The following is a 230,686-nucleotide window of genomic DNA, read 5'->3' on the forward strand; positions in this document are numbered from 1 at the left end:
TGCCCAAGCAGACGCTCTGTGCCGTTGTAGCCAAAGGCCAGTTCTAGCACTGAGTTGGTCTGGCTGCTTCCTACATAAGGCCGGCTTGAGGAAGAGGCTGAATCCACTGCAATCGCCCATGAGAGGGAAAGGCCTGTCAGAAGGACAAGAGACAGAAGCAGGGACCCGATTTTTTTCTTCAGAGAAACCCGATATGCAACCAGGTAGAATAACACAAATGCAGGCAATACCATAAACGCTTGCATCATCTTCATATTAAAGGCGAGCCCAATTAGGGCAAATGCCGTCAGCAGCCAAACCAGCTTGCCTTGTTTTACTGCCCGAAACAGGCAAGCTGAACCGAGCAATATGGTAAAGACAAGCATGCTGTCAATATTGTTTGTCCGGCTGACAGCTACTGCGATAGGGGTCAGTGCCATAACAAGTGCGGAAATGCGGGCCGCTCCAATTCCAAAAGTCGGCTTGATCACTCTGTAGAGAAGGAAGACAGATCCAACTCCGGCAAGAGCCTGGGGAATGATGACACTCCACGTGTGAACACCGAAAATCAGTGCGAAAATCGTTTGAATCCATAACACGACAGGAGGCTTATCTACTGTCACAAATCCAGAAGGGTCAAATGACGCATAAAAGAAATTATGGAAGCTTTGCGTCATGCTTTTTACAGCCGCCAAATAGTACTGGTTCGCTGTATCATCCTGCCAAATGTGATACGTATTCAAAAAAGCTGCTGCCAGCAAAATAAGAATAAGGGCTGCGTCGAATCGTTTGGTTTTCATCGTTTTTCACCTCTTTATGGTGTCTCATTGTAAAAAACAAATATGAAAAACTTATGAATAAACCATAAATATTCAAAGAAAAAAGCGGAGATATTTTCCCCGCTTTTATGCTGAATTTCTTTGTTTTTCTGACTGAAAAATGTATCGATCTCGTCCGGCTCTCTGTCCAGCTGCTCCCATTACGATCAGGGCAGCAATGAGAAGCACTATCGGCATCGTCCATGAATGCGTCTGGTCAAAGAGATAGCCGACAAAGATTGGCCCGACTGCTGCCAGCAGGTAGCCGAATGACTGAGACATGCCTGACAGCGCAGCGGCCTGTTGGGCATTTTCACTGCGGAGACCAATCAAAGTGAGCGCCAGACTAATGCTGGAGCCTTGCCCGATACCGATAATGATCATCCAGATGGCAAGCAATGTATGGCTTCCGCCCGCTAATAATCCGCAAAGGCCGATCAGATAAACTGAGGCCAGCGCCGCAACGATACCGCGCTGCTGTTTCACACGGTCAGCTAAAACTGGTGTCAGAAAAGTGGAAGGCAGACTCGCAAATTGCATGAGTGATACCATCCATCCGGCTGTTGCCGTATCAATCCCGTGTGAACGGAGAATTTCAGGAAACCAAGCGATGCTGCTGTAAAATAAAAACGATTGCAGGCCCATAAAGATGGTGACATACCATGCCATTTTGGAAGCCCAAATGGAACTGGATTGCAGCTTCATTGTCTGGTTTGCCGTATCCCGGTGGCGCAGCTGAGGTATCCAGATTAGCAATGCAAGTAAAGCCAGCCCGCCCCATAAGAGAAAGGCCTGTTTCCATCCGCCATCCATCTGGGTCGCTAAAGGAACGCTGACACCCGATGCTAAAGCTGCGAATATATTCATTGATGTCGTATACAGGCTGATCACGATCCCTGGCTTTTCAGGGTATTTATGTTTGATTAAGCTTGGCAAAAGTACGTTACCAATCGCAATCCCGACGCCGATAAGTGCCGTTCCGAAAAACAAAGCGGCAGTATAGCCGGTAGAACGAGTCAAAACGCCGATAAGCAGTATCACGAGACCTAGCCATAAAGTTCGCTCATTTCCGAGGCGCTGTCCAAGCTTAGGTGCAAGCGGAGAAAGAACTGCAAACGAAAGCAGCGGCAGTGCGGTCAAAAAACCGGCTGCCCCATTGGACATGTGCAGTTCTGCCCGGATAGAGCTGATGACCGGACCGACTGAAGTGATCGCGGGCCGTAAGTTAAAGGCGATAAAGATAATGCCGGTGATCAGCCAAAATGATTGGATTTTTTTATTATGTGGATGTGGCAAAGCAGTTACTCCTCTTTTCTAACATATACATGATATTATCCCGAAACAGGTAAGCAAGTATGTGAATGAAGGCTATGATTTGTCCTCTTTTTGCAGTTCAGCCATTTTGGCAAGCAGAATATGCTGAGGCATATGCATGATCTGTTCAAGCGGCAGATTCAAGGACTCTGCAAGCTTTTGTGCAGTTTCAGCAGAAATTTGCAAAGGTCTCACAAAAGATCCCTCCTCTCTTCTGTCCATTGTACAAGAATCAGATGTGAAATGTAAGAAGATGTCACAAAGGAATAGAGCAATCGGAAAATGACCGTTATAAAAGAGGTAAGGAGGGTTCTTATGCACGCACCGTTATCCTTATTAAAACAAATGCTGAAGGAACACCAAATAGACACTGAAAAAGCTGTCACTTTCGAAGAATATATAGCAATGAGGCTAAAGCTTCAGGAGCTGATGGGGAAATTTGCTTCGATCGGGGAGTGGGATCTGTATCAAAAAGCGGCAGATTTGATGATGCACATAGGCATCCAATGGATGAAATAAACCGATAACCGCTAAAAAACCCTCGCTGCAGCGAAGGCTTTCATTCATTAAAATGAGTGTTCTTCTTCCACATTTTTAAACTGGTCATAAATTACAAGCTTAGACGGACTGTTTTCCTTAGCCACCTGTTTGGCCTTTTCAATAGCGGCGTCTTTAGACGTATACAAAGCTGTCGGCGCTACATTCTCCACCTCAATAAACCAGCCGTCCGCATCAACATTAGGCGTAATCGCATATTTCTTTATCATCTTTCATTCCTCCCTCATGTTTTATTGCATTTTTCCCGCCTTGTTGCTGTCCGAAACGATCCAATCTGCTAACTGAAAAAAACAGGAAACAGACAATTTTTCTATTTTTTTTCTGTAGAAATGGTAGAATGGAGGTTGGAGATTTTTTAATGAGAGGACGGTGCTTAGCATGACAGACCTTCTGAATGACCGGCTTCCTCCGCAAAATATAGAAGCCGAACAAGCCGTGTTAGGCGCTATTTTTTTACAGCCGTCTGCTTTAACACTGGCTTCAGAAGTATTGATTCCAGATGATTTCTATAGAATGTCCCACCAAAAAATCTATAATGCGATGCTGGTGCTCGGTGACCGAGGTGAACCGGTTGATCTGGTGACGGTAACATCAGAGCTTGCGAACACAGACCTGCTGGAAGAAGTAGGCGGCATTTCATATTTGACAGATATTGCAAACTCGGTGCCGACAGCGGCTAACATAGAATATTACGCGAAAATCGTTGAGGAAAAATCGATTCTTCGCCGATTAATTAGAACTGCGACAACGATTGCTCAAGACGGGTATACCCGTGAGGATGAGGTCGAGGATTTACTCAGTGAAGCGGAAAAAACGATTATGGAAGTGGCACAGCGCAAAAACACGAGTGCCTTCCAAAATATTAAGGACGTCCTTGTCCAAACCTATGATAATATCGAACAGCTTCACAATCGAAAAGGTGATATCACGGGGATTCCAACAGGGTTTACAGAGCTTGACCGGATGACTGCGGGTTTTCAGCGCAACGACTTGATCATTGTGGCTGCCCGTCCGTCAGTAGGGAAAACAGCCTTTGCCCTGAACATCGCACAAAACGTGGCGACGAAAACCGATGAGAGCGTCGCGATTTTCAGTCTTGAGATGGGTGCAGAGCAGCTCGTTATGCGTATGCTTTGTGCCGAGGGAAATATCAATGCCCAGAATCTCCGTACAGGTAACCTGACCGAAGAGGATTGGGGCAAGCTGACGATGGCAATGGGAAGCCTGTCGAACAGCGGGATTTACATCGATGATACACCGGGTATTCGGGTGAGCGAAATTCGTGCCAAGTGCCGCCGCTTGAAGCAGGAAAGCGGGCTGGGCATGATTTTGATTGATTACCTGCAATTGATTCAGGGAAGCGGTCGTTCAAAGGACAACCGTCAGCAGGAAGTATCTGAAATTTCCCGTGAACTGAAGTCGATTGCCAGGGAGCTGCAAGTCCCAGTTATCGCGCTTTCCCAGCTTTCCAGGGGTGTTGAGCAGCGTCAGGATAAACGGCCGATGATGTCTGATATCCGGGAATCAGGAAGTATCGAGCAGGACGCGGATATTGTCGCGTTCCTTTATCGTGATGACTACTATGACAAAGAAACCGAGAATAAAAATATTATCGAAATTATTATCGCCAAACAGCGTAACGGCCCGGTAGGAACCGTGTCTCTTGCGTTCGTAAAAGAATACAACAAATTCGTCAACCTGGAACGGCGTTTTGATGACGCAGGTGTTCCGCCCGGCGCATAAGCCCCAAGAGCTGCTCTTGGGGTTTTTTCATTCGAAAGATGGAAGAAATACCGTTCGCTCAGCAGATGAGATTTTGAAAGCGTTTTAATAAAATGGTGCAAAAAGGAGATGGGAACAATATGGGAAAAGGTTTTTCGTCTTTTCACGCAGCACAAATCCGAATTGCGCGTCCTACGGGCCAGCTTGATGAGATTATTCGTTTTTACGAAGAGGGACTGTGTTTGAAACGAATAGGAGAATTTTCAAAGCATAACGGGTATGACGGTGTCATGTTCGGCCTTCCTCATGCCGATTATCATTTGGAATTCACCCAGTATGAAGGGGGAAGCACTGCCCCCGTTCCACATCCCGACAGCCTTCTTGTTTTTTATGTGCCGAATGCAGATGAACTGGCAGCGATCACTTCAAAGCTAAAGCACATGGGCTATCAAGAGGTCGAATCAGAGAACCCGTACTGGAGCAATGGGGGCGTGACGATAGAGGACCCGGATGGCTGGCGGGTCGTTTTTATGAATTCAAAAGGGATATCAGACAAATGATTCTTTCTTGTGCTAAAGGATGAAAGTTTCGCAAGCTTTTTATGACAAAGCAGTGAGAAAACGCTTATAAAACGAATGGAAGCGAACGAATATAGATTTACAATAAATTAATGTTCGGATTTACAATTGACTTTCTGTTTCTTCACTGATAAACTTGATTTGTTTGAATAGAATCGTTTTGAAAGGTTAACGGAGGTGCACGGACATGTCTTCAGTAGTTGTAGTAGGTACGCAATGGGGCGATGAAGGAAAAGGTAAAATTACAGATTTCCTATCAGAAAATGCAGAAGTGATCGCCCGTTATCAAGGCGGTAATAACGCAGGGCATACAATCAAGTTTGACGGAATCACATATAAGCTTCACTTAATCCCGTCTGGAATTTTCTATAAGGATAAAACGTGTGTAATCGGAAACGGAATGGTTGTAGATCCGAAAGCATTAGTCACAGAGCTTGCGTATCTTCATGAGCGCAACGTGAGTACAGATAACCTGAGAATCAGCAACAGAGCTCACGTCATTCTGCCGTATCATTTGAAATTGGATGAAGTGGAAGAAGAGCGTAAAGGGGCTAACAAGATCGGCACAACGAAAAAAGGAATCGGCCCTGCTTACATGGATAAAGCAGCCCGCATCGGAATTCGCATCGCGGATCTGTTAGACCGTGACGCGTTTGCGGAAAAGCTTGAGCGCAATCTTGAAGAAAAAAACCGTCTTCTCGAGAAAATGTACGAGACAGAAGGGTTTAAACTTGAGGATATCTTAGACAAATATTATGAGTACGGCCAGCAGATTAAAAAATATGTTTGCGATACATCTGTTGTCTTAAACGATGCTCTTGATGAAGGGCGCCGTGTATTATTTGAAGGCGCACAAGGGGTTATGCTCGATATCGACCAAGGAACATACCCGTTTGTTACGTCATCTAACCCGGTTGCCGGCGGTGTCACGATCGGTTCTGGTGTCGGCCCGACCAAAATCAAGCACGTTGTCGGTGTATCAAAAGCATATACGACTCGTGTCGGCGACGGTCCTTTCCCGACTGAGCTGAAAGATGAAATCGGCGATCAAATCCGTGAAGTCGGACGCGAATATGGAACAACAACAGGCCGCCCGCGCCGTGTCGGCTGGTTTGACAGCGTTGTTGTCCGCCACGCCCGCCGTGTGAGCGGAATTACAGATCTTTCTCTGAACTCAATTGACGTCCTAACAGGAATTGAAACGTTGAAAATCTGTGTGGCGTACCGCTACAAAGGCGAAATCATTGAAGAATTTCCAGCAAGTCTTAAGGCACTTGCTGAATGTGAGCCGGTATATGAAGAAATGCCAGGCTGGACTGAGGATATTACAGATGCGAAGAGCTTGAGCGAGCTTCCGGAGAATGCGCGCCATTATCTTGAGCGTGTGTCTCAGCTGACAGGCATTCCGCTTTCTATTTTCTCTGTCGGTCCAGACCGCTCACAAACAAATGTCCTTCGCAGTGTGTACCGTGCGAACTAAATAGAATATGCCAACAAGCCCCTATATCAGGGGCTTGTTTTTTGTTTGAAAGCCGCATATAAGTTGGTCTGAGAAAAAAATATGAAAAAAACCAAAAAAGTTATTGCCACTTCTATTTGTTCGTGATATTATAAATCTCGTTGTTACGGAAACTGCTTCAATAGAGTACAAGATGAGAACTAGATCTAAGTCGTTTGCTCTATAGAAATTCCGACATCTTTAAGAGCCATTAGCTCAGTTGGTAGAGCATCTGACTTTTAATCAGAGGGTCGAAGGTTCGAGTCCTTCATGGCTCACCATTTCGTGAAGGCCCGTTGGTCAAGCGGTTAAGACACCGCCCTTTCACGGCGGTAACACGGGTTCGAATCCCGTACGGGTCATTGATTTACTTTAGCGTTATTGCTAAATTCCTTATTTGTCTGTGAGAGCTGACACGACAGCTCTCCGGGCAATTACTGTAAGGTCCGGTAGTTCAGTTGGTTAGAATGCCTGCCTGTCACGCAGGAGGTCGCGGGTTCGAGTCCCGTCCGGACCGCCATTTTACTTTACTTAGTAGAGAAAAATAAAACATTTGGCTCGGTAGCTCAGTTGGTAGAGCAACGGACTGAAAATCCGTGTGTCGGCGGTTCGATTCCGTCCCGAGCCACTTACCAAACGCATCTGCAATCGTAGGTGCGTTTTTTTCTTTTAGGAAAAAGGCAAACATGAGGAGTGTTATAATAGAAGAAAAAGGGAGAACCGGCCCTGCGGCCGGTTCAAAGAAGAAGACGTCATTGATAAAGACGCACTCCGGTGAGGGGAGGTTTCAATAAAGTTATCTTTTTTTAAAAAAGTTGACCAGCATGACAATAGATAAACAACTGGCGATAAAGGTGAAACATGTGTTTTTTTTCTAAACCTTTATTTTTTTTATCTTTTGACCTTAAACCGTTATAATAGACAAGGACCCATTCTTTACATGGGCCATAAGTGATGAAACGAATGTTATATAGATGAAATGAAGTCATTCGGCAGGAGGAAAATCAAAATGATGGATAAAAAGATCCTTGTAGTAGATGATGAAAAACCGATTGCAGATATATTGGAATTTAACTTAAGAAAAGAAGGCTATGAAGTGCACTGTGCCCATGACGGAAACGAAGCCGTTGAAATGGTAGAAGAGCTTCAGCCTGATTTAATTCTTTTAGATATTATGCTCCCGAATAAAGACGGCGTTGAGGTATGCCGTGAAGTCAGAAAGAAATACGATATGCCAATCATTATGCTGACGGCTAAGGATTCAGAAATTGACAAGGTTATCGGGCTCGAAATCGGTGCTGATGACTATGTCACAAAACCATTCAGCACACGCGAGCTCTTGGCGCGTGTAAAAGCGAACCTGCGCCGCCAGCTGACAACAGCGCCTGCGGAGGAAGAGCCTTCCTCTAACGAGATTCATATCGGCTCTCTCGTCATCTTCCCTGACGCGTACGTTGTATCAAAACGAGATGAAACAATCGAATTGACTCATCGTGAGTTCGAATTGCTTCATTATTTAGCAAAACATATCGGACAAGTGATGACCCGTGAACATTTGCTTCAAACCGTTTGGGGCTATGATTACTTCGGCGATGTCAGAACGGTTGACGTAACAGTCCGCCGGCTTCGTGAAAAAATCGAGGACAACCCGAGCCATCCAAATTGGATCGTCACACGCCGCGGTGTAGGTTATTACTTGAGAAACCCAGAACAGGACTAATGCCCATATGAATAAGGTTGGTTTTTTTCGGTCGATCCAATTTAAGATTACCTTGATTTATGTGCTTTTGATTATCATTGCCATGCAAATCATTGGTGTGTATTTTGTCAATCAGGTAGAGAAGTCGCTGATCAGCTCTTATGAACAATCGTTGAATCAGCGAATCGACAACCTTTCTTATTATATCGAACAAGAATATAAGAGCGATAACGACAGTACCGTCATAAAGGATGACGTCAGCCGTATTTTGAATGACTTCACGAAAAGTGATGAGGTTCGGGAAATTAGCTTTGTAGATAAAAGCTATGAAGTGGTCGGTTCTTCAAAGCCGTACGGTGAGGAAGTGGCTGGGAAACAAACGACCGATCTGATTTTCAAAAGAATTTTTTCTACCAAACAGTCGTATTTAAGAAAATATTATGACCCGAAAAGCAAAATCAGAGTTCTTATTTCCGCGAAGCCCGTCATGACTGAAAATCAAGAGGTTGTGGGCGCGATCTATGTTGTCGCGAGTATGGAAGATGTCTTTAATCAAATGAAGACGATCAACACGATACTGGCGTCCGGCACAGGTTTGGCACTTGTTTTGACGGCTCTTCTTGGTATTTTTCTGGCAAGAACCATTACCCACCCACTTTCAGATATGCGAAAGCAGGCGATGGAGCTTGCGAAAGGGAATTTCTCGAGGAAGGTTAAAAAGTACGGGCATGATGAAATTGGGCAGCTGGCCACAACGTTTAACCACTTAACGAGAGAGCTTGAAGATGCCCAGGCGATGACTGAAGGAGAACGCAGAAAGCTAGCCTCTGTCATTGCTTATATGACAGACGGCGTTATCGCCACAAACCGAAACGGAGCGATTATTCTCTTAAACAGCCCGGCGCTGGAACTGTTGAACGTTTCACGTGAAACAGCCTTAGAAATGCCGATTACGAGTTTGCTGGGGCTTCAAGAGAATTATACTTTTGAAGATTTAGTGGAGCAGCAGGATTCTATGCTGCTTGAAATTGAGCGCGATGATGAATTAACGGTGCTTCGCGTGAATTTCTCTGTGATTCAAAGGGAACACGGCAAAATTGATGGTTTAATCGCTGTCATTTACGATGTAACCGAACAAGAGAAAATGGATCAGGAACGCAGAGAATTCGTTGCGAATGTATCACATGAGCTGCGGACGCCGCTTACGACAATGCGCAGCTATTTAGAAGCGTTAGCCGAAGGCGCGTGGGAAAATAAAGACATTGCTCCGCGCTTCTTAATGGTGACGCAAAATGAAACAGAGCGTATGATCCGACTTGTCAATGATCTGCTTCAGCTGTCGAAATTTGACAGTAAGGATTACCAATTTAACCGGGAATGGATTCAGATTGTCCGGTTTATGTCACTTATTATTGACCGTTTTGAAATGACAAAAGAGCAGCATGTGGAGTTTATCCGCAATCTGCCGGACAGAGATCTGTATGTCGAGATTGACCAGGACAAAATAACGCAGGTGCTCGATAATATTATTTCTAATGCTTTAAAATATTCACCGGAAGGCGGACATGTCACGTTCTCTATTGATGTCAATGAAGAGGAAGAACTTCTCTATATCAGCGTGAAGGATGAAGGGATCGGCATTCCAAAAAAAGATGTCGAAAAAGTCTTTGACCGCTTCTACAGGGTGGATAAAGCGAGAACGAGAAAGCTTGGCGGCACTGGTCTGGGATTGGCGATTGCCAAGGAAATGGTACAGGCGCACGGTGGAGATATTTGGGCGGACAGCATAGAAGGAAAAGGCACGACGATAACATTTACTCTTCCATATAAAGAGGAACAAGAGGATGATTGGGATGAAGCGTGAAAATATAAAAACGATATTACTTACGGTACTCGTCGTCATCAGTCTTGTTTTTACATGGGGGATATGGACGTTCCAGCCAAACTTTTCTGAAGGCTCATCCTCAACAGAGTCTACTGTTCGTGAGAAACACAAAATCGAAAAAACCACCCAAAAGCTGTCTGAAACGGTAAGGCCGAGGGACATGTTTATTCATGATGACGGCGCTCATTACAAAGTGGATGACAATGCCCTCTATGAAGAAATTTGGTCTGACTTGCCGCATTGGGATGTAAAAGGAATTAAAGATATTTCGGATCAGTATGACAAGGCTGGATTCAAGAGCTGGTTTTATGGAATAGGCGGTTCTGAAGCCAAGCTTGACTTGCAATTCAGCGATACGATTCCGATTGATATTTTCCAAACACTGTTTAAATGGTCTAATCAGTCGTTTGAATACAGTTCGTTTGACCATATTCTGATCCCGTTCAATGAAACAAAAGCGAACAAGAAAATCTATTTGGTGTCTTACAGCAAGCAGCTCATTCTCGAAGTGACGGTTGAATCGGCGAACTACCGGAACATTATGAATGACTTGAAAAACAGGCAATCAAATATGCCGGCGTTCAGTTTGTTCTCCATTGGCTCAAAGAAAGAGTTCTTGCTGCCGAACAAACCGCTTACGATGGACAAAAAAGAATTTGTCACTGAATCGATTAAAACAAATACCTTTAAGCAGGCTTTGTTTAGTGATCCGAGCATTGTAAGAGAAGATTCGAATTACAACAACAGAAATGTGCTGACAGATGGGATCAGCCGTTTAGATGTGAATCTAAGCCAGCGACAGGTGCAATTCCAACAGCGCAATTTGGTGCAGAGCACATCCTATCAAACAGGTGAATTAATCAAAAAGAGCCAAAAATACCTTGAGGATACCGGAAGCTGGACGGATCACTATCAATTTTTCAATATTAATGACAGCCAGCAGCTGAGCTTCTATATCTTTATGGATCAGATCCCGGTCATTAACAGCACCGCCAAACCTTTCGGGGCGACATCGGCGATTACGGTGCAATGGGCGAATGATGATATTCTCAGCTATAAGCGGCCGAATTACAGTCTCGGAACGAATCCGATTAAAACAAGTGAAACAGAGCTCATGAGCGGCAGCGAAGTGAGGATGCTGCTTTCGAAACAAACCGCTTATGATACGGACAAAATTGATCAGATCTTCCTTGCTTATCAATTGGTATCAACATCAACCAACGATGATCCTCTCGTTGAATTGGAACCGGTTTGGGCGATGAAAGTAAATGGAAAAATTGTGCCGATTACAAAGGATTTATTGAGGAAGGAGGGGGCTAACAGTGGAGTGGAATAAGACAAAATCAATCTTCATCGTTGCCTTCCTCATTTTAGATATTTTCTTAGGCTATCAGTTTTTTCAAAAATGGCAGGCTACCGGCAAAGAATATGAAGTCATTAAAAATGATGTCGAGCATGACATGAAGGCCGATCATATCACGTATGAAGGCTTGAATAAGGAAGCGACAGAAGGCTATCGGATCACGGCAAATCAAAAGTCTTTCTCCAAGGAGGAAATTGAGGCGCTGAAGGATCAAAAGCCTTTGATGGACATGCCTAGTGATGATCATAAAGTAACGAGCCTGAAAATGAAGTTTGCAAATCCAATCGCCCTATCAAAGAAGGATATCGAGGACGATGCTCAGGCACTTGTTTCTTCGAAAATTCAAGATGGCGAAAAATATAAGCTTTGGAAGGTTGATAAATCGAAGAAAGAAATTATTTTCTTCCAAACGTACGAAGGTCATTATATTTACCAAAAGACCGACAATCCCTCTAATATGATCGGGCAAGTGGTGCTGCACTTAAACGGTAAAAACGAGGTTGTGTCATACGACCAGACTACGCTTGAGACCTTCAAGCAAATTCAGAAAGAAAGCTTAATTACTGAAATGGATGCGGTTGAGCTGTTGTACTATCAAAATCAATTAAAAGAATACAGCACTGTGAAGAGCTGTAAATTCGGCTATGTAGCACAATATCCGCTGACAAGTACGCAGGTGCTGGCGCCGGTATGGAGAATTACAGTCGAGTACGATAAAAAAGTGAACGGCGAGAAAAAGACAGTACAAGAGTATTTTACTGTGAATGCTTTGGAGAGTACGATTTTAGATACAGATCAATGAAAATAATGGAGTGAGACAGACATGAGCTTGCAATTTAGCGTACTTGCGAGCGGGAGTACGGGAAATGCGTTTTACCTTGAAACAGAGGATCACGCATTTTTAGTGGACGCCGGTTTGAGCGGGAAAGCCATGGATGGGCTGATGGCGCAGATCGGGCGTAAGCTGGATGATGTAGACGGCATTTTTGTGACGCATGAGCATAGTGACCATATTAAGGGCCTTGGTGTGGTCGCCAGAAAGTACAAGCTTCCGATCTATGCGAATGAGAAGACTTGGAAAGCGATGGAGAATCAAATCGGGAAAATTGACACCGATCAAAAGTTTGTATTTCCGATGGAAACAGTGAAGTCGTTCGGCGGACTTGATGTTGAATCATTTGGCGTTTCCCACGATGCGGCCGAGCCGATGTTTTATGTATTCCATTATAACGGCCGAAAGCTCGCGTTAATGACAGATACGGGATATGTCAGCGACCGGATGAAAGGCATTATCCGTTCAGCGAATGTGTTTGTGTTTGAAAGCAATCATGATGTCGGCATGCTGCAAATGGGAAGATACCCGTGGAGCATTAAGCGGCGGATTTTAAGTGACGTCGGGCACGTGTCAAATGAAGATGCTGCCTTGGCGATGACGGATGTCATTGGCGATGAGACGTCTCGTATTTACCTGGCGCATTTGAGCCAGGACAACAACATGAAGGAGCTGGCAAGAATGTCTGTGCAGCAGACATTGGCTTCTAAAGGATTTGTGACGGGTGAGACATTTGACTTATACGACACCGATCCGAAGAAGGCCACTCCGCTTTGCGCTGTATAATTTTTCTATGTAAATCATGACTATTCTAGGAGTTTCTAACCCACAATATAACCATATTAACGTTCTTGGAAAGGATGGAATATGGTGGATTACGAACGTGAGGAAGAACATACTACTCCTGAACAGCCAAAGAGAAGCAAAAAAGGATATTTTCTTTCGAGTCTGATTGGCGTGATTGTCGGTGCCGTATTAATGGCGTTTATCATGCCGTACCTTTCAAATGAAGGGCTGGATACAGGCGCCTTAGATCAGCAGCAAAACAACAATGGCCGGGAATCAATCAGGACGGTGAATGTCAGTGTCAACAATGCCGTCACCAAGATTGTCAGCAATGTGTCGCCCGCCGTTGTCGGTGTTGTGAACATCCAAAAATCAGATATTTGGGGAGAGAGCGGCGAGGCTGGGAGCGGCTCTGGCGTCATCTATAAGAAAAATGACAACTCCGCTTATGTCGTGACCAACCATCATGTCATCGAAGGCGCTTCCCAAATTGAAATCAGCTTGAAAGACGGTTCACGTGTATCAGCTGATCTTGTCGGCAGCGACCAGCTGATGGACCTTGCCGTTTTACGGGTGAAAAGCGATAAAATTAAAGCAGTCGCCGATTTCGGAAATTCAGATAAAGTGAAGTCTGGCGAGCCGGTTATTGCGATCGGGAACCCGTTAGGCCTTGAGTTTGCAGGCTCTGTCACACAAGGCGTCATCTCAGGTACGGAGAGGGCGATCCCAGTGGATTCAAACGGTGATGGACAGCCTGACTGGAATGCAGAAGTCCTGCAAACAGATGCGGCCATTAACCCTGGGAACAGCGGCGGCGCTTTGTTAAATATGGATGGGAAGGTCATTGGCATCAATTCAATGAAAATTGCCGAGTCGGCGGTTGAAGGGATTGGCCTGTCGATTCCATCTAAGCTCGTGATCCCTGTGATAGAGGATTTAGAGAGATACGGAAAGGTCAAACGCCCGTTCCTTGGCATTGAGATGAAATCCCTAAGCGACATCGCAAGCTATCATTGGGATGAAACATTAAAGCTTCCTAAGAACGTCACCAATGGAGTGGTTGTGATGGGTGTAGACGCCTTTTCACCTGCCGGAAAAGCAGGGCTGAAGGAACTGGATGTCATCACGGAATTTGACGGATACAAAGTAAATGATATTGTTGACCTGCGAAAACGGCTTTATCAGAAAAAAGTCGGTGACCGGGTGAAGGTGAAGTTTTACCGCGGCGGAAAAGAAAAATCTGTAGACATCAAGCTGTCCTCCGCAGACCAATTAGGCAGTTAATCAAAACAGTCTGGCATCGTTTGCCAGGCTGTTTTGATATGCAGAAAAAAACTGAACGGGGGTCACGCCCGTTCAGTTGAAAAAGGATATATCGAATATGAAGAAAAATACAAGATGGATGTTACACGTGAAACAGCAGCAAATGGCTGCTAACTGTAAATACCTCCATTTTCAGCATTCTCCCGGAAATATGGAGGTACGGGATTAGGCTTTGCCATAACGAAATCGATTATCGACAGTCACAATGGGACGATTGACGTGAAAAGTGAAATCGGCAGAGGCACTGTTTTTCTGATCAGGCTTCCTGCTCCGGATTATTCGTTAGACGAGTGAGAAAATTTCTTCAGCCGATATTGGAGGCTTTGTCTGCTGATGCCAAGCTCCTGAGCAGCTTTCGAGATGTTATGGCCGTGTTTTCTTAACACGTTCTCTATCACATATTTTTCGAAGCTTTCCATTTTTTCTTTTAAGTCCGCGGCTGGCTGGTGTCTTGGTGTTTCCGGCTCTGGGATGTCAGCCGGCTTGATTTTCATGCGGTATTGATAGGGCAGATGGGAAGCCGTAATCGTTTGCTCGTCCGTCATGAAATTCATTGCGCCTTCGATCATATGCTCAAGCTCGCGAATATTTCCCGGCCAGTCATAAGAAAGGAAAAATTGCTTCACGTCATCGCTGATGTGTTCAACATTCATTTGGAACAGATGGTTGTTTTTCTGGATGAACTCCGACGCGAGAAGCAAGATGTCTTCTTTTCGTTCCCGAAGCGGCGGGATGATCAGTGTGACGACACTCAGCCTATAATACAAGTCCTTCCGCATTCGTTCGCCTGCAATTGCATCAATTGGGTCTTCATTCATCGTGGCAATAATACGTACGTCAATCGGTGTATCCTTTGTTGAACCGATGCGCCTGATTTTCCGTTCTTGAAGGGCGCGCAGCAGCTTCGCCTGAAGGCTGAGATTTAGCGAGTTGATTTCATCTAACAGCAGTGTGCCGCCATGGGCTTGTTCAAACAGGCCGGGCTGGTCGACAGCGCCGGTAAACGCGCCTTTTTTCGTCCCAAACAAAATGCTTTCGACAAGGCTGTCTGGCAGTGCCGCACAGTTTTGCGAAATAAACGGGCCGCCAGAACGATCGCTTCCATTATGGATACTTTGCGCGAACAGTTCTTTTCCCGTGCCGGTTTCGCCTGCGAGAAGGACAGATGATGACGTACGGGTTGCCCGCTTGGCGTTTTCGATGACGTCTTGAATGGCCGGACTGGTGCCGAGAATACTGTCAAACGTATAGGTTGTGCTGCCTTTTTTGTTCATATTCTCCCTGATCAGCCGTTCAAGCTTTGTCACATCCTTGGCAATTTCAACAGCGCCCCTGATTTTGCCGTCTTGGACGATGGGATATGTATGATTGATCGTCGTAATTTCCTGGCCTTTATTATTGAAATAGCTCTGTTTGACGTTTTTAATCGTCTTGCCTTCCTGAAGAGCCTGTACCAGTGTGCTGTCCTGCTGCTTTGAAAACATAAACACATCCATCAGGTTTTTATTCAAGACGTCATGCTTCTCCATATCTTCAATCTGCATCATTTTATTGTTATAAACGATTGTGTTTCCATGCTCGTCTACCACGTGCAGGCCAACATCGATTTCATCTAAAATGCTCTGAAAAACCAATGTGAGGAATTCGCTGTCTTTGACCACTGTATGAACCTCCCTCAGTTTTCTTAATATTGCTTCTATTTTATAAAAAAATGGAGAGGATATGCAAAAGAATTTTGCACTTAGGATTTGTATTACAGTTAATCCTAATATCGTTTTATCGTAAAGGAAGGAAATACTGGTGTTGTATATTGACTGGAAAAATAAAATGTTTTATTATTTAGGTAAATATCTAAATCCTAATGTTTACCAAAGGGGGGAGAATTATTTGAATAAGGCTTTTAAAGCTCTGGCCGATCCTACAAGGAGAAGGATTTTGGATTTGTTAAAACAACAAGATTTAACAGCCGGGCAAATTGCTGACCAATTTGATATGTCAAAACCTAGTATTTCTCATCACTTAAATATTTTAAAGAACACTGATTTAGTACGAGACCAAAAAAAGGGACAATTTATTATTTATTCTTTAAATACGACTGTACTTCAAGATCTTATTGGCTGGTTTTTTTCCCTTACAGATACAGACCATGACAAGAAGGAAGGTGGAGAATGATGAAAAAATATTTCTTTGCACTAATTATGATAGCCTTAACAATTTTAGCTTGGGTTATAACATATTCACACTTACCTAATGAATTGGCAACACACTGGGGTATAAGTGGTGAAGCAGATGACTTTTCAAAGAAACCTACGGCCATAGCAACGTTGGTAGGTATAATGATAGTACAATATATTCTTATGGTGCTTATTCCTAAAATTGATCCCCGACGAAACTATCCGACCTTTACTCGTGCATACTTATCTATTTTTAATACCATGTTTCTCGTCTTATTTCTCATTAATTTGATTACAATATTGACGGGGCTGGGTATTAAACTTCCTATTCCATATTTAGGTTCATTTATTCTTGGAGCTATATTCATGGTTTTTGGTAATTTTATTCAGCAGGTTAGACCGAATTTTTTCTTGGGAATTAGAACTCCTTGGACATTAAGCAGTGAAAATGTATGGAGGCTTACACATAGATTGAGTTCAAGAATATTTGTTCTAGCCGGAATCATTATTGTTTTAACTGCATTTATTCCTGAGTCTTTTACCGAGCCGATTATTTTTATAGCGGCAATAGGTAGTATACTCTTATCCGTATTCGCATCTTATTTCATATATCAAAAAGAGCTAAATAAATAGCCGGGTTATGTTTCCTATTTAAAGAGGTTAGAGTCTTATTCTAACCTCTTTTTAACTGGGAAAAAATAACTAAATATTAAAAAACTCTTCATTTTTCATATAGCCTATGATAATATTTTTCTGTATTTTATGGGTTTATTTAGAAATAAATAGGATAAATTGTAATCGGGAGAGTGTTCAGAATTGAACGATTTTAGTAGTGATAAAAGTAGAATAGGCCTCTTTTTTTTAACAATTTGTGCATGTCTAACGATCTTGCTTTTCTCAAGTATCATAGTTGCATTACCGAAAAATCCTCTCTCGACAACTGTTAGAGCAGAGTTTTTGGTGAAACAATTTATTCCACAGGGATGGGGGTTTTACAGTAGGGATCCAAGATCTGATCATCTTTATGCATACAGTATGAGTGGAGATACAGATATGCTTTCATGGCCAAATAACAAAATAAGAAATGTATTTGGACTTAATAGATATGGCAGAGCACAGGGCATAGAACTTGGATTACTTATTTCTAAACTACCAAGTTCATTAAAGTGGAAAACATGCGATAAGGATGCAAAGAATTGTCTTGATGAGATGAAGGTACAAGTGGACATTGCAAACCCTACGCCTAATGCTTCACTTTGTGGTGATCTGGGAATCGTAAGCGGAAGTCTTGTTCCATGGGCATGGAGCCAATATAAGGTCGTTCCAACTTCTAAGGTTATGAGGGTGAATGTAAAATGTTCGAAACGTTAAACATTAAAATTTATAAGTGGGCAAATGATAACGTACCTTGGACCAATGTCTATGGTTTGGCAAGAAGTATTATGGCTTTATCTACAGCTTTAACACTTGCTTTAAATGATTCTAGCATTTTCTTTAGACCGGGTGCAGGACAAGAAACACCGTATTGTAATGGAACATATAGCATTTTTTGTACAGTGCCTAATAACCATATATACCTTAATTTAATACGATGGATTTGTGTCATCTTATTACTGGTTGTTGTGTCAGGCTGGAGGCCCAGATTGACTGGAATTATACATTGGTGGATATCTTATAGTTTACAAGTATCCGCTATGACTATTGATGGGGGAGAGCAAGTGAGTGCAGTTTTTACGTTACTACTCCTGCCTATAACTTTGACCGATTCAAGAAAATGGCATTGGGAAAGTATAAAGACTGGTACAGATCTAATCAACAAGAAAGATTTATATTTTCGCGTCATAGCACTTACAACTTTTGTATTTATTAGAATCCAAATTGCAATTTTATATTTTAATTCAGCTACGGCAAAATTAGCTGATCAAGATTGGTTAAATGGAACGGCTGTTTATTATTATGCTCAAGATCCAATGTTAGGTTTTCCGCCTTTATTACATACCTTATTTAATGACTTTTTGTCATCACCTTTAGTTGTAATTCCAACTTGGGGAACTTTAATTATTCAATTGTTATTATTTGCATTTTTATTTTCACCTAAATCATATCGAAAATATATGTTTATTATTGCAATACTTATGCATGAAATTTTTGCAGTAATGTTTGGTCTTATAAGTTTTTCAATGATTATGCTAGGTATTTTAATTCTCTATTTAAGGCCCTTAGAAAAACAATTTCATTTTTCATTAGGAAAACGGTTTTACATTAGCCATTTATTTATGAAAAGGGGTGATGCAGGAAAGTCATTATAGATATTGTTTTTGTTGTCACTAGTCGTAGCCATAGGAATAAAAATCGGGAGGAGAAATGGATATGCGTTTAGCTGCTCAAGATTTAAAACTTAAATTGGTCTATTTAATGCTCATTGTGTTGGTTGTATCTATATTTTCTGGTGCAACACCTATTACTCAAGCAAAGAATCTACATAAATACTCAGGTGAAGAAATTTTTGCTGGAATTGTTTTTGGTCAAGGTGAAATCTCGAAAAAATTTCCTGAAATTTGGAACACCAACGATTATAATGTTAGAAATTCAGATAAATCTAAAGAACTTACTCAATTGTTAATAAGTGAAATGAAAAAAATCGATCCTCAATATTTTAACGATTTGAAAAAATCGGTTTATGAAAAGGATCTTAAATTAATTGATGAGGAATTCAGCAAGGGTGGAGATCTTTTAAAAGAAGCTGCTGAGAAGGTTAACATGGGCAGTTCTGAACATGCGGATTTAGTCTCAGGTAAATGTGTTGAAACTCTGGGTGCTGCTATTTTTGTTTTGGTACTAGCAGCAGGTGGCGCTGTAGACTATCTGTACGTTTATAATGCAACTAAATTTTGGGGAATAACTTCTAATGATAAAGAGTCTAAACTTGCGACAGAGATGTTTGTTAAGGATGTTGCAGATAAACTGAACTAAGAACTATAGGTAAAAGGCGTAATCATAATTTAGATTACGCCTTTTTATAGTGGAAATATTTCTTATAAATGTCATTCTTATTTTAATTTTTTAATTAAAAGGATCTTTTTATCTGGCTTGTGAAGACCTTCTTTGTTGATATATTCATTTGAACTGCAAAATAATTTTGCCCTTACTGAAGTCTTTTTGCTCGAAATATCAGAATGTTTTTGCACCTTGTCCTCGAAAATTGTAGAAAACACACGAATTCTTGATTTGGCACAGAACTTGCATTTATATAAAGGGAAAGCAGGATAACATGTTGAAACAGAAAACAAGGGGGAATTCAAATATGACAGCTTTATCTAAATCCAAAGAAATTATTGATCAGACGTCTCATTACGGAGCCAACAATTATCATCCGCTCCCGATTGTTATTTCTGAAGCGCTGGGTTCTTGGGTAAAGGACCCGGAAGGCAATGAATATATGGATATGCTGAGTGCTTATTCTGCGGTAAACCAGGGGCACAGACACCCGAAAATCATTCAGGCATTAAAGGATCAGGCTGATAAAATCACCCTCACGTCACGCGCGTTTCATAACGATCAGCTTGGGCCGTTTTACGAAAAAACAGCTAAACTGACAGGCAAAGAGATGATTCTGCCGATGAATACAGGAGCCGAAGCGGTTGAATCCGCGGTGAAAGCGGCGAGACGCTGGGCGTATGAAGTGAAGGGCGTAGCTGACAATCAAGCGGAAATTATCGCATGTGTCGGGAACTTCCACGGCCGCACGATGCTGGCGGTATCTCTTTCTTCTGAAGAGGAATATAAACGAGGATTCGGCCCGATGCTTCCGGGAATCAAACTCATTCCTTACGGCGATGTGGAAGCGCTTCGACAGGCCATTACGCCGAATACAGCGGCATTCTTGTTTGAACCGATTCAAGGCGAAGCGGGTATTGTAATTCCGCCGGAAGGATTTTTACAGGAAGCGGCGGCGATTTGTAAGGAAGAGAATGTCTTGTTTATTGCGGATGAAATTCAAACGGGTCTCGGACGTACAGGCAAGACGTTTGCCTGTGACTGGGACGGCATTGTTCCGGATATGTATATCTTGGGCAAAGCGCTTGGCGGCGGTGTGTTCCCGATCTCATGCATTGCGGCGGACCGCGAGATCTTAGGCGTGTTTAACCCTGGCTCACACGGCTCCACATTTGGCGGAAACCCGCTTGCATGTGCAGTGTCTATTGCCTCATTGGAAGTGCTGGAGGATGAAAAGCTGGCGGATCGTTCTCTTGAGCTTGGAGAATACTTTAAAAGCGAGCTTGAGAGCATTGACAACCCGGTTATTAAAGAAGTCCGCGGCAGAGGGCTGTTTATCGGTGTGGAATTGACTGAAGCGGCACGTCCGTATTGTGAGCGTTTGAAGGAAGAAGGGCTTTTATGCAAGGAAACGCATGATACAGTCATTCGTTTTGCACCGCCATTAATCATTTCCAAAGAGGATTTGGATTGGGCGATAGAGAAAATTAAGCACGTGCTGCAAAACGCATAAATCCGTACCATGGCGGGATATTCACTTCGTTTGTATAAATTTACAACAGAAAAATCAGCACTCCCTATTTGCTCAGCTACAGTATTTTAGTATAATGTATCTTTATGAGAAGAAGTGAATTTTATATTAAATAGATAGAGACTCTTTGGACAGCAAACTGGGATAGCACCATGCAGATGTTCCAGCTTAGATCCAATACAAGTTGCTGAAGGGGTGCAGAATGTGAATACAAACCAAGATAACGGAAATCAGCTCCAGCGGACAATGAAATCACGCCACTTGTTCATGATTTCATTGGGCGGAGTGATCGGAACCGGTTTCTTCCTTGGAACCGGGTTTACCATTAACCAAGCGGGACCGCTCGGCGCGGTTCTGTCCTATTTAGTGGGCGGCTTTATCATGTTTTTGACGATGCTCTGCTTAGGAGAGCTGGCAGTCGCCTTTCCTGTGTCAGGGTCCTTCCAGACCTATGCGACAAAATTTATCAGCCCGGCCTTCGGGTTTGCGTTCGGCTGGCTGTACTGGCTCGGCTGGGCGGTTACATGCGCCATTGAATTCTTATCAGCGGGGCAGCTGATGCAACGATGGTTTCCGCATATAGACGTGTGGATCTGGTGTCTGGTCTTTGCGGCACTGATGTTTATTTTAAATGCGATCACCACAAAAGCCTTTGCGGAATCAGAATTCTGGTTTTCAGGCATTAAAATTTTGATTATCCTTTTATTTATTATTCTCGGCGGAGCTGCCATGTTTGGCCTGATTGATCTGAAGGGCGGAGAGCAGGCGCCGTTTTTGACACATTTTTATGAAGACGGGTTATTTCCGAACGGCATAAAGGCAATGCTGATTACGATGATTACCGTGAACTTTGCGTTTCAGGGGACTGAGCTGATCGGGGTTGCAGCCGGAGAAAGTGAAGACCCTGAAAAAACGATTCCACGGTCAATCAAACAGACAGTATGGAGAACGCTTGTCTTCTTTGTGCTTTCAATCATTGTCATTGCCGGCATGATTCCGTGGAAACAGGCGGGTGTCGTGGAAAGTCCATTTGTTGCCGTATTTGAGCAAATCGGGATCCCATATGCAGCTGATATCATGAACTTTGTTATTTTAATCGCGCTGTTATCTGTTGCGAATTCAGGTTTATACGCATCGACACGTATTCTGTACGCGATGGCGAATGAAGGACAGGCCTTCAAAGCGCTCGGAAAAACAAATCAGCGCGGTGTGCCGATGTACTCGTTAATCGTAACGATGGCTGTGGCCTGCCTATCACTTCTGACAAAGTTTGCGCAGGCTGAAACTGTATATATGGTACTGTTATCTTTGGCGGGTATGAGCGCGCAGGTCGGCTGGATTACGATCTCGCTTTCCCAAATCATGTTTAGACGCAAATATATCCGCGAAGGCGGGAAGATAGAAGATTTGAAATTTAAAACACCGCTGTACCCGGTGCTTCCGCTGATCGGCCTAACATTAAATACGGTCGTGCTCATCAGTCTTGCATTTGATCCGGAGCAGCGTATCGCGCTGTATTGCGGCGTACCGTTTATGGTCATTTGCTACATCATTTATCATGTCGTCATTAAAAAACGCCAGCAGGCGAATCGTCAGCTAGAGCTTTAAAACGTTGTCCGTAAGTCATCTTTGTTAGAACCCGCATAGGACATTATCTTAAATGTTGAGGTGGAATCACAGATGGATAAAACGATTTCGGTTATTGGAATGCCAATGGATTTAGGACAAGCACGACGCGGAGTAGATATGGGCCCGAGTGCCATCCGGTACGCTCATCTGATCGAGCGGCTGTCAGACATGGGGTATACGGTTGAAGATCTCGGTGACATTCCGATCAACCGCGAAAAAATCAAAAATGACGAGGAACTGAAAAACCTGAATTCCGTTTTGGCGGGAAATGAAAAACTCGCGCAAAAGGTCAACAAAGTCATTGAAGAGAAAAAATTCCCGCTTGTCCTGGGCGGTGACCACAGTATTGCGATCGGCACGCTTGCAGGCACAGCGAAGCATTACGATAATCTCGGCGTCATCTGGTATGACGCGCACGGCGATTTGAATACACTTGAAACTTCACCATCGGGCAATATTCACGGCATGCCGCTCGCGGTCAGCCTCGGCATTGGCCACGAGTCACTGGTTAACCTTGAAGGCTACGCGCCTAAAATCAAACCGGAAAACGTCGTCATCATTGGCGCCCGGTCACTTGATGAAGGGGAGCGCAAGTACATTAAGGAAAGCGGCATGAAGGTGTACACAATGCACGAAATCGACCGTCTTGGCATGACAAAGGTCATTGAAGAAACCCTTGATTATTTATCAGCATGTGATGGCGTCCATCTGAGCCTTGATCTGGACGGACTTGATCCGAACGACGCACCGGGTGTCGGAACCCCTGTCGTCGGCGGCATCAGCTATCGGGAGAGCCATTTGGCTATGGAAATGCTGTATGACGCAGGCATCATTACCTCAGCCGAATTCGTTGAGGTTAACCCGATCCTTGATCACAAAAACAAAACGGGCAAAACAGCAGTAGAGCTGGTAGAATCTCTGCTAGGGAAGAAGCTGCTGTAATAAGAAAACCCCCGCACCCGCGGGGGTTTCAGCGTGTCGACAAACCCTCGCATTCGTTGTCAGGCCTGCGCTTCGGTGCTCACGAATTCCAAACATTCGCTGCGCTCCAATGCTCGTTCTTCCTAGACTTCAAGGGTTTTCAATCACGCTGAAAAGATGAAAGAATCCTAAAACTACAAACCGTTTTAGGATTCTTTCGTTAAATTGAACCCCCGCATCCCGCGGGGGTTTTTCATTTATCCAATCATTTTCTCAGCGACTTTCATTTCCTGTGAATGGGTTTGATGGTCCGCAATAAACCAACCTGATAAAATCACCGCTGCGACGCCTGCGCCAATCAGAAATCTTTTCATTTATATAACCTCCGTTCGTTTAATCAGTTCTTCAATCTGTAATGCTTCATAAAAAAAGTGGGCAGCTTCTTTGTAAAGCTCAAGTTCCCTATACCGTTCGCCAGCCAAAATGGAAAGTTCTCTTACACTGTCATACTCTTTCTCGGACAACAAGTCATCCATATGTTGTTTGCATAAGTGAAACGTTTCCGCATGACCCCCTTCTGCATAAATGGCATATAAAATGTCTATTTTTGCCTCACATATTCTATTCGGCTCAGCAGTCAATTTTTCCTTCACTTCTTGGTAATAAGATAAGGCCTGTTCTTTCTTTTTGATCTTAAACAGCTCTCGTATCAGCAGGTAGGCAGAGTGATAATAATAGGCAGAGCGGGCATACTCATCGTTCTGTAAGGCCTCTTCTAATTTCGAAACCGCTTCTTCTGATTTGCCGCTTTGCGCATGAAGAAGGCCGAAGTTATGCAAAAGCTGGGCTTCAAAAAAATGATCCTCTAATTCACTCGTGATCCGAATTGCTTCGTCCAAATAAGCCTCAGCTTCTTCAAACTGGCTCATCTCTGTAAAATTGCCTGACATGGTAATCAGGGCTGAAGCCAGCTTCTTTTTATAATCGGTCTCTTCCCTGAACGTTTTGACCGCTTGCCGTGTATGATTGAGGGACACAATATTTTGTCCCAGCTTATAATAGAGCTTTCCGACCTTCAGGTGAAATTCAGCTTTCTCAATCGGATCGGGAATGTTGTCGAGATACTGCTCTGCATCTTTATACAGCCCAATGGCAATGTCATAATTATTTTTATAGGCCTCATACATGCCTTCAAACAGAAAAAAGTAATATTTCAGCATGTCAGACGTAGCATTCATATGAGAAGGCTCCTCATGCTGAAAGCCCTGTCCTCTCGCCTCGTGAAGCAAAACCTTGTGGCGCAGTTCCAATAAGGAGAAGTAGGCAAGCACCTCCTGATCCTCTTCCATGTCATCCAATAAAGGCTTCACTTCTTCAAATAAACGGGAGGACTCTTCCACTTCATGTTTCTTGATAGCAAGGTACCAATCGTTGAGCATGCTAGCGATTTCTGCGGGTGCGATCTTATTCATGTGAAACTCCTTTCTCTAGTGACTTATCAATCTCAGTTGCTTATTCTGATAGTAACACCTCTTTCTATTTTATGTAAAATCCTCTAGTCAATATATGAAGGAGAGATGATATGACAATCATGCTGACCCCAATGCAGTCAGAAGAATTTCGGTCTTATCTCACATACACAACAAAGCATTACGCGGAAGAAAAGGTAAAAGCGGGAACATGGCTGCCTGAAGATGCACAGCTTTTGTCTAAGCAGGCGTTTACTGATCTGCTTCCGAGAGGGCTGGAAACACCCCATCACCATTTGTGGAGCCTCAAGCTGAATGAAAAGGATACCGTTGGCTGGCTCTGGATACATGCTGAACCGGAGCATCCGCAGCAGGAAGCGTTTATTTATGATTTCGGGTTATATGAACCGTATCGGGGAAAGGGCTACGCAAAGCAAGCATTGGCAGCATTAGATCATACGGCACGCAGCATGGGAATCCGCAAGCTGTCCCTTCATGTCTTTGCTCATAATCAGACGGCGCGAAAGCTATATGAGCAAACCGGATTTCAAGAAACAGACGTAGTGATGAGCAAGAAGATTTAACGAAAAGGGCCTGATAAAGGCCTTTTTCTGTAAACGATTTCTAAAAATTCTGTAAATAACCTAGTTACTTTCCTTATTTTCCTAATATAATGTGGGTGAGGAAATTACCTTTCCTACACTCACAAGAAAAGAGGAGATGTAATGAAGTTGAAGAAACGAGTGTCGATGTTTTTGGTAGCGCTTACAATGTGCGGCGGCCTGTTTGTTTCTCCCGCCAAAGCCGTAAAGACCACAAATTATGCTGAAGAAATCGCCGCACTGCAGCCAGGCACGACACCGGAAGAAATCATGAAATCTGCCAGCCAGATTGCCAAACAACAGCACGTAAAGCAGGATGTTATCCTAAAACAGTTCTATAAGGAAATCACGGCTGATAAAGCAGAGGGAGACCGGCTCGCCAAGGAAAGCGGCATGTCTATCATGGGCGGCTCGTCCGGCACGAAAAAACTCCCGACAAGCGCGAAAGGCAATATCTATTACACGAACTCCTACACAGCCTACTACAATCACGGCCACGTCGGCATGTACTCCGCTGCTGACAAAATTGTTGAATCTGTCCCGAGCGACGGCGTCAGGCAGATCGCTTATAATGCCAGAGACGTGGAAGACAACTCCATTGTGCAAACCGTCAGCGTATCCTCATCTCAAAAAACAGCTGCTGCCGACTGGGCGGTATCAAAAGTAGGCGACCCATACTCATTTAACTTCGTCAATAACAGAAATACCGGCCATGACGGCGCCAAAAACTGTTCAAAGCTCCTATGGTCTGCCTTTTTGCTGAAAGCAGGCATTGATATAGACAGCAACGGAGGCTTAGGCGTGTATCCGCGCGACATCACAAGTTCTTCGTATACGACAACCATCATGACCATCAACTAAGGAGAAGGATATGAAAAAGTGGATGATTACCATCGCCATGCTGATTCTCGCAGGAATCGCACTATTTGTCTTCATTTTTCCTAGCCATAAAACTGTAAGTCACCAGGATCTTCGAGACTCCGGTTTCTTGGATGACAAAGAAGTCCTGTTATATTTTTCAACCTCTGCGGATCAAGATGCATTTGGCGGCGGGAAAAGCTATGCCTTGTTTATCAGCCAGGACGGGTCGCTGTCTTCCTTTCAGATGAAGGGCCTTGAGCTGGGATCAGCCAAGGTTCACGGCGACAGTGTGATGCTGGAGGACAAAAACAAGATTTATACGATCAAAAACGGTCTGCGCTCCCATAAAAGAACCTATCAGCACACAGGCGACAGCGCAGGCTTTCTGCAAAACACGGACGGCTTTTATACCTTATACAACTCCGGCTACGACAAAAAGGGAGACGGGTACCGCTCAGAGCTGTACCGCCAGATGAACGGAGAGTGGAAAAAAGACGTCATCCCCTACTACATCCGGGCCTCCGGTTTTCATAAGGGCACCATTTACGCACTCGTTCCGACAACTGACGAAAAAGGTTATCAGCTCCTTCAGATTCAAGCAGATCAAAGGAAGCTCACTTATCACAAGATAACAGAATGGCAGTACCGGGAAGGAGCCTCAGTCGAATCCCAGCTTGCTGTGGACGACCAAGCTGTTTATGTTATGGTTCGCGGCCAAAAAGCCCGCAATCTCTATCAAATGGTCAAGATCAACAAAAAAAGCGGCAAAGTAGAGCTGCACGACATCGACGAATACAAAAACGACGAACAAACGATATACAGCTCCATGCCCTTCAGCTTTAAAAACAGCTTTTTCCCTTATGACGGGAACCTGTATTTCATTGACGGCTTCGGAAAGGTACACAAAATTGATGCCAAGACAGGAAAAACAAGCATCGCCTTCACCTTTTCCCAGGACAAAATGAAAGCCGATTTCAAAGAAATCACCCAAAAAGGCAGCAGCCTCTATTTCTTCACATACACGCATAACAAGCCTGCCTACATTGAACAGTACAGCCTGAAAACCGGAAAGAAATTGAAAGAAAAAGAGATTGGGAAGGTAAAGGATGTCGTGACGCCGAAGAGTCATTTGAAGCTGTATGATTTTGAGGTGATGAAGAGGTTTTAAGGCAAGGAGGGTAGTATGGGAGCCATCGCCGTTTTATTTATCGTTTTTGGTTTTCCGATCATCGCAGGTGTATTTGGTATAGCGGGTCATTTTTTATTTAAGAGATTTTGGGTGGCACCGCTCATCGTCCTTATCGCGAGCTTGATATTGTTAGTTACGTTAGCTTCGGGCAATAGCTCATTCATGTTTTGGGTTGTTATATATACGGCGATTGCGTTAGTAACCAGTATTGTCACATTATTTCTCAGGAAATTTTTTAATTGATCTCTAATTATAAAGAGACTGGTGTGAAGTCTCTTTTTTTGCTGAACCGAAATTTGCAGAGGATTTTGGGTATGGTTTAGAAACGAATCTAAAGGAGGAATTACATGCGCACCAAACGGGTTATTCTTCTGGCAGTTATGATCAGCCTGGTTTCGGCCATTACTGTATTCCTGTTAAATGGATGTAAAGTCGACTTCTTAGACATCGGCGGAACCATTATTGGCTGCTTTCTTGGCATATTTGTTGTTATAAGAATACAGAAAAAACAGTCGTGAAAAAGGGAAAGAGTCATGCCGAACCGAAGTCATGTTCAAGGACCAAGAGTCCAAAAACATGAATGGGAGGAATGGCGTTGACAGGAAACAAAGCGGTTGTGTACAAAGGCAAAGGGACTGTAGCGGTGGAGGATATCGGTTATCCGGAGTTAATCTTGAGGGACGGGCCCGGCGTCCCGAAGGCGAATGTGAATCGAAAATGTGAGCATGGGGTTATTCTCAAAGTCATTACAACCAACATTTGCGGAAGCGACCAGCATATGGTCAGAGGCCGCACAACGGCGCCTGAAGGCTTGGTGCTCGGGCATGAAATCACCGGAGAAGTCATTGAAACGGGGCGTGATGTCGAATTTATCAAAAAGGGCGATATCGTATCCGTTCCTTTCAATATTGCCTGCGGACGCTGTGTGATGTGCAAAACGCAGAAAACGCATGTGTGCCTGAATGTCAATCCGGATCGGCCGGGATCTGCTTACGGCTACGTCGATATGGGCGGCTGGATCGGCGGCCAGTCTGAATACGTCATGGTGCCATACGCTGACTTTCAGCTTTTGGTATTCCCTGATAAAGAACAGGCGTTAGAAAAGATTCTCGATTTGACCATGCTGTCCGACATTTTCCCGACCGGCTTCCATGGAGCTTACACAGCGGGCGTGCAAACAGGTTCAACCGTTTACATCGCGGGAGCGGGGCCTGTCGGCTTGGCAGCTGCACACTCCGCTCAGCTCCTAGGCGCCTCCACCGTGATTGTCGGCGATCTGAACGAAGACAGACTGGCACAGGCAAGAAGCTTCGGCTGTGAAACGGTCAACGTGCAAAAACACGACCGCCTCGGCGAGCAAATTGAACAAATACTAGGTGAACCGACCGTTGATGCCGCAGTGGACTGTGTCGGCTTTGAAGCATCTGGCCACGGCAATCAAGGGGAAGCGCCTGCCGCCGTGCTGAACTCGATCATGGACGTCACCCAGGTCGGAGGCAGCCTCGGCATTCCAGGCTTATACGTGACCGAAGATCCCGGCGCAAAGGATGCGGACGCTAAAACAGGCTCACTAAAAATCCGATTCGGACTCGGCTGGGCCAAAGCCCACACCTTCGTCACCGGACAAACACCTGCCATGACATACAACCGCAATTTGATGAAAGCGATCCTGAGCGGTAGAGCGCAGATCGCAAAAGCCGTCAACGCCACCGTCATTTCTCTGGACGACGCGCCAAAAGGCTACAGCGACTTTGACAAAGGCGCAGCCAAAAAATTCGTCATCGACCCGCATGGGACATTGAAGTAAAAGAAAAAGCCGGACGTTCTCAGAACGCCGGCTTTATTGCTGGTAATCTGTTTCTTCAAAGCGATCTCCTGATTCGTCTTGGACAATTAAATCCCCTTCGATTTTGTCCAGTCCAATCAAAATATAAGGGTTTTTCTCATTTGCCGTAGGAGCAGGTTTTCGTTTCACAGTTACAATCGTTTCTTTAGGTGAGAATTTGACGTCTGACACTTCAAGCTTCTTATCTTTCTCGCTGCTTCCGAGAGACACAATAACCATTTTTCTCCCTTCTAAAATGGTGAAGACTTGATATCCTTTCACGTCATCATGCATTTGGAGATAATTAGCGTATATTTCTAAGTCTGGACTGCCTTCACCGATTCGATCCTTCTCCAACACCCAATAAGACGGCTGACACCCAGCAAGCAGCAACATGATCACAAAAAGCCAAATCCATCTAAAGCGCAAATACAGACCTCCCCACACATGTGTTACATCCAAACTAACACACGTGCGAAATAGAGTCATCAACAGCTTGTTTGTCGAATTGTGGATAAAACTCAGCCCGAAGCACTACTAACATGTGAATAAATAGGTTATATTGAGAAGAGAACAATTGTAAAAATGGAAGAAAACATCGGAGGATTTGAACATGAAACAAGCGTATTATTCCTGTGAAGAACACATCGAAACGGTACTGGATATGTACATAGACGACCACGAGCTGCCGCCCGAAATCAGAAAAATCGAACATACTAACAGTTTATTCACAGCCTGTGAATTATGTGGGGACCCCGCAGTATATATAGTGGGGAACGAATGATCTTACACAAAATACAGAAAAGATATCCACAATTGTGGACAATATATATGAATAACTTGTTTTTAAAGTGGGGATGACCTGTGAATATCAATATTGTGACAATCGGAAAACTAAAAGAAAAATACCTCAAACAAGGCATTGAAGAATACACCAAACGACTTTCGGCCTACGCAAAAATCGACATCATCGAACTCCCGGACGAAAAAGCGCCGGAAAACCTAAGCGACCAGGACATGAAAATCATAAAAGACAAAGAAGGCGACCGCATCCTATCAAAAATCAGCCCCGACGCCCACGTCATCGCCCTCGCCATCGAAGGAAAAATGAAAACATCCGAAGAACTAGCCGATACAATAGATAAGCTGGCGACATATGGAAAAAGCAAAGTCACCTTCGTCATCGGCGGATCACTCGGATTGAGCGACGCGGTAATGAAGCGAGCGGATGAGAAGCTGTCATTCTCGAAAATGACGTTCCCTCATCAGTTGATGCGGCTCATACTAGTGGAGCAGATTTATCGGGCTTTTCGGATTAATCGTGGGGAACCGTATCACAAATAGTGGTAAAACAAAGGGTCGAAATAGTTATTGATAAGGAGTGGCTAGATACAATAGAAGGATGACACAGTTATATGAATGCAAGTTGGCTTATTAAAATCTCCTATGTAGACGATGATTAATAAGCCGAAAACTATAATAACTTATTATGAATTGTATAATTCACTAGGAAAGTGTTTACAATCACCAAAATTATCTATAACCTTAATATAAAGTAATGCTTTAAATCTATTTACATTATATATTTTACTTAAATTACTATTATTTGAGAAAAAGTGTAGGTGGTAGTTGTGTCTTATCCTTATACAAATGTAATTTCGTTATATGAAGATAACCCGCATTTATATTCAACTTTTGAATTCGAATACCCGAAGGATAAAGAAAAGTTCCTAGATTATATAATTCCGGTTTTAGAAAAAGAGTACGGATTAGATAGTAGTTTAATAGAGGAGAAACTGAAAAACGTCTCTAGCGATAAGAGAGAAGCAATTATCAATTTCATGAAAAAACATAACACACCTAATCCAGATAAAAGTATTTCTCCTAAAAGGCCTTGGTTAAAAAATACTAGAAGTAAGTTGCCGGAAATTATCGCACGAGATATCTTATCTAAAAAAGAAAATGTAAAATTTCCATATAGATACAGTATTAATGAGGAAGATCCGGATATGCCGAAAAGAGGTATTGATGGTTTTGGTTTTATCTTTAAGGAAGATAATGGGGGTGTAAGTTTAGATTATATTGTAGCCGCAGAGGTCAAGGCTTCAGAAGACAAAAATAGTCCCCCTGCAACAGTTCATCAAGCAAAGGACAGTATGTTCTCTGCATTAAAAAGTATAGTTAATATTGATACAAGGTTAAGAAAATCATTAGCCAGTGCATTTGATATCTTGGATGAAAAGGAATTTGTTGCAGTTGTAGCAAATATAATATCAATAATAGAGGAAAATGACTACAATAAATTGGAAGAGTTAAAAAAACAAATTGTGGTAGTTCCATTTCTATTAAGAAAAAGAGAATTTTGGTCAGAAGATGATTATGGAAAATTTAAAACAAATAGTCATGAATTAGATTGTGCTGCAATAAAGTATTATATTGTTGCTTTAGATTATGATTTAGGTGACTTTTCCGACGAAATATACGAGATACTAAGGAATGGTAGAGATGACAAAGTCAGTTTGGGAAAATCAGATAAATAAAATACGGGGTAGTGGAAAGACAAAAGAAATATTAACAGATTGGACAGAATATGACCTTTCTTCACGGCTTAGTATTGATGATAATACTAGGCCAAAAGAACATTCTGAATCAGAGTTTTTGGCATTTCTGTATCAAAGTACTGGCTCCAAACTAGATCGTTTATCAAAAGAGGATTCTCTCTCTTTAATCAAAAAAGGCTATGATATTAGTAAAACAATCTGGTTTGAAAATAAACTGAGTAATCCTGTAGATTATATCAACCAACTTTTTAACTTAGGTGTATCTGGAATACTTAGTGAATCTACTGCTGAAGTCAGAATGATATTAAAAGATGAGGACTTTAGTAGACTATATAATAAAATAAAAGTTAAAAATTGGGGCATATATTTAGAGAGTACTAATAAATTATTATTTCTCATTTTACTTAGAAAACTAAACGGCTGGGAAGATATTAAATTCACAAAACATATTATGGAAAATATTAGTGTAAAACAAGATAGTGAAGAAGAGAGATATTTAAATACTCTAACAGATTATGAAAATCCATTTCCTGTATTAAGTTGGTTAGCCACTCAACTAAATATATTAGAAGCAATAGAAGAATACTCAAAATACATACTAACTGGTAAGCCAGATAATATAGAAAAAGTCATTATAAGGCTATGTAGTGATGCAATAGAATTAATCGAGAACTCACATAGACCCTCTGAAAAAATAACAGTAAAACTGTTTGAAATAGGATTAATAAAAATGGTCAAAAGTTCATTATGGACAAATACATATGGGCTTTCTGAAAAAGTAGATGAATATATCGAGCATCTTACAAGTACTAATAACGATAATCCAGTTTTTGATTTATGGCCATCACAACAAGGGGCTCTTAGCCAAAATTTATTTGACTTGAATAAGACAGCATTGATAGTTCAAATGCCAACTAGTGCAGGTAAAACACTGCTATCGAAGTTTTATATATTACAAACTTTAAATTTATATCATAATGCAAAAATAGCGTATATTGTCCCTACACGGGCTTTAGTAAATCAAGTAAAAAAAGATTTGAGAAATGATTTTATAGATTTAGATATTAATGTAGATATTGCAATTCCATTCGCTGACATAGACCCTCTTGAAGAAGAATTATTGTTGCAAGATACAGATGTATTAGTTACTACACCAGAAAAATTGGATGTCTTACTAAGGAACGATCATCCTTCAGTAGAAAATTTGAGGTTAGTTGTAGTAGATGAGGCTCATAACTTGGCAGATAGTAGCCGAGGTTCTAAATTAGAACTTCTTCTCTCAAATTTAAGGAGAGAAAACAGAAACCTAAGGGTTTTGTTACTAAGTCCATTTATAAGGAACGCTAAAGAAATTGCAACTTGGTTAGGTGATAATCGGGGGCATGATATTTTTGTAGATTGGAGACCGTCACAACAATTTACGGGGTTATATAAACTTGATACATTAGGACGTGGAAATCATTATGGAGTAATTTATTACATACCCTCAAGTCTAAATACAATGTACAACCGAGAGTTTACTTTTAAAATTCATCATAGTACAAGAAAGTTAACAAAAGTAAAACAAGCATTTGAAGCAGCCAAAGTTTATGAAAAGTTGGGAGGAGTACTAATTCTTTGCTCAACAAGAATAACGGCAGAATCATTTGCTAAATATTGTGTGGAATCGAGGCAAAATTTAGATAGTACTTTAATTCGGCAATTAAAGCCCCTTTTAGAGTTAATTGAAGAGGAATTAGGTAAGGATTCTTTACTTTATAAAGCAGTATTAACCGGTTGTGCATATCACCATTCATCACTACCGCTAATAATTAGAGAGGAAATAGAAGAGGCAATCGCAAATAGATTAATTACAGTTGTTTCGGCAACAACCACTTTGGCACAAGGAATGAATTTCCCGATTTCAACAGTAGTTTTTCAATCAATGAATGTTCCAAATGGAACATATTCACGTGCAATGACAAATGCAGAGTTCTGGAATATAGCAGGTAGGGCTGGAAGAGCGTTGACTGATAAAGAAGGTCATATTTTGGCTATTCATGAATCGGATAAAGACGAAGAGCAATTTAGGAAATATCTTTCAGATAAGAATAATGATGTCCTGTCTTCATTACTAGAAACTCTAGATTTATATAAAGAAGAAGATGAATTTGATTTTAGTTTACTACGAAAATCGGACGGTTTCACTAATCTTTTACAATATATATACCATATTCTATATATAGAAGAGGATATAGAGATAGAAGATATTGTACGTGGAAGTTTAGTTTACCATCAATTGCTTAATGCAGGTAAAGATGAGTTAGCAAAGAAACTGATAAATATTACACGCTTATATAGAAAGCATATTTCTAAAGATCTTAATAAGAAAAAGTTAATGAAATCGATAGACGGTTCGGGTTTGTCTAGTATAAGTATGAAATACTTATTAGGGAGACTTTCACAACAGAATGTAAACTTAAATTCAAACAAAATTTTCAGTTATAATGATGATACATTAGAGAAATATATTGATTTAATTAATAATATACCTGAAATTAACTTAGGTATATATAAACAAGGAGGAAACTTTAATCCTAAACTTGTTTCAGAAATCACTAAAGATTGGGTAAGTGGTAAGCCTTTAAAGGAAATTGCTCAAAAGCATATCACCTTTAAAGCCAATCTGGATGAAAAAATACAGCATTGCGGTAAGTATATTTACGGTAACCTCACAAATAACCTTTCTTGGGGGTTGGCTGCAATGCTTAGGGCAAATGGTATACTTCTAGGGAAAGAAGAATTAGACACGGATGAATCTTTAATTCCTTCGTATATATATTTTGGGGTTAATAATAAGGAAGCAGCGGCATTAGCAATGTTAGGTGTCCCACGATTTGCTGCCGAAAGATTGGGGAAAATGTGGAGGAAAGAAAATGGGGAATTTAAGAACTCTCAAATAGCAAGTTTGAAAAGTTGGCTGAACAATCTAGAAGAAGAAAAGTGGATATCTAATTTTGAAAGTGATAAAAAGGATTTAGCAAGGGCGTTGTATAATAATTGGGTTAAAGAAAGATGATAAGATGTTAGCAACCTTTTAAGGAAAATAAGAACTAAAAGAGATAAGGAACTTTTTTCCTTATCTTTTTTTAAATAAGGCATTATCCCCCAAAAATCAAGTGTAAATCCCCTCCCTAATCAACTTTAGATAGTTAGGCTATATAATTAATAGCATAAATAGAACCTCATAAATTAGTTCAGAACTATTTAGCCCCCTAATGAATTTGGACACCTACTAAGAGTGGTTTTATACTTAAGGTTGCCAAATAAGGGGGCTTTTGTGATGCAAAGACGAAAACATTCTGCTGAATTTAAACAACAGGTGGTACAAGAAGCAATTGAAACAGGCAATAAAGCTTTGGTGGCGAGACGTCACGAGCTCAGTCCAAATCTCGTAAGCAAATGGGTAAAAGCTTTTCAGGAAAAAGGCAATCTAGATCATTCCGGCATTCAAGATATTGTTTCTCCCTCAGGGATCAAACAGTTGGAGGAGGAGAATGACCAGCTTAAAAAGCTGTTAGGCGAAAAAGATTTAGAAATTTCCATTCTCCGTGACGTACTAAAAAAGAAGAACCCTCACTTACTGAAACGCTTGAAATAGCGAATGAGTGGATTGCGAAAGGTTATGCCGTCCGTAAAGTCCTGAAGATTTTAGAGATTTCTCCTTCTACGTACTATTATCAATACAAGAAAGAAGAAAAGTCAGTAAGTGAGGGCAGACCCATTCCGGGCTATTCACTCACTAAGAACGGCAAAAAAATACCGGATGAACAAATACAGGAATGGCTGATGGAACTCATCTCAGGTGAAGCCGGTGTCTATGGCTATCGAAAGTTGTGCCTCCGCCTTCGAAGCGAGTATGCGCTACAGATTAACAAAAAGAAAGTGTACCGATTATGTAAGGAACTCGATATCCTACAGCCACAGCGAGAAGTGAAGTTCCACTATCCAAGAAAATTAGCGAGGAACCGGATCATCACTGAATCGAATCAGCTGTGGGAAGCAGATATTAAATACGGCTACATCGAAGGTGAAGAGCGTTTCTTCTTTATTCTATCGCTCATTGATGTATATGACCGTTCCATCATTGATTATCATATTGGTTTACATTGTACCGGACACTACGCTGGCCAACTCGTGCAGCGTGCCTTGTTTAAGCGTCAGCAATTTGAAAGAGAAACAAAGCCAGTCATTCGAACGGATAATGGTCCACAATTTATTTCTCTAGCGTTTCAGAAAGCATGTGAAACGTTCCACATCGAACATGAACGCATTCCGCCGAGAACACCGAATATGAATGCCCATATCGAGTCGTTTCACCGATTACTAGAGTATGAATGTTTGAGGCGGTTCGCTTTTCATTCCTACGCAGATGCGTATCATGAGGTGGCTGAATACATGGATTTCTACAATAATCGAAGAATCCATTCGAGTATTTTAGATTTAGCACCAAATGAATTTTATCAACGAAACCAAACAGAAGAGCTAACGATTAAAGAAGTGAGAGTATGAGGCAGGATGATTTTCTTGCCTCACCTAAAATAAAGAGCAATTCTATGAAATAATGAGCTAAGAGTAGTATGTGTCCAAAATTAGGGGGTTAAATAGAGATGCTTACTGAAAAGTTTCGGATGTTTCTTACAGAAGATGCTTGGCTATGGATTGAAGGAATTCGGGAAGAAGAGTTTATTATAACGTTACTTGCAAAGCTAATACTCGATGACTCTTATAATTTTAAAATGAAAGCTAATAACTATAGGCTGTTAAGAGGCATGTTTGAAAACAAGCTAATCACTGAAAAAATAACAGAGTATAGAAAAGACCCCAGAGTAATAACCCACATTCAAGAAATGATTGATAAGGAAAAGAACACTAATGAAGGTTGAGGGATGCAAATGAAGCTTCTAATGTGCCTTGAATGTAATGATATATTTAATCTGGATCTGTCAGAAAAAAGCTGCAGCTGCGGAAGAAGTAAGGGGAAATATATAAATCAGCAACTTGCCGAATATACTGGTGAATTTGCATTGCCCATTGGCTTTTCTAATCCATCTTTAATAAATGCAATTAAGGATCAACCGAATGAAGGATTGGGTAAGGAGTTCACTGCTTTTGTTGTCCCTAAGAACTGTAAGACTTTTTTAAAAAGTGGTGTCTAAGGATGTACAAGAAGATAGTTAATATTGTGGCCCAGAAGTATAAATCAAAGTAAATCAATGAATACAATAATGGAAGAACGAAGAAGGATAAGAGAAGAAAAAATAAGTGAGTTTCAGAAGCAAGTTGATGAACTCCTTGACTTAATCAAAAAGAGTATCTAGTGAATTAATGCTCTTTAGTATGGTGTGTATTACTGAAAGATACAAGCAAAATTAAATTAATTTGATAGAGATTGTTCGATAGTTTTATGGTGGTTAAAGGCATCTAGTATTTAAGAACTCTAATAAATGAACAAAACAGACAGAAAATTTGTATTCTGTCTGTTTTTTAATGGTTAAATACAAGGTTAGAATTTATTATAATGTTAAACAGGTATATTTAAAGAAGTGAGCATTTAGATATTTCTTGGGGTGAAAATACTTAGAGAAAAATACTCACTACACTAAATCACTATTTTATGAACTGACTAACAAAACCCGTAAAATGGAAATAAGGATTATTTTGGACAATAAGATGCGAACAGAAAAAACTATCGTGAGCAACACTTTATTTAATTTTTTTTCATTAAGATATCTTTGCGAAACAATGACTTTGAAGGAATAAGTTCAACTTCAATTTAAGAGAACTGATGCTAGTATAGTTCCATGGACACAACTTAGTTAAGTGTTAAAATGTTACTAAGAAAGGTTGTGTCCATATGGGAAACAAAAATACAGGCAAAAAATATAACGAAGATTTTAAAAAGATGATCGTTGATCTTTATAACTCTGGTAGCTCAGCTAAAGATTTAAGCAGTGAATATGGCGTTTCTGAAGTAACTATTTATGCATGGGTAAAGAAATTTTCTCCAATACAAACGGAGGATGGCTCAACTGTGACAGCTGATGAAATTGCCAATATGAAAAAGCAAATGCTCCGTCTTCAGGAGGAAAATGAAATCTTAAAAAAGGCTATGGCCATATTTGCGAAAAAATAGAAACAGACAAGCTCATCGATGTAATTGTAGATCTTCAAGACCAACATGCTACACAAACTCTGTGTAGTGTACTTGGTATACCTAAAAGCACTTTTTATCAATCGTTTAAAAAAACGGAATCTAATCGTGAATCTGAAAACAAGCAACTAACAAAAAGAATCAAAGAGATCCATGAAGAAAGCAAAATGCGTTATGGTGCCCCAAAAATTCACAAGATCCTGCAAAAAGGTGGATTTAAAGTGAGTTTAAAACGTGTTCAACGACTGATGAAGGCTGCTGGTCTCTTTTCCATTGTGAGGAAGAAGTTTCGTCCTCAGTCAAGTAAAGTGAAAGTAATTGATCGTGATAACCTATTAAATCAAGACTTTACTACTACTACAATTAATGAGAAATGGGTCGCTGACATTTCTTATATCGGGTTAACCCCCTAATTTTGGACACATACTACTCTTAGCTCATTATTTCATAGAATTGCTCTTTATTTTAGGTGAGGCAAGAAAATCATCCTGCCTCATACTCTCACTTCTTTAATCGTTAGCTCTTCTGTTTGGTTTCGTTGATAAAATTCATTTGGTGCTAAATCTAAAATACTCGAATGGATTCTTCGATTATTGTAGAAATCCATGTATTCAGCCACCTCATGATACGCATCTGCGTAGGAATGAAAAGCGAACCGCCTCAAACATTCATACTCTAGTAATCGGTGAAACGACTCGATATGGGCATTCATATTCGGTGTTCTCGGCGGAATGCGTTCATGTTCGATGTGGAACGTTTCACATGCTTTCTGAAACGCTAGAGAAATAAATTGTGGACCATTATCCGTTCGAATGACTGGCTTTGTTTCTCTTTCAAATTGCTGACGCTTAAACAAGGCACGCTGCACGAGTTGGCCAGCGTAGTGTCCGGTACAATGTAAACCAATATGATAATCAATGATGGAACGGTCATATACATCAATGAGCGATAGAATAAAGAAGAAACGCTCTTCACCTTCGATGTAGCCGTATTTAATATCTGCTTCCCACAGCTGATTCGATTCAGTGATGATCCGGTTCCTCGCTAATTTTCTTGGATAGTGGAACTTCACTTCTCGCTGTGGCTGTAGGATATCGAGTTCCTTACATAATCGGTACACTTTCTTTTTGTTAATCTGTAGCGCATACTCGCTTCGAAGGCGGAGGCACAACTTTCGATAGCCATAGACACCGGCTTCACCTGAGATGAGTTCCATCAGCCATTCCTGTATTTGTTCATCCGGTATTTTTTTGCCGTTCTTAGTGAGTGAATAGCCCGGAATGGGTCTGCCCTCACTTACTGACTTTTCTTCTTTCTTGTATTGATAATAGTACGTAGAAGGAGAAATCTCTAAAATCTTCAGGACTTTACGGACGGCATAACCTTTCGCAATCCACTCATTCGCTATTTCAAGCGTTTCAGTAAGTGAGGGTTCTTCTTTTTTAGTACGTCACGGAGAATGGAAATTTCTAAATCTTTTTCGCCTAACAGCTTTTTAAGCTGGTCATTCTCCTCCTCCAACTGTTTGATCCCTGAGGGAGAAACAATATCTTGAATGCCGGAATGATCTAGATTGCCTTTTTCCTGAAAAGCTTTTACCCATTTGCTTACGAGATTTGGACTGAGCTCGTGACGTCTCGCCACCAAAGCTTTATTGCCTGTTTCAATTGCTTCTTGTACCACCTGTTGTTTAAATTCAGCAGAATGTTTTCGTCTTTGCATCACAAAAGCCCCCTTATTTGGCAACCTTAAGTATAAAACCACTCTTAGTAGGTGTCCAAATTCATTAGGGGGCTAAATAGATATCAATACGTTAAGAGACGGTTGGTGTTATCTAGCTTCCGTTATGGACTTGCATTCTAAAAAAATCGTTGGTTATTCGTTTGGACGAACAATGGTGACAGATTTGGTAATCAAGGCTTTAAATAACGCTCTCGATACTCAACATCCAAGTGAAGGATTAATCCTTCATTCAGATTTAGGTTCCCAGTATACCAGTGAAGACTTTCAAAAGCTTTGTGAAACAAAAAAGATTAAACAATCCTTCAGTAAAAAAGGCTGCCCATATGATAATGCCTGTATTGAATCATTTCATGCCATTTTAAAGAAGGAAGAAGTTCATCATGTTACATATTTAGACTATAAAACTGCGAGTCTAGCAATGTTTCAGTTTATTGAAGGCTGGTATAACCGAAAAAGAATTCACAGTAGTTTAGGTTATAACACTCCACAAGATATTGAAGATCAAGTGAAGATAGCATAAGCTTGTGCACTTACATGGCTTGGAAGTGATGCCCACAGAGGCACCGTGTCAAACACTGGCATAAAACAAACATTTTTCATCTATATAATTTTAATAACACAAGAACTTAACTTTTTTGTGTCCAAAATATTGACTCAAATCCAAACCTCAAGAGAAGAGGCCGCCGCAATAGATAAAAAAGGAGAACTCTCTGGAGGATAGTAAACTTCAACTTCAATTTAGGAGAACATCTAAGGAATAAGCCAGAAAATGTTTATATAAAGAGGTGTGAAAAAATTAACATTATTGCACACCTTTTCTTTTCAAGCATTTCTGTATTAGATAAGTCATAGTGAAAATGGTAATCTGCTGTGTGTCTCTATTGGGTTGGTCTGACAAATGCTTCAAAAAGAGAACTCATTAATAATGCTTATGGTAAAATATAGAAAGGGAAATAGGTTTGAGCATGAATAAACGTATGCAAATAGATAAGAGACAAACCTTCTAATTAAATTCTGTTAAAAGGAGTTAATTTTTTTGAAAATAACTAAATTAATCATTAATAACTTTCGATCATTTGGGCCAACTAATACTGAAATAGGATTAGAAGAATTGTCAGTTCTAGTTGGAGCAAATAGTAGTGGTAAAACTTCTGCCATCCAAGCTCTATTAAAACTTTTTAGTCCTTATCAAAGAGATCGATTAATAGAAAAGTCAGATTTCCACATACCTGCTAATGAAAATCCATTAGATTATGATAAGTCTTCACTTTCTATAGAGGCTGTAATTGATTTTAACGAACTGGAAAATGATGCTGAGAAGGCAAGCACTGCTATTCCCCCACATTTTAATCATATGGTTGCAGGTGAAGTTGATGGAAGTCCTTATGTACGTATAAGGCTAGAAGCTGAGTTATCAGAAGGAAATACTTTAGAAGGAATTATTGAGCAAGCAGTATATTATGTCCTATCCCCACTAGGAACGAAAGCAGAAGATGAAGATTTACAGCCAGTTAAAGCTAGTGAGCGTTCCCAAATTCAAATGATATATATACCAGCAACAAGAGACCCGGCCATACAATTAAAAAATGCATCAGGAACTATCTTAGGGAGGATTTTAAAGGGAATTAACTGGCCAAAAGAAATTAATAGTGACATACAAGAAAAAATGAAGCAAGTTGACGGGATTTTTGATGAAGTAAATGGTGTTAAAGGGTTAAGAGAAATACTTAATAGTCAATGGAGAAAATACCATAATGATTTTCGCTACAGCTCAACAATGGTTGCTTTCAACCATGCAGATTTAGACTCAATTCTAAAAAAGGTAGAGGTATATTTTGAACCAACTGAAACAGGAAGCAAATACAAGGTAGATCAATTAGGTGATGGGCTACGTTCAATCTTTTACTTATCTCTAGTAAATTCTTTTTTAGAAATTGAAAATGAAGCATTGCAAGATGAAGCTGAGGAAGATAAAAAGGTGTATAAACTTCAACCACCAGTGTTAACGTTACTAGCCGTAGAAGAACCAGAAAATCATATTTCCCCACACTTACTGGGTCGAATAATGAAAGCTTTAACTGACGTTTCTAAAAATGATAATGCACAGGTTTTAGTTGCTACCCATGCGCCTTCAATGATTAAAAGAGTTGATCCAAAATCAATTCTTCATTTTAGAATTAATCAAAAAGAAATAAGAACTGTAGTAAATCCAATAATACTTCCTGACAAAGATAAAGAAGAAGAATATAAATATATAAAAGCTGCGATTATGGCATATCCAGAACTGTATTTTTCCCAATTGGTTATTTTAGGAGAAGGTGATAGTGAAGAGATTATAATTCCAAAGATAATTAACCTTTTGGATACAGATTTAGATCAAAGTAATATTTCTATCGTTCCATTGGGTGGAAGACACGTAAATCATTTTTGGAAATTACTACATCAATTGAATATTCCTTATTTAACTCTGTTGGATTTAGATTTAGAACGAAATGGCGGTGGATGGGGTAGAATAAAATATGCATTAAAGCAGTTGATACAAATAGGTTACGAGAAGAATGAGCTACTCTCTGTACAAAATGGGGTACTAAGTGATGAGGATTTCTCTAGTATGCATACTTGGTCTATAGAAGAGATAGATGAAAGAGAAAATCTTTATTCATGGGTTGAGTTTTTAGAAAACTATGGAGTATACTTTTCGGCTCCACTAGATATTGATTTAATGATGATTGAAAGTTTTCTAGATGCATATAAAAAGACTGTTCCAAAACATGGCGGTCCAAAAGGTGTAGATAAAGAGAAAGATTCTATTGAATATATGGATCGTTTAGAAAAGGGGATAAGAGCAACCTTAAAAACTGAAGGCGGCTCAGGTATTACCTATTCGGAAAAACAGAAAGAGTTGATGATCTGGTATGATTACTTTTTCCTAGGTAGAGGTAAACCAAGTACTCATATTATTGCATTAGAAAATATAGATCCCAAGATGTTAAGTGAGCAATTGCCAATGCCACTAAAAAAGTTGATGAAGGGAATTAAATCAATTATTGATGGTGATCTTTCTGAATAACTATGTAAAAAAAGACAATTGGATCCCAAAAGACTCTGTAATTTTAGAAAGCGCTGCGGAAGATGTAATAAAGTATGAGAAAAATGCTTACGTACTAGCTGGCCCCGGAGCAGGCAAAACCGAATTGTTAGCACAGAAAGCTTGTTATTTGTTAGAAACAAACATCAGCACATATCCTGCCAGAATACTTGCTATAAGTTTTAAGAAAGATGCAGCAAAAAATTTAAAAGAACGAGTTGAAAAACGATCTGGTAAAGAATTTGCAAATAGGTTTGTCTCCTTAACATATGACTCATTTGCAAAACAACTAATGGATAGATTTCATTTAGCTATACCTGACTTTTATAGACCAACTCTAGAATATGAAATAGTTAATTTTAATAGAAGAGATGTAACTAAGCTTAGAGAAGAAGCAGAAGAACCTATCGGAAAAATAGGTTGGAATTACTACTTTGATTATGACCTTTTTGCAAAGACATACGCAAATGACAAACTACCATTAATAACGGAAAAAATAGATTCAATAGAATCTTGGTATAAGTATCAACTTTGGAAAAGCTATATTAATGATAAAGAAAGTTCAATGTTGACATTCCCCATGATCTCAAGAATTGTGGAATACTTATTTAGATCAAACCCTAAGATTCTAAGAGCAATCAGAGCTACATATAGTCATGTTTTTTTGGATGAATTTCAAGATACAACCTTAATTCAATATGACTTAGTTAGAACAATTTTCATGGATTCAAATGTTTCAGTGACTGCTGTAGGTGATCTTAAACAAAAGATTATGGGTTGGGCGGGTGCAATGGAGGGTGTATTTAATCAATTTAAGGAAGACTTTAAGGCTAAAGATTTTGAGTTGGTTTTAAACCATAGGTCTGCCCCTAATTTAGTCCGAATTCAAACATCAATAATAAATGATATGATGGGGGGTTCAACAGTAATATCACCCTCTGACAAATGGAAGAATGAAGAGGTGGGAATATGCGAAGTATGGAACTTCACCAATGCTTCTGAAGAAGCAAAAACATTGGCATTAGAAATTAAAACGTGGATTGATCAAGAAAAACTTCAACGAAGAGATATAGGTATTTTAGTTAGACAACGGGCAGATATGTATTGTGACATGCTTATAAATGAATTAAGTAATTTAGGAATACACTCAAGGATAGAGGATCAATGGCAAGACTTACTAGCGGAAAATTTCATGAAATATGTAATCGACGTATTTTCTTTAGCCACAACTGATCGTGACCCTAATGCGTGGTCTAGTTTAATATCGAATGTTTTAAATTTACGTGGTGAAAATGAAACAAAATCTTACCAAATAGAAACAGAAATTAATAGCTTCATTGTTGAATTTAAAAAGACTCTTAAAGATGAGACATTGAAAGTGACCGAAAAAGTAGTAGAGCAATGGTTATTCAAAATTTTAACTCTGGTAGGATTAGAATTAATTAAAGGTAGCTATCCAGAATATAGAAAAGGAGATTATTTAGAAAGAAAAGTAAAACAAACTGCAGAGTTTCTTTTTTATTCATTTGAGAAACATAAAGTGTGGAATAAAGCAGTAGACGATTTTCTGGGTATTTTTTCAATCCCAATTATGTCAATTCATAAAAGTAAAGGTCTTGAGTTTGAAACTGTGATTTTATTGGGACTAGAAGACGGGGCCTTTTGGAATTTTGAGAACTCCCCAGATGACGAAACATTTACTTTTTTTGTTGCATTGTCTAGAGCAAAAACTCGAATGATATTTACTTTCTGTAAAAACCGCTTCTATGGACAAGATAAATCTAAGATAAATGTTATCTATCAAATGCTGGAGAATGCAGACGTTAAACAATTCGAATGGACGTAAATCTGTTGATTTTAAAATCAGCAAGGTAAAGAGCCGATTTTTACTTTGTATTCTCTTGGAATAAAATGAAAATAATATTTACAAAAAACAAAGTATCCCCAGCTACTCCGAAGAGTTAAACAGGGGACTTCGGACTGTTTAGGTTGAACCCATATAATTAATAGGCTCCCTCGCCGTCACGCTAACGTAGTTTAAGTATTTACATCTTAGCATGGAAATATTCAAAGGTCAATATTAAAAGCTACACCAATTTAAAAAATTGTCATTACCCATCCTATCAAGTAGCCTCATTAGCAACTTTGGGTCAATTAAGCAATCAGGAGCCATAAAAAACTCCTTAAATAAAGAACTAACTTCATGGAGAGATGTGAATTGTGCAAGAACTTGTAAAGTATCAAATAGTCGTATTTCATAATGCGAATTTCCATCAGATTTTGTTCGTAAATTAAGCTTATTAATTAAATCAGTATTTATTTTTATATGATGTTTTGTACGGAAGCGGTTAACCAAGCCAAAGTGCGCACAATGATTTCTTAAATCTATAATAATTTTGGTCGAATTAAATAAAATATGCTTTTCTGATGGAGTTAGTCCCATGTCAAGCACCACTTTATCTAGTATCGCTGTATTTAATCCATACATTAATTTAAGAACGCTTCCTAGCTCTAGAGTTTTAATAATAACCCAAAAAGGAGGTACTTCATACTTTTGTAAATAGCTGTATTTTGCTTTTGAAGAATCAATATAATTATTATTATCTTTTTTATCATGGTTAGTTTTAAACAAGTTATGGCCAACGAAGTTCTTCAATTCAAAATGAGGAACAGTATGAATAGCTGTATTACTATTTGCAGAGACTTGACTATATATTTTATCAAGTCTAATTTTCAATTCCTGCAAATTCTTAATGAAAATTTGTATCGATTTCTCTACTGTATTTGGATTTACTACACCAGAAGAAACCTTTGTTAAATTTACTGTTAAGGAAGTTGCAAAGGGGGTTAAGCAAGTAATACGATCACCAGATCTCCTCACTGCTGGTGTTAAACGTATATCATTATTAATAACGTTAATAACACTATTGGCGTTTAAGATGGAATTGTTAACATTAGAAATAGCTTTTAATAATTTTTTTCGAGCTTTTATAGATATGTACTGAACTGTTGAGGTTTGTAATGTCGTTATTTTGCTTTCGATATTTGCAATTTCCCCGTTGATAAACCTGTTAATTTCATAATTTATATCATTTACAAACTTCTGAGTAATTTTCCTCGGTTGAAGGGTATTCAATCGGTTGTGTAAGCTGAATGGGTTTTCATACATTAAAATATCCATATAACATGCTGGATTTGCGTTAGGATTAGAATTGTAAACAAATTCGCAAAAGCGATATGCTACCGAAGTTTTTAAACGATTTTCAAATGAATCAATTGCTTTGAATACTATGGCTGAGTACATCTTATCGAAATTGTATAGCTCTATGAATTGTTCGAATTTTGTATCGCTGTTATACTCTTTATTTTCGGCTTTTGGATCCTTTAGCAGCAGTGTTTCAAATCCATTAATAACATCGAAATAATTTTTCTTTGATAATATATCTACAGCTTCTTTTTCATCCCTAAAGCTTAATCCTCTATGTTTTAATAGGTTAATTTGTTCTTCAAAAGTTTTAAACTTCTTCGAAAAAGTTTTTTGCATACGTTTCTCTCCTGATCTAGTCGAATATATTCTTTATTATACAGGATATTTGCTTGGTTTTTATTGTTAATATTCAGAAGATAAGCTTAGCATTTACTCATGCAAAAAAGGTACAAATTGACATGCAACTCATACCTTGGGGTTTAATCAAATTCTATTTTAATTAGATGTTTTTGCCTCTTAAATAACTACGGTGAGCCTTATCATAAGTGAATGTTGACTATTTCAGTACATGATATACCCTCATATTTTAAAGGATTACTCTTAAATTAATATCTAATAAGGGGAAAATAGAAAGCAATTTAAACAAGGAGGGATTACCGATTATACCTAAAATTTATACTGATTTAAATGAGTTTTTTGAATCCAATGCTTACCAAATAGATGAAAAATACGCAAAGAATATTTTGTTTGAAAATAGACAATAAATATGAAGAAAATAAATATATTAAAGAATTTATAGGCAAAGAGAAAAAAGTGTTAAAGGAAAAAAAAGAAGTTTATCTATTCATAAATAGATTGATGGGATATTTAGAGGTTAAATTATATAATCTAGTTCTACAGAATCCAACTGGTTATTTAATAGCAATATATCGGATACTTGATTATAACTTACAAATGACGCCTGTAATAATGGAAGTTCTAAAGACAAATCTAAATGAAAAGGATTTTGAGGATAGAAATATAGGAATTATAGCTAATTCAATTAATTGTTTTAAACAACAAGTAGAAGAAGCAAAATTTAAAGAAGTTTTAAAACTTATAGAAAACATTATTGCTACTGATAAGCAAGTGTAAACGCTAGAATATAATTGACAGTTTTTGCTCAACGTAATTTTACATTTTTGCTTCAATAAGCTAGAACTCTAGTAAAATAATAGAAGGTGTTATTTTACTAGGGGGGACAGCGTCTTGGAGGAGAAGTTAATGCTTTATTTAAATATTCAACAGTTACATCAACGGAAGTTTAAAGTATCTCAAATTGCACAGGAGCTCAAAGTATCGAGACCAACCGTTTATAAATATTTAAAAATGACATTTGAAGAGACAAAAGCATACATGGAACAGCTACAAGGCAAAGGTAAGAAATTGGATCCCTACAGGGATTGGATTATCGCTTGGCTTGAAGAATACCCTCATCTCAGTGCAGCACAAATCCACGATTGGCTCTTAGAGCGTTATCCAGATTTAGTTGTTGGCGAGAGTACAGTAAGAGCCTATGTGAAAGAGATACGGGAGATTTATCAGATTGAGAAAAAAGTAATCATTCGGCAGTATGAAGCAATCCCTGAACAACCTATGGGTAAGCAAATCCAGGTGGATTGGGGAGAAACGAAACAGAAGACCACTGAAAAGAATGAAATCAAACTATATTTCATCGCTTTTGTCTTAGCTCACTCTCGATACAAATACATGGAGTGGCAGGACCGGCCTTTTACGACAAATGATGCCATACGATGTCATGAAAATGCATTTCAATTTTACGGAGGACGTACAGAAGAAATTGTGTATGATCAGGATCGTTTAATTACAGTAAGCGAAAATTCAGGTCAGCTACTTTTAACTTCTGAATTTCAAAGCTATGTAAATGATCGTAAGTTTAAAGTTCATTTATGTCGTAAGGCAGACCCAGAATCAAAAGGAATGATTGAGAACGTTGTAAAGTACATAAAGGGAAATTTCGCAGACAGCCGAGTATTTAGCAATATTGAAGATTGGAATAACCGTGCGTTACAGTGGCTACATCGCACTGGAAATCAACATGTTCATCAGACAACGAAAAAAAGACCAGCTGAAGTGTTCCCCGTCGAAAAGCAACACTTACAGCCCGTCTCTTCACCACTCTCATACGAAAGCGTCATTACCCCAAGTATAACAAGGAATATTAGTAAGGACAATACAATACGGTTCAAATCAAACCGTTATTCCGTTCCTCTCGGAACGTATAGTGCAGTCTCTGATAATGAGGTTTTTATTGAAGTCACTTCGAGCCAACCACCAACGCTGATTATCCGTAAACAGTTGGATGGAGAAGTAATTGCTGAACATAGCATTAGTAATGAAAAGGGAAAGCTTATTCAACATCTACATCATATCCGGGATCGCTCAAAAGGTATTGAAGAATTTAAGCAACAACTTGTTTCACATTTTGAAGATCAGGAACGTGCAACTTCTTATTTAAATGAAATTTGTTTAAGATACCCACGGTATCGGCGTGATCAGCTCATAATTATTCAAAACGTCATTGAGAAATACCCAATGTGGATTGAAGCCACTTTGACTAAATGCCTGATAGATAAACTTTACAGCGCCAATGACTTTCGGGATATCGCAAACCATCAAAATGCATTACAAACTGAATGTACCCAAAAGGTGAAGATTCCCTTTATAAAACATTCAAGTCAAGACAACATCATAGTGACAACTCGCTCTCTTACTGCTTACACAAGTATTTTAGGGGGTGAACCACAGTGAATAAAACTGTAAATGACTTGCAGGAGCACTTTCGCCAATTAAGGTTATCCGAAACAGCTGAGGAGCTACCAAAGCTCCTACGTGAGGCTGAAAAATCTTCTTGGACGTATTTAGAATTTCTTGAATCTATCACACGTTATGAACTAAGAAAACGTGAAGTAAAAAGTTTAGAAAAAAGAATGAAGTGGGCGCACTTCCCTTACGTGAAGTCACTAAGTGAATTTAATTTAGAAGAGCAAACAGCTTTAACGGGGCGCCAATTGACCCAGCTCGCAGAGCTAAACTGGCTTGAGCAGCAGTATAATTTAATTTTATTGGGACCGCCAGGTGTTGGTAAAACATTTTTAGCAATCGGTTTGGGAATTGAGTCTATTCACAGAGGTTTCAACGTCTATTTCGTAACTATGGGTGAGCTTATTCATCTTTTAAAAACGGAAGAATTTCTAAATAAATCAAAAGTGCAGCTAAAGCGATTAAGAGGCGCCGATCTGGTCATTATTGATGATTTAATGTACATGGCAATGGATCAACGAGAAGCGAATTTGTTTTTTCATTTAATTAATCATTTGTATGAACGAAGTTCCATCATTCTCACATCTAATAAAAGCCCTGAACAGTGGGGTGAATTAATGGGAGATCAAGGAATTACCACTGCAATTTTAGATCGTGTACTTCATCGTGTAGAAGTCATTCATATGGATGGAGATAGCTATCGAATGAAACATCGAAAAAGTGTATTTTCAGCAGAAGTGTAAAAAGCAAATAAGCAAAAAATGTAAATTTTGACTTGACGTCTACAGCACTCGGTTTACAGCTACATTTCCAACCATTAACATACCTAATTTTCCTTCTCCTTCAGCTTCTGCACGAATTAAACGTGCTAATAGTTTAACGTCTTCTTCAGTAGCTTTTATGACTTCCAAGGTGAATTTCCCTCCCTTTTATAAACATAAAAGCATTACTCCAATTTATGAAGTAATGCAAATGTAATACATTATTGTTTGAGAAAAGATTTCTTAATATCATTGTTTAACTGCTTTAATATAAATTTTTTCTTATGAGAGGGTAAATGTACAGTTAAAATAAGTAAATCAACTAAATCTGGTTGTTCATTAGCTATTTCTTGCAAGTAATCTTTGCCGAACTCTTTCATAACAGGTAATAGTTTACTCATTTAGTGAAAGTCTACATCAATTTTCTTTTTGTTATCATTTGTTTTCTTTGGCATTCTGACTTCAAGAACACCGTTCTTATAGGTTGCTTTTACTCCCTCATTAGATACAGGGCTTGGCAAGGATACAGTCCTATGAAAGCTACCTGTATAGCGTTCTTTTCTATACATACTTTCTTCTTTAATCTCATTTGTTTTATTGATGGTACCGTTGATGCTTAACATATTATTTTCAATATCAATATTTACATCTTCCTTTTTCTCAAGACCTGGAATATCACATGAAGCAATTACTTCATTTTCAGTTTCATGCACATCAACTCTGATATTACCAAAATTATTGTTTTCCATCCCAAGATCTAGAGGGAAGTCAGAGAAAAAACGGTCAAAATTTCTTCTCATATTTGCTAGTTGTCTAAATGGATCATACGGTGTTAATGACATACAAATCACTCCTTGTTTTTTTATCACATGTATTTTTGTTCTTAGAATTAAAAAATATACAAGGAAAGTGAGTTGTTTTTCAAATGGATTAAACAGCATCTCCGCATCAAAAAGTTTTACGGACAAAGTGAATGGGCGATTCACAACCAAGTGTTGATCGCGCTTATCGTCTTTTGTCTGCATGTACTCGTGCAGCTCGAAACAAAAAGTAAGCGAAAACTCCTGCAAATTAGCCGTTATTTAAGGGCTGCTTTGTGGAAGCCAGCACATATCTGGCTTCGAAAAATTAAAGGGGAAGCTGTCCCTTAATGAGCATATGATCGTTGTCTCTTTTGTCTAATTGTAAATAAAAACCAAATGGATGGAGCCACCTTTGTTTGGATATTCACTTTTTTGGCTCTTCATTAGGAAAGATATAAAACTGAAAATTCAAATAAAATTTATGCAACACTAGTGAAAATTATCTAAAGGGAAAAAAGTATTTGGTTAACATACTCAAAATCTGATTATAAGATTATTAGTAAAGATCATGTAGTATTGAGCCTTCAAGTATCGATTGAGATTAATGAATTGTCCTCGACTATCGACTTTAATTCCGAAAATATAAAAAAGGTCGAAAAGCTTATTTCGAAAAAGATGAATAATGAGTTTAAATCAATTATCTCTAAATTGCAAGAAATGAAATCAGACCCATTAGGTTTTGGGAGGAAAATAAAAAGTTTAAGACAATACTCTAAATTAGAAGACAACGAGTGGTATGATATATATCCGAAAGTTTTAATAGAGACGAATGTATCAGTTAAGATAAAGAGGACAGGAGTGATAAATTAGTAAATCTAAATAGTCCTCTTCTGTAACCCTTCTGATTAGGCAATATGAGAATATTCATAATGGTTATTTTTTAAGCAGAACTATTCAATTTACGATAGCATGAAAGAGTAACAAAAACTTCGTTTAATTTCTAATTTCACTCATCGACGAGTGCTGTGTGAATTATAAAGATTAAAGGTTTTACAAATCGGGCCGGCAGAAGTGAGAGCAAAGCCAGCAAAATATGAAGATGAATCATAGGAACAATATCTGAAGTTGCATGGTTCTATTATTATCAAAATTCTAAATCGTCAAGAAGTAGGCATCGTATGTATCAGTTAGTTTGATAGCGAGTAATTCTTTTTTAAGATTTGCATTCGTGCAAAATAACGTCCACAAGGTGCAGTGTTAAATGAGATATTGAAAAACCGAAAAAAGAGCCCAGAGAATAATCTCTGAACCCCCTATCCCTCACTTCATATACCGATACTCCCGCAAACTCTCCAAAATAGCCACTTCCTGCAGCAGCTCCTCACCCACATTCGTTTCCTTCACTTTCTTCCGCTCAAGCTCTTTGTCCACTAATCGCTTCACCGTTAAGACGTCGGTTCCGGTGCTTAGGACTTCTGCCTTGGAGTTGAAGTGTTTATGGGCGACGAGCTGCATGCCGTAGGAGTTGTATAGCAGCGTGTAGCCAGCGATGCCTGTTGTGGATTGGTAGGCTTTGGAGAAGCCGCCGTCGATGACGATCATTTTTCCGTTTGCTTTGATTGGGTCTTCTCCTTCGATTTCTTTTACGGGTGTATGGCCGTTGATGATATGGCCGTGATCTGGATTGAGGCCGAATTCTGCCAGGATGTTTCGGCAGGTTGCCTCGTCTTCTCGTAAATAATAATACGGGTTTTTCTTTTCTTTATGCGTTTCCTTCTCTTTAATGAAATACCGCTCAAATGTTGTCATGGCGCGTTTTCCAAAGAGAGAGGAGTACTCGCCTGTCCATAAATACCAGGCCATATCAGTCGCCAGATCATCGGTTTCTTCCGGGTGGGCAAAGGCTTCCCGCAAGAATCGTTCAAATACATCGAGCAGCTCACGGCCCGCATACGGTTTATCCTCAATCATCATCGTTTCCATATTGCCGTTTTCATCGACAGGAATACAGCCGTGAATCAACAGGTTGCCGTTATATTTTAAATAAAGGCTGCCTTTTTTCATCATAAAATTCATATGGCGGCCCAGCTTTTCGGAATGCTGGACAGAGAATAGCAGCTTGTCTATGACTTCTGCTTCTTCTTCTAATAGCTGATCTGGCTGCTCCGGATTAATCGTCGCAAAGCAGGTGTTTTCCAGTTGATATGTTTTACCGTTCAGCGTGATTTCATTTTTGTCATAATCTATTTTCTCTAATAACAGCCGCTCTTCCATATTAAAGTTCGGCCGTCTCTTGATAATCGGGCTCTCAAGCTTGAATTGGATCATCGCAATCGCCTGATGGATTTTTGTGATTTGCTTAATCTCATCCTCTGGCCTGTTGTCGTCTGCTTTTGGACGGAATGCTGGATTATCATCGTAATATTTTTCGGCCAGGTTCAGCAGCGGTCTCAGGTTGATGCCGTACACGTCTTCAATAATATCCAAGTTATCGTAGCGGGCACAGATGCGGATAATATTGGCCAAGCACACTTTGGACCCGGCATAGGCTCCGATCCAAAGGACATCGTGATTTCCCCACTGAATATCGACAGAATGATAGTTGATCAGTTCTTCCATAATCCTATCCGGCTGCGGGCCGCGGTCGTAAATATCGCCGACCACATGCAGATGGTCGACCACCAGCCGCTGAACGCTGTAAGCAAGGCCGGTGATCAGCTTATCGGCTTGGCCAAGCTCAATGATCTGATCAATGATTTCGGAGTAATATTGCTCCTTGTTGCCTGCTTGTTCTGTTTTGTATAGCAGCTCCTCCGTAATATAAGCAAACTGAGTAGGCAGTGCTTTGCGCAGTTTGGAGCGGGTATACTTGGAGGAGCAATATGAAACGAGCTTAATCATTCGGTTAATCGTTTCTTTATACCACTCGTTTAATGCTGCTTTCGCATCAAAGTCATGTTTGATTAACTTCAGTTTGTCTTCCGGATAATAGACCAGTGCTGCTAATTCATCGATTTCTCTATCGTAAATGACACCGCTGAAGATGTCGCGTATCTTCTCTTTGACTCGTCCTGAACCATTGCGCAGCACGTGCTGGAATGCCTGATACTCCCCGTGCAAATCACTGACAAAATGCTCGGTGCCTTTTGGCAGGTTCAATATCGCTTTCAAATTAATGATTTCTGTTACCACTTTTTCTTCACAATCGTATTTTTGTGCGAGTAGATCTAGGTACTTGCTTTCCAAAATCGTCCATCCCCTTTTTAGAATAAACCCCTATTTATGAGCATGTGCATGATAAGGTGAATTTAAAAGTATGACATTATTTTTAAACATTGGACCTTTATATGATAGTACCGCATAACTGCTTTTATAGACAATTGAAACGAGTGAAAGATTAAGGCAGCTAGAGCTGAAAAACCTTTCAGCAGAATCTACGGAGGAGGTTATTTAGTCAAGGGCTTAGGCTAAAAGGTTCAGTATCCTCCTTATTGTTGTTATCAATATGCATTGATATGGTATTGACGATCCATTTATTTAGCTTGTTGTCGGTTATCTTGTAAGGAATTGCCTTGAGGAAACTGCCGTTGTTGTACATTGAGTGTTATATATTGTAAACTAGAGTAAAAGATATCCAGATTAATCATCGAAAAACATTTCTTACAGTTCCAAACCGGAAACGAAAGAGGTACCTCGAAAATACAAATATTTCCTAGGAGTATGTATATGAATATAGCGAATTACACTTTAAAAGTGAAAGGCAAAACGTTACTTCAGGACACCGACTTGCATTTTTCGAGCGGGAAAATTAATCACGTTGTCGGAAAAAATGGAGTCGGTAAATCACAGCTTGCTAAAGACTTTTTGTTAAATAATAGCAAAAGAATCGGCAGAGATATTCGTCAAAATGTTTCTTTAATATCCAGCTCTTCGAATATACCTAATGATGTTTCTAAGGACTTTTTATTACACTTTTTGAGTAAAAAATTTGATGCAGAAATGATAGATAAAATCGCACATTTACTTAATCTGGATAATATTGATGGAAAAGTTCTGATCAAAAATTTGAGTGATGGACAAAAGCAAAAATTAAAATTGCTCAGTTTCTTATTAGAGGATAAAAATATTATTGTTTTAGATGAAATAACGAATTCATTAGACAAAAAAACGGTTATAGAGATTCATGGCTTCTTAAACAAGTATATTCAGGAGAACCCCGAGAAGATTATCATCAACATTACACATGATTTGTCTGATTTAAAGGCGATAGAAGGGGATTATTATATATTTAATCACCAAGAAATTCAACAATATCATTCAGTGGATAAATTAATTGAAGTGTATATAAATGAGTAATAAAACAGTGGGGGCTTGAGATGAAATTAGAGTTTAAAAAGAGTATTAGCAACAAAGTTATCATTATTTTAGGAGCAATGTTTGTATTTTTATTTTTGCTGGGTTATTTTTTACTTGTTGGAATTGATAAAGTCAGCAATGTTACACCTGAAATGTTTTTCTTTAGCTCCTATACTGTTGCGACCCAGTTTGGTTTGATGTTATTTTCATTTGTTATAGCTTTCTTTATTAATAGAGAGTATTCAAACAAAAATATTCTCTTTTACAAGTTAATTGGAGAGAACATCTATACTTTCTTTTATAAAAAGATAGCTGTTTTATTTTTGGAATGTTTTGCATTTATAACGCTAGGCCTGCTAATCATATCGTTGATGTACCATGATTTTTCGCATTTTGCATTATTACTTTTTTTATTTTCTGCAGTTATACTGCAGTATATTCTAATTATCGGAACTATAAGCATGTTATGTCCTAATATATTAATTAGTATAGGTGTCAGTATCGTTTATTGGATGACTTCTGTTATCTTAGTAGCTATAAGCAATAAAACGTTTGGTTTCATTGCTCCTTTTGAGGCAGGTAACACTATGTATCCCCGAATAGAAAGAGTGCTGCAATCTGATAACATGACACTTGGGAGTAATGATGTTTTATTTATTATTTTGTATTTAGTTTCAATTATTATCATAAATGCGATTATCCTTCGCTTTTCTAAAACTAGATGGATCAAAATGGGCATTTAATAAAGGAAGCTACTTCACAGTGAAGTAGCTTTTTTTGAACATAATATTTGGTGGAGAATTATTAAAAGAAATCCTATTAGATACCGAATTTCACAATAAAAAACTATTAGCCTGCACCACAAACTGCGACTGCTCATAATTATACGAAATCTTCGAGTAATCAAACGGCTGCCCATTTGTCAGGTGAAAAATACTTTCTATATACAGCTTCGGCAGTCCAGCCTCTAATCCCAAATATTCCGCTTCTTCCTCATTAAGCTGGCCCACGTGCAGAAACAAATCAGAAAAACCAATCTTCAACCCCAGTCCTTCCCGGATGTAATGGAAGATGGAGTGGGAAACGATTTCGTTGTTTAAATACGTCACGATGGATTTGTTGTAATAGGATTCTTCGTAGCAAAGGGTCTGGCCGTTGATGTAGCGGACCCTTTTGACATAGTAGATGTCTTCGTTTATTTCGATGTTCAGATTTTCCGCCGCTTCCGGTGTCGGCTTTCTCACGTCCAGTTCGATGACTTTTGAGGTGACGTTGAAATCCTCGAGATCTTTTTTAAACCCCTGATTCGACAGAAGGCTGATATAGCCTTTTCGTTTATGTTTTCTGACGAAAATGCCGCTTCCTCTGACTTGAAAGATCGCGCCTTTTTGCTCTAATAGCTCGAGGGACTTTGTAATTGTGCTTTTGCTGACTTCAAACTGGGCCATGAGGGTTTCCAGGACTGGCAGTTTGTCTCCCTGCTGAAGCTGGTGTTCTTCTATATATGTTTCAATTTCCGCTGCGATTTGCTGGTATTTTAACATACGCATTCCTCATTTATTCGTTTAATTTCACTTGTCAAAATTATAGCATAAACCGCTTACAATGATAGTTAGTCCGTAAATATTTTGTTTCGGTATTGATAAATTATACCGGTACAATTATAATGAAAGCGCAACCAAAACAAAGGGGTGGGTGAAAATGTCGGGGAAAGTGAGAGATTATACGAGACTAGCAAAAGACATTTTAGAGGCCGTAGGCGTGGAAGAGAATGTGATTGGGGCTTCTCGCTGCGCTACCAGACTTCGATTGGTGCAGAAGCGGTCTACCCCTAAAGCGAAGGAAATCGTGAAATCGATGCCACCATCCCGGGTCATTACGGTTGTCAAAGCATGCGATTGACCTGCGTTCAGCGTCGAATTGCTTGCGCACATCGGGCTGGATACGGTGACATTAGACGGCAGGCCTTTTTCCTTGAAGGTAAAAGAAGGCGATACCGTCAAAAAAGGCGAAGTGCTTGTTGAGTTTGATAAAGCTTTCATTGAAGAGATTGAGGAAAGTGCATTACATCAAAAAATATTTACAGTCGTAAGCTGAGGAGGAATTAAACATGGGAAACATGCCGAAGGATTTTTTATGGGGCGGTGCTTTAGCTGCCCACCAATTTGAAGGCGGATGGAATCAAGGCGGTAAAGGGCCGAGTGTCGTCGATGTGATGACAGCGGGTGCGCACGGCGTGCCGAGAAAAATCACGGATACGATTGAAGAAAACGAATTTTATCCAAACCATGAAGCCATTGATTTCTATCACAGATACAAGGAAGATATCGCTTTGTTTGCGGAAATGGGATTAAAATGCCTGCGGACGTCCATCGGCTGGAGCCGGATTTTTCCGAAAGGCGATGAGGCTGAACCGAACGAAGCTGGTTTGCAGTTTTATGATGATGTGTTTGATGAATTGCTGAAGCATGGGATCGAGCCGGTCATTACCCTGTCTCACTTTGAAATGCCGCTGCACCTGGCAAGAGAATATGGCGGCTTCAGAAACCGGAAAGTCGTGGACTTCTTCGTCAACTTTGCAGATGCTTGCTTTACCCGTTACAAAGAGAAAGTGAAGTACTGGATGACATTTAACGAGATCAACAACCAAATGGATGTGAACAATCCGTTGTTCCTATGGACGAATTCAGGTGTTGTGGTTGGCGAAAACGAAAACGCCAAGGAGGTCATGTATCAAACGGCACACCACGAACTAGTGGCGAGCGCATTAGCAGTGGCAAAAGGAAAAGACATCAATCCAGAGTTCCAGATCGGGGCCATGGTATCACACGTGCCGATTTATCCTTTCTCCTCCAATCCTAAAGATGTGATGCTGGCTGAAGAAGAAATGAGGCAGCGCTATTTCTTCCCTGATGTGCAGGTGCGCGGTTATTATCCAAGCTACGCGTTGAAGGAATTTGAACGCGAAGGCTACAACATCACATTCGAAGACGGCGATGATGAGATTTTAAGAAACGGAACCGTCGATTACTTAGGCTTCAGCTATTACATGTCAACAACTGTGAAAAGCGATGTGAAAAATGATAACACTGACGATATTGTAAATGGCGGCTTGCCGAATGGTGTCGAAAATCCGTACATCACTTCGAGTGACTGGGGATGGGCGATTGATCCAACCGGGCTGAGATATACGTTAAATCGTTTTTATGACCGATACCAAATCCCGTTATTCATCGTTGAAAATGGCTTTGGCGCAGTGGATACGCTGGAGGAGGACGGCAAGGTTCATGATCCGGAGCGCATTCAATATTTAAAATCGCATATTGAAGCATTGAAAAAAGCGGTCACGTACGATGGTGTTGATTTAATTGGCTACACGCCGTGGGGCATTATTGATATTGTCTCCTTCACAACTGGCGAAATGAAAAAACGCTACGGCATGATCTATGTTGATCGTGACAATGAAGGAAACGGATCCATGAAACGATATAAGAAAGACTCCTTTGAGTGGTACAAAAATGTCATTCAAACGAACGGCGAGGAACTATAAGAAGCTGGCCCGAATCGAGCACTTTTACCGTAGTGCCTGGTTCGGGTTTTTTCTGTAGAAAAAGAAAAATCCGCTATCCTGCCAATCTGGCAAAATAACGGATTTTTTTATCAGTTACGGATTAGGTAATCAAACGCGCCGAGGGCGGCAGTTGCACCTGATCCCATAGAAATAATAATTTGGTTGTACGCACTGTCTGTGCAGTCGCCGGCAGCAAATAAGCCTGGTACGCTTGTTGCGCCATGTTTGTCGACGATGATTTCGCCCATGCGGTTGCGTTCAACCGTTCCTTCTAACCATTCTGTGTTTGGCACGAGACCGATTTGGACGAATACACCTTGAAGTTCAACGTGTTTTTCTTCGCCTGTTTCGCGGTCTACATATGTGATGCCGTTAACACTCTGATCACCTGTGATTTCTTTTGTTTGTGCGTTTTTCACGACAGTAACGTTAGGCAGGCTGTAGAGACGTTTTTGCAGGACTTCGTCTGCTTTCAGTTCCGGCGCGAATTCTAGTACAGTAACGTGATTGACAATACCTGCAAGATCAATCGCTGCTTCGATACCAGAGTTTCCGCCGCCGATTACCGCAACGTCTTTGCCTTCAAACAATGGCCCATCACAGTGCGGGCAGTATGCGACACCTTTGTTTTTGAACTCTTGTTCACCTGGTACGTTGACATTGCGCCAGCGTGCACCTGTTGAAAGGATCACTGTTTTACTTTTCAGAACAGCGCCGTTTTCGAGTTCAAGTTCGAACAGATCTTTCTTCTCAAGGCGTTTCGCACGCTGAAGGTTCATGACATCAATATCATATTCCTTCACATGCTCTTCAAGACTTGCCGCAAGCTTCGGTCCTTCCGTCGCTTTGACGCTGATGAAGTTTTCGATGCTCATGGTGTCGAGCACCTGTCCGCCGAAGCGCTCAGCGACAACACCAGTGCGGATGCCTTTACGTGCAGTGTAGATCGCTGCACTTGCACCAGCAGGTCCGCCTCCGACCACAAGAACGTCAAACGGCTCTTTGTCAGCAAACTCAGATGCATCTGTGCCGCTGCCCATTTTCGCAAGAATTTCTTCAAGCGTCATACGGCCGCTTCCGAAGGATTCGCCATTCAGGTAAACGGTCGGCACTGCCATGATGTTTTTGCTTTCAACTTCTGCTTTGTATGCTGCACCGTCAATCATCGTGTGCGTAATGTTCGGGTTCAGCACGCTCATCATATTTAAAGCTTGTACAACATCAGGACAGTTGTGGCATGTCAGGCTGATATAAGATTCGAAGTGGTATTCACCACTGATCTTCTTCACCTGATCAATGACTTTTTGGTCCACCTTAGGCGGTCTGCCGCTCACTTGGAGCAACGCCAACACTAATGATGTGAATTCGTGGCCCAGAGGGATACCGGCGAAAGTCACGCCAGTGTCTTCTCCGACACGATTGACACTGAAGCTCGGCGTTCTGTTTAATTCAGCTTTTTCAACTGAAATTTTCGATGACATGGAAGCCAGCTCATCAACGAGAGCCAGCATGTCCTTAGAAGTGTCATCTTCGCCTGCGCTAACTTTGAGAACAATGTCATTCTCAATTAGCTGCATATATTGATTTAATTGTGCTTTGATGTTTGCATCAAGTACCAATTGAATGCACTCCTTAGATTTTACCTACTAGATCAAGGCTAGGTGTAAGAGTTTCGCCGCCTTCTTCCCATTTAGCCGGGCAAACTTCACCTGGGTTTTGACGAACGTATTGAGCTGCTTTTACTTTGTTTACAAGGTTGCTTGCGTCACGGCCGATACCGCCTGCATTAATTTCAACAGTTTGGATAACGCCATCTGGATCGATGATGAATGTTCCGCGGTCAGCAAGGCCAGTTTCTTCGTCAAGAACATCGAAGTTGCGAGAGATCGTTTGAGATGGGTCGCCGATCATTGCGTAAGTGATTTTGCTGATTTTTTCAGAGCTGTCATGCCAGCCTTTGTGTACGAAGTGAGTATCTGTAGAAACAGAGTAGACTTCAACACCTAATTCTTTAAGAGCAGCATATTGTTCTTGAAGATCTTCAAGCTCAGTTGGGCATACGAAAGAGAAATCTGCTGGGTAGAAGCAGAATACGCTCCATTGGCCTTTCAAATCTTCGTTTGTTACATCGATGAATTCACCGTTTTTGAATGCTTTTGCTTCGAATGGAAGTACTTCTTTACCGATTAAAGACATAATGTATATTCCTCCTAAAAATGTATTAGAAAGCATAATCGCTTTCAATAATAATTCTAATTATATATGAATTATTAATTAATATATATTTTTTGTCAAGCCATAACCTACTTTTTTTCATCTTAATAAAGGTGTGACAGGTAGGATTTAGGCATTTCTTTTATAACAAATGAGAGGCTGATTCTCAATTAGACAAGGTTTTCAGGGACTTTTGTAAATCAGAATGACAGGCCGTTTTGGCATTTGAACATTTTATGACACCATGGTCAAGGGCAAAGGACAATGGCCAAAAGCAGAATAGAACGGAACAGCAAGCTGCTGTCACATGATGATCTTGGGGATTGTTTCTAGCTATTATTGTATCACTGTTTATGATATTTAAAACATAACTTATGTCTTCTGTTGTTTGGGATAGAAGAAAAAAACACGGTTCAGTTGAAAACTGACCGTGTTTTTGATGACAGGTTATTCAGACCAATTCGTATGGAAAACGCCGTCCATATCAGTCCGTTCGTACGTGTGAGCGCCAAAGTAATCGCGCTGTGCCTGCAAGAGGTTCGCATTGGAACGCCCTGTGCGGTAGCCGTCGTAATAAGAGAGCGCGGTAGTTAAGCATGGGAAAGAGATTCCGGTGCTGATACCCTCGCAAACGACTTTTCGCAGGCCTGTTTGATAGGCATGGAGCTTATCTGTGAAATAAGGCGCGATCAGCAGGTTTGCCAGATTTGGCTGCTCACTGAATGCTTCGCTGATCACGTTAAGGAAATCAGCGCGGATGATGCAGCCGCCTCGGAAAATCAAGGCAATGTCTTTGAGCGGCAGATTCCAGCCGTAAAGCTCAGATGACATCTTATATTGGGCAAAGCCTTGTGCATAGGCGCATACTTTCCCCATGTAAAGAGCCTGTCTGACGTATTCAATCCAGGTGTCTTTATCCAAGTGTTTTTCTTCGGCTTCCGGGCCTGCTAATACGTCTTGAGCTGCCATCCGTTCTTCTTTTAAGGATGACAAGTAGCGGGCGAACAAGGACTCTGTGATGATCGTGGACGGGATACCGTTATCAATCGCCTGCATGCTCGTCCATTTCCCAGTGCCTTTTTGTCCGGTTTTATCAAGAATGACATCGATCAGAGGCTGCCCTGTTTTTTCGTCTTTTTTGCGTAAAATCTCAGCTGTAATCTCTATTAAATAGCTTTTCAGCTCACCTTGATTCCATGTTTCAAAAATAGATGCAATTTCATCGAGCGGCAGACGAAGCGTTTCTCTTAGAAACGTATACGCTTCTGCAATCAGCTGCATGTCGGCATATTCAATGCCGTTGTGCACCATTTTTGTAAAGTGCCCTGCCCCTTTTGGTCCGATATAGACACAGCAAGGGTCATCTCCGACTTGGGCTGCGATTTTCGTCAGGATAGGAGCGGCTTTCTCATAGACGTCGCGATCTCCGCCCGGCATGATGGAAGGCCCTGTTAACGCACCGACTTCACCGCCGGAAATGCCGACTCCCAGGTAGCCGATCCCTTTTTCCTTCAGCTCGTCATATCTTCTTTCTGTGTCTTCATAATGGGAGTTTCCTCCATCCATGATGACGTCGCCTTCTTCAAGCAAAGGCTTTAATGATTGGATGACGGAATCTACGGGTTTTCCCGCTGTGACCATCAAAAAGATTTTTCTTGGTTTTTCTAACGATTGAACAAAGTCCTCAAGCTCGTAATACGGGCTGAGAGATTGTCCATCCAGCTTTTGGACAAGCTGGTCCGTTAAATCTCTGGTGTAATTATAGACAGCGACGTTTTCACCTTTATTTGCCATGTTTAAGGCGATGTTGCTTCCCATTACGCCTAAGCCTATGACACCAATCGTATTGAACATGTGTTACAGCTCCTTCTTAATTTCATACAACTAAACTTAACAATAAAATGAATCCCAGTCCAGCAACGGAAATAATGGTTTCCAGCAATGTCCATGTGGCGAATGTTTCTTTCATGCTTAATCCGAAGTATTCCTTGAACATCCAGAAGCCGGCGTCATTGACGTGTGAAGCGATGACACTTCCGGCGCCTGTTGCGAGCACGACTAACGCCAGGTTAACATCAGAATGGCCCAATAACGGGATGACCAGACCTGTTGTGCTTAGTGCGGCAACAGTCGCTGATCCTAGAGAAATGCGCAGGATCGCCGCGATGAGCCATGCCAGAATGATTGGCGATAATGCCGTTCCTTTGAATAAGTCTGCTACGTAATCGCCGACACCGCCGTTGATCAGCACTTGTTTGAAGGCGCCGCCTCCTCCGATGATCAAAAGCATCATGCCGATTTGTGAAATGGCAGTTGAACAAGAATCCATCACGGTTTTGACTGGAATGTTGCGCTTGATGCCCATTGTATAGACTGCGACCAATAACGAAATAATCATAGCAGTCGATGCGTTTCCAATCAATCTGATAAAAGCTAAAACTCCGTTATCTGCAAACCCGATTGTTTCTTGAAGCAGGTCGATAATGGTCGCGACCGACATGATGATAATCGGGAGCATTGCGGTAAAGACACTGATTCCAAAGCCGGGTGTTTCTTCAAGGTTAAACGTTTTTTGTGTGCCGAGTGATGCAATATTGCCGTTTTTCGCAAATGATGCAGGAACGATTTTTTTCGCGAACTTTGTAAATAACGGCCCTGCAATGAGCACTGTCGGAACAGCAACGATAAAGCCGTACAGCAGCACTTCTCCAATGTTTGCGCCATACTCACCGGCGATCGCCGTAGGTCCCGGGTGCGGCGGCAGGAAACCGTGTGTGACGGATAGTGCCGCGACCATCGGGATTCCGAGAAATAAAATAGAAATCTTCAATTCTCTTGAAATCGCAAAGACAATCGGAATTAATAGAACCAGTCCTACTTCAAAAAATAACGCAATCCCAATAATAAATGAGGCAATGACAACGGCCCATTGAATATTTTTCTCACCGAATTTGTTGACGAGCGTCATCGCAATGCGCTGTGCGCCTCCTGAATCCGCGATCAGCTTGCCCAGCATCGCACCGAGTCCGAAGATGAGCGCGATGTGGCCAAGAGTCCCCCCTATTCCTGCTTCGATGGAGCTGACAACTTTATCGAACGGCATCCCGAGTGCCAGTGCCACGCCGAACGATACGACCAGCAGGGAAATAAATGTGTTTAATTTTAAGCCCATAATCAGAAATAGTAATGCTAAGATCCCAAGTGCAACGATGATTAACGGCATGGTAATGCCCTCCCCTTCATGTCATGTACTATTTGTGTGTGATTAAGCCCCTCTGATAATCTGCAATTTGTGTATATTGATTTTCTAATAATCTTGATAGATTGATGAAAATCGGCATTAATGTTCTGTATTCCTTGGCTGAGTCTTCGATCGGCGTATGTCTGTATGTGCTGCCGATCATGTCGGACACGGCGTCGAAAGAGTCAATTTTTCCTGTTGCATACAGGCCTAAAATGCAGGCGCCGAGACATGAGCTTTCGTAGCTTTCCGGAACGACAACCTCTGATTCGAAGATATCCGACATCATTTGGCGCCAAACCTCCGACCTTGCAAATCCCCCTGTTGCTTGGATGCGGGTTACCGGGCCATCCATGCATTCAGTTAACGCCAAGAACACCGTGTACAGGTTGTAAATGACGCCTTCCAATGCCGCGCGTATCATATGCTCTTTCTTATGCGACATGGTCAGGCCGAAAAATGAGCCGCGTACATCCGGATTCCACAACGGAGCGCGTTCTCCGGCGAGATATGGGTGGAACAGCAGACCGTCAGAACCGGGTCTGACGCGTTGGGCAATTTTCGTCAGCACGTCATATGGATCAATGCCCAGCCGTGTCGCTGTTTCGATTTCGGAGGAGGCAAACTCGTCTCTGATCCAGCGAAGGACGATGCCCCCATTGTTCACAGGTCCCCCAATAACCCAATGCTTGTCCGTCAAGGCATAGCAAAAAATTCTCCCTTTTTCATCGGTTTGCGGCTTGTCAATAATCGTCCGGATGGCACCGCTTGTTCCGATGGTGACGGCGATTTCGCCCTTTTTAATGGCGTTGACGCCGAGGTTGGACAGCACGCCGTCGCTGGCGCCGATGACAAAAGGCGTTTCCGGATCGATTCCCATTTGGATCGCTATTTCCGTGCTGCAGTGCTGAAAGATCTGGGTTGTCGGCACGAGTTTGGATAAGTGATCCGGCGTGATGCCTGCGATGCGCAGTGCCTCTTCGTCCCAATCCAAGCCTTTCAGGTTCATCATGCCTGTCGCTGATGCCAAGGAGTAATCGATGACATACTCATTGAACAGCTGTTTAAAAATGTATTCTTTGATGCCGATATATTTTTTTGCCTTGGAAGCGATTTCTTTTCTTTCATTCGTGATCCAGGCAATTTTACTTAACGGTGCCATCGGATGAATCGGTGTTCCCGTACGTTTGTACACCTCATGTCCGTTCAATTCCTCTTTGATCTTATGCGCCCAGCCTTCACTTCGGTTGTCGGCCCATGTGATGCATGGCGTCAGCGGCTTGTCATTTTCGTCGATTGCAATGACGCTGTGCATGGCGCTGCTGAACGAAATGAAAGAGATCTGTTTTTCGGGATGCTGTTTTGTAATTCTCGCTGTTGTATGGATGACTGCCTGAAATATCTCTTCCGGGTTTTGTTCAGCTGTTGAGATGTCCGGTGTATAGAGCGGGTAGCCGATGCTTTCTTTCTGTACCACATCTCCGTTTTCACTGAACAGCACAGCTTTTGTGCTTGTCGTGCCGATATCGATTCCTAACATATAACTAGTCATTGTTGTATTCAGCTCCTTTTGCCAGCATTTGTTGTGAGAGCCATAGGTCTTCTACCTTATCCTGCACATCATCAAAGTTTTGGTGAAGAGACTGAATCATCAGCGCCCTATCCTTTGTTTTGATGGCTTGAATATAAAGCTCGTGGTTATCTAAAATCCTTGTGAAGTCTTCATACTTTTCCTTTAACCGTACCCGCATCGATAAAAGAATAAAGCTTTCCATGACGGGTTTTAGATTGTTCCAGATCATCTGAATGTATGAATGATCAATCGCTCGGATAATCGTTTCATGGAACAGCACATCTTGAAATGAAAATTCGTCAGCGTCCTCATATTTGATTGAGACTTTCATCATTTCAAGAATTTTGCTGAGATCCTTAACTAAAGGCTCAATGTCTATTTTGACAAGCCGTTCAAAGACAAATGTTTCTAATAGTAACCGCACATCATAAATTTCCGCGATTTTCTTCTCAGTTAAACCAATTACGACCGCTCCCATTCGTTCTAAGCGGATGATTTTTTCGGATGCGAGTATTTTTAGCGCTTCGCGAACCGGCGAACGGCTTACTGAAAACTCGGCGGCGATTGTATTTTCTGATAAAATGGTACCGCTTTCAATCAGGCCTGAAACGATCCGCATTCTCAGCTCGTATGCGACACGAACTCCGGTTGACGCTTTTGAGAGCCATTTTGCGGGATACAACAGGTCTTTGGAGTCTAGCATACACTCACCTTCCTCACTCAAGAAGTATACTTGTATACAAGTATGATAACGTGAATATTTCTTTTATGCAAACACTTTCATTTCTAATTTTTAATAAAATTTTTCCCAATCATTATGGTATTTATTTCTAAATGGAATGTGGTACATTGGAGATAACTAGCATAAGTGAATCATGTTTGGAAAGAGGCGATTTGGATGAAAATCATCATTGCACCTGATTCTTTTAAGGAAAGCTTATCAGCTCTGGAGGCAGCCGAAGCGATAGAAAGAGGTTTCAAATCGGTCTTTCCGGGTGCTGATTACAGAAAATTGCCGGTGGCGGATGGCGGCGAGGGAACCGTTCAATCTCTGGTCGATGCGACCAACGGAAGGATCATAGAGCAAGTTGTCACAGGGCCGCTGGGGGAACCGGTGAGAGCTTTCTTTGGCATGATGGGAGATGGGAGAACAGCTGTGATTGAAATGGCTGCTGCTTCAGGGCTGCATCTGGTGCCTGTAGATAAGCGAAATCCGCTCATCACTACAACAAGGGGAACGGGAGAATTAATCGGAGCAGCTCTTGATGCGGGAGCGGAGCGATTGATCATCGGAATCGGCGGAAGCGCCACGAACGACGGGGGAGCCGGGATGATTCAGGCATTGGGCGGAAGGCTTCTTGATAACTCAGGCAGCGAGATTGGCCCAGGGGGCGGCGCGTTATCTCAGCTTGCATCAATAGATGTTGGCGGGCTTGATTCCAGATTGCGGAATGTCAAACTGGAAGTTGCCTGTGACGTGGACAATCCGTTAACAGGACCAAAGGGTGCTACGGCTGTTTTCGGACCGCAAAAAGGCGCGACGGCCGACATGCTGGATGTACTAGAACAGAACGTAAACCATTTCGCTGATATGACAGAAAAAGAGCTCGGATCAACCTTCCGAGATACAGAGGGCGCCGGTGCAGCGGGCGGTCTTGGATGGAGCCTGCTGACTTATTTTCAGGCTGACCTGAAAAGAGGCATTGATATTGTCCTTGAAGCGGTTGATTTTGAAAATATCGTTCAGGATGCAGATCTTGTGATTACCGGCGAGGGAAGGATCGACAGCCAAACGGTTCATGGAAAAACGCCGATCGGCGTAGCCAAGGCGGCTAAATCATATGATGTGCCCGTCATCGGTATTGCGGGATCAGTATCACGAGACAGTGATGCCGTCTATCAACACGGAATCGATGCGCTTTTCAGCATCGTTCCCGGAGCCGTGCCGCTAGAAGACGCGTTTGAACATGCCGCGGAATATATGGAAAGAACGGCGCGGGACATTGCAGCGACTATCAAATTGGCGAAAACGATGTTTCTGATATAGCCGATGCACACGCCAATGCATAGCCATCCTTCTTTTTGGGTAGAGACAGTTAACACACAATGAGGAATTCATCCCAGAAGGAGGACGCAGATATGACTGTACAAGAAATCAAAGGCAAAAAACTAGTAAAAGGCATTGCGCCAAATGTGGAGCCGGAAGCTCTGTTAAATGATAAACGAAAAGTATTTTTGTTTGGTTCCCCTAGTTACACAAACATTGGAGACCAAGCGATTGCGTATGCGGAAGAGAAATTTATCAAAAATCATTTTCCGTATTATGAATACATTGAGATTATGGATTATGCGACGGATGAGGGCATTGAACTGGTGAAGGAGATCATTCGTGAAGACGATATTGTCTGCTTTACAGGCGGAGGGAACTTAGGAAACCTTTATCTTGATATTGAGGAAGACAGAAGAAAGGTCTTTTCGGCGTTTAAAGACTACAAATCAATTTCTCTGCCACAATCCGTTTATTTTGAGGATACAGAGGAAGGACAGAAGGAAAAGAAAAAAACACAGGATGCGTACCATCAAAATACAAACTTAACGATTGCTGCGCGTGAGACGCAAACACTGGATGTTGTGAAAGAGACCTTCAACTCCAATGTGATCTTTACACCGGACATGGTGCTTTCCTTGGATATTGTGCCGCGAGAGCTCGAGCGGGACGGCGTTCTCTTTATTTTAAGAGCGGATAAGGAGAAAGTGACTGACGAAGATTTTATTTCACAGATGAAGAAATGGGCAGAAAAAACAACTTACACAGAGCGTACCGATACGGTGCTGGATACGGTCGACACCATCGATTACGCTGATCGTGAAAAGCATTTTATGGAGATGCTGGACCGCATCGGCTCCAGTAAATTGGTGATTACCGACCGCCTTCACGCGATGATTTTCTCGATTATCACCAAAACACCTTGCCTTGTCTTTGGAAACAGCTATGGCAAAGCCAAACATTCATACCGGGATTGGCTTGAAAGCTTAAACTTCATTGAATATACGGATAAGAATGATGTTGAGGAGCTGGAGCGTATGATTGACCGCCTGCTTCAAGCAGAACCGAATGACGTTGATTTATCTAAGGACTTTCAGCCGCTGATTGATTTTTTTGCTTCTTAAACGAAAAAGACTGCCCTCCCCCGGGGCAGTCTTTCTTTGTTAAATATGAAACAGCCAGACGACGAGCGGGCCGAAGAATGAGCCGAGCACCGCACAAAGCGTCATGGAGACGGAACTCATGGAGACGGCCAGTTCTCCATATTCCAATGCTTTGGAGGTGCCCAGTGCATGGGAGGCGCTGCCTAATGCAATGCCTTGTCCTAGGGAGCTGCGTATGCGAAGCCATTTTAGGAAAAGCGGCCCGAGGATGACGCCTGAAAAGCCCGCAATCATGACAAATACGACTGTCATGGAAGGGACGCCGCCAAGACCGGCGGCGATCTGAATAGCGACAGGGGTTGTGATCGACTTTGGCAGAATGGATAATAAGAGATCATGATCAATCCCGAATGCTTCTGCGAAGATCAGCCCGCTGATCATTCCCATGCATAATCCGACCAGGACGCCGCCTAGAATTGGAACACAATGTTTGACAATAATATGCCATTGTTTATAAAGCGGATAGGCCAGTGCCACGACAGCCGGCCCAAGCAAAGAATTGATCCATTTCCCCCCGATCATATAGCCTTCATAGGAAACATGAAACATCATCAAAGCCGCTACAATCAAAATGGTCGTTGTCAGAACAGGGATCAGAAATGGAAGCGGGAATCGCTTATAGAGTTTGACCATCGCTAAATAAGCGGCAACTGTTAAAAGAATTATAATGATCGCGATACATGCTTGCTGCATTTCTCTTTCTCCTCCCGTTTTTTTGCTTTTTTCTCTAATAGCTGGCTGGCGAATCCAGCCGCAATGATCGTGACGATGGTGCTCAGAACGACTGTAATCAGCAGCATCAGGCCATTGAATGAAATGAGAGACGGATAGTTTATCACTCCTGTCATTGCCGGGATGAACAACAATGGAAGGAAGGATAATAAAAACCCTGCTCCGTCTTCAATGATGGAGACGGGAACAATACGGAGGCCCAAGCAGATCAGAAGCAATACCAATCCAACGATGCTTCCTGACACGGGTAAATGAAACAGATGCTGAATGGCTTCCCCGATCATAAAAAATACATATAATATCAACACTTGCAAGATAATTCGTATGACTTTCACATCAAGTGCTGCTCTCCAATCAGAACAGCTTCCTCCTTTCTGGTGCTTGCTTCTAGGATGGTTCTGAGGAATCGCTTTACTTTCTTTTTATATGATTGTACTATACAAGTATAATAATTGATTTAGTCATATAACGACTTGTATTTATTCAGTTAATGTACATTTGTATTATACAAGTATATATGATGTTGTCAATGCCGGAGATTGGAATAGGGAGCGAGAGCGATTGCAAAATCAAAATCCAGTTGAATTAATTGAATATGAGCTGACGACTTTTATCAGGAGAGCTGTTTATCTGGATCAATCAGAGAAAAGAACAGGGAATTTGGAGAGATCTTCGTACTTATTACTGAGACAATTGGATGAGTTTGGGCCTGCTCGTGTTAAGGAATTGGCAGAATCGTTTAAGCTTGATATTTCTACTCTTTCAAGACAAGCAGCTGCATTAGAGGCAAAGGAGCTCATCTATCGTTTCTCAGACCCATCTGATGGGAGAGTCAGCCTGTTTACCATTACAAAACTCGGCAAACAACTATTAAAAGCCGATCAGCAAAAGCGCCTTGAACGTTATGAACAGATGCTGAAAGAATGGTCAACACAGGAAAAAGAGATGTTCGGCGAGCTGCTGCAGCGTATGAACAAGGCTTTTATCGATTAACAGCTAAAAAACCCATGGTTCGCTGGAACAGCATGGGTTTTTCTATCATGGTCAGAGATTATCTGCATCGTTTGGCGGCAGCCCAAGCCACTAGTCCTGCAACAACAGCCGCAGATACAATGGGGCGCTTCGTCGCATTCGTGTAGTAGCTTCTTGACCTCATCCATCCTTTATTTGTGCCTCTGTCATGCATACCGCAGCCCGCATCATAAAGAGCACTTTCTTCTCGCGGTTTGGACGGTTTTTCGGCATGCTGGCTGTGATACATGATTTTTTCCATCAGTCTGTCGGTCAGACGAGGGAAAAGCGCGCCCAGCATGGCGATGGCTTTGGCCTGTGAGCCGATGTACATGTCGCGCTTAGGGTGTTCGGCGGCAAACAGGATCGCTTCGGCGACTGCTTCCGGTGGATAGATCATGGAGCGGTAATGAGCCGGCTGTTTGTCGAGGTAGCTGTGCGCATGCTCGTTATAAGGTGTGTCAATTCTGCCCGGGTGGATGAGCGTTACCGAGACGGGCGCCTGTTCCTTTTCGAGCTCCATTCGGATGCTTTCCGTCCAGCCGTGAAGCGCAAATTTGGCAGATGCATATGTGGATTGAATGACCGTTCCCCTGTCTCCGAACAGGCTTCCTACATTAATGAGTGCGCCCGGCACACCTCTGCCGGTGTAGTGTTTGACAGCCGCTCTTGTTCCGTAAACAGGTCCCCAGAAATTTGTGTCGAACATGCGCTTCATGTCTTCGACGGTGACGTCCATGGCATGTCCGAAAGTCGAGACGGCCGCATTGTTGACCCATGTGTCAAAGCGGCCGAATGTGCTGATCGCGGTTTCTGCGATGCGGTTGACGTCCTCTTCTTTTCCGACATCCGCCTTTACCCATATGGCGTCGTGCCCTTTTTCCTTAAGTTCATCAGTGAGCTCCTTCAGCGCGTCTTCATTTCGCGCTGCTGCCACGACCTTTGCGCCTTTTTCAGCTGCCATTCGTGCCGTGACAAGTCCGATTCCGCTTGAAGCGCCGGTAATGACGATCACCTGATCCTTAAGCTTTTTCAGTTTGAGCTTTGTTTTTATGGCGGGGTTTTGTCGTTCAAGCTGTTCTGTATTTGTGACTGAATGATCGATTGTCATTGAGAGATCCCTCCTAGACGCTGTTTTTGTACATTACCCCATCCGGAAGGGTCTTACCCCTTTTGACAATCACAGGGTTCTTTTTTATATTATATAAGTCGCTCTACCATACCTAGGAGGGAATGTTTTAATGACTAGCAGAGGAGATTCACGTGAAAAAATCCTTCACACGGCGTCACGTCTGTTCCAGCTGCAAGGATATCACGCGACAGGTTTGAACCAGATTGTAAAAGAAAGCGGTGCTCCTAAGGGATCGCTTTATCACTTTTTTCCGAATGGCAAAGAAGAATTAGCAATTGAAGCGGTTACATATACAGGTAAGATCGTTGAACATCTGATACAGCAAAGCATGGATGAATCCTCTGATCCAACAGAAGCGATTCAGCTTTTTATCAAAAAAACAGCCAGCCAATTTGATAACACAGAAAGCATTAAAGGTATTCCAGTCGGTTTGCTGGCGAGTGAGACAGCGTTAATCAGTGAACCGCTGCGGACGGTTTGCATGAAGGTGTTTAAAAGCTGGGAAGCGGTTTTTGCCAGAAAATTAATGGAAAACGGATTTGCAGATGAAGAAGCAAATCAGCTTGGAACGCTGATTAATTCGATGATTGAGGGCGGCATCATGCTTTCGTTAACGAATAAAGACAAAACGCCTCTTCTTCTCATTGCCGAACAAATACCAGTGCTGGTGAGAAAAAAAGGGTAGCATTTTGTTATCCTTTCTCCTACAATTATATAGAACGGTCTAGACAAATAAATGATAATATATAGACTGGTCTAAATTGGAGGAAGCGATAATATGAAAACATTATGTACACATTCATTGCCTAAAGAAAAAATGCCTTATTTGCTCCGGAGCGGAGAAGGCGAGCGCTATCTGTTCGGCAGACAGGTTGCCACGGTGATGGCGAATGGGAGGAGCACAGGTGATTTGTTTGAGATCGTGCTTCTTTCCGGGGGAAAAGGAGATGCCTTTCCGCTTCACGTCCACAAGGACACACATGAAGGAATTCTCGTTTTGGACGGGAAACTGGAACTGACACTTGACGGTGAACGCTATTTATTAATATCAGGTGATTATGCCAACATTCCGGCGGGAACACCGCACAGCTACCGGATGCAGAGCCACAGAACAAGACTGGTGTCCTACACGATGAAAGGAAACGTAGCGCACTTGTATTCCGTTATTGGGAATCCGTATGATCACGCTGAACATCCGCCGTACGCAAGCGAAGAAGTCTCAAACGAGCGATTTGCAGAAGCAGCCGCTGTAGCGGACATTGTATTTCTAGATGAAGGAAAGCCTGCATGTTCGGCCAAATTAGCGGAACTTACAGAGCTGCCAGATGGAGCGGTTCCATACGTTCTTGAATCTGGAGAAGGAGATCGCCTGTTGACTGGAGATCAGCTTCACCGCATTGTGGCTGCACAAAAAAATACAGATGGCCAGTTTATCGTCGTATCCTCTGAAGGCCCTAAAGGTGACCGAATCGTTGATCACTACCATGAACATCATACAGAAACATTTTATTGCCTTGAAGGTCAGATGACGATGTGGGCAGATGGCCAGGAAATTCAGCTGAATCCGGGAGATTTCCTGCATGTCCCTGCAAATACCGTTCACTCCTATCGCCTTGATTCTCACTATACAAAGATGGTGGGCGTATTGGTTCCTGGTTTATTTGAACCGTTTTTCCGGACGTTAGGCGACCCGTATGAAGGCCACATCTTCCCATGTGAGCCTCAGGCTTTGCACTTTGATCGCGTTTTGCAGAATATCGAAGCATTAGATTTAAAGGTAGATTATCGGGCTGATATTGTATCGGCTCGATGAAGGGAAGGCGCATGCGCCGGAAGTGCTGGCGAGGGAGTTTTTGCAGTTTTTGGATGTGAAGAAGTATAAGGTTGTTTTGCTTTGAAGTGCCCGGAGACTTGATCCGGGCTTTGGGTCGTTATAATACTTGGTCTTTTGATTTTCTTTCTTTTAAGGTGAGATTGAGAAATAGAAGAAACAAAAGAATAAAAACAATATTCACCGTCCAAGACTTCCAGCTTACAGTGGGGGACAATACTGTATTGAAGAAAAGGCGAACGATAGAAGAGAATAAAAAGAGTAAAAATAACAGTTTGTTTTGAGACATGATTCTATACGTCCTCTGCCTTTCTTATAAAAAATAAAATGCCTCAAAGCAGATCCTCATCTGCTTTTGAGACATATATGCACTTTTTCTCTAGATGGAAATTAACGTAAGTGTAATACATCTAAAAAATAATCAATATATCTTTTGGAATCAACGATAATTGATACATCAGTCTGCATGCCATTTTTTAAGTGTATTTTTGTTCCGTTATTTTTTTCAATTTCTTTACTTTCTATTGTGCTTTCAGCAATATAAAATTTTTGCCCGCTTTGATCACTTATACTGTCTGGACTTATTTTTGTAATGACACCTTTAACGGTTTGATTTGTATTTTCAATATGGAATCTTACTTCATCTTTTTCATTTATATTTGTGATCTCATGACTCGGAATATAAATGTTAGCTTTAAGCTTCTCTTTATCAGGAACAATAGTCAAAATGGCGGTGCCTGCTTGTAAATAATCACCTGGAGATATATTTGTTAATACATTAACATAGCCGTCACTTGTTGCTTTTATTTTATATTTTTCTAATTGTAAATCTATCATCTTTAGATCATCTTCTTTTGATTTAAGAGTGGTCTGAAGATCTGTTTGCTTTTGAGATGTTTGATTTAGCAAATTTGTTTTAAGCTGTTCAATTGAAAGCTTATAATTTGTTTCCTCTGAGTTATCGGAATCACTGTCAGAATCGTCACTTTTCATTGAACTGTTAATCTCATCAAATGATTGATTTAATTCGTCTTTTTCTTCGCTTAGTTTTACTAGCATATCTTGTTTTAAACTTTCAAGCTGTCCGTTTAGATTCTCTTTCTTCTGTGAGAAACTGTTTTTATCGAGCTCATCTTTCATCTTCCGTAGATCATCAAGCTGCTGCTCTACATTTTGTTTGTTAGTTTGAAAACTATTATAGTAAGAACTGTACTTATCATCCTGTTTGGCAAAGGATTTATTGTTTTTAATGGAGTCTTGCAGATCAGAAATTCTTTGAAGCTTTCGTTTCACTTTGTTTTTTGTCTTATCGAGACTATTTTTTATGCTTTTTTTCTGCTTCTTAAGTTTTTTCTGTTGAGTTTTTGCATTTTCTTTTGATGACTCTAACAAATTGCTTTGTTTTTCGTATGAGAGATATTGATCTTGATAACCCCAATGATCGTCCTCGCTGAATAAATTTTTGTCATTTTCAATACTTTTTTTTAGAGTTTTGTTTAACGCAGCTTGTTCTTTTACATCTTTGATATCTGCTTTAACAGCTTTTTTCTGCGCTTGGATTTCAGTATTGTCTAGAGTTAATAGAGTATCCCCCTTTTTCACCTTATCAACCTGTTTAATATCAACTGTTTTTACTTTGCCGGCTACTTCGTTTGTTACGTTGCTGTTAGGTTTCGTATATTGGATGTCAGCTGCCGTTTTTAGAATCACTTCTTTCTTTCCATAGAAACTAAAAACAATACATGCAATAAGTAAAGCTATCAGTATATATGTAAAGAAAACACCAATTGGTTTGGGTTTTGATTCGTAGAATTCTCTGCTATCCTTCAAATCATGTAAATTGAAAAAGTTACGTTTCATCTAAATTGTCACCATCTCTCTCGATGGCATTTGGTTCTCCCACAACTCATAGTACTTTCCTTTTTTCTTCAATAAATCATTGTGGTTCCCATACTCTATGATTTCTCCATTTTCCATGACAAATATTTTGTCGCAATTCATAATTGTACTTAAACGATGAGCAATTATAATTGTAGTTACATCGACAGTCTGAGCGTAAATCATCTTTGATATTCCCTGTTCGGTCGTCGTATCGAGGTTGCTTGTTGATTCATCCATTATAAGAATGTTAGGTTTTCTTAATAATGCCCTGGCAATTGCAAGTCTTTGCTTCTGGCCTCCAGATAAATTAGACCCGTTTTCCTCTACGAGAGTATCGTATCTCATTGGTAAATCATTGACAAAATCATGTACATTTGTTTGTTTGCAAACTTCTATAATCTCTTCGAAGGTAAAACTTCCTGAGTTCCCAAGCAAAAGGTTTTCAAGAATTGATCCTTGTATAAAATGAGATTCTTGAGGTATATAACTTATGCTTTCCCTTAACGCATTGGTGTGAATATCATTTATATGATAACCATTGATTAAAATCTCACCTGATTCAGCTGTATAAAATTTCATTAAAAGCTTAGTCAAAGTAGATTTTCCTGAACCGCTTTCTCCAACAAAGGCAACTTTCTCTCCTTTTTGAATATGCAGTGTAATATCTTTTAAGATGAGCCTTCGAGTTCCGTATCGAAAATCAACATTGTTTATTTCAATAGGGCCTTGTATATAGGCTGGATCGGTAACCCTTGCTTCAGATGTTTGTATTTCAGGTTCTTCATCTAAAATTTCTCCCAATCTCTTTGAAGCAACCGAAGCTGACTGAAGTTTGGATTGAAGTGAGATGATATTTTGTAAAGGGTTCAAAAAATATGCCAATAGTGCGTTATATGTAATCAACTGGCCAATTGTCATATTTCCCTTTATGACTTGCCAAGCGCCGATCCATAGTATCAATGCACCACTTATTAAATCTAGAAACAACTTAATAGAACTTTGAAGATTATCAATTACACCGTGTTTAAAAGAAGATTGCAAGTATTTCACAAATCGCTTTTCAGTTTCAAATGACATAATATATTCAGCATTGTAAGCTTTTATTGTTTCTATACTACTTAATGTTTCAACAATTTTTGAAGTGAGTTGAGCATTATTTTCCATTTCATTGTCATTAATACTCTCATAGGGCTTCATAAAAACCCAAACAGTTAGAATATAAAAGGGGATTAAAGCTAATGTTACTATAAACAAAGAAGTATTTTGAATATATAAAAAGATCCCAACCATGATTAACATAAATGTATCGAGCACTGCGGACAAGGATGCGCTGACAATAGCATCAATAACTTTATTTGTATCATTGAATCTAGCTAAAATTTCACCATCTTTTCTAGTGCTAAAGAATTTCATAGGCAGCTTAAGAACATGCTTAAAGTAACCCAGCATAATGGATATACTTAATTTTTGACCTAATAGAATCATTAAATATTGTCTAAAAGCTGTTAAAAGAACCTTAAATAGGTACATTATTATAAGTCCAATAGAAATAATATGTAAAGAGTTCTTCAAACCGTTGGGCAAAATTTGATCAATGATTGTCTGAAAATAAAAAGTGCTCAGAATACCGAAGATCGTAATAATAAAAGATGCTAATGCTGTATGTATAATTAAAGATTTTTGATGAAGTATTAAATTTAAAATGTCTTTTTTAACACTTCTAATGTCTGTTTGTTGCTGATAAGTATCACTTGGAACCATAAAAATTAAAATTCCGGTCCAAATCTTAAAAAATTCATCTTTCCTATAGGTGATTATACCTTTTCCTGGATCAGCAATAATAATTTTATCTTTTTTAATTTTGTGTATGACCATGTAATGCAATAATTGACCATTTAAAACCACATGTGCAATAGCTGGAAGAGGGAACGGTTGTTCGAAAGCTGTTTGATCAGCTTTAACTCCTTTTGCAGAAAACCCAAGGGTCTCTGCTGCTTTTATTACACCAAGAACATTAGTACCTTGTGTATCTGTGCCAGCAATATTTCGAATTTTCGCTAGTGATATCTTTGATCCATAGTGCTTTAGAATCGTTGCTAAACACGCAGCACCGCAATCTTTATCATCCATTTGTTTTACACAGTGATATTTTTTTAAAATCATTTTCTAATCTCCGTAGTTAAAAAATTTAATCCGTAAAATTATGCGGAACTTTATAATCATAATATAACAGTAATACATATATCGATAATTTAAGGTGAAATATAACTTTTTTGTGTAAAGGTACGATGAAATTTAGATTATTAATTGTACATACTTTTCACACTTATATGTTTTTTGCTAGTTGTTCTAACTCCATCTTAAAAGTTTTAGAATCAATATTTTCGTTATATTCAATAATTTTGTTCTGGATAGTTGAGTTCATTAAAAACAGGGGCCTGTAATCTTTCATTAAATTGCGAAACCAAGCATGTTTTTTTAATGTTTTTAAGTTTCTTCTAAATTTCAAGTTTCTTTTTGATGGTATGGTAGTAATTAAAATCCATATCACACTCTCAACTAATATGTACAAAAACTCCATCAAATTAACCTCCTTATGCTAATAAAACATTATGATATTAAAATTAATTTTTCATAAAAAATCCTTTTCTAGATTAACATAAAAAAAACTTTGGTTAAAGTTTCAAGTAGTTAGTTATTATATGAATTTAGTCACTAGTGTTGCATAAATTTTGACTGAATTTTCTGCTTTCTTGTTTTTGCTCATGAGAAGAAAAACAAAGACATTTGAATAGAGGTAGTTAACATCCATTTTTTTACTATAATCTTTGACGAGTGCAACAGACCTGTGAAATTCTTTAGGGCACGGTTTTCCCTACGATTTTTCGTAGCCATAAATGAGCGGATTTCCATGGTGCCGCTTTGAGTAAGCGACTAATTTGTAAGTACGTCCTTGAACTGTTCGTGTTCAGCTGTGCCAGTACATTTAGGCAATATACAATCATTGCGATATACACTTGATTATGTACGCCTTGTTCGCTCTGCGCGTAGAACTTTTTGATGTTCAGGTGCTGCTTCAGCCATTTAAAAAATAGCTCGATTGCCCAGCGCGACTTATATAACTCAGCGATTTCGTCAGCGCTTAAATCAAATCGATTCGTGATCAGATGCAGTTCGTTTCCTTTTGAATCGAGCACTTTGATGAGGCGAAAAGCGTTTTCTGCACGGTTTTGTGGTGTACCAATCAAAACCATTTCATCTGAAAACACAAGCGAGTCTTCAGGCAGTTTAAATGGCTCGATTACACGAATGACAGCGTTTTTTCGTAAGCGTGACACAAAGAAATACCCATCGTCTGTCATGCGGTCAAATCGTTCATAATCCAAGTAACCCCGGTCAAAGACGTACATGCATTCTTTGTCGTCAACGAGTACTTCCAGCTGACCACGATCATGTTCTTTCGCGTTTGTCAGCACCGCTTTATCTGGATAGGAACAGCCTTTTTCTGCGTAAACAAGACGTAAATGAAGCTTGATGCCCGACTTTGTTTTACGGAATTCAGCCCACTTATGGTTTTTCAAGTTCAATGGCAACGTACTCGAGTCGATAATTTTCAGTGGTGTTGTCGTTTCTCGGCGCTGCTCATAATGTGATTTCTCGTGAATTTGGGCAACTAAATCCAAAAATACCTGTTGGAACACTTCAGTCGGCACTTGATTTAATCGGCGTCCGAGCTGCGAAAAGCTAATCGCTTCTAAATGCGTCGCTTTTTGAAGGTCGTCAGAAAATAATGTCTCACTGACTGCACGCAGACTCTCGGTTTCATTGAGCTGAGCGAATACGAACAATTTCAAGAATGACGCAATATGTAGCTTCTTTGTATAGTAATTTAATTGATAGCTTTCAACTAATTCCTCGAGTTTTGTGGAGAAAATCGGTGAAAACCATTGTTCAAATGATGTTTTTCGTGTAAACTTATCCATGCTTATTGTCCTTTACTTTGGATTTGGATGGTTTATTACCGCCCTACCATTATAAAGGCTTTTTTTATGCAAAGATAAAATTACTGAAAATTTAGATTTTTATAAATCGTTGAATTATTTTAATGCGACACTAGTGGAATTTAGTCAAATATTCAATTACATAGCGACTCTAGGATATTAAGTAATTAAAGAAATTATAGGCATTTTAGATGTATTAAGTAATATAAATTTGGTTATAACTGTTGAAAAAACTTCAAATTACATTTATAGTAATATAAGTCGACAATAATTTACCAAGTTCGGACTTAGGAGGAGTAAACTATGAAAAAGCAAAACACCAATTTTGAATTATTAACTGTAGAAGAAGCTGAAAAGATAGATGGTGGGGGTTATGGTTCTTATTTAATAAGAGGAGTTGGAACAGGCACTGCTGTGGGAGCAGCTTTAGGCGGGCCTGGCGGAGCTGTTTTAGGTGCTAACGTTGGGGCTATCTGGGGTTCTGCAGCGTACGGTGTAGATGCATTGATTTCTGGACATAAGTAATTAAAATTTCACTAATATAAACGTAAAAAAACAGGAGGTTTAGCATGTTACATAATATCGAAAATAGTAATAAAATGATTGAATTGAGTGAACAAGAAATGTTAAATACTGACGGAGGAGGGTGGAGAGATTTAGCAGGAGCTGCCGCAGGAGCTGCAGTAATGGGTGGAACGGCCATTGCTTTAGGAGCGGCTGCTGGGCCAGTTGGATTTGCTGCAGGAGTAGGAATGGCAATCTTAACTCGCCCAGGTCATGCTAGATAACTTATCTTATAGAAAGCTGTCGATAAATGACGACAGCTTTTTCTTTTACAATTATTTGAGGGCTCAACTTCATACCTTTACCAACAGTTTTGTAGTGAGGGGTTATGTTAATACTTTGAAAAAATCTGTAGGTTAATATACTCCTATTACTATTAGTGTTAAACACTTTCCTTAAAAGGTTATAACCTAATTTAAATTATGTACTAATTAGATTGTTTATGTGAATACTTAATTATAGAACGGATGCTTAGAAATATAACAGTGTAGAAGAGTGAAAAAAATAGTAACTGAATCAGTAATTCTTTCATATTATTTATTTCTTTAGAAAGAAAACTTATTATTATCCAAAACATTCCGCTCAGTATAAAAATATAAAAGTGTTTTAAATTGCTGTTTTTTCTCTTTATTATTAAGCCCCTTTTTATAGCAAAAATTGAATAATAAGTGCTAACAACCATAAACGATATAATTATACTTAACTGGGTGTAAAATAAGTTCTGGGTTAGAATAGAAACAAAAAAACTAAGAATAAATAAAATTATAGACAGACCAAAACTGTAATAACTCAGTTTATGTTGTTCCTGCTGTATTCTTTCATCAATCATTCTAACTATGCACTCCTCTATAAATTATCTGAAGGCCAAAAAACATCATCTAAAGTTTTTTTAAAAACGTTACAAATTCTTATACATAAATTTAAACTAGGATTGTAATGACCTTTTTCTATTAAGCTAACAGTTTGTCTTGTTATCCCAAGTTTTTTAGCTAAATCAGCCTGAGTTAAACCAAGAGTTAATCTTTCAATTTTAACCTTATTATTCATGGCATCCTCCTTTATTAATGATCGTAACATATATATTACTTTATGTACAATATATATTACATTGATAGGATGAAATTGTTAAAACTGAAAGGAGTCTTTTGGAGATATTCTTAAATGAAACATATTACTGAGATAGTCGGAGCCTGACTAATATTCAATGTTCAAGGTTTTAGATTGAAAAAAGTCATAAATAGGAGTGTTTTTTTTGTTTCGTTTGCATTCGGAAATTAAAAAAAGAGGGCGTTTTATCCCTCTTTGAGCTAACGTTATTTCGTTTCTTCCTTCCATTTCTCATCAATCAGCATCTTCCCAGGCCATGTATATGCCATGATGCCGCCGTCTGCGGTGATGTCCTCTCCTGTGACGTATGAGCTGTCGTCTGACGCGAGGAACAGCGCTACTGTCGCCATTTCCTTCGGCTGGCCAAGGCGGCCGAGCGGCGTGACCCATTTGTTGGCTTCGCGGAATGCTTCGCCCATTTCCTGTTCTTTGGTGCCTGCTAATTTGTCAATCAGCGGGGTTTCGATCGTACCTGGTGAAATGGAATTGACGCGGATGCCGTTCCGTGCGTAGTCGATTGCCATTGCCTTTGTCAGGTTGGTGATACCGCCTTTTGCCGCGTTATAGCCGGAGCGGTCAAGATCCGCGGCGCGGCCTGACATGGAGGAGGTGTTGATGATAGAACCTCCATTGTCGAGCATGAGCGGAATCAGATATTTGCTGCAAAGGAACGTGCCGCGCAGGTCGACGGCGATAATGCGGTCAAACAGGTCAACCGGATATTCGTGCACCTTTCCGCCCTCCTGATCAACGCCGGCATTATTAAACAGAATATCAATCGTTCCGCATGCATCCTTGATTTGGTCAGCAAAAGCTTTCACACTGTTTTCATCTGACACATCGAGGTGAAAGGATTCGGCCTGTCCTCCGTTTTTTTCTGATTGCGTCAACTGTTTCTTCCATTTGATCTGTATTGATGTCTCCGATCATTACACGCGCGCCTTCATTGGCAAAAACCTCTGCCGTCGCTTGTTCAATGCCTGTCGCGGCGCCTGTGATCACTGCGGTTTTGTTTTCAAGTCTTCCCATGACGAGACCTCCTTTTTCTATTTGGCAGTGATAAACATGAAGAAAAAGAACTGCCAACATATGTTAAGATGGATTGGGAAATTGTTGGGAGGGTTGTGTGTTTTGAAAGTACAGCATAAGAAGGAGCTCAAGTTTTATTGCTTTATCACGATTCCATCGGCGTTTGTTGTGCTGACTGTCATCTCTTTTTTATTGCAAGAGATTACGTTTCCGGTGACTGCAAGCGCATTTCTGAATGCTTCATGGCATAATCTTTTGTTTTTGATACCGTTCGGTTTGTTTTTCTACCCGGTGCATATATGGATGAAGCGGGAGTTTGGCCGCTGGAATGACACAGAAAAAAAGAGAGGATGATGAAGCCTCTCTTTTTTATGAGAATGAGTGAGAAAAAGAGTGAAAACAAATCCAACTAATGTTAAATTTACATATATATGCATCTATCAATCTAATTGACAATTGTCATCTTATGTGATAAATAGATGCTAAAAAGGGTTTACATAATGGTAAAGGAGCGATCAAGAGTGGCGAAAAAAGAGTTTAAAGCAGAGTCTAAACGCTTGCTGGATATGATGATTAACTCCATTTATACCCAAAAAGAAATTTTCCTGCGCGAGTTAATCTCCAATTCGAGTGATGCGATTGACAAAATCTATTACAAAGCGCTTACGGACGATGCGCTTACGTTTGATAAAGACAGTTACTACATAAAGGTCGCAGCTGACAAAGATGCGAGAACATTAACCATCTCTGATACGGGGATCGGAATGACAAAGGATGAGCTTGAACAGCATCTTGGAACAATTGCAAAAAGCGGTTCCCTCGCGTTTAAAAAGGAAAACGAGCTGAAAGACGGACATGACATTATCGGGCAGTTCGGTGTCGGTTTTTACGCGGCATTTATGGTTGCCGATGTCGTGACAGTCATCAGTAAAGCGCTTGGCAGCGAAGAGGCTTATAAATGGGAGTCTGCGGGTGCAGACGGCTATACAATTGAGCCGTGTGAAAAGGATTCTGTCGGTACAGACATTATCCTGAAAATCAAAGAGAACACAGAAGATGACAGCTATGACGAATTCTTAGAAGAATATCGTTTAAAAGCGATCATCAAGAAGTACTCCGACTTCATTCGCTACCCGATCAAAATGGATACGACCATTAATAAGCCGAAGGAAGGCAGCGAAAATGAATTCGAAGAGGTGCAGGAAGAGCAGACGGTCAACAGCATGGTGCCGATCTGGAGAAAAAACAAAAGCGAGCTGACAGATGAGGATTATGAAAAATTCTATGCTGAAAAGCATTACGGGTTTGATAAACCGCTGACACACGTTCATATCAGTGTGGATGGAGCGGTTCGCTACAACGCGATTCTATTCATCCCTGAAAACATGCCGTTTGACTACTATTCCAAGGAATATGAGAAAGGCTTGGAGCTGTATTCCAATGGCGTGCTGATCATGAATAAGTGCGCAGACCTGCTACCGGACCACTTCAGCTTTGTGAAGGGCATGGTCGATTCCGAGGATCTGTCGCTGAATATTTCCAGAGAAATGCTGCAGCATGACCGCCAGCTGAAGCTGATCGCGAAAAACATCAGCAAGAAAATCAAAAGCGAGCTGCAAAGCCTGTTGAAAAAAGACCGCGAGAAATACGAGACGTTCTACAAGTCGTTTGGCAGACAGCTGAAATTCGGCGTGTATAATGATTTTGGCGCGAATAAGGATCAATTGAAGGATCTCCTATTATTCTACTCTTCAAAAGAGAAAAAACTGGTCAGCTTAGACGAGTATGTTTCCAGAATGCCAGAGGAGCAAAAATACATTTATTACGCGACCGGTGATTCTTACGACCGCATTGAGAAACTGCCGCAAACGGAAATGGTGGCGGACAAAGGCTATGAAATCCTCTACTTTACTGAGGACATCGATGAGTTTGCAATTAAAATGCTGGCTTCTTATCAGGAAAAAGAATTCAAGTCCGTATCAAGCGGAGACCTTGGCATAGACACGGATGAGGATCAAAAGCAGTCCGAGGAAGAGGAAAACAAGTATAAGGATCTGTTTAAGGAAATGAATAACATTCTGTCAGACAAAGTGAAAAACGTCAGAATCTCAAAACGGCTTAAATCACATCCAGTCTGCCTTGCTGCTGACGGCGAAGTGACAATTGAGATGGAAAAAATCTTAAACGCAATGCCTGACAGCCAAAATGTGAAGGCGGAAAAAGTGCTGGAAATCAACCCGAATCACGAGGTATTCCAAACGCTGCAGGACGCGTTTGAACAAGATAAAGAGAAGCTGAGCCTGTACACAAACCTTCTGTACAATCAGGCGCTTCTCATTGAAGGCCTGCCGATTCAGGACCCTGTTGAATTTACGAACAATATTTGCAAGGTCATGGTGTAAACAGAAAAAGGAATCGTCCCTTAAGGAGACGATTCCTTTTTTTTATAAAGTACGCTCATTCAGCACTTGGTTTTGGGTGCTTTTCTTCTTTTTAAACCGTTTTTTCAGGCTTGCTTCAATTTCCTCCAAGCTTTTCCCTTTGGTTTCCGGTACCATGTAGAACGCGAAGAAAAATGAGAGAAGACAAATGACTGAGAAAACCATAAAGACCCATGCGATGCCCATCGCGCTTAGCATCAGCGGGAAGACAAGCGACACGATCAGGTTAGCCGCCGATAACACCAAAGTCGTGAACCCTGTCGCGGCTCCGCGTGCTTTGGATGGGAAGAGCTCAGGCATGAGCACCCACACTACCGGACCCCATGTCGCCTGGTAAAAGACGATATAGACACCTAGAAAGACTACTGTCATCCACGCTGTTGAAGCGGAAAGCCCCAGTGTCAGGAGCACGCCTGATAAAGCAGCAAGGCTCAGTGTGATGCCGACACTTCCCCAGATCAGAAGTTTTTTGCGGCCGACACGGTCAATTAAAATCATGGCAGTGATACACATGATGACGTTAAGGACGCCGATTCCCATTGTGCCGAGTGCGGAAGCTGACGTGCCAAGACCGGCCTTCGTAAAAATGGTCGGCGCGTAGTAGATGACCGTGTTAATGCCGACAGCCTGCTGAAAAATGGCAAGACCGACGCCACTCAGAAGCATAGGGCGAATCCATTTGGCTTTTAGGACGCTGAGTGTTGTTTCTTTTTTCTCTGCTTCTCCTTGCTTCATCTCTGCCAATTCCATTTCGATGTCTTTGGGATCATGAGTGATGTTCATGATTCGTCTCGCTTCTTCTTCACGGCCGCGCTTCACGAGCCATCTTGGCGATTCCGGCATGAATGCGATGCCGATTAATAGAAGCACGGCAGGCACTGCGGCCAGACCGACCATCCAGCGCCACGCTTCAAACGGTGTGAACAGGTAGTTAACGATATAGGCGAGCAAAATCCCGGTGACAATCATTAAGTTGTTCATTGTGCCGAGTGTCCCGCGAATTTTCGTCGGTGCCATTTCGGAAAGATACACGGGCACAAGTGCCGTTGAACCGCCGACGGCCAACCCGAGTATCACCCTAGATGCAATCAGCATGCCGATTGTTTGAGAAAATGCGCAAGCGAGCGCACCGATAATAAAAATGATGGAAAGGACAAATACAACCTTTCTCCTGCCTCAGCGGTCTGAGCATGTGCCGCTCAAGGCAGAACCGAAAATCGCACCAAGGAGCAGCATGCTGACAACCAATCCTTCTGTCAATGTCGTTAAAGGAATATCGTTATTGATAAACAGGAGTGCTCCGGAGATAACACCTGTATCGTAACCATATAGCAGTCCCCCTAAAGCGCCGAAAAAGTAGATCATATATTTCCTTGTGTCTTTCTTCACGAATGTCTCCTCCTCAGTTGTTGAGCCAATGAGTATCTAAAAATGTGTAACAAAGTTAATAGATTAGTACCCATTTCCTATCTCATTTGAAACATTTGTTTTGAAAAAAAAGAAACATTAAAGCCAAAATGCGGGATATTGCCGGTTTTTGCGCAAGTTATTGACAACAAGAGCGAGGATCACGATGATGACAGATCCAGTGAGCACGGGAAATACTAAATAACTCCAAGCGTACGCCCCTTGAATGACGACAATCGGGTCGGCGCCGGCAGGAGGATGAGTGGTTTTGGTCAGCATCATCAAGCAAATGGCAAGCCCTGTCCCCAATGCAAAGGTCCATGGATGGGCGCCGAATAGGTGAAGGACAACAATCCCGGTAAGCGCGGAAATAAAATGGCCGCCAATCACATTTCTCGGCTGTGATAATGGAGCGTTCCAAGCGCTGAATACCAGCACACAGCTTGCTCCAAAAGGCGCCATTAACCATAAGCTTGATGTATAAGCGGTCAGCGAAATGAGTGTGAGTATGGTGATAAATCCTCCTATAAGTCCTGTAACAGCGTCTTTGCCGTTTACCTGTAAAGGCGTTTTTCCTGTTCCTTTCATTTTCAAAAAGAAGTTGTTTTCCAAATTTATCCCTCCAGTATGTATAGAATAATAGCTATAAACTAACCTGTAAATTTTATTTTTAGAGGTTAGTTTTTAATTCAATAAAAAAACCGTTCGCTGGGGAACGGATTTTTACTCATGATTGATTTTTTTCTGATGGCGTGAGACCTTATGTCTGTTGCCGCATATTTTCATGGAGCACCATTTTCGCCTTCCTGTTTTATCAAGAAAGAGCAAAATGCACTTTTCATTGGCACATCGTTTTAGGTGTTGAATTTCTTTTGTATGAATCAGCCATAACGCATCGTAAGCGATAAGCGATAAAATGGAATCGTCTGGTTTTCCATTCGGAATAAGGGCAAGCTTGTCATCTATGATTTGATAAGAAAAAGGAGCGGCGGCGATTTGATCTTGCAGGAAAGAGATAAAAGCTGGAGAAGGTTCACTGCCATCGGCGATACGCTCAAAATGTTTTCTCAGCTCAGCCCGGAATTGATGAATCCGTTGCAATTGTTCTCGGACTTGCTGCAGCGCAAGAGAACTGAGAAAAGGAGCGGTTTCTCCCATTATTTCTAACTATGCCATCAGATCTTTTTCTGACTGTATGAGATCGTGCCGTTTATCATAGCTTATGATTTCAGTATTCACGAGATCGAGGGAAAGGTTTTGTGTGATAAGAGGGAATTGAGCATTTGCCATTGTAATCATTCCTTTCAAAATTATTGTAAGCGCCAAAACCTTTTTTACGCAAGGATATGAAAATAAGGAGGCTTTTTTATGTTGAAAAAGCAAAAGCTTAAGAAAGTATGCAGCAGGCAATTGGATGTTTTACCGCATATCAGCATTCAGAAATTTCGCCAGCCTGATTCAGAATCATTCGTTTTTTACTTAACAGCTGAAAGGCCAGAAGATAAATCAATTGAAGATGTCTTTTGTTTATTACTAGAGAGGGAAGAGTATGCCGAAGCAAGCCGGGAATGGAACAGAGCAGCAATAGAGAAAACTAGAGATGCTGTATTAACGAACATACTGGAACCGGTAATAGAACATGGGATTTTTTCCAAAATTGACGGAGCATCTGCTTTACAGCGAATCCATACCTATGAAAATAACGGTATTCAAATTGATGAGTCGCTGTTTATGGATGAAAGCAGGCATGTCGTCATCTATGATGATTGGAATTTGTTCATGGTGTTTGGTTATGAAGGGACAACAGCTTATCTATATACGTGGTTTACAACAGCATAGAGAGATGATCTTGTGATTGTCATATGCGAAATCGTTTTGCCTGTTCTTCGATGAGGAACAGGCATGAAAAAACCTTACTCCAAATGGGGTAAGGTTTTCATTCTTATGCTGCGGGCGTAACGATTTGATTTCTTTCTAAAATCGCTTGGGATTCCTCGTTTGCTGGGCGGTATCCTTTTTCAATCAATTCTTTTATGTAGAGCTTGTTATAAATAAATGAGAAAACAATGCCGCTGACCCAGCCGCCAATTCCTAACGTAAATGAGCCAAGAGCGACAGAAATAATAAACATGATCGCAGCCCATTTTAAATCACCGCGGAATAACGCAGGGAAAAAACCGAAGAAGAAAGTCGTCCAGCTAAATCCGACTTTGACTTCCTTTGTCAGCCCGCCTTCATTTTTCAGCAAAACCTTCATCGTATTCAACCTCTTCTCTAAGATGATATTCGTAAGCAGAACCAAAGAAAAATAAGACAAAAGAAAGATTGCAATGTGCATTTTCTGCTCAACAATTCCTATCATACTACGATTTTAGGGAAAAAGTAACTTCAATTTTTAAAAAATGAAAAAATGAAAATTTAAATCCATTTAAGTATAAATGTGCAAATAAACCCGCCTTCTTAAACGTGAAGGCGGGTTTATTTTCTTATGCGAACAGCTTATCAATAAACGAAATATCTTCTTGAGAAAGCGTCACGTCGGCTGTTTTAATGTTATCAATCAGCTGATCGGCACGTTTTGCTCCAGGGATTAAAATATCAATTTCCGGTCTTGCTAAATACCAGGCCAATACGATGTGAGGGATATCCACGTTGTGTTTTTCGGCAATCGGCGCAAGCTTGTTGACCTTTCTGATATTTTCTTTGAAACGCTCGCCCTTGAAGTGTTCCTGTTCGTTTCGCAGGTCGCCTTCTGGGAACGTTGTATCTTCTGTATACTTTCCTGCCAATAAACCTGATACGAGCGGGAAGTAAGGGATAAATGAAATGTTATGCTCCTTCGTATACGGGAAGAATGTTTTTTCCGCTTCACGGTTTAACAGGTTGTATTCGCCTTGCAATACATCTACCAAACCGTCTTTGTTTGCTTCTTTCAATTGCTCTAAAGAGAAGTTGGATACACCGATGGAGCGGATTTTTCCGGCTTTCTTCATCTCATTCAATGCGTTAACGGCTTCATCCTTCGGCGTATGTTCGTCAGGGAAGTGAATGTAGAACAAATCAATATAATCGGTATTCAAGCGCTTTAGGCTTTCATCAACTGATTTTTTTAGAAATTCTGGTGAATTATCAAAGACAAAGTCATTGCCTTGTTTTCTGTGAGCGGCTTTTGTGGCGATGACAACATCTTCACGGTTGAATTCACGCAGCACTTCACCAATTAATTCTTCGGAACGGCCGATCCCGTAAATATAAGCGGTGTCTAACATGGTCACGCCATTATGAATCGCCTCGCGCACCAATTCTTTTCCGGTTTCTTCATTCAGGTTCGGGTAGAGGTTATGTCCTCCGACAGCATTTGTTCCTAATCCGATAGGGAATACCTGCAAGTCTGATTTTCCGAGCTTCGCTTTTTTCATGATCTGCCTCCTAGAATAAAATGGATGATAGACTCTCAACACTATTGTAAACGTTAGGCCAGATGAATGCCGATTTGATGCTCATTGCAGTACTGCGTGTACTCGTCGTCTAATGGCTGAGAGGTCACAATGCAATGCAGCCTGTCAAACGGCGCATACGTCAGAAGCGTTGATTTTCCGAATTTAGAATGGTCAGCCAATAGATACACTTCTTTTGCTTTTTCTGAAATCCTCTTTTTAATTTCATACTCCAGCAGATCCGAATTGGTCAATCCGTGTGTCAGCGTCGTTCCGGTAGCGGACATAAAGGCTTTGTTGATATTGTACTTATCAAGCATAGCCGGGTCGTCCATGCCGACAAAGGAGCGGGTTTTTCTCTTATAGTTGTTTCCGATAATGATTAAGTTGATATTCTTCAATGCTGACGCCGCATTGATAATGTCTAAACTGTTGGTTAAGATGGTGACATTTTTGGCTGGATCAAGCGTATCAAGAATAGACTTTGTCGTCGTTCCTGAATCAATGAAGACCAAATCGTGATCTTCAATAAATCGGGAAGCATAATGGGCGATTTTTGTTTTTTCATCCTGGTGCTGAATGGTGCGATTTTCAAAAGGAACTAATGCGGTTTTTTCAATAGATGTTACGCCGCCGTATACTTTTTCAATCGCACCCTTTTCTGTTAGCTTGTTGATATCACGTCTGACTGTGTTTTTGGAGACATTGAACACCTGGCACAGCTCATCTAAGGAAACAGTGCCATGCGATAAAATGTACTCCTCCATTTCCTGAATCCGCATCAGTTTCATATTAAAAACTCCTTCTTGAATCTTTACGTAACATAAATATATAATAAAAACCAAAAGTTAATCAATAGTTGCTTAAAAAATGATAACATCGGTGTATATCTTTTGCAAGATTGGACGGCCTTCTCTTACCTCTCTTACTTGATTAAAAGATTAATATCACTAGTGTCGCATTAAAATAATTCAACGATTTATAAAAATCTAAATTTTCAGTAATTTTATCTTTGCATAAAAAAAGCCTTTATAATGGTAGGGCGGTAATAAACCATCCAAATCCAAAATAAAGGACAATAAGCATGGATAAGTTTACACGAAAAACATCATTTGAACAATGGTTTTCACCGATTTTCTCCACAAAACTCGAGGAATTGGTTGAAAGCTATCAATTAAATTACTATACAAAGAAGCTACATATTGCGTCATTCTTGAAATTGTTCGTATTCGCTCAGCTCAATGAAACCGAGAGTCTGCGTGCAGTCAGTGAGACATTATTTTCTGACGAGCTTCAAAAAGCGACGCATTTAGAAGCGATTAGCTTTTCGCAGCTCGGACGCCGATTAAATCAAGTGCCGACTGAAGTGTTCCAACAGGTATTTTTGGATTTAGTTGCCCAAATTCACGAGAAATCACATTATGAGCAGCGCCGAGAAACGACAACACCACTGAAAATTATCGACTCGAGTACGTTGCCATTGAACTTGAAAAACCATAAGTGGGCTGAATTCCGTAAAACAAAGTCGGGCATCAAGCTTCATTTACGTCTTGTTTACGCAGAAAAAGGCTGTTCCTATCCAGATAAAGCGGTGCTGACAAACGCGAAAGAACATGATCGTGGTCAGCTGGAAGTACTCGTTGACGACAAAGAATGCATGTACGTCTTTGACCGGGGTTACTTGGATTATGAACGATTTGACCGCATGACAGACGATGGGTATTTCTTTGTGTCACGCTTACGAAAAAACGCTGTCATTCGTGTAATCGAGCCATTTAAACTGCCTGAAGACTCGCTTGTGTTTTCAGATGAAATGGTTTTGATTGGTACACCACAAAACCGTGCAGAAAACGCTTTTCGCCTCATCAAAGTGCTCGATTCAAAAGGAAACGAACTGCATCTGATCACAAATCGATTTGATTTAAGCGCTGACGAAATCGCTGAGTTATATAAGTCGCGCTGGGCAATCGAGCTATTTTTTAAATGGCTGAAGCAGCACCTGAACATCAAAAAGTTCTACGCGCAGAGCGAACAAGGCGTACATAATCAAGTGTATATCGCAATGATTGTATATTGCCTAAATGTACTGGCACAGCTGAACACGAACAGTTCAAGGACGTACTTACAAATTAGTCGCTTACTCAAAGCGGCACCATGGAAATCCGCTCATTTATGGCTACGAAAAATCGTAGGGAAAACCGTGCCCTAAAGAATTTCACAGGTCTGTTGCACTCGTCAAAGATTAGAGTAAAAAAATGGATGTTAACTACCTCTATTCAAATGTCTTTGTTTTTCTTCTCATGAGTAAAAACAAGAAAGCAGAAAATTCAGTCAAAATTTATGCAACACTAGTGGATTAATATAATAAAAATAATGAAAAAATGTAGTGTTTATGATTGACTTATGGGTATAATGCGATTAGAATATAACCAAGAAATGACCAAAATTTAACCTGTTGTGCATGAAATGGTTGCTTGTATGTAAATATGCATCCGCCATTTATTTTTTTGGTTTTTTTGAAAGCGTTTAATTCTTGGCTTACTGAAAAGTGGATATTGATATGAATCTATCCTGAACCATCCATACAAGTGTATGTGTTTACTAATGAAGGAGGCAATAAGAATGGCAGAAATCAGAAAATTAAAAAACTACATCAACGGTGAATGGGTTGAAAGCAAAACAGATCAATATGAAGATGTCGTCAATCCGGCGACGAAAGAAGTACTATGCCAAGTGCCGATTTCTACAAAAGAGGATATTGATTACGCAGCGCAAACGGCGGCTGAAGCGTTTGAAACATGGTCAAAGGTGGCGGTTCCGCGCCGTGCCAGAATTCTATTTAACTTTCAGCAGCTGCTGTCCCAGCATAAAGAAGAACTGGCTCATCTGATTACCATTGAAAACGGAAAAAACACAAAAGAAGCTTTAGGTGAAGTGGGACGCGGGATTGAAAACGTAGAGTTCGCCGCTGGAGCACCTTCCCTGATGATGGGTGACTCACTTGCTTCCATCGCAACGGACGTTGAAGCGGCGAACTACCGTTACCCAATCGGAGTTGTCGGCGGAATCGCGCCATTCAACTTCCCGATGATGGTTCCTTGCTGGATGTTCCCGATGGCGATCGCGCTCGGCAACACATTTATTTTAAAGCCATCTGAGCGGACTCCGCTGTTAACAGAGAAATTGGTTGAGCTTTTTGAAAAAGCGGGCCTTCCGAAAGGGGTATTCAACGTCGTATACGGTGCGCATGACGTTGTGAACGGCATCCTCGAGCATCCCGAAATTAAAGCGATTTCATTTGTAGGCTCCAAGCCAGTCGGCGAATACGTCTACAAAAAAGGAAGCGAACACTTAAAACGCGTTCAATCTCTGACTGGTGCGAAAAACCATACGATTGTCTTGAACGATGCGAATCTTGAAGACACGGTCACAAACATCGTCGGAGCTGCCTTCGGTTCTGCCGGTGAACGCTGCATGGCTTGTGCGGTTGTGACAGTTGAAGAAGGAATCGCCGATGAATTTATGGCGAAGCTGCAGGAAAAAGTGGCGGACATTAAAATCGGTAACGGCCTTGATGACGGCGTGTTCTTAGGACCGGTGATTCGCGAAGACAACAAGAAGCGCACGCTCAGCTATATCGAAAAAGGCCTTGAAGAAGGTGCCAGACTCGTATGTGACGGACGTGAAAATGTGTCTGACGACGGCTACTTTGTCGGCCCGACGATCTTTGACAATGTCACAACAGAGATGACGATCTGGAAAGATGAAATTTTCGCTCCGGTCTTATCTGTCATCCGTGTGAAAAACCTGAAAGAAGCGATTGAAATCGCCAATAAGTCTGAGTTTGCGAACGGTGCCTGCTTGTTCACATCCAATTCAAACGCAATCCGCTACTTCCGTGAAAACATTGATGCGGGAATGCTAGGCATCAACCTTGGTGTGCCGGCTCCAATGGCGTTCTTCCCATTCTCAGGTTGGAAATCTTCATTCTTTGGAACGCTGCATGCGAACGGAAAAGACAGCGTCGACTTCTATACACGTAAAAAAGTGGTAACGGCAAGATTTCCGGCACCTGATTTCAACTAAACGACGAACAGCCGAACGGCGTCCATGTGCGCTGTTCGGACTCATTCTGCCAATAGAAAGAGGAGGGCTTCTCTATGAGTTATTTGTTGCGTAAGCCGCAGTCGCATGAAGTGTCTAATGGGGTCAAACTCGTGCACGAAGTAACGACATCCAACTCTGATCTCACTTATGTAGAGTTTAAAGTGTTAGATCTTGCATCAGGTTCAAGCTATACAGAAGAATTGAAAAAACAAGAAATCTGTATTGTGGCGGTAACGGGAAAAATTACAGTGACAGATCATGAGTCGACTTTTGAGAATATCGGCACGCGTGAAAGCGTATTTGAACGAAAACCGACAGACAGCGTCTATATATCAAATGACCGTGCATTTGAGATCACAGCAGTCAGCGACGCAAGAGTGGCGCTTTGCTATTCTCCATCGGAAAAGCAGCTTCCGACAAAGCTGATCAAAGCGGAAGACAACGGAATTGAGCATCGCGGGCAATTTTCAAACAAACGTACTGTTCATAACATTCTTCCGGATTCAGACCCTTCAGCTAACAGTCTATTAGTAGTTGAAGTCTATACAGACAGCGGCAACTGGTCCAGCTACCCGCCTCACAAACATGATCAAGACAACTTGCCGGAAGAATCTTTCTTAGAAGAAACGTACTACCATGAGTTAGACCCGGGACAGGGCTTTGTATTTCAGCGCGTATACACAGATGACCGTTCTATTGACGAGACAATGACTGTGGAAAATGAAAACGTTGTCATCGTTCCTGCGGGATACCACCCGGTAGGCGTTCCGGACGGATACACATCCTACTATTTAAATGTCATGGCAGGGCCGACGCGAAAATGGAAGTTTTATAACGACCCGGCGCATGAGTGGATTTTAGAACGCTAACAAGTGAGGAGTGGCTGTTTACGATGAAGTATACATTCAATGAAGAGAAGGCTTTTGACATTATTGCCATCGGCCGGGCATGTATTGACCTGAACGCAGTCGAATACAACCGCCCAATGGAAGAGACGATGACATTTTCCAAATACGTCGGCGGTTCACCTGCGAATATCGCGATCGGCAGCGCGAAGCTTGGCTTAAAAGCGGGCTTCATCGGCAAAATTCCGGATGACCAGCATGGAAGATTCATAGAGTCCTATATGAGAAAGACCGGCGTTGATACAACACAGATGGTTGTTGATCAAGATGGACACAAAGCAGGCCTTGCATTTACAGAAATCCTCAGCCCTGAAGAATGCAGCATTTTAATGTATCGCGATGATGTGGCGGATCTTTATCTTGAGCCTTCAGAGGTAAGCGAGGACTATATCGCAAATGCGAAAATGCTGCTTGTTTCCGGGACAGCGCTCGCCAAAAGCCCGTCACGGGAAGCGGTGCTAAAAGCTGTTCAATACGCGAAGAAGCATCAGGTTAAAGTGGTGTTCGAACTGGATTACCGTCCGTATACGTGGCAGTCATCAGATGAAACAGCCGTTTATTATTCTTTGGTTGCCGAGCAGTCTGATATCGTCATCGGCACACGCGATGAATTTGATGTGATGGAAAACCGCACAGGCGGAAGCAATGAAGAATCCGTCAATCATTTATTTGGCCATTCAGCCGACCTCGTTGTCATCAAACACGGCGTCGAAGGCTCTTACGCATACAGCAAATCCGGCGAGGTATTCCGCGCTCAAGCGTACAAGACAAAAGTGCTGAAAACCTTTGGAGCCGGTGACTCCTATGCGTCAGCCTTTATCTATGGCCTTGTCAGCGGAAAAGACATTGAAACGGCATTGAAATACGGCAGTGCTTCCGCTTCCATTGTGGTGAGTAAGCATAGTTCGTCAGAAGCGATGCCGACTGCGGAAGAAATCGTACAGCTTATTGAAGCACAGTCATAATTGAAAAAGATCGAGTAAAGGTGGGATCGTTTGTGGGTAAGAAAATTCGCTTAACAACAGCACAGGCGCTGATTAAATTCTTAAACCAGCAGTACATCCATGTTGATGGAAAGGAAGAGCCTTTTGTCGAAGGGATTTTCACAATTTTCGGTCATGGAAACGTATTAGGGATCGGGCAAGCGCTTGAGCAGGATGCAGGCCATTTGAAAGTCTATCAAGGGAAAAATGAACAAGGAATGGCGCATGCGGCCATGGCGTACAGCAAGCAAATGCTGAGAAGAAAAATATATGCGGTGTCTACATCCGTCGGACCTGGAGCGGCTAACTTGGTGGCGGCAGCCGGCACTGCATTGGCAAACAATATCCCAGTTCTCTTGATTCCGGCAGACACATTTGCGACAAGACAGCCAGACCCTGTACTGCAGCAAATGGAGCAAGAATACAGCGCGGCGATTACGACAAACGATGCATTGAAACCTGTATCGAGATACTGGGACCGCATTACGCGCCCTGAGCAGCTGATGAGCAGTTTGCTGCGCGCGTTTGAAGTCATGACTGATCCGGCAAAAGCAGGTCCGGCAACGATTTGTATTTCTCAGGATGTTGAAGGGGAAGCATACGATTTTGATGAAAGTTTCTTCGTCAAACGGGTTCACTATATTGATCGCATGCAGCCGAGCGAGCGCGAGCTTCAAGGTGCGGCGGAGCTGATTAAATCCAGCAAAAAACCTGTGATTCTCGTCGGCGGAGGCGCAAAATATTCCGGTGCGCGCGATGAATTGGTTGCCATTTCTGAAGCCTATAACATTCCGTTAGTTGAAACACAGGCAGGAAAGTCTACTGTTGAGGCAGATTTTGCGAACAACCTTGGCGGAATGGGCATCACAGGTACACTTGCGGCAAACAAAGCGGCCCGCCAAGCTGATTTGATTATCGGCATCGGCACAAGGTATACAGATTTTGCGACATCCTCTAAGACCGCTTTTGATTTTGATAAAGCGAAGTTTTTGAACATTAACGTCAGCCGAATGCAGGCGTATAAACTTGATGCATTCCAAGTGGTAGCGGATGCGAAAGTGACGCTTGGCAAACTGCACGGCTTGCTTGAAGGCTATGAGAGCGAGTTCGGCACAACGTTCCGGGAGCTGAAGGACGAATGGCTAGCTGAACGCGAACGTCTCAGCAAAGTGACGTTTAAGCGGGAAGCATTTGATCCGGAAATCAAAAATCATTTTTCTCAAGAGGTCCTGAATGAATATGCTGACGCGTTGAATACTGAGCTTCCGCAAACAACGGCATTGCTGACAATCAACGAGACGATTCCTGAAGACAGTGTCATCATCTGTTCAGCAGGCTCACTCCCAGGAGATTTGCAGCGTCTGTGGCATTCTAATGTTCCGAATACGTATCACCTGGAGTATGGGTATTCTTGCATGGGCTATGAAGTGTCCGGGACACTCGGTCTTAAACTGGCCCACCCTGACAGAGAAGTGTATTCAATCGTCGGAGACGGCAGCTTCCTGATGCTTCATTCTGAATTGATCACGGCGATTCAGTACAACAAGAAAATCAATGTGCTGCTCTTTGACAACTCAGGATTCGGATGCATCAACAACCTGCAAATGGATCACGGCAGCGGCAGCTACTATTGCGAGTTCCGAACAGATGACAACCAAATCCTGAATGTCGATTACGCGAAAGTCGCTGAGGGATACGGCGCGAAAACCTACCGCGCAAACACAGTAGAAGAATTAAAAGCGGCGTTAGAGGATGCGAAGAAACAGAATGTATCAACATTAATTGAAATGAAGGTGCTGCCTAAAACAATGACGGACGGCTATGACAGCTGGTGGCATGTCGGAGTGGCAGAGGTATCTGAACAAGAAAGCGTTCAGAAAGCATACGAAGCAAAAGAGAAAAAGCTGGAATCTGCGAAGCAGTATTAGAGGGGAGGCACCATAGATGGGCAAAAATGAAATCCTGTGGGGAATCGCTCCCATTGGGTGGCGGAATGATGACATGCCTGAAATTGGAGCGGGAAATACACTTCAGCATTTGTTAAGTGATATCGTTGTCGCACGTTTTCAAGGCACGGAGGTCGGGGGCTTTTTCCCCGAACCTGCCATCCTGAACAAAGAGCTGAAGCTTCGGAACTTACGCATTGCAGGAAAATGGTTCAGCAGTTTTATTTTGCGTGACGGACTTGGTGAAGCGGCAAAGACATTTACCCTGCATTGTGAGTATTTGCAGCAAGTAAACGCGGATGTCGCAGTTGTCTCTGAACAAACGTACAGCGTGCAAGGCTTGGAGAAAAATGTGTTCACAGAGAAGCCGCACTTTACGGATGATGAATGGGAGCGGCTTTGCGAAGGGCTGAATCACCTTGGCGAAATTGCCGCTCAGCATGGCTTGAAGCTTGTCTATCATCATCATCTCGGCACTGGTGTCCAAACAGCGGAAGAAGTGGACCGCCTGATGGCAGGAACAGACCCTGCGCATGTACACCTCCTCTATGATACAGGCCATGCGTATATTTCTGACGGCGATTACATGGGGATGCTTGAGAAGCATATCGGCCGCATTAAGCATGTGCACTTTAAGGATGCCCGCCTGAATGTCATGGAACAATGCAGGCTCGAAGGACAATCGTTCCGGCAATCATTTTTAAAAGGCATGTTTACGGTTCCCGGTGATGGCTGCATTGACTTTAGAGAAGTATATCAGCTGCTGTTGAAGCACAGTTATTCCGGATGGATTGTCATTGAAGCTGAACAGGACCCCGATGTTGCCAACCCGCTGGAGTATGCATTGATTGCGAGAAACTATATTGATCAGCAGTTGTTGGATCTGGCTTAATGGGGAATGAACATATGGGCAATACCAATGGAGATTCAGCCTTCAATAAACGGACAATCGCGGCAGCATTGGCCAACTATATTGATGCCGGTTCAATTGTGGCAGGCTCCGCCGGTTTATCATTATGGGTCAGTTACCTTAAGCTATCCGATACGCAAATCGGGCTGCTTGGCGCGCTGAGCGCAAATGCGATTTCTGCCGCTGTCGGCGCGCTGCTTGGCGGGTTTCTGGCTGATAAAGTCGGACGGAAGGCTGTTTATACCAATAGTATGCTGGTTTATGCACTAGGGATTTGTTTGGTTTTGTTCGGGGTTAATTTCCCCATGTTGTTAAGCGGTTACATCATTATCGGTTTATCAGTAGGAGCTGATATAACCGCGTCATGGACCATTATTGCGGAAAATGCGCCAAAGAAGAATCGGGCCAGGCATTGTGGCGTAGCACAAGTCGCTTGGGCCGCGGGCGCTGTCGTTGTACTGTTCCTCTCCGTACTGGCCGGTGACTTGGGACTCTTGGGGAATAAAATCGTATTTGCCCATCTGCTTGTGATTGCGCTGATTACGTACATCCTGAGAATCAGGCTTCCGGAATCAGACGCCTGGCAGTCAAAAAATCAGCCGGAGGATGCTCAGGCAGAGAAGCCGGCTGTACTGAGTAAGACATCATATTTTGATTTGCTCAAGCCTATGTATCTCAAAAGCATACTGTTTTTGATGGGTGTGTACTTGGTTTGGAACTTAGCCGCCGGGGTCATGGGCTTCTTTATGCCATACATTTATCAGCAGGTCGGCGGTGTATCTGCCAACATGGCCAACCTTTTGCAAATGGGGCTGTTTATCTTCACAGGATTGGGGGTCGCTTTGATCTTCATGCCCTTTGCCGACAAATATAGAAAAACCGTATTTGGAATCGCCGCTTTCATGGCGGTGATCGGGTGGACACTGTTTCTGCTGCCAGTTGAAGGCCTGCCGATTCTGCTCCTGTTTATTGTCGTGATCGGCATCAATAACGGAGCCGGGCAGCAAGCGAACTATCAGTTATGGGCCAGCGAAATCTTTCCTACGCAATATCGTGCTTCCGCACAAGGACTGATGTTTTTCCTTGTCCGTATTTCAATAGGGATTTGGAGTCTGTTTGTCCCAATGATTATCACCAATTTCGGCATTGGAACGATGGCTGCAATTCTTCTCGGATGTGTGACGGCCAGTATGATCATCGGGCTGCTCTTTGCGCCGAATACGTCTGGCAAGTCGCTTGAGCAAATTCAAGAGGAACTCTACGGATCTCCTCAGAGCCAAGTAAAGCAAGAAACAGAAAGCAAAATAATGTAATCAACAGAAGGAGTGGCTGTCAATGAGTTTACGTATTGGCGTAATTGGAACTGGAGCAATCGGAAAAGAACATATTAACCGCATCACGAACAAGCTGTCCGGCGCAGAAATTGTAGCTGTAACGGATGTCAATCAAGAAGCTGCACAAAAGGTCGTTGAGCAATACCAATTAAACGCGACGGTTTATCCGAATGATGACAGCCTGCTTGCAGACGAAAATGTAGACGCTGTCTTAGTGACAAGCTGGGGGCCTGCGCATGAGTCAAGCGTGCTGAAAGCCATCAAAGCCCAGAAATATGTGTTCTGTGAAAAACCGCTCGCGACAACGGCTGAAGGATGCATGCGCATCGTCGAAGAAGAAATCAAAGTGGGCAAACGCCTTGTTCAAGTCGGCTTCATGCGCCGTTATGACAGCGGTTACGTACAGCTGAAGGAAGCACTCGATAACCATGTGATTGGCGAACCGCTTATGATTCACTGCGCGCACCGCAACCCGACTGTAGGAGATAACTACACAACCGATATGGCCGTAGTCGATACGCTTGTTCATGAAATTGATGTGCTGCACTGGCTCGTCAACGATGACTACGAGTCCGTTCAAGTCATCTACCCGAAAAAATCGAAAAACGCGCTGCCGCATTTAAAAGATCCGCAAATCGTCGTGATTGAAACAAAAGGCGGTATCGTCATCAATGCTGAAATCTATGTGAACTGTAAATACGGCTATGACATTCAATGTGAAATCGTCGGAGAAGACGGCATCATCAAGCTTCCCGAGCCATCAAGCATCAGCTTGAGAAAAGAAGGCAAATTTAGCACTGATATTTTGATGGATTGGCAGAGACGCTTTGTCGCTGCGTACGATGTGGAAATCCAAGACTTTATTGATTCGATTCAAAAGAAAGGCGAGGTCAGCGGACCGACGGCATGGGACGGCTATATTGCTGCTGTTACGACTGACGCGTGTGTAAAAGCCCAAGAATCTGGACAAAAAGAAAAGGTTGAATTGAAGGAAAAACCGGAATTCTATCAATCTTTTACAACAGTTCAAAACTAAAAAACAGAGGAGTGAAAATATGAAGTTAGCATTGGATCCATCCATGTATCGTGATGATTTAACTTTAGAGGAAACGGTCTATAAAACGGCGGAGCTTGGCTATGAATATATCGAATTGTCTCCGCGTGAGGATTTTTGCCCGTTTTATAAATATCCGAAAGTCGATTCAGCAAAGATCAAACAATTAAAGCGCCTTTTAAGAGATACAGGTGTTAAGCTTTCATCGCTTCTTCCTCTTTACCACTGGGCGGGACCCGATGAAGACCGCCGCCAGGCAGCAGTGCGCAATTGGAAACGGGCAATCGAAATTGCCGTTGAACTTGAAGTGGATTTGATGAACAGCGAATTCAGCGGTTCAAAATATGATCCTTTAACAAGTGAAGAAAAATTTATCAAATCCATGGATGAGCTTCTGCCAGTCTTTGAAAAAGAAGGTATTAAACTCAATCTTCAAGCCCACCCATACGATTTTATCGAAACGCACAAAGGTGCGATGGATATGATCCGCGCGCTTGACAAGGATTGGATCAATCTTGTCTACTCGACTGCGCATACGTTCTTCTATGATGACGGCAAAGGCGACATCGAGACCATGTTTGACGAAGCCGGCGACCGCCTCACACATGTTTTATTTGCAGATACCTATAATCATAAAGCGGCTCATGGTCTTCGCTATATCGTCAATCCGCCTGACGCGCAAGTAACGGTTCACCAGCATTTGGACATTGGTCAAGGCGAGGTTGATTTTGATACGATTTTCAGAAAACTGAGAGAGATGAAGTTCGACGGAATTGCGACGAATGCCGTATTTGCTTGGGTCGATGAAAGAGCGGATGAATCAAGCCGATTTATGCTTAAGAAAATGAAAGAAGAATTAGGTCTGGCATAAGCTGAGCATGGAGTTCGGCGGGATATGGCGACAGCCTTCCTGCCGAACTCCCTTCATATCTAAAACGCAGATGGGGGAGTCTGGCATGAAACTTTGTTTTAATGAAGCGACAACATTGGAAAACTCAAACCTTAAACAGGATTTAGAATTATGCGAAAAGCACGGCTATGATTATATTGAAATCCGCACAATGGATAAGCTGCCGGAGTACTTAAAAGATCATTCATTGGCAGATCTTGCGGAATATTTTCAAACCCATCACATCAAACCGCTTGCCTTAAACGCACTCGTTTTCTTCAACAACCGTGATGAAAAGGGCCACAACGAGATCATCACTGAATTTAAAGGCATGATGGAAACATGCAAAACCCTCGGTGTGAAATATGTGGTGGCCGTTCCGCTTGTGACAGAGCAGAAGATTATAAAAGAAGAGATCAAAAAGAGCAGTGTAGACGTGCTGACTGAGCTGTCAGATATCGCGGAGCCGTACGGCGTAAAAATAGCGCTTGAATTTGTCGGCCATCCGCAATGTACGGTCAATACGTTTGAACAGGCGTATGAGATCGTAAACACAGTTAACCGTGACAATGTCGGGCTTGTCCTTGACAGTTTTCACTTCCATGCAATGGGTTCAAATATTGAGAGCTTAAAGCAGGCGGACGGAAAGAAAATCTTCATCTATCATATTGATGATACAGAAGATTTCCCAATCGGCTTTTTAACAGATGAGGATCGTGTATGGCCGGGACAAGGGGCAATTGACTTAGATGCCCACTTATCAGCACTGAAGGAAATCGGCTTCTCTGATGTTGTTTCGGTTGAGCTCTTCCGGCCTGAATACTATAAGCTGACTGCTGAGGAAGCCATTCAAACAGCGAAAAAAACAACAGTGGATGTCGTATCAAAATACTTCAGCATGTAATGGATAAAGGAGGGGTGAATATGGCTTTTGTATCGATGAAAGAGCTTCTTGAAGATGCAAAGCGGGAGCAATATGCAATTGGCCAGTTTAATATCAACGGCCTGCAATGGACGAAGGCGATTTTGCAGGCGGCGCAAAAGGAGCAATCACCAGTCATCGCCGCGGCTTCCGATCGCCTGGTCGACTATTTAGGCGGATTTAAAACGATTGCCGCCATGGTCGGCGCGTTAATAGAGGACATGGCGATTACCGTTCCGGTCGTGCTTCATCTCGATCACGGCAGCAGTGCGGAACGCTGCAAACAGGCCATTGATGCCGGATTCAGCTCAGTGATGATTGACGGCTCCCATCAGCCGATTGACGAGAATATCGCGATGACAAAAGAAGTCACCGATTATGCCGCAAAACACGGCGTGTCAGTAGAAGCCGAAGTCGGCACGGTCGGCGGAATGGAAGACGGACTGGTCGGCGGGGTCCGCTATGCGGATATCACGGAATGTGAGCGGATCGTTAAAGAAACCAATATCGACGCGCTGGCCGCCGCCCTCGGCTCTGTACACGGCAAATATCAGGGTGAGCCGAATCTCGGATTTAAGGAAATGGAGGCTATCTCCCGCATGACTGATATTCCCCTCGTTCTTCACGGGGCATCCGGGATTCCGCAGGATCAGATCAAAAAAGCTATCACGCTCGGCCACGCGAAGATCAATATCAATACGGAATGTATGGTAGCGTGGACAGACGAAACACGCCGCATGTTTCAGGAAAACAGCGATCTGTACGAACCGCGCGGCTATTTGACACCCGGCATTGAAGCCGTGGAAGAGACAGTGCGAAGCAAAATGAGAGAGTTCGGATCAGCCGGTAAAGCAGCTAAGCAGCAGGTCGGCTAAAGAGACCAAAAACCGCCGAGATGGCGGTTTTTTTGTGCGGTGTTGCGTCCATACGCCCAAAACGATTATGATGATGGCAGCAGTGTAAGAAACGGGAGTGGTTCAGTTTGAATAAAATCATGATTGTGGAAGACAGTGAAGACATTCGCGGACTATTGCAGAATTACCTTGAAAAATACGGATACCAAACAGTGGTCGCCGCGGATTTTACAGCTGTTCTTGATGTCTTTTTGCGGGAAAAGCCCGATGTGGTGCTGCTTGATATCAATTTGCCGGCATATGACGGATATTATTGGTGCCGGCAGATCCGCCAGCACTCCACAAGCCCGATCATCTTTATTTCTGCCAGAAGCGGGGAAATGGATCAGGTGATGGCGATTGAAAATGGGGGAGACGATTATATCGAAAAACCGTTTTCTTATGATATTGTGCTTGCGAAAATCAAAAGCCAGATCCGGAGGGCGTACGGGGAGTACGCCGCAAAGCAGGGAGAGAAAGTGGTTGAATATGCCGGCGTTCAGCTCTTTGTGGAACGGTTTGAACTGCGTTTTCAGGATGAAAAAAGCGAGCTTTCTAAAAAAGAAAGCAAGCTTTTGGAAGTGCTGCTTGAGCGGGGAGAAAAGGTGACGAGTCGGGACCGTCTCATGGAAAAGACGTGGGACACCGACATATTCATCGATGATAATACACTTAACGTGTATATCACGCGGCTCAGAAAAAAACTGCGGGAGCTGAATGCGCCTGTTTCTATTGAAGCGGTGCGGGGCGAAGGCTACCAGCTGAGGGCGCAGTCATGAAGCTGTTTCTCCGGTCTCATGCAGTGCTGATTCTGCTTTTTCTCCTTCAAGGACTGTTTGTCTTCTTTTATTACTGGTTTGCGGGTCTTCATTCTTTTTCTCACCTGTTTTACATATTGGGCGTGCAGCTTCTTATTTTGGCGGGCTATCTTGCCTATCGCTGGTACAAAGACCGCGGCGTGTATCATTGGCTCAGCTCGGGGCAGGAAGGGACGGATATCCCGTATCTCGGTTCTTCAGTGTTCTGTTCAAAGCTGTATGAAAAGCAGATGGAGCTGATCCGGATGCAGCACCAGAAGCTCCATGAGACCGAAGCCAAGCTTGACGCGCGGGTGACGTATATGAATCAATGGGTGCACCAAGTAAAGACGCCGCTGTCGGTCATTAATTTAATCATTCAAGAAGAGGATGAGCCCGTTTTTGAACAAATCAAAAAAGAAGTCCGGCAGATTGAATTCGGGCTGGAGACGCTTCTTTATTCTTCAAGGCTTGACCTGTTTGAACGGGATTTTAAAATCGAAGCGGTTTCCCTATCCGAGCTTCTCCAATCAGTCATTCAAAGCTATAAACGATTTTTTATTCAATATCGCGTTTATCCGAAAATGAACGTTTGCGATGATCATCAGATTTACACCGATGCCAAATGGCTCAAATTTGCGATCGGCCAAGTGGTCACAAATGCGGTCAAGTATTCAGCGGGCAAGAGTGACAGACTTGAGCTGAATGTCTTCCGCGATGAAGACAGGACGGTGCTTGAAGTCAAAGATTACGGTGTCGGGATTCCCTCGCAAGACATCAAGCGGGTGTTTGACCCTTATTACACCGGTGAAAACGGGCAGCGTTTCCAAGAATCTACGGGAATCGGCCTCCATCTCGTCAAAGAAATTACAGATAAGCTCAATCATACGGTAGACATCAGCTCGTCTCCCGGTGAAGGGACATCAGTTCGATTTTCATTTCTTACAAAAATGTAAGGCTGCGTTAAGAAAACAACATAGCCCGCTTTGTTTCCCCTTGATAACATGGATTTATGTCAAGGGGATTTTTATGTTGAACGTCCCGGCACTACATGAAAGCAGCCAAGATCAACAAGAATAAAACCATAAGGAGGATTTTCATGGCGAATATGCTTGAAGTCAAACATATAAATAAAACCTATAAAGGACAAGTGTCTTATCAAGCCTTAAAGCAAATTTCATTTTCAATAGAAGAAGGCGAGTTCACAGCGGTGATGGGGCCGTCCGGGTCCGGAAAAACAACGCTTTTGAATATCATTTCAACGATCGACCGTCCGGATTCAGGCGATATCCTGATTCACGGAGAAAACCCGCATCGCCTGAAGCGGACAAAGCTCGCTCATTTCCGCCGCAAGCAACTCGGATTTGTGTTTCAGGATTTCAACCTTCTGGACACGCTTACCATCGGTGAAACGTAATGGAAGAAAAACTGCAAGGCATCGCGGCAAAGCTCGGAATCGAAAACCTGCTCAACAAACGGACGTTTGAAGTATCCGGAGGACAGCGCCAGCGTGCCGCCATCGCAAGAGCGGTCATTCATAAGCCGTCACTCATCCTGGCCGATGAACCGACGGGCAACCTTGATTCCAAAGCGTCAAAAGACGTCATGGAAACGATGCAGAGCCTGAATCAGGATGATCATGTCACGGCTTTGATGGATACCCACGATCCTGTTGCGGCAAGCTACTGCCGCCGCGTCATCTTTATAAAAGACGGCGAACTATTTAATGAGATTTACCGCGGGGAAAACCGCCAAGTCTTTTATGAACAAATTCTCGATGTGCTGTCTATGCTGGGGGGAAACGCAAATGACCTTTCTTCAGTTCGCTTATAAAAACGTCACGAGAAACAAAAGGGCCTATCTTGCATTCTTTTTAAGCAGCGCCTTTTCCGTTTTGATTTTCTTTACCTTTGCGATGTTCCTGTTTCATCCGGCATTAAAGGAGGGCTACATTAAAGGAGGGCTACCTGAATAATATCGCCAAAAAAGGCTTAACCGCTGCGGAATGGATGATCTTTGTTTTTTCTTTCTTATTTGTTCTGTATTCGGTTAACGCATTTTTGAAATCGAGAAATAAAGAATTCGGCATCCTGCTCATGCAGGGCATCACGCCGGGGCAGCTGAGAAAGCTCATTACTGCGGAAAATATGATCATCGGCGTTATGTCAATTGCAGCCGGCATTATCGGAGGGTTCATTTTTTCAAAGACGTTCTTTACGGTCGGCGCTTATATTTTAGAAATGGACGCGCTGCCCCTGTACATGCCTTGGAAAGCGCTCGGCATTACGGCCGGCGGATTTCTGCTCTTATTTTTCTTTTTATCGCAGTTTACGATTCTTTTTGTCAGATCAAATACGGTTATCAAATTAATAAAGGGCACTGATAAGATTAAGCCGGAGCCTAAGCCGTCCGTGCTTCTGTCCTTATTCGGCATCGCCTGTCTGTGCGGCGGGTACGGCATGGTTCTTAAAGGCAATGTCCACGGGGCCGAACCGTTTATCATTTTACTGCTCACCGTCATCGGAACATATTTCTTTTTCAGCCAAAGCAGCATATGGATTCTGCGCGCGCTGAAGAAGTGGAAAACCTTTTATCTTCGCGGGAAAAATATCATTTGGGTTTCTGACCTTGTCTATCGTCTAAAAGACAACGCCCGCCTGTTCTTTATTGTCAGCATTATTTCCGCGGTTGCGTTTACTGCGACAGGCGTGCTCGCAATGTACAAATCGACCGTTGGGGCGGAAGAGTCCGCTTATGAAATGGAGTATATATCTTTTAGCAACAATCCAAAAGAACAGACTCATTTGAAAGATATTGACCATGAACTGAAAACACACGGCTTTACGTATAAGAAAGACAAAATAGATGTTTCCTATGTTCGCTATCAGGAAGGAGAAACTGTTCCCCCTGTTTACATGATCAGCAAATCGGATGTATCAAAATACTTCCATGTTAAGCTGAGCGGCCTGAAAAATGATGAGGCTGTCTATTTCCCGGGAACGTATGACCGCAATTTCAAAAACGAAGCGCCGGATCAGCTGAAGCTGCTGAACCAAAAAGGGGAGCTGTCTGATCAAAAACTGTCGGTAAAAGAAGTCAAAAAACCGCTGATCTCATTGAATGCCATCATCGCGGTGAATGATCAAACCTTTGATCAGCTGAAATCACTCGGTGATAAAGCGTCATTATACGGCTACAGCTATGATCATTGGAAAGACAGTCTTGAGATCAGCCAATCCTTGCAAAATGAGATTTACGGCAATTATATCGACGTGCATTCTGATTTTGCTTCAAAAGCCGGGACTTACTATGATACGGTGCAGCTGCCGAGCTTGAGTTTATTTATCGGCCTGTTTATCGCAATTGTATTCTTTGTCGCGGCAGCAAGTTTCTTATATTTCAGGCTGTTCACTGATTTAGATGAAGACCGGGAGCGCTACCGTTCACTGGCCAAAATCGGCCTGAGTGAGCGTGAAATGGCACAAAGCGTGACAATACAATTGGCCATTCTTTTCTTCTTTCCATTTGTCATTGCCGTCATGCATACACTGTTTGCCTTGAGAACATTGGCTGTGGAAGGCTATTCCGATGTCGCGGGGCCGCTCAGTCTCACCATCGGAGGGTTTTTCATTTTTCAGCTTCTATTCTTCCTCGCGGTGCGGTCAAGCTATTTGAAAAAAATGAACAAGTAAGGGGAGTGCAAAGATGAAAAAAGCAATGGCAATCCTGGCCGTCTTGGCGGCTGCTGCCGTAATATGCGGGCTTCTCTTTTTTCATAACGATGTTACAGACAGATTTAATCCGTTTATTCACCAGCAAGATGTCTATGTTCAGATTGATCGAGATGGCAGACATCTTAGTCCGGGCGGTACTGAATATACATTAGACGGATATAATGCATCCGGGAAAAAAGAAGAAGTGACCTTTTTCGCCGGCAAAGAGCTTCGGAAGAACGCGTATTTGAAGGTGAAGGCGAAAGGAAAGTATGTCGAGACTTGGGAAGAAGTCAAGTTTGAAGATATGCCGGACTCCGTACAGTCAAAATTAAAGTGAACCATAAAAAACGGCACAGCGTCATGACTGTGCCGTTTTTTTATTTTTTATTTTCTTCGGCCCGTTTGATCAGCATGTCGGTGATGATATCCACCTGTTTGCTGACAGAAATCGGGTCGTACGGGTAGAACGAGTCAAAGTCATTGATAAACACGCGATTATGTTTAACAGCGTCAAGATTTTTCCAAATGGAGGAATTCTCCAGCTTGTCGAGTGTTTTGCTTTCGCCTTTCGGGTTGTAATCCGTAATGAACATATAATCTGCGGCATACTCAGGAATAACCTCTTGAGAGAGCTGTTTCATCTCTCCTTTTTTGATGACATCTTGCTCAATTTTTTCAGGCGCTTTTAACCCAAGTGCATTGTATACAGCTTGGCCGCCGCGTCCGCCATTGTCATTGAACACCCAGAATTCGCCCTTGTCTGTGTTTTCATAAATGCCGAAGGTTGCATCTTTGTCGATGACGCCGGCAATTTTCTTCTTAGCTGCTTCCGCTTTTTTGTTAAAGTCAGCCATAAAGGATTTTGCTTTGTCTTTCGCTCCGGCGATATCTCCGAACATGCTGACTGTGTCTTCTACGTTTTTCGCTGTGTTATAAGGTATGACAACAGTCGGAGCGATTTTCTTTAATTTATCAACATTCTCTTCATTCATGACAACAATTAAGTCAGGCTGAAGCTCCATCACTTTTTCAACGCTTATTGGATCACCAACATCCTTCACATTTTTCAGCTTTGATTTTAAAAACGGATTATCAAATGACCATGAGCCTGAGCCGACCACATTGGCCCCGACAGACAGCAATTCACCGGCATAAAAATCAGTGACGATGCGTTTCGGATGTGCAGGAATGTTGACGTTCCCTTTTGGTGATTTGTATGTTCTCATTTCTGTTTTTTCGGAAGCAGAATCGCTTGAGCTCCCTTTAGAAGCCGTGCCGCTGCAAGCGCTGACAAACATGAGAAGCAGCACAAGCATGCCCACGAGCAATATGTTCTTTTTCATCAAGAACCCTCCCACTATGTATCTCAATAGATTAGTAATGATTATCATTATCAATTAATAATATAGCAAGAAACCTGTTCTCCGTCTATCACTATTTTTAAGGGAGAAAGTTTTTCCCGTTTATGGGTGACGCGGTATGCCTAATCGATTATTATAGGTAAATAGGAGGAGAAAAATATGGGAATTACAAAAAGAGGTGCCGCTTGGGAATGGCTGCATAGCTGGTGGATGCTGTTTATTTTCATGCCTTTTGCCATTACCAGTTTTTTTGCCTTTTTATTTATTGGCATCAAGGTTAGAAATAGAAAGTGGATCATGTACGGCATCATTTATTTTTTCATTTTTGCGTTTGGTTTTGTTTTGTCCGATCTGCCCGGTGTTTTTATTGTGGTCCCGTTATGGGCGGTAACCATTATTCATGGATTTAAAGTGCGCCCGCTGTATTTGATTCAGCTGGATGTCTACAAAGATCATGTGGAGGCGCGGGCTTTTGCCGAGGCAAGAAGTGAAGCCGAGAGCAGATTTCATGCACCGAAACAGTCTATTCAGGATATACATATTCGCAAAGAACAGTAAGAAAAAAAGCTCAACACTCGCATTGTGTTGAGCTTTTTATATGTTACTGCTGGTAGGATTGCTGCTGAAATGTCGTGTTTTGGCCGAATGGAAGTGTAGACACATTCGTATTCATGACGCTGGATTGTCCAGTAAGTTCCTGTTGCATTTGGTTGCACATGTTGACAACCTGCTGGCACTTTTGAATCGCCATGTCATGCCCGTGCAGTGCTTGCTGAATGGTATGTGCAGCTTGTTGTTCGTGGTTTAGAATCTGCTGCAGCATTTGGATGTTTTGCTGTTCCTGATGAAGCATTTGGCGATATTGCTGGCTGCTTTGCTGTGTTTGCTGAATGAGCTGCTGAGCAGTTTGGCGGCATTGGTTCAGCTGCTGCAAGCCGTGTTGTGTATTATGCATGAATGATCCCTCCATGTATCGATTGACGTGAGTCGGTATTATCATGCAACTTGAATGAAAAGAAATTCCGTCAAAGAGGAACTACAATTATTTTCCTCAGCCCCTCTATCTTTGAATGAAAACGGTAAAGATTGTATACTGGGTACAAACCCTTTTTATGTAAATGTTCCGTTTTAACATATAAGAAATGCGGAAAACGAAACCCTGAGATGGGAGAATCGTATTCCGCTTTTTTTCTTTGTTTCGCTCAGAAACCGCCTTCCCCTGCAGTAAATGGGATATTCAGCCGGTTTTCTACTGTACGGAGGCGCTGATTGAGCCGATTTAGGCGGCGTGTATGGCGTTCAACAGCCTGGCTTAACTGATTGACCTGTTCGGCAATCCGTGCAATTTCCCGATTTTGACGGCGGTCTTCGTTTGTCAGACGGGTTAATTCTCTTGACTGCTGTTCATTTTGCCGTTCAAGTGCTGCGATTCTTCTTTCCAATGCCGGCTGTCTGTCCATTTGGTATGGATCGTATACATCCTGCTGCGGATAAGGATTGTACTCATAGTGGCTATAGTAAGGTTCCTGCTGAGGCAGCTGAGGGCTGTAATATTGATAAGGGTTCATGTGATCAGTCTCCTTGTGGGTGAATTCCTTATAACTTATGTAGTCATTGGCACAGTGGCACGGCATTCGCCCAAAAAAGGAGGAAAGAATGGTGATCCCCTTGAGAAACAAATATGGCATTTTGTTTTTAATTGCTGTATGCATCATGGTATCGGGCTGCCAGCAGCAAAAAGAAGAGACGCCGTTTTATTACGGAACGTGGGATGAGGGGCGTGCCCCCGGGCCAACGGACGGTGTGAAATCAGCAACAGTCACATTTACCGAAGACGAGGTTGTGGAAACGGAAGTGGTGGAAGGAAGAGGAGAGGTACAGCTGCCTTTTATGGCATACAAGGTGATTTCCCAAAGCACTGACGGGTCTATCGAGATTCAGTACCTCGGCCCTTATTATCCGCTCAAAAGCACGCTGAAAAGAGGAGAAAACGGGACATTGATATGGGAGCAAAATGGACAGAGAAAAACGATGACAAGAATCGAATCAAAGACCGGCAGGGAGGAGAAAGATGAGAAATCAAAAAGCTGAAAGACTGGTGGCAGCGGGGCTTGTTTTACATATCATTCAGTGGATATTTATATTATGGGCTTTTCTCAAAGTCAAACATTTATTTAGTGACTATACGATCTATAACCCTAATGTCATCAGCGGCTCCATGCAGTCCTTATCGTTTATACAAATGATGCGCGCTATGATGTACTCAGGGGCAATCGTGAATTATGTTTTGTTTTTTGCCCTTGTATTGCTGATTTATGGCATAGCGCTTCATGCCATCCTGATCGTTCTGGAAATGGCGGCTTACGTCATGATCAGGCGGAATCCATCATCTTCATGGGGGTTCTTTTTCATTGCGGCGGGTGTGAAGCTTGCCATCTTGAATATAACCGGCATTCCATTTTTAGCTGCCGGCTTTCTGCTGATGAAACAGAAAAAAGCAGAAAACGGCGTCAAGGCAGAAAGAAAGCGGAAACCGCGCTTGCGTATCCGAAGACAAGGGCGTCGTCTAAATAGAATTCGGAGAAAACCATCCCTTCCGGTTGAATATCAAAAAGAAAAAACGATATGATGGGACTATAGCCTGAAAACGACATGAAGGAGATGCAGGATGTACAAACTAATTGCAATTGATATGGATGGAACACTTTTAAATGATCATCATGAAGTAACAGAGGAGGTCCGCGACGCCCTTCACGCGGCAAAAGCGGAAGGTGTCAAAATTGTGCTTTGCACCGGCCGGCCTATCGGGGGTGTGCAGAGATATTTAGATGAACTGAATTTAATTGAAGAAGGCGACTATGTTATTGCGTATAATGGAGCGCTTGTTCAAAATACGCATACAAATGAAGTGGTCTCAGAGCTGTCTCTCGGTTATGATGATTTGACTTCATTATATGACCTGAGCTTAGAGCTGAAGACGCCGATGCATTTCTTTGACTCATCTAATTTGTATACGCCTAACCGGGACATTAGCGAATTTACCGTATACGAATCCTATGTGACACAGGTGCCGCTTCATTTCCGCAAAATTGACGAGGTGCCAAAAGATATCCTCATCCCGAAAGTGATGTTTATTGATAAACCGGAGAACTTAAGCCGCGTCATTACATCGATTCCGAAAGACGTGAGAGAAAAATATACAATGGTCAGAAGCGCGCCTTTCTTTTATGAAATTCTGCACTCGGAAGCCAGCAAAGGAAATGCTGTACGCCAGCTGGCTCAGCTCCTTGGAATTGAACAGACGGAAGTCATGTGCATAGGCGACAACGGGAACGACCTGACAATGATCGAATGGGCGGGCTGCGGGGTTGCCATGGCAAACGCCATCCCAGAAGTATTGGAAGCAGCAAACTTTCAAACACGCTCCAATAATGAACATGGTGTTGCGCATGCGATTCACGAGCTTGTTTTGGCTAAATAATAAAAAATCCAGCCTTCTAAAGGCTGGATTTTTTCGTTTTATTTGATGTAATGTCAATTCTTTGACGAATCGATTTGACTTTCGTTATGCTGATAAAACCAATTCGTTCACAATATGTATGATATTAATCTGAATTGAAAAGGGGACTGATCAAATGTGCACAAGTCTTACATTGGAAACTGCTGACCGGAATCATTTATTAGCGAGAACAATGGATTTTGCATTTCAGCTGGGGACGGAGGTCATTCTCTATCCGCGCCGTTACAGTTGGAAGAGTGAAGCTGACGGAAAGGCCCATCAGACACAGTACGCGTTTATCGGTATGGGAAGAAAACTTGGTAATATTTTATTTGCAGACGGCGTTAATGAAAACGGTTTATCGTGTGCTGCGCTTTATTTTCCGGGCTATGCGGAGTACGAAAAAACGATACGGGAAGATACCGTTCACATTGCCCCGCATGAGTTTGTGACATGGGTGCTGTCAGTCTGTCAGTCTTTGGAAGACGTAAAAGAAAAGATTCGATCTTTAACGATTGTAGAGAAAAAATTAGATCTATTGGATACAGTTTTACCGCTTCACTGGATATTGTCAGACCGGACGGGCCGAAGCCTGACGATAGAACCGAGAGCAGACGGCCTCAAAGTCTATGATAATCAACCTGGTGTCATGACGAACAGCCCCGACTTTATATGGCATGTAACCAATCTGCAGCAATATACAGGAATCAGACCGAAGCAATTAGAGAGCAAAGAGATGGGCGGATTAGCCCTTTCCGCTTTTGGCCAAGGCTTAGGAACTGTTGGTCTGCCGGGGGATTATACACCGCCTTCCCGGTTTGTCAGAGCTGTTTATTTGAAAGAACATCTAGAGCCAGCGGCCGATGAAACGAAAGGTGTAACGGCCGCTTTTCAAATTTTGGCAAATATGACGATACCAAAGGGCGCAGTGATAACGGAAGAAGACGAAATTCATTATACGCAATATACTTCCGTGATGTGCAACGAAACTGGAAACTACTATTTCCACCACTATGACAATCGGCAAATCCAAAAAGTAAATTTATTTCATGAAGACCTTGACTGTTTGGAGCCTAAAGTGTTTTCCGCTAAAGCAGAAGAGAGTATTCTAGAACTTAATTAAGATTCAATTAGCTGATTTCGGTATGAATCCGGGATCAGCTTATTTTTTATGTGATGTCTCAGCTTCTGAATGAGTGGGAAAATGGACCGTTCTACGACGGCGACCACGCGCGTTTATTAGCAAAGAGCAAAAGTGGCGGCAAAATGCGTATGGTCGGAAGTAGAGATAAGGTGCAAGCTACATTTATATAAAACTTTGGATCAAAACGAGTCTCAGTATCAGACTGGTTTTGCCAGTATACAGGTTGCACAAATGCCGCCCCATGATCCCGCGAGATTCTTTCAGCTTAAAAAGAAAAATTTGATCTTAACTCATTGACAAACGTCCAAGACAAAGGTACATTTTGATTTATTCATATTAAACGACTAGGAATATAGGAGTTTGTTTTTCGGATTATTCAGCCTAAAAACATGATAAAAGGAGTATCGTCATGACAAGCAAAAAGAAACAAATCAAATTAGGGGTATTTTTAGCGGGTACAGGCCATCATGTCGCGTCTTGGCGGCACCCGGACGCGCCGTCAGATGCGAGCATGAATTTGGATTATTTTAAAGAGCTTGCGAAAACAGCGGAGCGGGGCAAGCTGGATATGCTGTTTTTAGCGGACAGCCTTTCAATTGACAGCAAATCACACCCAAATGTATTAACAAGGTTTGAGCCATTCACCCTGCTCTCTGCTTTGGCGCAGGTCACATCAAAAATCGGACTGACAGCAACAGCCTCCACTACATACAGCGAGCCATTCCATATTGCCAGACAGTTTGCCTCATTGGATCATTTGTCCAATGGCCGTGCCGGATGGAACGTCGTCACATCATCTATTGAATCAACAGCGCTGAATTTCAGCGGTGAAAAGCACCTAGAACACCATTTGCGCTATCAGCGGGCAGAGGAATTTGTCGAGGTTGTAAAGGGGCTTTGGGATTCATGGGAAGAGGACGCCTTTATCCGTAATAAAGAAACGGGTGAATTCTTTGACAAAGAAAAAATGCACGAGCTGAACCACAAAGGAGAATATTTCTCGGTTCGCGGACCTCTGAACGTTTCAAGAACGCCGCAGGGCCAGCCGGTCATTATCCAGGCAGGATCATCAGGAGACGGAAAAGCGCTGGCTGCCAGAACAGCCGAAGTGATCTTCACAGCACAAAACCACCTGGAATCAGCTCAAGAATTTTATCAATCCATTAAAGAACAGGCTGCGGAATTCGGACGTGATCCAGAAAAAATTGCCATTATGCCGGGTATTTTCCCAATCATTGCTGATACAGAAGAAGCAGCGCAAGCCAAATACAAGGAGCTCCAAGATCTGATTATCCCATCTGTCGGTCTGCAAATTCTCCAAAATTACTTAGGCGGAATTGATTTGTCGGCGTATCCGCTTGATGGGCCGCTGCCGAAGCTTGACGCAGAAGCTTCCAATGCGGTGAAGAGCCGCTTCAAGCTTGTTCAGGAAATGGCTGAACGGGACAATATGACGATACGAGAGCTTTACAAATACGTTGCAGGCTCCAGAGGCCACCATATCTTCGTCGGCACGCCGGTGCAGCTCGCCGACAAGATGCAGGAATGGGTGGATAAGAAAGCGTGTGACGGGTTTAACATCATGCCTCCGCTTCTTCCAGAAGGAATTGAAGTGTTTGTTGATCAAGTGGTTCCGATTTTACAGGAGCGCGGCGTGTTCAGAAAAGAATATGAAGGCACAACATTAAGAGAGCACTTCGGTTTGGAAAAGCCGGTAAACCGCTATGCAAAGTAAGGAGGAACACTAGATGAAGCCACAATATCGCCTTGCAGTTGAACGTGATGCCGAACAGCTCCTCGCGCTGACATTGCGGGCTTATGAACCGATTCGAAAGCTTGGCATTCGTTTTGCTGCCGCTCATGCAGATTTGGATTTGGTGCTGCAAAATATTCGGGAAAATGCTTGCTACGTCATGGAAGAAGACGGGCGGATCATCGCGACCATCACCTTGAGAATGCCTTGGGGAAAACAGCCGGGACCGTATGGCGTTCCGCATATCTGGTGGTTCGCTGTGGACCCCGGCACCGGTAAAAAAGGAATCGGAACAAAGCTGCTTCAATGGCTGGAGGAAACAATCCTTCGTGATACGTTAAAGGTTCCGTTTGTCTCACTCGGAACAGCGGATAAGCATCCGTGGCTGATTGAGATGTACGAACGAAAAGGGTATGTCCGCTCAGGTGAACAAGACCTTGGCAAAGGGCATATCACAGTCTATATGAAAAAACAATTGCGACATGATCTATAAAAATAGAAAAGGCGGGAAAATCAAATGAAGATGAAAAAATGGACAGTGCTGGTCGTTGCTGCATTATTAGCGGTGCTCTCAGCTTGCGGCAATGGAAACAGCAGCAGTAAAGAGGATGACAATGTGCTTCATGTCGGTGCGACAGGACAAAGTTACCCATTTGCATATAAAGAAAACGGAAAGCTGACAGGCTTTGATGTGGAAGTGATGGAAGCGGTCGCTAAGAAAATTGACATGAAACTGGACTGGAAGCTGCTTGAATTCAGCGGGCTGATGGGAGAGCTTCAAACAGGCAAGCTTGACACCATTTCCAACCAGGTAGCTGTGACAGACGAACGTAAGGAAACGTATAACTTTACGAAACCATACGCTTATGCGGGAACACAGATTGTCGTCAAAAAAGACAATACTGATATCAAATCAGTAGACGATTTGAAAGGCAAGACAGTCGCAGCCGTTCTCGGTTCAAACCACGCGAAAAACCTTGAAAGCAAAGATCCTGATAAAAAAATCAATATCAAAACGTACGAAACACAAGAGGGTACGCTGAAGGATGTTGCGTACGGCCGTGTAGACGCTTATGTCAACAGCCGAACTGTATTGATCGCGCAAATCAAGAAGACCGGTTTGCCATTAAAGCTTGCAGGAGATCCGATTGTTTACGAACAGGTTGCATTCCCATTTGCCAAGGACGATGCGCACGACAAGCTCCGCAAAAAAGTCAATAAGGCCCTAGATGAATTGCGTAAAGACGGAACACTGAAAAAACTCTCTGAAAAATACTTTAATGAAGATATCACAGTAGAACAGAAGCATTAAGAAACGGCGGTGACTCACCAGAATGAACACGATTGATTGGGAATTCATGATATCAGCGTTCCCGACTTTAATTCAGGCCCTTCCGATCACCTTGTTTATGGCAATAGCAGCTATGATTTTTGCCATTATCGGAGGACTTATTCTCGCACTCATTACAAAAAACAAAATTCCAGTGCTTCATCAGCTGTCAAAGCTGTATATATCCTTTTTCCGAGGCGTGCCGACACTTGTACAGCTGTTCTTAATCTATTACGGGCTGCCGCAGCTATTTCCAGAGATGAGCAAAATGACAGCTCTCACAGCTGCCATCATTGGGTTAAGCTTAAAAAACGCAGCTTATTTGGCAGAAATCTTCCGGGCCGCCCTCAATTCTGTTGATGACGGGCAGCTGGAGGCGTGCCTGTCTGTCGGTATGACAAAATTTCAGGCATACAGACGGATTATTTTGCCGCAAGCGATCCGAAATGCGATTCCGGCAACGGGCAATACATTTATCGGGCTCCTGAAAGAAACGTCACTGGCCTTTACATTAGGGGTCATGGAGATGTTCGCCCAAGGGAAGATGTACGCTTCAGGAAACCTCAAATATTTTGAGACGTACTTGGCGGTTGCGATCGTCTATTGGATTCTTACCATGATCTACAGCATGTTGCAGGACTTGTTTGAACGTGCCATGAGCAAGCCATACCGGACTTAGAGGTGAAATCAGTTGATAACAGTAAAAAATATTCGCAAAGCGTTTAAAGATCTCGTCGTGCTCGACGGAATCGATCTAGAAGTGAAACGCGGAGAAGTGGTGGCAATCATCGGTCCGTCCGGTTCCGGAAAATCAACGCTTCTCCGGTGCTTAAATTTATTAGAGCGTCCGGATCAAGGACTTATTGAAATCGGAGAAGCCAAACTGAACGCGGAAAAGTTTACACGCAAGGAAGCATATCGGCTTCGCCAGCAAACGGCCATGGTCTTTCAAAACTACAATCTGTTTAAAAATAAAACGGCTCTGCAAAACATTACAGAAGCTTTAATCGTGGCTCAACATAAACCACGCGACGAAGCGAAACGTATTGGAATGGAGATTCTGAAACAAGTCGGTCTGGAGCATAAGGCTGACAGCTATCCGATCACAATGTCCGGCGGCCAGCAGCAGCGAATCGGCATCGCCCGGGCGCTTGCGGTCAATCCGCATGCGATTTTGCTGGATGAACCAACTTCAGCGCTTGACCCTGAGCTCGTCACAGGGGTGCTTCAGGTCATCAAGTCCATTGCGGAAAAGCAAACAACGATGATCATTGTTACACACGAAATGGCGTTTGCAAAAGAGGTCGCTGATAAAGTGATTTTTATGGCAGACGGCCATATTATCGAGCAGGGAACGCCAAAAGAACTGTTTGACCATCCGAAAAACGAACGGACGAAACGATTTATCAAGCAGGTGGGAGAGCCTGCAGAGCTTATATAAGAAGGGGAGAAGAACAATGGCCGACAAAGCGTTTCATACCCGTTTAATCAATATGCGGCGTGATCTTCATGAACATCCTGAGCTGTCATTTCAAGAGATTGAAACGACGAAAAAAATCCGCCGCTGGCTTGAGGAGGAGCAAATCGAAATACTTGATGTTCCTCAATTGGAGACTGGCGTGATTGCAGAAATCAAAGGACGGGAAGACGGCCCCGTGATAGCAATACGAGCGGATATTGACGCGCTCCCGATCCAAGAACAGACGAATCTTCCATTTGCATCTAAGGTTGATGGCACAATGCATGCGTGCGGACACGATTTTCATACTGCTTCTATTATTGGCACAGCGATTTTGCTGAATCAAAGAAGGGCCGAGCTGAAAGGTACAGTCCGCTTTATTTTTCAGCCAGCCGAAGAAATTGCCGCAGGAGCAAGAAAGGTCATAGAAGCTGGCGTACTTGATGGCGTTTCCGCGATTTTCGGCATGCACAATAAGCCGGATCTGCCTGTCGGAACCATTGGTGTAAAGGAAGGTCCGCTTATGGCAAGTGTTGACCGGTTTGAGATCGTCATCAAAGGGAAAGGCGGACACGCCGGCATCCCGAATAACAGTATTGATCCAATCGCTGCAGCCGGACAAATCATCAGCGGGCTGCAATCTGTGGTCAGCCGCAATATCAGCTCACTGCAAAACGCAGTCGTCAGTATCACAAGAGTACAGGCGGGCACCTCGTGGAACGTAATTCCAGACCAAGCTGAAATGGAGGGGACGGTTCGAACCTTTCAAAAAGAAGCGAGGCAGGCTGTTCCCGAGCATATGAGACGAGTGGCTGAAGGAATTGCAGCGGGCTATGGGGCACAAGCAGAATTCAAGTGGTTTCCTTATTTGCCTTCCGTTCAGAATGACGGCACATTTTTGAATGCGGCATCCGAAGCTGCGGCACGGCTTGGCTATCAAACCGTTCACGCTGAGCAGTCTCCGGGCGGAGAAGACTTCGCTCTGTATCAAGAGAAGATTCCGGGATTTTTTGTCTGGATGGGAACGAACGGGACGGAGGAGTGGCATCATCCGGCCTTTACACTGGATGAAGATGCCCTTACGGTTGCCTCTCAATACTTTGCGGAGCTGGCGGTTATTGTATTGGAGACCATCAAATGAGCAAACAAGGGCTGACAGCAGGTCTTGCAGAGGCTGTGAGAACGTCACAACCTGAGCATTCAGTTGACGCGATTCACGAAGCAAAAAAAGGATTACTTGATTTTACTGCCGCTTCATTCGCAGGAAGAGAAGATAAAGGCATTCAAAAGCTCCTCCGTCTGATAGAGGATGAAGGAGGCCTGCCCCTTGTTCCTATTATCGGACAGGGCAAAAAGGCCGCGCCATTACAATCCGCGATGCTCAATGGATTTATCGCCCATGCATTGGATTTTGATGATGTCCATTCCGATGTAAGAGGACACCCCAGTGCCGTCATCGTACCGGCCCTTATTGCATCTGCCGCTCGCGGACATGACGAGCGGCTTCTTGGCGCTTATGTTGTTGGTGTTGAAGTGATGGCACGGCTGGGAGAATCAATTGGCAGCCGCCACTATGAAAAGGGCTGGCATAATACAGGAACGCTTGGTGCTATCGCTGCTGCCTGCGCCGTAGGTTATGCTGAGGAGCTTACTCAGGAAGAGCTGGAAAAAGCAATTGGTTTTGCGGCTACGCAATCTGCTGGGATGAGGGTGCAATTTGGAACAGAAATGAAACCGCTGCACGCCGGTCTGGCGGCTCAGGCTGGCTTGCTGGCCGTTAAGCTGGCCCAATCAGAATTTGGCGGGTCCCGCACGGCACTTGATGGAGAAACTGGTTTCTTCAGTCTGTACGGTGACGTTGAAAAAGCACAACATACTTTGCTAAACGATTGGGGGGCACCGTGGAGAATTGTGCAGCCGGGTCTATGGTTTAAAATCTATCCATTTTGTTCCGCGGCACACCATGCTGCAGATGCGGTACGACAGCTTATCTCCGAAGAAACCATTTCTGCTGCCAATACCGAACGTATTGAAGTGATTTTTCCGCCAGGCGGAGATGCTGCATTGACGGAAAGATCTCCAAAAACTGGAGAGGAAGGCCGTTTCAGCGTTGAATATGTGATTGCTCTTGCTTTGCATGGACACGACCTGACCATTGAACATTTTAACAGCCAGCCGATCCCAAACGGCATTCAAACGACAATAGGGCATATTCAGCGCGTATATGACAATGCTACTCAGCCGGCTCCCCATGCCGTTCCAAAAGGCCGTTTCACGATTGTCCGGGCCTATTTATCAGACGGCCGGATTTGCGAAGCGCGTGTGGACTGCCCAAAAGGGGCGCCAGGAAATGAGCTGTCTGAAGAAGACATAATAGAAAAATTGATATTAACGGTTCCGCAAGAAAAAGCGCGACGCATTATAACATCCGTTGAAAAAGCCGATATAAAAGAATTTTTAGCTCATATTGAATAAGATTCAGCTCTATTCAACGATTTCAGATGATATGATAAAACCAATCATACGTTTGAAAAAGGAGAAAATCATGACGGTGAATGACGCGGTTGTATTCATTTTGGCTGCCTTTTTACTATGGGGAGCGGCGGATTATTGTTTGGGAAACAGATGGGGGCTAGGCGAGCGGTTTGCGGACGGCTTTAAGGCTATGGGGCCGCTGGCGCTGTCCATGATCGGAATTGTGTCGCTGGCGCCCGTGCTGGCAGCAATCCTGATTCCCATTGTTGCTCCGTTTTACACAGCGATTGGCGCGGACCCTTCTTCCTTTGCGAACACCATTTTGGCGATTGATATGGGAGGATATGCGCTGGCTGGAGAAATGGCGAAAGATCCGCAGGCCGGGCTGTTTTCATGGGTGTTTTTAGGAACAATGATGGGACCGGCAATCGTCTTCACGATTCCCGTCGCTCTTGGCATCATCGAAAAAGAGGATCATCCGTATTTTGCGAAAGGCATATTAATCGGGCTGTGCACAGTGCCAATCGGTTGTTTAATCGGCGGATTATGCGCAGGCTTTGACATCGGCATGGTCGGTAAAAACCTTCTGATCCCGAGTCTGTTATCTGCTGTGATCGCTTTTGGGTTATGGCGATACACCGACAGTATGATTCAGTTGTTTCATCTCTTCGGGAAAGCGGTCAGTGTGGTTGCGACTATCGGGCTTGCAGCTGTTTCTGTTGAAACGCTGACCGGTATTGTGCTGATTCCGGGAATGGAGAATGTCGAGACAGGGATACAAACGACAGGGACCATCGCCATTGCCCTGGCAGGGGCGTTTCCAATGACTGCTTTTATCACAAAAACCTTTAAAAAACCGCTTCAGGCTCTGGGGAAATGCTTTCATTTAGATGAGACAGCAACAGCAGGCTTGGTGACTTCTTTGGCGCACCATATCCCAATGCTGGCTTCATTAAAGAATATGACCCCGAGAGGAAAGGTCATCAATGTCGCGTTTGCGGTCAGCGGCGCCTTTGTACTCGGCAGCCATCTCGGTTTTGTGGCTGGAATGAAAAAAGAAATGGCGGCGGCCATGATCATTGGGAAATTAGCAGGAGGAGTCACAGCTGCCGCAGCGGCTGCTTGGATGACACCTGCACAATCAGCTAAACAGCAAAAACGTATCTCAGCCGGCCATATCTGAGGCAGAAGCTGTTTCAACTTTGTCCAATCGGGAATGTTACAGTAAAGATTTCTGTGAAAGAGGGTTGGACACATGGCGGTGAAAGACCGGTACATGTCAAAAATAAAACAGGAAACCAAGCCTTGGATCAAGCGATTCGGGAGGCTTGGTTATTTTGCATTCGGCGGCGTTTTTATTCTGCTTGGGGTTTTGGCCTTTATGACGGCTGCCGGGGCAGGCCGCGCGAAAGATTCGAGCGGAGCTCTCCAAACGCTATCACGCATGCCGTATGGGTCACTATTGCTTTTTTTAATAGGCATCGGCGTTATCGGCTATGTGATCTGGACGGTGTTAAGCGCGATCAAGGACACGGAGGGGCACGGAAACAGCAGGCGAGGCCTGTCACGGAGAATAGGAAACTTTTTCAGTGCCGCCGTTTACACATCCATCGCTTGGAATGCCTTGCGGTTTGTGTTTGGCCAAGGGGACGGCGGCACTTCAGAACAGACGTGGTCCGCTTATGTATTGGCGCAGCCGTTCGGCCAATGGCTCACAGGGCTTACGGGTGCGGGTTTTATCGTATTTGCGATTGTTCAGTTTGTGAAAGGCATTCGGGCTGCTTTTATGAAAGAATTCGACACGTCAAAAATGAACAAACAGATGATATGCATCACGAAAAACACCGGACGCGCAGGCAATATCGCCCGGGCCATTATTTTCTCGGCTATCGGCTATTTTCTCATCAAGACAGCCATGACCGCTGATCCCGACGACACAAGAGGCTTTGACGGCGCGCTCGCCGAACTCGCGCAGCAGCCGCATGGCAAATTGATTCTGTCTATGTTGGCATTAGGCCTGATCCTATATGGAATGTACGCCATTATGAAAGGCATTTATCAGCATATGACCTGGGAGAAGTAAGCTCTGGGCAGGTCCGCGCCCAGAGCGTTTTTCAGTTTCTTAGAAATCAGGTGGATGAAAGCCGGCGCCAGCCTGTATAATAAAAGCAAATCAAAAGCAGTTTTATCAGGACTGATCCACAGGGAGGTGCGGAATGGATCGGGAAAAACAACAATTAAGCATAGAAGCGGCAAGGCTTTACTATCAGTCTGACTACAGTCAGCAGCAAATTGCTGAGCAGCTCAACATTTCAAGGCCAACCGTTTCCCGGCTGCTGCAATATGCAAAGGAAAAAGGGTATGTCCAGATTCGCGTCATGGACCCTTTTGAGGATTTGGATGCGCTCGGTTCCATACTTGAAGAGAAATACGGGCTCCTTGAGGCGCATGTTGTGTTTTCCCCGACACCCGATTATGCAGGAATTACACATGACCTAAGCCGCTATGGTGCAGAATATATGCATGAAACGGTAAAAGACGGCGACATTGTCGGCGTCAGCTGGGGAACTACCATGTATCAAATCGCGCAAAACATGCAGCCGAAGCAAGTAAAAGGCGTCGAGGTCGTCCAACTGAAAGGCGGCATCAGCCATTCCCGGGTAAGCACGTATTCGGCTGAAACGATTCAGCTGTTTGCGGAGGCTTTTCAAACGATGCCGCGCTATCTCCCGCTTCCCGTCGTGTTTGATAATGCGGATGTGAAGCGAATGGTGGAGAAAGACCGTCATATTGAGCGGATCATCGAGATGGGAAAGCAGGCGAATATCGCTCTCTTCACGGTGGGGACCGTTCGTGACGAAGCGCTGCTGTTCCGGCTCGGATATTTTAACGAAGAAGAGAAAGCCCTGCTGAAAAAACAGGCCGTGGGTGATATTTGTTCACGCTTTTTTGATGCGAAAGGGAATATTTGCAGCAGCGCCATCAATGACCGGACCATCGGTGTTGAGCTTGAAGACCTCAGACTGAAGGAACGCTCCATTTTAGTTGCCGGCGGAAGCAGAAAAGTATCTTCCATTCACGGAGCATTAACCGGAAAATATGCCAACGTTTTAATCATTGACCAGCATACCGCGAGGGCGCTTGTTAATGATTTGTGACACGTTCAAACCTTTCGTTGAACAAAATTTCAATTACCGATTTACATATGTTCAAAAGTCGGTTATGCTAAAAAATATCTTAACAAAAAAGGAAGTGTGCGAAGGATGTCATTAGCCAACATAATTGATCATACAGCTTTGAAACCGCATACACAAAAAGCGGACATTCTAAAACTAATTGAAGAAGCGAAAACATACAAATTTGCTTCAGTATGTGTCAATCCGACATGGGTGGAGCTTGCTGCAAAAGAGCTTAAGGGAACTGGAGTCGACGTTTGTACGGTCATCGGCTTCCCGCTCGGTGCCAATACAACTGAAACAAAAGCGTTCGAAACAAAAGACGCGATTTCAAAAGGCGCCACTGAAGTGGATATGGTCATTAATATTGCCGCTTTAAAAGACAAGGAAGACGATGTGGTGGAAGCTGATATCCGCGGTGTAGTGGAAGCTGCAGCCGGAAAAGCGCTTGTCAAAGTCATTATCGAAACGTGCCTTCTGACTGATGAAGAAAAAGAACGTGCATGCCGTTTAGCGGTGTCTGCGGGAGCGGATTTCGTAAAAACATCAACAGGCTTTTCTACAGGCGGCGCAACGAAGGAAGATATCGCCTTAATGCGCAAAACAGTAGGACCTGATATCGGCGTGAAAGCATCTGGCGGAATCAGAACGAAAGAAGATGTAGACACAATGGTTGAGGCTGGTGCAAGCCGAATTGGCGCCAGCGCAGGCGTTTCTATCGTAAAAGGAGAAAATGCATCAGGCGGAGACAACTATTAAGAGCTGACGGAAGGCAGACTGCTTTCCGTTCTCTGAGGAAACAGTGATTGTAAGCGAATACAAATAAAGGAGAAACACATATGAAGTATTTGATTGGGATTATCGGTTTAATCGTGTTTTTAGGCCTCGCGTGGATCGCGAGCAGCGGCAAAAAAAGAATTAAGATCCGCCCAATTGTTGTTATGCTCATTTTGCAATTTATTCTTGGCTACATTCTCCTCAATACCGGGATAGGGAATTTCCTCGTAGGAGGATTTGCAAAAGGTTTCGGTTACCTGCTTGAATACGCGGCAGAGGGAATTAACTTTGTGTTTGGCGGCTTGGTGAATGCGGACCAAACGACATTCTTTATGAATGTTCTCTTGCCAATCGTGTTTATTTCCGCTCTGATCGGGATTCTGCAAAAGTGGAAAGTCCTCCCGTTTATCATTAGATATATCGGCCTTGCCCTCAGCAAGGTAAACGGTATGGGAAGATTGGAATCGTATAACGCAGTGGCTTCTGCGATTTTAGGGCAGTCAGAAGTATTTATCTCCTTGAAGAAAGAACTCGGTCTTTTAAATCAGCAGCGCTTGTACACGCTTTGCGCATCTGCGATGTCAACTGTATCAATGTCGATTGTCGGCGCGTATATGACAATGCTGAAACCGGAATATGTTGTAACAGCGCTTGTTTTGAACTTATTTGGCGGTTTCATTATCGCTTCTATTATCAATCCGTACGAGGTTGCAAAAGAAGAGGATATGCTTCGTGTTGAGGAAGAAGAAAAACAATCCTTCTTCGAAGTGCTCGGAGAATACATTCTTGACGGTTTCAAAGTAGCGGTTGTCGTCGCTGCGATGCTGATTGGATTTGTCGCGATTATTGCCTTGATCAATGGCATTTTTAATGCAGTATTCGGTATTTCGTTCCAAGGCATTCTTGGATATGTGTTTGCTCCATTCGCTTTTCTTGTGGGTATCCCATGGAATGAAGCTGTTAATGCGGGAAGCATTATGGCAACAAAAATGGTATCGAATGAATTTGTCGCCATGACGTCGCTTACGCAAAACGGTTTCCATTTCAGCGGCCGTACAACAGCGATCGTATCGGTATTCCTTGTGTCCTTTGCGAACTTCTCCTCAATCGGAATCATTGCCGGTGCCGTAAAAGGACTGAATGAAAAGCAAGGAAATGTCGTCGCTCGTTTCGGCTTGAAATTATTATACGGTGCTACGCTTGTCAGCTTTTTATCAGCAGCAATTGTGGGCTTGATTTACTGAACTTAACGAAAAGGATCGGTGACCAAACATGAGAATGGTAGATATCATCATCAAAAAACAAAACGGAAAAGAACTCACCACTGAAGAAATTCAATTTTTCGTGAACGGCTACACAGACGGAAGCATTCCTGATTATCAGGCAAGCGCGCTTGCTATGGCGATTTTCTTCCAGGATATGAGTGACCGTGAACGCGCGGACTTGACGATGGCTATGGTGAACTCCGGTGAAACGATTGATCTTTCTGCCATTGAAGGAATTAAAGTGGATAAACACTCCACCGGCGGCGTCGGCGACACGACAACGCTCGTTCTCGCCCCGCTTGTTGCGGCTCTTGATGTGCCGGTTGCCAAAATGTCCGGCCGCGGCCTCGGCCATACGGGCGGCACGATTGATAAGTTAGAGGCAATCGACGGCTTCCACGTGGAACTGACGAAGGATGAATTTATTAAACTTGTGAACCGCGACAAGGTTGCGGTCATCGGCCAAAGCGGCAATTTAACGCCGGCTGATAAAAAACTGTACGCGCTTCGTGATGTAACGGGAACGGTCAATTCCATTCCGCTCATTGCAAGCTCGATTATGAGCAAAAAAATCGCTGCCGGGGCGGACGCCATCGTGCTTGACGTAAAAACGGGAGCGGGCGCCTTCATGAAAACAGAAGAAGACGCAGCTGAACTTGCCAAAGCGATGGTACGCATCGGAAATAACGTCGGCCGTCAAACAATGGCTGTCATTTCAGACATGTCCCAGCCGCTCGGCTTTGCGATCGGAAATGCGCTTGAAGTCAAAGAAGCGATCGACACACTCAAAGGCGAGGGACCTGAGGATCTTCATGAACTTGTCTTAACGCTCGGCAGCCAGATGGTTGTGCTTGCGAAAAAAGCCGATACATTGGACGAAGCGAGAGCGAAGCTGGAAGAAGTCATGAAAAACGGCAAGGCACTTGAGAAATTCAAGGATTTCCTGAAAAACCAAGGCGGCGACAGCTCGATTGTTGACGATCCGTCTAAGCTTCCGCAAGCCGCATATCAAATTGATGTGCCTGCCAAAGAAGCGGGTGTCGTCTCTGAAATCGTTGCGGATGAAATCGGTGTCGCGGCGATGCTGTTAGGTGCCGGCCGCGCCACAAAAGAAGATGAGATCGATTTAGCCGTCGGCATCATGCTCCGCAAAAAGGTCGGCGACAAAGTAGAAAAAGGCGAACCGCTCGTGACGCTTTACGCCAACCGCGAAAACGTTGATGAAGTCATCGCAAAAGTCTATGACAACATCCGCATCGCCGCGGAAGCGAAGGCGCCGAAGCTGATTCATACGTTAATTACAGAATAAAAAAAAAGCACATCCCATGCTGAGTGGGGTGTGCTTTTTTAATTATAGGATGTGATCGGCCGGATATTCCTCTTGGCTGATTTTTTTCGCTTTTGTAACATTTCTTTTGAAATGGTAGATGAGATAGCAAAGGATGATACAAGGAACTCCGCAGAAAAGTGCGATTCTTTGATTGGGATCAAAAGCAAGACCGATACAAGAAGCAGAACATAATAAGAGAGCGGCTATAGGCATAAGAGGATAAAGCGGCGTGCGAAATGTCAGATCTTTTACATTCCCCCCTTTTTTCAGAAATCTCTTTCGAAACAAGAGCTGGGACAAGGCAATGCTCATCCAGACCACGACTCCTGCAAATCCAGCAATTGCGACCATCACCACATAGACAGTTCCAGGGGCCACGATACTGGAAACGAGAGATAAACAAGATACAGCCATACTGATCATTAAGGCATTTAAAGGAATGCCTTTAGAGGTCACTTTCTTAAAACGGGAACTGATCATGTTTTCATTTGCTAACGACCACATCATACGGGTCGAAGCATATAAGCCTGAGTTGGCGACAGACAGCAAGGCTGTTAATATCACGAAATTCATAATATCAGCAGCGTAAGGGATTCCGATCTCCGCAAATACGGCTACAAACGGGCTTTCAATCACGCCTGCGTCCTTCCACGAAATCAACCCGGATAATATGAAGACAGCGCCAATGAAAAAAATAACGGTTCTCCATGCGACATTACGGATGGATCGCGGTATATCCTTTTGAGGATTTGCTGATTCTCCTGCTGTAACGCCGATTAACTCTGTACCAGAAAAGGCGAAACTCACAGATATCATCGCGATAAAAACGGCGAGAAAGCCATTCGGAAACAGCCCGCCGTGGTCCGTGAAGTTTGACAGCATAGGAGCATCCGCCGTTCCGTTTAAAGAGATCAGGCCAAACATGGCGGCTCCTCCTAAAATGATAAATAAAATAATGGTGACAATCTTTACGCTGGAAAACCAAAATTCAGTTTCTGCAAATAACTTAACTGAAAATGCGTTGCATATAAAAAGAAGGGCTGCAAAAATCGCACAACGGCACGTTCATAACCCGCATCCGCATGACGGATAATGCCCATTCCCGGGTCGCTCGTTAAGACCCGCGCGAGCCGCTCGTCAGCCAGCTCACTTCCATCGGCCACTGCAACCATGCCGGCATGCAGGGAATAGCCCATTCCGACACCGCCGCCATGGTGGAAGGAAACCCAGCTTGCACCCGCCGCCGTGTTGACAAGCGCATTTAGCACATCCCAGTCACCAACAGCGTCACTTCCGTCCTTCATCGCTTCTGTCTCCCGGTTTAGAGAGGCGACAGACCCGCAGTCCAAATGATCTCTCCCAATAACGACAGGCGCTTTTAGCTCCCCGCTTCTAACCAGCTCGTTAATGGCGAGGCCCATCTTTTTTCGTTCTCCATATCCAAGCCAGCAAATACGGGACGGCAAGCCTTGGAAGGTGACTTTTTCCTGTACCATATCAATCCAGCGGTGAAGGGCTTTATTTGTTGGGAACAGCTCTTTTAATAACGCATCCGTACGGTAAATATCTGCCGGATCTCCGGAAAGCGCCGCCCAACGGAACGGCCCTTTTCCTTCACAGAATAAGGGGCGGATGTAGGCAGGGACAAAACCCGGAAAATCGAAGGCATTCTCCAGCCCTTCATCCTTTGCGACTTGCCGGATATTGTTGCCGTAGTCAAATACAATAGAGCCCTTTTGCTGAAAGGCCAGCATGGCTTCGACATGTTTTTTCATGCTTTGCTTCGCAAGGCGCACGTAAAGCTCTGGATTGTCTTGACGCAAACGGTCAGCTTCATCAAGGGAGTAGCCTTCGGGAACATAACCGATTAAAGGGTCATGGGCAGATGTCTGATCTGTCACAATATCAATGTTGACGCCTCGGTTCAAAAGTGTGTGATGCACCTCAGCCGCGTTTCCGAGAAGCGCAATGGACAAAGGTTTTCCTGCCAGCTTTGCCTCTTCAGCCCAAGCTAAGGCTTCCTCAATCGATGCTGTTTTTCGATCGCAGTATTTTGTTTCGATCCGCTTGTCGATGCGTTTCTCGTCAACCTCGACGGCAATAACGACGCCTTCATTCATACTGACAGACAGCGGCTGTGCGCCTCCCATTCCGCCGAGACCCGCTGTCAGCGTCAACGTTCCTTTTAAGCTGCCCCCAAAGTGCTGTCGCGCCAGCTCAGCGAAGGTTTCATAGGTTCCTTGCAATATGCCTTGTGAGCCAATGTAAATCCAGCTGCCAGCCGTCATCTGTCCGTACATCATTAACCCTTTTTTCTCAAGTTCGTGGAAATGCTCCCAGTCTGCCCACTTCGGAACAAGAACAGAATTTGCTAGGAGCACGCGCGGGGCCTGCGGGTTTCTTGCAGCTCTTATCATGGCCTTCACCCTCCCAAACTACGTCTATGCACAAAAACCTATATTTAAAGAAGTCAGCGTCCATGACCCTTCCATCATTGAAACAAACGGCACCTTTTATGTTTTTGGATCTCATCTCGCTTCCGCAAAAACAAATGACCTCATGCAATGGCAGCAGCTGACCAACAGCGTAAGCAACGACAACCCACTTATCCCGAATGTCTATAAAGAATTAAAAGAAACCTTCGAATGGGCGCAATCCGATACTCTTTGGGCGGCTGACGTCACGCAGCTGGCGGACGGCAAATACTACATGTACTACAACGCCTGCCGCGGCGACTCGCCTAGGTCCGCCATGGGTGTTGCCGTCGCTGACAACATCGAAGGGCCATACAAAAACAAAGGCATCTTTTTGAAATCAGGAATGGAAGGCACAAGCAACGATGGAACACCGTATGACGCAACAAAACATCCGAATGTCGTCGACCCGCATACCTTCTTTGATAAAGACGGCAAGCTGTGGATGGTGTATGGATCATACTCAGGCGGCATTTTCATACTTGAAATGAATCCGAAAACGGGCTTCCCGCTTCCTGGACAGGGATACGGGAAAAAACTGCTTGGCGGCAACCATAGCAGAATCGAAGGCCCGTATGTTCTCTACAATCCAGACACCCAATACTACTACTTATACCTATCATATGGCGGTCTTGATGCAACAGGCGGCTATAACATCCGTGTGGCCCGCTCCAAGAAACCAGACGGCCCTTATTATGATGCAGAAGGCAATCCAATGCTTGATGTCCGCGGCAAAGAAGGCACATTCTTCGACGACCGTTCCATCGAATCATACGGCGTCAAACTCATGGGCAGCTACACTTTTGAAACAGAAAATGAAAAAGGCACCGGGTACGTCTCACCAGGCCACAACTCCGCATACTATGACGAAAAAACCGGGCGTTCCTATTTAATCTTCCACACCCGCTTCCCGGGCAGGGGTGAGGAACACGAAGTCAGAGTCCACCAATTGTTCATGAATAAAGACGGCTGGCCGGTAGCAGCGCCATATCGTTACGCAGGTGAAACACTGAAAGAAGTAAAACAAAAAGACATCACAGGAACATACAAACTCATCCAGCACGGAAAAGACATCTCAGCCGACATCAAAAAAACCATCAACATCCAGCTCAACAAAAACCACACCATTTCCGGGGAAATGACCGGAACATGGCAGAAAACCGGAAAAAACACAGCCGACATCACGTTAGCGGGCAAGACGTATAACGGGGTATTTTTACGCCAGTGGGATTCGGTGAGAGAGAAGAACGTCATGACGTTTAGTGTGTTGAATGGCAGCGGTGAGGCTGTTTGGGGTAGTAAGCTTAAAAGATAAAATTATATTTAAGAACCTTTTCTTGGAAAAGAAAAGGTTCTTTTCTTACTTACTTCATATCAGGTATTTTGAAAACACCTTATTAATTTTGTATACTATAACAAAAAATAACAATTTTGATAAAAGTTATTTTGGAGGGAATAATTTGACTGGTGTAAGCATTGAGGTAGGTAATACAACATATTCTGATCAAATTAAAGAATGGCGATTATCTAAACGTGATAATGCTAAAATAACTGTTCATATTACATTGAACAGTGGAATGAAGATTAGTGAAGAATTAGATAGGTGTATAATTACCCCTGTTCGAGAATTGGTCATTAACAAGCAAGAACGACTAGTTCTAAAGGGAAATGTAAAAGCAAATATAGAAAGCGTTAAAATATATGGAGATAAGTATGCTGTTTTGATTTTTAGTGGAAATGATCAGAAATATATTTATAAAGAAAAAGATATTGAAAAGATTACTTTAGGTAATGCAAAGTTTAAACAACTTTTGGATTATTTTAGACATGTAGCGGCCGTTAAAGATAAAACAAAAAATGATATCCCACCTATTTTGGAAGGTGAAATTCAGCGTATGCCGTTAAGAATAGAAAGTGCTCTCTATGCTTATTTTTCAAAAGAAAATCGATCGTATAAGGATTCAGAGACACTCCTTTTTCCTTTTGGTTTAAACCTAAGTCAGATTCAGGCAGTTCAGTCTGCTTTTTCTTCTCAAATAAGTGTAATTGAAGGTCCTCCTGGTACAGGAAAAACACAAACTATTTTAAATTTGATCACTAATATAATGATGAAGGGAAAAAATGCTGCAATTGTCTCAAGTAATAATTCTGCTGTCGCCAATGTAAGAGAAAAAATGGAGAAAGCAGGCTACGATTTTCTTCTTGCATCATTAGGTAGCCAAGATAATCAAAAAAAATTCTTTGAGCAACTTCCGGAACTCCCTCAAAATATAGCCGAATGGAAGGTTGAGAATGAGAGAGAATCAGAGTTACTGAAAAGCGTCTTAAGTGATGTAGAATCTATTAAAGAACTATTAAAGTTACAAAACCGACAAGCAGTGATAAAACAGCAAATAAAAGACCTAGAGACGGAGGAAAAATATTATAAACAACATTTTGAGTCATTAGAAACCATGAAACCAAAACTTTTACCTTTTTATAAGTTTAATAATTATAAGATTTTAAATTTTATGGCTGACGAAGCACTGAACAAACAAAATCGAATGAACTTCTTTAAGAAAACCAAATATCTTTTCTACTATGGGTTATATGATTTCAAACAAATAGGAGACAGTCTAAATAAAGAGAAAATGCTTTCTCAACTCCAATATCAATTCTATAAGCAAAAACTAACTGAATTAAATTCTGAGTTAAATAAAATAAATCAAATGCTACATGCCAAAAATTTTGATGAGCTAAGTAATCGAATTGAAAATTACTCTACATTAATTTTCAAAAATTATATACATAATAAGCAAAAAACGGTTAAGAAAGAGAATTTTGAGTACAAGAAATATAAAGATGCAAAGCAGTTTGATCGATTTATAAATCGATATCCTATTATTCTGAGTACTGCATTCTCTTTAATGAAATCAATTCCAGATGGTTTCTTATTTGATTACTTAATTATTGATGAAGCCTCACAGTTAGAATTGATGCCAGGTATCCTTGCTCTAGGCTGTGCTAAAAATGTAATTATTGTTGGAGATACAAAACAACTACCTCACATTCCAGATAAGAACATATCAAAGGGAGAAATGGGAATCGAACCTTGCTTTGATTATGTAGAAAATAGCCTACTGCATTCTGTTTTAAAAGTATACGAGAATAAAATTCCTGTTACTTTATTAAAGGAGCACTATCGTTGCCATCCTATGATCATCAAGTTTTGTAATGAACAATATTATGATGGCAACCTCATTCCTTTGACTAAATATGATGAAGAAGACGATTTTTCAATTATTTTAATAAAAACCGTTAAAGGAAATCATATGAGATTCCAAGGCGGACGACACAATGTTCGTGAATTAGATTCTCTTGAAGAGGCAACGATTAGAGATAAGGTTTTCCCACGTGATTTTGATGATATTGGATTCATTGCTCCTTATAGAGCCCAGATAAAAGCTGCTAATCGTTATATGAGAGAAGAAATTATTAAAGATACTGTACATAAGTTTCAGGGAAGAGAATGTGATGGAATTATTTTCTCCACAGTACTTGATGATAAGGGCGGTAAAAAGGATATTGAATTTGTTGATAGTGCTACTTTAATTAATGTCGCTATATCGAGAGCAAAAAAACGTTTTGTTTTAGTATCTGCTGTCGATATTTTCAAGAGAAGTAACAAAGAAATCTCCGAGTTAATACGTTATATGGAATATTATACGGAAGCTAGTTTATATCATGAAAGTCAGGTCATTTCTGTGTTCGATTTACTATATAAAGAATTCTCCGAAGTTTTAATGCAACGAGAAAATAAACTACGAGAGAGTGACTCAAAGTATAAATCTGAAAGGATTATTGCTAGTTTGCTCAGAGATATTCTTAAAGAAGAGACCTATAAAAAAATTGAGTTTAGAAGGGAGTATCGTTTAAAGGATTTATTTAATGACACCTCTCATTTAAATGAAGAGGAGCAAAAGTTTGTTAAAACAGTAGCTCGATTTGATTTTATGCTTTATTACAAAATGGGGAATGCACCTGCTGGAGTAATAGAGGTAGACGGTACTGCTTATCATTATTCAAATGACCAGAAAAGAAGGGATGAATTAAAAGATTCTATTCTGAGGAAATCAGGGATACCTTTTATTAGATTAAGGACAAATGAGAGTGGCGAGGCAGAAAAAATAAAGGGACTGCTAAATTCTATTTTAGGAACAAATAAGTTATGATTAAAACTCTACCATTAGAATAAGTTATTTTACTTAAGTAGTTTTTTAGTGGGTGATAATAACTCTATATAGTCAAAAAAAGTTATGTTGTTTGTCATAGAATCTTTTCAGTATGATAAAGTTTTACTAAAAGTGCAAGGTCAGATCACTATGTAATATTAAATATAGCGTTGAATTTAAGAAGAAATGCAAGGAAGGAAGAAATAAAGTGAAAAAAACAATCAAAGTAGCTGCAGCAGTGATTAAAAACGATAAAGATATGATATTATGTGCACTTCGTTCGCCAATCATGTCTTTGGCCAATCTATGGGAATTCCCAGGAGGGAAACTTGAAGAGGGTGAGAATGCACGAGAAGCTCTTGTAAGAGAAATTCATGAGGAGCTTGGTTGTAAAATTGAAGCAGGTGAAATAATTGCTGACATTCATCACGAATATGAAAAAGTCATTGTTAATTTGATTTCTATTCAAGCGAAAATTGTAGAGGATGAACCTGTTGCCAAAGAACATGCGGAACTCAGATGGGTGCCCGTGAGTGAACTTGAGTCACTTGAATGGGCACCTGCTGATCTTCCAACCGTAAATGCACTAGTTAATTAAATCAACATACAAGTTTTCTGGGACAGGCTGATGGAGCTTCCATATTACATTCATAGGTTTGTCCCCATTGCTTGATACGTAATCAACTTTACCTAGATAAATAAAAGGTAAGGTGATGTCATGCATTTCGCTAAATTTACGCACGAAAAGATGTATTTTATATTCTTTTTGTCTATGGTTAATAAAATTCTGACCTACAGGAGAATCATGTGATGTTTGATTTTGACTTTGCCAGTGAAAATGATGGGGATCTATAAAGTAATCTTTATATAACAAATGGTCCTCAACTTTTTTAGATTTATTTAATGTAATAAAAATTAAGTAGTTATTGTTAACTCTCCTTACACCTTCTCGCCACGTTCCCTCTTGATCAGTTGATTGAAATAAATGTATGAGTTCATTTCTAGTATATGTTTGATACAAGGTGAGTTGTAGTTCACTAGATAAAAGTGCTTCTAAATTATTCATGCGTCTAAATTCGGTTAAACCATACTGGATACGCTCCTTAATATAAGGACCAAACCGAGGATGGCATAAACGTTCAAAAATATTTAATTGTAGTATGAACGTATTTTCCTCCACTGTACCAAAACTCCATTGTTGTTTCTTATGTGGTGTGGATAAACGCTCCATAGATCGTTTAATCAAGTTGTCGTGTATATTAGTATTTTTGATTTTTAAATGAAATGTATCTTCTAAAGACTTTTTAACATCCTCTACAGTGATTCTCTGTGTATTAAATCCACATTGTAACAATAATAAATCATAGGGCCACTTAATCGGAAACTGTTGCTCTAACCAGGATACCATTCTTAAAACTAGCGAATCATTTAATACTTCTTTATCTAAAGAATGAAGGTCATCCATTTTTCTTTTCGTTTCGACCCAAGACTTATATTTTTTTATAAAAAAGGTAAGACCTGGAGCTTGATCTGAATAAAGAAAATCAAGTAGCTCTGGAGAACGCCCAATATCTCGTTTAAATTGATAATATAATGTTTTTAGCATGGCAGCTGAATTTAATTTAATACTATCAATTTTGTGTAAAATCTCTTTCTTCGTTACAGATGCAAGATCTACATAAGATCCACCTGGTAAGTCTGCAAACTCATGGGTAACCGCAACTCGTAATGAATCTTTATCAAAGGATTTTTGGCTAGTTTGTCCGGAAAGGGCTAGCGGTATAACAAACGATTTTTGATAGTTTCCTATAAAATCAAGTACCGTTACAAACTCTTTATCATCAGTCTTTCTTAATCCTCTTCCTAACTGTTGAATAAATATGGTTGGTGATTCAGTCGGTCTCAAAAAAAGCAGTAAGTTTAATTTTGGTATATCAATGCCTTCATTAAAAATATCTACTGTAAAAATCAGTTCTAAACTATGATGCGGATCTTCAAGTTCTCTAATCACTTTCTGACGTTGTGCTGAGGAATCTTGCCCTGTTAAATAAGTTGTATGTAATCCTAATTGATTAAATTCTTGGCTCATATATTGGGCATGTTCAACGTTAGTACAGAAGCCCAACCCACACATTCTTTCTCCGTCGAAACCGTACATATTTATCATCTTTATTACATAATCGACCCGCTCATGATTTTTCAAATGATTAACCAATGAACGTTCATCGTAGACCCCGTTTGTTATTTTCACTTTATCGTAATCAACAGTATGGTCCGGAATACCAAAATAATGAAATGGGGCAAGCAATTCAGCTTCTAACGCATCTCGAAGGCGGATTTCATAGACAACATTATGATTGCAGATTTCAAGTACATCTTTACCGTCTAAACGTTCTGGAGTTGCAGTTAAACCTAATAAGAATCCAGGTTTAAAGTAATTCAACACTGATTGATAGGTAGAGGCTTCTGCATGATGAAATTCATCAATGACAATGTAATCAAATTCATCTGGTGCAAACCGTTTTAATGTTTCTTCTTTATACAAGGTTTGAACTGTGCTAAATAAAAACCTTTTATTCCATTCTTTTTTCGATCCAGTTAATAATCCAAAGTTATCATGGTCATTTGTGACTTTTTCAAATGTTTCAATGGCTTTAGTTAGTAACTCCTCACGATGAGCAATAAAAAGATATTTTTTTGGTTGATATTCGGAAAAATCAAATGCTGCAAGATATGTTTTCCCTGTACCAGTTGCAGCGATAATAACAGCCCTTTCCTCACCTTGTTCTCTCGTTTTCTTGAGGTTTTTAAGCGCTATTTCTTGCATGGCATTAGGTTGTATTTTTGTTTGGTAAAGAGAGTTTTGAGAGACGAGAGACGCGCTCATTTTGTGATTAGCTGCTTGAAATTCTTCATAAGCTTTTAAGAACTGGTCATCGACCGGTTGTGTTTTTTCGACCCATACTTTATTAAAGACATCTTTTGTTTGTTGAAAAATTGGAAGATATTTTGTATCTGGTATTCTTGCATTTAGCTCATACCCAGTGGTCAGAGCGGATTGCGAGAGATTTGATGATCCAATAATGACACTATGTTGCCCTGAAAGACGTTCAAATAAGTAAGCTTTTGTATGAAACGATTGACTGTAATCATTTACAATTCTCAAGTCGACATTTTGAAATTGCATGAGCTGTTTAAGGGCTTTAGGTTCAGTAATTCCCATATATGTTGATGTGATAATACGTACTGGCACATTACGCTTATTAAGCTCTTGTAATGGTGGAATAAGAAGTTGGACGCCAGACCATCTTGTAAAACTGACCATAAAATCCACACGATCAGCAGTTAACATTTCATTCTTTAATGCTTTAAAAAAATTATCATCCGCTCTATAGTTTCCGAGTAGGTTCAACCGTGATAACGAAAAGTGCTCTGACACAGGCAGATCCAGGTCACCTACATGATAAAGAACTGAAGAAAGTGGTATTGTAAAGGCAGTATCATTACCAAGATCAGAAGATATTTTTTGGGTTAATTCAACCGCCTGATTATATTGTCCGTGATGAACAAGCGTTTTGATTTTTTCGCCAAATTGTTTTGCTATATGTAAAGTTAAAATTTCTGGATATTCTTTCGGTAAAACAGGCTGAAAACGATGTTCAACCGGATAAAGCTGGTGCTTTTCTTGCAATTCTTCATGAAAACCACTGTTTTTTTTCATTTTTCTCTCTCCATATTTAGATAGATATCCTAATTTTATCATTATTATTGACTATAGGTAACAGATATTTGTAAATGGCATCGCGGATCAAATGAGGACGATTGTACCCGATCTTAAAGTCCTGTGTAAGCAGGATTATATTCGCAAGAAAGTCGAATGAAAAGGATAATAGATAAATATACTTATTTATATTCTGTGTAAGACAAATCCTTTTACCTATTTATCCAATATGACCCATCATGTAATATGAAAATAGTCTGTATTGTAAAGGATTTACACAGTTTGATAGAAACACGAGGTGTTGCGGCATGCATAGTGAAATGTTGTTACATTCGGTAAAAGCCGACTTACATGAAAAGCAGGAACAGATCCATCAATTAAAACGAGTGCTGCACGAAATCAGGCAAATCAAACACGAATTCTCTGAGGCCCAGCATCTCATTCACCGGCCACATCTTAACCGGGAGGCATGGAGAGGAACACATGCTCAGCGGTTTGAAGATATTCGTGAAGGAATGAACAAAGCATATCAGCAAATCAAAAGCGATCAAGTCAGCGGAATCATCGAAAGCATAGAAGGAAAAATCCACTCATTAGAGGGCGATGTCTATTCCATAAGACGCCAAATTACGAGGATAGAGCATGAAATAGAGAAGGAAAAACATAAAAAGTGAGGTGAGCACAAATGGCACAGGAAATTAAAATGGTGTATGGCACAGTGAAGCAAGGGCTTTCTCAGCTCAAGAATTCAGCTGAACTCAAGTCCTCCTTACCCGGCCATCTCTCAGGCAGAAACCATTTGAATGTTGTGAAGTCCATCGAGCAATTAAATGAGGACATCAAAGAGCTCACTGAAGCATATGCGTCCGTTCTTGCCAAGCATATTGCACAAACGGAAAGCGCGGTAAACGCTATGAAGGAAACGGACGAAAACATATCATCTTCCATGAAATAAAGCGCGGGAGGACAAGGGATTGAAAACATTAGATGTCCACGCTCTTCACGAGGGCATTCAGCATACGATTGAGAAACTGGACAAGCAAAAACAACAGCTGGAGAAGCTGGAAAAAAGCGTTGAGCATCTGGCAGGCATGAAGGATGCGCTGAAAGGAAAAGGCGGAGATGCCATCCGGACCTTTTACGAGGAGTGCCACAAGCCTTTTCTCCTTTTCTTTGGCATGTTTATCGACGAATACAAAAAAGTACTGAAACAAACACAGCATGCGATTTCCTCTGTAGAATCTGACTCCCATGGCATGATTGCAGAGGCTTTTCTCTCACACGATGCGAGACATGGGGTCAAGCATGCACGAGAAGTGACAGAGCAGCTCACTGACGCAGTGAATCGCCAGACATCAGCCATCGGCCACATCGTCAGCTTGCCGGCAGTCAATGATACCTTTTTCCGAATGGAAACAGAACAGGCTGAGCGACTGATTTCAGACACCCTGAATAAGCTCTTTCAATTTGACGGCCAGCAAACCCAAGCACTAGAAGCCGCAAAATCAGATTTTCAAACGATGAAAAAATACATTGATCAGCTCGAAACCATGTACACCGGCCCGAAAATTGAAATCACGGGCTACAAAAGCGGCTCCATCCTGAAATCACAGGAACAAGAAAACATCAACCAAACCTTCGGCGCGATTAACCCGCAAATGAAGCAGCCGGATGATTCACCGATGGAGATGATGCTGAAGAAAATAGAGAAACATAAGCAGTCCAACGTTGATATCGTGATGAAGGATGGCAAACAACAGAAGATCGAGCGTGAGATTCATGCTGATGACAGTAACGTAACTGTATTACAGAAAGAAGCAGCAGCTCACCCGAAAGTCTATGGAGACATACGGGTGATAAATGATAAACTATATAATAATAAAAGATTAAAAAAGATAGATACGATAGAAGTGATTGACGAACTAACTCGCAATACTGCAAGCATCGACTATGTCGGCGGCAAATATTATGTTTATGAAAACGGCCAGATCGTAAGAGAATTCTATGCTGGAGGGAAAAAGCGGCTAGAAGAAGTGTCTTACATACCAGAGGATAAAGTAGGCGGAGCTAAGTCACTGGATTCATTTTTGGCTGGAACGCAGTATGAATTTATTGAGTGGGTAAGCCCTCAGGGTGCTGTTAAAAAATTGGCGGTCCGAGGCGGGAAGCGTGTTGTCACAGATGTTGCTAAACATGTAGTGGAGAAGGATATAAAGGGAGACGTAAAAAAGAAACCTTCTAAAGGCAGTGTTAATAGTAAGTGGTGGCATCCTGGATATGTAGATAATTTAAGCTCTTCCCAAACGGTTATAGGAATAAAGAATTCCCCTAAAGGTTTATCAACTCTTGGTAGCTCAACACGTCAGAATGCACTAGATGCAGGAAAAGGCTGGGTTGGTCAAGGAGCGGAAAAAATGTATGATAAAGCAGGAAATTTTTTAGGGTACAAAAGTGTAGATAAAATGAGAGCTTTCAGATTGCAATATAAACCAAAGGAAAAAATGTGGAGAGCGAACTTCACTGAAAATGAAATTACTGTTGTAGGATCAAAAACGGAATTAAGAAATGTACATGTTGATATTTTAGATTAAAAGGTGGGATATAATTATGTTAGAAATTAAAGCTTTAACTAAAGACTATGAAAATTGGGGTGAGGATGCTGATGATTTCTACGTTTCATTTGAACTTGACGTAGGATTGCCTGATATACCAGGTGCTTCTGATTTATTTACTTTTAATATTATTAGTCCTAAAAGATTGGATAAGATACTTGAAAGTACAAAAATTGAATTAGGTCATGGATATCTCATAATGAGAGATTTTAATATAAAAACTGTCAATTCTACTGTAGAGACTATCATGAATAAATGTAAAGACGATGACTATGATAAGTATATGAATAATTTAGCTCAATACTTTAAATTACAAGGATAACACCAAAAGAGTTGTTGGCTAGTCGCTTATAGTTATACTAAAAGAATATGAATATATCGGAACTGTAATCAATTTCGAATTTAATATACATGTTATATGATAAACAACTAGAGGTTTTTCATGTTAGAAGATATTCCTGGTTATAAAAATCTCACGTCATAACTATTTTAATTAAATGGTTTTCAGGACCCTCTGGTTTGCTTCCTAGTGAGTAGCTTTAGAAGTGTAGTGGTAACTGTTTTACCTTGATTGGCAAAGTGCCTTTCAAGGTTTTTTAATAAAAATAATCTTTTATAGCTAATTCATAAACCCTTTCACCTTTTCTTTGGCATGTTTATCGACGAATACAAAAAAGTGCTGAAACAAACCCAGCATGCGATTTCCTCAGTAGAATCTGACTCCCACGGCATGATCGCAGAGGCTTTTCTCTCACACGACGCAAGACACGGGGTCAAGCATGCACGAGAAGTGACAGAACAGCTCACTGACGCAGTCAATCGCCAGACATCAGCCATCGGCCACATCGTCAGCTTGCCGACAGTCAATGATACCTTTTTCCGAATGGAAACAGAACAGGCTGAGCGACTGATTACAGACACCCTGCATAAGCTCTTTCAATTTGACGGCCAGCAAACCCAAGCACTAGAAACAGCAAAATCAGATTTTCAAACGATGAAAAAATACATCGATCAGCTCGAAACCATGTACACTGGGCCGAAAATTGAAATCACAGGCTACAAAAGCGGCTCCATCCTGAAATCACAGGAAGAAGAAAACATCAACCAAACCTTCGGCGCCAATAACCCGCAAATGAAGCAGGCGGATGATTCACCGATGGAGATGATGCTGAAGAAACTAGCCGAGAATGAAAAGTCTAAAGTGGATTCAGTTGTCAAAACGGGTCATTCTAAAAAGGTAAGTAAAAATATCATCGTTATCAATGGAAAAGTGTATAATACGAGTGAACATAGAGAACATATAAAAACTGATTTCTCAAATGCAGAGGTTAAGCAAGTTGTTTATAATGATACACTTTACAATGTATACATATCTGGTAATGACATGAAGCTTGAACCTGTCGTCTCGCTTTCGGACATTAAAGTGGATGAGAATGGATATGTGAAAATTTTAGAGGCAGCTGTAGAACTTACCGGCGTGTATGATCTATTTAAAGCAGCCACGGGCAGAGATCCGGTATCAGGAGAAAAAGTCACAGGGAAAGACCGTGTTGTTGCCTCCATAAACTCAGTACCATTTGCCAAAATAGCTAAGTTAGAAAAGTTAATAGATATTAATAAACTTATTAATGATGGGAAAAAGGCTAAGAAGGCTTCGGAAGTTAAAAACGTTGCTAAGGATACGGGTAATGGTGTACCTTCTTATGGAAAGAAGTCAGTACCTAAAGGACCTTACAGAGAAGTACATGGATTCCCAGTTAAAGTAAAGCCAGGTGCTCAAGAGAAACATATTCCTAATACGCCAAATTACAAACAAGAAATAGCAAATGGTAAAAACAAGAGTATTTTCTATGGTGATAATAAAACAGCACAGGAATTGCTTGATAAGTTTGCAGGAAAAGGTCAACTACTACCAAACGGTAAAAAAGAAAGAGTAGACTTTGGTAAACCAATTGGAAAATACTATGATCGTGATACTGGTGAATACATTGAAACTACTAGAGGAATGATTCATTACGGAAAAGACGGAGCGCATATAGTGCCTTCAGAACCATTAAAGAAGTAATAAGAGGAGGATATACATGGAATATGATCCTTTAATAAAATCGTTAAAAGAGTATAAAGATAGTGACTTGATAATAGAGTGGGATAGTGGATTAAAGATTATTGGTGAACCAGACACACTCTTTGAAACAGACAATGGGTTGGATGACGATGATGTGAATTTTATCGAATATTATGCAGTTACATTTCAAGTAAATGATATTTTAGCTCATCCTACTAGTGAAGAAAGTAGTTTATATAATTGGTTAATACAAAAGAAAGGTTCATTAGTTGAAATTTCACTTTATGATGATCCGCCAAGTGCAGTTTTTTTAACTGACGGAGAAAGTATATGGAAAAGGGATAGTCAAAAATAAAACATATACCTTGATGGGCTAAATTGCCTTTCAAGGTTTTTTATTTTTATATTAAGTCAGCTGATATATTTGATAGTATTTTCGGAAAAATAAAACAAAATATACAAAATGGCTTCCCTCTATAACAAAACAGTCCTCAATAAGTATTCCCTTTAGTCAAAACCCAAAAATGAAAGCGTCGACATCCCGTGAATCTAGTGCTAAAGTATACCTACAAACAAATAAAACGACCCGTCAGGATTGTTACTGCGAAAGCAGGCAAAACCTAAATGGTGCAGGTGCAGGAGGAGACTCTCGCAATCTGTGTCATTTAGGTTTTTTTTATTCTCTTTTAGGAGGTGATGCAGCATTTGATAGAAAAAAAGCTGGTGAAAGGCGGCCACCTTTCATCCAGCAGTCCCCCATAAAAAGGAGGTATACACATGGATTATGATAAATTATCGAAGGACATATTACAACTCGTAGGCGGTGAAGACAACGTTCAGCGCGTGATTCACTGCATGACGAGGCTGCGTTTTAATCTTCATGACAACGCGAAGGCGGATCGCAGTCAGCTGGAGCAGCTGCCGGGGGTGATGGGCACCAATATCAGCGGCGAGCAGTTTCAAATCATTATCGGAAACGATGTGCCGAAGGTGTATCAGGCGATTGTGCGGCAGAGCAATCTCAGTGATGAAAAGAGCGCTGGTTCATCCTCTCAGAAAAAGAATGTGCTGAGTGCGGTCTTTGATGTGATTTCTGGGGTGTTTACTCCGATTCTGCCTGCGATTGCGGGGGCGGGGATGATCAAAGGGCTTGTTGCGCTGGCAGTTACGTTTGGCTGGATGGCGGAGAAGAGCCAGGTTCATGTCATTTTGACGGCTGTCGGTGACGGTGCGTTCTACTTCCTGCCGCTCCTGCTAGCGATGAGTGCGGCGAGAAAATTCGGAAGCAATCCGTACGTAGCGGCAGCCATTGCGGCGGCGATCCTGCATCCGGATTTGACAGCCCTGCTCGGTGCGGGGAAACCGATTTCCTTTATCGGGCTTCCTGTAACCGCTGCCACTTATTCGTCAACGGTCATCCCGATTTTGCTGGCGATATGGATTGCTTCATACGTGGAAAAATGGATTGACCGTTTTACACACGCATCTCTCAAATTGATTGTGGTTCCGACATTCACGCTATTGATTGTCGTGCCGCTGACATTGATTACAGTCGGTCCGCTTGGCGCTATTTTAGGAGAATACTTGTCTTCTGGGGTCAATTATTTGTTTGATCATGCAGGGCTTGTGGCGATGATTTTGCTGGCGGGTACATTCTCTTTAATCATTATGACGGGCATGCACTATGCCTTTGTGCCGATTATGATCAACAACATCGCTCAAAACGGCCACGATTATTTACTGCCGGCTATGTTTTTGGCGAATATGGGGCAGGCGGGAGCATCATTTGCAGTCTTCCTTCGCTCCAGAAACAAAAAATTTAAATCACTCGCGCTTACCACAAGCATCACGGCGCTGATGGGGATCACAGAACCTGCAATGTACGGCGTGAATATGCGATTGAAAAAGCCGTTTGCGGCCGCTTTGATTGGCGGTGCAGCCGGTGGCGCGTTTTACGGCATGACGGGTGTTGCTTCCTATATCGTCGGGGGGAATGCAGGTCTCCCGAGCATCCCTGTCTTTATCGGCCCAACGTTTATTTACGCGATGATCGGCCTTGTGATTGCGTTTGCGGCGGGAACAGCAGCTGCGTATTTGCTTGGATTCGAGGATGTGCCTTCTGACGGCAGCCAGCAGCCGGCAGTGCATGAGGGCAGCAGAGAGATCATTCACAGCCCGATTAAGGGAGAAGTGAAAGCCTTAAGTGAAGTCAAAGATGGAGTATTTTCTGTCGGGATCATGGGAAAAGGATTTGCCATTGAGCCTGAAGAAGGAGAAGTTGTGTCGCCTGTTCGTGGAAGCGTTACCACCATTTTTAAAACAAAACACGCAATTGGCATTACGAGTGATCAGGGAGCTGAAATACTCATACACATTGGATTGGACACGGTAAAGCTGGAGGGACAATGGTTCACGGTTCACGTCAAAGAAGGCGACAAGGTCGCACCGGGAGATCCGCTCGTGTCCTTTGATCTGGAGCAAATCAAAGACGCGGGATATGACGTCATTACTCCGGTGATCGTGACCAACACAGACCAATATTCATTTTCGCCGGTGAAAGAGATCGGTAAAGTGCAGACAAAAGAAGCGCTGCTTGCTTTATCTTGAAAAAACTAATGGGGTGATCAATATGAGTTCAAACGCAAAACGATTTCCAGAAGGATTTTTATGGGGCGGCGCAGTTGCTGCCAACCAAGTGGAGGGTGCTTATAACAAGGGTGGTAAGGGGCTTTCGACAGCTGACGTATCGCCGAACGGGATCATGTCTCCATTTGATGAATCAATGACTTCCTTGAATCTGTATCACAACGGGATTGACTTTTATCATCGTTATAAAGAGGATATCGCCTTATTTGCGGAAATGGGATTTAAGGCGTTCCGCACATCGATTGCGTGGACGAGAATTTTTCCGAATGGCGATGAAGAGGAGCCCAATGAAGAAGGCCTCAGCTTTTATGATGATCTGTTTGATGAGCTGTTAAAGCATCATATTGAGCCTGTCGTAACCATCTCTCATTATGAAATGCCGCTCGGTTTAGTGAAAAATTATGGCGGCTGGAAGAATCGCAAAGTCATAGAGTTTTATGAACGCTATGCCAAAACTGTATTCCAACGCTATCAACACAAAGTGAAGTTGGATGACGTTTAATGAAATTAACGTGGTGCTCCATGCGCCATTTACCGGAGGCGGTCTTGTTTTTGAAGAAGGAGAAAACAAATTAAACGCGATGTACCAGGCGGCACACCACCAATTTGTGGCCAGTGCCCTTGCTGTCAAAGCGGGCCACGACATCATTCCTGATTCGAAAATCGGCTGTATGATAGCGGCAACGACAACCTATCCGATGACTTCTAAGCCTGAAGATGTCTTCGCTGCAATGGAGAATGAGCGCAAAACACTATTCTTCTCAGACGTTCAGGCAAGAGGCGCGTATCCGGGATATATGAAACGCTATCTGGCAGAAAACAATATTGAAATTGAAATGGCTGAAGGCGATGAAGAACTCTTGAAAGAACATACGGTAGATTACATTGGATTCAGCTACTACATGTCGATGGCGGCGAGCACTGATCCGCAAGAGCTTGCAAAATCAGGCGGCAACCTGCTGGGCGGAGTCAAAAACCCTTACCTCAAATCATCAGAATGGGGCTGGCAAATTGATCCGAAAGGCTTGCGCATCACGCTCAACACCTTATACGACCGTTATCAGAAGCCGCTGTTCATCGTTGAAAACGGCCTTGGCGCTGTAGACAAGGTTGAAGAGGACGGCACGATTCAGGACGATTACAGAATCAACTATCTGCGTGATCATTTAATTGAAGTGCGCGAAGCCATTGCGGACGGCGTTGAATTAATCGGATACACATCATGGGGGCCAATTGACCTTGTCAGCGCATCTACTGCGGAAATGAAAAAACGCTACGGTTTCATTTATGTGGACAGGGACAATGAAGGAAATGGAACATTTAACCGCATCAAGAAAAAAAGCTTCAACTGGTATCAGCAGGTCATCGCCACAAACGGAGAGAGTCTCTGACAATTTTTTGAAAACTCATGCGCTTCAATTGACAATAACGAAATGCAGGCGGACAATAAAAGAGAAAGATGAACCACCCACAGTCCGAAAGGCGGGAAGAGCATGTTTAACAAAATGTTAGTAGCGATTGACGGATCAGACATGAGTGCAAAAGCGCTTGATGCCGCAGTGCATTTGGCAAAAGAGCAACAAGCGGAACTAAGCATTCTTCATGTGGGGAGAGAAGCCGTCGTCACGACTTCTTCTCTGACGGGAATTGTCTATGTGCCTGAACACTTTATTGATGAAATCAGGAACGAGGTTAAAAAAGAGGGCCTGAAAATCCTTGAAAATGCAAAAGAAAAAGCAGCCGAAAAAGGCGTTCAAGCTGAAACCATTTACGCGAATGGCGAGCCGGCGCATGAGATACTAAATCACGCAAAAGAGAAAGGCGTCAGCCTGATTGTAGTTGGCAGCCGGGGGATCAGCGGCCTGAAAGAAATGATGCTTGGAAGCGTCAGCCATAAAGTGTCTCAATTATCAACATGCCCGGTTTTGATTGTTCGATAGATTTGTAAAAAAAGCGCCCTTGGGCGCTTTTTTTTATCTATTAGAAAATGTAACTAATAATATATCTCGATGCGCACCATCTCTATTGGCAGTGCCGACCGGTGTAACCGCATGAAAGACCTTTTGCCCGAGAGCAAGTGTCTCAAGCGGGTCTATCAGCCGCAGCACTTTATCAATTTGCTTAACAGACGGAGCAATTAAGTTATCTCCTCCGATAGCATCTTCGCTCAGCTGAAATAGATGGACGAAAACAAGCGGTTCATCGTCACGATGCAGCCAAATGGGTGAGCTGTATGAAGGCGCGTCAGGTGTCACTTGATATCTGACTTGGTGAAGCCCGACGATCACTTCTTTCTCCCAATCTACAAAATCGGTTTGGCGAGCCATTTCTACATTTGAATGTATCATGTGCCGCGTTACAGGATGCTGTAGAAACTCATCTGATATTTTTTCAAATTGTCTGACGATACCGCCATCATCATAATTATATTCTTTTGATTGGAAATATCCATTATCCGGATCTAATTCAAGAGTGTCGGAGTGAGGAGCCAAAATGTAGCGGGAATGCGCTCTGTAACGGCCGCCTCCTTTAGGATCAGCTTTCAAATCATCATATGTAAGCTGTAGTTCGCGGACTGCAGCGTCCGTTGTTTTCTGCTGATAGAAATCTGCTGGGATATACGAATAGCCGTTTTCCTTTAAAAAAGAAGCATATTTAGAAATATCGGATGTCAACTCTTTTTGTACGTTTGAAACTTGAACCATATGAATCTCTCCTTAAAAAGTAGATGATTTTTTTAGTAATTTCCTGTATGATAGAAAATGTGGAAAATAGAGGATGTAGTGCAATGCTAAATTATTTGTTATATATTGTCAAATAATAATATTCAGATTATTACAAATTACCAAAATGAAAAAAGGCAGAATGTAAAATGATGAAGAAAAAGAATATAATGATAACTGGGGCAAATAGCGGAATCGGCTTTGCGGCGGTAAAGCAATTTCTAACAGAAGGCTTTCGAGTCGTTGGAGTGGATATTCAAACGAATAAAATGTCAGAATTTATAGTAAACAGTGAGTTTCACATGGAAAAAGCAGACTTGTCTGATGTCCGGCAGGCGGAATCTTTGATGCTAAAACTTGAAAAAAGCCGGCTGATCCCGGATATTTTGATCAATGCAGCAGGGATAAGGGAAATTACCCCTGTTCTTGAATTATCAGCAGAATCATTCAAAAAGGTCATAGACATTAATCTCACGGCAGCCTTTATTCTTTCCCGAGATGCGGCAAGGCTGTGGTCAAAGCTGGGAAAACGAGGCTGTATAATCAACATCGCCTCTGTGTCCGGGCTGATGGCAGAGCCTGCGCGGGCTGCCTATGTGTCTTCCAAGCATGCGATCATCGGACTGACGAAGCAGCTCGCTATGGAGTTCGGATCAAAGGGGATCAGGGTGAATAGCATTTCACCGGGCGTGATCCAAACAGAATTAACGGAAGAGTATTTTCAAGACGATGAAATGGTTCAGCTGATCAAAGATAACCATGCCCTTCATACGTGGGGGCAGCCGAGTGATATCGTTTCCTGTATGAAGTATTTGGCTTCTGATGAGGCGCACTTTATTACAGGTTCAAACTTTGTCATAGACGGCGGCTGGACGGCCGGCAAGAAACTATAAAAAAGGAAAAGCACCTTGCAGTTGGGGTGCTTTTCCCTATACATAATTGGAGGTAGAATACGCTTGATGCAGCAAGATCTCTCAATCACACCAAAACAAAAATCAACAGCCGTAATCAAAATGGTCATCTCCATGGTGATTTTCGGTTCTATCGGCTTTTTCTCAGAGCATACCAATCTGCCGTCATTTGAATTGGTCTTTGTCCGCTGCCTTTGCGCGACGCTGTTTTTAGGCCTTTGCTGGCTGGCGTCCGGCCAGTATAAAACTGAAAAATGGAGCAAGAGAGACGTGCTGCAAACATTGGCGTGCGGTTTCTTTCTTGTATTCAACTGGGTGTTCTTATTTAAGTCTTTTGAAGAAACGTCCGTTACAATTGCCATCTCCGTTTATCACCTAGCGCCGGTGCTTGTTCTTCTTCTGGGGAGTTTCCTCTACAGAGAGAAATTAAATGTGATCTCCGTCAGCTCCATTATCATCTGCTTTCTGGGAACTGCGCTGATTTCCGGGATTAACGGCAGCACTTCATTGACACAGCTGATGGGATCAGGGATCATATGGGCAGTTCTCGCCGCACTGTTTTATGCGTTCACCACTTTATTGGGAAAAGGCATTCACAATCTCAGTCCTTACACGACCACCTTCTTGCAGACGGGTTTAGGGGTTATCATCCTGATTCCGTTTATTCACTTTGGCGCTTTTGCTGACCTATCTCAGGGAAACTGGATTATGGTGGTATCTACCGGCATCATCCATACGGGTATTGTATATTTGTTGTTTTTTGACAGTTTGCGAATTTTATCAACGAAATTTATTTCAATCATTGTATTTCTCGACCCCGCTGTCGCGATCGTGCTCGATACCGTCTTCACAGGCTTCCGCCCTGACCTCTATCAAACGCTTGGCATCGTGCTGATCTTTGCGGGCATGGCCTTGACGCTTGTCAGGAGGCAGGGGAAGGCGAATGTGGCAGCTGAGGGTACGGATATTGAACAAATGCAATAATGGAAAAAGTAAAAAGGCCTATGCGGCCTTTTTTTATTTTAGGTCAATAGACTCTCGTTAATCCTTAAAATAAGATAAATTTTCTAGAAAAATATTGTAATAATATTTCAGTCTGGTTAAGATTATTGAGTGAATATTACTTTTATTACAAAAGGAGAGAGAAAATGAAAAAAAGAAAGAGGCGAAACTTTAAAAGGTTCATAGCAGCATTTTTAGTGTTGGCTTTAATCATTTCATTAGTGCCAGCCGATGTACTGGCAAAAACCACTGAAGAAGAGAATGGAAATCGTATTGTTGCCGATGATCCAGAAGAAACTCTTCAGAAAGAACAAACTGAGGAAGCCGTACCTTTTGATCCAAAAGATATAAACAAAGAGGGTGAGATCACCTCGGAAAGAACAGAAAATACAAAACTCTATTATGAAGGTGACGGTGTCTATAAACAGGAAGTATACCTTGATCCTATTCATACAAAGGAAACACCTGATGCCGACTGGGAAGACATTTCTCCTGAGTTAAAAGAGTCGACAAGCAAACAAGTCGAGACAGAGAATGCCATTTTGAATTCAGATTTTCAAAAGCAAATGAAGAACGGGCTTTATGCGACTTTTGAGCATAATGACCATAAGGTTACATATTCACTTGTAGAAGCGAAAGCCCCGAATAAAACTTCACTTACTCCGAAAGATACCTCAGCAGATTATAAGACTGACAGTAATGAGATTGTGTATCCGGATGTTTTTCCGAATATTGATCTTCAGACTTTCACATTCAATGAAAACATAAAAGAAGATTTAGTCCTTCATCAGTATGATGGATACAACACATTTACATTTCAGTTAAAAACCGATTTGCAGGCTAAAGAACAAGAGGATGGATCCATTGATTTTTCTGATGAAAAAGGCAAAGTTGTTTTTTCTGTGCCTAAGCCTTTTATGACGGATTCAAAACTAGATGAGCTTTCCGGCGAGGTTGAACGGTCAGACAAAGTCAGCTATAAGCTGGAAAAGAATGAAGAAGGGTATTTGCTTCATCTTACGGCAGACGAGAACTGGCTGAAAGACCCAGAACGCGTATATCCAGTATCTATCGACCCGTCAACTTCTTTATCTGTTTCATCGGATACGTTTGTCATGAGTGCCTACCCGACGACGAACTATTCGGCCTCCTCACAAAAATGGGATGCTAATTTAAAGGCCTATGTACTGAAAACGGGCTATTATGACAAAACAACAGGCACAAACTATGCGTTCATGAAATTTAACAACCTAAAGCCAATTCAAAATATGACTGTCACTAAAGCTACATTAAAAACATACGTAGCCCATTCCTATTATGGAACAAAGGCAACCGGTCTTTGGCTGGATACGGTCAACAGCAATTATGATAATGCAAAAGTGACATGGAACACCAAACCGGCATCTAAAAATATCGGAAAAGCCGACGTCCATAAAGGACAGTGGGCGAGTTATGATGTGACCGCTGCTGTAAAGTCATGGAACTCCGGCGGGGCCAACTATGGATTTAAGCTTCATACAAACGGAAACGGCAAGGAATATTGGAAAAAACTAATTTCTTCAGCGAACTCTGCCAATAAACCGTATATTGAAGTGACGTATACCATACCAAAGGGAAACACCCCTACAATTAAAGCCTATCACAATGGTGATTCCACTGGTTATTTTGATATCAGTTGGAAAAAGGTTGAAGGGGCGAAAGGGTATAAGGTATGGATTTACAATGGTAAAGAATATCAAGCGATTTCTGCAGGCAACGTCACGTCGTGGAGCACAAAAGGGAAAAAAATCTGGCCTACGAGCGCAGAAATTGCTTCCAAGAGATATAAACTGCATCTGGACGGCAAGGACGGAGCCGAATTGGCACTAGACCCATCCCCGGTCTATAAGAACTCCGGCGGAAGCTATGCCACAAGCAAAAACTATTGGATTGGCGTCAGTGCAATATTTGACCAAGGTGAAGGAGCGATGTCCGCACCGGCAAAGCCCGTTATCCCTAATGTAGGAAAAGCACAAGCACCATCAGCAAAGGGCTACAATAATGGGAATGCCACAGGATACTTCGACCTTTCTTGGAAAGCTGTATCCGGTGCAACCGGCTATAAGGTTCAGGTGTTCAATGGGAAAGGCTTTGAGACACTTGATCTCGGAAATCAGACGTCTTGGACCACAAAAGGGAAAAAGATCTGGCCGACAAGTGCAGAAATCAAGGCGGGAAAATATGCTCTTCACCTAAAGGACGGAAGCGGAGCAGAGCTGCCGATCAATCCCGGACCAACCTATAAAAACGCCGGGGGAGATGGAGCCAAAAAAAATTACTCGTTTAAAATTATCGCATACAACAAAGATGGCGAAGCCATTGCATCCCCGGCTGCTAACCCGGCACTTCCTGATATCGCTAGGCCAAAGAATTTAACTGGCTATTTGTATACAAATACAAAATCGAGTCAAACGGGTTATGTGAATTTGATATGGGAAAAGGTTCAAAATGCGAAGGGCTATAAAGTTAACATTTACAACGGTAAAGAATATCAGTCCTTTGATGTTGGTGATGCTGATCATTGGACAACCCAAAATAAAAACATCTGGCCGACTTCTGAGGAAATCAAAGCCGGAAGCTATAAGCTTCATACAGATGGAAAAGGCGGGGAATTAGCCCTCGATCCATCACCTGTCTATAACAATGCAAATGGGAATTACAAAGGGAAGAAGAATTATTCTTTCACGCTTGTCGCCTATGATGCGAATGGTGAAACGATTCCAACGGCGCCCTTTAACCCAACGTTCCATGAAGGCGCAGAATTCCTAGGTACAGAAGAGTACTGGTCTATCATTGATATCCCAAGCGGCCAGTTAAATGGTGCGACAGGCAATGTCATTGTGAATGAAGAAGATTTGTCAATTGACGGACGCGGTCCGGGACTTGGCTTATCGAGAACCTACAACAGTCTTGACAGCTCTGATCATTTATTTGGGCAAGGCTGGTATGCTGATGCAGAAACATCTGTCATCTCAACGGATGGCGGGGCAATGTATATCGATGAAGACGCTACGACACATCGATTCACGAAAAAAGCCGATGGCACGTATCAACCGCCGACCGGTGTATATCTTGAATTAACAGAAACAGCTGATCAGTTCATATTAAAAACAAAGGATCAAACCAATGCTTATTTCAATAAAAAAGGCGGCAAACTCCAAAAAGTAGTGGATGGCCACAACAATGCAACTGTCTATACTTACAATGACAAAAATCAACTGACCGCCATTACAGATGCATCAGGCCGCAAGCTTACATTTACCTATGATGAAAACGGCCATGTGACTTCCATCACAGGACCTAAGAATAAGAAAGTCACCTACTCATATGAGAATGATTTGCTGAAGAAGGTTACGGATACAGACGGGACTGTTACAAGCTATGACTATGATGGCGAAGGACGCCTTGTCAAACAATATTCAGCCAACAGTACCGAAGCAAAGCCTGTCTTTACCGAATATCAGTATAGCGGACACCGTCTCGAAAAAGCGATCAACGCTAAAAAAGAAACATATGTCTACAGCTATGATGCTGATAAAAAGACACTTCTCATGACACAGCCAAATGGCCGGAAGGTACAGTATGGCTATAATGAAGCGGGAAATCCGATTCAGGTCATTGATGATGCGGAAGGGCTAAAAATTACAACGAATACAAAATATGAAGGCAACAATGTCGTAGAAGATGTCGATCCAAACGACGTGGGCACCGGAAAAGCAACGGAAAGCTATCAATATGACAAAGATGGCAACGTTACGTCGGTTAAAGACGCATATGGAACTGAGACATACGAATATAACAAAAACAACGATGTCACAAAAATGAAGGATACCGAGGGCAATGTCACGGATATTGCTTATGACGGACTGGATGCTGTATCCGAAACCGATCAGAGCGGAAAATCATCGTCAGCAGCCGTTTATGATAAATACGGAAATCAGATTCAATCCAGCAAAGATTTATCAGCTTCAACTAATATTTTGAAAGATGGAAGCTTTGAAGCACAAAAATCCGGCTGGAATCTGACTGCCTCTAAAGACAGCGGCAAAATCTCAATTATCACCGATAAAAGCGGAGTTCTTTCCGGATCAAAGGCATTGGAAATCTTGAGTCAATCAACGTCTGCCGGAACCGATCACGGGTTTTCGTCAGCGACACAAACAGTTGAACTGGAGCCGAATACAACCTATACATTAAGCGGGAAAATCAAAACAGATCTAGCAAAAACAAGAGCCTACTTTAACATTGATTTGCGAGACAAAGATCAAAAACGAATTCAATGGATTCACAATGAATACAGTGCATTAGCCGGAAAAAATGACTGGACAAAACGGCAAATCACTTTTACGACTCCAGCAAATGCAGGAAAAGCCGTTGTGTATATGGAAGTCGATCATAATGATAAAGATGGCAAAGGAAAAGCATGGTTCGATGAAGTCCAGCTGGAAAAAGGCGAAGTATCGTCAAGCTATAACCCAGTTCAAAACAGCAGCTTCACATCAGCGACGGAAAACTGGAATGTAAGCGGAGCATCCGTTGATTCTGAAGAAGGCTTTAATGATGATGTATCATTAAAAGCTGCCCGGACCAGTGCGTCCCAAGCCGGATCAGTAACAAAACAAACCGTTGTCTTAGGGCAAAGCGCAAATGACAAACCGGTTTATCTCACACTGACAGGAATGTCGAAAGCAAGCAGCGTCAAATTTACAGATGAAAAAGACTATTCTCTGCAGGCGAATGTCACTTACGCTGACGGCAGCACAGGCGTCTACAATGCGAAATTCCCTTCTGGAACACAGGAATGGAACCGGGCAGCTGTCGTCATCCCTAAAACAAAGCCGATCAATAAAGTAGATATTAGTATTCTGTTCCAAAAGAGTGCGACAGGCACAGTCTGGTTTGATGATATCCGTTTGATTGAAGGAAGCCTTCTGACTAAAAGCACGTATGACAGTAATGGCAACTATGTGACCAAGGAAGAGGACGAACTAGGTTACGCCACTTCAACTGATTACGATGAAACTGGTAAGAAAACAGCTGAAACGGATGCAAAAGGTGAAAAAACAACCTATACGTATGATCAGGCAGACCAACTGACAAACATGACGCTCTCTAACGGCACGTCTATCCTTCACAGCTATGATAAGGAAGGCAATGAGGTAAGCAAAACCATCCGGGCGGGAGCAGATCAAACCTATAAATACGAATATGATGTGATGGGCAAGCTTGTCAAAACAACTGACCCTCTGGGCAATGTGCTAGCAAGCGAATATGATGCCAACAGCAACCTGACCAAAACCATTTCACCAAATGGCAACGAAGTGTCTCTTTCTTATGATGGAACAGACCGGGTGAAATCAAAGTCGTATAACGGTACAGAAAAGTACAATTTCACGTATGACAAAAATGGAAATGAAACGTCGGTCGTTAATAAAGAGCAGAACACCACAAAGAAACGGACATTTGACAACAAAAACCGTTTAACCGAATTGACTGACCGCGGCGGCAGCCAAACTTGGACATACCCTAGTGACTCCGATAAGCTGAAAACCTTCTCGTGGACTCATGGGGACCAAAAAGGAACGAATCAATTTACGTATAACAAGCTGGACCAAATGATTGAGATGAAAGACAGTACATCTTCATATTCATTTGATTATGATGAAAATGGAAACGTCCAAACCTTTATTACGGGCAACGGCGGCGGAACAAGTTTTTCATATGACGAAAGAAACCTTGTAAGCTCGCTGCATATCGGTGACAAAAACGGCGGAAGCATTCTGACGGAAAGCTATGAATATGATGCCAACGGCAATCGCACAACGATAAACAGCTCAGCAAGCGGCAAGGTGAAATATGAGTATGGGAAGCTGAATCAGCTTGTCAAAGAAACCCATGAAGACGGTACTGTCATTGAATACACATATGATGGATTCGGGAACCGGAAAACCGTTACAACTGTAAAAGACGGCTCAAGCAAAACGGTGAACGCTTCCTTCAACATCATGAACCAGCTGACAAAAGTCAATGATGAAAGCATCTCTTACGATAAAAACGGCAACCGCACATCCGACGGCAAATTCACATATACGTGGGATGCAGAAGATAACCTGACCGCCGTTACCAAAAAAGGCGAAGACAAGCCATTCGCAACATATAAGTATGACGAAAAAGGAAACAGAATCCAAAAAACCGTCAACGGAAAAGTCACGAACTACTTCTACGACGGAGACAGCTTGAACGTCTTGTATGAAACAGACGCGGACAACAACGTCACAAAATCATACACGTACGGGGACAGCGGCCAGCTGTTATCCTACACAGAAAATGGCAAGAAATATTTCTATCACTACAACGCACACGGCGACGTCATCGCGATCTCAGACAGCACCGGAAAAACGGTTGCCAAATATCAGTACGACGCATGGGGAAATCCAACAAAAACCGAAGCAAGCGATGAAGTAAAAGACAACCGCTATCGCTACGCAGGCTACCAATACGACGAAGAAACCGGCCTGTACTATCTCATGGCCCGCTACTACGAGCCAAGAAACGGCGTGTTCCTCTCACTTGACCCAGACCCGGGCAGCGATGGAGATTCACTAGATCAAAACGGATATACCTATGGAAACAACAACCCGGTCATGAATGTCGATCCAGACGGCCATTGGGTATGGTTTGTTGTCAATGCAGGATTTGCGGTATATGATGGATACAAAGCTTATAAATCAGGCAAGGGTTGGAAAGGCGTAGCGGTTGCAGCCGCATCAGGATTTGTAGGTGGTGGAAAGTTAAAATTAACAAAAAAAATCGGAAAATGGGCCACCTCAAGACATTGGTATAAAGGAACATTTAAAACTAAAAGAAAGTCATTGGACTATCATCATAATAAACATATTGTGAGAAATGGTAAATCTTACAGTAAAAAGAGATATACAAAAGTTGCTAGAGCATTTTATAGATCTAATAAGCATTTACGCGAAAAAGTAATACTAGCTACTGGAAAAAAAGGTTACAGGATTAAGAATGGAAAAAGAACTGGTTATTACACAAGAAGTGGAAAGGTAGTTACATTTGTGAATAATAAATGGAAGAAAAAGAAAAAGCGTTAATTTTAATTTCTACAATATAGAAGGGCCTGAATATGGATGAAATTTTTTAAAAGATATAATATTGATCAAAAAACATTAGATGAGTTCAAAAAATATTATGTATTATTACATGGTCCGTTTCCAAATGATATGTATGATTTTGAAGAAGAAACAAATACTTCTTTAGATGAATTTTATGAATTTTTTGCCTTAATAACTGGAAGTTTAAATTATATAATTGAAGATAAAAAAATTCCTAGATATCAAAGAGAAATGTTAAAAAAAACGTTCTATGAACATTATCCTCATTTTAGGAATTATAAAAGTGATATTTTAAAATATCAAGAATTAAGTGAATGCTTAGAATTTCATGAAAAAATTAGGATTTTGATTAATAAGCTTATAACAGGAGGATGAATCTTTAAACTAAAATAATAAACAAAAACAGCTGTCAAGTATATTTGACAGCTGTTTTAATTAATTCGGGAAAGACACAATTTATTTTTACAGCGACAGTCTGAATGTGTATACTTTCACAAAAGCATACACATACGGTGATAGTGGACAACTGCTAGCATTCACGCAAAATGGCAAGAAATATTTCTATCACTACAACGCACAAGGTGACGTCATTGCGATCTCAGACAGCACTGGAAAAACCGTTGCCAAATATCAGTACGACGCATGGGGAAATCCAACAAAAACCGAAGCAAGCGATGAAGTAAAAGACAACCGCTATCGCTACGCAGGCTACCAATACGACGAAGAAACCGGCCTGTACTATCTCATGGCCCGCTACTACGAGCCAAGAAACGGCGTGTTCCTATCGCTCGACCCAGACCCGGGCAGCGATGGCGACTCATTGGATCAGAATGGGTATGCTTATGGAAATAATAACCCTGTGATGAATGTTGACCCTGATGGGCATTGGGTTTGGCTTGTGGTAAATGCTGGATTTGCGGTATATGATGGATACAAAGCTTATAAATCAGGTAAAGGGTGGAAAAGTGTTGCTTGGGCAGCTGCTTCTAACTTTGGCCCTGGAAAAGTGCTGAAAGGCGCCAAGAAGGTTTTAGGTGTTGCGAAGGGAGCTAAGAAGTATTTAAAACCAGGTAAATATGCCAAAAGGTCAATACCTGCAAGAAGTACAAGTAGCAGGTTGAATAAAAAGGAAAGAAGAGTATTAAACAAGATTGGGAATAAATATGGCTGTCACACTTGTGGTAGAAGGCATCCTGGAACTAAAAGTGGAAATTGGATTGCGGATCACCAACCAGTATCAAAATTAAGGAAGAAAGGCCAGCGTCAAAGGCTATATCCTCACTGTCAAACTTGTTCGCGGAAACAGGGAGGATATACGAGTTCTATTTTGAGAAAAAGACATCAACGGAGGTGAGGAAATTGGGAAAAAAAGAAGCGATTCTAGCATTACTTAACGATTCATTCAGAAAGGAAGAGTTCCCTCTTATTTGTAATTCGAATTTTGATTTTGCCAAAGGAAAACTTTCGGTATTTGTTGATGGAGATAACTGGCTTTTAACGATCCAGCTGTTTGGATTGTCGAAATTGGGTCCAGCCATTGATTTTTATACGTTTGGAAATCAGTTAATAAATAATGCAGCAAATTATTTAGTGGATGAACCGTTTTGTTTTGTAGATAAATTAGGAGATCAACTAGAGTTGGAAGATGTAGAACCAGGTTTTACAAGGAAACAAATCAATGTGTTCCTTAGAGGGAGAACATTTAAATTTTTCATTGAGCAAGAAATACTAGCAAAGATTACATCAGAGAATGAATGGATTACATGTTTAAGGCAAATGATTAAAAATCGTTTATTCCTCGACACACTCTGGTTGACAAAACAAGAACAACTACAATTGGCAGGTCTCTCCTGCGATTATGACCAACTGTATTCAACTGAATCTTGGATGCATCCTGAAACAGAAAAGGATTTTCCTAGCCTTTCTCCTTTCTTTCAAGCTATTGCTCAAGCAATTTGTCGTAAAGATGCTGCATATATCCAGAAACTTGAGAAAGGTAACACTGATTGGTCAACATGGACATATTCAGATTCTGTTCAGTATTATTAAAGATGATACGGATATACAGCCTATGGCTGTGTATCCATAATATTTTATCGTATGATGATCATACACGATATAAAAAGGATATATTTTCCTGAAAAGGTCGAAATCATTATTTAGTTTGCAAGTATAAAGATAAAAACAGTAAAAAAGGAGAATAAACATTGATTAAAAAAACAGAAATTCTTAGTCTATTAGATGACGAATTCAGTGAGTTAAATCGACCTCTTTTTGAATGGCGCGAATCTAATTATATTGGAAGTAAATGTACCTTAGTACGATTAAATAAAGAACACTGGTTACTGGCAATCCAATGCTTCCAAATTGATAATGAAGGACCCTTTCTGTCTGTTCATGCTTATAGTAACTGTTTTTCAGAGAACTATAAATTGATCATAATTAATGACATCGTTTTAAAGACCAAAGAAGATGAGGAAGTAACATATAGTGAAAGTAACTTTAATCAATTAAGCGAAGCAGTGAAAATAAAAATTGCAGATTCCCTTTACTGCATAAATATTCACCAAAGAAATGAATTCCAAAAGAAGACCAAAGAAAAGGCATGGAAAACATATTTTAGAAATTTGTTTGAGGATGCCAATTTTAGAGACGCACTCTGGATTAAACCAAAAAAACTTAAGAGTGAACTAGGTTTAAAAGGTGATGATGAAGGTGTATACGAAACAGAGAACTGGGAATATCCTGATTATTTAACAGATCCAAGTGAATTAATTTCATTTCAATCTTTTGCTCAATACCTTGAAAGCGGAATAGGTCCAGTTAATGTAGGAGTTCCTAATAACCATTGGAAAGAATGGGAGGATTACGATATCGAATGAATTTGGGGAAACGTCAATAAATATTGTGATAAAGTCCGTGACTTCTTATGGGTTTCTCTCACCTTCAGCTTATATGGAGAGCAATCAGCATTCCACCAATGCGGTCAGAACTTAACTGTAAAAGACTATACGATTTATGGGTAAAAACCAAAGACAATATATTTAATGAAGTATATAAACGAGTAAGAAAACATATCTTGCCCTTTCTAACCTGGGAGCATAACCAATGAATAAAATCATCAACACGAACACCCAAGGTTGTTTTTTCCATGCTGATCCACAGGGGCGTGTCTACATTGGAAAAGGGTTGAAAGGAGATATCACCATTTCAATCTATGATCCTTCCGGTGATGTTCGGGATTTTAAAGTGAAAGAGCCGATTGCATACAGCGATATTCTGCTCTTTCAACAAAGTGCAGATGGCTATGTCTTCGTTTATTACGAATCGTACGAGCCGAAGGTAAAGGTTTTTTCAGAAGAGGGAAGGGTGAAAAGTGCTTTTCCCTTGCCTTCAGGGGTTTCCTGCTGTCTTTTGGACGAGAAACAAAACCTTTGGGTGGGTTTAAGTGATGAAGGCATTTATGGTGACGCAAACCCCAGTGGACAAAGTGTGCTGTGTTGTACTTTAGACGGACAACTAAAGGAAACTCATATTGATCCACAGCTTTTAGAAATATATGCGCCCGTGGTAGATGCCTGCTATGCACTTGCAGAAAAAGATGGACTGATATACATGCTGTATTACTCTTATACAGTCATTGCTGCCTTTGATGAGACGGACGTGAGACGAGTGTGGATTGTTTCTGATAAAGAATATTCTGGAGTATATGACCAGCTTGCAATTTCAGATGACGGGTTTTGGATATGCAAAGATGAACATTCACTGTCCCTCATTCCGGCTGATGTCAGTCTGCCGATACAAGAGGTGAAGTGCTGTGATCAAGACGGGAGGGAGCTCTCGATACAACAGGTGAAACTGACAAGTAATGCTATTTATGCTCTATCAGATTCAGGGATCTATAAGAGGGATATCAGAGGGGGGAAGACAAATGAATGAAACATCGTTTTGGCAGCTTATTGACCAAGCTGGCAATCAGGAAGAACCTAATGAGTGGCTGCGTGATGCATTATTGAAAAAAGAAATCAATGAGATCGTTGATTTTGAATTTATGCTTCAGACATTCATGCACAAAAGCTATCTGTCCTCACTATGGGCGGCAGCATACATCTTAATGGACGGCTGCTCGGACGATACATTTGATTATTTCCGCGGATGGCTGATTGCCCAGGGTAAAGAGACATTTGAAAAAGTGCTGGATGATCACGAGTATTTGGCAGCACACATCACGGAGGAAACGCTTGACGAGGAAGGCTATCCGCAAAATGAAGACTTGCTGTCAATGGCAATCGAAGCGTTGACATATATAAAGACTGGCGACGATGAATGGGATGATGAAGTACACGACGAGCTTTTAGATGCGCTTGAGCAAAAGGGGCTTGCCGAATCGGACGGTATTGAATTGGATTGGGAAGAAGAAGATTTGCCTGATAGGTTTCCAAAACTGTGGGAGCGTTTTGGGGAAAATCCGCTGGGTGAGTTTTAAATAGTTGAAGATAAGGCTTGTATCAATAAGCGATACAAGCTTTTTCAGAACAAATCTAAACATGAACGACAACGAAAACAAGAGAATGATGAATCAATTTAAAGGAACTTGAGAAATTGACGGCGGAGGGAATGCAGCTCATGCAAAAAAGATTAATCGAAAAACTCGCCGAGAATAAAAGACATATGTTGATGAGCGAAATCAAAAAAAAATTAGTTCCTTGTGTAGAAAGAGGCTTCACTTATCGTTTTGCTGATCTGGCGCAAAGCAAGCAATTGCTTGAGCTGGTTTTATCAAATTCAATACCAGCCAACACCCGTGAGGTTGATGCCCTCGAAAAAACGGAAGCGAAACAGTTGATCTGGAAAATATCTCAGTCATATGTTGCTTATGATGACCGGGACGTTCTGCTGTTTCATCAATACAGCAGCGAAATTGGTGCGTTAATTTCTTCTTTTGGAAAATGTCTCGAGCACCTTGACGGCATATTCGAATGTATTGGGTTCGACAAAGGGCTTCTCAATCATAGTTTTATTTTGGTTGAGCCTAAGGGTCAGTTTGGATTATGTATATTGCACACGGAATATGGCTGTGAGGTTGTATATTGGTAGATTGGTTTCCTGGGAGGAAACACCATTCGGAATCATTTATGGGAAAATATTCAATACCTAAATAACAGTACGGTGCTTTGCATACTAATAACAAATCATTTAGTACTTGAATACGTGGTGATCAAATTGAGCGAACCAAAGCTAATAGAATGCATAAATAAAATCAAAAGTGTCTTAAATGGACAAACAACAAGAGAAGAAGTGTCGGATTGGGCGGGCATTTATGTTCATGCGGATGACCCCGAAGTAGAAGATGATAGAGTCTGGAGTATGTTAATCCTTCTAAGCGGGATTGATTTGAAAGATTCTCCTGAAACTTATTTGCATTCAACAGATGATTTAAATGATTGGATCAAACAATATACGGGGTAATTTATGTTTGGTGGTAAGGTGTTATTGATTAAGAAAGAGGCAGGAGATGACAATGTACAAAACAATTAATGAATGGGTTGATTACATAGATGAGGGGTGCAGTGTCCTTCATTTAGATTTTAATGTGTTTAAAAAAGAGCTCTCACTTAATATCAAGGTTTTTGAAAGTGAAGCTGAATATACGCATAAAATAGTATTTCAAAATGTGGCATCCGCTTATTATAGTGCAGATGTTGGCGACATGAGATTGGAAAAAATAGATCCGGAAGAATACAATTGGCAAGTATTTGAGATGAGTTATCACCCAGAAGGGATCGGGAATCTATCAAATTCTATAATTCCGGAGTATCAATCAAATGCTAACTTTCTTATTGACATGAACAGAATGCTGATTGCTATAGAAGCTGAAACAGTTCGCTTTGATGATCAATCGTTTTATGCATATCATTCAAATCATAAATAAATCAACATATAAGAAAGGTTATCAGCCTTTTACGGTTTAACAGGAGCCAGACAATTTGTAAACAGCGATAGTATTACGATTTCAAACAGCAGTACTGGAAAGGAAATTTTATTAAATAATCCTCATATAAAACAAGGAGGCAGCATGGCCAAAATTAAAGACGATTGTCTTGAACTTGAGCTAACACCGAGAAGGTATCAAGAAATGGATGATGATCCATTTATTTTATCCATATTTGAGTTGTTGGAAAATAAAAAAGCGATCGTTCGCGATTATTCCGCTGTTTTATTAGAGAGTGAATATAAATTGCTGATATCTGGAATTGAAACGTTGATAATGGGAAATCAAGATATGATAAATTTAGAAACCATTGATCCACTTTTAATTCTCAGTATTAATGAAGAAAACGGAAATTACAGCTTTAAGATTAAAATTATACTTGAAGGTGATGTTAAGTTTAATTCTAATTTGTTTGAGATTACCTGTAATGAAAAAAAGCTAGAATCCTTTGCAGATGCTTTAAAAACAAATCTGGAAGATGTAAAAAAATCTTCAAAACTTCCCTAACCGTTACGCGGAATTTATCGAAATAATAATCTGATGTTATATCCAGAGGGGCATTAGATAGGGTCAAGGACTAGCTGATGTCCCTCTTACACTGCTTACAAGGAAGAGTGAAAAATGAATGAAAAAGAACTTGAGATGTCATTAAAGTTAGATCCTGATAAAAGATATCGTTATTTTATTAAGAAAGTTGTTGACTATGAAGAAGTCTGGTCATTAAGTAACGACGAGGGATGGGTTATATCTGAAGGCGAGAACGGTATACTGCACCTGCATTTTTGGGCGACAAAAGAACATGCAAATCATTGTGCTATTAAGAAATGGAAGGACACAAGTCCAGAATCAATTTCCTTGGATGATTTTGTGGAAAATTGGCTCCCTGGAATGCTTGAAGATGGAGTCGGTATATCAATATTTTCTAACAATCGTAATTCAGTTTCAAAACCAATACCTCTGGTTCTTGAAGATATTGAAGAAGAATTACAAAACTATTCCTGAAAAAGTATTTTAATTTGTCTAAAGTATCCCATCTGCATGTTAAACCTTTTACTTAAAATGAAGTGAGGAGTATGACATGAACAGTATTGAGCAATGGATAGATTATATAAATCACGATGTTAATTGCTTTATGTACGATATTAATTTTGAATACCTAGAGAATAGATTAACTCTTTATCTTAAGTTATATGAAGAAGAAGAAAAAGCCACTTTAAAAGAAATTTCATTTAAGGATATAAGTGGAATTTATTGCGATTTTAGTGTTCATAACAAGTTTGATAAAACTATACCCATTGATACTAATTGGTACCTTGAAGAAATCAGTTATTTCAAAGAAGGAATTGGAAAACTACAAAATGGTATATTAGGTAATCAAGTCTTAAATGCTAATTTTCTTATAGAAATTAACGGGACTTTACTTGCTATAGAATCTAAATGTGTATCCTTTGATTCTAAAGAATATCAAGCGTTTAATGATTATGAAAAAACTGAAAAAAAAACAAAAAAATAATATAGTGGCTGGGATCAAGAAATTTTTTCAAGGAGGCAGGATTTAAGTGAATAATCCAATACAAAAGCATCTGATTGATTCGGAATTCACCATATTAAAAACAGATTTTCAGTTCTTTAAAAAAGAATTTATTCTTTATTTAGAAATGGATACGAAGGGAAAGAAGCAGCAGCATCGTATTTTATTCAAGAATGTATCATCATTATTTTTTTATGCCGGCAAGGAATCGTCTTTAAAAGATGTTGCTTATGGGGAAAAATGGATTTTGAATTCATTCTCTTACTATCCGAAGGGTATTGGAACATTATATCACCCTTTAATTGAAGATTATGAATCGAATGCAAACGTTTTGATTGGAATTAATCAAGCTGTCTATGCAGTTGAAACTGAAAGGGTTTTCTTTGATTCAACTGAAATATATGCCTCAACATAGAGGTGATCGTAATAATGAAGTAAATAAACGAGTAAGAGGACTTATCTCACCATTTCAAACCTAGGAGCATAACAAATGAAAAAATTAAAAATGAATAAAATTATCAACATGGACACCCAAGATTGTTTTTTCCATGCTGATCCACTGGGGCGTGTCTACATTGGAAAAGGGTTGAAAGGTGGTATCACCATTACAATCTATGATCCTTCCGGTGATGTTCGGGATTTTAGAGTGAAAGAGCAGATTTCATACAGTGATATTCTGCTCTTTCAACAATGTGCAGATGGCTATGTCTTCGTTTATTACGAATCGTACGAGCCGAAGGTAAAGGTTTTTTCAGAAGAGGGAAGGGTGAAAAGTGTTTTTCACTTGCCTTCAGGGGTTTCCTGCTGTCTTTTGGATGAGAAACAACAGCTTTGGGTCGGTTTATGTGATGAAGGGATTTATCATGATGAGAATCCCAACGGCCATAGTGTGTGGTGTTTTACGTTAGATGGTCAGCAGAAGGAAATACACATTGATAGAAAGCTTGAAGAAATGGATGCGCCTGCTGTAGATGATTGTTATGGACTTGCAGAAAAAAACGGCTTGATTTATATGCTGTATTACGGAGATGCAGTCATTGCCGCATTTGATGAAACGGTCGTGAGACGGGTGTGGATTCTGTCGGATAAAGAGCCGGACTCAGAAGCATTTGATCAGCTCGCGATATCCGAAGAAGGTTTTTTGGTTGGGACGTTCAATTGTTACAGTGCAGACCTTAAGTCGTCTCTTTATTTGATTTCTGCCGATGTGAGTCAAGAGATGGAAGAGATAACATGCTGTGATTCGAACGGTGAAGCCCTAGACGTTCAACAGCTGAAACTGACGAGTAACGCTGTTTACGCAGTGACCTCTTCTGGTGTTTATAAGCAGGATATCCAATAAGGTGTAGGGATGAGATCATGATGAATTGGCGCGCTTTAAGTCAGACAAAACAAGACCGCATCTGGTCAGAAGTGAACAAGCTCATAAAATGGAAGCCCGGAAGCAGATGTCATCACATCATCCCGCCTGATCCATATCGAGTGTTTGATATCTCAAGCGCGATGAGCAGTAAAGCTGGTCATAATGATGTGAGCGGAGTGCTAAGTGATTTAGAGACTTCTATTTTAAAAGCATTTCAATTAGGTACTGGAAAGAACGATGTAATGTACGCACTAGATTGGCAGCATGACGGATATACCTTTAGTCCTCATCAGGCAATGCCTAAGGATGAATTTGGCGAATGGCCTGTTCCCGTATTTCCAAATGGAGACTATTATTTCTTTTTTCATCAGGACTTCTCCTGGGGACTTTTGGGAGACCCGTGGAAATTGACAATCACTGTGTTTGGTGAAGAGCTGTTGGAGGCGATAGATCATGATCCGCCTATCCTGTTTCAAAATAGATGAGTGTTCTGAAAAACAGAGGTGAAACATGGGCTTTTGGGAAGAGAAATATAAAAATAAAAAGATATTCGTAAGTGATGATGGTATGGATATTTGTCACGACGCCATCGAAGATTTTCACGCTGTGTTCCTTGAACAATTGGATCGTAAGCCTACTCTAAATGAATTTGTTTATACCCTCTTTCAGGTATTAAACTCAGACGGCGATTCGCTTTTTAAAGAATTAGAAGGAAAACAAGTCACTGACATCAACCTAAAGATGAAAAAAAGAACTACTTTAAGTGAAGTTAGGCCTGGTGTTGTCATTGAAATCTCTTTACGGAAAATCAATCAGTTCACATATGCATTAGTGGTAAAAGGAGATTTAGCAACAGATAAAAATGATGATCTTCTCATTCAGTATTTTGATATTTTTACAGATCAACGCTTGAGTAAAAAAGACATTTCTCTCATGATGGCAGAAAAGCAAAGAACCCTTTTTATTGCGAATACAGGATATACAGGCTTTCTTCAGGGGAATTGGAAGGTTGTTTCCAAGGTGCCGATAGATTTGATGAAAAAATTTGATCATTCTGCTATAACATTTGTCATGTATGAAGATGAAAAATACCTCATTAGCCAAGACGATTCATTAGCGGCAGAGAGTGATTTAATAGAGGTTGATGAAAAACGGGGGAAGACCTTTAGCAACCCGATTGGGCTATTTGGTCATCTTAGTATTGAGGATATTCTTTATCAATATTTCAAGGGAACCTCGATGGAGGAATTGATTAAGTATGAGTTGTAAGAAGTTATGGTGGAGATCATATGAGCAGATTTTGTCTGGAATATGCTGATTCTACTCTTTTTCATTTAAGTGATTTTTTTACCCAATTCCCCCTCCGTATCACTGAGTATAATTGGGTTATTGGCGATATTTTGAATATGATGGATGTATCCGAGGATAAGGATCATTGGAACGATATCATTGGAACGATATCATTGGCGAGCGTGAAGACTATCTTTTTATCACAGGTGAGGAATTTCATCGTATATTAAATGAATATGAGATTTATGTGATATTTTCTATTTTAACTGCTGTGCCTAAAGAGACGATACTGTATGATATAACACAAGTTCCGTTTGTTGATGGGAATGCTGACTTTTATGAAGATGATTATATCTCCCCTGTGAAAGAATGTATTTTCGAAGTCGGTTTCTTTGATTCAACAGATATTATATTTACAGTGACCGATGAAAATATAGAAAGAATGTTGCAGGATGCTTTTCCTGATTTGAAGCCTTACTGTGAGTATGGAGTATAGAGACGCTATTAACGGAGGAATCAAAATTGAGTATTTCAGGAGCTACTCCTATTTTGTTTCAGCATATCAAGAAATGGCGTTTTTATCGAGAAACAGATCACGTGCTTGGTGCCATTTATACGATTGAGTTAGCAGCTGTTTATCATTCACGTACGATTGTTGTCATATTCAAAGACGTTTCAGTCGTTACGATACGAGATATGGAGACCCTAACGGACCTGTCTGATGGACTTCTCCATATTGAAACGCAACCACAAGGTATGTACCTTGTGGAAGAATGGGAGGAGCAGACATTCCGCTTTTGTTGCCGGCAATATGAGGTGATGGAAGTTGAATAGGGTGAGGAGAGGATCGCGTGTTTGAACAGCTGAGAAAAAGACAGCGAGAGCTTGAAGAAAAGCCGTATCCTAGTGAATTGTACGGCTTTGAAACGGAAATCTATGAGTTTTTTATGCTAGTTGATGGCAGTTTGGATTACGTGCTGGCGAATAAAAGGATGCCCCAGCATCAGCGGCGTTCGTTGGAGAAAAGCTTTTTTGAGCTTTATCCTGACATACTTCCGGATATGATCAAAAACGATAAAGATCTGTATCAGCACATTCTCTTGTATGAACAAGTCAGACAAGAGATTTGCGTTGCGCTATCCAACTGATAAGGGGAAGATTTTATGGAAATAACCTCTATAAGCAGTATCGGAAATTTAGATATGGTCGATCTAAAGCCTGACCAAATTGTTATGTCGTGTGAACTTGAAGATGCAGAGTCGTTTTATCGTGTATGGCAAGGGCTTGCCTATGAGCGAATTATGATACAGGTGATAACGACTGGTTCATTTATAGAAGACCTATCCAAGTACTTTGAAGGTTATGCTTACAAGGTGACGAAGCTGGCGAAACGAGAATTTCATTTTCAATCTGTATTACAGAAAGCAGACCGGGACATTGCAGGCTTTCTCTTTCTGTTAGCTTCTATTAATGACGATGTTTTTCTGATCACTGATCCTCAACCGGATAAAAGCTATTTTTCCGATGGGAAGCTCCAATGCCTAACAGACTCAGGCGAACGGATCATGTGGTTTGAATATGATGCTGTTGACATTTATATGGTTGGCGGTAACTAAAAAGAGGAGGAATCCATGTTTGAATATCACACAATACGAGAAATTGAAAAAGCATCTTTCTGATGCGGATACAGGTCCATTTACATTAAACGAGTTTTCGTTCTATATGAAAGAAGATGATCGTTATATACATATTCCTGTGTTTGAATTAAAACTATCAGCTCAAACCTGTGACATTCATTTACGGTTTGAAGACGTTAGTGCATCAAAGCTGGATGATCTTGAATCCATCGATTCTGTTGCATTGGAGATTGTACCGACTGACGATCAATGGGAAAGACTCCGTTATTATGTGTATGACGAAGAAAACCAAATAAGCTTCTATTGCGGAGGTTGGGATGTGATCAAGTGTGACAAGAAGTCACACTAATTTTCCCCTTCTTGAGACTCTCCCCTCATTTTTATTCCTCAACGCCATTTTTTTCTCCCTTCAGTCATCATAAAGAAACAATCACCGAGTATGCATTAATGTATGCGTTTTCATAGAGGGGGAGTCTTGATGAAAAAATGGATGGCAGCGGTTTTTGTGATGATGCTGATGCTGTGTTTTGGCGGGATTGAGAATGTGAAGGCGGCGGAGCCGAAGGTGTATCAGTTTGACTTTGGAAGCGGTTCGATGGAGCCTGGTTATATTGGTGTCAGGGCGTCTGATCGGTATGACCGGTCAAAGGGCTACGGTTTTCAAACACCGGAGAATATGAGGGATGTGGCGGCATCCGGGACTGGTGTGAAGAGTGATGCGGTTCAGTTTTTAGCGTATGGGACGAAAAGCAATAACACGTTTAATGTGGATCTCCCGAATGGCCTTTATGAGGTGAAGGTGACGCTTGGCAATACGGCAAGGGCCAGTGTGGCGGCGGAGGGCGTGTTTCAGGTCATTAATATGACAGGGGATGGCGCGGAGGATACGTTCCAAATTCCCGTCACCGACGGGCAGCTGAATCTGCTGGTGACAGAGGGGAAAGCTGGCACCGCTTTTACGCTTAGCGCCTTGAAAATAAAGAAATTGTCTGATCAGCCGGTGACGAACCGAACCATTTATATCGGAGGCGACTCGACGGTGTGCAATTATTATCCGCTCAACAGCAGCAAGCAGGCGGGCTGGGGGCAGATGCTGCCTCACTATATCGATAAACACACCTTTCAAGTGAGAAACATGGCGTCCGGCGGGCAGATCGCGAGAGGATTCAGAAATGATGGACAGCTTGAGGCGATCCTGAAGTATATTAAACCGGGAGATTATTTTATCTTGCAGCTCGGCATTAATGACACAAATCCGAAGCATAATGAATCTGAAGCGGAGTTTAAAGAGATGATGCGTGATATGATCCGCCAGGTGAAAGCGAAAGGAGCGGACGTCATCCTATCAACGCCTCAGGGCCGGGCGACCGATTTTACTTCTGAGGGCGTCCATTCGTCTGTAAACAGATGGTACAGGGCCTCTATTTTGGCTTTGGCCGAAGAGGAAAAAACACATCTCATTGACTTAAATGTCCTCAGCTCGGCATACTTTACATCGATCGGTCCGGAAAAAACACTCGCGCTTTATATGGACGGAGATACGCTTCATCCGAACCGCGCTGGGGCCGACGCACTGGCGCGATTGGCTGTTCAGGAGCTAAAACGCCAGGGAATCGATGGCTTTTAATACATCATTTTTCGTCAAAACACATATGCCTTCGTCAATTAGAGTATAATGAGAACATCTGCAAGAGACAGGAGTTTATACATGAGTCATTTTAAAAACTATCAAATCAGTCATGACATTTTACGAGCATTGGAAGGACTGGGATATACAGAACCGACCAAGGTGCAGCAGAGTGTGATCCCCGCTGCCCTAGAACGAAAGGATCTTGTCGTCAAATCACAGACAGGAAGCGGGAAAACGGCTTCGTTCGGGATTCCTCTCTGTGAGCTGGCGGATTGGGATGAAAACAAGCCGCAGGCGCTTATTTTAACTCCAACCCGTGAGCTTGCGGTGCAAGTAAAGGAAGATATCACGAACATCGGACGATTTAAACGGATCAAAGCGACAGCCGTATTTGGAAAATCCTCCTTTGATAAACAAAAAGCTGAGCTTAAGCAAAAAAGTCACATTGTTGTCGGTACGCCGGGACGTGTTCTGGATCATATCGAAAAAGGCACGCTGCCGTTGGATCGTCTCTCTTATTTGGTCATTGATGAAGCGGATGAGATGCTGAATATGGGCTTTATCGAGCAGGTGGAGGCGATTATCAAGCATCTTCCGACTGAGCGCACGACGATGCTGTTTTCGGCGACGCTGCCAGAGGACATTGAGAAATTAAGCCGTCAATATATGCAAAACCCGGAGCATATCGAAATCAAAGCGGCCGGGCTTACCACAAGAAATATTGAACATGCGGTGATTCAAGTAAGAGAAGAGAATAAATTTTCATTGCTGAAAGATGTGCTGATGACGGAGAATCCCGACAGCTGCATCATTTTCTGCCGAACGAAAGAGCACGTCAATCAGCTGACCGATGAATTGGATGACTTAGGATATCCATGCGATAAAATTCACGGCGGAATGATTCAGGAAGACCGATTCGACGTCATGAATGAATTTAAACGTGGCGAGTACCGTTACTTAGTGGCGACGGATGTCGCCGCGCGCGGGATTGATATTGAAAATATCTCCCTTGTTATCAACTATGATCTTCCGGTTGAAAAGGAAAGCTATGTCCACCGCACGGGCCGAACGGGACGCGCGGGGAACAAAGGAAAGGCCATTTCGTTTGTCACGGCCTTCGAAAAACGGTTTTTAGCCGACATTGAAGAATATATCGGATTTGAAATCCAAAAAATAGAAGCCCCTTCTCAAGAGGAAGTGGCAAGGAAGAAACCAGAATTTCTAGCTAAACTGAATGACCGTCCGGAAAGCAAAAAGGACAAAAGCGAAGAGTTGAATAAAGACATTATGAAGCTGTATTTTAACGGCGGAAAGAAAAAGAAAATCAGAGCCGTTGATTTTGTAGGAACGATTGCCAAAATTGACGGTGTGTCAGCTGACGACATCGGCATCATCACGATCATGGATAACGCCTCATACGTTGAGATTTTAAATGGTAAAGGCCCTCATGTTCTCAAAGTGATGAAGAACACAACCGTCAAAGGGAAACAGCTGAAGGTGAATAAAGCGAATAAATGATGAATGACCTGCTCCCAGTTAAAGGGGCAGGTCATTTTGCTGCTGGCTGACATCTGTGCTGGTTTCCTCGGGAACAAAGGCAAGAATCACAATACCAATCACAAACAAAATGATCAGGCTGAACACCGCAGTCGAGGATTTCCCGGTCAGCTGGGCGGTAACGGCAATGAGTAGCGGCCCCATAATTGAGGCGAATTTTCCAAAAATGTTGTAGAAGCCAAAGAATTCATTGGCGTGGCGCTTTGGCACAAGCTTGGCGAAATAGGAACGGCTTAGGGCTTGAATACCGCCCTGCGAGGTGGCGACAAGCATAGCCAGTATCCAGAAATCAATCGTTGTCTTCATAAAATAGGCATACACGCAGACGATCATATAAATGACGATCCCGACGTACAGCATGGTCTTCCCCGTGAAGCGTTCTGCCAGTTTTCCGTATACAATCGAAAACGGTGCAGCGACCACCTGGGTGACAAATAGGATGATCAGGAGGCTTGAGGAACCGATCCCTAAATCTGATCCATAGGATGTCGACATCGTAATAATCGTGCCGACTCCGTCGATATAAAAGAAATAAGCGAGCAAAAAGAGGAAAAGTGCCCGGTATTGCCTGATCCGTTTCATCGTCTGGCCGAGCCGCTTAAAGCTGTTGATGACAATATGAGGTTCTCTTTTGATGTAATAGCGTTGATGGACATGTTTAATCATTGGGATAGTGAACAGCCCCCACCAGGCAGCCGTTATGAAAAAGGACAGCTGGCTTGCGGCCGATACAGACACTGGAATCGTCTCTGCTTGTGCGAGCAGGATGACAGCAATACTGATGATAAATGGAATCGTGCTGCCAATGTATCCTAAGCCAAAACCCCGTGCCGAGACGAGATTCATCCGTTTCTCAGGCGTGACGTCCACGAGAAAGGCATCATAAAACACATTGGCGCCGGAAAAACCGATAGCCGATATCGTATAAAACAGTAGCAATAGCAGCCAATGCTCACTTGGGATAAAGGCGAGCATCGCGGTGCTGGCGACACCGGCTGACACAAAGAAACCGAAGAACTTTTTCTTGCACCCTTCATAGTCGGCGATTGTGCCTAAAATAGGACCGAGCATCGCAAGAATAAACGTTGAAATCGCAATGGTATAGCCCAGATAGGCAGTCGATTGAGCGGCGCTGACACCGCTTTCCGCAGCTGCTGATTTATAAAATAACGGAAATACCGCGGTGGTCACGACAATTGAGTAAGCAGAATTTGCCCAGTCATATAATACCCAGCTGTTTTCTTGTTTCGTAAAACGTTTCATCATCAGAGCCCCCTCTCCGGTAACGATACTTCTATTGTACGAAAAATGGGCCTGAAAAGAATGGAATGCACGTCAATTTTTACAAAATATTTATGTTTTTGCGCTTCAAATCATACTTTTGATTTATTGCTGGGGTTAGGTGAATCTGGTACCATTTAACTATATTTTATGGTATTTTCCAGAAGGGATTCAGCAGAGAGGAGACAGAGCATGAGGCGAATAGGCTTGTGTATAAGCCTGCTGGTCACAGTTCTTGTGATGAGCGCATGCGAAAGTGAAGGTGAGGCTCAGATGTTCGCAGACTGTGATCAAAAGACGGTAAAACAAACCGCAGCCAAACCGATGAGCAGTAAGAAAAAGCAGGATTTCCAAGCCCTCGCAAGCGACAGGCAGCTGGCCATTGTGTTCAGTTCCATGATACAAGTGAGCGAAGCATTTGATTATGGAATCGGCAATCCAGAATACTTCGTGCGAATCAGCATGACTGAAGAAGAAGCAGACATTGCGAAGGAGAATCTCGAATCGATTAAGCTTGAGAACAAATCGCTCAAAAAACAAAACAGCGAGGCGGTTGCCTTGCTACAAAAAACGCGTAATCAAGACATGAGCCGCATCGAAATTCAGCAGCTGACAGAAAATAGAGCCGCTTTTTTTGAGGCCGCAGACAGTATGATCAAACTCATCGGCCAAGTCACACCGAAAAACGCGAAGAAGACAAGACAGCAGCTGGATCAGCTGAAAAAACAATATACACAATACAGCGCTGAAAGCATTAAAATCATGAACAGCATTGTCAAAAAGCAGAAAGCTGACAAGGCATCATTTGAACGCCATCTGGAGGCGCTGCTTCAAAAACAGCCGGGGCAGCAGGTACGGAGTGAATTGTACTGACCAGCTTCCGTCTTTCCCTGATGATATTGACCTAGTACAAAAAGAATGTACAATCAAGATATAGTCTGTTCTTAGTTGATTGGAGGGACATGCCATGAAAATTGCGAAGGTGATCAACAATAATGTGATCAGCGTGGTCAATGAACAGGGGAAAGAATTGGTCGTCATGGGCAGGGGGCTCGCGTTTCAGAAAAAGTCCGGCGATGATGTCGATGAAGCCCGCATTGAGAAAGTGTTCACGCTCGATAACAAGGATGTATCAGAAAAGTTCAAAACCCTTTTGTATGATATACCGATCGAGTGTATGGAAGTATCCGAAGAGATTATCAGCTACGCAAAATTACAGCTCGGCAAAAAGCTCAACGACAGCATCTATGTGTCGCTGACCGACCATATTAACTTTGCCATCCAGCGCAACCAGAAAGGGCTTGATATCAAAAACGCCTTGCTGTGGGAAACAAAACGGCTGTACAAAGACGAATTTGCGATCGGCAAAGAAGCGTTGGTTATGGTAAAAAACAAGACAGGTGTGTCTCTGCCAGAGGATGAAGCAGGCTTTATTGCTCTGCATATTGTAAATGCCGAGCTGAATGAAGAGATGCCCAATATTATCAACATTACAAAAGTCATGCAAGAGATTTTGAGTATTGTAAAATACCATTTTAAGATTGAATTCAACGAAGAATCGCTTCACTATTATCGGTTCGTCACCCACTTAAAATTTTTCGCGCAACGTCTATTTAACGGCACTCACATGGAAAGCCAGGACGATTTTTTGCTGGATACAGTGAAAGAAAAGTATCATCGCGCGTATGAATGCACGAAGAAAATCCAAACCTACATTGAGCGGGAGTATGAGCACAAGCTCACAAGTGACGAGCTGCTGTATTTAACCATTCACATAGAAAGGGTAGTTAAACAAGCATAATGAGAGCGCTGACATTTGTGTTTCCTTGTGTTCACTTTTTCTTACATTCACATATGAAAATGGCAGGATTGTTACTGATAAAGCAGGCAAAACCTAAATTACAATGAGTGCGGATCATCTCTGTCTGTGCTGATGGTAATTTAGGTTTTTATTTTTTTCAGAGGGAAGATGATGATAGTTACAGGATTCAAGTCAGTAAGATTCGATATTATCATTATTTTGACCGATGTTCCCTTTTAGAAGAATCATGTAAGATCAACATAGAAAACGCTTTCGATGAAAGGGGAATGCCAATATGCCTTATCTGAAACGAGTGTTGCTGCTTCTTGTCACTGGATTGTTTATGAGTTTGTTTGCAGTCACTTCTACTGCCTCGGCTCAAACAGGTGGATCGTTTTTTGACCCTTTTAACGGCTATAACTCCGGTTTTTGGCAAAAAGCAGATGGTTATTCGAATGGAAATATGTTCAACTGCACGTGGCGGGCTAATAACGTATCCATGACGTCATTGGGTGAAATGCGTTTAGCGCTAACAAGCCCATCTTATAACAAGTTTGACTGCGGGGAAAACCGTTCTGTTCAAACATATGGCTATGGACTTTATGAAGTCAGAATGAAACCAGCTAAAAACACAGGGATCGTTTCATCGTTCTTCACTTACACAGGTCCAACAGATGGAACTCCTTGGGATGAGATTGATATCGAATTTTTAGGAAAAGACACAACGAAGGTTCAATTTAACTATTATACAAATGGTGCAGGAAACCATGAGAAGATTGTTGATCTCGGGTTTGATGCAGCCAATGCCTATCATACGTATGCATTCGATTGGCAGCAAAACTCTATTAAATGGTATGTCGACGGGCAATTAAAACATACTGCAACAAACCAAATTCCGACAACACCTGGAAAGATCATGATGAACTTGTGGAATGGCACGGGTGTCGATGAATGGCTTGGCTCCTACAATGGTGTAAATCCGCTATACGCTCATTATGACTGGGTGCGCTATACAAAAAAATAATGCCAAATGTGAAAGAGCCTGCTGCAATATAGCAGGCTCTTATGATTGTAATGAGAAGTTGTTGGCGTGAATCTTCTATTCACTCATAATATCCTATTTGATCTTCTTCCCTCTGTAAATCACGTACTCACTCAATGCTACGATCAAGCTCATACATTTAGAAAGAAATAATCCCAATCAAAAGTGCGGCAATCGTCATCACAATCGTTGTTCCTACGGCCCATTTAATAGTGAATTTTTGATGGTCGCCAAAGCTGACGCCTGCCATTCCTACCAATAGATAGGTGGAAGGCACAAGCGGGCTGAGCAGATGCACAGGCTGCCCCAGCAAGGAGGCCCTTCCGATTTCAGCGGCGTCTATTCCGTAAGCGGAAGCGGCTTCGGCGATGATGGGAAGGACACCGAAGTAAAAGGCGTCATTCGACATGAAAAAGGTGAAGGGCATGCTGACGATCGCAGTGATCAACGGCAGGTGCGGGCCCATGGCATCAGGGATGAGTGAAACGAGAGAATGCGCCATGGCATCCACCATTTTTGTGCCGGAGAGAATGCCTGTGAATATGCCCGCAGCAAACACCATCGAGACAACGTTTAACGCATTACCCGCATGCGCCGAGATTCGTTTCTGCTGCTCTTTGACATTTGGATAGTTAACCATCAAGGCAACGGCGAACGCAGTCATAAAAAGAACAGGAAGCGGCAGCAGGCTGGTGATCAGTGCGGCCATCAGAGCGACAGTCAGCAGCAGGTTAAACCATTGAAGAGCGGGACGCTTGAGCGGTGCGGCCTCCGGATCGGAAGACGGTGCGTGATCAATCGAAATGACGCCGAGCCGCTTCCGCTCTTTCTTTCCGAGGATATAAGCAACGGCGATCACCCAGAGAATGCCGGCGATCATAGCGGGAATCAGCGGCGTGAAAACCTCTGACGTGTCCAATTTTAAGGAGGCCAAAACCCTCGCAGTCGGCCCGCCCCACGGGATAATATTCATAACCCCCGAACCGAGCATCGCTATTCCCGCTAACACCAAACGGTTCATGCCGAGCCGTTTGTAGAGAGGCAGCATTGCTGCAATGGTAATCATATAGGTTGTTGTCCCATCTCCGTCCAGCGAAATGGTCATGGTCAGAACCGCTGTGCCTACGGCGATTTTTAACGGATCTCCTTTGACAAACGATAAGATTTTGGCAATGAGAGGATCAAACAGGCCTGAGTCAATCATAATGCCGAAATACAGGATGGCGAATAACAGCATGATACCGGTAGGGGCGAGGTCTGTAACGCCCTGAATCATCATCTCGCCGAGATCTTTGCCAAATCCGCTGATCAGGGCGAACACAATAGGAACGACAATCAAAGCAATAAGAGCGGAAAGCCGGTTAGACATAATAAGGTACATAAAGACAATCATCATCACAAAACCGAGTATGGCAAGCATGATATGACCTCCCCTATTCAACAGCTTTTTTTGGTAAGCGCTTCCATACTTTCTTTCTGTGAAGAAGGCTTATTTCAAATGTGTATGACCTCATTCTGATATGTAGACCTAAAATCCTATTGAGCGGATTGGCAGTTTATATCAAGAACGCTACGGGTAAATGTGCTGTAGAATGTTTCGTTTTAAAAAGGGGGAACAGACATGAGTGATGATCAAAACAAACGTGTAAATGAACACTCAAAGGACGAGCAGCTTGAACAGTACAGGACCGATAACAGCGGGAAGAAAATGACGACAAACCAAGGCTTGCGAGTGTCAGAGGATGAGCATTCGTTAAAAGCCGGGGTTCGCGGTCCGACGCTGATGGAGGATTTTCACTTTCGGGAGAAAATGACGCACTTTGACCATGAGAGGATTCCGGAGCGCGTTGTGCATGCGCGCGGGTATGGCGTGCATGGCTTTTTTCAGGTTTACGAACCAATGACGGAATATACACGGGCCAAATTTCTTCAGGACCCTTCGGTGAAGACACCGGTATTTGTCCGTTTTTCTACGGTCGCGGGTTCTAAAGGCTCCGCAGACACGGTGCGGGATGCCAGAGGCTTTGCGACAAAATTTTATACTGAAGAAGGAAACTATGACCTTGTGGGAAATAACATTCCGGTGTTTTTCATTCAGGATGCGATCAAATTTCCGGATTTGGTTCATGCGTTTAAGCCTGAGCCACACAATGAAATGCCTCAGGCCGCGACTGCTCACGATACGTTTTGGGATTTTGTCGCCAATAACCCTGAGTCGGCTCACATGGTGATGTGGACGATGTCAGACAGAGGCATCCCGCGCAGCTACAGAATGATGGAAGGCTTCGGCGTTCACACGTTCCGTTTTGTCAATGAACAAGGAAAGGCACGTTTCGTGAAATTTCACTGGAAGCCGGTGCTCGGCGTGCATTCTCTCGTATGGGATGAAGCGCAAAAAATTGCCGGGAAAGATCCAGATTTCCACCGCCGTGACCTGTGGGAAACAATTGAAAACGGCGGCAAGGTTGAATACGAGCTCGGCGTGCAGATGATTGATGAGGAAGATGAATTCAAGTTTGATTTTGATATTCTTGACCCAACTAAGCTGTGGCCGGAAGAGCTTGTGCCGGTGAAGATCATTGGAAAAATGACGCTGAACCGCAATCAGGATAATGTGTTTGCGGAAACAGAACAAGTCGCATTCCACCCGGGAAATGTCGTGCCGGGCATCGATTTTACCAATGACCCGCTATTGCAGGGGCGGCTTTTCTCTTATACGGATACACAGCTCATCCGTCTTGGCGGCCCGAACTTCCATGAGATTCCGATTAACCGGCCGGTCTGTCCATTCCATAACAACCAATACGACGGCTATCACCGGATGACGATCAATAAGGGACCTGTCGCTTATCATAAAAACTCACTGCAAAACAATGATCCGTCGCCTGCGACAGCTGAAGAAGGCGGCTACGTCCACTATCAGGAAAAAGTCGAGGGCAAAAAAATCCGCCAGCGAAGCGACAGCTTCAACGATTATTACTCACAGGCGAAGCTTTTCTGGAACAGCATGTCTCCTGTGGAGAAACAGCACATCATTTCTGCTTTCTGCTTCGAGGTCGGGAAGGTCAAAAGCAAAGACGTACAGCGGCAGGTCGTTGATGTCTTCAGCAATGTCGATGCAGATTTAGCAGAAGAAATTGCCAAAGGAGTAGGCGTGGCGACGCCCGCGAAGCGTAAAGCATCTAAAGAAATTCTTACTTCGCCTGCGTTAAGCCAAGCCCGTACAGTGAAAACCGCGTCAACAAGAAAAGTCGCTGTACTGGCCGGAAACGGATTTCATGAAAAAGAGCTGCAAACAGTGCTGGAAGCCTTAAAGCAAGAAGGAATCACAGTGGATATCATCAGCCAAAATCTGGGGTATATGACAAGCGGCAGCGGACAGCAGCTTGAGGCCAGCGGCACGTTCCTGACGGTTGATTCTGTTCTGTATGATGCCGTCTATGCCGCAGGAGGGCCGGAGTTAAAAGACAACAAACAAGCGATGGCGTTTATCAGAGAAGCTTACAATCACTACAAGGCGATCGGTGCAGCAAATGAAGGAATTGACCTTCTTCAATCCTCTGTCGGGACAACAGAGGGACCAGGCATCGTAACGGCTAAAGATGAACCTGACTACACCGCTTTCAGCAAGGCATTTATCGATGCGGTTGCTGCTCATCGCCATTGGGATAGACGAATTTGACCGGCTCCTGTATCTTTAAGGAAGATACTTTTCATAAGGAGCATGACAAATGAACGAAAAACAGCTCGCTGAAGCTTACGAACGCGATGAAAATATGATGATTTTGGTGTTTGCCCAATGGTGCGTGAACCATGATCTTGATCCGATGGAGCTGTACGCCAAAGCGTATCCGCAGCAAAAGCTGAATGAAAGCTTGAAAAAAACCATGGACGATCTGGTCGTGCCAAAACACGAAGCAGAGCACATTCCGGACCAGACTGTCATTGCGGTATTAGAGATGTTCGGAAATACAGATTTGGCACAGGCCGTTCATGAAGCGATTTCTGGGCGCAAACAGTAAAAAAGAGACATCCTGTGTCTCTTTTTTTATTGGAAAAATCATGCTGTTAGACTTAGAAACTTCTTTCGATTTAATCAGTCTATAAAAGTGTGTATTGCTTAAATAAGGGAATGATAAACAACGACATCAAAGGAGGATATTATATGAAATGGAATAAAATGCTGAAAGCTGCGGGGATTGCAGTCTTGTTTTTTTCCGTATTAGCATATGCGGCCCCATCTTTAAAAGCAGTTCAAGCGAAAACACCGACTGTCAGCACCCATACGTACAAAAAGATCAAGGAGTTAACGTATCCACAAGTGCATCACATCGGGAATGCCGCGTTTGAAAAGAAAATCAATCAAGAGCTGAAAGCCTACATTGAACAATCGTATCAGGAATATCTGAAAAACAAAAAAGCAGGCGAACAGCAGGGCTTTAAAACGGAATATCGAACATCCTTCAGCGTCAAATACAATGCGGCAGGCAAGCTCAGCATTCAAACACTCAATTATATCTATTCAGGCGGCGCCCACGGTTTAACGTCTGTCCAGTCCTTCAACTATGACTTGAAAGCACAAAAGCGGGTGACGCTGGAGCAGATTCTGAGCACCAAAACAAAAGTCAGCAAAACGAGAGATTACCTATATAGCTATATCAAAAAACACGATGAGCTGTTTTTCCCTGATGTAAAGAAAGAGGATATAACCCTAAACAAAGACACAATGTTTTACTTTACGGCAAACGGAATCGCTATCGTCTTTGGCCAGTATGACTTGGGGCCTTATGCAGCGGGAATCCGGGATGTGCAGGTGCCAGCCTCTATTTATCAATAATCAAAGAGCCATATCCGAAAAGGATATGGCTCAATGTTTCTACCACACAAACAGGCCGACAATCGCAGCACTTAATAAAGATACTGCAATTCCGCTTACGATCAGTTTCCACACGTTTCTCCCGATGACCGTTGATTTTTCTCCGTCAAGGATCGAATTGTACGTGCCGTAAATCATGCCGACCGTACTGAAGTTTGCAAAGGACGTCAGGAATGTCGTCGCCACCGCAACGGTGTGAGGCGGAAGGGATTTGAGATTGTTTTTCAAGTCAAGCATCGCAACAAACTCGTTCGTTGCTAATTTCATGCCCATCAGCTGAGCAACATACATCGCATCGTGCACTGGCAATCCAAGCAGGAATGCGAATGGACTGAACAGATAAGCAAAAATCGTCTGGATGGTCAGGCCGTGTACGAAAACGCCAAGAATGCCATTAACTGCTGACGTTAATGCGACATATCCGATCACCATTGCTAAAATAACGATAACCATGTTCATGCCGACAAGCATACTGTTAGAAATCGTAGAGAAAAAGTCTTTCTTCTCTTCTTTAGGCGGTGTATAGATGATATCTTCATCCTCAGGCACGTGAACAGGATTCAGCAGGTTTGCGATAATCAGCGCGTTTAAGCAGTTCAAAGGAATGGCTGTAAACAAGTATGTCGCAGGCACCATTGACAGATAAGATCCGATAATGGAGCCGCTGATGCTGCTCATGCTCATTAAGCCGAATGTGAGCAGGCGGTTGTTGCTTAAAACCGTTAGCTGCTGGCGGATAACCGCAAGTGCTTCGGTATTTCCCAGAAACATCATTTGAATAGAGAAAAAGCTTTCTAATTTCGGCAAGCGGGAAGCCTTTGAAATCACCCATCCGATTTTATCAATCAGCCAAGGCAAAATACCGAAATACGTTAAAATATCAAAGAATGTGACGATAAAGATAATTGGAAGAAGCGCACTAAAGAAAAAGTCTACTGTTTCATTCGCCATCACTGACGGAAAGGCAAACGCGATACCGTCACTGGCGCAAGCAATCAGCCAAGTGAAGAAATCACCGATTTTACCGATAGCCCAGCTTCCGACTTTTGTTCCCAGCATAAACCAAGTAATCAGCAATTCCAGAACAATTAACGTCATGATCGGGCGCCACTTGATTTTCTTTTTCTGCGGAGAACATAGGAATACAACTGCCATAATCACAATGAGACCGACAAGGTTTAGTAAAAAGTACATGATAGCAACTCCTATGAGGGTTATTATGGAAACAAAAAAAGCTCTTATTTTTCACAAATTCTGGAAGTGTAGAAAGTGTGAAAAATAAGAGCAAACAGAAAAGAACTTGTCCTTTTCAACTCGTTCAAATTTATTCAAACTTTCTTGTAGTCTAGTTTTTTACGGTTACTAGGTAGAAACAATCAGACCATATTACTGATCATATACAAGAATGTCTTTTTCTAAGATGATAGCAGTATTTTATCCTTTCACTTTTTGAAAATCAACCTTTTTAACTATTTTCACAATAATAAAATTTATATTCTAAAATGAGAAAATAAAGGAAAAACATGCTGGATTGCTATGCTGATATGATGTTGGCGGGATACCAGCATGTCAGTACTGATTTTTCTTCACTATAAGGTTCCAGCTCCTGGAGATTTGTTGTATGATGGAAATGGGGAAACCCATACAGCAGAAAGGGAGTTTTTTTCATGATTATCCAATTCATTCGTTATAGATAATGACAGGTGTAGACAAACTGCCAGACCTGGCCAATTTTTGAGATAGGCCTAGGTTTATTTGTCTATGCCTTTTTCATTTATCTAAAAATGAATGAATGAGGTGTTTTTATCATGAAGCGAACAGTTGATTTCAGCATGTTTCGATGCCCGCTCTGCGATTCTTCTATGGATGCGGCATCAGGGAAAAGCTTGATTTGTACAGAACGAGGACATACATTTGATCTATCTCGGCACGGCTACGTGAACTTTCTGACGAAGCCGGTCAAAACCAGTTACGGTGCTGAGCTTTTTGAAGCGAGGAGCAGGCTGATTGGAGAATGTGGTTTTTTTGACCCGCTCCATGAGGCGATTGCAGAACTCATCAGTCATCCCACATCTGGTCATGAGGCATTTACCATCCTGGACAGCGGTTGCGGTGAGGGTTCTCATTTGAATGCGCTTTGCGGGTTTGATTATGCAGGGAAAGCAGCGATAGGAACCGGCATAGATCTTTCGAAGGATGGGATCTTAAAAGCTTCTAAGGCATTCAAAGATCAGATGTGGGCGGTTGCCGATGTGGCGCGTGCTCCTTTTCATGATCGCCAATTTGATGTTGTGCTGTCTATTTTTTCGCCGTCCAATTATGCAGAGTTTCATAGACTGCTGAAGAATGATGGCATGCTCGTAAAAGTAGTGCCGCGAAGCGACTATTTAATAGAATTAAGGCAATTTTTATATACTGATTCACCAAGGCGCACGTATTCCAATGCGGCAGCTGTTGAGCGTTTTACAGCAAATGCTGCACACAGCCGTCCTGTCAGGCTGCGCTATGTTAAAACGCTTGACCAGCAGGCGATCCACTGGCTTCTCAAGATGACGCCGCTTGCCTGGTCGGCGCCGAAAGATCGAGTCAGCTTCCTGAAAGAGATGAAAACAGCCGATATTACGGTTGATGTTGATATCCTAATAGGAATGAAATGAATGGCAGAGGAAAGCTCCGAAAAAAGGAGCTTTCCTTTTTTAATCGGAATAGTTGGCCCATGCTTCTCGTACATATGGAAAGGGGACGGAAACAGCCGATGCGGACAGGTTTATGTAAACGCTTTCTAGTTCGCGGAAACGGGGGATGTGTGTGTGGAACTGATCATCATTCTATTGGCGTTAGGTTTGCTGATGTTTACGGCGTATCGGGGATTTTCTGTCATATTGTTTGCGCCGATTTGCGCGTTATTCGCGGTGCTGCTGACAGATCCAAGCCATGTGCTTCCTTTTTTTTCATCAATTTTTATGGAGAAGATGGCGGGTTTTATTAAGCTGTATTTCCCAGTGTTTTTGCTCGGTGCCATTTTTGGAAAGGTCGTTGAAATGGCCGGGCTTGCGGTATCAATCGCGAAAACAATTGTCCGGCTTGTCGGGGCAAAAAGAGCGATACTTGCCATTGTGCTGATGGGTGCTGTCTTGACGTACAGCGGTGTCAGCCTGTTTGTTGTCGTATTTGCCGTATATCCTTTTGCGAAAAACATGTTCCAAGAAGCAAACATACCAAAACGCCTCATCCCGGGAACGATTGCTTTAGGTGCTTTTACGTTTACGATGGACGCACTTCCGGGGACGCCGCAAATCCAAAATGTCATCCCGACGTCGTTTTTCAAAACAGACATTTATGCCGCCCCTTGGCTGGGCTTGATGGGCGCAGTGATTGTGCTGGCAGCTGGGATGCTCTATTTGGAATCAAGGCGGAAGAAAGCGCAGGCATCTGGCGAAGGATATGGCGGTTTTGATTCGCAGAATGCTCCTGCTCCTGAATCGATTGAGTCCGCGGCTGAACCGGAAAAAAGCCCGATTCGGCACGCGCTTGCCTTTGTCCCGCTTATTCTCGTCGGTGCAGTGAATAAATATTTCACCATTTACCTGCCAAAGTGGTATCCGAATGGATTTGATTTTTCTTCCATAGGATTAAAGGAGTTCGGCAGGCTTGATATTTCTTCAGCGGCTGCTATTTGGTCGGTGGAGATTGCTTTAGTGATTGGCATCATCACAACGATTTTATTTGATTGGAGAAGTGTGTTTGCCCAATTGAAGGAAGGGCTGAATGAAGGAATTGGCGGCGCCTTGCTGGCATCTATGAATACGGGTGCCGAGTACGGGTTCGGCGGCATTATCGCCGCGCTGCCGGGGTTTCATAAGCTGAGCAGCGGTATTTCACATACTTTTACCGATCCGCTTGTAAATGGCGCCGTTACGACAACTGCGCTGGCGGGAATCACCGGCTCGGCTTCAGGAGGAATGGGCATTGCGTTAAGCGCGATGTCAGAGCAGTACTTACAGGCGATTCAGGCTTATAATATTCCGCCGGAGGTGATGCATCGAGTCATTTCAATGGCATCAGGCGGGATGGACACACTGCCGCATAATGGCGCCGTCATTACGCTTCTGGCTGTGACGGGACTGACTCACAGGCAATCGTATCGCGATATTTTTGCAATCACGCTCATCAAAACGGCTGCCGTATTTGCTGTGATCGCGATTTACAGCCTGACTGGTCTAGTGTAGAAGAAAACGAAAGGGGCATCAATATGGGAAAAGTGCTGTCATCAAGCAAGGAAGCTGCGAAATTGATTCATGATGGGGATACGCTGATCGCGGGAGGGTTTGGGCTGTGCGGCATCCCTGAACAGCTCATTTTGTCTATAAGAGATCAGGGAGTAAAGGATTTAACCGTTGTCAGCAATAACTGCGGAGTCGATGACTGGGGGCTTGGTTTGCTTCTGGCTAACAAGCAAATCAAGAAAATGATTGCTTCCTATGTCGGTGAAAATAAAATTTTTGAGCGGCAGTTTTTAAGCGGAGAGCTTGAGGTCGAGCTTGTTCCCCAAGGAACGCTCGCTGAGAGAATTCGTGCAGGCGGTGCAGGCATACCGGGATTTTATACGGCGACAGGCGTCGGCACCTCCATAGCCGAGGGAAAAGAACATAAAACATTCGGCGGCCGAACTTATGTGCTGGAGCGAGGCATTACCGGCGATGTGGCGATCGTCAAAGCGTGGAAAGCGGACACCATGGGCAATTTGGTTTTTCGGAAAACGGCGAGAAATTTCAATCCCATTGCCGCCATGGCAGGCAAGATCACGATTGCCGAGGCGGAAGAAATCGTGGAAGCAGGAGAGCTCGATCCAGATCACATCCATACGCCGGGAATTTACGTACAGCATGTCGTGCTTGGCGCGAGCCAAGAAAAACGGATTGAAAAACGAACAGTTCAGCAAGCATCGGGAAAGGGTGAGGCCAAGTGAAGGAAGCGAGAAAACGAATGGTCAAACGGGCTGTACAAGAAATCAAGGACGGCATGAATGTGAATCTCGGGATTGGAATGCCGACGCTTGTCACAAATGAGATACCCGATGGCGTTCACGTCATGCTTCAGTCGGAAAACGGCTTGCTCGGAATTGGCCCCTATCCTCTGGAAGGAACGGAAGACGCGGATTTGATCAATGCGGGAAAGGAAACGATCACTGAAGTGACCGGCGCCTCTTATTTTGACAGCGCTGAGTCATTCGCGATGATAAGAGGCGGGCATATCGATTTGGCTATTCTCGGCGGAATGGAGGTTTCGGAGCAGGGGGATTTGGCCAATTGGATGATCCCGGGCAAAATGGTAAAAGGGATGGGCGGCGCCATGGATCTCGTCAACGGGGCGAAACGAATCGTTGTCATCATGGATCACGTCAATAAGCATGGTGAATTAAAGGTGAAAAAAACATGCTCCCTTCCGCTGACAGGCCAGAAAGTCGTGCACAGGCTGATTACGGATTTGGCTGTATTTGATTTTGTGAACGGCCGCATGACACTGACGGAGCTTCAGGATGGTGTCACAATTGAAGAGGTTTATGAAAAAACAGAAGCTGATTTCGCTGTAAGCCAGTCTGTACTCAATTCTTAATGGGAAGGTGTTTGACATGAGAAAACAAGTCGCCTTGGTGACAGGGGCTGCCGGCGGAATCGGATTCGAAATGGCAAGAGAATTCGCCCGGGAAGGTGCCAGCGTCATCGTTTCAGACCTCCGTCCGGAAGCATGTGAAAAAGCAGCCTCCAAACTTGCAGAAGAAGGCTTTGACGCGGCGGCCATTCCGTATGATGTGACAAAGGAAGCGCAAGTTGCTGATACGGTGAACGTCATCCAAAAACAATACGGCCGCTTGGATATTTTGGTGAACAATGCCGGTATTCAGCACGTCGCTCCGATTGAAGAGTTTCCGACAGACACCTTTGAACAGCTGATCAAGGTCATGCTGACGGCCCCCTTTATTGCAATGAAGCATGTTTTTCCGATCATGAAAAAACAGCAGTTTGGCAGAATCATTAATATCGCGTCTGTTAATGGATTAGTCGGCTTTGCAGGGAAATCCGCTTATAATAGCGCCAAGCACGGCGTCATTGGACTCACAAAAGTAGGGGCGCTGGAAGGCGCGCCCCACGGCATTACAGTCAATGCGCTCTGCCCGGGTTATGTCGATACCCAGCTTGTACGCAATCAGCTTAGCGATCTATCGAAAACTAGAAATGTCCCTTACGACTCTGTACTTGAACAAGTCATTTTTCCGCTTGTGCCGCAAAAGCGACTGCTTTCCGTCAAGGAAATTGCGGATTATGCCGTGTTTTTGGCAAGCGAGAAGGCGAAGGGCGTCACTGGGCAGGCTGTCGTCCTTGATGGGGGCTACACCGCACAATGACATAAAAAACACACTTGCTCCGCTAGGGAATCAAGTGTGTTTTTTCTTTTCTTATTTCCAAACATCATTAGCGATCTCAACCACATGGCGGAGCTTCGCCCATTGCTGTTCTTCAGTCAGCTTGTTGCCTTCCTCAGTTGAAGCGAATCCGCATTGAGGGCTGAGGCAAAGCTGGTCTAAGCTTACATAACGGGATGCTTCTTCGATACGGCGTTTTACATCGTCCGGATGTTCAAGCTCACCGAATTTAGATGTCACTAAGCCAAGAACAAGCTGAAGATCAGGCCGTTTTACGTAACGGAGCGGCTCAAATCCGCCTGAGCGTGAATCATCATACTCTAAGAAAAGGCCGTCAAGATTCAAGCCGTCAAAAATGGTTTCGGCTGCTGCGTCATAGCCGCCTTCCGCTGTCCAAGTGGACTGGAAGTTGCCGCGGCAAATATGCATGGTTACGGTCAAGTCATCAGGACGGTCTGCAATCGCGTCATTAATGGATTTCGCAAACAGCTGACGAAGCTCGTCAGGCGTTGTTCCGAACGCTTCGATTTGTTTTAAGCCTTTTTCAGATAAGAAAACGGCCCACGCTGTATCATCAAGCTGGAGGTAGCGGCAGCCTCTGTCATAAAACGCTTGAATCGCTTTTTTATATGCTTTGGATACATCATGCTGGAAAAGGTGATAGTCGTTTTTGTATGCACCTTTTTCCAATTTTCCGCGGAAAAACAGCATATTCGGGCTTGGAATCGTCATCTTTGGCGTCGCGTCACCGGCAATGCTATGGAGAAATGAGTAATCTTCAAGCATTGGGTGAGTTGAAAAGTCGATATCACCTGTGACTTTAATGCCGCGTGCTTTTGTCTGTACGTTATGGAATTGAATGCCTTGCTCAGGAGTAAACGGCTCAACGCCATCTAAGTTTTCCAGGAAATCAAAGTGCCACCATGCTCTGCGGAATTCACCGTCTGTCACGACGTTCAGGCCGGTTTCCTTCTGTTTTTCCACAATGCGGATAATTTCATCGTTTTCGATCTGGCGAAGCTGCTCAGCCGTAATATCGCCGGCCGCTTTTTGCAGCCGCGCTTTTTTAACGGGCTCAGATCTCAACAGGCTTCCGACTTGATCCGCGCGAAACGGCGGTTTTTTTCTTTGAAGTGATTTTTGTTCTGCGGGTGTTGTTTGTTGTGACATGTTGTCCATTCCTTCTTTCCATTCAAATGTAAAAAAGCTCTTCCTTTGGATAAGGAAGAGCTTGCGTGACAATCTCAACCTTATCTTCAAGAGCAATCATTGCTCTAAAGGATTTAGCACCATTCTGTTAAACAGCGGTTGCCGGGTATCGCAGGGCCAGTCCCTCCACCTCTCTTGATAAGGAAAACCTTTTTATGAAATTTTCTGATAGTATCTATTATTCACACATTTTCTATTTCTGTCAATGATAGATTATCTCCACACATCGTTGGCAATGTCGATGACATGGCGAAGCTTTGCCCATTGCTGCTCCTCTGTCAGAAGGTTGCCTTCTTCTGTAGAGGCGAAACCGCACTGCGGGCTCAGGCATAGCTGGTCCAAGCTGACAAAACGCGCGGCTTCATTGATACGGCGTTTCACATCCTCAGGATTTTCAAGCTCGCCGTATTTCGATGTGATCAAGCCGAGCACAATTTGCAGATCCTTGCGCTTCACAAAACGGAGCGGATCAAAGTTTCCGGAGCGGTCATCATCGTATTCCAAGAAAAGGCCGTCAAGGTTTAAGCCGTCCAAAATCGTTTCCGCTACAGCGTCGTACCCTCCTGATGCCGCCCAGGTTGAGCGGAAGTTGCCGCGGCAAATGTGCATTGTGATCGTTAAATCGTCAGGCCGGTCTGCGACGGCATCGTTAATTGTTTTGGCAAATATGGCTGGCAATGTTTCTGGATCGCCGCCGAGCGCCCGGACAACCTCTCTGCCTTTTTCCTCAAAGAAGAGAGACCATGACGTATCATCGAGCTGGAGATAACGGCAGCCAGCATCATAGAAGGCTTTGATTGCTTTTTTGTACGCTTGGGCCAGATCATGAAAGTATTCCTCTTGATCGTCATAAATCCCTTTATCCGCCTTTTCGCCAAAAAACAGCATATTTGGGCTGGGAATGGTCAATTTTGGCGTCGCGTTACCAGCAATCTCATGTAAAAATTGATAATCAGCAAGCGCTGGGTGGCTCGTAAAATCGAGTTTTCCCGTCACTTTGATGCTGCGCGCTTTCGTTTTTGTGTTATGGAACTGAATTCCCTCAGCCGGGATGAACGGTTCCACACCGTCAAGTCCTTCCAGGAAGTCATAATGCCACCAGGAACGTCGGAATTCCCCGTCTGTTACCACATCGAGACCGATTTCTTTTTGTTTTTCCACGATGCGGGTGATCTCTTGATTTTCGATATCACGAAGCTGTTCCGCTGTCATCTCACCAGCCGCTTTTTTTTGCCGGGATTCCTTCACCGGAACGGAACGAAGCAAACTGCCGACATGATCGGCGCGGAAAGGTGCTTTGCGTTGTTTTTCTGTTTTTTGTCCTGCAACATTCGTTTGTTGAGCCATGTTATTCGCCTCTTTTCTGAAATATTGAGCATGTAAAAAGCTCTTCCTTTGTGTAAGGAAGAGCTTGAACGATCAAATCTCCGCCTCATCTGCAAGAACGCAATGTTCTTAAGGATTTAGCACCATTCTGTTTGAAACAGCGGTTGCCGGGTATCATAGGGCCAGTCCCTCCACCTCTCTTGATAAGGTACAACTTCATATTCAGATTTCAATTATCTTAATATTATTACTTTTGGATCAATTGTCAATGCTTTTTAGAAAATACTTTCATCTTCATCGTTATATAAAACCATATCAAGCACGATAGCGATGGCAGTGCAAATCAGAACATCTCCCTCGTTTGCAATCTGCAAGTGATAGGAATCACCCCAACTGAGCCACTTTTTGCTCACTGACATCCGGACATTTTCCCCGTCCGTCAGCTGGAATTCATCCCTCCATAAATCACCATCGATTTCCCAGTTAAGCCCGGAAATCACAAATTTCGGTTTGAAAAACGTTACTTTCTTCGTTACCTCACAAACTGTTTTCCCGCCAATTGAAATCTCATAGCGCGGCAATAAAGACATTAGTTTTTGTTCTATGGAAACGAGCGTTTTCCCAGATGAGTCTGTCATTTGTAATGAGTCTCCTAACGAGAAAAAACGCCCCTCCACCTTGAATGTTTCTTGTTCATCCCGGTCATAAATGTGAAATGCATCTTTAAATGAGAACATTTTTTGTTTCATAAATAACTCGATCATTGCTGAAGTCTCCTTTGGGTTTGCCTTGTATGAAATTACGGATAGGTGGCGAAAAGGTTTCAGGCTCTAAATCAAACCAATTTTAAAAGGCTGCGTGATTCAGCAGCCTTTTCGTTTGAAATATAGAATTAGGAAAGATGCATCCGGCGTTTTTGGCGGATGGCGTCAAGGTCGATTAGGTTGTTGTGATGAGGTGCGGCTGCTGGCAGAGGGCTTGTCTTTTGCGGTTTGCGGCGATTGTCCTTGCTGAAAGAAAAAAGAAGATAGCCGCATAATGCGATGATAATAAATAGGATCATATTACATACCTCCCAAAAAAAGTTTTGGTACTCTCTATTGTACGGATAAAATGCCAAAAAGTATTCAAAAAATTCTAAATCAATAAATAATAAGAAACTGTCCCTCTAAAACAGTATTACCTGATGACCTGAAAATAGTCTTGAATTACGCTGTTTGCTCTTGTTGATGATTGGTTCTATAGTTACTATCGACGATAAAATAAATTCCTTTATATAACTTTTAACCTAAGTTTTCGTAATTCAAATTGCCTGTTTTTGGGTGCTGTTTTCTTGCTTGTTTGGTTTATACCCTATTTTGCGGAATTGAACACAAAAAACCCAAATTTCGGAGCATTTGGGCGGTACGGGTGAATACGGATTGTATCTTGGGGATTTGAATGTTTTATTTGAAGAAGCGTTTGAACATTTTTCTGATTTTTTGAAATGGGCTGGATTTCTTTTGCATGTTAAGCGGCCTGGAAATGATCCATTTTTTCAAGAGACTCTTTGCAGCGATTGCATGTTTTGTCATTGTTTTTCCTCCTCATTTGTTGATACTTGTTTTACGGAGGACGTGTTTAAAATGTTTCATTTTCACACAAAAAAACCAGTCCTTTTTTGGACTGGCTTTTGGCATTAGGCTTGCGCTTCAAACTGCTTTGCAATCTCAACGATGACATTTACGGCTTTGACCATATTATCAACTGAGATGTATTCAAATTTGCCGTGGAAGTTTTCCCCGCCTGTAAAGATGTTTGGCGTCGGAAGCCCCATGTAGGACAGTTGCGATCCGTCGGTGCCGCCGCGGATGGGGGAAATCTTCGGTTCAATGCCGAGGTTTTCCATTGCTTGCTTGGCAATGTTGACGATTTCGATGACAGGTTCAATTTTCTCTCTCATGTTGTAGTATTGGTCGTTCATATCCAGCAGAATCCGGTCTTGCCCGTATTCGTTTTGAAGTTCTTCAACGGCACGCTTCATTGTTTCTTTTCTGTTTTGGAAATTCTCTTTGTCAAAGTCTCTAATAATGTAGTAGAGCTTTGTTTCCTCTACGTCTCCTTGAATCGACAGCAAGTGGTAGAAGCCTTCATAGCCTTCCGTATATTCAGGCGCTTCGTCTGCCGGCAGCAGGCTGTTCAGCTTCATCGCGATTTTCGCAGAGTTGATCATTTTCCCTTTAGCTGTTCCGGGATGTACGTTGTTGCCTTTAATCGTAATTTTTGCGGCAGCGGCATTGAAGCTTTCGTATTCAAGCTCGCCGAGAGGCCCGCCGTCAACCGTGTAGGCAAAGGAAGCATTGAACCGTTTCACATCAAATTTGTGCGGCCCTCTTCCGATTTCTTCATCAGGCGTAAAGGCGACTCTGATTGTACCGTGCTTGATTTCAGGGTGTTTGATGAGGTAATCCATGGCTGTCATGATTTCAGCGATACCGGCCTTATTGTCTGCGCCGAGAAGGGTGGTGCCGTCTGTGGTGATGAGTGTATGGCCCTTATAGCCAGACAGCTCAGGGAATTGATCAGGTGACAGGGTGACCTGCAGCTTTTCGTTAAGAACGATGTCTTTTCCATCATAGCTTTCGATGATTTGCGGATTCACGTTTTTGCCGGTAAAGTCTGTAGCGGTGTCGACGTGAGCGAGAAAACCGATTGTCGGCACGTCTTTTTCAGTATTGGAGGGAAGAGTTGCCATGACATAGCCGTTTTCATCAATGGCTGCATCCTGCATGCCGATTGACTTCAATTCATCAACGAGCATGTTTCCTAATGTCAATTGGCCGGGTGTGGAAGGACAAGTGTCAACTGATTCATCGGACTGTGTGTCGACTTTTACATATGTAGTAAACCGTTCAATGATTTCTTCTTTCATTTCCAATCATCTCCTTTGTCTTATTTTAGCATGGCGGGATGAGAGATTTCTATTGCACAATACCGTTTCGAATGGCAAATACGACTGCCTGTGTCCGGTCTTGGGCATTGCATTTTTGCAGGATGCGGTGCACGTGGGTTTTCACAGTGCTTTCACTGACGAAAAGCTTTTCAGCAATATCCTCATTTCTCAATCCGTAGGCCATTTGCTGAAGAACCTCAAGCTCTCTTTTGGTGAACGGCTCTGCCAGTTCTTCGGCATGGGGCTGTTGCTTCGCTCGAAATGTCTCACTGATAATTTTAGCAGCTGTGACTGTACGGAAAATCGCCTCGCCTCTCGCCGCAGCGCGAATCGCATCTATCAACTCCTCAGGAAGTGTATCCTTCAGCAGATAGCCGACTGCGCCTGCACGGATGCCTTCAAATACGTATTCCTCCGTGTCAAAGGTCGTTAAGATGACTATCTTTGTATCTGGAAGTGCGGACATAATGTCTTTCGCCGCTTCGATGCCTGAGCAATGCGGCATCTGGACATCCATGAGGATAACATCGGGTTTTGTTTGTTTTGCGAGTGCTATAATATCGTGACCGTCGCCGGCCTCACCAGAAACCGTCATATCCGGCTGGGCGTTGATGACGTAGCGGAAGCCTTCACGCACAAGCGGCTGATCATCGGCAAGCGCGACGCGTATTTTATCTTTGTTCATCTTTTTGCTCCTTATGCGTTGTCGTGAGCGGCAATGACAGCTCAATTTTCAGGCCGCTCGGCTGTACGGCACTGAAAGTAAGGGAACCGCCTGCTTTTTCTGCGCGCTCTTTCATTCCTGTCAGGCCAAATCCATAAGTAAGGCTGCCGGTGAATTGTCCTTCGTCGGTGATTGTGACATAGAGATGGGACTTGTCGTTAGAAATGACGGCCGCCGCATGAGAAGCGTCAGCGTGACGAATGATATTGGTCAGCGCTTCCTGCAAGATACGGTAGATCGTTTCGCTCACGTTTGGAGGCCAAGACTCTTCTGACAGTCCGGCAGTATCTAAAGAAACGTGCAAGCCGCTCCGTTCCTCCACTTGATGAATGAGCCCCCGCAAAGCGGTAAGCCCCACCATCGATTCACTACGGCCCATTTGGTGAACGACAGACCGTACTTCTTGAAGACATTCCCTGGCGACACTCAGTACATTTTGAATGACTTTTTCTGAATCCTCCTTGCTGCTTTTGAGGATATAGGGAAGAGATTGAAGCTGAACAATCACAGAAGTCAGCTCGTGACCGATACTGTCATGAATGTCGCGGGCGATTCTTGTACGTTCCTCAAGGACCGCGTACCTTAATGAAAGAACAGAAGCCTCCTGCAGCTCTGCATGCGCTTTCTGGAGTTCTTTATGAGCATGCTCCAGCTGCACATGCATTTTTGCCAATTCAGCATGATTCCGTTCAGCCTCCTTTCTCGCTTCTCGTCTGAAACGCATGGAGGAGAAGAAGACGTAGAGTCCGATCATGATCGAGATGTTGCTGATGATATCGTCCCAGCTGCTGTCAAAAACAGAATACAAAAAGAAAGCATTGCCCCCAATTAGGCACACTGTAAGGATCAAAGACAGCCGTGCAGGAAGCTTTATGGCTGCATAAACCATTAAAAATACGAGTAAAAAAAAGGCGGCTCCCTGCTCTTGGCCGGAAACAGCCCAAAAGAAATCGGTCAGGAGCCAGAGTCCGATGAATATGCTCAAACTAACAGCAGTGGATGCCACATAGGGAATGATCCAAATGAATGCTAAGTATACCGCAAATACAAATGCTAACAAAATGGGATCAGCTTTGGCTGGGTGAGATAAAAATTGTATGCAATTCAAAATGAGAATAAGGCTCGGCACAAGCTTCTTGTAGTAGTGCCGAGCCGGAGTTTGTCCGTTCATGCTGGTCCTTCTTTCGGTTATTGAATGGATACTTTGCCGGCGGTCAGCTGTCTGTATGCTTTGTAAAGCATGATGTTGCGGGCTGTGATGGTGCCGAGGGGAACGAAGAACATAGAATGAATAATGGCAATAAACATCTCGTTGCTCTCAGGCAGCCATGTTCTCGCGGCCATGCGCAAAGAAAGTATCACTAGAATGAGGATAACACTCCCAAGTGAGCCGCGTGAAGTGACCTTTCCGGTTTCCGGGTGAATCCGTACATTTACCATCTTCCCAATGCCAAACCCGCAGGCCAGCCCGATCAATAATAAAATGCCGCTGATCGCCACATGTAATACGGAATGAAAATACGCCGGCTGAAACGATGCTGATACGCCCCATAAGAGCAGCAGCGGAATGATCAGCAACTTCCCGGGTCTGACAGCTCTCTCTCGGTACATCGATAAAATAATAAGAATCAATACAATAAAAATATATGGGCTCATCGCCATGTCATCAAATCCTTTCTGCATTAAGCATAGCGAAAAAGGGAAAGGAAAACGTCAACCGGCAGATTGATTTTTCAGCTGCTATACTTGTTCGCGCTGCATAAAGTCATGTAACATGGCGTGAAAATGCTGATAACATATGAAAAAACTATTAATAAACGATTAAACTTCTTAAAAATGGATGTGGAGCCGTCCTAAACACTATATAATAATAGCAGGTCATTTTTTAGGAGGGTTTACATCATGGCAATACTTGTTACTGGTGGTGCCGGGTACATTGGCAGCCACACATGTGTTGAATTATTGAACAGCGGCTACGAGATTGTTGTTCTTGATAATCTGTCCAACAGTTCGGCTGAGGCGCTGAACCGTGTCAAGGAGATTACGGGAAAAGATTTAACGTTCTACGAAGCGGATTTATTGGACCGGGAAGCAGTAGATGCGGTTTTTGCTGAAAATGAAATCGAAGCTGTGATTCATTTTGCTGGGTTAAAAGCAGTCGGTGAATCTGTTGCGATTCCGCTCAAATATTATCATAACAATCTAACAGGAACGTTTATTTTATGTGAGGCCATGGAGAAATACGGCGTCAAGAAAATTGTGTTCAGTTCATCCGCGACAGTATACGGCGTTCCGGAAACATCACCGATTACGGAGGACTTTCCATTAGGCGCGACAAATCCTTATGGGCAGACGAAGCTCATGCTTGAACAAATATTGCGTGACTTGCATACAGCCGACAATGAGTGGAGCGTTGCGTTGCTTCGTTACTTTAACCCGTTCGGCGCGCATCCTAGCGGACGGATCGGTGAAGACCCGAACGGAATCCCAAATAACCTTATGCCGTATGTGGCACAGGTAGCTGTCGGGAAGCTCGAGCAATTAAGCGTATTCGGAAATGACTATCCGACAAAAGACGGGACAGGCGTACGCGATTATATTCACGTCGTTGATCTCGCAGAAGGCCACGTCAAGGCGCTGGAAAAAGTATTGAACTCTACAGGAGCCGATGCATACAACCTTGGAACAGGAACAGGCTACAGCGTGCTTGAAATGGTCAAAGCCTTTGAAAAAGTGTCAGGGAAAGAGGTTCCGTACCGTTTTGCGGACCGCCGCCCGGGAGACATCGCCACATGCTTTGCAGATCCTGCGAAAGCCAAGCGGGATCTGGGCTGGGAAGCGAAACGCGGCCTTGAGGAAATGTGCGCTGATTCCTGGAGATGGCAGTCTTCTAATGTGAATGGGTATAAGAGTGCGGAATAAGAATGGAGGCCTTCTCAATAGAGAAGGCCTTTTTAAAGAACAAGAACGCCTCTTAAGGTACCCTTGTAAGTTTTTTCAGTTCCGCAAATACCCCTTGAACCAATTCGAACCGTCCCTTATAATGCTAATATTGGAAAGTGAAAAGGATATGATAAAAACAGTGGTTTTCTAGGGTTCCGCAATGCAAATTGGACTGTGACCGAGAGAAAACACATAGCAGCTTGGCTGTTATGACACGGTGGGATAAAAGCCCAGGAGTTTCTGCTCTTTTTCGAGAGCGTTCTCCTGGGTTTTTTTATTTGCTAGAACAGAACAATGAAAAGGAGTGTTTTCGTGATGAAAAAGAGAATGCTGGATGTACTTATGCTTGTGATTGGCGCTTTTTTCTTCGCGCTTGCGGTTAATTTATTTGCGATTCCCAATGATCTTGGGGAAGGCGGAGTCACTGGGATTACGCTGATTTTGTATTATCTGTTTCAATGGTCTCCTGGTGTCACGAACTTTATCTTAAATGCGTTTTTGCTTTTAATCGGCTACAAGTTTCTTGATGGAAAAACAACGGTTTATACGATCATTGCGGTTGCGGCAAATTCGCTCTTTCTTCATCTGACACATGGGTGGAGCATTCCGTCTGATGAATTGATCATTAATACGATTTTCGCAGGTGTATTTGCCGGAGTCGGGATCGGCATGATTATCCGGGTCGGCGGGACGACGGCTGGTTCCGCGATTCTGGCCAGAATTGCTAATAAATATTTAGACTGGAATATCAGCTATGCACTCTTGTTTTTTGATTTAATCGTAGTATTCAGCTCTTATTTTATTATTGGTGCAGAAAAAATGATGTTTACGATCGTGATGCTGTATATCGGTACCAAAGTGATGGACTTCATTATTGAAGGTTTGAATACGAAAAAAGCCATTACGGTCATTTCAGAAAATAAGAGTGAGATTGCAGAGCAGGTAAATACCTTGATGGATCGGGGCGTGACGATTTTATCAGGGAAGGGAAATTATACGGGCCAGTCAAAAGAGATTTTGTATATCGTCATTAACAAACAGGAGCTGTCTATGCTGAAAAAAATCATTAGAAGCTGCGACAAAAAAGCGTTTGTGATCGTACATGACGTACGCGATGTGTTTGGCGAAGGGTTTGTGGATATATCTAAATAAAGAAAAATCCCTCTGTACTTGAAACAGAGGGATTTTTTCATTTAGAACGGATATTTGCGGTATTGCTTCTGTATCGAAATCCATTTCGTCACAGTAAATTCCTCGACGACCCACGGATTGCCGAAACGGCCGACACCGCTTGCTTTGTTGCCGCCAAAAGCAATATTCGGCGAATCATTGACGGACTGGTCGTTGACATGGGTCATGCCGCTGTCAATTTGCAGGGCGAACTTTTCGCCTTTTTCTAAATCAGAAGTGAAAACCGCAGAGCTGAGGCCGTATTCAGTATCATTTGCCATGTCAATCGCTTCCTGGTCGCTGCCAGCTTTAATAATGGTTGCGATTGGGGCAAACAGCTCCGTTTGGGCAATTTTGCTGTTGTTGTCCGCACCGACAAAGACGTACGGCGTCAGCACGTTTCCGACGCGTTTTCCTTCAACCGCAAGCTCAATGCCGTCTGTCTTTGCCTGCTCAATGATCTCCAGTGCTTTCTCGATTTGGCGCTCGTTGATTAGCGGGCCGACAACGGTTTTCGGATCGGTTTGATCGCCGTACGGAAGCTGTTTGACACGGGCGGTGAATTTTTCTACAAACTCATCGTATACATCTTGATGAACGATGATCCTGTTGATAATCATACAGATTTGTCCCTGGTGAATAAATTTTCCGAAAATCGCGGCATCCACAGCACGATCGACATCCGCATCTGAAAGAACGGCAAATGGATTGTTGCCGCCGAGCTCAAGTGCCATTCGTTTGAAGGCGCGACCGGCGATTTCACCGATGTGGCGCCCGACTGCTGTTGACCCTGTAAAGCTGATTAATCTCGGGATTGGATTGGTGAGCATGCCGTCCCCGATTTCCTTTACATCCGTCAGCATGACGTTAAGGACACCGGCAGGAAGACCGGCGTGTTCAAACGCTTTCGCAATGATGGTCCCGCCGGAAATAGCAGTTTGGATATCAGGCTTGTGAACAACACTGTTACCCAGCGCAATTGCGGGCGCAATGGATCTCATAGATAAATTCATTGGAAAATTAAATGGAGAAATCGATGAAATGACACCTAGCGGAAGGCGGTAAATCTTATTGGTTTTCCCTTCAATGTCGGATGGCACCTCTTTGACGCCGCCTAATTCACCAGTATACGTCATGGCTTCATCTAAAATCGCAATCGTTTGTTCCAGCTCGATCGTTGATTTAATAATCGTTCCGCCAGTTTCGCGGGCGATCATCATAATGATGTCATCACGGTTTTCCTGTAAATAGCCGCGCGCTTTTTGCAGGACGGCTTTTCGGTCTTCCGTCGTGCTCTTGGCCCACTCTTTTTGGGCTTTCTGTGCAATGTTAAACGCATCCTCCAGCTGTTTGCCCGTTGCCAAAGATGCTGTTGTGATCACAGACTGGTCATACGGATTCAAAATGTCCTCTGTACGTCTGCTTTCTCCCTCAGTCCATTTTCCGTTGATAAAACTTTTGTTTAACGTTTCGAAACTCATAAGATGACCCTCCTTTGGTCCTGCATGTCCTCTTCTATTTCCGCTGAAGCCAATATGTAAACGAATGAGGTTTCCCTTTCAGTTTCTCGTCTATCTATACCGGATATACTCTTTTTTAGTGGAGAACATGTGTGTTTCGCCTTATACTGAATATACAGATCCTTACATAAGAGAGGAGACTCTATGAAATCGCTGCTGGCTATTTATCCCGGTTCGATTGTGTCTGAGGAGCTTTGCATAAGGGAAGGCTGTCTATGTTTTTTTGATGAGAGCAATCAGAGGTATATCTCCATTCCGAAAACAGAGATCAGTGAAAAAGAAGTATTGGTGCTGCAATCATTTTTGACGCCTGCGGATGAGGGCAATCAACTGTCTATGAAATCACCTGAGGAAAACAAGTGGTTTTCGTTCCTTTTTTCCAGAGGGGAATTGCCGGCGTACATAAAGAAACGGACGAGATTTGTTCACTTTCATTTATTCGGCAAAATAGAAAGGACGTCCTTTACAGAAGCGGTTCGCCATTTTTGGCCGGTGTCTTTTGTGATTGTGTGGATTCATGAGGACAGAGGCGTGATTGTCGAGCAGGAAAGTGAAGCGGCGGCGAAGAAGGGCGAACTGGAATCGCTCGCAAAAGTTCTTGAAAGTGATTTCTACTTCAGTGTCCGTTTTTACGCCGGAAGATTTTACGAGCCGGATGAGTGTCTGCGAAAACATTACACTCGTGAACAGGCGTATTTCCTGTTTGCTGAAAAACGGCTGCCTCAGGTGCAGAGTGTGACCTTTGAGATGATCTTTCCTTTTCTATTATTAGAAACAGAAAAAGAAAAACTGGAAACGCTGCTCTCTGAAGAAGCTGAGCTTTTATTTGGAAGTGAAGCTGAGCTAAGGAAGACCATTAAGCTGTTTATTGAAAACAACTCAAACGTCACATTAACAGCGAAAAAGCTGCATCTGCATCGCAACAGCCTGCAATATCGGATTGATAAATTTATTGAGCGGTCAGGGATAGATATCAAATCGTACAAAGGCGCGCTTCTTGCCTATTTTATCTGCCTGCAAAATGAAAGTTCAGAATAAATTGGAAATATGCACGAAAAATGGCTGGATGATTTTATGAACGCTGCCCATTTTAGCGAGAGGGAATTGCTGTTACACTCAATATAAGAAAGCGTTTACAATAACAAAGGGGGATGTTAGATGGCTGAATTGCGGATGGAGCACATTTATAAATTTTATGATCAGAAGGAACCGGCGGTTGATGACTTTAACCTTCATATTGCCGATAAGGAATTTATCGTATTCGTCGGCCCGTCCGGCTGCGGGAAATCAACGACGCTGCGAATGGTCGCAGGACTTGAAGAAATTTCGAAAGGCGATTTTTATATTGAAGGAAAACGGGTCAATGATGTAGCGCCAAAGGACAGGGATATCGCGATGGTATTTCAGAACTACGCGCTCTATCCGCATATGACGGTCTACGATAATATCGCGTTCGGGCTCAAGCTTCGGAAAATGCCGAAGCCTGAAATCAAAAAAAGAGTAGAGGAAGCTGCTAAAATTCTCGGGCTGGAGGAATATTTGCACCGTAAACCGAAAGCGCTGTCAGGCGGACAGAGACAGCGGGTTGCGCTGGGCCGGGCAATCGTGCGGGATGCAAAGGTGTTCCTGATGGATGAGCCTTTGTCAAACCTGGACGCGAAGCTGAGGGTGCAAATGCGGGCGGAAATCATTAAGCTCCACCAGAGACTGCAGACTACAACGATTTATGTGACGCATGACCAGACAGAAGCGCTGACAATGGCGACACGGATTGTAGTCATGAAAGATGGGAAAATTCAGCAGATCGGGACGCCGAAGGATGTATATGAATTCCCTGAAAACGTCTTTGTCGGCGGGTTTATCGGATCACCAGCGATGAACTTTTTCAAAGGGAAGCTCACGGATGGCTTAATCAAAATCGGTTCTGCGGCATTAACCGTCCCGGAAGGAAAAATGAAAGTGCTGCGTGAAAAAGGCTACATCGGCAAAGAGGTCATCTTCGGCATCCGTCCTGAGGATATACATGATGAATTGATTGTCGTGGAATCATATAAGAACTCTTCGATTAAGGCCAAAATCAATGTTGCAGAGCTGCTCGGTTCTGAAATCATGATTTATTCGCAGATCGACAACCAAGACTTTATTGCGCGGATCGACGCCCGCCTCGATATTCAATCGGGCGATGAGCTGACGGTCGCATTTGATATGAATAAAGGTCATTTCTTTGACAGTGAGACAGAAGTGAGAATCCGATAAGATCAAAAAAACCGGACATGGAGACATGTCCGGTTTTTTGCTATTGAAAATTTCAGAATCAAACCGATGAAAAAGGAGGAAGAAATAGACAGAAAGCAGGAGAACGATGAAACGATTGTTTTTAAGCATCTTTCTTTTGGGCAGCTGTTTGGCTCTTGCGGCTTGCGCTGATCAAGAGGCGAATGCAGAGCAGCCGATGCCAAAAGCGGAACAAAAGAAACCGGAAAAAAAGGCAGTACAAGTTCAGAAAAAAGAAGACGATACATCCGCATGGATCAAAACAGAGAAACCGGCAAAGCTGCCGATTTTGATGTACCACAGCATTTCTTCAGGAAACAGCCTCCGTGTGCCAAAGAAAGAATTCGAGGCGCATATGAAGTGGCTTCATGATAACGGCTATCAGACATTAACGCCGAAAGAGGCATATCTCATGCTGACGCAGGATAAAAAACCGAGTGAGAAGTGCGTGCTGATCACATTTGATGACGGGTACACCGACAATTATCAAGATGCGTATCCGGTGCTGAAAAAGTACGGGATGAAGGCAACGATTTTTATGATCGGCAAATCGATCGGACATAGGCACCATCTGACAGAGGACCAAATGAAGGAAATGGCACAGCACGGCATATCGATTGAAAGCCATACGATTGACCACGTTGAGCTGAACGGATTAACGCCTCAACAGCAGCAAAGCGAGATGGCTGATTCGAAAAAGCTGTTCGACCACATGTTTCATCAGCAAACCACCATCATCAGCTATCCGGTAGGGCGCTACAATGAGGAGACGCTGAAGGCCGCTGAAAAAACAGGCTATCAAATGGGCGTGACGACAGAACCGGGCGCGGCTTCGAGAGACCAGGGAATGTATGCCCTCCATCGTGTGCGCGTGTCCCCAGGCATGTCGGGCTCGGCTTTTGGTGCGTACATCGAATCAATGAAATAAAAAAAGGCGGCGTTTAATCGCCGCCCCCTCCGCCGCCACAGCCGGAATCGCTGAAACCTCCGTCACTGCTGCATCCATCATGGTGTGAGCCGTTGTCTGAATAACCGAAATACCCGCTGTCCGCCTGCTTGCGGCTTTTATTTTCCGATGGCTGCGGCTGAATGACTGAAAGAAAAACAATAATAGATATAAACAATAAGATGATCACAATCACTTCGCGTCACTCCCTTTTTTCACCATATCTGTTATACGGATGAAACGCTGACCGGTTTCATTTCAAAGTGATCGATTCTTTCAGGCGGTCTCTGAGCCAGCGCTTCAGCACCCCATGTCCTTTGTTTGACAATAAAGTGCCGACACGCCAATACATAGGGGGATGAGGAGCGAACTGAAAATCAATCAATCTGAAAAACCAGCTTTTATCACGGGTGAGAGAATCAATTTGAAGCTCGTCTTCACCTGCTTCAGAGCTGTAGGCACTTTGTTTTTGAATGTCCTCATCCTGCCGAACCGCCAAGATTCTCAAGGCTTCAGCCATTTGTTTGTAACCGCCCCCCAGCAATGATGCGCCAAGGTTGTCAGCACGCACCTCCATCCATTGTGAACAAAAGGATTGATAGAGCTGGAACAGGATAATGATTGCCATAATGAAAGCCCAAAGCGCAATTTTGTGGGCCTCGGGATGGGTGATATGCTGCTCAAATAAGAGGAAAATTCCAACGACAGCTCCAAGATATAGAAAACGCAAAAGCTGTGATGACAGAACGTCACGTTTTTTGATATGAATCGCCTCATGGGCCAGAATGCCTTCAATGACACGCTGTGGAAGTGTTAGTGTGGCGCTTGTCAGGATGACCATTGACCTCCCGACATTCATGCCTACTGCCATTCCGTTGTAATCATCACTCTCCGTTTCGTATATGCGGACATGGGAAATGCCGGCCGATCGGAAAATCTTATCGGCCGCTGCCTGTACATGCGGATGATGACAAGGCTTGGCGTCCATTGCCGCCCGTAACACACGGTCTGACATATACATGTTGAATACCCAATATAGGATTACGGCAACAGCCATGACCCATGGAGAGGCGTGTAATGCGTATAACGCGAGCACCAATAAGGCGTAAGCGGATACCCCTTTTACGCTGGCGGCAAAATAAAGCTTCCCGAGCAGCCGCTTCACATTTTTTCTATGATAAAACGGCAAAACAGAAATCACATTGTCCACATTGTTTTCTGCATCTGTGTATTCCTGGAGAATTGTTTTCCATTTTTGCGGTTCCTTCACCGTCAGAAACAGTGTTTCGCCGGGAAGAGACAGTTTAATGACTTGCTGAAAGCTTGTTGTCAAATCTAAACGGGATGAATACATCGTCAGAAGCGGATGGAGCTTTAAGAGATCTGCCGTTGATTCAAGCTGAATATCCTTCAAATCGGAAAGCGGGTATGTACGGGTTTCATAGTGTGAGCTGATATGCAATTTTTCTAAGGCAGCTGAATAAAAAACCTTTACGCTGAAAACATTCAGTATACGCTTCACCAGTGCCCCTCCGCCGGAGATCATGCCGAAAAGGATTACATATTTGAGGGGGCTTGGGTCAGGTCCATAGATGAAAAAAATAACAGCCCCTGCAAACACAATGGCGGTCAGCGTAATGTCTGACAGGAGACGTGTTTTGTTTCTGGCCAGCTCAATTTTCTGCCAGTCTCCCGAAGGTTTTTCCGCACGCTCTGAAACAATGAGATCCATTGCGGTCCAATAGCAGTAGAACATTGTCGCGATTGAGACAATGCCGTCCATGAATGAGAGATGAGAGAAGATATAAACTGCAGCGCCGACCCAAAGAACAATATCAATCCAGAAGTCTACGGCCGGAATGAGTTTTGCTGCCAGGGCTGATATCAAATAAAATCCAAGCCCGAGAAGCATAAAGAGAAATAGATGAGTTCCCATAGGCATGCCATATTCCTTTCTATCTAGTATTTCCAACTATTACTATAGCATGAGGCGGGAACTTGCAAAAACATGGACATGCAAAAAAGCAAGCTCTTTCGTTTGACGAAGAACTTGCTTGCGGGGATCAATAAAACTGGTGAAGCAGCAATAAGGTTAAGGACACTGTGATCGCGCCCCCGATGCGGGTAGATACCTGGGCGAACGGCATCAACTCAAGCCTTTCCGCCGCGCTTAAAATAGCGACGTCTCCGGTGCCGCCTTGTCCAGAATGGCACGCATTGATAATGGCGGTTTCAATCGGATACATGTTCAGCCATTTTCCAGTGAAGAAGCCAACGGCCATCATGGTCACAACGACAGACAGAATCGTAATAATATTGCTGAGGTTAAAAGCGGCGACAAGCTTGTCCCACGGCGTCATGGATACCCCAATCGCAAAGAGAAGCGGGTAGGTCACAGCTGTTGAAAAGAAGCGGGACACTCCAAACGCGCCATTTTCAATTGAGGCAGGCACCAATCTGAACAGCTTGATTAGAACAGCCAGTAACAGCATGGCAACGGGTGCCGGAAAACCGAAAAAATCGTGAGCGAGCATGCCGACTAAGTATAAAGAAACAGCAAGGATACCGCCTGCCGCAAATAAAGAAAGGTTGAACATTTGCTGTCCGCTTTGTGATTCCTCCAGCGCAGGGGACTCTTCTTCGGAGCGGTCCACTTTGCCGTTGCCTGTCCATTCCGGTTTTTTCTTTCCGATTCGGTTCAGCAATCCCGCTAGAATAATCGCGCACAAGCTGCCCAGCATAATCGATGGCAGAACAAGTGCAAACGCTTCCCCTTGAGAAATGGGCATGATGTCAGAATATCCGATGGACAGCGGGATAGCGCCTTCTCCGACTCCTCCAGCCATGATCGGAATGACAATGTACAGCAGGGTATGCTGAAATCCGAGTCCGAGCAATGTCCCGACAGCCAGTCCGACAATAGCGGCTGTGACAGAACCGACAATAAGCGGAATAAAGATTTTCATGAATGCTTTTACGAGTGTTTCTCTTTTCATGCCGAGAATGCTTCCGACGACAATACCGGCAATAAACAAATATAGAAAGTTTGAGTTTTCTGTAAATTCTGTGGTGGATTTGACGATATCATTAGGCAGCAGGTGATAGTACACGACAGCGGACGGAATAAAAGTAGCTAGGATGGCCGGGCCGCCGATAGAACGAACTATCGGTATCGATTTGCCGATTTGGGCAAAGGTAAACCCGAAAAACGCCATGACGGCGATGGATGTCAAAATGTCACTTTTTACATCGTGATGCATAACAAAAACAGTGATTAATATAAACAGCAAGGCATACACAGGAAGCGGTATGATGCCTACTTTTATATTCATGGCTTTCGCAAACCAATTCTCTTTTCGAACCCCTTCGTGAATTGTATCCGTTTGCAATTGCATTTGTGTTTGAAGCTCTCCCATTGAAAAACCTCCCCTATTCTTGATGCAGTGAAATTGTTCACTATGTTAAGTATACTAAAAAATTGAAATTATTAATATATTAAAAATTTACTATTCAACTTTTCTCCACTTGCCGGTTCAATTGAAAAGAGGCATCCTGCCTAAAATCTGTTTATGACGGAGTGCTGAGAAACGAGTGCTGGTCCGGGGCAAGCATTTTGTTCGCAAGGAACGATGTGTTGATGTACGATAATAAAGGGTCATTTATCCTAGCAGCCGACATAAATAAGCAACAAAATAGACAAAAATCCGTCACATAGTGCGGGACTTTTTAGGTATTTTAGGCTTTATTTTTGAAATGAATCGTTGTAAAGTACTTAATATGAACCAGTCAGAGATTGTGTCATTTGGTCAGTCTGGCAATCTTGCATCATATTGGCCGACTTTTTGACACATTTGTGAAATATTGAACAATATTTTTTTCGTCTATTTTGTGAATTACTGATCAAAGTCTCGGTTCTATTTGTGAAGTAGTGAGCAAATTAACAGTTTTAACCGGAAATGGAGGAGTAAGCATGAGTGAATTGGTATTAGCCCGCATACAATTTGCATCAACAACGTTGTTTCACTTCTTGTTTGTGCCGATGTCTATCGGGCTTGTGTTTATGGTTGCGTTGATGGAGACTCTTTATCTTGTAAAGAAAAATGAGCTGTATCTCAAAATGGCAAAGTTTTGGGGACACTTATTCTTAATAAATTTCGCAGTCGGTGTTGTAACGGGGATTTTGCAAGAATTCCAGTTTGGACTGAACTGGTCTGATTACTCCCGTTTTGTCGGAGATGTATTTGGCGCTCCCCTTGCGATTGAAGCATTATTGGCGTTTTTCATGGAATCTATTTTTATCGGATTATGGATTTTTGGCTGGGACCGCCTGCCGAAGAAAATTCACGCTCTCTGCATATGGCTCGTATCATTCGGAACGATCATGTCATCTTTCTGGATTTTAACAGCAAACTCCTTTATGCAGGAGCCGGTCGGTTTTACGATCAAAAACGGCCGCGCGGAAATGAATGATTTTGGCGCGTTGATTACAAACCCTCAGCTTTGGGTTGAATTCCCGCACGTTATTTTCGGTGCGCTTGCCACTGGAGCTTTCTTTATTGCCGGAGTGAGTGCTTTTAAACTGCTGAAGAAAAAAGAAGTGCCGTTCTTTAAGCAATCTTTTAAACTCGCAATGATCGTCGGCCTTTGTGCCGGTCTTGGCGTCGGCCTTAGCGGACACATGCAGGCTGAGCACTTGATGGAATCACAGCCGATGAAAATGGCTGCCAGTGAAGGTCTATGGGAAGACAGCGGTGACCCTGCTGCTTGGACCGCTTTTGCGACGATCGATACAAAAAATGAAAAAAGCTCAAATGAAATCAAAGTTCCTTATGCCTTGAGCTACTTGGCTTATCAGAAATTCAGCGGAAGTGTCAAAGGGATGAAAACCCTTCAGGCTGAGTACGAAAAAATATACGGAAAAGGCGACTACATTCCGCCAGTGAAAACGACATTCTGGAGCTTCCGCATCATGGTAGGAGCAGGTGTTGTCATGATTCTTGCTGCGTTAGGCGGCCTTTGGTTAAACCGCCGCAAAAAGCTTGAAAACAGCAAATGGTATTTGCGCATCATGATCGCGTTGATTTCCTTCCCGTTTCTTGCGAACTCCGCGGGCTGGATTATGACAGAAATCGGACGTCAGCCTTGGACGGTTATGGGGTTAATGACAACCGCTCAATCTGTGTCACCTAACGTAACAGCGGGCTCCTTGTTATTCTCAATCATCGCATTCGGTGTGATGTACATGATTCTTGGTGCACTGCTTGTCTTCTTGTTTATCCGTGAGATTAAAAAAGGTGCGGAGCATAGTGATCATCATGATGTTCCTGTATCAACAGATCCATTTAGTCAGGAGGTATACCATGGCATCTCTTCATGATCTTTGGTTTATACTCGTTGCTGTATTGTTTGTAGGATTCTTCTTTTTGGAGGGCTTTGATTTCGGGGTCGGCATGGCGACCCGTTTTCTTGGCCATAATGAATTAGAACGCAGAGTGCTGATCAACACGATCGGGCCGTTCTGGGACGCGAATGAAGTGTGGCTTTTGACTGGCGCAGGCGCCATTTTCGCGGCATTCCCAAACTGGTATGCAACGATGCTGAGCGGTTATTACATTCCGTTTGTCATAGTGCTGCTTGCGTTAATGGGCCGCGGGGTCGCGTTTGAGTTCCGCGGCAAGGTGGATCATTTAAAATGGGTAAAGGTTTGGGACTGGGTCGTTTTCTTCGGCAGTCTGATTCCTCCGTTTGTGCTTGGTGTGCTGTTCACGACATTATTCCGCGGGATGCCGATTGATGCCGACATGAACATTCACGCACATGTATCTGATTATATCAATGTATATTCTATACTTGGCGGTGTGACGGTAACACTTCTTTGCTTCCAGCATGGATTAATGTTTATCACGCTGCGTACGATTGGTGATTTGCAAAACCGCGCCCGGAAAATGGCGCAAAAGATAATGGGTGTTGTTTTTGTAGCGGTTCTTGCCTTCGCGGCCCTTTCTGCGTATCAGACAGACATGTTTACACGCCGCGGCGAGATTACCATTCCGCTCGCTGTTTTGATTGTCATCTGCTTTATGCTCGCGGCTGTATTTATTCGTAAGAAAAAAGACGGCTGGACATTTGGGATGACAGGCGCTGGTCTGGCGCTGACCGTGGGAATGATCTTTATTTCCCTATTCCCTCGCGTAATGGTCAGCTCGCTTCATAGCGCATACGATTTAACAGTAGCTAACGCTTCTTCCGGAGATTATTCGCTTAAAGTCATGTCAATTGCAGCATTAACGCTATTGCCGTTCGTCATCGGCAGCCAGATCTGGAGCTATTATGTCTTCCGGAAGCGCGTCAGCCATAAGGAGCCTATGACTTATTAATGGGAAAAGACCTGTTTCGATATAAAGGAATGAAGCGGATTCTCACCTTGATTACTTGTTTAACGCTGATTCAGACAGCCGCCATTATTATGCAGGCAGAGTGGCTGAGTGAGGCCTTAACCGGACTGTTCAACGGGAAGGGCATTACCTCCCTTTTTCCGGTGATCAGCTTTTTCCTCATCGCTTTTATCGCCCGGCACGGGGTGACGGTGGCGCGACAGAAAATCGTCTATCAATACGCCGCCCGGACAGGAGCAGATTTGAGGAAAAGTTTTCTTGATCAGCTGTTCCGATTAGGCCCCCGCTTTGCAAAGAAAGAAGGGACGGGGCAAATGGTGACGCTGGCGATGGAAGGCATCAGCCAGTTCCGCCGCTACCTGGAGCTGTTTCTGCCGAAAATGGTCAGCATGGCGATTGTGCCTGCGGCAGTTGTCATTTATGTGTTTTTTCAGGATCGGACATCAGCCATCATTTTAGTCGCTGCTATGCCGATTCTGATCATCTTTATGATTCTTCTCGGCCTTGTCGCGCAGAGAAAAGCGGATCGTCAGTGGAAATCCTATCAGAGACTTTCCAATCATTTTGTTGATTCTCTTCGCGGGCTGGAGACATTGCGTTTCCTAGGTTTGAGCAAGTCACACAGCAAAAATATTTTCTATGTGAGTGAGCGGTATCGCAAGGCAACGATGAGCACACTCCGGGTAGCGTTTTTGTCATCATTCGCCCTCGATTTTTTCACGATGCTGTCGGTGGCGACAGTCGCAGTATTTCTGGGCCTGCGTCTCATTGACGGCGATATTTTGCTTGGCCCCGCTTTAACGGCGCTTATTCTGGCGCCTGAGTATTTTTTGCCGGTGCGGGAAGTGGGGAATGATTATCATGCAACGCTGAACGGCCAGGAAGCAGGAAAAACCATTCAAGAGATTTTGTCGCAGCCTGGTTTTAAAGAAGAGACGCCGCTTCAGCTCGAGGATTGGTCCGATCAGGATGAGCTGAAGCTGTCAGGCGTGTCAGTCGGCCGTTCGGTGTCTGATATTCATCTCTCATTCAAAGGCAAGAAAAAAATCGGCATTATCGGTGCAAGCGGCGCCGGAAAATCAACATTAATTGATATTCTCGGCGGATTTTTAGAGCCGGATGGCGGGATGATTGAGGTTAATGGTACAAGCCGGTCCCATTTGCAGGACGGCAGCTGGCAGAAAAACCTTCTGTACATCCCTCAGCATCCGTACATTTTTGATGATACGCTTGGCAATAACATTCGCTTCTACCACCCAAGCGCTTCGGCAGAGGATACAGCCCGTGCTGCTGCGGCGGCGGGACTGGCGGAGCTGGTGGATAGCCTTCCTGAAGGATTAGAGGGGCGGATCGGGGAAGGCGGCCGGGCGCTCAGCGGCGGCCAGGCACAGCGTGTCGCGCTGGCCCGCGCCTTTTTGGGAAACCGTCCGATCCTGCTGCTGGATGAGCCGACCGCCCATCTTGATATCGAAACTGAATATGAAATAAAAGAAACGATGCTGGATTTATTTGAGGATAAGCTCGTTTTTCTCGCGACTCACCGCCTTCACTGGATGCTCGATATGGACGAAATTATCGTGCTGGACGGGGGCAGGGTTGCGGAAGTCGGGACTCACAATGAACTGCTGGAGAAAAACGGTGTGTATACCAAACTCGTGAAGGCACAACTGGGGGAAAGAGCATGAAGAAAGAAGAATGGATTTTGCCGTATATCAAGCAAAATGCCCGCCTGTTTGTTCTGGTTATCTTTTTGGGCGGGGTGACGATTTTTTCTGCTGCTTTTCTCATGTTCACCTCAGGGTTTTTGATTTCTAAAGCGGCGACAAGGCCGGAAAATATTCTGCTTATTTATGTGCCGATTGTCGCTGTGCGCACCTTTGGGATTGCGCGCTCTGTTTCGCGATATGTGGAACGGCTCGTCGGGCATCACATCATTTTGAAAATCGTATCCGACATGCGCGTCCGCCTTTACAATATGCTTGAGCCGGGTGCTTTGATGCTGCGTTCCCGTTTTCGCACGGGGGATATGCTCGGCATTTTGTCTGAGGATATTGAGCATTTGCAGGATGCTTTCTTAAAAACGATTTTTCCTGCGATCTCAGCCTTGTTCCTGTATGCTGTGTCAGTGATAGCGCTTGGCTTCTTCTCTTGGCCGTTTGCCATATTGCTTGCGCTTTATTTGTTTGTTCTTGTTGTATTGTTTCCGGTTGTGTCTTTGCTCGTGACGAGAGCGAAGAATGCGAAGCTGAAAAGCGGGCGGAATGTGCTGTACAGCCGTCTGACAGATGCTGTGATGGGTGTCAGCGACTGGATGTTCAGCGGACGCCGGCATGCTTTTATTGATGCTTATGAAAAAGAGGAACATGATTGGTTTGAGCTTGAACGGAAAAAACAACGCTTTACAAGATGGCGGGATTTTGCTGCGCAATGCCTTGTCGCCGGCCTTATTTTGCTGATGCTGTTTTGGACGGCGGGACAGCAAGCGGACGGCGAGCTCGCTAAAACGATGATTGCCGCTTTTGTGCTAGTGGTGTTTCCGTTGACGGAAGCCTTTTTGCCGCTTTCGGATGCCTTAGGCGAAGTGCCGGGCTATCAGGATTCTATCAGACGCATGAACAAGGTGGCTCCTCAGCTGGAGGCGTCACAAACTGAATCAGGGGATCAAATGCTCGATCTTCAAGATGTCACCTTGGCCTTTCGTGATGTGACGTTTTCTTATGACAACAGCAGCCAAGTGCTGCACAACTTTTCCTTTACGCTGCGCCAAGGAGAAAAAATGGCGCTGCTCGGCCGAAGCGGCTCTGGGAAATCAACATCGCTTGCATTAATCGAAGGCGCCTTGAAACCGGACTCCGGTTCTGTGACGTTAAACGGAGTGGAGACAGCGCTGTTAAAGGATCAGATTGCGGATGCGGTGGCCGTGTTAAATCAAAAACCGCACCTGTTTGATACAAGTATTTTGAACAACATCAGGCTCGGAAACGGAGAAGCAAGCGACGAGGATGTGCGCCGCGCCGCAAAGCAGGTCAAGCTGCATGACTACATTGAGTCATTGCCTGATGGATATCATACCTCTGTACAAGAAACCGGCATCCGTTTTTCCGGTGGAGAGCGCCAGCGGATCGCGCTTGCGAGGATTTTGCTGCAGGATACACCGATCATCATCCTCGATGAGCCAACAGTCGGCCTCGATCCTATTACCGAACGTGAATTGATGGAAACGGTGTTTGAGGTGCTGAAAGGAAAAACGATTTTATGGATTACCCACCATCTCGCGGGAGTGGAAGCGGCTGATAAAATCGTATTTCTCGAAAACGGCAAAACAGAAATGGAAGGAACCCATGAGGAGCTTCTGGCGGCAAACGAACGGTACAGCCGCCTGTATCACCTTGATGTTCCTGTAAAATAGAAGACAGCCCTAAAAGGCTGTCTTTTTTGTTTGAAAAAGAAAAGGGACAGGAAAAATAGGAAAAGAAAGCAGAGGAGGGATAGAGATGAATGTTCCATATTGGACGGAAGAGCATGTAAGGGCCACGCTTCCTGAAAGAGATGCGGAGAGCCATAAAGGCACGTACGGTACGGCTTTGCTGCTGGCTGGAAGTGACGACATGCCGGGGGCAGCGCTGCTTGCAGGGCTTGGGGCCATGCGGAGCGGTCTCGGCAAGCTTGTCATCGGTACATCAGAAAGCGTAATCCCGCTAATTGTTCCTGTTTTGCCCGAGGCGACCTATTGGCGTGACGGCTGGAAAAAGGCGGCGGATGCTCAGCTTGAAGAGACGTACCGGGCCATTGCCATCGGACCGGGCCTTCCGCAAACGGAAAGCGTACAGCAGGCAGTCGATCATGTGCTTACGGCTGATTGTCCTGTTATTTTGGATGCCGGAGCGCTGGCGAAGCGCACATATCCGAAACGAGAGGCCCCCGTCATCCTCACGCCGCACCCGGGCGAGTTTTCCCGAATGACAGGGATGCCCGTGAACGAATTGCAGAAAAAAAGAGCGGAATATGCAAAGGAATGGGCGGCTCAGCTGCAGACTGTCATTGTGTTAAAAGGAAACCAAACCGTCATCGCGTTTCCTGATGGAGACTGCTGGCTCAATCCAACCGGAAACGGGGCGCTCGCCAAGGGCGGAACCGGTGACACACTGGCGGGCATGATATTGGGGATGCTCTGCTGCCATGAAGATCCAAAGCACGCCATATTAAACGCGGTCTATTTGCATGGTGCGTGCGCCGAGCTCTGGACGGACGAGCACTCCGCTCATACGTTGCTCGCTCATGAGCTATCTGACATCCTGCCCCGCGTGTGGAAACGATTTGAATGATAAAAAAGCTGTCTTCAGAGAGAAGACAGCTTTTCTTGATACCCCGCCCGTTTTTTCAGACGCGGTTTCATTAATACATAGTAAAGCACAGAAGGCACGGCCAAGCCGATAATCCATGCGATGTCTCCGCCGCCAAACATTTTGGCAAGCGGTCCGATGTAAAAGCTTGTGTTGATAAACGGAATTTCCAGCAAGATAGACAGAACGAACGCAATTGTGGTGATCCAATTGACCTTTCCATAAGGCCCGTTTACGTCGAACATGGCTTTGACTTGATACTTTCCGTGGCGAACGAAGTAGTAATCGACTAAATTGATTGCCGTCCACGGAATTAAGAAATAACTGATGAAAAAGATAAAATTCAAAAACAGCTCCATAAAATTGCTCTGTCCCAGTAGGCTTAAGACTGTGCCGACAAGCGTGACGCCCAGGATCATGATGATTCTGACTTTGGGCGTGACTTTTAATTTCAGAAACGGCTCCAGCGTTGTTGTCGTGGACATGAAGGCCCCATACAGGTTAAAAACATTGATTGCCATTTGCCCAAATAACACAATGATCAGCATAATAAACGAGAAGGGACCGAACAATTGGACAATCTGGCTGCCTGAGTTTGCCGTAAAGTCAGGAAGTGAGGTTGTCAGCAATGCGCCGAGCAGCATCATCCAGATGGAGCTGACAGATGTACCTGCATAGCTGTACCAAAATGTTTTTGAAGCCGGTGTTTTAACTGGCAGATATCTTGAATAATCGGCAACATACGGCGCGTAGGCAAGCTGCCACGTCGCAACTGCGCTGACTGCCACCAAGAAAATTGGCAGATCAATCGCTCCGGGAATCCAGCTGCCTGCTGGAATCGGCAATTGAAAAATGAGAATCGTTGCAGCAAAAAATACAGCAAAAGAGGTCCAAGAAAGGATTTTTTGCATTTTGTGAATCAAATCATGGCCGAAAATGGTGAGTAAAAAACATACGGCGCTTAAGCCTATAATGCTCCATGTTCCCGGGATGGGAACAAAGCTGCTTAAGGTTCCGGCCGCCAGAATCGTGCTGCTTGCGAAGAAACCAAGGTAGATAAACATGACTAAGAAGAGGGGAAGAATCGCTCCGATTACGCCGAATTGGGCACGGCTTTGAATCATTTGCGGGATGCCTAGCTGAGGGCCTTGTGCGGAATGAGACGCCATAAATATGGCACCGATTAAGGTTCCGCAAATAATAGCGGCAACACTCCAAAACAGATTAAGTCCCATTGCAACGGGAATCGTGCCGGTCACTAACGTGGTGATATGCATATTAGCCCCGAACCATACGGGAAATAAATCTTTCGCTTTACCATGTCTTTCTTCATTCGGAATATATTCAATCGTTCGCCTTTCTACTTTCAATGCATCGTCCTCCATATTGGATGTTTTTTTGAAATCGACATAAAGTCATAGCTTAACAGACTATGAGGGGGTTTACAAATAAGGATATGCAGCCAAACGGCCGGGAAGCTTGATCTGTCAATGGCTGAAAAGAATTGTAAAAAAGATGAACGCTTTTGAATCCGGTGTCGTCTCATAAGGCAGAAAAACAAAAAAGGGGGGATGATGGTCATTGGATACACAAGAAGAACAGCGGCTGATACAGCAGGCGAAAGAGGGAAACGACGAGGCGTTTACAGCCCTTTTCCACTATCACTATTCTTTCTTATATAAATACTTGTTAAAGCTTTCCCTTCACCCCGATCTCAGCGAGGAACTTGTTCAGGAAACCTTTCTGAAAGGGTACATCCATTTAAGAAGCTTTCAGGGCCGTTCAAAATTCTCCACGTGGCTGATCTCCATTGCATCGCGGCTCTATCTCGATCACCAGAAAAAGAGAAAGAGAGAATGGAAACGGAATCAGACAGTTACGGAGGAAACAATCCGCAAGATCAAGTGGGACGTGTCGGCGAAAGGGGCAGAGTGGAGCGAAACGCTCGATCTGTTTTCAAAGCTGGACCCTAAACTGCGCACACCAGTTTTATTAAGGCATTACTACGGCTATACCTACGCCGAAATCGGGATGATGCTTCAAATCAAAGAAGGCACTGTAAAGTCCAGAGTTCATAAAGGGCTCCAGCAAATCAGAAAGGAGTGGGACGATGAATAAAGAAAAGCTTTCTGATCATTTGAAGTCAGAATGGAAAAAAATTGATCAAACAGCCAATCCCTCTATACCGAATCAAAAAGAACTGCTTCACCAGCTGTCACAAATGAAAGCTGAATACAGAAAAAAACTTCTTCAAGAGATCATTTTATTTGTATTCTGCGCACTGATGGTTGTGAGTGCTGCAATCTATGCTTTCACTCAAGCTCCTGCTGTGTTTATTGTGCTTCAGGTTTGTGTGCTTGCGGTGCTGCCGATTTTGATTGCGGCTGAGAAAAAAAGGCATCTCGGCGAATGCGAGGTGAAACGCAGATGACACAAACAGAAATCGTCATAACGGTTGCGGCTTATCTCATCGTATTGGCGCAGGGAATCTTTTTATTTATTGATGCGAAAAAACGAAATCGCATGGCATGGATTTGGGGAATTGTCGGACTGATTACAGCACCGATGCCTCTGATTTGTTATTACTTTTTTGTCATTAGGCCGGATCGGAAGAAAAGGGGGATCAAGCAATGAATATTTCTTGGGAAATGATTTTGCCGCTGGTTGTATTACAGCTGGCTTTGGCGGTTTTTGCCCTCATCAGCTGTATAAAAGAAGAGCGGACGAACGGGCCAAAGTGGATGTGGGCTGCAATCATCGTATGTATCAATATTATCGGGCCGATTTTGTTTTTTACCGTCGGCAGAAAGCAAAGGTAAGCCGATATGCTGTCTATTGAATCATTATGCAAATCGTACAGGCACCATGAAGCTGTAAAGAATGTCAGTTTTCACGTGAATGAAAATGAGTGTGTCGCACTATTAGGACCTAATGGAGCCGGCAAAACCACGACTCTGCAAATGCTGGCCGGACTGCTTTCGCCAACCTCTGGAACCATAAAGCTGTTAGGAGAGAAAAAGCTGGATCGGCGTTTGATTGGGTACCTCCCGCAGTATCCTGCTTTTTATTCGTGGATGACCGCAAATGAATTTTTGACATTTGCGGGGAGACTGTCCGGCCTTTCGAAGAGAAAATGCCAAGAGGAAATCGGTGAGATGCTGGAATTTGTCGGTTTGCACGAAGCGGCGCACAAAAGGATCGGGGGCTATTCAGGAGGCATGAAACAAAGACTCGGTCTGGCACAGGCACTGCTCCATAAACCGCAGTTTTTGATATTGGATGAACCGGTGTCTGCTCTTGATCCGACAGGGCGGTTCGAGGTGCTGGACATAATGCGGGAGCTGAAAAAGCATATGGCCGTTCTGTTTTCTACACATGTTTTGCACGATGCAGAGCAGGTGTGTGATCAAGTGGTGATTATGAAAAACGGTGAAATTTCATGGAAAGGCGAGTTACAGGAGCTGAAACAACAGCAGCAAACGAACGTTTTTACCCTTTCAGTGAAAGAGAAGCTGGAAGGTTGGCTTGAAGAGAAGCCTTACGTCTCAGCTATTGTCTATAAGAATCCGTCCCAAGCGGTTTTCGAGCTGCCTGATATACACGCTGGCCGGTCATTATTAAGTGACTGTATCCGAAAGGGATTGACCGTCACCCGCTTTGAACAGAAAACGGAGTCTCTAGAAGACGTCTATCTAAAGGTGGTGCACGCATGAAGGTGATGATGGCGCTATTGCAGAAGGAGTGGCTGGAAGGATGGAAAAGCGGCAAGCTGATTTGGCTGCCGATTGCGATGATGATCGTCGGGCTGACACAGCCGCTGACCATTTATTATATGCCGGAAATCATCGCACATGGAGGGAACCTTCCTGACGGCATGAAAATCAGTTTTACGATGCCCTCCGGGTCTGAAGTGATGGTCAGCACGCTTTCTCAATTCAACACGCTTGGCATGGCTCTGGTCATCTTTAGCGTGATGGGCAGTGTAGCCAATGAAAGAAATCAAGGGGTAACAGCGCTGATTATGTCGCGGCCTGTGACGGCAGCCCATTATATCGTGAGTAAATGGCTCATCCAAAGCGTGATCGGCATTATGTCGTTTGCAGCTGGATACGGGCTTGCTTACTATTACGTCCGGCTGCTGTTTGAGGACGCATCATTCAGCCGCTTTGCCGCAAGCCTTGGCCTTTACGCGCTTTGGGTGATATTTATTGTGACCGCCGGCCTTGCCGGAAGTACGATATTCCGGTCTGTCGGAGCAGCTGCGGCTTGCGGGATCGGGCTCACAGCAGCCGTTTCCTTTGTTGTTTCATTATTTCCAGATGGTGCGAAGTGGCTTCCGGCTGAGATTTGCAAGCAGGCGGAGCATATCCTTCTTCATGGAGAGCGGGCAGATTTTTTCGGATGGTCACTCACTTTCTCCATTCTGTACATCATGCTTCTGGCCGTGTTTTCTGTGTGGCGCTTCCGGCGGTATGAAAGCTATTAATTGATCATGTTACGTTTTTGCGCGAGCATCACAAAAAAGGCGGCAAATGCCAGAGACCCGGCTCCATAAAAAACTCCCGCAAGCCCGACAAGCTGTGCGATTTTTCCGGCAAGAAGGGGCCCGAGGAAGATGCCTAGCGCATAAAATGATTGATAAAACCCCATCACTGACATTTTTAAACGGGCAGAACTGATTTCGACGACATGGCTTAGCAGCAGAGGAAAAACGAAGCCGAGCGCCAGTCCGATACAGGCGTGTGTGATGCAAACCGTGAACAATGCAGCTGAAAAAGGAACGTATAGCAAACAGACCCCGGTGACAGCGAAACTAATGAGCATCACGAAGTAAGCGATACGGCTTGTAAAACGCAGAAGCACAAAGCTTAATGTGGCGGCTGCGTGTGGGAGGAAAAAGGCGCTCATCACCCAAAGAAGCTCCGCGTCGCCCATTCCGAGCTGATTCATGTAAAGCGGCGTAAAACCAAACACTGTGATAAATAATACGGCATGGGCCGTCATAGACAGGATGGTGAAAAGCTTCAGCTTTGGCAGCCGCAATGTATCTTTGATGTACTGATTGACACGAATGGTGCCACGGTTTGCGGGAGGAGCAGACGGATCCTGAATAAAGCAGCAGATCACCAGACCTGCGGCAGAAGCTGCCAGCGCCATCCAAAAAGGAACCTGCCTCCCTAAATGGGCTGCGGCGAGCCCGCAGAACACAATGCTGGCAAACTGAGGCATGACGGTAAAAAACTGCATGATGCCCATTGCTTTTGATGCATTGCCATTGTTGAAATAATGTGCGTATAAAATGGTCGCCATCACCCACGTAGAAGCAGTGATTCCCGCGAAAAGCCGGGCGGCCAGCACGAAGAAGAAAGAATCAAACATCAGAAAAAGCAGGCTGCTGAGGACGGAAAAGCCGAACCCGGCAATTAACAATTGCTTGCGCAAGGAAAACAGGATGTCTGACAAAAGGCCGAGCGGGAATCGCAGAAGGATTTGCGTGACCCCGTAGCTGCCGAGAATGATGCCGATTGCGCCATATGAAAAGTGCAGATCCTCCAAATACAGACTGAATACAGGAACGTAAATATAGCCTGAAAACCAGAAACAAAATACCATGCATAAAAAAACGGCGTGATCTAAGGCGCCGATTGTTTTTTTCTGAGGAATCAAGTCCTGCTGTAATTCCATCGTATCTCTCCACCCCTTTCCTTCCAGTACAACACAATTGTTGAAAGCGTTTCAATAGAAAAATAAAAAAACAGGGCTTCAAAAAAAGCCCTGTTCGCTTTTGTTAATACGGATCAGATGGATGGCTCTCCTGTTCAGCCTGCTTTGCAGCCTGTTCCGTTTCAGTTGTGCCGATCGGCCCGTTGCTGTTGTTTTCGGAAACCTTTTTTAGCCCTTCTGCTACACGTTTTCCGTAGTCAGGATCAGCTTTTGTGAAATTCTCAATCATTTGATCCTGAATTTCTTTTCGGCACGTAGAAAGCGTATTCACCAAATTCGTAATCAATTCGTTCCGCTCAAATTCAGTAAATCTCCGGTACGTTTCTCCAGCCTGTCCGAAGTTGTTTGTTCTGTCAATCGCTTCACGCTTTACATCACCTTCGACATGCGGCGTATGGTCTTTTCCGTCCTGCTTCGCTTCCTTCAGCCCGCCCATAATGGATGGCTCATAGTTGACGTGCGGGTTTTGTCCTTCTGCTCTATCGACCCGATATTGCATCTGCCCGCCTTCCTGGTTGGTGGCGACATGCTTTTTCGGCGAGTTGATCGGAAGCTGCAGGTAATTTGCGCCTACACGGTAGCGCTGCGTATCAGAGTAGGCAAACGTACGCCCCTGGAGCAATTTGTCGTCTGAAAAATCAAGCCCGTCGACAAGCACCCCCGTTCCAAATGAAGCTTGCTCCACTTCCGCATGGTAGTTTTCCGGATTTTTGTTCAGAACCAATTTGCCGATCGGTTTCCATGGAAAATCGTCTTTATACCACAGTTTTGTCGGATCAAGAGGATCAAAGTCCAGTTCAGGATGCTCATCATCGCTCATGATTTGTGCATACACTTCCCACTCTGGATAATCGCCATTTTCAATCGCGTCATATAAATCCTGTGTGGCATGGTTAAAGTTTTTCCCTTGAATCTCTTCTGCTTCCTTCTGTGTCAGGTTGCGGATGCCCTGCTTCGGTTCAAAATGGTATTTCACGAGAACGGCCTTGCCCTCCTCATTCACCCATTTATAGGCATGTACGCCTGAACCCTGCATTTGCCGGTAGTTGGCCGGAATGCCCCAAGGCGAAAACAAGAAGGTGATCATGTGTGTCGCTTCAGGAGATTGAGAAATGAAATCGAAGATACGTTCACCATCCTGGATGTTTGTCACTGGATCAGGCTGAAATGCGTGTACAAGATCCGGAAATTTCAGCGGGTCGCGGATAAAAAAGATTTTCAGGTTGTTTCCGACCAAATCCCAGTTTCCGTCTTCTGTATATAGCTTTACAGCAAAACCGCGCGGGTCTCTCAATGTTTCAGGCGAGTGTTTTCCATGATTCACAGTTGAAAAACGGACAAATGCCGGTGTTTTCTTGCCTTTTTCCTGAAAGAGCTTGGCCCTTGTGTATGTTGAAATCGGTTCGTCTCCGAAGCTTCCGTACGCTTCAAAATATCCATGTGCACCTGCTCCCCTGGCATGAACAACCCGCTCTGGGATGCGTTCCCGGTCGAAGTGGCTGATCTTTTCGAGAAAATCATAGTTCTCAAGTGTTGTAGGCCCTCTATTCCCGACGGTTCTCACATTCTGGTTGTCAGTAACAGGATGCCCCTGCCTATTCGTTAAGGTATCCTCTGACTCGTTTTTCCCGGATGTCTTATGAGAAAACGCTTCCTCGCTCCCTTGGGCATTTGATTGGTGCTGCTTGTTTTGATGATCATCTTTCAATGGTTGGCCCTCCTTTTTTGAACGGTAACAATATTCCCTGAATGGAAAGATTTTAAAACAGCCGTTTTTTTTGATCTGCTTCGGGAATGGTACAATGTACAAAAATCGGTAAAAGGAGAGGTCGATTCGTGACGAGAGAAAAAAATCCGCTGCCCATCACGTTTTATCAAAAAACCGCTCTTGAGCTTGCCCCATCGCTTCTGGGCTGCCTTCTTGTAAAAGAAACAGACGAAGGCACAGCGTCAGGCTATATTGTGGAAACAGAGGCCTATATGGGGGCTGGAGACAGAGCGGCACACAGCTTTAACAACCGCCGGACGAAGCGGACTGAGATCATGTTTGCAGAAGCTGGGCGGGTATATACATATGTGATGCACACCCATACATTGCTGAATGTCGTTGCCGCGGAAGAGGATGTCCCGCAAGCGGTATTAATCAGGGCGATTGAGCCGCATGAAGGCCAGCTGTTAATGGAGGAGAGAAGGCCGGGCAGGAGTCCGAGGGAATGGACAAATGGACCCGGAAAGCTGACAAAAGCGCTTGGCGTCACGATGAATGACTACGGACGCTGGATCACGGAACAGCCGCTTTACATCGAAAGCGGGTACACACCGGAAGCAATTTCAACCGGCCCGCGCATCGGCATTGACAACAGCGGGGAGGCACGCGATTATCCATGGCGTTTCTGGGTGACGGGAAACAGGTATGTGTCGCGTTAGCATGTTTAAGGAAGAGGCAATCAGGGGAATGGTTGAGAAAAAAGAAGGGAGAATCGGAGCTTTGAAAAAGATGATCAAAACCGTTATCAAATGGGCGCCGGTCATTTACCCGATTGTTCGAAAAATCATGAAGGATCGCAAGGTGTGTAAACAAAAGAATATGTCCGCATCTAGAACAGCCGGCTGATCCCGGCTGTTTTTTTATAGGTCAGTTTTCCCTCTAGTCCTCCGGATGTTCATTGACTTGCCATTCTCTCCATTATAGAATTTATATACATTTCGCACCCCTTCATCATCCTTTCTGCCTACTCACTGAATCCCTGCATCTACTAGATAGGAGGTTTTTCTCATGCTTCATGGGCGACTTCGTGATATTCTGCGCTTGCTGATGGCGGCTGAAGCCCCGGTGACAAGTTCGTTTTTTGCGGCGCAATTAAACGTAACGATGCGGACAGCCCGCAATGATATAAAGGAACTTCAAGGTGTGCTAAGCGGCCACGGTGCCTTTGTACAATCGGTAAGAGGCTCCGGCTACAAGCTCCGCATTGATGACGAGCAAGTATTCAGAACACTGCTGCAAGATGTATTTCAGCAAAAAAAGGGCCTGCCGGTATTGCCGGAGGAGAGAATGGCCTATCTTATGAAACGTCTGCTGCTGGCGGACCATTATCTCAAGCTCGATGAACTTGCTGAAGAACTATTTATCTCAAAATCTACACTCCAAACGGATTTAAAGGAAGTAAAGAAACGTCTGCTGCCTTACCGCATCGTCATGGAAACACGTCCGAATTACGGCTTCAAGCTGCGCGGGGACGAGGTGCAGATGAGGTACTGCATGGCGGAGTACATTGTTGATGAAAGAGAAACGGAGATAGATGTTTTAAATGAAAAGGCTGATATTTTGCCAAAAGAAGAAATTGAGATCATCCGTTCCGCCATCTTGAAAAAAATGAAAAACGACCGCATCCCTCTGTCCAACATGGGACTGAATAACCTCATTATCCATATTGCTATCGCCTGTAAACGGATTAGAACGGAAAACTATGTATCTCTTTTCCCGAAAGATATGGATCATATCCTGCATCAAAAGGAGTACCAGGCTGCAGAAGCCATCGTAAAAGAGCTGGAATCAAAGCTTTCCGTTACATTTCCGAAAGAAGAGACGGCCTACATCACCATGCATCTCCTTGGCACAAAACGAATGACACAATCACAATGCGGAGAGGACACATTTTCAATAGAAGAGGAAACCGATCAGCTGACACTTGCCATGATCAAAGCTGTTGATCGTGAACTGAAGCTTGGCATCCTGCATGACAAAGAGCTGAAAATCGGCTTGGCCCTGCATATGAAGCCGGCGATCAGCCGCAACCGATACGGCATGAATCTTCGAAATCCGATGCTGGCAGCGATCAAGGAACATTATCCACTCGCTTTTGAAGCCGGGATCATTGCCGGAATCGTGATAAAGGAACAAACGGGTATTGAGATTCATGAAAACGAAATTGGATATTTGGCTCTCCACTTTGGCGCCGCGATTGAACGAAAAAAAACAGAAAGCCCGCCGAAACGCTGTATCATTGTATGCGCATCGGGAGCCGGAAGCGCCCAGCTTCTGCGCGAAAAACTGCGTTCCCATTTCGGCAAGCGGCTCGATATTCTTGGAACGGCTGAGTATTATAGTCTTGATCAAATGTCCTACGAATCAATTGATTTTGTCATCAGTACCATTCCGATTAAAAAAGAGCTCCCTGTACCAGTACTGAAGGTTAACACCATCTTAGGCGGAACTGACTTTACAAAAATAGAATCTATTCTGAGTGATGAAAAGGAAAAAGCCAATCGCTACCTAAAAAAAGAACTCGTTTTTTTTCAGGAGGATCTGCGCTCAAAAGAAGAAGTGATTCAATTTTTAGGGCAGAAAGCGGTCGAATGCGGCTTTGCCAGAGAAGAAATCATAGATTCCATTTTTGAAAGAGAAGACATGTCGCCAACGTGTTTTGGCAATCTTGTTGCCATCCCGCACCCGCTTGTTCCGCAGACGAAAACAACGTTTTGGGCTGTTTGTACGCTCAAAAAACCGATCGATTGGGAGAGTCAGCGAGTTCAATTTGTCTGTTTGCTTTGTGTCGAAAAGGAGAACAAAGCTGACTTGCAAAGCATGTATAAACTGCTTGGCAGCATTTTGGATGACCCGGCGGCGGTGAACCAGCTGGTCAAATGCCGTTCGTATCAAGAGCTTTCGGATGTGTTTGACCAAAAAATGCTGAGCTGACAGCCTGTATATACCTTTTTTCCGTTGCCTGCGGAAAAACCCTGAGTGTTTATGAAAGCGATTTCATAATATGATGATAGCAACAGCAGGACATTACAAAATTGATCAAACTCTAGGGGGTCTTTTACATGAATATATTACTCGTTTGTGCAGCAGGCATGTCTACTAGCTTACTGGTGAGCAAGATGGAAAAAAGTGCGCAGGAACAGGGAAAAGACTATACCATTTGGGCAGTTTCAGGCGATTCTGTACAAAATCATATCGATAAAGCGGATGTATTGCTTCTCGGTCCGCAAGTCCGTTACATGCTTCCGCAGCTCAAAAAATTAGGAGAGTCAAAGGGGGTTCCGGTAGATGTCATTAATACCGTCCATTATGGCACGTGCAACGGGGCGGAAGTGCTGAAATCAGCTGAACAGCTTGGACATGTGTCATAGAGAGGGGCGGGCTATGTGAATAAAGTCAATCAGATCTTAGAAGAAAAGGTCATGCCTATAGCGGGAAGAATTGCGGGACAGCGTCATTTGCAGGCGCTGCGTGATGGTATCATCCTCACGATGCCCCTGATTATCATCGGTTCCTTTTTCCTCATCATTGGCAACCTCCCGATCCCGGGATACGCTGAGTTTATGGCAAAAACGTTTGGCAGCTCCTGGTCTGAAAAACTGGCCTACCCAGTCGACGCGACCTTTGAAATTATGGGTCTTGTCGCCGCGTTCGGCATCGCCTACCGGCTCGCCGAGAAATACGGTGTTGATGCCTTGTCGGCCGGAGCCATTTCCCTTGCGGCATTTTTATTAGCAACACCTTATCAAGTGCCTTTTATGCCGGATGGCGCGACGAAAGAAATCATGGTTGGCGGCGGGATTCCGCTTTCGCTCATGGGAAGCAAAGGCTTATTTGTCGCCATGATTATCGCAATGGTGTCCACAGAGATTTACCGCCTTATTATCCAGCGCAATTTAGTCTTCAAAATGCCGGACGGTGTCCCGCCGGCGGTAAGCAAGTCATTTGTCGCGTTAATCCCCGGCTTTGCCGTCATCTTCCTGATTTGGGCAGCCCGGCTGATTGTTGAAGCGACACCGTTTGAAAGCCTTCATAATATTGTAAGCGTTTTATTGGGGACTCCGCTTTCCATTCTGGGAGGAAGCCTTGGAGGAAGCCTTGTCGCCGAAGCCGTCAAAATGCTTTTATGGGCCTGCGGCCTTCACGGTGCAAACATTGTCGGCGGCGTCATGGCACCGATTTGGTACGGCGCAATGGATGCCAACCGGATCGCCTTCCAAGCCGGTGAGGAGCTTCCTAAGATTTTCACCCAGCAATTTTTCGATATCTGGGTCAATATCGGCGGAAGCGGCGCCACATTGGCACTGGTTGTCACGATGTTCCTGCGCGCCCGAAGCAAACAAATGAAGCAGCTCGGGAAGCTTGCGGTCGGACCGGCCATCTTCAATATTAACGAACCGATTATATTCGGAATGCCGATCGTCATGAACCCAATGCTCTTACTTCCGTTTATCATCACACCGCTTGTCACAGTGACACTTACGTACATCGGAATGAGCACCGGCCTTGTCGCAAAACCGGCGGGTATCGCAGTGCCGTGGACCATGCCGCCGATCTTTTCAGGCTATTTGGCGACTGGAGGAAAAGTCTCAGGCGCGGTCATGCAAGCCATTAATATTGCCGTGTCCTTTGTTGTCTACTATCCATTCTTCAGAATGTGGGATAAGCAGAAGCTGAAAGAAGAAAACGATCTGGAGCTGGTCAAAACGCCTGCAGCATCAGATGACAAAGAAGCGGCTCTGTAGAGAAAGGAAGTGAATCGCGTGAATGAGGAAATGGAACAAATCATTTTTCAAATCATCCTTCACGGAGGAAACGGTAGAAGCTCCGCAATGGAGGCCATTGCCGCTGCGAAAAGCGGCGACGCAGAAGAAGCGCGGAAAAAGCTTCAAGACGCTGCTGAAGAATTGTCAAAAGCCCATCATTATCAGACAGAGCTGATCCAAAATGAAGCGGGCGGAGAAAAGACGGAAATGACGCTTCTGATGGTTCATGCACAGGATCATTTAATGAATGCAATGACAGTGAAGGATATGGCTGCAGAGATCATTGAGTTATATGAAAAAATCACCGAGCAAAGGGGAGCAAGCATATGACAAAAGGATTGAAGATTGTAACGATTGGCGGAGGTTCAAGCTATACGCCCGAGCTAGTGGAGGGGTTCATTAAACGGTATGATGAGCTGCCTGTCCGTGAATTATGGCTTGTCGATATCCCCGAGGGCGAAGAAAAGCTGAATATTGTCGGCACACTCGCCAAAAGGATGGTTGAAAAAGCTGGCGTCCCGATTGACATTCATCTTACGCTCGACCGGAGAAAAGCGCTGAAAGACGCAGACTTTGTTACGACCCAATTCCGTGTCGGACTTTTGCAGGCAAGAGCAAAGGATGAGCGCATTCCGCTAAAATATGGTGTAATTGGCCAGGAAACAAACGGCCCGGGAGGCCTGTTTAAAGGATTGCGCACAATTCCGGTCATCCTTGAGATCGCAAAGGACATAGAAGAGCTTTGCCCGAACGCTTGGCTTGTTAACTTCACAAACCCTGCCGGCATGGTAACAGAAGCCTTGCTTCGCTACGCCAACCTGAAGAAAGTCGTCGGTCTCTGTAATGTTCCAATCGGCATCAAAATGGGCGTAGCCAAAGCGCTTGATGTAGATGTGGACCGCGTAGAAGTCCAATTCGCCGGACTGAACCATATGGTATTTGGGCTGGATGTTTTCTTGGACGGCGTAAGTGTGAAGGAGCAAGTCATCGAGGCGATGGGCGACCCGAAAAACGCGATGACGATGAAAAATATCTCAGGCGCCGAATGGGAACCGGATTTCTTAAAAGCGCTCAATGTCATCCCTTGCGGCTATCACCGTTACTATTTCAAAACAAAAGAGATGCTGGAGCACGAACTGGAAGCATCACAAACGGAGGGCACCCGCGCAGAAGTCGTACAGAAGGTCGAAAAAGAGCTGTTCGAGCTTTATAAAGATCCGAACCTTGCGATCAAACCGCCGCAGCTGGAAAAACGGGGCGGAGCTTACTACAGTGATGCAGCATGTAACTTAATCAGCTCCATTTATAATGATAAACATGACATTCAGCCGGTGAACACAATCAATAATGGTGCAATAGCGAGCATTCCAGACGATTCCGCAGTTGAAGTGAACTGTGTGATGACGAAAACTGGCCCTAAGCCAATTGCTGTCGGCGACTTGCCGGTGTCTGTCCGTGGCCTCGTCCAGCAAATCAAATCCTTTGAACGTGTCGCGGCAGAAGCGGCAGTTACAGGTGACTACCAAACTGCACTCCTTGCCATGACGATTAACCCGCTTGTCCCGTCCGATACTGTGGCCAAACAGATTTTAGACGAAATGCTGGAGGCGCACAAAGCGTATCTGCCGCAGTTTTTCAACAAAATTGAAGCGTAAAAAAAGCCGGCCTGTAATGGGCCGGCTTTTTTCTTACTTGCTTTCAGTCAGCGCTGCGACTTCGGTCGTCCATCCGAATTCGTCTGCGACAGCGCCTTTTTGAATGCCTGTAATCGTGTCATATAGTTTTTTTGCGATTTCTCCTGTTTCACCGTTGTTGATCGAAAGTGTTTCATCCTGCCAGATCAGCTCGCCGACTGGGGAAATAACAGCTGCTGTACCTGTTCCGAAGGCTTCTTCCAGGATGCCGTCTTTATGGGCTTGGATGACCTCATCGATCGCAATTTTTCGTTCTGAAACTTGAAGGCCCCAATGCTTAAGCAAGGCGATGACTGAATTGCGCGTAATGCCTTCCAGGATGCTCCCGTTCAGCATCGGTGTTACGATTTCACCGTTGATTTTGAAGAAGATGTTCATGCTTCCGACTTCTTCGATGTATTTCTTCTCAATGCCGTCCAGCCAGAGCACTTGGGAAAATCCTTTCTCTTCGGCGACCTGCTGCGCTTTTAAGCTTGAAGCATAGTTTCCTGCGGTTTTGGCATTTCCTGTTCCGCCTTTTACCGCACGGACAAATTCACTTTCAACAGCGATTTTGACCGGCTTAATGCCTTCTTTGTAATAAGAGCCGACCGGAGAAAGAATGATCAAGAGCTTATACGTATGAGATGCCGCAACACCAAGGAAAGGCTCGGTTGCGATGATGAACGGACGGATGTAAAGGGACGTGCCCTCCGCATTTGGAATCCAGTCTTTATCAATTGCGACAAGCTGCTTTAAGCCTTCAAGAACCTGTTCTTCATCAATTTGCGGGATGCAGAGGCGGTCGTTTGATTGATTCAGGCGTTCCATATTTTTTTCCGGTCTGAAAAGCAGAACATGGTCATCCTCTGACACGTAAGCCTTTAACCCTTCAAACACGGTTTGGCCGTAGTGATAGACCATTGCGGCCGGATCCATTGATAAGGGCTGATAAGGAATGATTCTTGGATCGTACCAACCTTTATCTGCCGCATAGTCCATTACAAACATGTGGTCTGTAAACACTCTTCCGAACGAAAGCTGATTTGGGTCTGGTTTCGGTTTTTTTGTTGATGTCAATTCAACGCGAATCGTTTGTTTAGTCATGGTCAATCTCCCTGCTGTTAAATTGTTTATATTATCAAACTTATTTGAAAATAATTATATTCTATTGTATACCTTCAACAAATAATCGCAATAGGTTTGCTCAAATTTGTAAGAAATTCATATGAAAAAAGCAGGAGAAATTAATTCTCCTGCGTGTTCATTTGCTCGAATAACCTGTCATAATCGGCGCGAGTGGCATCACGAAGACCTTCAACACGTTCATTAGTAATCTCCTGTTTGCCTTCCTTCAAGCCGTCCAAGAAATATTGAACATATTCTTCAGATGAAATGCCCCGGTACGTCAGGCCTTGTTTATCGCGTGATTTTTGGTTTAAGCCCGTGTCCACCATAGGCGGTACCATTTCAATCACTTCCACGCTCGTGTCGCGGAGCTGGTGTCTGAGCGTAAGCGAGAACGAGTGAAGTGCCGCTTTTGTTGCGCAGTACACCGGATAAACAGCTAACGGGTTAAACGCAAGCCCGGATGTGACCTGAACGATTGCCGCTTCAGGCTGCTTCATCAAATGAGGTGTGAAAAGGGCGGATAAATGGACAGGCGCTTGGAAATTAAGTTCAATTTCATCACCGTCCACAAAAAGATCCTCTGTCCCTTTTTAAAGTCAATTTCCTTTTGAATGCCGGCGTTGTTGACGAGAACATTCAAGTTCGGATATTCCTTTAAAGCCCATTCATACAATGCTTCCCGCTGCGAACGGTCTGCAACATCACATTGCTTTGTATGGATGTTTGGGAGCTGCTGCTTCGCTTCTGCAAGACGTGCTTCGCTGCGCCCGCAAATGATAACTTCATTGCCGAGCTCCAGCAGGCGCTTGGCCAGTTCAAGCCCGATGCCAGCAGAACCCCCTGTGATTAAAACCGTATTGCCTGTCATCTTCATTGGATGTAACACTTCTTAATTAAGTTGGCTGTGATTCCTTTACTATTTCAAATCTTAGCAGGAAATATGCAGCCGCGTCCTATGAGATGCTCAGGATGAAGTGACTTTTCCGGTTTTATAAAATTCGTCAATTGCTTTATCGACATACACCCAGCCTTTCCAGCCGATGTGAATGGTGTCTTTCATGAAATACGGGTCATATTCATGCCCTGAGAAATCAGCAACCTGGAAACCCTTCGCTCTGATTTGTTTATTTACCTTTTTGTAATAGTCAGTGCGTCCTTTTTTCGGGAAGCCCGTGTAATCGTACCATTTCCCGTTAACAGGAATGGTGACAAACATAGGCTCTGCGCCCGCATCCTTCAGGATATCGAGCATCATTTCAAAGTCGCCATATTCCGGTGACACCGCATACGATCTTCCTTTGTTTTTCCCTTTCAGCTTAGGCACTTTCGGCTTCAGCTTTTTATAGACAGGGTTGTCGATGTGAAAATCGTTAGAACCGGAGTGGCGTTTGCCCGATTGATCCGCTAGTTTATTCAATTCAGACCATGACTTATCCTTTACTGACTGCGAGATATAGCGCTTTGGCCCGGATGATTCTGTCGTTGAATAATACAGATCTTTCTTTTCCAGCATGCTGTAATACACTTTCGCCGCCGGCTTCAGCGCGTTCACTTTCCACGTCTGGCCGTTTACCATTGCTTTGTACAGCTCAGAAAGAATGGCATCGTTTTGCACAGCCTTAAAGCGAAGCATGCGTTTCATCATTTTCTTTTTAATTTCAGGGTCGATCTGATCGTTAAATGCCAAATCAAGCCCTTGCAGCGCAGAATAGTTCGGCGCGAAATGCTGTTCATCAGACCCGCGCTTAATAAACCATTGCGGAGACACGATGAATACGATTTTTTTGCCCTTCAGCTGATCCATGTGGGCAGCGAAGTTTAAAGAATGAATCAATGACTGGGATCCGCCTTTGCCGACAAGGTATGGCGTGAATCCCTCATTGTTTACCTGAAAATAATTAGATGGGTGGAACTCGTCCAGCCGAGAAAGCTCAGAAGACCCGTAAATCGGAAGATATGTCGGATCTTTGAGCATCTGATCTTGTAAATATAGCCCTTGAAACATACTCGGATTCAAGGCTGTTGCTGACTCTTTCACACGCTTATCGGTGATGAAGCCTGTCAGCCATGAAGATGGAATTGCGATGGCGCCTGCGAATAGAATAAACGCCAAAATAATTGGACCGAAAAAACGCTTTTTCATTATTTCAACTCAGACAGCTGATTTACAATGTTGTTAGGTGTATTCCAAACGTCCCGGTCAAATTCAGTGATCGGCACTAAAATATCAAAACGGTTTTCAATCGCAAGCAGCAATTCTACTGTTCCAAAAGAATCAAGCAAACCTTCTTCAAAAATTTCAATATCAGGATTTTCCTTTACGATGTCATCCTGGCAAACCTCTGCTAAAACGTCTAATACCTCTTGTTTAAAATCCATAGCTTT

213 protein-coding genes, 4 tRNA genes, 21 pseudogenes and 4 riboswitches (1 of these 242 running past the window's edge) are annotated in these 230,686 nt (G+C 43.0%); of the genes and pseudogenes, 171 read left to right on the forward strand and 67 right to left on the reverse strand.

Features of this window, described 5'->3' with window-relative positions; genetic code table 11:
* From PUN35_RS15135 to PUN35_RS15145, 3 genes are all read right to left on the reverse strand, one after another.
* A protein-coding gene (locus PUN35_RS15135; RefSeq protein ID WP_014481479.1) for a glycosyltransferase family 39 protein crosses the window boundary here: on the reverse strand, positions 1 to 779 show its 5' portion. Its footprint begins 1,279 nt before the window's first position; the window shows 779 of its 2,058 coding nt (coding positions 1–779); it begins with the start codon at positions 777 to 779; the stop codon falls past the left edge of the window.
* 105 nt (positions 780 to 884) lie between these two features.
* Positions 885 to 2,093 (reverse strand): CynX/NimT family MFS transporter, encoded by a 1,209-nt coding sequence (locus PUN35_RS15140; RefSeq protein WP_014481478.1) that lies wholly within the window; start codon positions 2,091 to 2,093, stop codon positions 885 to 887.
* Between the two features lie 72 nt (positions 2,094 to 2,165).
* Positions 2,166 to 2,306: a YycC family protein gene (locus PUN35_RS15145; protein ID WP_003242786.1), complete on the reverse strand. Its 141-nt coding sequence runs from the start codon at positions 2,304 to 2,306 to the stop codon at positions 2,166 to 2,168.
* Positions 2,307 to 2,426: 120 nt separating this feature from the next.
* Between PUN35_RS15145 and PUN35_RS15150 the strand changes: the two genes are divergently transcribed.
* The gene (locus tag PUN35_RS15150; protein ID WP_003244312.1) at positions 2,427 to 2,630 is read left to right on the forward strand and encodes a hypothetical protein; all 204 of its coding nucleotides are present in this window, start codon (positions 2,427 to 2,429) and stop codon (positions 2,628 to 2,630) included.
* Between the two features lie 47 nt (positions 2,631 to 2,677).
* On the opposite strand, the gene PUN35_RS15155 is transcribed toward PUN35_RS15150, so the two are convergent.
* Positions 2,678 to 2,878 (reverse strand): DUF2188 domain-containing protein, encoded by a 201-nt coding sequence (locus PUN35_RS15155; RefSeq protein ID WP_003226922.1) that lies wholly within the window; start codon positions 2,876 to 2,878, stop codon positions 2,678 to 2,680.
* A 169-nt stretch (positions 2,879 to 3,047) separates the two neighbouring features.
* Between PUN35_RS15155 and dnaB the strand changes: the two genes are divergently transcribed.
* The 15 genes and pseudogenes from dnaB to PUN35_RS15230 all read left to right on the forward strand — a co-directional run.
* Positions 3,048 to 4,412, forward strand: coding sequence for a replicative DNA helicase (dnaB, locus tag PUN35_RS15160; protein ID WP_003226923.1), 1,365 nt, complete (start codon positions 3,048 to 3,050; stop codon positions 4,410 to 4,412).
* A 119-nt stretch (positions 4,413 to 4,531) separates the two neighbouring features.
* Positions 4,532 to 4,951, forward strand: coding sequence for a VOC family protein (locus tag PUN35_RS15165; RefSeq protein ID WP_014481476.1), 420 nt, complete (start codon positions 4,532 to 4,534; stop codon positions 4,949 to 4,951).
* Positions 4,952 to 5,156: 205 nt separating this feature from the next.
* Complete coding sequence (gene purA / locus PUN35_RS15170; RefSeq protein WP_014481475.1) at positions 5,157 to 6,449, forward strand: adenylosuccinate synthase; 1,293 nt, start codon at positions 5,157 to 5,159, stop codon at positions 6,447 to 6,449.
* Positions 6,450 to 6,672: 223 nt separating this feature from the next.
* Positions 6,673 to 6,748, forward strand: a tRNA-Lys gene (locus PUN35_RS15175).
* A gap of 9 nt (positions 6,749 to 6,757) precedes the next feature.
* Positions 6,758 to 6,829: transfer RNA gene (locus tag PUN35_RS15180), tRNA-Glu, on the forward strand.
* Positions 6,830 to 6,910: 81 nt separating this feature from the next.
* Positions 6,911 to 6,987: transfer RNA gene (locus PUN35_RS15185), tRNA-Asp, on the forward strand.
* A gap of 35 nt (positions 6,988 to 7,022) precedes the next feature.
* Positions 7,023 to 7,095: transfer RNA gene (locus tag PUN35_RS15190), tRNA-Phe, on the forward strand.
* 384 nt (positions 7,096 to 7,479) lie between these two features.
* A complete protein-coding gene (walR, locus tag PUN35_RS15195) occupies positions 7,480 to 8,187 on the forward strand; it encodes a cell wall metabolism DNA-binding response regulator WalR (protein ID WP_003244363.1) in 708 nt (235 codons plus the stop codon).
* Positions 8,188 to 8,194: 7 nt separating this feature from the next.
* Positions 8,195 to 10,030, forward strand: a complete 1,836-nt coding sequence (gene walK, locus PUN35_RS15200) for a cell wall metabolism sensor histidine kinase WalK (RefSeq protein WP_009968432.1) — start codon at positions 8,195 to 8,197, stop codon at positions 10,028 to 10,030.
* Positions 10,020 to 11,387 (forward strand): WalRK two-component regulatory system regulator WalH, encoded by a 1,368-nt coding sequence (gene walH, locus PUN35_RS15205; RefSeq protein WP_014481474.1) that lies wholly within the window; start codon positions 10,020 to 10,022, stop codon positions 11,385 to 11,387. Before walK ends, walH begins: the two co-directional genes overlap by 11 nt.
* Positions 11,374 to 12,216, forward strand: a complete 843-nt coding sequence (walI, locus tag PUN35_RS15210) for a WalRK two-component regulatory system regulator WalI (RefSeq protein WP_014481473.1) — start codon at positions 11,374 to 11,376, stop codon at positions 12,214 to 12,216. Before walH ends, walI begins: the two co-directional genes overlap by 14 nt.
* A 21-nt stretch (positions 12,217 to 12,237) precedes the next feature.
* Positions 12,238 to 13,032, forward strand: a complete 795-nt coding sequence (locus tag PUN35_RS15215) for an MBL fold metallo-hydrolase (protein WP_003226939.1) — start codon at positions 12,238 to 12,240, stop codon at positions 13,030 to 13,032.
* A gap of 81 nt (positions 13,033 to 13,113) precedes the next feature.
* Positions 13,114 to 14,316 (forward strand): serine protease HtrC, encoded by a 1,203-nt coding sequence (gene htrC, locus PUN35_RS15220; protein WP_014481472.1) that lies wholly within the window; start codon positions 13,114 to 13,116, stop codon positions 14,314 to 14,316.
* A 20-nt stretch (positions 14,317 to 14,336) separates the two neighbouring features.
* Positions 14,337 to 14,469 (forward strand): annotated as a pseudogene (locus tag PUN35_RS15225) (hypothetical protein).
* Positions 14,470 to 14,496: 27 nt separating this feature from the next.
* Positions 14,497 to 14,649 (forward strand): annotated as a pseudogene (locus PUN35_RS15230) (ATP-binding protein); the annotation flags it as partial.
* On the opposite strand, the gene rocR reads toward PUN35_RS15230, so the two are convergent.
* Positions 14,631 to 16,016 carry an arginine utilization regulatory protein RocR gene (gene rocR, locus PUN35_RS15235; RefSeq protein WP_003244510.1) on the reverse strand — a complete coding sequence of 462 codons (1,386 nt, stop codon included), beginning with the start codon at positions 16,014 to 16,016 and terminating at the stop codon, positions 14,631 to 14,633. The pseudogene PUN35_RS15230 and the gene rocR overlap by 19 nt on opposite strands.
* 226 nt (positions 16,017 to 16,242) lie before the next feature.
* Here rocR and PUN35_RS15240 point away from each other — a divergent pair, with 226 nt between their 5' ends.
* The 8 genes from PUN35_RS15240 to rocF all read left to right on the forward strand — a co-directional run bounded on the left by PUN35_RS15240 (position 16,243) and on the right by rocF (position 23,628).
* The gene (locus tag PUN35_RS15240; protein WP_015715052.1) at positions 16,243 to 16,527 is read left to right on the forward strand and encodes an autorepressor SdpR family transcription factor; all 285 of its coding nucleotides are present in this window, start codon (positions 16,243 to 16,245) and stop codon (positions 16,525 to 16,527) included.
* On the forward strand, positions 16,527 to 17,162 hold the full coding sequence (locus tag PUN35_RS15245; protein WP_014481470.1) for an SdpI family protein: 636 nt from the start codon (positions 16,527 to 16,529) through the stop codon (positions 17,160 to 17,162). Before PUN35_RS15240 ends, PUN35_RS15245 begins: the two co-directional genes overlap by 1 nt.
* A 327-nt stretch (positions 17,163 to 17,489) precedes the next feature.
* The gene (locus PUN35_RS15250) at positions 17,490 to 17,900 is read left to right on the forward strand and encodes an SdpA family antimicrobial peptide system protein (RefSeq protein WP_231560755.1); all 411 of its coding nucleotides are present in this window, start codon (positions 17,490 to 17,492) and stop codon (positions 17,898 to 17,900) included.
* The gene (locus tag PUN35_RS15255; protein WP_014481469.1) at positions 17,885 to 18,838 is read left to right on the forward strand and encodes a sporulation-delaying protein SdpB family protein; all 954 of its coding nucleotides are present in this window, start codon (positions 17,885 to 17,887) and stop codon (positions 18,836 to 18,838) included. Before PUN35_RS15250 ends, PUN35_RS15255 begins: the two co-directional genes overlap by 16 nt.
* A 55-nt stretch (positions 18,839 to 18,893) precedes the next feature.
* Positions 18,894 to 19,502 carry a sporulation delaying protein family toxin gene (locus tag PUN35_RS15260; protein ID WP_014481468.1) on the forward strand — a complete coding sequence of 203 codons (609 nt, stop codon included), beginning with the start codon at positions 18,894 to 18,896 and terminating at the stop codon, positions 19,500 to 19,502.
* A 331-nt stretch (positions 19,503 to 19,833) separates the two neighbouring features.
* The gene (rocD, locus tag PUN35_RS15265; protein ID WP_033882007.1) at positions 19,834 to 21,039 is read left to right on the forward strand and encodes an ornithine aminotransferase; all 1,206 of its coding nucleotides are present in this window, start codon (positions 19,834 to 19,836) and stop codon (positions 21,037 to 21,039) included.
* Between the two features lie 222 nt (positions 21,040 to 21,261).
* Positions 21,262 to 22,665, forward strand: coding sequence for an amino acid permease (locus PUN35_RS15270; protein WP_014481465.1), 1,404 nt, complete (start codon positions 21,262 to 21,264; stop codon positions 22,663 to 22,665).
* Positions 22,666 to 22,737: 72 nt separating this feature from the next.
* On the forward strand, positions 22,738 to 23,628 hold the full coding sequence (gene rocF, locus PUN35_RS15275) for an arginase (RefSeq protein WP_003226959.1): 891 nt from the start codon (positions 22,738 to 22,740) through the stop codon (positions 23,626 to 23,628).
* 236 nt (positions 23,629 to 23,864) lie between these two features.
* On the opposite strand, the gene PUN35_RS15280 is transcribed toward rocF, so the two are convergent.
* A complete protein-coding gene (locus PUN35_RS15280) occupies positions 23,865 to 23,981 on the reverse strand; it encodes a Phr family secreted Rap phosphatase inhibitor (protein WP_003226961.1) in 117 nt (38 codons plus the stop codon).
* Positions 23,982 to 25,079 carry a response regulator aspartate phosphatase RapG gene (gene rapG, locus PUN35_RS15285; protein ID WP_014481464.1) on the reverse strand — a complete coding sequence of 366 codons (1,098 nt, stop codon included), beginning with the start codon at positions 25,077 to 25,079 and terminating at the stop codon, positions 23,982 to 23,984.
* 110 nt (positions 25,080 to 25,189) lie between these two features.
* Between rapG and PUN35_RS15290 the strand changes: the two genes are divergently transcribed.
* From PUN35_RS15290 to fdhA, 6 genes are all read left to right on the forward strand, one after another.
* The gene (locus PUN35_RS15290; RefSeq protein ID WP_014481463.1) at positions 25,190 to 25,660 is read left to right on the forward strand and encodes a GNAT family N-acetyltransferase; all 471 of its coding nucleotides are present in this window, start codon (positions 25,190 to 25,192) and stop codon (positions 25,658 to 25,660) included.
* Between the two features lie 141 nt (positions 25,661 to 25,801).
* The gene (locus PUN35_RS15295; RefSeq protein WP_014481462.1) at positions 25,802 to 26,539 is read left to right on the forward strand and encodes a YiiX/YebB-like N1pC/P60 family cysteine hydrolase; all 738 of its coding nucleotides are present in this window, start codon (positions 25,802 to 25,804) and stop codon (positions 26,537 to 26,539) included.
* 10 nt (positions 26,540 to 26,549) lie between these two features.
* Positions 26,550 to 27,707 carry a hypothetical protein gene (locus PUN35_RS15300; protein WP_014481461.1) on the forward strand — a complete coding sequence of 386 codons (1,158 nt, stop codon included), beginning with the start codon at positions 26,550 to 26,552 and terminating at the stop codon, positions 27,705 to 27,707.
* 15 nt (positions 27,708 to 27,722) lie between these two features.
* On the forward strand, positions 27,723 to 27,971 hold the full coding sequence (locus PUN35_RS15305; protein WP_014481460.1) for a DUF2651 family protein: 249 nt from the start codon (positions 27,723 to 27,725) through the stop codon (positions 27,969 to 27,971).
* A gap of 104 nt (positions 27,972 to 28,075) precedes the next feature.
* Positions 28,076 to 28,246 carry a hypothetical protein gene (locus tag PUN35_RS15310; RefSeq protein WP_014481459.1) on the forward strand — a complete coding sequence of 57 codons (171 nt, stop codon included), beginning with the start codon at positions 28,076 to 28,078 and terminating at the stop codon, positions 28,244 to 28,246.
* 62 nt (positions 28,247 to 28,308) lie between these two features.
* The gene (gene fdhA, locus PUN35_RS15315; protein WP_014481458.1) at positions 28,309 to 29,535 is read left to right on the forward strand and encodes a formaldehyde dehydrogenase, glutathione-independent; all 1,227 of its coding nucleotides are present in this window, start codon (positions 28,309 to 28,311) and stop codon (positions 29,533 to 29,535) included.
* A 33-nt stretch (positions 29,536 to 29,568) separates the two neighbouring features.
* Here the strand turns inward: fdhA and PUN35_RS15320 are convergent, their stop codons facing one another.
* The gene (locus tag PUN35_RS15320) at positions 29,569 to 29,982 is read right to left on the reverse strand and encodes a hypothetical protein (protein ID WP_014481457.1); all 414 of its coding nucleotides are present in this window, start codon (positions 29,980 to 29,982) and stop codon (positions 29,569 to 29,571) included.
* A gap of 184 nt (positions 29,983 to 30,166) precedes the next feature.
* On the opposite strand from PUN35_RS15320, the gene PUN35_RS15325 reads away from it, so the two are divergent.
* From PUN35_RS15325 to PUN35_RS15370, 10 genes are all read left to right on the forward strand, one after another.
* The gene (locus PUN35_RS15325; RefSeq protein ID WP_014481456.1) at positions 30,167 to 30,337 is read left to right on the forward strand and encodes a CxxH/CxxC protein; all 171 of its coding nucleotides are present in this window, start codon (positions 30,167 to 30,169) and stop codon (positions 30,335 to 30,337) included.
* An 80-nt stretch (positions 30,338 to 30,417) separates the two neighbouring features.
* A complete protein-coding gene (gene rlmH / locus PUN35_RS15330; protein ID WP_003226975.1) occupies positions 30,418 to 30,897 on the forward strand; it encodes a 23S rRNA (pseudouridine(1915)-N(3))-methyltransferase RlmH in 480 nt (159 codons plus the stop codon).
* A gap of 287 nt (positions 30,898 to 31,184) precedes the next feature.
* Complete coding sequence (locus tag PUN35_RS15335; protein ID WP_014481455.1) at positions 31,185 to 32,093, forward strand: hypothetical protein; 909 nt, start codon at positions 31,185 to 31,187, stop codon at positions 32,091 to 32,093.
* Positions 32,059 to 35,172, forward strand: a complete 3,114-nt coding sequence (locus PUN35_RS15340; RefSeq protein ID WP_014481454.1) for a DEAD/DEAH box helicase — start codon at positions 32,059 to 32,061, stop codon at positions 35,170 to 35,172. The genes PUN35_RS15335 and PUN35_RS15340 overlap by 35 nt, the downstream gene beginning before the upstream one ends.
* Before the next feature lie 264 nt (positions 35,173 to 35,436).
* Positions 35,437 to 35,754, forward strand: coding sequence for a transposase (locus PUN35_RS15345; protein WP_014479904.1), 318 nt, complete (start codon positions 35,437 to 35,439; stop codon positions 35,752 to 35,754).
* 56 nt (positions 35,755 to 35,810) lie between these two features.
* On the forward strand, positions 35,811 to 36,665 hold the full coding sequence (locus tag PUN35_RS15350) for an IS3 family transposase (RefSeq protein WP_235091749.1): 855 nt from the start codon (positions 35,811 to 35,813) through the stop codon (positions 36,663 to 36,665).
* Between the two features lie 98 nt (positions 36,666 to 36,763).
* Complete coding sequence (locus tag PUN35_RS15355) at positions 36,764 to 37,039, forward strand: hypothetical protein (RefSeq protein ID WP_033881128.1); 276 nt, start codon at positions 36,764 to 36,766, stop codon at positions 37,037 to 37,039.
* 9 nt (positions 37,040 to 37,048) lie between these two features.
* The gene (locus tag PUN35_RS15360) at positions 37,049 to 37,312 is read left to right on the forward strand and encodes a hypothetical protein (protein WP_033881129.1); all 264 of its coding nucleotides are present in this window, start codon (positions 37,049 to 37,051) and stop codon (positions 37,310 to 37,312) included.
* Positions 37,313 to 38,010: 698 nt separating this feature from the next.
* Positions 38,011 to 38,289, forward strand: a complete 279-nt coding sequence (locus PUN35_RS15365) for a transposase (RefSeq protein WP_017696296.1) — start codon at positions 38,011 to 38,013, stop codon at positions 38,287 to 38,289.
* 185 nt (positions 38,290 to 38,474) lie between these two features.
* Positions 38,475 to 38,720: an IS3 family transposase gene (locus tag PUN35_RS15370; RefSeq protein WP_235091734.1), complete on the forward strand. Its 246-nt coding sequence runs from the start codon at positions 38,475 to 38,477 to the stop codon at positions 38,718 to 38,720.
* Between the two features lie 80 nt (positions 38,721 to 38,800).
* Here PUN35_RS15370 and PUN35_RS15375 read toward each other — a convergent pair whose 3' ends face one another.
* Positions 38,801 to 39,715 (reverse strand): IS3 family transposase, encoded by a 915-nt coding sequence (locus PUN35_RS15375; RefSeq protein ID WP_033881055.1) that lies wholly within the window; start codon positions 39,713 to 39,715, stop codon positions 38,801 to 38,803.
* Positions 39,712 to 40,029 (reverse strand): transposase, encoded by a 318-nt coding sequence (locus PUN35_RS15380; protein WP_014479904.1) that lies wholly within the window; start codon positions 40,027 to 40,029, stop codon positions 39,712 to 39,714. The genes PUN35_RS15375 and PUN35_RS15380 overlap by 4 nt, the downstream gene beginning before the upstream one ends.
* Positions 40,030 to 40,111: 82 nt before the next feature.
* Between PUN35_RS15380 and PUN35_RS15385 the strand changes: the two are divergent.
* The 3 genes and pseudogenes from PUN35_RS15385 to PUN35_RS15395 form a co-directional block, all read left to right on the forward strand.
* Positions 40,112 to 40,570: pseudogene (locus tag PUN35_RS15385) on the forward strand (IS3 family transposase); the annotation flags it as partial.
* A gap of 516 nt (positions 40,571 to 41,086) precedes the next feature.
* Positions 41,087 to 43,120: an ATP-dependent nuclease gene (locus tag PUN35_RS15390; protein WP_031601176.1), complete on the forward strand. Its 2,034-nt coding sequence runs from the start codon at positions 41,087 to 41,089 to the stop codon at positions 43,118 to 43,120.
* Positions 43,101 to 44,984, forward strand: a complete 1,884-nt coding sequence (locus PUN35_RS15395; RefSeq protein WP_033881505.1) for a UvrD-helicase domain-containing protein — start codon at positions 43,101 to 43,103, stop codon at positions 44,982 to 44,984. Before PUN35_RS15390 ends, PUN35_RS15395 begins: the two co-directional genes overlap by 20 nt.
* 234 nt (positions 44,985 to 45,218) lie before the next feature.
* Here the strand turns inward: PUN35_RS15395 and PUN35_RS15400 are convergent, their stop codons facing one another.
* On the reverse strand, positions 45,219 to 46,682 hold the full coding sequence (locus tag PUN35_RS15400) for an Abi family protein (RefSeq protein WP_031601173.1): 1,464 nt from the start codon (positions 46,680 to 46,682) through the stop codon (positions 45,219 to 45,221).
* 411 nt (positions 46,683 to 47,093) lie between these two features.
* On the opposite strand from PUN35_RS15400, the gene PUN35_RS15405 reads away from it, so the two are divergent.
* The 3 genes from PUN35_RS15405 (at position 47,094) to istB (ending at position 49,912) form a co-directional block, all read left to right on the forward strand.
* Entirely contained in the window at positions 47,094 to 47,480 is a 387-nt protein-coding gene (locus tag PUN35_RS15405) for a hypothetical protein (RefSeq protein ID WP_033881507.1), read from the forward strand.
* A 129-nt stretch (positions 47,481 to 47,609) separates the two neighbouring features.
* The gene (gene istA, locus PUN35_RS15410; RefSeq protein ID WP_014480339.1) at positions 47,610 to 49,157 is read left to right on the forward strand and encodes an IS21 family transposase; all 1,548 of its coding nucleotides are present in this window, start codon (positions 47,610 to 47,612) and stop codon (positions 49,155 to 49,157) included.
* Positions 49,154 to 49,912, forward strand: coding sequence for an IS21-like element helper ATPase IstB (gene istB, locus PUN35_RS15415; protein WP_014479891.1), 759 nt, complete (start codon positions 49,154 to 49,156; stop codon positions 49,910 to 49,912). Before istA ends, istB begins: the two co-directional genes overlap by 4 nt.
* 42 nt (positions 49,913 to 49,954) lie before the next feature.
* On the opposite strand, the pseudogene PUN35_RS15420 reads toward istB, so the two are convergent.
* Together PUN35_RS15420 and PUN35_RS15425 are read right to left on the reverse strand one after the other, a co-directional pair.
* A pseudogene (locus PUN35_RS15420) lies at positions 49,955 to 50,080 on the reverse strand (cell wall hydrolase); the annotation flags it as partial.
* Between the two features lie 251 nt (positions 50,081 to 50,331).
* On the reverse strand, positions 50,332 to 50,772 hold the full coding sequence (locus tag PUN35_RS15425; RefSeq protein ID WP_014481451.1) for an Hsp20/alpha crystallin family protein: 441 nt from the start codon (positions 50,770 to 50,772) through the stop codon (positions 50,332 to 50,334).
* 69 nt (positions 50,773 to 50,841) lie between these two features.
* On the opposite strand from PUN35_RS15425, the pseudogene PUN35_RS15430 reads away from it, so the two are divergent.
* Both PUN35_RS15430 and PUN35_RS22505 read left to right on the forward strand, forming a co-directional pair.
* A pseudogene (locus tag PUN35_RS15430) lies at positions 50,842 to 51,081 on the forward strand (IS4 family transposase); the annotation flags it as partial.
* Positions 51,082 to 51,309: 228 nt separating this feature from the next.
* Positions 51,310 to 51,603 (forward strand): Ger(x)C family spore germination C-terminal domain-containing protein, encoded by a 294-nt coding sequence (locus tag PUN35_RS22505; RefSeq protein WP_033880917.1) that lies wholly within the window; start codon positions 51,310 to 51,312, stop codon positions 51,601 to 51,603.
* Between the two features lie 450 nt (positions 51,604 to 52,053).
* Here the strand turns inward: PUN35_RS22505 and fbp are convergent, their stop codons facing one another.
* Entirely contained in the window at positions 52,054 to 53,979 is a 1,926-nt protein-coding gene (fbp, locus tag PUN35_RS15435; RefSeq protein WP_014481449.1) for a fructose-1,6-bisphosphatase, read from the reverse strand.
* Between the two features lie 480 nt (positions 53,980 to 54,459).
* Here fbp and PUN35_RS15440 point away from each other — a divergent pair, with 480 nt between their 5' ends.
* Both PUN35_RS15440 and PUN35_RS15445 read left to right on the forward strand, forming a co-directional pair.
* Positions 54,460 to 55,089: an ATP-binding cassette domain-containing protein gene (locus PUN35_RS15440; RefSeq protein ID WP_014481448.1), complete on the forward strand. Its 630-nt coding sequence runs from the start codon at positions 54,460 to 54,462 to the stop codon at positions 55,087 to 55,089.
* Positions 55,090 to 55,109: 20 nt separating this feature from the next.
* The gene (locus PUN35_RS15445; RefSeq protein ID WP_014478516.1) at positions 55,110 to 55,832 is read left to right on the forward strand and encodes a peptide ABC transporter permease; all 723 of its coding nucleotides are present in this window, start codon (positions 55,110 to 55,112) and stop codon (positions 55,830 to 55,832) included.
* Between the two features lie 90 nt (positions 55,833 to 55,922).
* Here PUN35_RS15445 and PUN35_RS15450 read toward each other — a convergent pair whose 3' ends face one another.
* The gene (locus PUN35_RS15450; RefSeq protein WP_014481447.1) at positions 55,923 to 56,633 is read right to left on the reverse strand and encodes a GntR family transcriptional regulator; all 711 of its coding nucleotides are present in this window, start codon (positions 56,631 to 56,633) and stop codon (positions 55,923 to 55,925) included.
* A 157-nt stretch (positions 56,634 to 56,790) separates the two neighbouring features.
* On the opposite strand from PUN35_RS15450, the pseudogene PUN35_RS15455 reads away from it, so the two are divergent.
* The 3 genes and pseudogenes from PUN35_RS15455 to bglA all read left to right on the forward strand — a co-directional run.
* A pseudogene (locus PUN35_RS15455) lies at positions 56,791 to 56,979 on the forward strand (PTS transporter subunit EIIB); the annotation flags it as partial.
* An 84-nt stretch (positions 56,980 to 57,063) separates the two neighbouring features.
* Positions 57,064 to 57,186, forward strand: a complete 123-nt coding sequence (locus PUN35_RS15460; RefSeq protein ID WP_014481446.1) for a biotin/lipoyl-binding protein — start codon at positions 57,064 to 57,066, stop codon at positions 57,184 to 57,186.
* Between the two features lie 13 nt (positions 57,187 to 57,199).
* On the forward strand, positions 57,200 to 58,639 hold the full coding sequence (bglA, locus tag PUN35_RS15465) for a 6-phospho-beta-glucosidase BglA (protein ID WP_014481445.1): 1,440 nt from the start codon (positions 57,200 to 57,202) through the stop codon (positions 58,637 to 58,639).
* 110 nt (positions 58,640 to 58,749) lie between these two features.
* On the opposite strand, the gene ahpF is transcribed toward bglA, so the two are convergent.
* The 6 genes from ahpF to gntR form a co-directional block, all read right to left on the reverse strand.
* Positions 58,750 to 60,279, reverse strand: a complete 1,530-nt coding sequence (gene ahpF / locus PUN35_RS15470; RefSeq protein ID WP_003243077.1) for an alkyl hydroperoxide reductase subunit F — start codon at positions 60,277 to 60,279, stop codon at positions 58,750 to 58,752.
* A gap of 13 nt (positions 60,280 to 60,292) precedes the next feature.
* Positions 60,293 to 60,856 carry an alkyl hydroperoxide reductase subunit C gene (gene ahpC / locus PUN35_RS15475; RefSeq protein ID WP_003243686.1) on the reverse strand — a complete coding sequence of 188 codons (564 nt, stop codon included), beginning with the start codon at positions 60,854 to 60,856 and terminating at the stop codon, positions 60,293 to 60,295.
* 465 nt (positions 60,857 to 61,321) lie between these two features.
* Positions 61,322 to 62,728 (reverse strand): decarboxylating NADP(+)-dependent phosphogluconate dehydrogenase, encoded by a 1,407-nt coding sequence (gnd, locus tag PUN35_RS15480; protein WP_014478511.1) that lies wholly within the window; start codon positions 62,726 to 62,728, stop codon positions 61,322 to 61,324.
* 22 nt (positions 62,729 to 62,750) lie between these two features.
* Positions 62,751 to 64,097 carry a gluconate permease GntP gene (gene gntP, locus PUN35_RS15485; RefSeq protein ID WP_003243139.1) on the reverse strand — a complete coding sequence of 449 codons (1,347 nt, stop codon included), beginning with the start codon at positions 64,095 to 64,097 and terminating at the stop codon, positions 62,751 to 62,753.
* Between the two features lie 28 nt (positions 64,098 to 64,125).
* The gene (gntK, locus tag PUN35_RS15490; protein ID WP_014481444.1) at positions 64,126 to 65,667 is read right to left on the reverse strand and encodes a gluconokinase; all 1,542 of its coding nucleotides are present in this window, start codon (positions 65,665 to 65,667) and stop codon (positions 64,126 to 64,128) included.
* Positions 65,660 to 66,391 carry a gluconate operon transcriptional repressor GntR gene (gene gntR / locus PUN35_RS15495; protein ID WP_003243132.1) on the reverse strand — a complete coding sequence of 244 codons (732 nt, stop codon included), beginning with the start codon at positions 66,389 to 66,391 and terminating at the stop codon, positions 65,660 to 65,662. The genes gntK and gntR overlap by 8 nt, the downstream gene beginning before the upstream one ends.
* 195 nt (positions 66,392 to 66,586) lie before the next feature.
* Here gntR and PUN35_RS15500 point away from each other — a divergent pair, with 195 nt between their 5' ends.
* Together PUN35_RS15500 and PUN35_RS15505 are read left to right on the forward strand one after the other, a co-directional pair.
* A complete protein-coding gene (locus tag PUN35_RS15500) occupies positions 66,587 to 67,735 on the forward strand; it encodes a glycerate kinase (RefSeq protein WP_014481443.1) in 1,149 nt (382 codons plus the stop codon).
* Positions 67,736 to 67,827: 92 nt separating this feature from the next.
* Entirely contained in the window at positions 67,828 to 68,859 is a 1,032-nt protein-coding gene (locus tag PUN35_RS15505; RefSeq protein ID WP_014481442.1) for a polysaccharide pyruvyl transferase family protein, read from the forward strand.
* A 39-nt stretch (positions 68,860 to 68,898) separates the two neighbouring features.
* On the opposite strand, the gene PUN35_RS15510 is transcribed toward PUN35_RS15505, so the two are convergent.
* Complete coding sequence (locus PUN35_RS15510) at positions 68,899 to 69,591, reverse strand: LrgB family protein (protein ID WP_003227015.1); 693 nt, start codon at positions 69,589 to 69,591, stop codon at positions 68,899 to 68,901.
* Positions 69,561 to 69,965, reverse strand: coding sequence for a CidA/LrgA family holin-like protein (locus PUN35_RS15515; protein WP_009968420.1), 405 nt, complete (start codon positions 69,963 to 69,965; stop codon positions 69,561 to 69,563). Before PUN35_RS15515 ends, PUN35_RS15510 begins: the two co-directional genes overlap by 31 nt.
* A gap of 226 nt (positions 69,966 to 70,191) precedes the next feature.
* Here PUN35_RS15515 and PUN35_RS15520 point away from each other — a divergent pair, with 226 nt between their 5' ends.
* Positions 70,192 to 70,623: a MarR family winged helix-turn-helix transcriptional regulator gene (locus PUN35_RS15520; RefSeq protein ID WP_003243994.1), complete on the forward strand. Its 432-nt coding sequence runs from the start codon at positions 70,192 to 70,194 to the stop codon at positions 70,621 to 70,623.
* A gap of 58 nt (positions 70,624 to 70,681) precedes the next feature.
* Here PUN35_RS15520 and PUN35_RS15525 read toward each other — a convergent pair whose 3' ends face one another.
* Complete coding sequence (locus PUN35_RS15525; RefSeq protein WP_014481441.1) at positions 70,682 to 71,752, reverse strand: SDR family oxidoreductase; 1,071 nt, start codon at positions 71,750 to 71,752, stop codon at positions 70,682 to 70,684.
* Between the two features lie 130 nt (positions 71,753 to 71,882).
* On the opposite strand from PUN35_RS15525, the gene yxaF reads away from it, so the two are divergent.
* The 3 genes and pseudogenes from yxaF to PUN35_RS15540 form a co-directional block, all read left to right on the forward strand.
* Positions 71,883 to 72,458 (forward strand): transcriptional regulator YxaF, encoded by a 576-nt coding sequence (gene yxaF / locus PUN35_RS15530; RefSeq protein WP_014481440.1) that lies wholly within the window; start codon positions 71,883 to 71,885, stop codon positions 72,456 to 72,458.
* 93 nt (positions 72,459 to 72,551) lie between these two features.
* Positions 72,552 to 73,586: a quercetin 2,3-dioxygenase gene (gene qdoI, locus PUN35_RS15535; RefSeq protein WP_014481439.1), complete on the forward strand. Its 1,035-nt coding sequence runs from the start codon at positions 72,552 to 72,554 to the stop codon at positions 73,584 to 73,586.
* Positions 73,555 to 73,671: pseudogene (locus tag PUN35_RS15540) on the forward strand (TetR/AcrR family transcriptional regulator); the annotation flags it as partial. The gene qdoI and the pseudogene PUN35_RS15540, both read left to right, overlap by 32 nt.
* Positions 73,672 to 73,994: 323 nt before the next feature.
* Here the strand turns inward: PUN35_RS15540 and PUN35_RS15545 are convergent.
* The 4 genes from PUN35_RS15545 to PUN35_RS15560 all read right to left on the reverse strand — a co-directional run bounded on the left by PUN35_RS15545 (position 73,995) and on the right by PUN35_RS15560 (position 79,468).
* Positions 73,995 to 75,464, reverse strand: a complete 1,470-nt coding sequence (locus tag PUN35_RS15545) for a beta-barrel domain-containing protein (protein WP_014481437.1) — start codon at positions 75,462 to 75,464, stop codon at positions 73,995 to 73,997.
* Complete coding sequence (locus tag PUN35_RS15550; RefSeq protein WP_014481436.1) at positions 75,465 to 77,648, reverse strand: peptidase domain-containing ABC transporter; 2,184 nt, start codon at positions 77,646 to 77,648, stop codon at positions 75,465 to 75,467. It lies immediately after the preceding gene.
* A gap of 163 nt (positions 77,649 to 77,811) precedes the next feature.
* Positions 77,812 to 78,066 (reverse strand): hypothetical protein, encoded by a 255-nt coding sequence (locus tag PUN35_RS15555; protein WP_014481435.1) that lies wholly within the window; start codon positions 78,064 to 78,066, stop codon positions 77,812 to 77,814.
* A 277-nt stretch (positions 78,067 to 78,343) separates the two neighbouring features.
* Positions 78,344 to 79,468, reverse strand: a complete 1,125-nt coding sequence (locus PUN35_RS15560; RefSeq protein WP_014478926.1) for an IS4-like element IS4Bsu1 family transposase — start codon at positions 79,466 to 79,468, stop codon at positions 78,344 to 78,346.
* A 321-nt stretch (positions 79,469 to 79,789) separates the two neighbouring features.
* On the opposite strand from PUN35_RS15560, the gene PUN35_RS15565 reads away from it, so the two are divergent.
* Positions 79,790 to 80,011 carry a Blp family class II bacteriocin gene (locus tag PUN35_RS15565; protein WP_014481434.1) on the forward strand — a complete coding sequence of 74 codons (222 nt, stop codon included), beginning with the start codon at positions 79,790 to 79,792 and terminating at the stop codon, positions 80,009 to 80,011.
* 44 nt (positions 80,012 to 80,055) lie between these two features.
* Positions 80,056 to 80,274, forward strand: coding sequence for a hypothetical protein (locus PUN35_RS15570; RefSeq protein WP_014481433.1), 219 nt, complete (start codon positions 80,056 to 80,058; stop codon positions 80,272 to 80,274).
* 203 nt (positions 80,275 to 80,477) lie between these two features.
* On the opposite strand, the gene PUN35_RS22510 is transcribed toward PUN35_RS15570, so the two are convergent.
* From PUN35_RS22510 to PUN35_RS15580, 3 genes and pseudogenes are all read right to left on the reverse strand, one after another.
* Positions 80,478 to 80,879: a DUF6773 family protein gene (locus tag PUN35_RS22510; RefSeq protein WP_033881093.1), complete on the reverse strand. Its 402-nt coding sequence runs from the start codon at positions 80,877 to 80,879 to the stop codon at positions 80,478 to 80,480.
* Between the two features lie 17 nt (positions 80,880 to 80,896).
* Positions 80,897 to 81,097 (reverse strand): helix-turn-helix transcriptional regulator, encoded by a 201-nt coding sequence (locus tag PUN35_RS15575; protein WP_033881094.1) that lies wholly within the window; start codon positions 81,095 to 81,097, stop codon positions 80,897 to 80,899.
* Positions 81,098 to 81,363: 266 nt separating this feature from the next.
* Positions 81,364 to 82,186 (reverse strand): annotated as a pseudogene (locus PUN35_RS15580) (SDR family oxidoreductase).
* A gap of 102 nt (positions 82,187 to 82,288) precedes the next feature.
* Between PUN35_RS15580 and PUN35_RS15585 the strand changes: the two are divergent.
* Complete coding sequence (locus tag PUN35_RS15585) at positions 82,289 to 82,540, forward strand: hypothetical protein (protein ID WP_014481429.1); 252 nt, start codon at positions 82,289 to 82,291, stop codon at positions 82,538 to 82,540.
* A gap of 167 nt (positions 82,541 to 82,707) precedes the next feature.
* Entirely contained in the window at positions 82,708 to 84,588 is a 1,881-nt protein-coding gene (gene htpG / locus PUN35_RS15590; protein ID WP_014481428.1) for a molecular chaperone HtpG, read from the forward strand.
* 42 nt (positions 84,589 to 84,630) lie between these two features.
* Here the strand turns inward: htpG and PUN35_RS15595 are convergent.
* The 3 genes and pseudogenes from PUN35_RS15595 to PUN35_RS15605 form a co-directional block, all read right to left on the reverse strand.
* Positions 84,631 to 86,016, reverse strand: a pseudogene (locus tag PUN35_RS15595) (sugar porter family MFS transporter).
* A 117-nt stretch (positions 86,017 to 86,133) separates the two neighbouring features.
* Positions 86,134 to 86,622, reverse strand: coding sequence for an HPP family protein (locus tag PUN35_RS15600; protein WP_228224868.1), 489 nt, complete (start codon positions 86,620 to 86,622; stop codon positions 86,134 to 86,136).
* 135 nt (positions 86,623 to 86,757) lie between these two features.
* Positions 86,758 to 87,333: pseudogene (locus tag PUN35_RS15605) on the reverse strand (CGNR zinc finger domain-containing protein).
* Positions 87,334 to 87,402: 69 nt separating this feature from the next.
* Here PUN35_RS15605 and PUN35_RS15610 point away from each other — a divergent pair.
* Positions 87,403 to 87,873: a hypothetical protein gene (locus PUN35_RS15610; protein ID WP_014481422.1), complete on the forward strand. Its 471-nt coding sequence runs from the start codon at positions 87,403 to 87,405 to the stop codon at positions 87,871 to 87,873.
* Between the two features lie 103 nt (positions 87,874 to 87,976).
* On the opposite strand, the gene PUN35_RS15615 is transcribed toward PUN35_RS15610, so the two are convergent.
* The 3 genes from PUN35_RS15615 to iolR form a co-directional block, all read right to left on the reverse strand.
* Positions 87,977 to 88,291 (reverse strand): hypothetical protein, encoded by a 315-nt coding sequence (locus tag PUN35_RS15615; protein ID WP_014481421.1) that lies wholly within the window; start codon positions 88,289 to 88,291, stop codon positions 87,977 to 87,979.
* A 229-nt stretch (positions 88,292 to 88,520) separates the two neighbouring features.
* Positions 88,521 to 89,453, reverse strand: coding sequence for an aldo/keto reductase (locus PUN35_RS15620; RefSeq protein ID WP_014481420.1), 933 nt, complete (start codon positions 89,451 to 89,453; stop codon positions 88,521 to 88,523).
* A 53-nt stretch (positions 89,454 to 89,506) separates the two neighbouring features.
* A complete protein-coding gene (iolR, locus tag PUN35_RS15625) occupies positions 89,507 to 90,262 on the reverse strand; it encodes a myo-inositol utilization transcriptional regulator IolR (RefSeq protein ID WP_003227050.1) in 756 nt (251 codons plus the stop codon).
* Positions 90,263 to 90,555: 293 nt separating this feature from the next.
* On the opposite strand from iolR, the gene PUN35_RS15630 reads away from it, so the two are divergent.
* The 16 genes and pseudogenes from PUN35_RS15630 (at position 90,556) to PUN35_RS15705 (ending at position 108,264) form a co-directional block, all read left to right on the forward strand.
* Complete coding sequence (locus PUN35_RS15630; RefSeq protein WP_031601042.1) at positions 90,556 to 91,680, forward strand: IS4-like element IS4Bsu1 family transposase; 1,125 nt, start codon at positions 90,556 to 90,558, stop codon at positions 91,678 to 91,680.
* 413 nt (positions 91,681 to 92,093) lie between these two features.
* Positions 92,094 to 93,557 (forward strand): methylmalonate-semialdehyde dehydrogenase, encoded by a 1,464-nt coding sequence (gene iolA, locus PUN35_RS15635; RefSeq protein ID WP_014481419.1) that lies wholly within the window; start codon positions 92,094 to 92,096, stop codon positions 93,555 to 93,557.
* Positions 93,558 to 93,631: 74 nt separating this feature from the next.
* Complete coding sequence (gene iolB / locus PUN35_RS15640) at positions 93,632 to 94,447, forward strand: 5-deoxy-glucuronate isomerase (RefSeq protein WP_014481418.1); 816 nt, start codon at positions 93,632 to 93,634, stop codon at positions 94,445 to 94,447.
* 23 nt (positions 94,448 to 94,470) lie between these two features.
* Positions 94,471 to 95,448, forward strand: coding sequence for a 5-dehydro-2-deoxygluconokinase (gene iolC / locus PUN35_RS15645; RefSeq protein ID WP_014478485.1), 978 nt, complete (start codon positions 94,471 to 94,473; stop codon positions 95,446 to 95,448).
* Positions 95,449 to 95,480: 32 nt separating this feature from the next.
* Positions 95,481 to 97,394, forward strand: a complete 1,914-nt coding sequence (iolD, locus tag PUN35_RS15650) for a 3D-(3,5/4)-trihydroxycyclohexane-1,2-dione acylhydrolase (decyclizing) (RefSeq protein WP_014481417.1) — start codon at positions 95,481 to 95,483, stop codon at positions 97,392 to 97,394.
* A 16-nt stretch (positions 97,395 to 97,410) separates the two neighbouring features.
* Positions 97,411 to 98,304: a myo-inosose-2 dehydratase gene (gene iolE, locus PUN35_RS15655; protein WP_014481416.1), complete on the forward strand. Its 894-nt coding sequence runs from the start codon at positions 97,411 to 97,413 to the stop codon at positions 98,302 to 98,304.
* 14 nt (positions 98,305 to 98,318) lie between these two features.
* The gene (iolF, locus tag PUN35_RS15660) at positions 98,319 to 99,635 is read left to right on the forward strand and encodes a myo-inositol transporter IolF (protein ID WP_014481415.1); all 1,317 of its coding nucleotides are present in this window, start codon (positions 98,319 to 98,321) and stop codon (positions 99,633 to 99,635) included.
* A gap of 22 nt (positions 99,636 to 99,657) precedes the next feature.
* Positions 99,658 to 100,692, forward strand: coding sequence for a bifunctional inositol 2-dehydrogenase/D-chiro-inositol 1-dehydrogenase (gene iolG, locus PUN35_RS15665; RefSeq protein WP_014481414.1), 1,035 nt, complete (start codon positions 99,658 to 99,660; stop codon positions 100,690 to 100,692).
* Positions 100,693 to 100,711: 19 nt separating this feature from the next.
* The gene (locus tag PUN35_RS15670; protein WP_014481413.1) at positions 100,712 to 101,581 is read left to right on the forward strand and encodes a sugar phosphate isomerase/epimerase family protein; all 870 of its coding nucleotides are present in this window, start codon (positions 100,712 to 100,714) and stop codon (positions 101,579 to 101,581) included.
* Between the two features lie 85 nt (positions 101,582 to 101,666).
* Positions 101,667 to 102,503, forward strand: a complete 837-nt coding sequence (iolI, locus tag PUN35_RS15675) for a 2-keto-myo-inositol isomerase (RefSeq protein WP_014481412.1) — start codon at positions 101,667 to 101,669, stop codon at positions 102,501 to 102,503.
* Between the two features lie 20 nt (positions 102,504 to 102,523).
* On the forward strand, positions 102,524 to 103,396 hold the full coding sequence (gene iolJ / locus PUN35_RS15680; protein ID WP_014481411.1) for a 6-phospho-5-dehydro-2-deoxy-D-gluconate aldolase: 873 nt from the start codon (positions 102,524 to 102,526) through the stop codon (positions 103,394 to 103,396).
* A gap of 107 nt (positions 103,397 to 103,503) precedes the next feature.
* On the forward strand, positions 103,504 to 104,193 hold the full coding sequence (gene yxdJ / locus PUN35_RS15685) for a two-component system response regulator YxdJ (protein ID WP_003243527.1): 690 nt from the start codon (positions 103,504 to 103,506) through the stop codon (positions 104,191 to 104,193).
* A complete protein-coding gene (gene yxdK, locus PUN35_RS15690; RefSeq protein WP_014481410.1) occupies positions 104,190 to 105,167 on the forward strand; it encodes a two-component system sensor histidine kinase YxdK in 978 nt (325 codons plus the stop codon). The genes yxdJ and yxdK overlap by 4 nt, the downstream gene beginning before the upstream one ends.
* 143 nt (positions 105,168 to 105,310) lie before the next feature.
* Positions 105,311 to 106,044, forward strand: a pseudogene (locus PUN35_RS15695) (ABC transporter ATP-binding protein).
* Positions 106,019 to 107,903 (forward strand): annotated as a pseudogene (gene yxdM / locus PUN35_RS15700) (ABC transporter permease YxdM). Before PUN35_RS15695 ends, yxdM begins: the two co-directional pseudogenes overlap by 26 nt.
* A gap of 13 nt (positions 107,904 to 107,916) precedes the next feature.
* Positions 107,917 to 108,264 carry a YxeA family protein gene (locus PUN35_RS15705; protein ID WP_003227084.1) on the forward strand — a complete coding sequence of 116 codons (348 nt, stop codon included), beginning with the start codon at positions 107,917 to 107,919 and terminating at the stop codon, positions 108,262 to 108,264.
* 40 nt (positions 108,265 to 108,304) lie between these two features.
* Here PUN35_RS15705 and PUN35_RS15710 read toward each other — a convergent pair whose 3' ends face one another.
* Entirely contained in the window at positions 108,305 to 109,270 is a 966-nt protein-coding gene (locus PUN35_RS15710) for an iron-hydroxamate ABC transporter substrate-binding protein (RefSeq protein WP_014481404.1), read from the reverse strand.
* Positions 109,271 to 109,447: 177 nt separating this feature from the next.
* Here PUN35_RS15710 and PUN35_RS15715 point away from each other — a divergent pair, with 177 nt between their 5' ends.
* Complete coding sequence (locus PUN35_RS15715; protein WP_014481403.1) at positions 109,448 to 109,846, forward strand: hypothetical protein; 399 nt, start codon at positions 109,448 to 109,450, stop codon at positions 109,844 to 109,846.
* A gap of 43 nt (positions 109,847 to 109,889) precedes the next feature.
* On the opposite strand, the gene PUN35_RS15720 is transcribed toward PUN35_RS15715, so the two are convergent.
* Together PUN35_RS15720 and cotNE are read right to left on the reverse strand one after the other, a co-directional pair.
* A complete protein-coding gene (locus PUN35_RS15720; protein ID WP_003242469.1) occupies positions 109,890 to 110,243 on the reverse strand; it encodes a hypothetical protein in 354 nt (117 codons plus the stop codon).
* Between the two features lie 247 nt (positions 110,244 to 110,490).
* On the reverse strand, positions 110,491 to 110,856 hold the full coding sequence (gene cotNE / locus PUN35_RS15725) for an inner spore coat protein CotNE (RefSeq protein ID WP_003227093.1): 366 nt from the start codon (positions 110,854 to 110,856) through the stop codon (positions 110,491 to 110,493).
* Positions 110,857 to 110,944: 88 nt separating this feature from the next.
* Here cotNE and PUN35_RS15730 point away from each other — a divergent pair, with 88 nt between their 5' ends.
* The 17 genes from PUN35_RS15730 to PUN35_RS15810 all read left to right on the forward strand — a co-directional run bounded on the left by PUN35_RS15730 (position 110,945) and on the right by PUN35_RS15810 (position 127,475).
* A complete protein-coding gene (locus PUN35_RS15730; protein WP_014481402.1) occupies positions 110,945 to 111,379 on the forward strand; it encodes a lipocalin family protein in 435 nt (144 codons plus the stop codon).
* The gene (locus tag PUN35_RS15735; protein WP_014481401.1) at positions 111,360 to 111,917 is read left to right on the forward strand and encodes a hypothetical protein; all 558 of its coding nucleotides are present in this window, start codon (positions 111,360 to 111,362) and stop codon (positions 111,915 to 111,917) included. The genes PUN35_RS15730 and PUN35_RS15735 overlap by 20 nt, the downstream gene beginning before the upstream one ends.
* A gap of 39 nt (positions 111,918 to 111,956) precedes the next feature.
* Positions 111,957 to 112,769 carry a sugar-phosphatase gene (gene yidA / locus PUN35_RS15740; protein ID WP_014481400.1) on the forward strand — a complete coding sequence of 271 codons (813 nt, stop codon included), beginning with the start codon at positions 111,957 to 111,959 and terminating at the stop codon, positions 112,767 to 112,769.
* 154 nt (positions 112,770 to 112,923) lie between these two features.
* Entirely contained in the window at positions 112,924 to 113,910 is a 987-nt protein-coding gene (gene yxeI, locus PUN35_RS15745; RefSeq protein ID WP_014481399.1) for a penicillin V amidase, read from the forward strand.
* Between the two features lie 430 nt (positions 113,911 to 114,340).
* The gene (locus PUN35_RS15750; RefSeq protein WP_014481398.1) at positions 114,341 to 115,666 is read left to right on the forward strand and encodes an LLM class flavin-dependent oxidoreductase; all 1,326 of its coding nucleotides are present in this window, start codon (positions 114,341 to 114,343) and stop codon (positions 115,664 to 115,666) included.
* Between the two features lie 13 nt (positions 115,667 to 115,679).
* Complete coding sequence (snaB, locus tag PUN35_RS15755) at positions 115,680 to 116,177, forward strand: sulfur-containing aminoacid acetyltransferase SnaB (RefSeq protein ID WP_014481397.1); 498 nt, start codon at positions 115,680 to 115,682, stop codon at positions 116,175 to 116,177.
* 24 nt (positions 116,178 to 116,201) lie between these two features.
* Positions 116,202 to 116,996 (forward strand): amino acid ABC transporter substrate-binding protein, encoded by a 795-nt coding sequence (locus tag PUN35_RS15760; protein WP_003227109.1) that lies wholly within the window; start codon positions 116,202 to 116,204, stop codon positions 116,994 to 116,996.
* Positions 116,997 to 117,018: 22 nt separating this feature from the next.
* Positions 117,019 to 117,693 (forward strand): amino acid ABC transporter permease, encoded by a 675-nt coding sequence (locus PUN35_RS15765; protein ID WP_014481396.1) that lies wholly within the window; start codon positions 117,019 to 117,021, stop codon positions 117,691 to 117,693.
* Between the two features lie 12 nt (positions 117,694 to 117,705).
* Positions 117,706 to 118,455 carry an amino acid ABC transporter ATP-binding protein gene (locus PUN35_RS15770; RefSeq protein WP_014481395.1) on the forward strand — a complete coding sequence of 250 codons (750 nt, stop codon included), beginning with the start codon at positions 117,706 to 117,708 and terminating at the stop codon, positions 118,453 to 118,455.
* Positions 118,456 to 118,471: 16 nt separating this feature from the next.
* Positions 118,472 to 119,614, forward strand: coding sequence for an N-acetyl-sulfur-metabolite deacetylase SndB (sndB, locus tag PUN35_RS15775; protein WP_014481394.1), 1,143 nt, complete (start codon positions 118,472 to 118,474; stop codon positions 119,612 to 119,614).
* Positions 119,611 to 120,948 (forward strand): MmgE/PrpD family protein, encoded by a 1,338-nt coding sequence (locus tag PUN35_RS15780; protein ID WP_014481393.1) that lies wholly within the window; start codon positions 119,611 to 119,613, stop codon positions 120,946 to 120,948. Before sndB ends, PUN35_RS15780 begins: the two co-directional genes overlap by 4 nt.
* Before the next feature lie 70 nt (positions 120,949 to 121,018).
* Positions 121,019 to 122,131 carry an ethanolamine utilization protein EutH gene (eutH, locus tag PUN35_RS15785; RefSeq protein ID WP_014481392.1) on the forward strand — a complete coding sequence of 371 codons (1,113 nt, stop codon included), beginning with the start codon at positions 121,019 to 121,021 and terminating at the stop codon, positions 122,129 to 122,131.
* 72 nt (positions 122,132 to 122,203) lie between these two features.
* Positions 122,204 to 123,031 (forward strand): DUF1206 domain-containing protein, encoded by an 828-nt coding sequence (locus PUN35_RS15790; protein WP_017696094.1) that lies wholly within the window; start codon positions 122,204 to 122,206, stop codon positions 123,029 to 123,031.
* A 133-nt stretch (positions 123,032 to 123,164) separates the two neighbouring features.
* Positions 123,165 to 124,106 (forward strand): DNA-binding transcriptional repressor DeoR, encoded by a 942-nt coding sequence (gene deoR, locus PUN35_RS15795; RefSeq protein ID WP_014481390.1) that lies wholly within the window; start codon positions 123,165 to 123,167, stop codon positions 124,104 to 124,106.
* Positions 124,107 to 124,211: 105 nt separating this feature from the next.
* On the forward strand, positions 124,212 to 124,883 hold the full coding sequence (gene deoC, locus PUN35_RS15800; protein ID WP_014481389.1) for a deoxyribose-phosphate aldolase: 672 nt from the start codon (positions 124,212 to 124,214) through the stop codon (positions 124,881 to 124,883).
* Positions 124,884 to 124,963: 80 nt separating this feature from the next.
* The gene (gene nupC, locus PUN35_RS15805) at positions 124,964 to 126,145 is read left to right on the forward strand and encodes a nucleoside permease NupC (RefSeq protein WP_003244143.1); all 1,182 of its coding nucleotides are present in this window, start codon (positions 124,964 to 124,966) and stop codon (positions 126,143 to 126,145) included.
* A 28-nt stretch (positions 126,146 to 126,173) separates the two neighbouring features.
* Positions 126,174 to 127,475, forward strand: a complete 1,302-nt coding sequence (locus tag PUN35_RS15810; protein ID WP_003227132.1) for a pyrimidine-nucleoside phosphorylase — start codon at positions 126,174 to 126,176, stop codon at positions 127,473 to 127,475.
* A gap of 42 nt (positions 127,476 to 127,517) precedes the next feature.
* Here PUN35_RS15810 and PUN35_RS15815 read toward each other — a convergent pair.
* Positions 127,518 to 128,549 (reverse strand): annotated as a pseudogene (locus tag PUN35_RS15815) (amino acid permease); the annotation flags it as partial.
* Positions 128,465 to 129,895 (reverse strand): annotated as a pseudogene (hutU, locus tag PUN35_RS15820) (urocanate hydratase); the annotation flags it as partial. The pseudogenes hutU and PUN35_RS15815, both read right to left, overlap by 85 nt.
* Before the next feature lie 16 nt (positions 129,896 to 129,911).
* Between hutU and abnB the strand changes: the two are divergent.
* The 3 genes from abnB to PUN35_RS15835 all read left to right on the forward strand — a co-directional run bounded on the left by abnB (position 129,912) and on the right by PUN35_RS15835 (position 134,779).
* A complete protein-coding gene (abnB, locus tag PUN35_RS15825) occupies positions 129,912 to 131,285 on the forward strand; it encodes an arabinan endo-1,5-alpha-L-arabinosidase AbnB (protein WP_014481386.1) in 1,374 nt (457 codons plus the stop codon).
* Positions 131,286 to 131,430: 145 nt separating this feature from the next.
* Positions 131,431 to 134,181, forward strand: a complete 2,751-nt coding sequence (locus tag PUN35_RS15830) for an AAA domain-containing protein (RefSeq protein ID WP_033881899.1) — start codon at positions 131,431 to 131,433, stop codon at positions 134,179 to 134,181.
* A 208-nt stretch (positions 134,182 to 134,389) separates the two neighbouring features.
* Positions 134,390 to 134,779 carry a (deoxy)nucleoside triphosphate pyrophosphohydrolase gene (locus PUN35_RS15835; protein WP_014481384.1) on the forward strand — a complete coding sequence of 130 codons (390 nt, stop codon included), beginning with the start codon at positions 134,390 to 134,392 and terminating at the stop codon, positions 134,777 to 134,779.
* Here PUN35_RS15835 and PUN35_RS15840 read toward each other — a convergent pair.
* On the reverse strand, positions 134,768 to 137,902 hold the full coding sequence (locus tag PUN35_RS15840; protein WP_014481383.1) for a DUF3427 domain-containing protein: 3,135 nt from the start codon (positions 137,900 to 137,902) through the stop codon (positions 134,768 to 134,770). The two genes, PUN35_RS15835 and PUN35_RS15840, sit on opposite strands and share 12 nt — an antisense overlap.
* A gap of 308 nt (positions 137,903 to 138,210) precedes the next feature.
* Here PUN35_RS15840 and PUN35_RS15845 point away from each other — a divergent pair, with 308 nt between their 5' ends.
* From PUN35_RS15845 to PUN35_RS15885, 9 genes and pseudogenes are all read left to right on the forward strand, one after another.
* Positions 138,211 to 138,576, forward strand: coding sequence for a YwqH-like family protein (locus PUN35_RS15845; protein WP_003218945.1), 366 nt, complete (start codon positions 138,211 to 138,213; stop codon positions 138,574 to 138,576).
* An 11-nt stretch (positions 138,577 to 138,587) separates the two neighbouring features.
* Complete coding sequence (locus tag PUN35_RS15850) at positions 138,588 to 138,857, forward strand: YwqI/YxiC family protein (RefSeq protein ID WP_014481382.1); 270 nt, start codon at positions 138,588 to 138,590, stop codon at positions 138,855 to 138,857.
* Positions 138,858 to 138,876: 19 nt separating this feature from the next.
* Positions 138,877 to 140,493: a ribonuclease YeeF family protein gene (locus PUN35_RS15855; RefSeq protein ID WP_031601143.1), complete on the forward strand. Its 1,617-nt coding sequence runs from the start codon at positions 138,877 to 138,879 to the stop codon at positions 140,491 to 140,493.
* Between the two features lie 16 nt (positions 140,494 to 140,509).
* Entirely contained in the window at positions 140,510 to 140,836 is a 327-nt protein-coding gene (locus PUN35_RS15860; RefSeq protein WP_014481380.1) for an Imm8 family immunity protein, read from the forward strand.
* A 303-nt stretch (positions 140,837 to 141,139) separates the two neighbouring features.
* A pseudogene (locus PUN35_RS15865) lies at positions 141,140 to 142,579 on the forward strand (T7SS effector LXG polymorphic toxin); the annotation flags it as partial.
* Between the two features lie 16 nt (positions 142,580 to 142,595).
* On the forward strand, positions 142,596 to 142,934 hold the full coding sequence (locus tag PUN35_RS15870; RefSeq protein WP_014481378.1) for a hypothetical protein: 339 nt from the start codon (positions 142,596 to 142,598) through the stop codon (positions 142,932 to 142,934).
* 422 nt (positions 142,935 to 143,356) lie between these two features.
* Positions 143,357 to 145,186 (forward strand): PTS beta-glucoside transporter subunit IIABC, encoded by a 1,830-nt coding sequence (bglP, locus tag PUN35_RS15875; RefSeq protein WP_014481377.1) that lies wholly within the window; start codon positions 143,357 to 143,359, stop codon positions 145,184 to 145,186.
* A 22-nt stretch (positions 145,187 to 145,208) separates the two neighbouring features.
* Positions 145,209 to 146,616 (forward strand): annotated as a pseudogene (bglH, locus tag PUN35_RS15880) (aryl-phospho-beta-d-glucosidase).
* 102 nt (positions 146,617 to 146,718) lie between these two features.
* Positions 146,719 to 147,165: a universal stress protein gene (locus tag PUN35_RS15885; protein ID WP_003227162.1), complete on the forward strand. Its 447-nt coding sequence runs from the start codon at positions 146,719 to 146,721 to the stop codon at positions 147,163 to 147,165.
* 33 nt (positions 147,166 to 147,198) lie between these two features.
* On the opposite strand, the gene PUN35_RS15890 is transcribed toward PUN35_RS15885, so the two are convergent.
* Positions 147,199 to 147,930: a 2OG-Fe dioxygenase family protein gene (locus PUN35_RS15890; RefSeq protein ID WP_014481374.1), complete on the reverse strand. Its 732-nt coding sequence runs from the start codon at positions 147,928 to 147,930 to the stop codon at positions 147,199 to 147,201.
* Positions 147,931 to 148,097: 167 nt separating this feature from the next.
* On the opposite strand from PUN35_RS15890, the gene PUN35_RS15895 reads away from it, so the two are divergent.
* From PUN35_RS15895 to dbpA, 27 genes and pseudogenes are all read left to right on the forward strand, one after another.
* Entirely contained in the window at positions 148,098 to 148,841 is a 744-nt protein-coding gene (locus tag PUN35_RS15895) for an SDR family NAD(P)-dependent oxidoreductase (RefSeq protein ID WP_014481373.1), read from the forward strand.
* A gap of 66 nt (positions 148,842 to 148,907) precedes the next feature.
* Positions 148,908 to 149,843 (forward strand): DMT family transporter, encoded by a 936-nt coding sequence (locus tag PUN35_RS15900; protein ID WP_031601140.1) that lies wholly within the window; start codon positions 148,908 to 148,910, stop codon positions 149,841 to 149,843.
* Positions 149,844 to 150,007: 164 nt separating this feature from the next.
* Positions 150,008 to 157,012, forward strand: a complete 7,005-nt coding sequence (gene wapA / locus PUN35_RS15905; RefSeq protein WP_014481371.1) for a tRNA nuclease WapA — start codon at positions 150,008 to 150,010, stop codon at positions 157,010 to 157,012.
* Positions 157,013 to 157,048: 36 nt separating this feature from the next.
* The gene (locus PUN35_RS15910; RefSeq protein ID WP_014481370.1) at positions 157,049 to 157,408 is read left to right on the forward strand and encodes an immunity protein WapI; all 360 of its coding nucleotides are present in this window, start codon (positions 157,049 to 157,051) and stop codon (positions 157,406 to 157,408) included.
* Positions 157,409 to 157,475: 67 nt separating this feature from the next.
* Positions 157,476 to 158,387, forward strand: a pseudogene (locus tag PUN35_RS15915) (RHS repeat-associated core domain-containing protein); the annotation flags it as partial.
* Positions 158,384 to 159,082, forward strand: a complete 699-nt coding sequence (locus tag PUN35_RS15920) for a DUF7003 family protein (RefSeq protein WP_031601138.1) — start codon at positions 158,384 to 158,386, stop codon at positions 159,080 to 159,082. The pseudogene PUN35_RS15915 and the gene PUN35_RS15920, both read left to right, overlap by 4 nt.
* A gap of 158 nt (positions 159,083 to 159,240) precedes the next feature.
* Positions 159,241 to 159,915: a DUF7003 family protein gene (locus PUN35_RS15925; RefSeq protein ID WP_033881892.1), complete on the forward strand. Its 675-nt coding sequence runs from the start codon at positions 159,241 to 159,243 to the stop codon at positions 159,913 to 159,915.
* A 226-nt stretch (positions 159,916 to 160,141) separates the two neighbouring features.
* Positions 160,142 to 160,453 (forward strand): annotated as a pseudogene (locus PUN35_RS15930) (DNA-binding protein); the annotation flags it as partial.
* A 511-nt stretch (positions 160,454 to 160,964) separates the two neighbouring features.
* Complete coding sequence (locus tag PUN35_RS15935; RefSeq protein WP_014481364.1) at positions 160,965 to 161,519, forward strand: DUF4240 domain-containing protein; 555 nt, start codon at positions 160,965 to 160,967, stop codon at positions 161,517 to 161,519.
* A gap of 140 nt (positions 161,520 to 161,659) precedes the next feature.
* On the forward strand, positions 161,660 to 162,130 hold the full coding sequence (locus PUN35_RS15940; protein ID WP_033881894.1) for a YxiF family protein: 471 nt from the start codon (positions 161,660 to 161,662) through the stop codon (positions 162,128 to 162,130).
* Positions 162,131 to 162,139: 9 nt separating this feature from the next.
* Positions 162,140 to 162,502, forward strand: coding sequence for a hypothetical protein (locus PUN35_RS15945; protein ID WP_372338631.1), 363 nt, complete (start codon positions 162,140 to 162,142; stop codon positions 162,500 to 162,502).
* 46 nt (positions 162,503 to 162,548) lie between these two features.
* Positions 162,549 to 162,965, forward strand: coding sequence for a YxiG family protein (locus PUN35_RS15950; RefSeq protein WP_031601135.1), 417 nt, complete (start codon positions 162,549 to 162,551; stop codon positions 162,963 to 162,965).
* Positions 162,966 to 163,109: 144 nt separating this feature from the next.
* On the forward strand, positions 163,110 to 163,532 hold the full coding sequence (locus tag PUN35_RS15955) for a WapI family immunity protein (protein ID WP_014481360.1): 423 nt from the start codon (positions 163,110 to 163,112) through the stop codon (positions 163,530 to 163,532).
* 114 nt (positions 163,533 to 163,646) lie between these two features.
* Positions 163,647 to 164,027, forward strand: coding sequence for a DUF2750 domain-containing protein (locus PUN35_RS15960; protein ID WP_014481359.1), 381 nt, complete (start codon positions 163,647 to 163,649; stop codon positions 164,025 to 164,027).
* 76 nt (positions 164,028 to 164,103) lie between these two features.
* Positions 164,104 to 164,538: a YxiG family protein gene (locus PUN35_RS15965; RefSeq protein WP_014481358.1), complete on the forward strand. Its 435-nt coding sequence runs from the start codon at positions 164,104 to 164,106 to the stop codon at positions 164,536 to 164,538.
* Between the two features lie 46 nt (positions 164,539 to 164,584).
* Positions 164,585 to 164,971 (forward strand): YxiG family protein, encoded by a 387-nt coding sequence (locus PUN35_RS15970; RefSeq protein ID WP_014481357.1) that lies wholly within the window; start codon positions 164,585 to 164,587, stop codon positions 164,969 to 164,971.
* 75 nt (positions 164,972 to 165,046) lie between these two features.
* A pseudogene (locus PUN35_RS15975) lies at positions 165,047 to 165,373 on the forward strand (DNA-binding protein); the annotation flags it as partial.
* 72 nt (positions 165,374 to 165,445) lie between these two features.
* The gene (locus PUN35_RS15980; RefSeq protein WP_080283103.1) at positions 165,446 to 165,898 is read left to right on the forward strand and encodes a hypothetical protein; all 453 of its coding nucleotides are present in this window, start codon (positions 165,446 to 165,448) and stop codon (positions 165,896 to 165,898) included.
* A gap of 17 nt (positions 165,899 to 165,915) precedes the next feature.
* Complete coding sequence (locus PUN35_RS15985) at positions 165,916 to 166,404, forward strand: DUF2716 domain-containing protein (RefSeq protein ID WP_014481355.1); 489 nt, start codon at positions 165,916 to 165,918, stop codon at positions 166,402 to 166,404.
* 25 nt (positions 166,405 to 166,429) lie between these two features.
* Positions 166,430 to 167,188, forward strand: coding sequence for a hypothetical protein (locus PUN35_RS15990; RefSeq protein WP_014481354.1), 759 nt, complete (start codon positions 166,430 to 166,432; stop codon positions 167,186 to 167,188).
* 166 nt (positions 167,189 to 167,354) lie between these two features.
* A complete protein-coding gene (locus PUN35_RS15995; RefSeq protein WP_014481353.1) occupies positions 167,355 to 167,705 on the forward strand; it encodes a hypothetical protein in 351 nt (116 codons plus the stop codon).
* A 26-nt stretch (positions 167,706 to 167,731) separates the two neighbouring features.
* A complete protein-coding gene (locus PUN35_RS16000; RefSeq protein WP_033881890.1) occupies positions 167,732 to 168,043 on the forward strand; it encodes a hypothetical protein in 312 nt (103 codons plus the stop codon).
* A 17-nt stretch (positions 168,044 to 168,060) separates the two neighbouring features.
* Positions 168,061 to 168,357, forward strand: coding sequence for a YxiJ family protein (locus PUN35_RS16005; RefSeq protein WP_014481351.1), 297 nt, complete (start codon positions 168,061 to 168,063; stop codon positions 168,355 to 168,357).
* Positions 168,358 to 168,372: 15 nt separating this feature from the next.
* Positions 168,373 to 168,825: a hypothetical protein gene (locus PUN35_RS16010; RefSeq protein WP_014481350.1), complete on the forward strand. Its 453-nt coding sequence runs from the start codon at positions 168,373 to 168,375 to the stop codon at positions 168,823 to 168,825.
* A gap of 19 nt (positions 168,826 to 168,844) precedes the next feature.
* Positions 168,845 to 168,973, forward strand: a pseudogene (locus PUN35_RS16015) (hypothetical protein); the annotation flags it as partial.
* Between the two features lie 351 nt (positions 168,974 to 169,324).
* Positions 169,325 to 170,473 carry a rhamnogalacturonan acetylesterase gene (locus PUN35_RS16020; protein ID WP_014481348.1) on the forward strand — a complete coding sequence of 383 codons (1,149 nt, stop codon included), beginning with the start codon at positions 169,325 to 169,327 and terminating at the stop codon, positions 170,471 to 170,473.
* Between the two features lie 81 nt (positions 170,474 to 170,554).
* The gene (dbpA, locus tag PUN35_RS16025; protein WP_014481347.1) at positions 170,555 to 171,994 is read left to right on the forward strand and encodes an ATP-dependent RNA helicase DbpA; all 1,440 of its coding nucleotides are present in this window, start codon (positions 170,555 to 170,557) and stop codon (positions 171,992 to 171,994) included.
* 18 nt (positions 171,995 to 172,012) lie between these two features.
* Here dbpA and PUN35_RS16030 read toward each other — a convergent pair whose 3' ends face one another.
* A complete protein-coding gene (locus tag PUN35_RS16030) occupies positions 172,013 to 173,299 on the reverse strand; it encodes an MFS transporter (protein WP_014481346.1) in 1,287 nt (428 codons plus the stop codon).
* A 207-nt stretch (positions 173,300 to 173,506) separates the two neighbouring features.
* On the opposite strand from PUN35_RS16030, the gene PUN35_RS16035 reads away from it, so the two are divergent.
* The 3 genes from PUN35_RS16035 to bglS all read left to right on the forward strand — a co-directional run bounded on the left by PUN35_RS16035 (position 173,507) and on the right by bglS (position 176,139).
* On the forward strand, positions 173,507 to 174,187 hold the full coding sequence (locus tag PUN35_RS16035) for a hypothetical protein (RefSeq protein ID WP_014481344.1): 681 nt from the start codon (positions 173,507 to 173,509) through the stop codon (positions 174,185 to 174,187).
* A gap of 94 nt (positions 174,188 to 174,281) precedes the next feature.
* The gene (gene licT / locus PUN35_RS16040; RefSeq protein WP_003242598.1) at positions 174,282 to 175,115 is read left to right on the forward strand and encodes a transcriptional antiterminator LicT; all 834 of its coding nucleotides are present in this window, start codon (positions 174,282 to 174,284) and stop codon (positions 175,113 to 175,115) included.
* Between the two features lie 295 nt (positions 175,116 to 175,410).
* On the forward strand, positions 175,411 to 176,139 hold the full coding sequence (gene bglS, locus PUN35_RS16045) for a beta-glucanase (protein WP_014481343.1): 729 nt from the start codon (positions 175,411 to 175,413) through the stop codon (positions 176,137 to 176,139).
* 157 nt (positions 176,140 to 176,296) lie between these two features.
* Here bglS and citH read toward each other — a convergent pair whose 3' ends face one another.
* Positions 176,297 to 177,577, reverse strand: coding sequence for a citrate transporter CitH (citH, locus tag PUN35_RS16050; protein ID WP_003227205.1), 1,281 nt, complete (start codon positions 177,575 to 177,577; stop codon positions 176,297 to 176,299).
* 201 nt (positions 177,578 to 177,778) lie between these two features.
* Here citH and PUN35_RS16055 point away from each other — a divergent pair, with 201 nt between their 5' ends.
* The 3 genes from PUN35_RS16055 (at position 177,779) to PUN35_RS16065 (ending at position 180,994) form a co-directional block, all read left to right on the forward strand.
* Positions 177,779 to 179,839, forward strand: a complete 2,061-nt coding sequence (locus PUN35_RS16055; RefSeq protein WP_014481342.1) for a catalase — start codon at positions 177,779 to 177,781, stop codon at positions 179,837 to 179,839.
* 49 nt (positions 179,840 to 179,888) lie between these two features.
* The gene (locus tag PUN35_RS16060; RefSeq protein ID WP_014478421.1) at positions 179,889 to 180,179 is read left to right on the forward strand and encodes a hypothetical protein; all 291 of its coding nucleotides are present in this window, start codon (positions 179,889 to 179,891) and stop codon (positions 180,177 to 180,179) included.
* A gap of 143 nt (positions 180,180 to 180,322) precedes the next feature.
* Entirely contained in the window at positions 180,323 to 180,994 is a 672-nt protein-coding gene (locus PUN35_RS16065) for a DUF3298 and DUF4163 domain-containing protein (protein WP_014481341.1), read from the forward strand.
* A gap of 39 nt (positions 180,995 to 181,033) precedes the next feature.
* On the opposite strand, the gene PUN35_RS16070 is transcribed toward PUN35_RS16065, so the two are convergent.
* A complete protein-coding gene (locus PUN35_RS16070; RefSeq protein WP_014481340.1) occupies positions 181,034 to 182,227 on the reverse strand; it encodes a NupC/NupG family nucleoside CNT transporter in 1,194 nt (397 codons plus the stop codon).
* Between the two features lie 127 nt (positions 182,228 to 182,354).
* Positions 182,355 to 182,456: riboswitch (purine riboswitch) on the reverse strand.
* 385 nt (positions 182,457 to 182,841) lie between these two features.
* Here PUN35_RS16070 and PUN35_RS16075 point away from each other — a divergent pair.
* The 5 genes from PUN35_RS16075 (at position 182,842) to PUN35_RS16095 (ending at position 187,439) form a co-directional block, all read left to right on the forward strand.
* Positions 182,842 to 183,690 (forward strand): methyltransferase domain-containing protein, encoded by an 849-nt coding sequence (locus tag PUN35_RS16075; RefSeq protein WP_014481338.1) that lies wholly within the window; start codon positions 182,842 to 182,844, stop codon positions 183,688 to 183,690.
* 153 nt (positions 183,691 to 183,843) lie between these two features.
* The gene (locus PUN35_RS16080) at positions 183,844 to 185,262 is read left to right on the forward strand and encodes a GntP family permease (protein ID WP_014481336.1); all 1,419 of its coding nucleotides are present in this window, start codon (positions 183,844 to 183,846) and stop codon (positions 185,260 to 185,262) included.
* Between the two features lie 23 nt (positions 185,263 to 185,285).
* A complete protein-coding gene (locus PUN35_RS16085) occupies positions 185,286 to 186,002 on the forward strand; it encodes a CoA transferase subunit A (protein ID WP_014481335.1) in 717 nt (238 codons plus the stop codon).
* The gene (locus tag PUN35_RS16090; RefSeq protein ID WP_014481334.1) at positions 185,999 to 186,649 is read left to right on the forward strand and encodes a 3-oxoacid CoA-transferase subunit B; all 651 of its coding nucleotides are present in this window, start codon (positions 185,999 to 186,001) and stop codon (positions 186,647 to 186,649) included. The genes PUN35_RS16085 and PUN35_RS16090 overlap by 4 nt, the downstream gene beginning before the upstream one ends.
* A 16-nt stretch (positions 186,650 to 186,665) precedes the next feature.
* A complete protein-coding gene (locus tag PUN35_RS16095) occupies positions 186,666 to 187,439 on the forward strand; it encodes a 3-hydroxybutyrate dehydrogenase (protein WP_014481333.1) in 774 nt (257 codons plus the stop codon).
* A gap of 51 nt (positions 187,440 to 187,490) precedes the next feature.
* On the opposite strand, the gene PUN35_RS16100 is transcribed toward PUN35_RS16095, so the two are convergent.
* From PUN35_RS16100 to PUN35_RS16140, 9 genes are all read right to left on the reverse strand, one after another.
* Positions 187,491 to 188,627, reverse strand: a complete 1,137-nt coding sequence (locus PUN35_RS16100) for a 5-methyltetrahydropteroyltriglutamate--homocysteine S-methyltransferase (RefSeq protein ID WP_014481332.1) — start codon at positions 188,625 to 188,627, stop codon at positions 187,491 to 187,493.
* Between the two features lie 77 nt (positions 188,628 to 188,704).
* Positions 188,705 to 188,811, reverse strand: a riboswitch (SAM riboswitch).
* Positions 188,812 to 188,879: 68 nt separating this feature from the next.
* A complete protein-coding gene (locus PUN35_RS16105; RefSeq protein ID WP_014481331.1) occupies positions 188,880 to 190,013 on the reverse strand; it encodes a 5-methyltetrahydropteroyltriglutamate--homocysteine S-methyltransferase in 1,134 nt (377 codons plus the stop codon).
* Positions 190,014 to 190,095: 82 nt separating this feature from the next.
* Positions 190,096 to 190,202: riboswitch (SAM riboswitch) on the reverse strand.
* Between the two features lie 65 nt (positions 190,203 to 190,267).
* Complete coding sequence (locus PUN35_RS16110; RefSeq protein ID WP_014481330.1) at positions 190,268 to 190,756, reverse strand: LURP-one-related/scramblase family protein; 489 nt, start codon at positions 190,754 to 190,756, stop codon at positions 190,268 to 190,270.
* Positions 190,757 to 190,884: 128 nt separating this feature from the next.
* On the reverse strand, positions 190,885 to 191,139 hold the full coding sequence (locus PUN35_RS16115; protein ID WP_072592570.1) for a hypothetical protein: 255 nt from the start codon (positions 191,137 to 191,139) through the stop codon (positions 190,885 to 190,887).
* A 298-nt stretch (positions 191,140 to 191,437) separates the two neighbouring features.
* Positions 191,438 to 191,566, reverse strand: a complete 129-nt coding sequence (locus tag PUN35_RS16120; RefSeq protein WP_003227241.1) for a hypothetical protein — start codon at positions 191,564 to 191,566, stop codon at positions 191,438 to 191,440.
* A 104-nt stretch (positions 191,567 to 191,670) separates the two neighbouring features.
* Complete coding sequence (gene pepT / locus PUN35_RS16125; protein WP_014481329.1) at positions 191,671 to 192,903, reverse strand: peptidase T; 1,233 nt, start codon at positions 192,901 to 192,903, stop codon at positions 191,671 to 191,673.
* A 49-nt stretch (positions 192,904 to 192,952) separates the two neighbouring features.
* The gene (gene yxjL / locus PUN35_RS16130) at positions 192,953 to 193,609 is read right to left on the reverse strand and encodes a two-component system response regulator YxJL (RefSeq protein ID WP_014478409.1); all 657 of its coding nucleotides are present in this window, start codon (positions 193,607 to 193,609) and stop codon (positions 192,953 to 192,955) included.
* Positions 193,596 to 194,819, reverse strand: coding sequence for a sensor histidine kinase (locus PUN35_RS16135; RefSeq protein WP_014481328.1), 1,224 nt, complete (start codon positions 194,817 to 194,819; stop codon positions 193,596 to 193,598). Before PUN35_RS16135 ends, yxjL begins: the two co-directional genes overlap by 14 nt.
* Positions 194,820 to 194,836: 17 nt before the next feature.
* Positions 194,837 to 195,310: a DUF1453 family protein gene (locus PUN35_RS16140; RefSeq protein WP_014481327.1), complete on the reverse strand. Its 474-nt coding sequence runs from the start codon at positions 195,308 to 195,310 to the stop codon at positions 194,837 to 194,839.
* Positions 195,311 to 195,550: 240 nt separating this feature from the next.
* Here PUN35_RS16140 and galE point away from each other — a divergent pair, with 240 nt between their 5' ends.
* Both galE and PUN35_RS16150 read left to right on the forward strand, forming a co-directional pair.
* Positions 195,551 to 196,570 (forward strand): UDP-glucose 4-epimerase GalE, encoded by a 1,020-nt coding sequence (gene galE, locus PUN35_RS16145; protein WP_014481325.1) that lies wholly within the window; start codon positions 195,551 to 195,553, stop codon positions 196,568 to 196,570.
* Between the two features lie 157 nt (positions 196,571 to 196,727).
* A riboswitch (guanidine-I (ykkC/yxkD leader) is annotated at positions 196,728 to 196,830 on the forward strand.
* Positions 196,831 to 196,906: 76 nt separating this feature from the next.
* Complete coding sequence (locus tag PUN35_RS16150) at positions 196,907 to 197,743, forward strand: YitT family protein (protein ID WP_003242615.1); 837 nt, start codon at positions 196,907 to 196,909, stop codon at positions 197,741 to 197,743.
* A gap of 41 nt (positions 197,744 to 197,784) precedes the next feature.
* Here the strand turns inward: PUN35_RS16150 and PUN35_RS16155 are convergent, their stop codons facing one another.
* Positions 197,785 to 199,242, reverse strand: coding sequence for an aldehyde dehydrogenase family protein (locus PUN35_RS16155; protein ID WP_014481324.1), 1,458 nt, complete (start codon positions 199,240 to 199,242; stop codon positions 197,785 to 197,787).
* Positions 199,243 to 199,425: 183 nt separating this feature from the next.
* Here PUN35_RS16155 and PUN35_RS16160 point away from each other — a divergent pair, with 183 nt between their 5' ends.
* From PUN35_RS16160 to PUN35_RS16170, 3 genes are all read left to right on the forward strand, one after another.
* Complete coding sequence (locus PUN35_RS16160) at positions 199,426 to 200,319, forward strand: PucR family transcriptional regulator (RefSeq protein ID WP_003227261.1); 894 nt, start codon at positions 199,426 to 199,428, stop codon at positions 200,317 to 200,319.
* 120 nt (positions 200,320 to 200,439) lie between these two features.
* On the forward strand, positions 200,440 to 201,537 hold the full coding sequence (msmX, locus tag PUN35_RS16165) for a maltodextrin ABC transporter ATP-binding protein MsmX (RefSeq protein WP_003242648.1): 1,098 nt from the start codon (positions 200,440 to 200,442) through the stop codon (positions 201,535 to 201,537).
* 106 nt (positions 201,538 to 201,643) lie between these two features.
* Positions 201,644 to 202,483: a polysaccharide deacetylase family protein gene (locus PUN35_RS16170; protein WP_014481323.1), complete on the forward strand. Its 840-nt coding sequence runs from the start codon at positions 201,644 to 201,646 to the stop codon at positions 202,481 to 202,483.
* A gap of 13 nt (positions 202,484 to 202,496) precedes the next feature.
* Here the strand turns inward: PUN35_RS16170 and PUN35_RS16175 are convergent, their stop codons facing one another.
* From PUN35_RS16175 to cimH, 3 genes are all read right to left on the reverse strand, one after another.
* Positions 202,497 to 202,697, reverse strand: a complete 201-nt coding sequence (locus PUN35_RS16175) for a hypothetical protein (RefSeq protein WP_014481322.1) — start codon at positions 202,695 to 202,697, stop codon at positions 202,497 to 202,499.
* A gap of 57 nt (positions 202,698 to 202,754) precedes the next feature.
* Positions 202,755 to 204,443 (reverse strand): M56 family metallopeptidase, encoded by a 1,689-nt coding sequence (locus tag PUN35_RS16180; protein ID WP_072592569.1) that lies wholly within the window; start codon positions 204,441 to 204,443, stop codon positions 202,755 to 202,757.
* A 121-nt stretch (positions 204,444 to 204,564) separates the two neighbouring features.
* Positions 204,565 to 205,917: a citrate/malate transporter CimH gene (gene cimH / locus PUN35_RS16185; protein ID WP_031601119.1), complete on the reverse strand. Its 1,353-nt coding sequence runs from the start codon at positions 205,915 to 205,917 to the stop codon at positions 204,565 to 204,567.
* 554 nt (positions 205,918 to 206,471) lie between these two features.
* Between cimH and cydA the strand changes: the two genes are divergently transcribed.
* From cydA to PUN35_RS16210, 5 genes are all read left to right on the forward strand, one after another.
* Positions 206,472 to 207,878 (forward strand): cytochrome ubiquinol oxidase subunit I, encoded by a 1,407-nt coding sequence (cydA, locus tag PUN35_RS16190; RefSeq protein WP_014481318.1) that lies wholly within the window; start codon positions 206,472 to 206,474, stop codon positions 207,876 to 207,878.
* Positions 207,862 to 208,878 (forward strand): cytochrome d ubiquinol oxidase subunit II, encoded by a 1,017-nt coding sequence (gene cydB, locus PUN35_RS16195; protein ID WP_003244559.1) that lies wholly within the window; start codon positions 207,862 to 207,864, stop codon positions 208,876 to 208,878. The genes cydA and cydB overlap by 17 nt, the downstream gene beginning before the upstream one ends.
* Entirely contained in the window at positions 208,878 to 210,581 is a 1,704-nt protein-coding gene (cydD, locus tag PUN35_RS16200; protein ID WP_014481317.1) for a thiol reductant ABC exporter subunit CydD, read from the forward strand. The genes cydB and cydD overlap by 1 nt, the downstream gene beginning before the upstream one ends.
* Positions 210,578 to 212,305, forward strand: a complete 1,728-nt coding sequence (cydC, locus tag PUN35_RS16205) for a thiol reductant ABC exporter subunit CydC (RefSeq protein ID WP_014481316.1) — start codon at positions 210,578 to 210,580, stop codon at positions 212,303 to 212,305. Before cydD ends, cydC begins: the two co-directional genes overlap by 4 nt.
* Before the next feature lie 85 nt (positions 212,306 to 212,390).
* Positions 212,391 to 213,221, forward strand: coding sequence for an NAD(P)H-hydrate dehydratase (locus PUN35_RS16210; RefSeq protein ID WP_014481315.1), 831 nt, complete (start codon positions 212,391 to 212,393; stop codon positions 213,219 to 213,221).
* A gap of 14 nt (positions 213,222 to 213,235) precedes the next feature.
* On the opposite strand, the gene PUN35_RS16215 is transcribed toward PUN35_RS16210, so the two are convergent.
* Positions 213,236 to 214,609: a cytosine permease gene (locus PUN35_RS16215; protein ID WP_014481314.1), complete on the reverse strand. Its 1,374-nt coding sequence runs from the start codon at positions 214,607 to 214,609 to the stop codon at positions 213,236 to 213,238.
* Between the two features lie 211 nt (positions 214,610 to 214,820).
* On the opposite strand from PUN35_RS16215, the gene sigY reads away from it, so the two are divergent.
* The 6 genes from sigY to PUN35_RS16245 are packed head-to-tail and all read left to right on the forward strand — an operon-like array spanning position 214,821 to position 217,725.
* Positions 214,821 to 215,357: an RNA polymerase sigma factor SigY gene (gene sigY / locus PUN35_RS16220; RefSeq protein WP_014481313.1), complete on the forward strand. Its 537-nt coding sequence runs from the start codon at positions 214,821 to 214,823 to the stop codon at positions 215,355 to 215,357.
* Entirely contained in the window at positions 215,350 to 215,670 is a 321-nt protein-coding gene (locus tag PUN35_RS16225; protein WP_014481312.1) for a YxlC family protein, read from the forward strand. Before sigY ends, PUN35_RS16225 begins: the two co-directional genes overlap by 8 nt.
* A complete protein-coding gene (yxlD, locus tag PUN35_RS16230) occupies positions 215,667 to 215,873 on the forward strand; it encodes a sigma Y negative regulator YxlD (RefSeq protein ID WP_014481311.1) in 207 nt (68 codons plus the stop codon). Before PUN35_RS16225 ends, yxlD begins: the two co-directional genes overlap by 4 nt.
* On the forward strand, positions 215,870 to 216,058 hold the full coding sequence (gene yxlE, locus PUN35_RS16235) for a sigma Y negative regulator YxlE (RefSeq protein ID WP_014481310.1): 189 nt from the start codon (positions 215,870 to 215,872) through the stop codon (positions 216,056 to 216,058). The genes yxlD and yxlE overlap by 4 nt, the downstream gene beginning before the upstream one ends.
* Before the next feature lie 6 nt (positions 216,059 to 216,064).
* Positions 216,065 to 216,952, forward strand: a complete 888-nt coding sequence (locus tag PUN35_RS16240) for an ABC transporter ATP-binding protein (protein WP_014481309.1) — start codon at positions 216,065 to 216,067, stop codon at positions 216,950 to 216,952.
* Positions 216,949 to 217,725, forward strand: a complete 777-nt coding sequence (locus tag PUN35_RS16245; RefSeq protein ID WP_014481308.1) for an ABC transporter permease — start codon at positions 216,949 to 216,951, stop codon at positions 217,723 to 217,725. The genes PUN35_RS16240 and PUN35_RS16245 overlap by 4 nt, the downstream gene beginning before the upstream one ends.
* On the opposite strand, the gene PUN35_RS16250 is transcribed toward PUN35_RS16245, so the two are convergent.
* Together PUN35_RS16250 and katX are read right to left on the reverse strand one after the other, a co-directional pair.
* A complete protein-coding gene (locus PUN35_RS16250; RefSeq protein WP_014481307.1) occupies positions 217,722 to 218,924 on the reverse strand; it encodes an MFS transporter in 1,203 nt (400 codons plus the stop codon). The two genes, PUN35_RS16245 and PUN35_RS16250, sit on opposite strands and share 4 nt — an antisense overlap.
* A gap of 103 nt (positions 218,925 to 219,027) precedes the next feature.
* Entirely contained in the window at positions 219,028 to 220,671 is a 1,644-nt protein-coding gene (gene katX / locus PUN35_RS16255; protein ID WP_003243042.1) for a catalase KatX, read from the reverse strand.
* A gap of 128 nt (positions 220,672 to 220,799) precedes the next feature.
* On the opposite strand from katX, the gene PUN35_RS16260 reads away from it, so the two are divergent.
* The 7 genes from PUN35_RS16260 (at position 220,800) to licH (ending at position 227,152) form a co-directional block, all read left to right on the forward strand.
* Positions 220,800 to 221,390, forward strand: coding sequence for a DNA-3-methyladenine glycosylase (locus tag PUN35_RS16260; protein ID WP_003227303.1), 591 nt, complete (start codon positions 220,800 to 220,802; stop codon positions 221,388 to 221,390).
* Between the two features lie 28 nt (positions 221,391 to 221,418).
* A complete protein-coding gene (locus tag PUN35_RS16265; RefSeq protein ID WP_033881879.1) occupies positions 221,419 to 221,577 on the forward strand; it encodes a hypothetical protein in 159 nt (52 codons plus the stop codon).
* A gap of 162 nt (positions 221,578 to 221,739) precedes the next feature.
* Positions 221,740 to 223,665 (forward strand): transcriptional regulator LicR, encoded by a 1,926-nt coding sequence (gene licR / locus PUN35_RS16270; RefSeq protein WP_033881877.1) that lies wholly within the window; start codon positions 221,740 to 221,742, stop codon positions 223,663 to 223,665.
* A 128-nt stretch (positions 223,666 to 223,793) separates the two neighbouring features.
* Positions 223,794 to 224,102 (forward strand): PTS lichenan transporter subunit IIB, encoded by a 309-nt coding sequence (gene licB, locus PUN35_RS16275; protein ID WP_003218755.1) that lies wholly within the window; start codon positions 223,794 to 223,796, stop codon positions 224,100 to 224,102.
* A gap of 15 nt (positions 224,103 to 224,117) precedes the next feature.
* Positions 224,118 to 225,476, forward strand: coding sequence for a PTS lichenan transporter subunit IIC (gene licC, locus PUN35_RS16280; RefSeq protein ID WP_014481302.1), 1,359 nt, complete (start codon positions 224,118 to 224,120; stop codon positions 225,474 to 225,476).
* Between the two features lie 18 nt (positions 225,477 to 225,494).
* A complete protein-coding gene (gene licA / locus PUN35_RS16285) occupies positions 225,495 to 225,827 on the forward strand; it encodes a PTS lichenan transporter subunit IIA (RefSeq protein WP_003227313.1) in 333 nt (110 codons plus the stop codon).
* Positions 225,824 to 227,152, forward strand: coding sequence for a 6-phospho-beta-glucosidase LicH (gene licH / locus PUN35_RS16290; RefSeq protein WP_014481301.1), 1,329 nt, complete (start codon positions 225,824 to 225,826; stop codon positions 227,150 to 227,152). The genes licA and licH overlap by 4 nt, the downstream gene beginning before the upstream one ends.
* 33 nt (positions 227,153 to 227,185) lie before the next feature.
* Here the strand turns inward: licH and PUN35_RS16295 are convergent, their stop codons facing one another.
* From PUN35_RS16295 to dltC, 4 genes and pseudogenes are all read right to left on the reverse strand, one after another.
* Positions 227,186 to 228,277, reverse strand: coding sequence for a branched-chain amino acid aminotransferase (locus PUN35_RS16295; RefSeq protein ID WP_003244231.1), 1,092 nt, complete (start codon positions 228,275 to 228,277; stop codon positions 227,186 to 227,188).
* A 140-nt stretch (positions 228,278 to 228,417) separates the two neighbouring features.
* A pseudogene (locus PUN35_RS16300) lies at positions 228,418 to 229,175 on the reverse strand (SDR family oxidoreductase).
* Positions 229,176 to 229,265: 90 nt separating this feature from the next.
* The gene (gene dltD / locus PUN35_RS16305; protein WP_003227323.1) at positions 229,266 to 230,444 is read right to left on the reverse strand and encodes a D-alanyl-lipoteichoic acid biosynthesis protein DltD; all 1,179 of its coding nucleotides are present in this window, start codon (positions 230,442 to 230,444) and stop codon (positions 229,266 to 229,268) included.
* Positions 230,444 to 230,680, reverse strand: a complete 237-nt coding sequence (gene dltC / locus PUN35_RS16310) for a D-alanine--poly(phosphoribitol) ligase subunit DltC (RefSeq protein WP_003227325.1) — start codon at positions 230,678 to 230,680, stop codon at positions 230,444 to 230,446. Before dltC ends, dltD begins: the two co-directional genes overlap by 1 nt.
* Positions 230,681 to 230,686 lie beyond the last annotated feature (6 nt).

The organism is Bacillus sp. N3378-2at (genome assembly GCF_033412715.1).
Lineage (GTDB): Bacteria > Bacillota > Bacilli > Bacillales > Bacillaceae > Bacillus > Bacillus subtilis.

Excerpts from the sequence above, each read along its gene's own strand:
- PUN35_RS15150 (WP_003244312.1), top strand. The coding sequence starts at position 2,427 with ATGCACGCACCGTTATCCTTATTAAAACAAATGCTGAAGGAACACCAA.
- PUN35_RS15155 (WP_003226922.1), bottom strand. The coding sequence starts at position 2,878 with ATGATAAAGAAATATGCGATTACGCCTAATGTTGATGCGGACGGCTGG.
- dnaB (WP_003226923.1), top strand. The coding sequence starts at position 3,048 with ATGACAGACCTTCTGAATGACCGGCTTCCTCCGCAAAATATAGAAGCC.
- PUN35_RS15165 (WP_014481476.1), top strand. The coding sequence starts at position 4,532 with ATGGGAAAAGGTTTTTCGTCTTTTCACGCAGCACAAATCCGAATTGCG.
- purA (WP_014481475.1), top strand. The coding sequence starts at position 5,157 with ATGTCTTCAGTAGTTGTAGTAGGTACGCAATGGGGCGATGAAGGAAAA.
- walR (WP_003244363.1), top strand. The coding sequence starts at position 7,480 with ATGGATAAAAAGATCCTTGTAGTAGATGATGAAAAACCGATTGCAGAT.
- walK (WP_009968432.1), top strand. The coding sequence starts at position 8,195 with ATGAATAAGGTTGGTTTTTTTCGGTCGATCCAATTTAAGATTACCTTG.
- walH (WP_014481474.1), top strand. The coding sequence starts at position 10,020 with ATGAAGCGTGAAAATATAAAAACGATATTACTTACGGTACTCGTCGTC.
- PUN35_RS15215 (WP_003226939.1), top strand. The coding sequence starts at position 12,238 with ATGAGCTTGCAATTTAGCGTACTTGCGAGCGGGAGTACGGGAAATGCG.
- htrC (WP_014481472.1), top strand. The coding sequence starts at position 13,114 with ATGGTGGATTACGAACGTGAGGAAGAACATACTACTCCTGAACAGCCA.
- PUN35_RS15245 (WP_014481470.1), top strand. The coding sequence starts at position 16,527 with ATGAAAAAATATTTCTTTGCACTAATTATGATAGCCTTAACAATTTTA.
- PUN35_RS15255 (WP_014481469.1), top strand. The coding sequence starts at position 17,885 with ATGTTCGAAACGTTAAACATTAAAATTTATAAGTGGGCAAATGATAAC.
- PUN35_RS15260 (WP_014481468.1), top strand. The coding sequence starts at position 18,894 with ATGGATATGCGTTTAGCTGCTCAAGATTTAAAACTTAAATTGGTCTAT.
- rocD (WP_033882007.1), top strand. The coding sequence starts at position 19,834 with ATGACAGCTTTATCTAAATCCAAAGAAATTATTGATCAGACGTCTCAT.
- rocF (WP_003226959.1), top strand. The coding sequence starts at position 22,738 with ATGGATAAAACGATTTCGGTTATTGGAATGCCAATGGATTTAGGACAA.
- PUN35_RS15280 (WP_003226961.1), bottom strand. The coding sequence starts at position 23,981 with ATGAAAAGATTTCTGATTGGCGCAGGCGTCGCAGCGGTGATTTTATCA.
- rapG (WP_014481464.1), bottom strand. The coding sequence starts at position 25,079 with ATGAATAAGATCGCACCCGCAGAAATCGCTAGCATGCTCAACGATTGG.
- PUN35_RS15290 (WP_014481463.1), top strand. The coding sequence starts at position 25,190 with ATGACAATCATGCTGACCCCAATGCAGTCAGAAGAATTTCGGTCTTAT.
- PUN35_RS15295 (WP_014481462.1), top strand. The coding sequence starts at position 25,802 with ATGAAGTTGAAGAAACGAGTGTCGATGTTTTTGGTAGCGCTTACAATG.
- PUN35_RS15300 (WP_014481461.1), top strand. The coding sequence starts at position 26,550 with ATGAAAAAGTGGATGATTACCATCGCCATGCTGATTCTCGCAGGAATC.
- PUN35_RS15305 (WP_014481460.1), top strand. The coding sequence starts at position 27,723 with ATGGGAGCCATCGCCGTTTTATTTATCGTTTTTGGTTTTCCGATCATC.
- PUN35_RS15310 (WP_014481459.1), top strand. The coding sequence starts at position 28,076 with ATGCGCACCAAACGGGTTATTCTTCTGGCAGTTATGATCAGCCTGGTT.
- fdhA (WP_014481458.1), top strand. The coding sequence starts at position 28,309 with ATGGGAGGAATGGCGTTGACAGGAAACAAAGCGGTTGTGTACAAAGGC.
- PUN35_RS15325 (WP_014481456.1), top strand. The coding sequence starts at position 30,167 with ATGAAACAAGCGTATTATTCCTGTGAAGAACACATCGAAACGGTACTG.
- PUN35_RS15340 (WP_014481454.1), top strand. The coding sequence starts at position 32,059 with ATGACAAAGTCAGTTTGGGAAAATCAGATAAATAAAATACGGGGTAGT.
- PUN35_RS15345 (WP_014479904.1), top strand. The coding sequence starts at position 35,437 with ATGCAAAGACGAAAACATTCTGCTGAATTTAAACAACAGGTGGTACAA.
- PUN35_RS15355 (WP_033881128.1), top strand. The coding sequence starts at position 36,764 with ATGCTTACTGAAAAGTTTCGGATGTTTCTTACAGAAGATGCTTGGCTA.
- PUN35_RS15360 (WP_033881129.1), top strand. The coding sequence starts at position 37,049 with ATGAAGCTTCTAATGTGCCTTGAATGTAATGATATATTTAATCTGGAT.
- PUN35_RS15365 (WP_017696296.1), top strand. The coding sequence starts at position 38,011 with ATGGGAAACAAAAATACAGGCAAAAAATATAACGAAGATTTTAAAAAG.
- PUN35_RS15370 (WP_235091734.1), top strand. The coding sequence starts at position 38,475 with ATGCGTTATGGTGCCCCAAAAATTCACAAGATCCTGCAAAAAGGTGGA.
- PUN35_RS15380 (WP_014479904.1), bottom strand. The coding sequence starts at position 40,029 with ATGCAAAGACGAAAACATTCTGCTGAATTTAAACAACAGGTGGTACAA.
- PUN35_RS15395 (WP_033881505.1), top strand. The coding sequence starts at position 43,101 with ATGGTGATCTTTCTGAATAACTATGTAAAAAAAGACAATTGGATCCCA.
- PUN35_RS15400 (WP_031601173.1), bottom strand. The coding sequence starts at position 46,682 with ATGCAAAAAACTTTTTCGAAGAAGTTTAAAACTTTTGAAGAACAAATT.
- istA (WP_014480339.1), top strand. The coding sequence starts at position 47,610 with ATGCTTTATTTAAATATTCAACAGTTACATCAACGGAAGTTTAAAGTA.
- PUN35_RS15425 (WP_014481451.1), bottom strand. The coding sequence starts at position 50,772 with ATGTCATTAACACCGTATGATCCATTTAGACAACTAGCAAATATGAGA.
- PUN35_RS15440 (WP_014481448.1), top strand. The coding sequence starts at position 54,460 with ATGAATATAGCGAATTACACTTTAAAAGTGAAAGGCAAAACGTTACTT.
- PUN35_RS15445 (WP_014478516.1), top strand. The coding sequence starts at position 55,110 with ATGAAATTAGAGTTTAAAAAGAGTATTAGCAACAAAGTTATCATTATT.
- PUN35_RS15450 (WP_014481447.1), bottom strand. The coding sequence starts at position 56,633 with ATGTTAAAATACCAGCAAATCGCAGCGGAAATTGAAACATATATAGAA.
- bglA (WP_014481445.1), top strand. The coding sequence starts at position 57,200 with ATGGGAAACATGCCGAAGGATTTTTTATGGGGCGGTGCTTTAGCTGCC.
- ahpC (WP_003243686.1), bottom strand. The coding sequence starts at position 60,856 with ATGTCTTTAATCGGTAAAGAAGTACTTCCATTCGAAGCAAAAGCATTC.
- gnd (WP_014478511.1), bottom strand. The coding sequence starts at position 62,728 with ATGTTCAATACGATTGGTGTCATAGGCTTAGGCGTAATGGGAAGCAAC.
- gntP (WP_003243139.1), bottom strand. The coding sequence starts at position 64,097 with ATGCCGTTAATCATCGTTGCACTTGGGATCTTAGCATTACTATTTCTG.
- gntK (WP_014481444.1), bottom strand. The coding sequence starts at position 65,667 with ATGACTAGTTATATGTTAGGAATCGATATCGGCACGACAAGCACAAAA.
- gntR (WP_003243132.1), bottom strand. The coding sequence starts at position 66,391 with ATGCTAGACTCCAAAGACCTGTTGTATCCCGCAAAATGGCTCTCAAAA.
- PUN35_RS15500 (WP_014481443.1), top strand. The coding sequence starts at position 66,587 with ATGAAAATCATCATTGCACCTGATTCTTTTAAGGAAAGCTTATCAGCT.
- PUN35_RS15505 (WP_014481442.1), top strand. The coding sequence starts at position 67,828 with ATGACTGTACAAGAAATCAAAGGCAAAAAACTAGTAAAAGGCATTGCG.
- PUN35_RS15510 (WP_003227015.1), bottom strand. The coding sequence starts at position 69,591 with ATGCAGCAAGCATGTATCGCGATCATTATAATTCTTTTAACAGTTGCC.
- PUN35_RS15525 (WP_014481441.1), bottom strand. The coding sequence starts at position 71,752 with ATGACAATCGATCATTCAGTCACAAATACAGAACAGCTTGAACGACAA.
- yxaF (WP_014481440.1), top strand. The coding sequence starts at position 71,883 with ATGACTAGCAGAGGAGATTCACGTGAAAAAATCCTTCACACGGCGTCA.
- qdoI (WP_014481439.1), top strand. The coding sequence starts at position 72,552 with ATGAAAACATTATGTACACATTCATTGCCTAAAGAAAAAATGCCTTAT.
- PUN35_RS15545 (WP_014481437.1), bottom strand. The coding sequence starts at position 75,464 with ATGAAACGTAACTTTTTCAATTTACATGATTTGAAGGATAGCAGAGAA.
- PUN35_RS15550 (WP_014481436.1), bottom strand. The coding sequence starts at position 77,648 with ATGATTTTAAAAAAATATCACTGTGTAAAACAAATGGATGATAAAGAT.
- PUN35_RS15555 (WP_014481435.1), bottom strand. The coding sequence starts at position 78,066 with ATGGAGTTTTTGTACATATTAGTTGAGAGTGTGATATGGATTTTAATT.
- PUN35_RS15560 (WP_014478926.1), bottom strand. The coding sequence starts at position 79,468 with ATGGATAAGTTTACACGAAAAACATCATTTGAACAATGGTTTTCACCG.
- PUN35_RS15565 (WP_014481434.1), top strand. The coding sequence starts at position 79,790 with ATGAAAAAGCAAAACACCAATTTTGAATTATTAACTGTAGAAGAAGCT.
- PUN35_RS15570 (WP_014481433.1), top strand. The coding sequence starts at position 80,056 with ATGTTACATAATATCGAAAATAGTAATAAAATGATTGAATTGAGTGAA.
- PUN35_RS22510 (WP_033881093.1), bottom strand. The coding sequence starts at position 80,879 with ATGATTGATGAAAGAATACAGCAGGAACAACATAAACTGAGTTATTAC.
- PUN35_RS15575 (WP_033881094.1), bottom strand. The coding sequence starts at position 81,097 with ATGAATAATAAGGTTAAAATTGAAAGATTAACTCTTGGTTTAACTCAG.
- PUN35_RS15600 (WP_228224868.1), bottom strand. The coding sequence starts at position 86,622 with ATGAAAGGAACAGGAAAAACGCCTTTACAGGTAAACGGCAAAGACGCT.
- PUN35_RS15610 (WP_014481422.1), top strand. The coding sequence starts at position 87,403 with ATGTTGAAAAAGCAAAAGCTTAAGAAAGTATGCAGCAGGCAATTGGAT.
- PUN35_RS15615 (WP_014481421.1), bottom strand. The coding sequence starts at position 88,291 with ATGAAGGTTTTGCTGAAAAATGAAGGCGGGCTGACAAAGGAAGTCAAA.
- PUN35_RS15620 (WP_014481420.1), bottom strand. The coding sequence starts at position 89,453 with ATGAAAAAAGCGAAGCTCGGAAAATCAGACTTGCAGGTATTCCCTATC.
- iolR (WP_003227050.1), bottom strand. The coding sequence starts at position 90,262 with ATGAAACTGATGCGGATTCAGGAAATGGAGGAGTACATTTTATCGCAT.
- PUN35_RS15630 (WP_031601042.1), top strand. The coding sequence starts at position 90,556 with ATGGATAAGTTTACACGAAAAACATCATTTGAACAATGGTTTTCACCG.
- iolA (WP_014481419.1), top strand. The coding sequence starts at position 92,094 with ATGGCAGAAATCAGAAAATTAAAAAACTACATCAACGGTGAATGGGTT.
- iolB (WP_014481418.1), top strand. The coding sequence starts at position 93,632 with ATGAGTTATTTGTTGCGTAAGCCGCAGTCGCATGAAGTGTCTAATGGG.
- iolC (WP_014478485.1), top strand. The coding sequence starts at position 94,471 with ATGAAGTATACATTCAATGAAGAGAAGGCTTTTGACATTATTGCCATC.
- iolE (WP_014481416.1), top strand. The coding sequence starts at position 97,411 with ATGGGCAAAAATGAAATCCTGTGGGGAATCGCTCCCATTGGGTGGCGG.
- iolF (WP_014481415.1), top strand. The coding sequence starts at position 98,319 with ATGGGCAATACCAATGGAGATTCAGCCTTCAATAAACGGACAATCGCG.
- iolG (WP_014481414.1), top strand. The coding sequence starts at position 99,658 with ATGAGTTTACGTATTGGCGTAATTGGAACTGGAGCAATCGGAAAAGAA.
- PUN35_RS15670 (WP_014481413.1), top strand. The coding sequence starts at position 100,712 with ATGAAGTTAGCATTGGATCCATCCATGTATCGTGATGATTTAACTTTA.
- iolI (WP_014481412.1), top strand. The coding sequence starts at position 101,667 with ATGAAACTTTGTTTTAATGAAGCGACAACATTGGAAAACTCAAACCTT.
- iolJ (WP_014481411.1), top strand. The coding sequence starts at position 102,524 with ATGGCTTTTGTATCGATGAAAGAGCTTCTTGAAGATGCAAAGCGGGAG.
- yxdK (WP_014481410.1), top strand. The coding sequence starts at position 104,190 with ATGAAGCTGTTTCTCCGGTCTCATGCAGTGCTGATTCTGCTTTTTCTC.
- PUN35_RS15705 (WP_003227084.1), top strand. The coding sequence starts at position 107,917 with ATGAAAAAAGCAATGGCAATCCTGGCCGTCTTGGCGGCTGCTGCCGTA.
- PUN35_RS15710 (WP_014481404.1), bottom strand. The coding sequence starts at position 109,270 with ATGAAAAAGAACATATTGCTCGTGGGCATGCTTGTGCTGCTTCTCATG.
- PUN35_RS15715 (WP_014481403.1), top strand. The coding sequence starts at position 109,448 with ATGGGAATTACAAAAAGAGGTGCCGCTTGGGAATGGCTGCATAGCTGG.
- PUN35_RS15720 (WP_003242469.1), bottom strand. The coding sequence starts at position 110,243 with ATGCATAATACACAACACGGCTTGCAGCAGCTGAACCAATGCCGCCAA.
- cotNE (WP_003227093.1), bottom strand. The coding sequence starts at position 110,856 with ATGAACCCTTATCAATATTACAGCCCTCAGCTGCCTCAGCAGGAACCT.
- PUN35_RS15730 (WP_014481402.1), top strand. The coding sequence starts at position 110,945 with ATGGTGATCCCCTTGAGAAACAAATATGGCATTTTGTTTTTAATTGCT.
- PUN35_RS15735 (WP_014481401.1), top strand. The coding sequence starts at position 111,360 with ATGAGAAATCAAAAAGCTGAAAGACTGGTGGCAGCGGGGCTTGTTTTA.
- yidA (WP_014481400.1), top strand. The coding sequence starts at position 111,957 with ATGTACAAACTAATTGCAATTGATATGGATGGAACACTTTTAAATGAT.
- yxeI (WP_014481399.1), top strand. The coding sequence starts at position 112,924 with ATGTGCACAAGTCTTACATTGGAAACTGCTGACCGGAATCATTTATTA.
- PUN35_RS15750 (WP_014481398.1), top strand. The coding sequence starts at position 114,341 with ATGACAAGCAAAAAGAAACAAATCAAATTAGGGGTATTTTTAGCGGGT.
- snaB (WP_014481397.1), top strand. The coding sequence starts at position 115,680 with ATGAAGCCACAATATCGCCTTGCAGTTGAACGTGATGCCGAACAGCTC.
- PUN35_RS15760 (WP_003227109.1), top strand. The coding sequence starts at position 116,202 with ATGAAGATGAAAAAATGGACAGTGCTGGTCGTTGCTGCATTATTAGCG.
- PUN35_RS15765 (WP_014481396.1), top strand. The coding sequence starts at position 117,019 with ATGAACACGATTGATTGGGAATTCATGATATCAGCGTTCCCGACTTTA.
- sndB (WP_014481394.1), top strand. The coding sequence starts at position 118,472 with ATGGCCGACAAAGCGTTTCATACCCGTTTAATCAATATGCGGCGTGAT.
- PUN35_RS15780 (WP_014481393.1), top strand. The coding sequence starts at position 119,611 with ATGAGCAAACAAGGGCTGACAGCAGGTCTTGCAGAGGCTGTGAGAACG.
- eutH (WP_014481392.1), top strand. The coding sequence starts at position 121,019 with ATGACGGTGAATGACGCGGTTGTATTCATTTTGGCTGCCTTTTTACTA.
- PUN35_RS15790 (WP_017696094.1), top strand. The coding sequence starts at position 122,204 with ATGGCGGTGAAAGACCGGTACATGTCAAAAATAAAACAGGAAACCAAG.
- deoR (WP_014481390.1), top strand. The coding sequence starts at position 123,165 with ATGGATCGGGAAAAACAACAATTAAGCATAGAAGCGGCAAGGCTTTAC.
- deoC (WP_014481389.1), top strand. The coding sequence starts at position 124,212 with ATGTCATTAGCCAACATAATTGATCATACAGCTTTGAAACCGCATACA.
- nupC (WP_003244143.1), top strand. The coding sequence starts at position 124,964 with ATGAAGTATTTGATTGGGATTATCGGTTTAATCGTGTTTTTAGGCCTC.
- PUN35_RS15810 (WP_003227132.1), top strand. The coding sequence starts at position 126,174 with ATGAGAATGGTAGATATCATCATCAAAAAACAAAACGGAAAAGAACTC.
- abnB (WP_014481386.1), top strand. The coding sequence starts at position 129,912 with ATGGCCTTCACCCTCCCAAACTACGTCTATGCACAAAAACCTATATTT.
- PUN35_RS15840 (WP_014481383.1), bottom strand. The coding sequence starts at position 137,902 with ATGAAAAAAAACAGTGGTTTTCATGAAGAATTGCAAGAAAAGCACCAG.
- PUN35_RS15845 (WP_003218945.1), top strand. The coding sequence starts at position 138,211 with ATGCATAGTGAAATGTTGTTACATTCGGTAAAAGCCGACTTACATGAA.
- PUN35_RS15850 (WP_014481382.1), top strand. The coding sequence starts at position 138,588 with ATGGCACAGGAAATTAAAATGGTGTATGGCACAGTGAAGCAAGGGCTT.
- PUN35_RS15860 (WP_014481380.1), top strand. The coding sequence starts at position 140,510 with ATGTTAGAAATTAAAGCTTTAACTAAAGACTATGAAAATTGGGGTGAG.
- PUN35_RS15870 (WP_014481378.1), top strand. The coding sequence starts at position 142,596 with ATGGAATATGATCCTTTAATAAAATCGTTAAAAGAGTATAAAGATAGT.
- bglP (WP_014481377.1), top strand. The coding sequence starts at position 143,357 with ATGGATTATGATAAATTATCGAAGGACATATTACAACTCGTAGGCGGT.
- PUN35_RS15885 (WP_003227162.1), top strand. The coding sequence starts at position 146,719 with ATGTTTAACAAAATGTTAGTAGCGATTGACGGATCAGACATGAGTGCA.
- PUN35_RS15890 (WP_014481374.1), bottom strand. The coding sequence starts at position 147,930 with ATGGTTCAAGTTTCAAACGTACAAAAAGAGTTGACATCCGATATTTCT.
- PUN35_RS15895 (WP_014481373.1), top strand. The coding sequence starts at position 148,098 with ATGATGAAGAAAAAGAATATAATGATAACTGGGGCAAATAGCGGAATC.
- PUN35_RS15900 (WP_031601140.1), top strand. The coding sequence starts at position 148,908 with ATGCAGCAAGATCTCTCAATCACACCAAAACAAAAATCAACAGCCGTA.
- wapA (WP_014481371.1), top strand. The coding sequence starts at position 150,008 with ATGAAAAAAAGAAAGAGGCGAAACTTTAAAAGGTTCATAGCAGCATTT.
- PUN35_RS15910 (WP_014481370.1), top strand. The coding sequence starts at position 157,049 with ATGAAATTTTTTAAAAGATATAATATTGATCAAAAAACATTAGATGAG.
- PUN35_RS15935 (WP_014481364.1), top strand. The coding sequence starts at position 160,965 with ATGAATGAAACATCGTTTTGGCAGCTTATTGACCAAGCTGGCAATCAG.
- PUN35_RS15940 (WP_033881894.1), top strand. The coding sequence starts at position 161,660 with ATGCAAAAAAGATTAATCGAAAAACTCGCCGAGAATAAAAGACATATG.
- PUN35_RS15950 (WP_031601135.1), top strand. The coding sequence starts at position 162,549 with ATGACAATGTACAAAACAATTAATGAATGGGTTGATTACATAGATGAG.
- PUN35_RS15955 (WP_014481360.1), top strand. The coding sequence starts at position 163,110 with ATGGCCAAAATTAAAGACGATTGTCTTGAACTTGAGCTAACACCGAGA.
- PUN35_RS15960 (WP_014481359.1), top strand. The coding sequence starts at position 163,647 with ATGAATGAAAAAGAACTTGAGATGTCATTAAAGTTAGATCCTGATAAA.
- PUN35_RS15965 (WP_014481358.1), top strand. The coding sequence starts at position 164,104 with ATGAACAGTATTGAGCAATGGATAGATTATATAAATCACGATGTTAAT.
- PUN35_RS15985 (WP_014481355.1), top strand. The coding sequence starts at position 165,916 with ATGATGAATTGGCGCGCTTTAAGTCAGACAAAACAAGACCGCATCTGG.
- PUN35_RS15990 (WP_014481354.1), top strand. The coding sequence starts at position 166,430 with ATGGGCTTTTGGGAAGAGAAATATAAAAATAAAAAGATATTCGTAAGT.
- PUN35_RS16010 (WP_014481350.1), top strand. The coding sequence starts at position 168,373 with ATGGAAATAACCTCTATAAGCAGTATCGGAAATTTAGATATGGTCGAT.
- PUN35_RS16020 (WP_014481348.1), top strand. The coding sequence starts at position 169,325 with ATGAAAAAATGGATGGCAGCGGTTTTTGTGATGATGCTGATGCTGTGT.
- dbpA (WP_014481347.1), top strand. The coding sequence starts at position 170,555 with ATGAGTCATTTTAAAAACTATCAAATCAGTCATGACATTTTACGAGCA.
- PUN35_RS16030 (WP_014481346.1), bottom strand. The coding sequence starts at position 173,299 with ATGATGAAACGTTTTACGAAACAAGAAAACAGCTGGGTATTATATGAC.
- PUN35_RS16035 (WP_014481344.1), top strand. The coding sequence starts at position 173,507 with ATGAGGCGAATAGGCTTGTGTATAAGCCTGCTGGTCACAGTTCTTGTG.
- licT (WP_003242598.1), top strand. The coding sequence starts at position 174,282 with ATGAAAATTGCGAAGGTGATCAACAATAATGTGATCAGCGTGGTCAAT.
- bglS (WP_014481343.1), top strand. The coding sequence starts at position 175,411 with ATGCCTTATCTGAAACGAGTGTTGCTGCTTCTTGTCACTGGATTGTTT.
- citH (WP_003227205.1), bottom strand. The coding sequence starts at position 177,577 with ATGCTTGCCATACTCGGTTTTGTGATGATGATTGTCTTTATGTACCTT.
- PUN35_RS16055 (WP_014481342.1), top strand. The coding sequence starts at position 177,779 with ATGAGTGATGATCAAAACAAACGTGTAAATGAACACTCAAAGGACGAG.
- PUN35_RS16060 (WP_014478421.1), top strand. The coding sequence starts at position 179,889 with ATGAACGAAAAACAGCTCGCTGAAGCTTACGAACGCGATGAAAATATG.
- PUN35_RS16065 (WP_014481341.1), top strand. The coding sequence starts at position 180,323 with ATGAAATGGAATAAAATGCTGAAAGCTGCGGGGATTGCAGTCTTGTTT.
- PUN35_RS16070 (WP_014481340.1), bottom strand. The coding sequence starts at position 182,227 with ATGTACTTTTTACTAAACCTTGTCGGTCTCATTGTGATTATGGCAGTT.
- PUN35_RS16075 (WP_014481338.1), top strand. The coding sequence starts at position 182,842 with ATGAAGCGAACAGTTGATTTCAGCATGTTTCGATGCCCGCTCTGCGAT.
- PUN35_RS16085 (WP_014481335.1), top strand. The coding sequence starts at position 185,286 with ATGGGAAAAGTGCTGTCATCAAGCAAGGAAGCTGCGAAATTGATTCAT.
- PUN35_RS16095 (WP_014481333.1), top strand. The coding sequence starts at position 186,666 with ATGAGAAAACAAGTCGCCTTGGTGACAGGGGCTGCCGGCGGAATCGGA.
- PUN35_RS16100 (WP_014481332.1), bottom strand. The coding sequence starts at position 188,627 with ATGTCACAACAAACAACACCCGCAGAACAAAAATCACTTCAAAGAAAA.
- PUN35_RS16105 (WP_014481331.1), bottom strand. The coding sequence starts at position 190,013 with ATGGCTCAACAAACGAATGTTGCAGGACAAAAAACAGAAAAACAACGC.
- PUN35_RS16110 (WP_014481330.1), bottom strand. The coding sequence starts at position 190,756 with ATGATCGAGTTATTTATGAAACAAAAAATGTTCTCATTTAAAGATGCA.
- PUN35_RS16120 (WP_003227241.1), bottom strand. The coding sequence starts at position 191,566 with ATGACAAAACATGCAATCGCTGCAAAGAGTCTCTTGAAAAAATGGATC.
- pepT (WP_014481329.1), bottom strand. The coding sequence starts at position 192,903 with ATGAAAGAAGAAATCATTGAACGGTTTACTACATATGTAAAAGTCGAC.
- yxjL (WP_014478409.1), bottom strand. The coding sequence starts at position 193,609 with ATGAACAAAGATAAAATACGCGTCGCGCTTGCCGATGATCAGCCGCTT.
- PUN35_RS16135 (WP_014481328.1), bottom strand. The coding sequence starts at position 194,819 with ATGAACGGACAAACTCCGGCTCGGCACTACTACAAGAAGCTTGTGCCG.
- PUN35_RS16140 (WP_014481327.1), bottom strand. The coding sequence starts at position 195,310 with ATGGCGATGAGCCCATATATTTTTATTGTATTGATTCTTATTATTTTA.
- galE (WP_014481325.1), top strand. The coding sequence starts at position 195,551 with ATGGCAATACTTGTTACTGGTGGTGCCGGGTACATTGGCAGCCACACA.
- PUN35_RS16150 (WP_003242615.1), top strand. The coding sequence starts at position 196,907 with ATGAAAAAGAGAATGCTGGATGTACTTATGCTTGTGATTGGCGCTTTT.
- PUN35_RS16155 (WP_014481324.1), bottom strand. The coding sequence starts at position 199,242 with ATGAGTTTCGAAACGTTAAACAAAAGTTTTATCAACGGAAAATGGACT.
- PUN35_RS16160 (WP_003227261.1), top strand. The coding sequence starts at position 199,426 with ATGAAATCGCTGCTGGCTATTTATCCCGGTTCGATTGTGTCTGAGGAG.
- msmX (WP_003242648.1), top strand. The coding sequence starts at position 200,440 with ATGGCTGAATTGCGGATGGAGCACATTTATAAATTTTATGATCAGAAG.
- PUN35_RS16170 (WP_014481323.1), top strand. The coding sequence starts at position 201,644 with ATGAAACGATTGTTTTTAAGCATCTTTCTTTTGGGCAGCTGTTTGGCT.
- PUN35_RS16180 (WP_072592569.1), bottom strand. The coding sequence starts at position 204,443 with ATGCCTATGGGAACTCATCTATTTCTCTTTATGCTTCTCGGGCTTGGA.
- cimH (WP_031601119.1), bottom strand. The coding sequence starts at position 205,917 with ATGGGAGAGCTTCAAACACAAATGCAATTGCAAACGGATACAATTCAC.
- cydA (WP_014481318.1), top strand. The coding sequence starts at position 206,472 with ATGAGTGAATTGGTATTAGCCCGCATACAATTTGCATCAACAACGTTG.
- cydB (WP_003244559.1), top strand. The coding sequence starts at position 207,862 with ATGGCATCTCTTCATGATCTTTGGTTTATACTCGTTGCTGTATTGTTT.
- cydD (WP_014481317.1), top strand. The coding sequence starts at position 208,878 with ATGGGAAAAGACCTGTTTCGATATAAAGGAATGAAGCGGATTCTCACC.
- cydC (WP_014481316.1), top strand. The coding sequence starts at position 210,578 with ATGAAGAAAGAAGAATGGATTTTGCCGTATATCAAGCAAAATGCCCGC.
- PUN35_RS16210 (WP_014481315.1), top strand. The coding sequence starts at position 212,391 with ATGAATGTTCCATATTGGACGGAAGAGCATGTAAGGGCCACGCTTCCT.
- PUN35_RS16225 (WP_014481312.1), top strand. The coding sequence starts at position 215,350 with ATGAATAAAGAAAAGCTTTCTGATCATTTGAAGTCAGAATGGAAAAAA.
- yxlD (WP_014481311.1), top strand. The coding sequence starts at position 215,667 with ATGACACAAACAGAAATCGTCATAACGGTTGCGGCTTATCTCATCGTA.
- yxlE (WP_014481310.1), top strand. The coding sequence starts at position 215,870 with ATGAATATTTCTTGGGAAATGATTTTGCCGCTGGTTGTATTACAGCTG.
- PUN35_RS16240 (WP_014481309.1), top strand. The coding sequence starts at position 216,065 with ATGCTGTCTATTGAATCATTATGCAAATCGTACAGGCACCATGAAGCT.
- PUN35_RS16245 (WP_014481308.1), top strand. The coding sequence starts at position 216,949 with ATGAAGGTGATGATGGCGCTATTGCAGAAGGAGTGGCTGGAAGGATGG.
- PUN35_RS16250 (WP_014481307.1), bottom strand. The coding sequence starts at position 218,924 with ATGGAATTACAGCAGGACTTGATTCCTCAGAAAAAAACAATCGGCGCC.
- PUN35_RS16265 (WP_033881879.1), top strand. The coding sequence starts at position 221,419 with ATGGTTGAGAAAAAAGAAGGGAGAATCGGAGCTTTGAAAAAGATGATC.
- licR (WP_033881877.1), top strand. The coding sequence starts at position 221,740 with ATGCTTCATGGGCGACTTCGTGATATTCTGCGCTTGCTGATGGCGGCT.
- licB (WP_003218755.1), top strand. The coding sequence starts at position 223,794 with ATGAATATATTACTCGTTTGTGCAGCAGGCATGTCTACTAGCTTACTG.
- licH (WP_014481301.1), top strand. The coding sequence starts at position 225,824 with ATGACAAAAGGATTGAAGATTGTAACGATTGGCGGAGGTTCAAGCTAT.
- PUN35_RS16295 (WP_003244231.1), bottom strand. The coding sequence starts at position 228,277 with ATGACTAAACAAACGATTCGCGTTGAATTGACATCAACAAAAAAACCG.
- dltD (WP_003227323.1), bottom strand. The coding sequence starts at position 230,444 with ATGAAAAAGCGTTTTTTCGGTCCAATTATTTTGGCGTTTATTCTATTC.
- dltC (WP_003227325.1), bottom strand. The coding sequence starts at position 230,680 with ATGGATTTTAAACAAGAGGTATTAGACGTTTTAGCAGAGGTTTGCCAG.